Annotated in this window: 208 protein-coding genes, 1 tRNA gene and 3 pseudogenes (1 of these 212 running past the window's edge); 66 read left to right on the top strand and 146 right to left on the bottom strand. The window is 70.6% G+C overall.

Going from position 1 to position 222,820, the window contains the following annotated elements; genetic code table 11:
- Window positions 1–140 precede the first annotated feature (140 nt).
- The 3 genes from ACTWQF_RS03855 to ACTWQF_RS03865 form a co-directional block, all read right to left on the bottom strand.
- Window positions 141–1,172, bottom strand: a complete 1,032-nt coding sequence (locus tag ACTWQF_RS03855; RefSeq protein ID WP_443277032.1) for a BMP family lipoprotein — start codon at window positions 1,170–1,172, stop codon at window positions 141–143.
- Between the two features lie 224 nt (window positions 1,173–1,396).
- On the bottom strand, window positions 1,397–2,800 hold the full coding sequence (locus tag ACTWQF_RS03860) for an amidohydrolase (RefSeq protein ID WP_443277034.1): 1,404 nt from the start codon (window positions 2,798–2,800) through the stop codon (window positions 1,397–1,399).
- A gap of 156 nt (window positions 2,801–2,956) precedes the next feature.
- Entirely contained in the window at window positions 2,957–3,313 is a 357-nt protein-coding gene (locus ACTWQF_RS03865) for a winged helix-turn-helix transcriptional regulator (RefSeq protein ID WP_443277036.1), read from the bottom strand.
- Between the two features lie 72 nt (window positions 3,314–3,385).
- On the opposite strand from ACTWQF_RS03865, the gene ACTWQF_RS03870 reads away from it, so the two are divergent.
- Window positions 3,386–4,087 carry an NADPH-dependent F420 reductase gene (locus ACTWQF_RS03870; RefSeq protein WP_443277038.1) on the top strand — a complete coding sequence of 234 codons (702 nt, stop codon included), beginning with the start codon at window positions 3,386–3,388 and terminating at the stop codon, window positions 4,085–4,087.
- Between the two features lie 20 nt (window positions 4,088–4,107).
- Here the strand turns inward: ACTWQF_RS03870 and ACTWQF_RS03875 are convergent, their stop codons facing one another.
- The 4 genes from ACTWQF_RS03875 to ACTWQF_RS03890 all read right to left on the bottom strand — a co-directional run bounded on the left by ACTWQF_RS03875 (window position 4,108) and on the right by ACTWQF_RS03890 (window position 9,715).
- Entirely contained in the window at window positions 4,108–5,421 is a 1,314-nt protein-coding gene (locus tag ACTWQF_RS03875; RefSeq protein WP_443277040.1) for a hypothetical protein, read from the bottom strand.
- A gap of 115 nt (window positions 5,422–5,536) precedes the next feature.
- On the bottom strand, window positions 5,537–6,514 hold the full coding sequence (locus ACTWQF_RS03880; protein ID WP_443277042.1) for an N-acetylneuraminate synthase family protein: 978 nt from the start codon (window positions 6,512–6,514) through the stop codon (window positions 5,537–5,539).
- A gap of 412 nt (window positions 6,515–6,926) precedes the next feature.
- Entirely contained in the window at window positions 6,927–8,216 is a 1,290-nt protein-coding gene (locus ACTWQF_RS03885; RefSeq protein WP_443277044.1) for a cytidylyltransferase domain-containing protein, read from the bottom strand.
- A 140-nt stretch (window positions 8,217–8,356) separates the two neighbouring features.
- Window positions 8,357–9,715 (bottom strand): DUF6716 putative glycosyltransferase, encoded by a 1,359-nt coding sequence (locus ACTWQF_RS03890; RefSeq protein WP_443277557.1) that lies wholly within the window; start codon window positions 9,713–9,715, stop codon window positions 8,357–8,359.
- A 301-nt stretch (window positions 9,716–10,016) separates the two neighbouring features.
- Here ACTWQF_RS03890 and ACTWQF_RS03895 point away from each other — a divergent pair, with 301 nt between their 5' ends.
- Together ACTWQF_RS03895 and ACTWQF_RS03900 are read left to right on the top strand one after the other, a co-directional pair.
- Complete coding sequence (locus ACTWQF_RS03895) at window positions 10,017–11,075, top strand: glycosyltransferase family 2 protein (protein ID WP_443277046.1); 1,059 nt, start codon at window positions 10,017–10,019, stop codon at window positions 11,073–11,075.
- Entirely contained in the window at window positions 11,075–12,421 is a 1,347-nt protein-coding gene (locus ACTWQF_RS03900) for a polysialyltransferase family glycosyltransferase (RefSeq protein WP_443277048.1), read from the top strand. Before ACTWQF_RS03895 ends, ACTWQF_RS03900 begins: the two co-directional genes overlap by 1 nt.
- Here the strand turns inward: ACTWQF_RS03900 and ACTWQF_RS03905 are convergent.
- Together ACTWQF_RS03905 and ACTWQF_RS03910 are read right to left on the bottom strand one after the other, a co-directional pair.
- Window positions 12,399–12,656 (bottom strand): annotated as a pseudogene (locus tag ACTWQF_RS03905) (TetR/AcrR family transcriptional regulator C-terminal domain-containing protein); the annotation flags it as partial. The gene ACTWQF_RS03900 and the pseudogene ACTWQF_RS03905 overlap by 23 nt on opposite strands.
- Window positions 12,657–12,687: 31 nt before the next feature.
- Window positions 12,688–13,905, bottom strand: a complete 1,218-nt coding sequence (locus ACTWQF_RS03910; protein ID WP_443277050.1) for an RNA-guided endonuclease InsQ/TnpB family protein — start codon at window positions 13,903–13,905, stop codon at window positions 12,688–12,690.
- Between the two features lie 251 nt (window positions 13,906–14,156).
- Here ACTWQF_RS03910 and ACTWQF_RS03915 point away from each other — a divergent pair, with 251 nt between their 5' ends.
- Window positions 14,157–14,477 (top strand): aromatic-ring hydroxylase C-terminal domain-containing protein, encoded by a 321-nt coding sequence (locus ACTWQF_RS03915; RefSeq protein ID WP_443277559.1) that lies wholly within the window; start codon window positions 14,157–14,159, stop codon window positions 14,475–14,477.
- Here ACTWQF_RS03915 and ACTWQF_RS03920 read toward each other — a convergent pair.
- The 4 genes from ACTWQF_RS03920 to ACTWQF_RS03935 form a co-directional block, all read right to left on the bottom strand.
- Window positions 14,459–14,887 (bottom strand): VOC family protein, encoded by a 429-nt coding sequence (locus tag ACTWQF_RS03920; RefSeq protein ID WP_443277051.1) that lies wholly within the window; start codon window positions 14,885–14,887, stop codon window positions 14,459–14,461. The genes ACTWQF_RS03915 and ACTWQF_RS03920 overlap by 19 nt on opposite strands.
- On the bottom strand, window positions 14,880–15,836 hold the full coding sequence (locus ACTWQF_RS03925) for a helix-turn-helix domain-containing protein (RefSeq protein WP_443277053.1): 957 nt from the start codon (window positions 15,834–15,836) through the stop codon (window positions 14,880–14,882). Before ACTWQF_RS03925 ends, ACTWQF_RS03920 begins: the two co-directional genes overlap by 8 nt.
- Before the next feature lie 37 nt (window positions 15,837–15,873).
- A complete protein-coding gene (locus ACTWQF_RS03930; RefSeq protein WP_443277055.1) occupies window positions 15,874–17,370 on the bottom strand; it encodes an amidase in 1,497 nt (498 codons plus the stop codon).
- A gap of 120 nt (window positions 17,371–17,490) precedes the next feature.
- Window positions 17,491–19,098 (bottom strand): acyl-CoA mutase large subunit family protein, encoded by a 1,608-nt coding sequence (locus tag ACTWQF_RS03935; protein WP_443277057.1) that lies wholly within the window; start codon window positions 19,096–19,098, stop codon window positions 17,491–17,493.
- A gap of 163 nt (window positions 19,099–19,261) precedes the next feature.
- Here ACTWQF_RS03935 and ACTWQF_RS03940 point away from each other — a divergent pair, with 163 nt between their 5' ends.
- Window positions 19,262–20,152 (top strand): L,D-transpeptidase family protein, encoded by an 891-nt coding sequence (locus tag ACTWQF_RS03940; RefSeq protein WP_443277059.1) that lies wholly within the window; start codon window positions 19,262–19,264, stop codon window positions 20,150–20,152.
- Window positions 20,153–20,654: 502 nt separating this feature from the next.
- On the opposite strand, the gene ACTWQF_RS03945 is transcribed toward ACTWQF_RS03940, so the two are convergent.
- Together ACTWQF_RS03945 and ACTWQF_RS03950 are read right to left on the bottom strand one after the other, a co-directional pair.
- Complete coding sequence (locus ACTWQF_RS03945; protein WP_443277060.1) at window positions 20,655–22,019, bottom strand: hypothetical protein; 1,365 nt, start codon at window positions 22,017–22,019, stop codon at window positions 20,655–20,657.
- On the bottom strand, window positions 22,019–22,717 hold the full coding sequence (locus ACTWQF_RS03950) for an RNA polymerase sigma factor (protein WP_443244376.1): 699 nt from the start codon (window positions 22,715–22,717) through the stop codon (window positions 22,019–22,021). The genes ACTWQF_RS03945 and ACTWQF_RS03950 overlap by 1 nt, the downstream gene beginning before the upstream one ends.
- Before the next feature lie 619 nt (window positions 22,718–23,336).
- Between ACTWQF_RS03950 and ACTWQF_RS03955 the strand changes: the two genes are divergently transcribed.
- Window positions 23,337–24,626: an SMI1/KNR4 family protein gene (locus tag ACTWQF_RS03955; protein WP_443277062.1), complete on the top strand. Its 1,290-nt coding sequence runs from the start codon at window positions 23,337–23,339 to the stop codon at window positions 24,624–24,626.
- A gap of 31 nt (window positions 24,627–24,657) precedes the next feature.
- Here ACTWQF_RS03955 and ACTWQF_RS03960 read toward each other — a convergent pair whose 3' ends face one another.
- Window positions 24,658–24,906, bottom strand: coding sequence for an SCO4226 family nickel-binding protein (locus tag ACTWQF_RS03960; RefSeq protein ID WP_443277063.1), 249 nt, complete (start codon window positions 24,904–24,906; stop codon window positions 24,658–24,660).
- A 119-nt stretch (window positions 24,907–25,025) separates the two neighbouring features.
- Window positions 25,026–26,720 (bottom strand): beta-N-acetylhexosaminidase, encoded by a 1,695-nt coding sequence (locus ACTWQF_RS03965; protein WP_443277064.1) that lies wholly within the window; start codon window positions 26,718–26,720, stop codon window positions 25,026–25,028.
- A gap of 163 nt (window positions 26,721–26,883) precedes the next feature.
- On the opposite strand from ACTWQF_RS03965, the gene ACTWQF_RS03970 reads away from it, so the two are divergent.
- The 5 genes from ACTWQF_RS03970 to ACTWQF_RS03990 all read left to right on the top strand — a co-directional run bounded on the left by ACTWQF_RS03970 (window position 26,884) and on the right by ACTWQF_RS03990 (window position 31,136).
- Complete coding sequence (locus ACTWQF_RS03970; RefSeq protein ID WP_443277066.1) at window positions 26,884–27,432, top strand: 2-oxo-4-hydroxy-4-carboxy-5-ureidoimidazoline decarboxylase; 549 nt, start codon at window positions 26,884–26,886, stop codon at window positions 27,430–27,432.
- Window positions 27,433–27,680: 248 nt separating this feature from the next.
- Window positions 27,681–28,061, top strand: a complete 381-nt coding sequence (sdhC, locus tag ACTWQF_RS03975) for a succinate dehydrogenase, cytochrome b556 subunit (protein WP_099883582.1) — start codon at window positions 27,681–27,683, stop codon at window positions 28,059–28,061.
- Between the two features lie 6 nt (window positions 28,062–28,067).
- Window positions 28,068–28,565, top strand: coding sequence for a succinate dehydrogenase hydrophobic membrane anchor subunit (locus ACTWQF_RS03980; RefSeq protein WP_443277068.1), 498 nt, complete (start codon window positions 28,068–28,070; stop codon window positions 28,563–28,565).
- 31 nt (window positions 28,566–28,596) lie between these two features.
- Window positions 28,597–30,360 carry a succinate dehydrogenase flavoprotein subunit gene (sdhA, locus tag ACTWQF_RS03985; protein ID WP_443277069.1) on the top strand — a complete coding sequence of 588 codons (1,764 nt, stop codon included), beginning with the start codon at window positions 28,597–28,599 and terminating at the stop codon, window positions 30,358–30,360.
- Window positions 30,360–31,136, top strand: coding sequence for a succinate dehydrogenase iron-sulfur subunit (locus tag ACTWQF_RS03990; RefSeq protein ID WP_443277071.1), 777 nt, complete (start codon window positions 30,360–30,362; stop codon window positions 31,134–31,136). Before sdhA ends, ACTWQF_RS03990 begins: the two co-directional genes overlap by 1 nt.
- A 52-nt stretch (window positions 31,137–31,188) precedes the next feature.
- Here ACTWQF_RS03990 and ACTWQF_RS03995 read toward each other — a convergent pair whose 3' ends face one another.
- Window positions 31,189–32,058, bottom strand: coding sequence for an alpha/beta hydrolase fold domain-containing protein (locus tag ACTWQF_RS03995; RefSeq protein ID WP_443277073.1), 870 nt, complete (start codon window positions 32,056–32,058; stop codon window positions 31,189–31,191).
- Between the two features lie 111 nt (window positions 32,059–32,169).
- Between ACTWQF_RS03995 and ACTWQF_RS04000 the strand changes: the two genes are divergently transcribed.
- Window positions 32,170–33,429, top strand: a complete 1,260-nt coding sequence (locus ACTWQF_RS04000) for an alpha/beta hydrolase family protein (RefSeq protein WP_443277074.1) — start codon at window positions 32,170–32,172, stop codon at window positions 33,427–33,429.
- A 116-nt stretch (window positions 33,430–33,545) separates the two neighbouring features.
- Here ACTWQF_RS04000 and ACTWQF_RS04005 read toward each other — a convergent pair whose 3' ends face one another.
- Both ACTWQF_RS04005 and ACTWQF_RS04010 read right to left on the bottom strand, forming a co-directional pair.
- Window positions 33,546–34,889 carry a metallophosphoesterase gene (locus ACTWQF_RS04005; protein WP_443277076.1) on the bottom strand — a complete coding sequence of 448 codons (1,344 nt, stop codon included), beginning with the start codon at window positions 34,887–34,889 and terminating at the stop codon, window positions 33,546–33,548.
- A 55-nt stretch (window positions 34,890–34,944) separates the two neighbouring features.
- The gene (locus tag ACTWQF_RS04010) at window positions 34,945–35,184 is read right to left on the bottom strand and encodes an SCO4848 family membrane protein (protein WP_433102382.1); all 240 of its coding nucleotides are present in this window, start codon (window positions 35,182–35,184) and stop codon (window positions 34,945–34,947) included.
- Window positions 35,185–35,269: 85 nt separating this feature from the next.
- Here ACTWQF_RS04010 and ACTWQF_RS04015 point away from each other — a divergent pair, with 85 nt between their 5' ends.
- Window positions 35,270–36,850 (top strand): D-alanyl-D-alanine carboxypeptidase family protein, encoded by a 1,581-nt coding sequence (locus ACTWQF_RS04015; RefSeq protein ID WP_443277561.1) that lies wholly within the window; start codon window positions 35,270–35,272, stop codon window positions 36,848–36,850.
- Here ACTWQF_RS04015 and ACTWQF_RS04020 read toward each other — a convergent pair.
- The 3 genes from ACTWQF_RS04020 to trpS form a co-directional block, all read right to left on the bottom strand.
- A complete protein-coding gene (locus ACTWQF_RS04020; protein ID WP_443277078.1) occupies window positions 36,756–37,790 on the bottom strand; it encodes a YihY/virulence factor BrkB family protein in 1,035 nt (344 codons plus the stop codon). The two genes, ACTWQF_RS04015 and ACTWQF_RS04020, sit on opposite strands and share 95 nt — an antisense overlap.
- 94 nt (window positions 37,791–37,884) lie before the next feature.
- Complete coding sequence (locus tag ACTWQF_RS04025) at window positions 37,885–38,577, bottom strand: 2'-5' RNA ligase family protein (protein WP_443277079.1); 693 nt, start codon at window positions 38,575–38,577, stop codon at window positions 37,885–37,887.
- A gap of 11 nt (window positions 38,578–38,588) precedes the next feature.
- A complete protein-coding gene (trpS, locus tag ACTWQF_RS04030) occupies window positions 38,589–39,602 on the bottom strand; it encodes a tryptophan--tRNA ligase (RefSeq protein WP_443277081.1) in 1,014 nt (337 codons plus the stop codon).
- A 226-nt stretch (window positions 39,603–39,828) separates the two neighbouring features.
- On the opposite strand from trpS, the gene rocD reads away from it, so the two are divergent.
- Window positions 39,829–41,046: an ornithine--oxo-acid transaminase gene (gene rocD, locus ACTWQF_RS04035; protein ID WP_443277083.1), complete on the top strand. Its 1,218-nt coding sequence runs from the start codon at window positions 39,829–39,831 to the stop codon at window positions 41,044–41,046.
- 143 nt (window positions 41,047–41,189) lie between these two features.
- On the opposite strand, the gene ACTWQF_RS04040 is transcribed toward rocD, so the two are convergent.
- From ACTWQF_RS04040 to ACTWQF_RS04050, 3 genes and pseudogenes are all read right to left on the bottom strand, one after another.
- On the bottom strand, window positions 41,190–42,098 hold the full coding sequence (locus ACTWQF_RS04040; RefSeq protein WP_443277085.1) for a D-2-hydroxyacid dehydrogenase family protein: 909 nt from the start codon (window positions 42,096–42,098) through the stop codon (window positions 41,190–41,192).
- Between the two features lie 222 nt (window positions 42,099–42,320).
- A complete protein-coding gene (locus tag ACTWQF_RS04045) occupies window positions 42,321–42,764 on the bottom strand; it encodes an NUDIX domain-containing protein (RefSeq protein ID WP_443277563.1) in 444 nt (147 codons plus the stop codon).
- Between the two features lie 92 nt (window positions 42,765–42,856).
- Window positions 42,857–44,210 (bottom strand): annotated as a pseudogene (locus tag ACTWQF_RS04050) (tetratricopeptide repeat protein).
- Between the two features lie 173 nt (window positions 44,211–44,383).
- On the opposite strand from ACTWQF_RS04050, the gene ACTWQF_RS04055 reads away from it, so the two are divergent.
- The 6 genes from ACTWQF_RS04055 (at window position 44,384) to ACTWQF_RS04080 (ending at window position 48,802) form a co-directional block, all read left to right on the top strand.
- Window positions 44,384–45,142, top strand: coding sequence for a hypothetical protein (locus ACTWQF_RS04055; RefSeq protein ID WP_443277087.1), 759 nt, complete (start codon window positions 44,384–44,386; stop codon window positions 45,140–45,142).
- Window positions 45,143–45,230: 88 nt separating this feature from the next.
- Window positions 45,231–46,145, top strand: a complete 915-nt coding sequence (locus ACTWQF_RS04060) for an aminoglycoside phosphotransferase family protein (protein WP_443277088.1) — start codon at window positions 45,231–45,233, stop codon at window positions 46,143–46,145.
- A 2-nt stretch (window positions 46,146–46,147) separates the two neighbouring features.
- Window positions 46,148–46,843, top strand: a complete 696-nt coding sequence (locus tag ACTWQF_RS04065; protein ID WP_443277090.1) for an SAM-dependent methyltransferase — start codon at window positions 46,148–46,150, stop codon at window positions 46,841–46,843.
- Between the two features lie 20 nt (window positions 46,844–46,863).
- On the top strand, window positions 46,864–47,397 hold the full coding sequence (locus ACTWQF_RS04070; RefSeq protein ID WP_443277092.1) for an HAD domain-containing protein: 534 nt from the start codon (window positions 46,864–46,866) through the stop codon (window positions 47,395–47,397).
- Between the two features lie 564 nt (window positions 47,398–47,961).
- Window positions 47,962–48,390 carry a hypothetical protein gene (locus ACTWQF_RS04075; protein WP_443277094.1) on the top strand — a complete coding sequence of 143 codons (429 nt, stop codon included), beginning with the start codon at window positions 47,962–47,964 and terminating at the stop codon, window positions 48,388–48,390.
- A gap of 10 nt (window positions 48,391–48,400) precedes the next feature.
- Window positions 48,401–48,802 carry a hypothetical protein gene (locus ACTWQF_RS04080; RefSeq protein ID WP_443277095.1) on the top strand — a complete coding sequence of 134 codons (402 nt, stop codon included), beginning with the start codon at window positions 48,401–48,403 and terminating at the stop codon, window positions 48,800–48,802.
- A 17-nt stretch (window positions 48,803–48,819) separates the two neighbouring features.
- On the opposite strand, the gene ACTWQF_RS04085 is transcribed toward ACTWQF_RS04080, so the two are convergent.
- Together ACTWQF_RS04085 and pdxR are read right to left on the bottom strand one after the other, a co-directional pair.
- Window positions 48,820–50,262 (bottom strand): purine-cytosine permease family protein, encoded by a 1,443-nt coding sequence (locus ACTWQF_RS04085; protein ID WP_443277097.1) that lies wholly within the window; start codon window positions 50,260–50,262, stop codon window positions 48,820–48,822.
- A gap of 77 nt (window positions 50,263–50,339) precedes the next feature.
- Entirely contained in the window at window positions 50,340–51,929 is a 1,590-nt protein-coding gene (gene pdxR, locus ACTWQF_RS04090) for a MocR-like pyridoxine biosynthesis transcription factor PdxR (RefSeq protein ID WP_443277099.1), read from the bottom strand.
- A 46-nt stretch (window positions 51,930–51,975) separates the two neighbouring features.
- On the opposite strand from pdxR, the gene ACTWQF_RS04095 reads away from it, so the two are divergent.
- Entirely contained in the window at window positions 51,976–52,458 is a 483-nt protein-coding gene (locus ACTWQF_RS04095; RefSeq protein WP_443277100.1) for a carboxymuconolactone decarboxylase family protein, read from the top strand.
- Window positions 52,455–53,228 (top strand): isocitrate lyase/PEP mutase family protein, encoded by a 774-nt coding sequence (locus tag ACTWQF_RS04100; RefSeq protein WP_443277102.1) that lies wholly within the window; start codon window positions 52,455–52,457, stop codon window positions 53,226–53,228. The genes ACTWQF_RS04095 and ACTWQF_RS04100 overlap by 4 nt, the downstream gene beginning before the upstream one ends.
- A gap of 258 nt (window positions 53,229–53,486) precedes the next feature.
- On the opposite strand, the gene ACTWQF_RS04105 is transcribed toward ACTWQF_RS04100, so the two are convergent.
- The 5 genes from ACTWQF_RS04105 to ACTWQF_RS04125 form a co-directional block, all read right to left on the bottom strand.
- Window positions 53,487–54,449, bottom strand: a complete 963-nt coding sequence (locus ACTWQF_RS04105) for a glycine betaine ABC transporter substrate-binding protein (RefSeq protein WP_443277104.1) — start codon at window positions 54,447–54,449, stop codon at window positions 53,487–53,489.
- A 70-nt stretch (window positions 54,450–54,519) separates the two neighbouring features.
- Entirely contained in the window at window positions 54,520–56,559 is a 2,040-nt protein-coding gene (locus ACTWQF_RS04110; RefSeq protein WP_443277106.1) for an ABC transporter permease, read from the bottom strand.
- A 73-nt stretch (window positions 56,560–56,632) separates the two neighbouring features.
- On the bottom strand, window positions 56,633–57,769 hold the full coding sequence (locus ACTWQF_RS04115; RefSeq protein ID WP_443277108.1) for a quaternary amine ABC transporter ATP-binding protein: 1,137 nt from the start codon (window positions 57,767–57,769) through the stop codon (window positions 56,633–56,635).
- Window positions 57,769–59,340 (bottom strand): GMC family oxidoreductase, encoded by a 1,572-nt coding sequence (locus ACTWQF_RS04120; RefSeq protein ID WP_443277110.1) that lies wholly within the window; start codon window positions 59,338–59,340, stop codon window positions 57,769–57,771. The genes ACTWQF_RS04115 and ACTWQF_RS04120 overlap by 1 nt, the downstream gene beginning before the upstream one ends.
- A 124-nt stretch (window positions 59,341–59,464) precedes the next feature.
- Window positions 59,465–60,967: an aldehyde dehydrogenase family protein gene (locus tag ACTWQF_RS04125; RefSeq protein WP_443277111.1), complete on the bottom strand. Its 1,503-nt coding sequence runs from the start codon at window positions 60,965–60,967 to the stop codon at window positions 59,465–59,467.
- 477 nt (window positions 60,968–61,444) lie between these two features.
- On the opposite strand from ACTWQF_RS04125, the gene ACTWQF_RS04130 reads away from it, so the two are divergent.
- Window positions 61,445–62,044, top strand: coding sequence for a hypothetical protein (locus tag ACTWQF_RS04130; protein WP_443277113.1), 600 nt, complete (start codon window positions 61,445–61,447; stop codon window positions 62,042–62,044).
- A 177-nt stretch (window positions 62,045–62,221) separates the two neighbouring features.
- Here the strand turns inward: ACTWQF_RS04130 and ACTWQF_RS04135 are convergent, their stop codons facing one another.
- Window positions 62,222–63,160, bottom strand: coding sequence for a LysR family transcriptional regulator (locus tag ACTWQF_RS04135; RefSeq protein WP_443277115.1), 939 nt, complete (start codon window positions 63,158–63,160; stop codon window positions 62,222–62,224).
- Between the two features lie 379 nt (window positions 63,161–63,539).
- On the opposite strand from ACTWQF_RS04135, the gene ACTWQF_RS04140 reads away from it, so the two are divergent.
- Window positions 63,540–64,946: an MFS transporter gene (locus tag ACTWQF_RS04140; RefSeq protein WP_443277117.1), complete on the top strand. Its 1,407-nt coding sequence runs from the start codon at window positions 63,540–63,542 to the stop codon at window positions 64,944–64,946.
- Here the strand turns inward: ACTWQF_RS04140 and ACTWQF_RS04145 are convergent.
- Complete coding sequence (locus ACTWQF_RS04145) at window positions 64,898–65,362, bottom strand: nuclear transport factor 2 family protein (RefSeq protein ID WP_443277119.1); 465 nt, start codon at window positions 65,360–65,362, stop codon at window positions 64,898–64,900. The genes ACTWQF_RS04140 and ACTWQF_RS04145 overlap by 49 nt on opposite strands.
- A 398-nt stretch (window positions 65,363–65,760) precedes the next feature.
- Window positions 65,761–66,804 carry an ArsR/SmtB family transcription factor gene (locus ACTWQF_RS04150; protein WP_443277121.1) on the bottom strand — a complete coding sequence of 348 codons (1,044 nt, stop codon included), beginning with the start codon at window positions 66,802–66,804 and terminating at the stop codon, window positions 65,761–65,763.
- A 590-nt stretch (window positions 66,805–67,394) separates the two neighbouring features.
- Between ACTWQF_RS04150 and ACTWQF_RS04155 the strand changes: the two genes are divergently transcribed.
- Window positions 67,395–68,702 (top strand): MFS transporter, encoded by a 1,308-nt coding sequence (locus tag ACTWQF_RS04155; RefSeq protein ID WP_443277123.1) that lies wholly within the window; start codon window positions 67,395–67,397, stop codon window positions 68,700–68,702.
- Here the strand turns inward: ACTWQF_RS04155 and ACTWQF_RS04160 are convergent.
- Window positions 68,593–68,985 (bottom strand): hypothetical protein, encoded by a 393-nt coding sequence (locus ACTWQF_RS04160; protein WP_443277124.1) that lies wholly within the window; start codon window positions 68,983–68,985, stop codon window positions 68,593–68,595. The genes ACTWQF_RS04155 and ACTWQF_RS04160 overlap by 110 nt on opposite strands.
- A 166-nt stretch (window positions 68,986–69,151) precedes the next feature.
- Here ACTWQF_RS04160 and ACTWQF_RS04165 point away from each other — a divergent pair, with 166 nt between their 5' ends.
- A complete protein-coding gene (locus ACTWQF_RS04165) occupies window positions 69,152–69,643 on the top strand; it encodes a MarR family winged helix-turn-helix transcriptional regulator (protein ID WP_443277126.1) in 492 nt (163 codons plus the stop codon).
- 267 nt (window positions 69,644–69,910) lie between these two features.
- Here the strand turns inward: ACTWQF_RS04165 and ACTWQF_RS04170 are convergent, their stop codons facing one another.
- The 5 genes from ACTWQF_RS04170 to ACTWQF_RS04190 form a co-directional block, all read right to left on the bottom strand.
- Window positions 69,911–70,909 carry a malate dehydrogenase gene (locus tag ACTWQF_RS04170; protein WP_443277128.1) on the bottom strand — a complete coding sequence of 333 codons (999 nt, stop codon included), beginning with the start codon at window positions 70,907–70,909 and terminating at the stop codon, window positions 69,911–69,913.
- Between the two features lie 112 nt (window positions 70,910–71,021).
- Window positions 71,022–72,425 carry a helix-turn-helix domain-containing protein gene (locus tag ACTWQF_RS04175; RefSeq protein WP_443277130.1) on the bottom strand — a complete coding sequence of 468 codons (1,404 nt, stop codon included), beginning with the start codon at window positions 72,423–72,425 and terminating at the stop codon, window positions 71,022–71,024.
- 145 nt (window positions 72,426–72,570) lie between these two features.
- On the bottom strand, window positions 72,571–72,786 hold the full coding sequence (locus tag ACTWQF_RS04180; protein WP_443277131.1) for a hypothetical protein: 216 nt from the start codon (window positions 72,784–72,786) through the stop codon (window positions 72,571–72,573).
- A gap of 201 nt (window positions 72,787–72,987) precedes the next feature.
- Window positions 72,988–73,518, bottom strand: coding sequence for a DUF3017 domain-containing protein (locus ACTWQF_RS04185; RefSeq protein WP_443277133.1), 531 nt, complete (start codon window positions 73,516–73,518; stop codon window positions 72,988–72,990).
- A 23-nt stretch (window positions 73,519–73,541) separates the two neighbouring features.
- Complete coding sequence (locus ACTWQF_RS04190) at window positions 73,542–74,396, bottom strand: bifunctional methylenetetrahydrofolate dehydrogenase/methenyltetrahydrofolate cyclohydrolase (RefSeq protein ID WP_443277134.1); 855 nt, start codon at window positions 74,394–74,396, stop codon at window positions 73,542–73,544.
- 286 nt (window positions 74,397–74,682) lie between these two features.
- Here ACTWQF_RS04190 and ACTWQF_RS04195 point away from each other — a divergent pair, with 286 nt between their 5' ends.
- Together ACTWQF_RS04195 and ACTWQF_RS04200 are read left to right on the top strand one after the other, a co-directional pair.
- Window positions 74,683–75,492 (top strand): hypothetical protein, encoded by an 810-nt coding sequence (locus ACTWQF_RS04195; RefSeq protein WP_443277136.1) that lies wholly within the window; start codon window positions 74,683–74,685, stop codon window positions 75,490–75,492.
- Window positions 75,493–75,883: 391 nt separating this feature from the next.
- Window positions 75,884–76,375, top strand: coding sequence for a hypothetical protein (locus ACTWQF_RS04200; protein ID WP_443277137.1), 492 nt, complete (start codon window positions 75,884–75,886; stop codon window positions 76,373–76,375).
- A gap of 92 nt (window positions 76,376–76,467) precedes the next feature.
- Here ACTWQF_RS04200 and purH read toward each other — a convergent pair whose 3' ends face one another.
- Window positions 76,468–78,087, bottom strand: coding sequence for a bifunctional phosphoribosylaminoimidazolecarboxamide formyltransferase/IMP cyclohydrolase (gene purH / locus ACTWQF_RS04205; RefSeq protein WP_443277139.1), 1,620 nt, complete (start codon window positions 78,085–78,087; stop codon window positions 76,468–76,470).
- The gene (purN, locus tag ACTWQF_RS04210) at window positions 78,080–78,733 is read right to left on the bottom strand and encodes a phosphoribosylglycinamide formyltransferase (protein WP_443277141.1); all 654 of its coding nucleotides are present in this window, start codon (window positions 78,731–78,733) and stop codon (window positions 78,080–78,082) included. Before purN ends, purH begins: the two co-directional genes overlap by 8 nt.
- A gap of 719 nt (window positions 78,734–79,452) precedes the next feature.
- Between purN and ACTWQF_RS04215 the strand changes: the two genes are divergently transcribed.
- Window positions 79,453–80,007: a hypothetical protein gene (locus tag ACTWQF_RS04215; RefSeq protein ID WP_443277143.1), complete on the top strand. Its 555-nt coding sequence runs from the start codon at window positions 79,453–79,455 to the stop codon at window positions 80,005–80,007.
- A 28-nt stretch (window positions 80,008–80,035) separates the two neighbouring features.
- Here ACTWQF_RS04215 and ACTWQF_RS04220 read toward each other — a convergent pair whose 3' ends face one another.
- Window positions 80,036–81,871: a cell division protein PerM gene (locus ACTWQF_RS04220; protein ID WP_443277145.1), complete on the bottom strand. Its 1,836-nt coding sequence runs from the start codon at window positions 81,869–81,871 to the stop codon at window positions 80,036–80,038.
- Window positions 81,872–83,021: 1,150 nt separating this feature from the next.
- On the opposite strand from ACTWQF_RS04220, the gene ACTWQF_RS04225 reads away from it, so the two are divergent.
- The gene (locus tag ACTWQF_RS04225; RefSeq protein ID WP_443277147.1) at window positions 83,022–84,056 is read left to right on the top strand and encodes an RNA polymerase sigma factor; all 1,035 of its coding nucleotides are present in this window, start codon (window positions 83,022–83,024) and stop codon (window positions 84,054–84,056) included.
- Window positions 84,057–84,131: 75 nt separating this feature from the next.
- Here the strand turns inward: ACTWQF_RS04225 and sucD are convergent, their stop codons facing one another.
- From sucD to ACTWQF_RS04250, 5 genes are all read right to left on the bottom strand, one after another.
- Window positions 84,132–85,016: a succinate--CoA ligase subunit alpha gene (gene sucD / locus ACTWQF_RS04230; RefSeq protein ID WP_443277149.1), complete on the bottom strand. Its 885-nt coding sequence runs from the start codon at window positions 85,014–85,016 to the stop codon at window positions 84,132–84,134.
- Window positions 85,017–85,051: 35 nt separating this feature from the next.
- Window positions 85,052–86,224 carry an ADP-forming succinate--CoA ligase subunit beta gene (gene sucC, locus ACTWQF_RS04235; protein WP_443277151.1) on the bottom strand — a complete coding sequence of 391 codons (1,173 nt, stop codon included), beginning with the start codon at window positions 86,222–86,224 and terminating at the stop codon, window positions 85,052–85,054.
- A gap of 332 nt (window positions 86,225–86,556) precedes the next feature.
- Window positions 86,557–87,783, bottom strand: a complete 1,227-nt coding sequence (locus ACTWQF_RS04240; RefSeq protein WP_443277153.1) for a VWA domain-containing protein — start codon at window positions 87,781–87,783, stop codon at window positions 86,557–86,559.
- Complete coding sequence (locus tag ACTWQF_RS04245; protein ID WP_443277155.1) at window positions 87,780–90,335, bottom strand: DUF5682 family protein; 2,556 nt, start codon at window positions 90,333–90,335, stop codon at window positions 87,780–87,782. The genes ACTWQF_RS04240 and ACTWQF_RS04245 overlap by 4 nt, the downstream gene beginning before the upstream one ends.
- Window positions 90,332–91,492: an ATP-binding protein gene (locus ACTWQF_RS04250; protein WP_443277157.1), complete on the bottom strand. Its 1,161-nt coding sequence runs from the start codon at window positions 91,490–91,492 to the stop codon at window positions 90,332–90,334. Before ACTWQF_RS04250 ends, ACTWQF_RS04245 begins: the two co-directional genes overlap by 4 nt.
- Before the next feature lie 187 nt (window positions 91,493–91,679).
- Between ACTWQF_RS04250 and ACTWQF_RS04255 the strand changes: the two genes are divergently transcribed.
- Both ACTWQF_RS04255 and ACTWQF_RS04260 read left to right on the top strand, forming a co-directional pair.
- A complete protein-coding gene (locus ACTWQF_RS04255; RefSeq protein ID WP_443277159.1) occupies window positions 91,680–93,206 on the top strand; it encodes an SWIM zinc finger family protein in 1,527 nt (508 codons plus the stop codon).
- A 221-nt stretch (window positions 93,207–93,427) separates the two neighbouring features.
- Window positions 93,428–95,107 (top strand): DUF5691 domain-containing protein, encoded by a 1,680-nt coding sequence (locus ACTWQF_RS04260; RefSeq protein ID WP_443277161.1) that lies wholly within the window; start codon window positions 93,428–93,430, stop codon window positions 95,105–95,107.
- A 119-nt stretch (window positions 95,108–95,226) separates the two neighbouring features.
- Here the strand turns inward: ACTWQF_RS04260 and ACTWQF_RS04265 are convergent, their stop codons facing one another.
- Window positions 95,227–95,637 carry a cobalamin B12-binding domain-containing protein gene (locus ACTWQF_RS04265; RefSeq protein ID WP_443244165.1) on the bottom strand — a complete coding sequence of 137 codons (411 nt, stop codon included), beginning with the start codon at window positions 95,635–95,637 and terminating at the stop codon, window positions 95,227–95,229.
- 621 nt (window positions 95,638–96,258) lie between these two features.
- Between ACTWQF_RS04265 and ACTWQF_RS04270 the strand changes: the two genes are divergently transcribed.
- The gene (locus ACTWQF_RS04270; protein ID WP_443277162.1) at window positions 96,259–98,139 is read left to right on the top strand and encodes a M23 family metallopeptidase; all 1,881 of its coding nucleotides are present in this window, start codon (window positions 96,259–96,261) and stop codon (window positions 98,137–98,139) included.
- Window positions 98,140–98,243: 104 nt separating this feature from the next.
- Here the strand turns inward: ACTWQF_RS04270 and pcrA are convergent, their stop codons facing one another.
- Window positions 98,244–100,763: a DNA helicase PcrA gene (gene pcrA, locus ACTWQF_RS04275; protein WP_443277164.1), complete on the bottom strand. Its 2,520-nt coding sequence runs from the start codon at window positions 100,761–100,763 to the stop codon at window positions 98,244–98,246.
- 91 nt (window positions 100,764–100,854) lie between these two features.
- On the bottom strand, window positions 100,855–101,208 hold the full coding sequence (locus tag ACTWQF_RS04280; RefSeq protein ID WP_443277166.1) for a hypothetical protein: 354 nt from the start codon (window positions 101,206–101,208) through the stop codon (window positions 100,855–100,857).
- 1,208 nt (window positions 101,209–102,416) lie between these two features.
- Between ACTWQF_RS04280 and ACTWQF_RS04285 the strand changes: the two genes are divergently transcribed.
- On the top strand, window positions 102,417–103,589 hold the full coding sequence (locus tag ACTWQF_RS04285) for a hypothetical protein (protein ID WP_443277565.1): 1,173 nt from the start codon (window positions 102,417–102,419) through the stop codon (window positions 103,587–103,589).
- Window positions 103,590–103,702: 113 nt separating this feature from the next.
- The gene (locus ACTWQF_RS04290) at window positions 103,703–104,272 is read left to right on the top strand and encodes a DoxX family protein (RefSeq protein WP_443277168.1); all 570 of its coding nucleotides are present in this window, start codon (window positions 103,703–103,705) and stop codon (window positions 104,270–104,272) included.
- A gap of 15 nt (window positions 104,273–104,287) precedes the next feature.
- Here ACTWQF_RS04290 and ACTWQF_RS04295 read toward each other — a convergent pair whose 3' ends face one another.
- Both ACTWQF_RS04295 and ACTWQF_RS04300 read right to left on the bottom strand, forming a co-directional pair.
- A complete protein-coding gene (locus ACTWQF_RS04295; RefSeq protein WP_443277169.1) occupies window positions 104,288–104,503 on the bottom strand; it encodes a hypothetical protein in 216 nt (71 codons plus the stop codon).
- Complete coding sequence (locus ACTWQF_RS04300; RefSeq protein ID WP_443277171.1) at window positions 104,500–106,326, bottom strand: PspC domain-containing protein; 1,827 nt, start codon at window positions 106,324–106,326, stop codon at window positions 104,500–104,502. Before ACTWQF_RS04300 ends, ACTWQF_RS04295 begins: the two co-directional genes overlap by 4 nt.
- Window positions 106,327–106,478: 152 nt before the next feature.
- Here ACTWQF_RS04300 and ACTWQF_RS04305 point away from each other — a divergent pair, with 152 nt between their 5' ends.
- Both ACTWQF_RS04305 and ACTWQF_RS04310 read left to right on the top strand, forming a co-directional pair.
- Window positions 106,479–107,834, top strand: coding sequence for a PspC domain-containing protein (locus tag ACTWQF_RS04305; protein ID WP_443277172.1), 1,356 nt, complete (start codon window positions 106,479–106,481; stop codon window positions 107,832–107,834).
- 86 nt (window positions 107,835–107,920) lie between these two features.
- The gene (locus tag ACTWQF_RS04310; protein WP_443277567.1) at window positions 107,921–108,562 is read left to right on the top strand and encodes a LuxR C-terminal-related transcriptional regulator; all 642 of its coding nucleotides are present in this window, start codon (window positions 107,921–107,923) and stop codon (window positions 108,560–108,562) included.
- Between the two features lie 81 nt (window positions 108,563–108,643).
- On the opposite strand, the gene ACTWQF_RS04315 is transcribed toward ACTWQF_RS04310, so the two are convergent.
- From ACTWQF_RS04315 to ACTWQF_RS04330, 4 genes are all read right to left on the bottom strand, one after another.
- The gene (locus ACTWQF_RS04315) at window positions 108,644–109,483 is read right to left on the bottom strand and encodes a polysaccharide deacetylase family protein (RefSeq protein WP_443277173.1); all 840 of its coding nucleotides are present in this window, start codon (window positions 109,481–109,483) and stop codon (window positions 108,644–108,646) included.
- A gap of 96 nt (window positions 109,484–109,579) precedes the next feature.
- A complete protein-coding gene (locus tag ACTWQF_RS04320) occupies window positions 109,580–110,131 on the bottom strand; it encodes a hypothetical protein (protein WP_443277175.1) in 552 nt (183 codons plus the stop codon).
- The gene (locus tag ACTWQF_RS04325; RefSeq protein ID WP_443277177.1) at window positions 110,128–110,424 is read right to left on the bottom strand and encodes a helix-turn-helix transcriptional regulator; all 297 of its coding nucleotides are present in this window, start codon (window positions 110,422–110,424) and stop codon (window positions 110,128–110,130) included. Before ACTWQF_RS04325 ends, ACTWQF_RS04320 begins: the two co-directional genes overlap by 4 nt.
- A 67-nt stretch (window positions 110,425–110,491) precedes the next feature.
- Window positions 110,492–111,427: an NADP-dependent oxidoreductase gene (locus tag ACTWQF_RS04330; RefSeq protein ID WP_443277179.1), complete on the bottom strand. Its 936-nt coding sequence runs from the start codon at window positions 111,425–111,427 to the stop codon at window positions 110,492–110,494.
- Window positions 111,428–111,590: 163 nt separating this feature from the next.
- Here ACTWQF_RS04330 and ACTWQF_RS04335 point away from each other — a divergent pair, with 163 nt between their 5' ends.
- Complete coding sequence (locus ACTWQF_RS04335; RefSeq protein WP_443277181.1) at window positions 111,591–112,889, top strand: LuxR C-terminal-related transcriptional regulator; 1,299 nt, start codon at window positions 111,591–111,593, stop codon at window positions 112,887–112,889.
- Window positions 112,890–112,973: 84 nt separating this feature from the next.
- Window positions 112,974–114,152 (top strand): hypothetical protein, encoded by a 1,179-nt coding sequence (locus tag ACTWQF_RS04340; RefSeq protein ID WP_443277183.1) that lies wholly within the window; start codon window positions 112,974–112,976, stop codon window positions 114,150–114,152.
- A gap of 139 nt (window positions 114,153–114,291) precedes the next feature.
- On the opposite strand, the gene ACTWQF_RS04345 is transcribed toward ACTWQF_RS04340, so the two are convergent.
- Entirely contained in the window at window positions 114,292–115,479 is a 1,188-nt protein-coding gene (locus ACTWQF_RS04345) for a hypothetical protein (RefSeq protein WP_443277185.1), read from the bottom strand.
- Between the two features lie 98 nt (window positions 115,480–115,577).
- The gene (gene guaA / locus ACTWQF_RS04350) at window positions 115,578–117,164 is read right to left on the bottom strand and encodes a glutamine-hydrolyzing GMP synthase (protein WP_443277187.1); all 1,587 of its coding nucleotides are present in this window, start codon (window positions 117,162–117,164) and stop codon (window positions 115,578–115,580) included.
- 291 nt (window positions 117,165–117,455) lie between these two features.
- On the opposite strand from guaA, the gene ACTWQF_RS04355 reads away from it, so the two are divergent.
- Window positions 117,456–117,758, top strand: coding sequence for a chorismate mutase (locus tag ACTWQF_RS04355; RefSeq protein ID WP_443277189.1), 303 nt, complete (start codon window positions 117,456–117,458; stop codon window positions 117,756–117,758).
- Window positions 117,759–118,455: 697 nt separating this feature from the next.
- Here ACTWQF_RS04355 and ACTWQF_RS04360 read toward each other — a convergent pair.
- From ACTWQF_RS04360 to ACTWQF_RS04385, 6 genes are all read right to left on the bottom strand, one after another.
- Window positions 118,456–120,342 (bottom strand): GMC oxidoreductase, encoded by a 1,887-nt coding sequence (locus ACTWQF_RS04360; RefSeq protein ID WP_443277190.1) that lies wholly within the window; start codon window positions 120,340–120,342, stop codon window positions 118,456–118,458.
- Window positions 120,343–120,452: 110 nt separating this feature from the next.
- Entirely contained in the window at window positions 120,453–122,087 is a 1,635-nt protein-coding gene (locus ACTWQF_RS04365; RefSeq protein WP_443277191.1) for a succinic semialdehyde dehydrogenase, read from the bottom strand.
- Window positions 122,088–122,192: 105 nt separating this feature from the next.
- Window positions 122,193–123,848, bottom strand: coding sequence for a serine/threonine-protein kinase (locus tag ACTWQF_RS04370; protein ID WP_443277193.1), 1,656 nt, complete (start codon window positions 123,846–123,848; stop codon window positions 122,193–122,195).
- Window positions 123,849–123,906: 58 nt separating this feature from the next.
- Window positions 123,907–127,107 carry a protein kinase gene (locus ACTWQF_RS04375; RefSeq protein WP_443277195.1) on the bottom strand — a complete coding sequence of 1,067 codons (3,201 nt, stop codon included), beginning with the start codon at window positions 127,105–127,107 and terminating at the stop codon, window positions 123,907–123,909.
- Window positions 127,108–127,319: 212 nt separating this feature from the next.
- Window positions 127,320–129,722: a serine/threonine-protein kinase gene (locus ACTWQF_RS04380; protein ID WP_443277197.1), complete on the bottom strand. Its 2,403-nt coding sequence runs from the start codon at window positions 129,720–129,722 to the stop codon at window positions 127,320–127,322.
- Between the two features lie 235 nt (window positions 129,723–129,957).
- Window positions 129,958–131,664 carry a glycerol-3-phosphate dehydrogenase/oxidase gene (locus tag ACTWQF_RS04385; protein WP_443277199.1) on the bottom strand — a complete coding sequence of 569 codons (1,707 nt, stop codon included), beginning with the start codon at window positions 131,662–131,664 and terminating at the stop codon, window positions 129,958–129,960.
- A 248-nt stretch (window positions 131,665–131,912) separates the two neighbouring features.
- On the opposite strand from ACTWQF_RS04385, the gene ACTWQF_RS04390 reads away from it, so the two are divergent.
- Window positions 131,913–133,172, top strand: coding sequence for a nucleotide sugar dehydrogenase (locus tag ACTWQF_RS04390; protein WP_443277200.1), 1,260 nt, complete (start codon window positions 131,913–131,915; stop codon window positions 133,170–133,172).
- Between the two features lie 12 nt (window positions 133,173–133,184).
- Here ACTWQF_RS04390 and ACTWQF_RS04395 read toward each other — a convergent pair whose 3' ends face one another.
- The 4 genes from ACTWQF_RS04395 to ACTWQF_RS04410 all read right to left on the bottom strand — a co-directional run bounded on the left by ACTWQF_RS04395 (window position 133,185) and on the right by ACTWQF_RS04410 (window position 137,598).
- A complete protein-coding gene (locus tag ACTWQF_RS04395; RefSeq protein ID WP_443277202.1) occupies window positions 133,185–134,300 on the bottom strand; it encodes a GuaB3 family IMP dehydrogenase-related protein in 1,116 nt (371 codons plus the stop codon).
- 70 nt (window positions 134,301–134,370) lie between these two features.
- Window positions 134,371–135,876 carry an IMP dehydrogenase gene (gene guaB, locus ACTWQF_RS04400; protein WP_443277204.1) on the bottom strand — a complete coding sequence of 502 codons (1,506 nt, stop codon included), beginning with the start codon at window positions 135,874–135,876 and terminating at the stop codon, window positions 134,371–134,373.
- 139 nt (window positions 135,877–136,015) lie between these two features.
- Window positions 136,016–136,630, bottom strand: coding sequence for a sigma-70 family RNA polymerase sigma factor (locus ACTWQF_RS04405; protein WP_443244193.1), 615 nt, complete (start codon window positions 136,628–136,630; stop codon window positions 136,016–136,018).
- Between the two features lie 356 nt (window positions 136,631–136,986).
- Entirely contained in the window at window positions 136,987–137,598 is a 612-nt protein-coding gene (locus ACTWQF_RS04410; RefSeq protein WP_003948568.1) for a response regulator transcription factor, read from the bottom strand.
- A gap of 368 nt (window positions 137,599–137,966) precedes the next feature.
- Between ACTWQF_RS04410 and ACTWQF_RS04415 the strand changes: the two genes are divergently transcribed.
- On the top strand, window positions 137,967–138,335 hold the full coding sequence (locus ACTWQF_RS04415; protein ID WP_443277206.1) for a WhiB family transcriptional regulator: 369 nt from the start codon (window positions 137,967–137,969) through the stop codon (window positions 138,333–138,335).
- 25 nt (window positions 138,336–138,360) lie between these two features.
- Here ACTWQF_RS04415 and ACTWQF_RS04420 read toward each other — a convergent pair whose 3' ends face one another.
- Window positions 138,361–139,248: a LysR family transcriptional regulator gene (locus ACTWQF_RS04420; protein WP_443277207.1), complete on the bottom strand. Its 888-nt coding sequence runs from the start codon at window positions 139,246–139,248 to the stop codon at window positions 138,361–138,363.
- Window positions 139,249–139,340: 92 nt separating this feature from the next.
- Here ACTWQF_RS04420 and ACTWQF_RS04425 point away from each other — a divergent pair, with 92 nt between their 5' ends.
- Both ACTWQF_RS04425 and ACTWQF_RS04430 read left to right on the top strand, forming a co-directional pair.
- Window positions 139,341–140,009, top strand: a complete 669-nt coding sequence (locus tag ACTWQF_RS04425) for an MOSC domain-containing protein (protein ID WP_443277209.1) — start codon at window positions 139,341–139,343, stop codon at window positions 140,007–140,009.
- A 93-nt stretch (window positions 140,010–140,102) separates the two neighbouring features.
- A complete protein-coding gene (locus ACTWQF_RS04430; RefSeq protein WP_443277211.1) occupies window positions 140,103–140,876 on the top strand; it encodes an SDR family NAD(P)-dependent oxidoreductase in 774 nt (257 codons plus the stop codon).
- A gap of 121 nt (window positions 140,877–140,997) precedes the next feature.
- On the opposite strand, the gene groL is transcribed toward ACTWQF_RS04430, so the two are convergent.
- The 3 genes from groL to ACTWQF_RS04445 form a co-directional block, all read right to left on the bottom strand.
- Window positions 140,998–142,626 carry a chaperonin GroEL gene (gene groL / locus ACTWQF_RS04435; protein ID WP_443277212.1) on the bottom strand — a complete coding sequence of 543 codons (1,629 nt, stop codon included), beginning with the start codon at window positions 142,624–142,626 and terminating at the stop codon, window positions 140,998–141,000.
- 118 nt (window positions 142,627–142,744) lie between these two features.
- Window positions 142,745–143,053 (bottom strand): co-chaperone GroES, encoded by a 309-nt coding sequence (gene groES / locus ACTWQF_RS04440; protein WP_099883511.1) that lies wholly within the window; start codon window positions 143,051–143,053, stop codon window positions 142,745–142,747.
- 306 nt (window positions 143,054–143,359) lie between these two features.
- Window positions 143,360–144,139, bottom strand: coding sequence for a nucleotidyltransferase domain-containing protein (locus ACTWQF_RS04445; protein ID WP_443277213.1), 780 nt, complete (start codon window positions 144,137–144,139; stop codon window positions 143,360–143,362).
- Window positions 144,140–144,403: 264 nt separating this feature from the next.
- Between ACTWQF_RS04445 and ACTWQF_RS04450 the strand changes: the two genes are divergently transcribed.
- Window positions 144,404–145,636, top strand: a complete 1,233-nt coding sequence (locus tag ACTWQF_RS04450) for a THUMP-like domain-containing protein (RefSeq protein WP_443277215.1) — start codon at window positions 144,404–144,406, stop codon at window positions 145,634–145,636.
- 37 nt (window positions 145,637–145,673) lie between these two features.
- On the opposite strand, the gene ACTWQF_RS04455 is transcribed toward ACTWQF_RS04450, so the two are convergent.
- The 7 genes from ACTWQF_RS04455 to ACTWQF_RS04485 all read right to left on the bottom strand — a co-directional run bounded on the left by ACTWQF_RS04455 (window position 145,674) and on the right by ACTWQF_RS04485 (window position 153,243).
- Window positions 145,674–147,038 carry a hypothetical protein gene (locus ACTWQF_RS04455; RefSeq protein WP_443277216.1) on the bottom strand — a complete coding sequence of 455 codons (1,365 nt, stop codon included), beginning with the start codon at window positions 147,036–147,038 and terminating at the stop codon, window positions 145,674–145,676.
- Window positions 147,028–149,166, bottom strand: coding sequence for a hypothetical protein (locus tag ACTWQF_RS04460; protein ID WP_443277217.1), 2,139 nt, complete (start codon window positions 149,164–149,166; stop codon window positions 147,028–147,030). Before ACTWQF_RS04460 ends, ACTWQF_RS04455 begins: the two co-directional genes overlap by 11 nt.
- An 81-nt stretch (window positions 149,167–149,247) precedes the next feature.
- Window positions 149,248–149,508, bottom strand: coding sequence for a hypothetical protein (locus tag ACTWQF_RS04465; RefSeq protein WP_443277218.1), 261 nt, complete (start codon window positions 149,506–149,508; stop codon window positions 149,248–149,250).
- Window positions 149,508–150,668, bottom strand: coding sequence for a tRNA (adenosine(37)-N6)-threonylcarbamoyltransferase complex transferase subunit TsaD (gene tsaD, locus ACTWQF_RS04470; protein ID WP_443277220.1), 1,161 nt, complete (start codon window positions 150,666–150,668; stop codon window positions 149,508–149,510). The genes ACTWQF_RS04465 and tsaD overlap by 1 nt, the downstream gene beginning before the upstream one ends.
- Window positions 150,661–151,185: a ribosomal protein S18-alanine N-acetyltransferase gene (rimI, locus tag ACTWQF_RS04475; RefSeq protein ID WP_443277568.1), complete on the bottom strand. Its 525-nt coding sequence runs from the start codon at window positions 151,183–151,185 to the stop codon at window positions 150,661–150,663. Before rimI ends, tsaD begins: the two co-directional genes overlap by 8 nt.
- 68 nt (window positions 151,186–151,253) lie before the next feature.
- Window positions 151,254–151,928, bottom strand: coding sequence for a tRNA (adenosine(37)-N6)-threonylcarbamoyltransferase complex dimerization subunit type 1 TsaB (gene tsaB, locus ACTWQF_RS04480; RefSeq protein WP_443277222.1), 675 nt, complete (start codon window positions 151,926–151,928; stop codon window positions 151,254–151,256).
- Between the two features lie 100 nt (window positions 151,929–152,028).
- Window positions 152,029–153,243 carry an LmeA family phospholipid-binding protein gene (locus ACTWQF_RS04485; protein ID WP_443277223.1) on the bottom strand — a complete coding sequence of 405 codons (1,215 nt, stop codon included), beginning with the start codon at window positions 153,241–153,243 and terminating at the stop codon, window positions 152,029–152,031.
- 370 nt (window positions 153,244–153,613) lie between these two features.
- On the opposite strand from ACTWQF_RS04485, the gene ACTWQF_RS04490 reads away from it, so the two are divergent.
- Window positions 153,614–154,189 carry a L,D-transpeptidase gene (locus tag ACTWQF_RS04490; protein WP_443277225.1) on the top strand — a complete coding sequence of 192 codons (576 nt, stop codon included), beginning with the start codon at window positions 153,614–153,616 and terminating at the stop codon, window positions 154,187–154,189.
- A 201-nt stretch (window positions 154,190–154,390) separates the two neighbouring features.
- Here ACTWQF_RS04490 and ACTWQF_RS04495 read toward each other — a convergent pair whose 3' ends face one another.
- The 5 genes from ACTWQF_RS04495 to ACTWQF_RS04515 form a co-directional block, all read right to left on the bottom strand.
- Window positions 154,391–154,591 carry a hypothetical protein gene (locus ACTWQF_RS04495; protein ID WP_443277227.1) on the bottom strand — a complete coding sequence of 67 codons (201 nt, stop codon included), beginning with the start codon at window positions 154,589–154,591 and terminating at the stop codon, window positions 154,391–154,393.
- A 128-nt stretch (window positions 154,592–154,719) separates the two neighbouring features.
- Entirely contained in the window at window positions 154,720–155,331 is a 612-nt protein-coding gene (gene tsaE / locus ACTWQF_RS04500; RefSeq protein WP_443277229.1) for a tRNA (adenosine(37)-N6)-threonylcarbamoyltransferase complex ATPase subunit type 1 TsaE, read from the bottom strand.
- Window positions 155,261–156,796 (bottom strand): alpha/beta fold hydrolase, encoded by a 1,536-nt coding sequence (locus tag ACTWQF_RS04505; RefSeq protein ID WP_443277231.1) that lies wholly within the window; start codon window positions 156,794–156,796, stop codon window positions 155,261–155,263. Before ACTWQF_RS04505 ends, tsaE begins: the two co-directional genes overlap by 71 nt.
- Window positions 156,797–156,829: 33 nt before the next feature.
- Window positions 156,830–158,014, bottom strand: a complete 1,185-nt coding sequence (alr, locus tag ACTWQF_RS04510) for an alanine racemase (RefSeq protein WP_443277233.1) — start codon at window positions 158,012–158,014, stop codon at window positions 156,830–156,832.
- Window positions 158,015–158,092: 78 nt separating this feature from the next.
- Window positions 158,093–158,650, bottom strand: coding sequence for a DinB family protein (locus ACTWQF_RS04515; RefSeq protein ID WP_443277235.1), 558 nt, complete (start codon window positions 158,648–158,650; stop codon window positions 158,093–158,095).
- A gap of 69 nt (window positions 158,651–158,719) precedes the next feature.
- On the opposite strand from ACTWQF_RS04515, the gene ACTWQF_RS04520 reads away from it, so the two are divergent.
- Together ACTWQF_RS04520 and ACTWQF_RS04525 are read left to right on the top strand one after the other, a co-directional pair.
- Window positions 158,720–159,247 (top strand): GNAT family N-acetyltransferase, encoded by a 528-nt coding sequence (locus ACTWQF_RS04520; RefSeq protein WP_443277237.1) that lies wholly within the window; start codon window positions 158,720–158,722, stop codon window positions 159,245–159,247.
- A 17-nt stretch (window positions 159,248–159,264) separates the two neighbouring features.
- Window positions 159,265–159,540: a hypothetical protein gene (locus ACTWQF_RS04525; protein WP_443277239.1), complete on the top strand. Its 276-nt coding sequence runs from the start codon at window positions 159,265–159,267 to the stop codon at window positions 159,538–159,540.
- A gap of 38 nt (window positions 159,541–159,578) precedes the next feature.
- Here the strand turns inward: ACTWQF_RS04525 and ACTWQF_RS04530 are convergent, their stop codons facing one another.
- The 3 genes from ACTWQF_RS04530 to ACTWQF_RS04540 all read right to left on the bottom strand — a co-directional run bounded on the left by ACTWQF_RS04530 (window position 159,579) and on the right by ACTWQF_RS04540 (window position 162,022).
- Window positions 159,579–161,066, bottom strand: a complete 1,488-nt coding sequence (locus tag ACTWQF_RS04530; protein WP_443277240.1) for an NAD(P)H-hydrate dehydratase — start codon at window positions 161,064–161,066, stop codon at window positions 159,579–159,581.
- A gap of 236 nt (window positions 161,067–161,302) precedes the next feature.
- Complete coding sequence (locus ACTWQF_RS04535) at window positions 161,303–161,671, bottom strand: holo-ACP synthase (RefSeq protein WP_443277242.1); 369 nt, start codon at window positions 161,669–161,671, stop codon at window positions 161,303–161,305.
- A 105-nt stretch (window positions 161,672–161,776) separates the two neighbouring features.
- The gene (locus tag ACTWQF_RS04540) at window positions 161,777–162,022 is read right to left on the bottom strand and encodes a hypothetical protein (RefSeq protein WP_443277244.1); all 246 of its coding nucleotides are present in this window, start codon (window positions 162,020–162,022) and stop codon (window positions 161,777–161,779) included.
- A gap of 168 nt (window positions 162,023–162,190) precedes the next feature.
- On the opposite strand from ACTWQF_RS04540, the gene coaA reads away from it, so the two are divergent.
- The gene (gene coaA, locus ACTWQF_RS04545) at window positions 162,191–163,150 is read left to right on the top strand and encodes a type I pantothenate kinase (RefSeq protein WP_443277246.1); all 960 of its coding nucleotides are present in this window, start codon (window positions 162,191–162,193) and stop codon (window positions 163,148–163,150) included.
- Window positions 163,151–163,272: 122 nt separating this feature from the next.
- On the opposite strand, the gene glmM is transcribed toward coaA, so the two are convergent.
- The 4 genes from glmM to ACTWQF_RS04565 form a co-directional block, all read right to left on the bottom strand.
- Window positions 163,273–164,661 carry a phosphoglucosamine mutase gene (gene glmM / locus ACTWQF_RS04550; protein WP_443277248.1) on the bottom strand — a complete coding sequence of 463 codons (1,389 nt, stop codon included), beginning with the start codon at window positions 164,659–164,661 and terminating at the stop codon, window positions 163,273–163,275.
- A 239-nt stretch (window positions 164,662–164,900) separates the two neighbouring features.
- Window positions 164,901–165,404, bottom strand: a complete 504-nt coding sequence (gene rpsI, locus ACTWQF_RS04555) for a 30S ribosomal protein S9 (RefSeq protein WP_099883495.1) — start codon at window positions 165,402–165,404, stop codon at window positions 164,901–164,903.
- A gap of 42 nt (window positions 165,405–165,446) precedes the next feature.
- Entirely contained in the window at window positions 165,447–165,890 is a 444-nt protein-coding gene (gene rplM / locus ACTWQF_RS04560) for a 50S ribosomal protein L13 (RefSeq protein WP_443277250.1), read from the bottom strand.
- A gap of 219 nt (window positions 165,891–166,109) precedes the next feature.
- Entirely contained in the window at window positions 166,110–167,729 is a 1,620-nt protein-coding gene (locus tag ACTWQF_RS04565) for an ABC-F family ATP-binding cassette domain-containing protein (protein ID WP_443277252.1), read from the bottom strand.
- Window positions 167,730–167,795: 66 nt separating this feature from the next.
- On the opposite strand from ACTWQF_RS04565, the gene ACTWQF_RS04570 reads away from it, so the two are divergent.
- Window positions 167,796–168,686, top strand: a complete 891-nt coding sequence (locus tag ACTWQF_RS04570; protein WP_443277253.1) for a hypothetical protein — start codon at window positions 167,796–167,798, stop codon at window positions 168,684–168,686.
- Window positions 168,687–168,689: 3 nt separating this feature from the next.
- Here the strand turns inward: ACTWQF_RS04570 and truA are convergent, their stop codons facing one another.
- The 32 genes from truA to rpsJ form a co-directional block, all read right to left on the bottom strand.
- Complete coding sequence (gene truA, locus ACTWQF_RS04575) at window positions 168,690–169,538, bottom strand: tRNA pseudouridine(38-40) synthase TruA (RefSeq protein ID WP_443277254.1); 849 nt, start codon at window positions 169,536–169,538, stop codon at window positions 168,690–168,692.
- 80 nt (window positions 169,539–169,618) lie between these two features.
- On the bottom strand, window positions 169,619–170,125 hold the full coding sequence (gene rplQ / locus ACTWQF_RS04580; RefSeq protein WP_443277256.1) for a 50S ribosomal protein L17: 507 nt from the start codon (window positions 170,123–170,125) through the stop codon (window positions 169,619–169,621).
- Window positions 170,126–170,312: 187 nt separating this feature from the next.
- Entirely contained in the window at window positions 170,313–171,335 is a 1,023-nt protein-coding gene (locus ACTWQF_RS04585) for a DNA-directed RNA polymerase subunit alpha (protein ID WP_443244223.1), read from the bottom strand.
- A 155-nt stretch (window positions 171,336–171,490) separates the two neighbouring features.
- Window positions 171,491–172,117 (bottom strand): 30S ribosomal protein S4, encoded by a 627-nt coding sequence (gene rpsD / locus ACTWQF_RS04590; RefSeq protein ID WP_443277257.1) that lies wholly within the window; start codon window positions 172,115–172,117, stop codon window positions 171,491–171,493.
- Between the two features lie 25 nt (window positions 172,118–172,142).
- Entirely contained in the window at window positions 172,143–172,547 is a 405-nt protein-coding gene (rpsK, locus tag ACTWQF_RS04595; protein ID WP_016473404.1) for a 30S ribosomal protein S11, read from the bottom strand.
- A 67-nt stretch (window positions 172,548–172,614) separates the two neighbouring features.
- On the bottom strand, window positions 172,615–172,995 hold the full coding sequence (rpsM, locus tag ACTWQF_RS04600; RefSeq protein WP_443244225.1) for a 30S ribosomal protein S13: 381 nt from the start codon (window positions 172,993–172,995) through the stop codon (window positions 172,615–172,617).
- Between the two features lie 204 nt (window positions 172,996–173,199).
- Window positions 173,200–173,313 carry a 50S ribosomal protein L36 gene (gene rpmJ / locus ACTWQF_RS04605; protein ID WP_009740505.1) on the bottom strand — a complete coding sequence of 38 codons (114 nt, stop codon included), beginning with the start codon at window positions 173,311–173,313 and terminating at the stop codon, window positions 173,200–173,202.
- A 65-nt stretch (window positions 173,314–173,378) separates the two neighbouring features.
- A complete protein-coding gene (gene infA / locus ACTWQF_RS04610; RefSeq protein ID WP_003948620.1) occupies window positions 173,379–173,600 on the bottom strand; it encodes a translation initiation factor IF-1 in 222 nt (73 codons plus the stop codon).
- A gap of 176 nt (window positions 173,601–173,776) precedes the next feature.
- The gene (gene map / locus ACTWQF_RS04615; protein ID WP_443277260.1) at window positions 173,777–174,613 is read right to left on the bottom strand and encodes a type I methionyl aminopeptidase; all 837 of its coding nucleotides are present in this window, start codon (window positions 174,611–174,613) and stop codon (window positions 173,777–173,779) included.
- 274 nt (window positions 174,614–174,887) lie between these two features.
- Window positions 174,888–175,538 carry an adenylate kinase gene (locus ACTWQF_RS04620; protein WP_443277261.1) on the bottom strand — a complete coding sequence of 217 codons (651 nt, stop codon included), beginning with the start codon at window positions 175,536–175,538 and terminating at the stop codon, window positions 174,888–174,890.
- Window positions 175,538–176,851: a preprotein translocase subunit SecY gene (secY, locus tag ACTWQF_RS04625; protein WP_443277263.1), complete on the bottom strand. Its 1,314-nt coding sequence runs from the start codon at window positions 176,849–176,851 to the stop codon at window positions 175,538–175,540. Before secY ends, ACTWQF_RS04620 begins: the two co-directional genes overlap by 1 nt.
- Window positions 176,852–177,035: 184 nt before the next feature.
- Complete coding sequence (rplO, locus tag ACTWQF_RS04630) at window positions 177,036–177,491, bottom strand: 50S ribosomal protein L15 (protein WP_443277264.1); 456 nt, start codon at window positions 177,489–177,491, stop codon at window positions 177,036–177,038.
- A gap of 1 nt (window position 177,492) precedes the next feature.
- Complete coding sequence (gene rpmD / locus ACTWQF_RS04635) at window positions 177,493–177,675, bottom strand: 50S ribosomal protein L30 (RefSeq protein ID WP_433100616.1); 183 nt, start codon at window positions 177,673–177,675, stop codon at window positions 177,493–177,495.
- Complete coding sequence (gene rpsE / locus ACTWQF_RS04640; RefSeq protein ID WP_016473411.1) at window positions 177,675–178,277, bottom strand: 30S ribosomal protein S5; 603 nt, start codon at window positions 178,275–178,277, stop codon at window positions 177,675–177,677. The genes rpmD and rpsE overlap by 1 nt, the downstream gene beginning before the upstream one ends.
- 44 nt (window positions 178,278–178,321) lie before the next feature.
- Window positions 178,322–178,705, bottom strand: a complete 384-nt coding sequence (gene rplR, locus ACTWQF_RS04645) for a 50S ribosomal protein L18 (protein WP_443277266.1) — start codon at window positions 178,703–178,705, stop codon at window positions 178,322–178,324.
- Window positions 178,706–178,708: 3 nt separating this feature from the next.
- Entirely contained in the window at window positions 178,709–179,248 is a 540-nt protein-coding gene (gene rplF / locus ACTWQF_RS04650) for a 50S ribosomal protein L6 (RefSeq protein WP_443277268.1), read from the bottom strand.
- A 23-nt stretch (window positions 179,249–179,271) separates the two neighbouring features.
- Window positions 179,272–179,670 (bottom strand): 30S ribosomal protein S8, encoded by a 399-nt coding sequence (gene rpsH, locus ACTWQF_RS04655; protein WP_209239898.1) that lies wholly within the window; start codon window positions 179,668–179,670, stop codon window positions 179,272–179,274.
- Between the two features lie 215 nt (window positions 179,671–179,885).
- Window positions 179,886–180,071 carry a type Z 30S ribosomal protein S14 gene (locus ACTWQF_RS04660; RefSeq protein ID WP_027738922.1) on the bottom strand — a complete coding sequence of 62 codons (186 nt, stop codon included), beginning with the start codon at window positions 180,069–180,071 and terminating at the stop codon, window positions 179,886–179,888.
- Between the two features lie 2 nt (window positions 180,072–180,073).
- Complete coding sequence (rplE, locus tag ACTWQF_RS04665) at window positions 180,074–180,637, bottom strand: 50S ribosomal protein L5 (protein WP_443244230.1); 564 nt, start codon at window positions 180,635–180,637, stop codon at window positions 180,074–180,076.
- On the bottom strand, window positions 180,637–180,960 hold the full coding sequence (gene rplX / locus ACTWQF_RS04670) for a 50S ribosomal protein L24 (RefSeq protein ID WP_443277269.1): 324 nt from the start codon (window positions 180,958–180,960) through the stop codon (window positions 180,637–180,639). Before rplX ends, rplE begins: the two co-directional genes overlap by 1 nt.
- Window positions 180,961–180,962: 2 nt before the next feature.
- Window positions 180,963–181,331, bottom strand: coding sequence for a 50S ribosomal protein L14 (gene rplN, locus ACTWQF_RS04675; protein WP_019354942.1), 369 nt, complete (start codon window positions 181,329–181,331; stop codon window positions 180,963–180,965).
- A 99-nt stretch (window positions 181,332–181,430) separates the two neighbouring features.
- Window positions 181,431–181,715, bottom strand: a complete 285-nt coding sequence (gene rpsQ, locus ACTWQF_RS04680) for a 30S ribosomal protein S17 (RefSeq protein WP_443277270.1) — start codon at window positions 181,713–181,715, stop codon at window positions 181,431–181,433.
- The gene (gene rpmC, locus ACTWQF_RS04685) at window positions 181,715–181,939 is read right to left on the bottom strand and encodes a 50S ribosomal protein L29 (protein WP_016473420.1); all 225 of its coding nucleotides are present in this window, start codon (window positions 181,937–181,939) and stop codon (window positions 181,715–181,717) included. Before rpmC ends, rpsQ begins: the two co-directional genes overlap by 1 nt.
- A complete protein-coding gene (rplP, locus tag ACTWQF_RS04690; protein ID WP_019354945.1) occupies window positions 181,939–182,358 on the bottom strand; it encodes a 50S ribosomal protein L16 in 420 nt (139 codons plus the stop codon). The genes rpmC and rplP overlap by 1 nt, the downstream gene beginning before the upstream one ends.
- A 3-nt stretch (window positions 182,359–182,361) precedes the next feature.
- Window positions 182,362–183,198: a 30S ribosomal protein S3 gene (rpsC, locus tag ACTWQF_RS04695; RefSeq protein WP_443277271.1), complete on the bottom strand. Its 837-nt coding sequence runs from the start codon at window positions 183,196–183,198 to the stop codon at window positions 182,362–182,364.
- Window positions 183,198–183,545: a 50S ribosomal protein L22 gene (gene rplV, locus ACTWQF_RS04700; RefSeq protein WP_099883475.1), complete on the bottom strand. Its 348-nt coding sequence runs from the start codon at window positions 183,543–183,545 to the stop codon at window positions 183,198–183,200. The genes rpsC and rplV overlap by 1 nt, the downstream gene beginning before the upstream one ends.
- 43 nt (window positions 183,546–183,588) lie before the next feature.
- Window positions 183,589–183,870 carry a 30S ribosomal protein S19 gene (gene rpsS, locus ACTWQF_RS04705; protein ID WP_027738915.1) on the bottom strand — a complete coding sequence of 94 codons (282 nt, stop codon included), beginning with the start codon at window positions 183,868–183,870 and terminating at the stop codon, window positions 183,589–183,591.
- Window positions 183,871–183,883: 13 nt separating this feature from the next.
- A complete protein-coding gene (gene rplB / locus ACTWQF_RS04710; protein WP_443277273.1) occupies window positions 183,884–184,720 on the bottom strand; it encodes a 50S ribosomal protein L2 in 837 nt (278 codons plus the stop codon).
- 47 nt (window positions 184,721–184,767) lie between these two features.
- Entirely contained in the window at window positions 184,768–185,190 is a 423-nt protein-coding gene (gene rplW, locus ACTWQF_RS04715) for a 50S ribosomal protein L23 (protein WP_443277275.1), read from the bottom strand.
- Entirely contained in the window at window positions 185,190–185,837 is a 648-nt protein-coding gene (gene rplD, locus ACTWQF_RS04720) for a 50S ribosomal protein L4 (protein WP_443277277.1), read from the bottom strand. Before rplD ends, rplW begins: the two co-directional genes overlap by 1 nt.
- Before the next feature lie 7 nt (window positions 185,838–185,844).
- Complete coding sequence (gene rplC / locus ACTWQF_RS04725) at window positions 185,845–186,489, bottom strand: 50S ribosomal protein L3 (RefSeq protein WP_443277279.1); 645 nt, start codon at window positions 186,487–186,489, stop codon at window positions 185,845–185,847.
- 14 nt (window positions 186,490–186,503) lie between these two features.
- The gene (rpsJ, locus tag ACTWQF_RS04730; protein WP_016473429.1) at window positions 186,504–186,812 is read right to left on the bottom strand and encodes a 30S ribosomal protein S10; all 309 of its coding nucleotides are present in this window, start codon (window positions 186,810–186,812) and stop codon (window positions 186,504–186,506) included.
- Between the two features lie 549 nt (window positions 186,813–187,361).
- On the opposite strand from rpsJ, the gene ACTWQF_RS04735 reads away from it, so the two are divergent.
- The 6 genes and pseudogenes from ACTWQF_RS04735 (at window position 187,362) to ACTWQF_RS04760 (ending at window position 192,954) form a co-directional block, all read left to right on the top strand.
- Window positions 187,362–187,769 carry an SseB family protein gene (locus ACTWQF_RS04735; RefSeq protein ID WP_443277281.1) on the top strand — a complete coding sequence of 136 codons (408 nt, stop codon included), beginning with the start codon at window positions 187,362–187,364 and terminating at the stop codon, window positions 187,767–187,769.
- Window positions 187,770–187,877: 108 nt separating this feature from the next.
- Window positions 187,878–190,535: pseudogene (locus ACTWQF_RS04740) on the top strand (putative T7SS-secreted protein); the annotation flags it as partial.
- A 436-nt stretch (window positions 190,536–190,971) separates the two neighbouring features.
- A complete protein-coding gene (locus ACTWQF_RS04745) occupies window positions 190,972–191,205 on the top strand; it encodes a hypothetical protein (RefSeq protein ID WP_443277283.1) in 234 nt (77 codons plus the stop codon).
- A complete protein-coding gene (locus tag ACTWQF_RS04750) occupies window positions 191,205–191,681 on the top strand; it encodes a S1 RNA-binding domain-containing protein (protein WP_443277284.1) in 477 nt (158 codons plus the stop codon). Before ACTWQF_RS04745 ends, ACTWQF_RS04750 begins: the two co-directional genes overlap by 1 nt.
- Window positions 191,682–191,849: 168 nt before the next feature.
- Window positions 191,850–192,083, top strand: a complete 234-nt coding sequence (locus tag ACTWQF_RS04755) for a hypothetical protein (RefSeq protein WP_443277286.1) — start codon at window positions 191,850–191,852, stop codon at window positions 192,081–192,083.
- 172 nt (window positions 192,084–192,255) lie between these two features.
- Window positions 192,256–192,954 carry a hypothetical protein gene (locus ACTWQF_RS04760; RefSeq protein WP_443277287.1) on the top strand — a complete coding sequence of 233 codons (699 nt, stop codon included), beginning with the start codon at window positions 192,256–192,258 and terminating at the stop codon, window positions 192,952–192,954.
- On the opposite strand, the gene ACTWQF_RS04765 is transcribed toward ACTWQF_RS04760, so the two are convergent.
- The gene (locus tag ACTWQF_RS04765) at window positions 192,909–193,157 is read right to left on the bottom strand and encodes a DUF397 domain-containing protein (RefSeq protein ID WP_443277289.1); all 249 of its coding nucleotides are present in this window, start codon (window positions 193,155–193,157) and stop codon (window positions 192,909–192,911) included. The two genes, ACTWQF_RS04760 and ACTWQF_RS04765, sit on opposite strands and share 46 nt — an antisense overlap.
- A complete protein-coding gene (locus ACTWQF_RS04770) occupies window positions 193,154–194,014 on the bottom strand; it encodes a helix-turn-helix domain-containing protein (RefSeq protein ID WP_443277291.1) in 861 nt (286 codons plus the stop codon). The genes ACTWQF_RS04765 and ACTWQF_RS04770 overlap by 4 nt, the downstream gene beginning before the upstream one ends.
- Before the next feature lie 196 nt (window positions 194,015–194,210).
- Between ACTWQF_RS04770 and ACTWQF_RS04775 the strand changes: the two genes are divergently transcribed.
- The 5 genes from ACTWQF_RS04775 (at window position 194,211) to ACTWQF_RS04795 (ending at window position 197,489) form a co-directional block, all read left to right on the top strand.
- Window positions 194,211–194,690, top strand: coding sequence for an ATP-binding protein (locus ACTWQF_RS04775; RefSeq protein WP_443277570.1), 480 nt, complete (start codon window positions 194,211–194,213; stop codon window positions 194,688–194,690).
- Between the two features lie 237 nt (window positions 194,691–194,927).
- Entirely contained in the window at window positions 194,928–195,764 is an 837-nt protein-coding gene (locus ACTWQF_RS04780) for a hypothetical protein (protein ID WP_443277293.1), read from the top strand.
- 45 nt (window positions 195,765–195,809) lie between these two features.
- Entirely contained in the window at window positions 195,810–196,400 is a 591-nt protein-coding gene (locus ACTWQF_RS04785) for a Uma2 family endonuclease (protein ID WP_443277294.1), read from the top strand.
- A gap of 232 nt (window positions 196,401–196,632) precedes the next feature.
- Window positions 196,633–196,875 carry a Tn3 family transposase gene (locus ACTWQF_RS04790; RefSeq protein WP_443277296.1) on the top strand — a complete coding sequence of 81 codons (243 nt, stop codon included), beginning with the start codon at window positions 196,633–196,635 and terminating at the stop codon, window positions 196,873–196,875.
- The gene (locus ACTWQF_RS04795; protein WP_443277298.1) at window positions 196,866–197,489 is read left to right on the top strand and encodes a Tn3 family transposase; all 624 of its coding nucleotides are present in this window, start codon (window positions 196,866–196,868) and stop codon (window positions 197,487–197,489) included. Before ACTWQF_RS04790 ends, ACTWQF_RS04795 begins: the two co-directional genes overlap by 10 nt.
- Before the next feature lie 139 nt (window positions 197,490–197,628).
- On the opposite strand, the gene ACTWQF_RS04800 is transcribed toward ACTWQF_RS04795, so the two are convergent.
- Window positions 197,629–198,276, bottom strand: coding sequence for a response regulator transcription factor (locus ACTWQF_RS04800; RefSeq protein WP_443277300.1), 648 nt, complete (start codon window positions 198,274–198,276; stop codon window positions 197,629–197,631).
- The gene (locus ACTWQF_RS04805; RefSeq protein WP_443277301.1) at window positions 198,261–199,520 is read right to left on the bottom strand and encodes a histidine kinase; all 1,260 of its coding nucleotides are present in this window, start codon (window positions 199,518–199,520) and stop codon (window positions 198,261–198,263) included. Before ACTWQF_RS04805 ends, ACTWQF_RS04800 begins: the two co-directional genes overlap by 16 nt.
- A gap of 150 nt (window positions 199,521–199,670) precedes the next feature.
- On the opposite strand from ACTWQF_RS04805, the gene ACTWQF_RS04810 reads away from it, so the two are divergent.
- From ACTWQF_RS04810 to ACTWQF_RS04825, 4 genes are all read left to right on the top strand, one after another.
- Window positions 199,671–200,111: a hypothetical protein gene (locus tag ACTWQF_RS04810; RefSeq protein WP_443277302.1), complete on the top strand. Its 441-nt coding sequence runs from the start codon at window positions 199,671–199,673 to the stop codon at window positions 200,109–200,111.
- A gap of 200 nt (window positions 200,112–200,311) precedes the next feature.
- Entirely contained in the window at window positions 200,312–200,470 is a 159-nt protein-coding gene (locus tag ACTWQF_RS04815; protein WP_443277303.1) for a hypothetical protein, read from the top strand.
- A gap of 33 nt (window positions 200,471–200,503) precedes the next feature.
- Window positions 200,504–201,307, top strand: coding sequence for a MerR family transcriptional regulator (locus ACTWQF_RS04820; protein ID WP_443277304.1), 804 nt, complete (start codon window positions 200,504–200,506; stop codon window positions 201,305–201,307).
- Complete coding sequence (locus ACTWQF_RS04825) at window positions 201,304–202,182, top strand: hypothetical protein (protein ID WP_443277305.1); 879 nt, start codon at window positions 201,304–201,306, stop codon at window positions 202,180–202,182. Before ACTWQF_RS04820 ends, ACTWQF_RS04825 begins: the two co-directional genes overlap by 4 nt.
- On the opposite strand, the gene panD is transcribed toward ACTWQF_RS04825, so the two are convergent.
- The 16 genes from panD to ACTWQF_RS04905 all read right to left on the bottom strand — a co-directional run bounded on the left by panD (window position 202,183) and on the right by ACTWQF_RS04905 (window position 221,711).
- A complete protein-coding gene (panD, locus tag ACTWQF_RS04830) occupies window positions 202,183–202,593 on the bottom strand; it encodes an aspartate 1-decarboxylase (protein WP_443277306.1) in 411 nt (136 codons plus the stop codon).
- 184 nt (window positions 202,594–202,777) lie between these two features.
- Complete coding sequence (gene tuf, locus ACTWQF_RS04835) at window positions 202,778–203,971, bottom strand: elongation factor Tu (RefSeq protein ID WP_443277308.1); 1,194 nt, start codon at window positions 203,969–203,971, stop codon at window positions 202,778–202,780.
- 273 nt (window positions 203,972–204,244) lie between these two features.
- Window positions 204,245–206,368 (bottom strand): elongation factor G, encoded by a 2,124-nt coding sequence (gene fusA / locus ACTWQF_RS04840; protein WP_443277310.1) that lies wholly within the window; start codon window positions 206,366–206,368, stop codon window positions 204,245–204,247.
- A 39-nt stretch (window positions 206,369–206,407) separates the two neighbouring features.
- A complete protein-coding gene (gene rpsG, locus ACTWQF_RS04845) occupies window positions 206,408–206,878 on the bottom strand; it encodes a 30S ribosomal protein S7 (RefSeq protein ID WP_019354980.1) in 471 nt (156 codons plus the stop codon).
- Between the two features lie 2 nt (window positions 206,879–206,880).
- A complete protein-coding gene (gene rpsL, locus ACTWQF_RS04850; RefSeq protein WP_003948652.1) occupies window positions 206,881–207,252 on the bottom strand; it encodes a 30S ribosomal protein S12 in 372 nt (123 codons plus the stop codon).
- A gap of 341 nt (window positions 207,253–207,593) precedes the next feature.
- Window positions 207,594–208,055 carry a DUF1707 and DUF4190 domain-containing protein gene (locus ACTWQF_RS04855; protein ID WP_443277311.1) on the bottom strand — a complete coding sequence of 154 codons (462 nt, stop codon included), beginning with the start codon at window positions 208,053–208,055 and terminating at the stop codon, window positions 207,594–207,596.
- Window positions 208,056–208,340: 285 nt separating this feature from the next.
- Window positions 208,341–212,240: a DNA-directed RNA polymerase subunit beta' gene (locus ACTWQF_RS04860; RefSeq protein ID WP_443277313.1), complete on the bottom strand. Its 3,900-nt coding sequence runs from the start codon at window positions 212,238–212,240 to the stop codon at window positions 208,341–208,343.
- Window positions 212,241–212,331: 91 nt separating this feature from the next.
- Window positions 212,332–215,814, bottom strand: a complete 3,483-nt coding sequence (gene rpoB, locus ACTWQF_RS04865) for a DNA-directed RNA polymerase subunit beta (RefSeq protein WP_443277315.1) — start codon at window positions 215,812–215,814, stop codon at window positions 212,332–212,334.
- 530 nt (window positions 215,815–216,344) lie between these two features.
- Complete coding sequence (rplL, locus tag ACTWQF_RS04870) at window positions 216,345–216,734, bottom strand: 50S ribosomal protein L7/L12 (RefSeq protein ID WP_099883455.1); 390 nt, start codon at window positions 216,732–216,734, stop codon at window positions 216,345–216,347.
- A gap of 134 nt (window positions 216,735–216,868) precedes the next feature.
- Entirely contained in the window at window positions 216,869–217,441 is a 573-nt protein-coding gene (rplJ, locus tag ACTWQF_RS04875; RefSeq protein ID WP_443277317.1) for a 50S ribosomal protein L10, read from the bottom strand.
- 307 nt (window positions 217,442–217,748) lie between these two features.
- Window positions 217,749–218,615, bottom strand: coding sequence for a hypothetical protein (locus tag ACTWQF_RS04880; RefSeq protein ID WP_443277319.1), 867 nt, complete (start codon window positions 218,613–218,615; stop codon window positions 217,749–217,751).
- 253 nt (window positions 218,616–218,868) lie between these two features.
- On the bottom strand, window positions 218,869–219,591 hold the full coding sequence (rplA, locus tag ACTWQF_RS04885) for a 50S ribosomal protein L1 (RefSeq protein WP_443277321.1): 723 nt from the start codon (window positions 219,589–219,591) through the stop codon (window positions 218,869–218,871).
- An 85-nt stretch (window positions 219,592–219,676) separates the two neighbouring features.
- Window positions 219,677–220,111, bottom strand: a complete 435-nt coding sequence (gene rplK / locus ACTWQF_RS04890; protein ID WP_433100669.1) for a 50S ribosomal protein L11 — start codon at window positions 220,109–220,111, stop codon at window positions 219,677–219,679.
- 184 nt (window positions 220,112–220,295) lie between these two features.
- Window positions 220,296–221,171 carry a transcription termination/antitermination protein NusG gene (gene nusG / locus ACTWQF_RS04895; protein ID WP_443277322.1) on the bottom strand — a complete coding sequence of 292 codons (876 nt, stop codon included), beginning with the start codon at window positions 221,169–221,171 and terminating at the stop codon, window positions 220,296–220,298.
- A gap of 73 nt (window positions 221,172–221,244) precedes the next feature.
- Window positions 221,245–221,526 (bottom strand): preprotein translocase subunit SecE, encoded by a 282-nt coding sequence (gene secE, locus ACTWQF_RS04900; protein ID WP_443244259.1) that lies wholly within the window; start codon window positions 221,524–221,526, stop codon window positions 221,245–221,247.
- A gap of 112 nt (window positions 221,527–221,638) precedes the next feature.
- Window positions 221,639–221,711 (bottom strand) — tRNA-Trp (locus tag ACTWQF_RS04905).
- Window positions 221,712–221,926: 215 nt separating this feature from the next.
- Here ACTWQF_RS04905 and ACTWQF_RS04910 point away from each other — a divergent pair.
- Window positions 221,927–222,820: the 5' portion of a pyridoxal phosphate-dependent aminotransferase gene (locus ACTWQF_RS04910; RefSeq protein ID WP_443277325.1), read on the top strand. It continues 345 nt past the right edge of the window; the window shows 894 of its 1,239 coding nt (coding positions 1–894); its start codon is at window positions 221,927–221,929; its stop codon lies off the right edge, out of view.

Genomic DNA, 222,820 nt, shown 5'->3' on the forward strand with positions numbered 1-222,820 from the left:
GCTCCCTTGCTGGCGCTGGGGCCACACCGGCTTACCTGCGGGGGGACTGACGGGGACTAGGGGGGACTACGGGGACTAAGGGCGGCACCGTACGCGCCGCGGTGGTGCGCCGCGCAGCGTACGGTGCCGTCCCCGCCAGGTCACGGCGTGGCCGGGACCTTGACCTTGCCGGAGGTGATGTCCTCGCTCGCCTTGTCGATGTCGCCCTTGATGTCGTCGATGTAGCCGCCGGACGTGGCGACGGAGACACCCTTCTCCTTGAGGGAGAAGGTCTGGTTGCCCTTGAGCGGCTTCTTGTCCTTGATGCTCTTGATCAGCTCGAAGACGGCGACGTCGACGTTCTTGACCGACGAGGTCAGGATGGCGTCCCGGTACTTCTCCAGGCCCTTCTGCCGGTACTGGTCGGAGTCGACCCCGATGGCCCAGGCGCCCTTCTTCTTGCTGACCTCTTCGATGGAGCCGCTGCCGGACCCGCCGGCTGCCGTGTAGATCACGTCGTTGCCGCGGGCGAGCATGCCCTTGGCCATCTTCTGGGCGCGATCGGGGTCGTTGAAGCCCTTGTCGTCGTCCTTGTAGAGGTAGTCGACCTCAACCTTGGCCTTCGGGTTGGTGTCCTTGACGCCCTTGACGTAACCGGCCTCGAACTTCTGGATGAGCGCGTTGTCCACGCCGCCTATGAAGGAGACCTTGTTGCTCTTGGTCTTCTTGGCAGCGGCCACGCCGACCAGGTAGGACGACTCGTTCTCGGCAAAGGTCATGCCGACGACGTTCTTCGCGTGGGACTGCTCGTCCACCACGCCGAAGGTGGTGTCGGGGAAGTCCTTGGCCACCTTGTTGACCGACTTGCCGTAGTTGAAGCCGACGCCGATGACCGGGTTGTAGCCCGCCTTCGCGAGGGAGGAGAGGCGCTGCTCGCGGGTCTCCTCGGTCTCGTTGTTGCCGGCGGTCATCTCCTTGGTCTTGACGCCGAGTTCCTTCTCGGCCTTGTCGGTACCGCGGGCCGCCGCCTCGTTGAACGAGTGGTCGTCACGGCCGCCGACGTCGAAAGCGAGTCCGACGCCCTTGTTCTTCTTGCCACCCGACTCCGTAGAGCTCTCACCGCACGCGGTGGCCGTCAGTGCGAGAGCCGCGGCGGTGGTGACCGCGGCAGCCAGCTTTGTTACCCGACGCAACAGGAGTCCCCTTCGAGTCGTGGAGCACCGGTTCCGGCACCGCAGGAGGGTTCCGGCCCTTGAGACGGCCACAGATTAACGCGCGTAGATTTCCAGCAGAAGAAGACGGGAACCGCTGTTATCGGATCGTCGCGAACGGCGGCGACTTCCACGCAACTGCCCCATTTGTTCCGTCGGGGCAGCGAGAGCGTGTGCGGTGCCGTACGCGTACGTACCGGGTCAGGTCACGAACGGTGCAGCAGCGCGGCGGCCGTGAAAAGCTCGACGCCGGTGGTGATCGCAGCCTCGTCCGCGTCGAAATCGCCCTGGTGCAGATCGCGGGTCCGGCGGTCACCCACGGGCCGCACCCCCAGCCGGGCCATCGCCCCCGGCACATGCTCCAGATACCAGGAGAAGTCCTCGCCGCCCAGGCTCTGCTCCGTCGTCTCCACGGAGGCCGCACCCGAACGCGCCGCCATCGCCTCGCGCAGCAGCGCCGTCGCCGACGGCTCGTTGACCACGGGCGGCACGCCGCGTACGTAGGTCAGCTCGCACTTGGCACGGTGCAGCGTCGCCAACTCGTCGATGGCCGCGTGCACCAGATCGGGGGCCTCGCGCCAGGTCGGCAGGTCCAGGCAGCGCAGCGTGCCGGACAGCTCGGCGCGCTGCGGGATCACGTTCGGCGCGTGCCCGGACTCGATCCGCCCCCATGTCAGCGACAGCCCGGAGCGCGCGTCCACCCGGCGGGCCAGCAGCGCGGGCGCCTCGGTGACCAGCTTCGCGGCGGCCGTGACCAGGTCGGTCGTCAGATGCGGCCGCGCGGTGTGCCCGCCGGCGCCGCTGAGCACCACCTCCAGCCGGTCGCAGGCCGAGGTGATCGGCCCCGCGCGCAGCCCGATCCGGCCCACGTCCACCCGCGGATCGCAGTGCACGGCGAGGATCGAGCCCACTCCGTCCAGCACCCCGCAGTCCACCGCGTCGGCAGCGCCGCCCGGCAGCACCTCCTCGGCGGGCTGGAACAGCAGCCGTACGGGACGGTGCAGCGCACCCGCGCGCGCCAGCTCGGCCAGCACCAGGCCGGCACCGAGCACGACGGTGGTGTGTACGTCGTGCCCGCACGCGTGCGCCCGGTCCGGGACCGTCGAGCGGTACGGCACGTCCTTGGTGTCCGGGATGGGCAGCGCGTCGATGTCGGCGCGGAGGGCCAGCATCGGCGGCGGGGCGGTGTGCGGGGTCGAGGGCTGAGGGGAGACGGAGCCCTCCCGGGCCCTCTGGGCGACGGCGCCTGGAGCGACGGCGCCGTGATCGGCGGCACGCTGGTCGGCGGCGCCCTGGTCGGTGGCGCCCTGGTCGGCGGCGCCCGATTCGTCCCCTGCCCCCTCCCCCGCCTCCGGGTGGATGTCGCAGATGAGCCCGGTGCCCATGGCCAGCACCCGGGGCCGCAGCCCCGCCCGCTCCAGCCTGGTCTTGAGGGCGGTGGTCGTGCGGAACTCCTGGTTACCCAGCTCTGGGTGCATATGGAGGTCGCGACGGAAAGCGATGAGCTCGCGGCGGAGGGATTCGGTCAGCCGGCCGGGCAGCTCGGGAAGTACGCCGGCGGCCCCGCGTGCGTCTACCTCCGGTGCTGCAGGGGACAGGAGTTCGTTCATGGTCCGAAGAGTAGGCCCCTTGACACCGCAACTCACTAGAGATCCACCAAAGTTCAACCCTCCAGGGGAAGAAAATTTCCGCGGCGCGGCGGTTATGTCCAGATGCGGCTGGGTATACCTACGCGCTTTGCGCACGGCCCGTGGACAGCCGCGGGGTCACCGGAGCCCGGTTGCGCGGTCCTGGGCTGCCATCACCTCGTCGCCGTGTGCGAAGGCCCAGGCACCGATGGTGCCGATGGGGGCGAGCAGGGTGCGGCCGAGGGGTGTGAGCTCGTATTCCACGCGGGGCGGGGCTTCCGCGTAGGCGTGCCGTTCCACCAGGCCGTTGAACTCCAGGCGCCGAACCGTTTCGGTCAGCACCTTCGAGCTGATACCGCCGATCCGCTCGCGCAGCTCCCCATGGCGGCTTGGGCCGTCGCGCAGCGCCCACAGGACCACGGCATTCCAGGTGTTGGAGAGCAGATCGAAGGCGAGGCGGGCCCGGCAGTCGGCGAGGAAGGCATCGGTCGTCACGTACCGAATGGTGCCTGACCGGCTTTCTAGTGTCCTTCCGAAAGCACGTGAACCCGCGGAGAGGGGCCTTTGATGCGGATCGGCGTACTGGGTACGGGCAACATGGCGGACGCACTCGCCACGCACTGGGTGCGCGCCGGGCACGAGGTGCTCGTCGGCGGACGGGATGAGGAGAAGGCGCGGCGGCTCGCGGCGCGTATCGGCGATGACGCCGGTGTCGGCGATGACGCCGGTGTCGGCGTTGGCGACGGCGTTCGGTACGGGAGCCTGCGTGCGGCGGCCAGGTTCGGCGAGGTGGTGCTGGCAGCGCTGCCGTACGGCGTGGGGCAGGAGGTGGCGGGGGAGCTGCGAGGGCTCCTGGAGGGGAAGGTTCTGGTCGACTGCTCCAACCCCGTCGGGGCCGGTTTCCGGCTGCTCACGGACGACGGCCCCTCGGCAGCGCAGCAGCTGGCAGCGGCGGCGCCGGGCGCACGCGTCGTCAAGGCGTTCAACCTCTGCCATGAGGACGTATGGCGCATGAACCCGCCGGTCTTCGACGGGCGGCCGCTGGCGGTGCCGGTCTGTGGCGACGAGGCGGCGGCCCTCGCGCTCGTCAGTGAGCTGGTGCGGGATGCGGGCTGCGAGCCGGTGGCCGCAGGCGGACTCGAACGAGCCGGGCTGCTGGAGGCGACCGCCGCGCTGTTCATCGGGCTGTGGGTCGGAGAGGGCGCGGACGCCCAGGCGATAGCACCGCCGCTGGCGTTTGCGACCGGACCGGGGCCGGGAGGGAGCTGAGGAGCGTACGGCTGGGGCTCTCAGGCGCTCTGGCCCGGTGGGGAGGGGAGGGCTGAGGGGAGGCGGCGGGCGCCGCGGGCGGTGCCGGTGACGCCGGCGAGGAAGCCCTGGGCGCGGGGTGAGGCGTTGCGGGTCAGCCAGGCCGGGTCGACGTCGCACACGGCCACGGTCACGGCGGTGCCCGCGAGGGCCAGCGGCAGGGTGTGGACGACGGTGGAGGGGAAGCTGAGGATCGTACGGCCGACGGGGCCACGGCGCGCGACCAGTTCGAGCGGCAGGTCCGGGCGGACGATCTCCAGCCCGGTGGCGGCGCTGACCTGCTGGAGCTTCTCGCTGCTCTCGCGGCGGTGGGCGAAGTAGCGGGTGGCGCCGTAGGCGCGGGCCAGCGAGGCGACCGCCTCCAGATAGCGCTCGGTGTCCACCACGCCCGTCTCCACGAGAGAAGTGCCCACCAGGTCGGCGCCCTTGGTGAGGCGGGGCGGTCCGAACCTGGAGCGGGTCCAGGCGAACTCGTTGGCCGTCACGATCACGTTCTCGGGCGGCTCCACCGGCATGGAGCTGAAGACCTCCACGGGACGCTTACCGTCCGGACGCGGCGTGAGGCGACGGCGTGCGCGGCGGGAGACCGGCGCGAACAGCAGTCCGCGCATGCCTCCCCGTACGCCGCGCCGGTGCCAGCGTACGAAGCGCTCGCCACGGGCAAGTTGGGCGACGAACTCCATGGTGGCGGTGCCGTCGTCCACCACGGTGATCCGCCGTTCGGCGCGGGCGGGAGTGAGGGCGAGCAGCAACTGGACGTAGCGCGAGAAGGGATCGCCGATCACCAGGGTGCGGGCTCGGCGCAGCCTGCGCGCGAGGGACAGCACGCCCGTCAGGGCACCCCCGATCCCGTCGCGGGCCTCCTGCCAGCGCACGGTGATCCCCTCGTCGCGGGCCAGCTCCGCCATCCGGCGCAACTGGCCGCGGGTCATGGGGTCGTGCGGGGGCAGCACGACGAGAGTGAGGGGGATCGCGGTGTCGGGGGCGGGGTGGTTGTGCGCCCATTCGAGGACGTTGAGGAGCTGGACGGGGCTCTCGACAAATGCGAGAGCCCCGTCCCGCGCTTCCGTCCCGGGGTTGGCTCCGCCCCCGGGGCCGGTCGCGGACTGTGCCGCGGGTGTGGTCGTTTCTGGGGTTGACTGGGCCCGCTGAGTTCCTTGGGAGGAGCTCGGGGTCGGGGAGCTGTTGTTCGCGGGGCCGTTGCCGGCGAGCCCCGCCGCGGGCTCGGCTCCTTGTACGGAGCCGAGGCCCGCGGGCGGTGCTGCCGTGGGTGCTCCTTGGCTGGAGCGGCTCATCGCTCCTTGCGCGGAGCGGCTACGGGACATGTGCGCATACGCTCCGTTCCGCTGTGGGGGGTTGTGCGCGGTGTTGCGGTTGTGGGGTGGTACCGGACGGAGGGCAGTGCCCCCGTCAGACCGTGACCGGCTCGCGGGTCTCGGTGGCTTCGGTCTCCTCGGCCACGACGCCCTTGACGCGGCGCAGCTTGCGCATGGGCGCCAGCTCGCTGTCGTACACCTTCTTGACGCCGTCGCCGAGGGACTCCTCGATGGTGCGGATGTCCCGCACCAGGCGCTGCAGGCCCTGCGGCTCGACGGAGGCGGCCTGGTCCGAGCCCCACATGGCGCGGTCGAGGGTGATGTGCCGCTCCACGAAGACGGCGCCGAGCGCGACGGCGGCCAGGGTGGTCTGGAGGCCGGTCTCGTGGCCGCTGTAGCCGATCGGGACGTTGGGGAACTCGTCCTGGAGGGTGTGGATGACCCGCAGGTTCAGCTCCTCGGCCTTGGCCGGGTAGGTGGAGGTCGCGTGGCAGAGCACGATGTTCTCGCTGCCCAGCACCTCGACCGCGTGCCGGATCTGCTTGGGGGTGGACATGCCGGTGGAGAGGATGACCGTGCGGCCGGTGGCGCGCAGGGCACGCAGCAGGTCGTCGTCGGTGAGCGAGGCGGAGGCGACCTTGTGCGCGGGCACGTCGAACTTCTCCAGGAAGGCGACGGCTTCCTCGTCCCACGGGGAGGCGAACCAGTCTATGCCGCGCTTGGCACAGTGCTCGCTGATGGCGCGGTAGTCGTCCTCGCCGAACTCGACGCGGTGCCGGTAGTCGATGTAGGTCATGCGGCCCCAGGGGGTGTCGCGCTCCAGGTCCCACTGGTCGCGCGGGGTGCAGATCTCGGGGGTCCGCTTCTGGAACTTGACCGCGTCGCAGCCGGCCTCGGCGGCGGCGTCGATGAGGGCGAACGCGTTGTCGAGGTCACCGTTGTGGTTGATGCCGATCTCGCCGGTGACGTAGACGGGGTGGCCCGGGCCGAGGGTCTTGGCGCCGAGGGTGCGGACGCGGGGGGTGGCGTGGGCGATGCCGCGGCCGTTGGTGTGCTGGGCGTTGCTGGACATGTTCACCATTTCCGGGGGTTTCGTTCTTGCGTGGGTGCAGAAGGTCAGTGGGTGGTTTTCGGGGTGGTGGGTAGTGCGGGCGGGGTAGGTTTTGCGCTGGTCAGGAGGCGGCGGGTGGGGGCGTCGGGGGCTCCGGCGGGCTTCCTTTGTGGGTGGGCCCAGCCAAAGCGCCGAGCCTGCGCCCTCCAAGCCGCCGCCCCACCCCCTCCCGCGAAGACACCGCCCCCCTCCCGCCACGGCTCCGCCCTTCCAGGCCCCGGGGCTCCCCCCTCCGGGGCCCCGACGCTCCGCGCCTGCAAGCCGACGCTCCGCCCCTCAAGAAGGCCGACGCTCCGCGCCTCAAGAGGGCCGAGGCTCCGCGCCTCAAGAGCCCGGACGCTCCGCCCCTCCCCCGGGCCAACGCGCCGCCCCCTCACAGCTCCGCCCCCACCAGCCAGCCCGCGATCTCGCGGACGGCCCCCGCTCCGCCGCCCCGCGTGGTGACGGCCCGGGCGGCGGCCCGCACCACGTCGTGGGCGTCGGCGACGGCGACGGGCCAGCCCGCCAGCGCGAAGCACGGCAGGTCGTTCGCGTCGTTGCCGGCGTACAGCACGCGCTCCGGCGCGATGCCCTTCTCCTCGCACCACTGCTTGAGCGCGAGGTCCTTACGGTCGATGCCGTGCAGCACCGGCAGCTTCAACTTCGCCGCGCGGGCCGCCACGACCGGGTTGGTCTCCGTGGAGAGGATCAGCACCTCCAGGCCGGAGCGGCGCAGCGCGGCGATGCCGAGTCCGTCACCGCGGTGCACGGAGACGATCTCCCGCCCCTCGGCGTCGATGTAGACCCGGTCGTCGGTCTGGGTGCCGTCGAAGTCCAGTACGACCGCGTCCACGTCCTCCCGCGTCGGCAGCGCTCCCGGACCGTCGCGTCGGGCGTCCAGCAGGGGCGCCAGCGCGCGGGCGCGGGCGAGGTCGTGCGGGTCGTCGATCTCCAGTACGCGGGCCGGGTCGGTACGGACGACAGCCGTACGCCCGAAGAACCGGTGCCCCGACTCCCGGAACCCCATGGCGTCCATGGCATAGGCGGCGCCGGTCTCCAGCAGGTCCTCGGGCCGGTCCTGGCGCCGGGGGCGTACGGAACGGTCGTGATTGACGCCGTACGCACTCCGCACCGAGCCCGCGTCCGAGTCCGCCTCCCAAGCGATACCCGAAGCCTTCTCCGAACCAGCCTCCGGAGCGATCCCCGAAGCGATCTCCGAACCGCCCTCAGAAGCGCCGTCCCGCCATACGAAGCCGTGGAACGGCGCCACCGTCAGCGCGCTGTCCGCACCGTCCTCGATAACGGCCGCCGCCACCTGCTCGACGTCCTCCCGTACGAGGAAGGGGCTGGTGCACTGCACGAGCAGCACGGTTTGCAGCGGTCGCCGGTGCCGCTTCTCGTACACGTCCATGGCGTGCAGCACGGCAGCCTCGCTGGTGGCCAGGTCACCGGCGATGTCGGCAGGCCGTTCGACCACTTCGGCGCCGGCGGAGCGGGCTGCCTCGGCGATGGCCGTGTCGTCGGTGGAGACGACCACGTCGGTCACGTTCCGCGCGGCCAGGCACTCGCGTGCGGCGCGGGCGACGAGTGGAACGCCCGCGACCGGGGCGAGGTTCTTGGCGGCCACGCCCTTCGACCCGCCCCGGGCCGGTATCACCGCGAGCACGGCGGGGGTTGGGGACATGCTGGCTCCTGAGTGAGACAGAGACTCGGACAGAGCAGAGGAACGAAACTTGGGCGCGGCCGACGAGGCCGGCGGCGAGACCCCCGAAGGCGACGAGGCCGACGACGGCGGCGGGAAGGTGTCCGGGCGGCGGTGTGGCATCACAGTTCGCCCGCCTTCCGGATCAGCGGGGCGACCCGCTGGACCCCATGCCGGTAGGCGCCCCGCGCGGCTTCGCGGACGACGCGCCGTACGACACCGCGTCCGGCCGCACCGAGACCGTCGGCGGATTCGTCCGGCACGCCCCCCGCCGGTGACCCGTCGGTTTCGAGCCCGTAGCGGCGCAGGATGCCGGGCAGATAGCCGGGCGCTGTCCGGACGGTGTAGTACGGCGCCAGCGGCGGCAAACCGTCACCGGTCGAGCAGGTGACGAGTTCAGCGACCCGTTCGCGGGCGGCTGCGAAGCCGTCGCCGCCGCGCACGCCCTGCCGCAGTGCCCACTTCTCGTCGGCTTCCGGCAGCAGGCCGTCGTCGAGCTCGTCCCAGGAGGCGAGGCAGCCCGAACCGGTGAAGTAGTGGTTGCCCAGGGCCTCGCGGACGCCGAGGTCGGTGAGGACGGCGGTGGGGATGGACCGGTGCAGGGACTCCAGGGCCGCGGTGGAGCTGACCGTCACCAGCAGCCCTCCGGTGTGCTGCGCCCGGTCGAGGATCTCCCCCATGTTCCCGTAGACGAGGCGGCAGTTGGGCGGCAGTCCGCCTCTCGCCCCGTCCCCTCCGCCGGGCAGCTTGCGGACCAGTTTCTGGTACGGGAGTTCCTCGATATGCGTGGTGTGCTCGCCGGGCTTGCTGCGCAGTTTGATCAGTACGTCGCGCTCGGGGTGCCGCAGCGCGTGGCCGACGGCCCGGCGCAGCAGATAGGCGCGGTCGGCGCGGCCGGCCGGCACGGAGGGCTGCACGGCGAAGACGACGGTGAACGGACCGTTCGGCGCCTCCTCCGCGGTGGCCTCGCCCGTCCCCTCCAGGAACGGCAGCGCGCACTCCACCACGCTTCCGCCGTCGGCGCCCACGCCCTCGTACACGGCGCGGAAGCGGTCGGCGTCGTGGCGCGAGTTGGCGAGGACGACATCGGCGCCGTGCCGCAGCAGCAGCCCGTCGGCGAGCTTCTCGTAGACAACGCCGACGTACCCGGTGACGACCACCGGACGGCGCGCATGCCCGCCCTCGCCGGCTTCCCCGGCAACGGCTCGTCCCAGCCCGTGCAGCATGGCCTGTACGGCGCCGCCCACGCAGGCGAGGACGATCACGTCGTAGGCGCCGGGCGCGGTGGCCGCGCGGAGGAACTCGGCGGTGGTGACCTCACGCAGCGTGTCGACGCTGACGCCGACCTCGGCGAGCTGGCGCGGTGTGGGCGTGGCGCGACCGCGCAGCAGCAGACCGTCGATGGCGGCCTCGGGCGCCAGCCTGCGAGCGGTCAGTACACCCCACTTCCAGCGGGTGTCGGAATCCGCCAGGACAGCCACCCGGCGCGGTGCCGACCGCTCGTGCGGGACGAGTTCGGTCGCGGCAGCCGGCGCATCGGTCGCGGCAGCCGGCGCATTCGCGGCAGAAGCTGAGAGGATTTCTCGGGAGGGCACGTCGTCGACGCTAGAAAGGGATTCCGGAAGGCGGCCCAACGTGAAGGCAACAGCCGGTTAACAGCACACCGACGAATACCCAACGCGCCCGCGCCGCCGCCCCGTTCACCATCCCGCCACGCGCCGTTCACCCCCGGGCCCGCCGCAGGTCAAGACGGGGCGGGGCACGGACCCTAAGGTCCATCGGGTGGTCAAGCTCTCCGTCATCGTGCCGTTTTACAACGTGCAGTCATACGCCCCGGAAACGCTTCGCAGTCTCCGAGCCAACGCCCGCCAGGATTTCGAGTTCATTCTGGTGGACGACGCTTCCAAGGACGAGACGCCGGAGATTCTGGAACGCGCCGAAAACGATCTTAAGGACGTCGCGCAGGTGATCCGGACCCGGCACGCGCGCAACGGCGGTCTGGCGACCGCGCGCAACACGGGACTGGACCGGGCGAACGGCGAGTACGTCACGTTCCTGGACGGCGACGACTGGCTGGCGCCCGGGTACTACGAGCAGCTGGTCGCCTCCATCGAGCGGCTGGGCTGCGACTTCGTCCGTACCGATCACGTCCAGTGCACGGCGCGCTCCCGCACCCTGGCGCGGGTGCCGCACGGCCGGCGAGGCGTGGTGGACGACCCGCGCGCGGCGATCCTGCCCGCCACCCGCAGCACGTCCGTGGACTACGCCTACGCCTGGGCGGGGATCTACCACCGCAGACTGCTGGACGAGGGGCTGCTGCACTTCACCGACGGGCTGCGTACGGCGGAGGACCGGCCCTGGATCTGGCGGCTGCACCGCGAGGCCCGCTCTTTCGCCGCCGTCGGCCTGCTGGGCGTCTTCTACCGGCGCGGGGTGGCCTCCTCGCTCACCCAGATCGGTGACGTACGGCAGCTGGACTTCATCCGCGCTTTCGACCAGGTCATCGAGGAGACCGCGCGGGACCGGGATGCGCAGCAGCTGCTGCCCAAGGCGATCCGCACGTACTGCGCGATCATCTCCCACCACCTCACCAGCGGCAGGTTCGAGCCGCAGGTGGCCCGCAAGCTGCGGGCGATGAGCGCGGCGGCACTCAAGCGGCTCCCGGCGGATCTGCTCTCCGAGGCACTGGACTCGATGGACAGCGAACGGGCCTCCCGGCTCCGCAGGCTCCGCAGGCGCCCGGGCCACAACGAACCCGCGGCCGGTACGGCGGGCAGCGCCCCCGGCGACGCCGCGGCCGGCGCCACCGCGGGTGCGCGTGACACGGAGGTGGCGGCCTGATGCGTACGCAGCTGTTCTTCGCTTCCACCCTCTACGGTGCGGCCACCCTCGCGGCGGCCATCGACGCGAACCACTTCGAACCCGCCGACCAGCGGCTGCTGTTGGTGAGCAACAATGCCGCCAACCCGGAGACCGCGCCCTCGCTCGATGTCATGCCGGGCTTCGAACGGCTGCGTGGCCGCTTCGACCGGGTGCTGTCGTGGAACGAGACGATCCGCCCCTTCCACCCGGGCGGCTGGTCACCGCGCGCGGACGACGCCCCGCTGTGGGAGCGCCATCTGCGGCTGCTGTGGGGCCTGGGGGACGGCCCGGAGGACGAGGTCGCGCTCGTCCTGGAGTCGATCCAGGTCGACCCCGCGCTGGCGGTGGCGCGGCTGTTCCCGGACGCGCCGATCGAGGTGTACGCGGACGGGCTGATGAGCTACGGCCCCACCCGCAACAAGCTGGACCCGCTGGTGGGCGCCCGGGTGCGGCGGCTGCTCCATCTGGACCTGGTGCCCGGACTGACACCGCTGCTGCTCTCGGAGTTCGGGGTGGAGCCCGAGGTCGTCCCCACGGAGGCGTTCCGCGCGGTGCTGGCCGAGGTGGCGCAGGACGTGCCGCCGTCGGTGACGGAAGCGCCGCGCGGCGGGGCGCTGCTGCTGGGCCAGTATCTGTCCGCGCTGGACATCCTCTCCCCCGACGAGGAGGAGCGGCTGCATCTGCGCATGCTGCGCGGTGCCGCGGCGCGCGGCCACCGTGAGGTGGTCTTCAAACCGCACCCGGTGGCTCCGGTCCGCCACTCCCGTTCCCTGGAGAAGGAGGCGGGCGAGCTGGGCATCAGCCTGACGGTGCTGGACGCACCGGTGCTGGCGGAGGCGCTGTACGAGCGCATGCGCCCGGCGCTGGTGGTGGGCTGCTTCTCGACGGCGCTGCTGACGGCGTCCGCGTTCTACGGCCTGCCGGTGGCCCGCACCGGCACCGAGGTCCTGCTGGAGCGGGTGACGCCGTACCAGAACAGCAACCGGGTGCCCGTGACGCTGGTGGACGCCGTGCTGCCCGACCTGGACGACGCTGCCGCGGGCGACGGCTTCACCCCGCCGACGGGCCGCGAGCTGACGGGGCTGATCCGCGCCGTCGGCTTCTGCATGCAGTCGCAGATCTATCCGGAGCTGCGTCCCGAGGCGGAGCGCTATCTGGCCACCCGGCTGACCCCGGCGACCCGCCGCTACTTCAAGCGCCGCCGGCTGACCGCGCTGGGCCTCCCCGGCGCCGTGCCCCGCCAGTTCGCGTTCGTCCCCCGCAACCGCACGGTCCGCCGCGTCGCCCGCCGCGCCCGCGCCCTCAAGCGCGCGGCCCTGGGCTGACGTCCCGTCCCCGGGCTCGCCCTCGGTCCCCGCCGTCCTCGGCGAGCACTGTGGTGCGCAGCCCGGCGAGGAGGGCCCGCAGGCCCTCCTCGAAGCGGGCCTCGTAGTCGGTGAACAGCTCCGCGCTGATCTGCGCGGCCAGCGGAAAGGCGGCCATCCGTGCGGCGCGTTCGGCCGGGTCGTAGCCCTCGGTGCGTTCGCCGGGGAGGGGCTGGACCGCCTGCTCCTCGATGACGAACCCGACGGTTTGACTTCCGCTCCCTGCTCTAAAGAGCGGGGATTCCTACCACGGTCGTCTGACCGTCTCGGTGGGTTCCTGCTTCACAGCGCTGAGCGGGCACGGATGCCCGGCTTACCTGCGCTCCACAGGCTGAAACGGCCAGTCCGGCCACCTTCGCGACGTTGACCGCCGCGTTGATGTCCCGGTCGAGGACGGTCCCGCACGCCCCGCACTCCCAGACACGGAAGTGGAGGGGTTTGGGGCCGTCCTTGATGCCGCAGTCCGAGCAGACCTGAGAGGTCGGCTCGAAGCGTCCGATGCGGTGGAAGGTCCGGCCGTGCTTGGCCGCCTTGTACTCCAGCATGCTGACGAACGCGGACCATCCGGCATCGTGCACGGACTTGGCCAGGCGCGTACGGGCGAGTCCCTTGACCGCCAGATCCTCAACTGCAACCGCTTGATTATCGCGGACGATCCTCGTTGAGAGCTGATGGTGGAACTCGCGCCGTGCGTCCGCGACACGGGTGTGTGCCCGTGCGACCTTGACCCTGGCCTTGTCCCAGTTGTTCGATCCCTTTGCCTTCCGGCTGAGGGACTGTTGTGCGCGCTTGAGCCTCTTCTCGGCCCGCCGGAGGAAACGCGGGGCATCGATTTTCGTACCATCCGAGAGGACTGCGAAGTGTCCTAAACCAAGATCGATGCCGACGACCTGTTCCGTCTCGGGCAGAGTGGTGGGCTCGGTCTCAACGACGAAGGACGCGAAGTACCTACCGGCAGCGTCCTTGATCACGGTCACCGTGGAAGGGACCGAGGGAAGGTTGCGGGACCACTTCACCCGCACATCCCCGATCTTCGGCAGGGACAGGTCCCCGCCGGCCGTGATCTTCCATCGGGCGTTGGCGGTAAACCTGACGGCCTGGCGCTGGTCCTTGCGGGACTTGAACCGGGGTGCGCCCATACGCGGGCGCTTGCCCTTGAGGCCGTCAAAGAAGTTCCGGTACGCGGTGTCCAAGTCCCGGAGCGACTGTTGCAGCACCACGGCCGAAACCTCGCCGAGCCAGGCTCGCTCGGTGGTCTTCTTCGCCTCGGTGATCAGCAGCTTGGATAGCTCCCCCGTCTTCGGGAACGCCTCACGGGCGGCGCGGGCGGCCTCACGAGCGCGGAGCGCGTCGTTGTAGACCACCCGTGCACACCCGAATGCCCTGGCTAGCAAGGAACGCTGAGGACCGTTCGGGTAAAGGCGGAACGAATACCTGAGCTGCATGAGACACCCCCCTCAGCTGATGCGATCAACCTAGTGCAGGTCACTGACAACGCCGCGAGGCTCGGCGCTTCGCGCCCCGGGGCCAAAGACCGGCTTCACCTCCGCCCTAGAGGGCGAAGCACTGCCGACAACCTGGTAGCTGTAGGCGATGGAGTAGGCGCGCGCCGCGGCGTTCAGCTCCTTGGCGATGCCCCGCAGGCCGAGCCCCTCCAGCCCGGTCTCGTTCAGCAGCCGCAGCCCGGCCTCGGCCCCTGTTCCCGGGCGACCGGGCGCCGGACGCCCACCTCGCCACCGCGCGCGGCAACTCACGGGTCTTCGATCTGCTGCGCGGCCCGCACTTCACTCTGCTGGCGGTCGGTGGCGCCGTACCGCCCGCCGGTCTCCCCGCGTATGTGCGGGTCTACGCGATCCCCCCGACCGCGCCCTACGCGCCCGACGGCCTCTGTCTCGTCCGCCCGGACGGGTACCTCGCCCTGATCACCGGGGATCCGGGCGAGGTGACGGCGTATCTGGTGGGGCTGCGCGAAGGCCGCCCGGCAGGCGGTGTTCCCGTTCAGACCTTGGCGACGTAGGTGCCGAAGGACCACAGATTCCCTTCCGGGTCCTTGGCGGCGTACTCACGGGAGCCGTAGTCCTGGTCCGTGAGGGGCAGCACGATCTCCGCGCCCGCCTCCGCCGCGCGGGCGTGGTGGGCGTCCGGGTCCTGCACGGCCACATAGACGGCACCGGGGCCCAGGCCGCCCATCACGCCGCTGTTCCGGGCGGTGCCGAGCATGACGACGCCGTCCCCGAACCGCAGCTCGGCATGGGCGACCGAGCCGTCGTCGGCCTCGTAGAGGTGGACGGGCTCGAAGCCGAAAGCCTTCTGCAGGAAGTCGAGGGCGGCACGGGGGTCGCGGTAGGTGAGTACGGGGTTGAGCGGCATGGTGACCTCCTTGGGGCTCTGTGCGTCTTGCCGTATCGCGTCCTCGACGTTAGGCACCGGTCAGGTCCGCGTCTTGGACGAATGGGAAGGCCCCCGGCTCCCCCTCGGCGAGGGCGGCCAGATAGCCGGTCGGCGGGCAGCCGGCCAGCTCGCGGAAGTCGCGGTTGAGATGTGCCTGGTCGTAATAGCCGCACTGCTCCGCGATCTGGGCCAGCCCGCGGGCCGGACCGCGCTGTGCGGCGCCGCCGTCCGGGCCGGGGCCGCGGCACCCCGCCTCCAGCAGGCGCAGGGCGCTCCGGAACCGGCGCACCCTCCCGTAGACCTTCGGCCCCATCCCGACCTGCTCGGTGAACCGGCTGGTCAGATGGCGTCTGCTCCACCCCGTCACATGCGCCAGCTCCCCCACTGTCGTACGGCCACCGGTACGGGTCAGCAGTTCGGCGGCGTGGGCCACCTCCGGGGCCATGTGCGGTCCGTCGGCTGTCAGCCGGCCCAGCGTCCGGTCGACCAGGCCGAACCGGGCCTCCCACGAGGGGGCCTCGGCCAGCTGCTCCGGCAGCCCGGCCAGGGTGCGGGCCGCGCTGCTGCCGCGCGGTGCCTCGCCGGCCAACTCCTCGACGGGCACCACCTGGTTCGCATACTCACCGGTCGGTATGCCGAAGACGGCATAGGCACCGGCCGGGCTGAGCTGGACCTCCAGCCCGTGCTGCGTCCCGGCGTGCTCCGTGGTGACGGGTCTGTCGAACAGTCCGGCGACGAAGCTCTCGTACGGCACGGGCGGCGCGGGCGTGCCCGAGTCCACGCGTGGGGTGACGGAGATCCGGTCGCCGAAGCTGAGGATCAGCGTCACCCCGCACCAGGGCAGCTCGGCCCGGCGCAGCGCCGCGTCCCGCTGCTCCCGGTAGCCCTGATAGGGAGCGGCCACCGCGTGCCCAAGCGGCGGCGCAGGGTCCCGCGCCCACATCTGCCAGCCGTCGCCACCGGCCGTGCGCACCGTGCCGTCCATCTCTCCACCGTGGCAGAGGCCACTGACATCGGCGCGTTCACATCAGCGGCGGCCACCGCTCGTGCCAGCGCCGGTCGGCCTCCAGCTGGGCCGCGAGGGAGATCAGCAGGGGTTCGCTGTGGGCGGGGCCGAGGAGTTGCGCGCCCAGCGGCAGGCCGCCGGGCTCGTTGATCGCGGCGGGGACGTTGATGCCGGGCCAGCCGAGCACGTTCCACGGCCAGGCGTACGGACAGTGGGCGATCATGCGGATGTCGGTGCGCCAGCCGGACAGCCGCGCCAGGGCGCCGACGCGGGGCGGCGGGGTCGCGGTGGTCGGGGTCAGCACGACGTCGTAGCGGTGGAAGATCCGGCCCACGTGGCGGCGCAGCGGAACCTCGGCGGCCCGCGCCATCCGCAGCACGGGGCCGCCCAGCAGCCGCCCGGCGCGGGCCACGGCCCGGGTGCGCGGGTCCAGCAGTGCGGGGTCGGGGACGCGCTGCGCCCAGGCGCGGACACCTGCGGTGGAGCGGGGCACGAACGTGAGGCCGACCGGGCCGTAGTGCGGGTCCGCCTCCTCCACCTCGTGGCCGAGCGCCGCCAACCGCTCGGCCAGCGCCCGCACGGCCGCCGCCACGCGCGGGTCCAGTCGCTTGTGGGTGGCGGTGAACGCCCACCGGGTGGACAGAGCGATCCGCAGGCTGCCCGGCTCCCGGTGGACCGCGGAGAGCACGTCCACCGGCGGCGGCCGGTGCCGGTCGCCGGGGTGGTTGCCGGAGGCGGCGGCCAGCAGCAGCGCCGCGTCCTCGACGGTGCGCGCCAACGGCCCGAAGACGGTGATGCCGTTGAACGACTCCGGGTCCGGCCAGGTGGAGATCCGGCCGCGCTGCGGCTTGATGCCGACCAGATGGGTCCACGCGGCGGGGATGCGCACCGACCCGGCGCCGTCCGAGCCCAGCGCCGCTGGCACCAGCCCGGCCGCGACGGCCGCCGCCGCGCCGCCGGAGGAGCCGCCAGGGGTGTGGTCCAGGCTCCACGGGTTGCGGGTGTCACCGAAGGCCGGGCCCTCGGTGAAGGGCCACTGCCCCAGTTCCGGGCTGTTGGTCTTGCCGACGATCACCGCACCGACGCCCCGCAGCCTGCGCACCACCTCCGCGTCGGCCGTCTTGGCCGGGAAGCTGCCGGCGCAGCCGAAAGCGGTGGGCTCGCCGCACACATCCGTGTCGTCCTTGACGGCGAGCGGTACGCCCAGCAGCGGGCTCCGCTCGCCCCGGCGCAGCGCCGCGTCAGCCGCGTCGGCCTCGGCGAGCGCCGCCTCGGCCCGCACCAGCCGGAACGCGTTCAGCGTGGGCTGCGTCGCCTCGATCCGGGCCAGCGCCCGCTCGGTCAGCGCCCGGGAGGTCGTCTCACCGGCCGCGAGCGCCGCCGCTGCGCGGGCGAGGCCGGGCAGCGGCTCCGACTCCCCGTGGCCGCCTGCCGAGGGCTGTGGCCCGTCCTCAGGGCGGCGGGGCCCAGGCTGCGGCTGTTCGGCGGACCCGGTGCCGGTACCGGTCGACATGGACACCTCGCAGGCTGCTCGTCGGTCGTCGGTCACGCCTGCGCCTACTGTCCCCGATCCCCGCCCTCGTTGAAACCCGTCAGTAACAACTCTGCTCGGGCGAGCTCCACCCGGAAGGCGTCACAGCGCGTCCCGCGGTTCGTAGGCGCCCCACACCTCGCGCAGCGCGTCGCACACCTCGCCCAGCGTCGCGCGGGCGCGCAGCGCCTCCCGCATCGGGTACAGCACGTTCGCCTCCTCCCGCCCGGCCGCCGTACGCAGGACGTCCAGCGCGGACCGTACGGCGGCGGCGTCGCGCCCGGCGCGCAGCCGCTCCAGCCGCTCCGCCTGGGCCGCCTCCAGGCCGGGGTCGACGGTGAGCGGGACGTACGGCTTCTCGTCCTGGCCCTCGGTGCGGAAGCGGTTGACGCCGACCACGACGCGATCCCCGTTCTCGATCTCCTGCGCGACGGTGTAGGCGCTGCGCTCGATCTCGCTCTTCTGGAAGCCCTGTTCGACGGCGGCCACCGCGCCGCCCCGGTCCTCGATCCGCCGCATCAGGTCGAGCGCCGCCTCCTCCACGCCGTCGGTCAGCGACTCGACGGCGTACGAACCGGCGAACGGGTCCACCGTCGCGGTCACGTCCGTCTCGTGTGCCAGCACCTGCTGGGTTCGCAGCGCCAGCCGGGCCGCCGACTCCGAGGGCAGGGCCAGCGCCTCGTCGTAGGAGTTGGTGTGCAGCGACTGCGTACCGCCCAGCACCGCGGCCAGCGCCTGCACGGTGACGCGCGAGACGTTCACCTCGGGCTGCTGTGCGGTCAGTTGGACCCCGGCCGTCTGGGTGTGGAAGCGCAGCATCTGCGACTTGGGGTTGCGTGCGCCGAATTCCTCGCGCATCACCCGCGCCCAGATCCGGCGGGCCGCCCGGAACTTGGCCACCTCCTCCAGCAGCGTCGTACGGGCCACGAAGAAGAACGACAGCCGGGGCGCGAACGCGTCGACGTCCATGCCCGCCGCGACAGCAGCACGTACGTACGCGATCCCGTTGGCCAGCGTGAAGGCGACCTCCTGCACAGGAGTCGCCCCCGCCTCGGCCATGTGGTAGCCGGAGATGGAGATGGTGTTCCAGCGGGGCAGTTCGGCGCCGCAGTAGCGGAAGATGTCCGCGGTCAGCCGCAGCGAGGGCTTCGGCGGGAAGATGTAGGTGCCGCGGGCGATGTACTCCTTGAGTACGTCGTTCTGCACGGTGCCGGTCAGCGCCGCGGAAGCCACCCCCTGCTCCTCGGCGACGAGCTGATAGAGCAACAGCAGCAGTGCGGCAGGCGCGTTGATGGTCATGGACGTGGAGACCTCGCCCAGCGGGATGCCGTCGAAAAGGGCCCGCATGTCCTCCACGGAGTCGATCGCCACCCCCACCTTGCCGACCTCGCCGGTGGCCTGCGGGGCATCGCTGTCGTACCCCATCTGGGTCGGCAGGTCGAAGGCGACGGACAGGCCCGTGGTGCCGTGCTCGATCAACTGCCGGTAACGCGCGTTGGACTCCGCCGCCGTCCCGAAACCCGCGTACTGCCGCACCGTCCACGGCCGCCCGGTGTACATCGTCGGGTAGACGCCCCGCGTGAACGGATAGCCGCCCGGTTCCCCCAGCCGTACGGCGGGATCCCAGTCCCCCAGCGCATCCGGTCCGTAGACCGGCTCCACGGGCAGTCCCGACTCGGACAGCCGGCCGGAATCGGTGGGACGTGTCATCGCAATGCCTCCTGGAAAACCCCGCACCCAGGGGCGCGCGGGCGCTCGGCGGGCGTCGTCCCACCCAGCATCACCCGGGGCGCCGTAGGTTCGCGAGGGCGGCGCGCTGGGCAGTCATGGACCCGTACATCCGTTGAACCGTCCGGGGGTGGGGATGCTCGGGATGCACAGGAGGGGAGAGGCGGCCCGGCGCGGTGTCGCGGCCTCGGCGGCGGTGCTGCTGTCGGCGGGCGCACTCGCCGGATGCCAGGTCAAGGACGGAGCGGCCGGTCCGGCTGTACGCGTCTCCAAGGCGCCGCAGCAGGCACCGCGGAAGCCGCCGTCCGAACCGTCCACGGCGCCCGCACGCGCGAACACGGCGCCGAGACCGGTGAATCCCGCTCGGCCGGCGCCCAAGCCCGAGGCGGCGCAACCGATCGCGCAGACCGTACGGATGGCGCCCGGCGCACGCGGTGCACACGTACGCGAACTCCAGGCGCGGCTGCGGCAGCTGGGGCTCTTCCACCGGAACCCGACCGGCTACTACGGCCCGATCACGGCCGGATCGGTCACCACGTTCCAGAAGCAGCGTGGTATGTCCCGCACCGGCACGGTCACCGACGCGGTGCTGAGCGCCCTGCGCGCCCGTACCCACGAGCCCACCCGCAGCGAGCTGTACCCGCCCACCAGCCGCCCGCCGGCCAAGCCCGATCCGCGCTGTCTGACCGGACGCGTGCTGTGCGTCAGCAAGGCGAGCCGCACGGCGTTGTGGATGGTCGACGGGAAGGTGCGGACGGCCATGGACGTACGGTTCGGGTCGGCCTACACGCCGACCCGGGAAGGCCAGTTCAAGGTCAACTTCAAGAGCCGGCACCACCATTCGACCCTCTACGACACCCCGATGCCGTACGCGATGTTCTTCAGCCGCGGCCAAGCGGTGCACTACTCGGCGGACTTCGCCGCCCGCGGGTACGCCGGAGCCTCACACGGATGTGTGAACGTCCGCGACAAGCAGAAGATCGCCAAGATCTTCGCCGAGATCCGCCCGGGCGACAAGGTCATCGTCTACAAGTAACGCGCCCGAAGGGGCGCGGGACTGCAACCTCCCGGGGGACAACCCCCAAACCCCCGGCCGGGAGGCCACAGATTGCGCCCCGAAGGGGCGCGGGACTGCAACCTCCCGGGGGACAACCCCCAAACCCCCGGCCGGGAGGCCACGGATTGCGCCCCGAAGGGGCGCGGGACTGCAACCTTCCGGGGGACAACCCCCGAACCCCCGGCCGGGAGCCCAGGGGTTGCGTCCCGAAGGGGCGCGGGGAACTGCGCGAGCAACCACAACGCGCCTGCACCCGGAAAATCAGCGAAGCTCCTACGGCGGCCATCCGCCAGAAAAAGACCCCGAAGAAAAAAGACCCCCGAGGAAAAGGGGGCGCGGGTGGGACCGGGGGAACGTGTCCCACCCGCGCCATCGCGCGAACCCAGAGGTACGGGGGGAACCTCGGGCTTACCGCGCCGCCGATGACCAGTCGGCTCACTCTCTTCAGCGCCGTGCGCGGCGAAAGTGTCACACCACCGGTTCAGGCCGCCGGTGTGGTGCCTGTCACCGTCGCGCTCGGCGCGGGCTGCGAGGAGGTGGACGGCGTGCTGCCGCCCGTCGCACCGGAGCCGCCGGTGGCCGAGCCGCCCGGGTCACCCGGGGCCGGGGGGTCGCCCTCACCGCCCGTCGAGCCGCCGTCTCCCCCGCTGCTGCCGTTTCCCCCGTCGGCCCCCTCGCTCCCGCCGCCGCCGCTGCCGCTCTGGCCGGAGCCGGATGAATCGCCACCGGAGCCGCCGTTGCCGTGCTCCGCGCAGAACTTCCGCACCACGGACGGTCCGCCCGCCGCGCGCTCCAGCTTTCTGCGGTCGTCGGCTTCGAGCTTGTTCGTCGCGTACCCCTTGCACAGGGCCGCGGCGATGGCTTCCTTCTGGGAGTCGTCGAGCTGCTTGCCGGTGCCGGGGAGCTTGCCGTCCGGCTTGCCGTTGTCCTTGTCCTTGCCGTTCTTGTCGCCTCCGGCACCTCCGGAGTCGGCGAGGTCCCGGGGGCTGTCCTGTCCGTTCCCCTTGTCGCCGTCCTCGGTAGCGCCGTCGGATCGGCCGCGGCCGTCGTGCCGGTCATCCGCGGTGTCGTGGCCCGGAGTCTCCTCGGCGCTGCTGCCGCCCTCGGAGCCGCCGCCACTGGGGCTGACGGCCGGGGAGACGGTGGGCGCGGGGGCCTCGCCGCTGTGGAAGGGGGTGGGCAGCACACCTGTTCCGGCCGCGACCGCGACACCGCCGAGCGCGCAGCCCGCGAGGGCGACAGCGAATCCGGCGCGCAGGGGCCTGCCCGTCAGCAGGTGGCGGGCACGGCTGCGGGCACCGCCCGGTGCTCCGCCGCCGCCGAGCGCGGCCGAGGCAGCACCGGGCGCGCCACCGCGCGCCGCACCGACCCGGGCGGCACGGAAGGCGTCCAGCGCCGCGGCCTCGCCGGGAAGTTCGACCGGGGTGGTGCCGGGGGTGGTGGGCGGGGGCGTGCTGTAGGTGGCGGACAGTTCGTCCAGCGCGGCGGCAAGCCGGGCGACCGTACGGCGGTCGGCTTCGCGGAACCAGGCGTGGGAGGGCACGTCGAGACGGCCCTCGACTCTTCGTCCAGGCTGTTCGGACCGTCCGGGCTGTTCGGACCGTCCAGGCTGTTCCGGCCGTACGGACCGGCCGGTCACGGCTGCCTCCGGACGCTCCTCCGGCGCGGGGCCGTTCAACGCGGCGGCATCCGACGTGGTGGCGTCCGAAGTGGTGGCGGATTCGTGCGAGGGCTCGTGCTCCGAGCCCGCACCGGGGTCGTCGCCGTTGCAGGCGTCGACCGGCAGCCCGCGCAGCAAGCGCTCCGCAGTCTCTTCATCCAGCCAGTTGTACCGGTCGTCCGCCATCACGTTTCCCTCAGCGTTCGTGTGGCTTTATGCGTCACACCGCGGGCCATGCCGCGTGCCCTGCCCTTGGCCACACCCCCGCCCGGCCTGGGCCCGTCGGTCACCGGCCCACCCACGCCGTCGGCTGCGCCGCCGGAAGGCCCCGGCGCTCCCTCTTCCAGCAGCTCCGCGAGTTTGCGCAGTCCGCGGTGGGCCGCCGTCCGTACGGCACCCGACCGTTTGCCGAGCACCTGTGCGGCGCTCTTGGCGTCCAGTCCGACCACCACCCGCAGCACCACGGCCTCGGCCTGGTCGCGCGGGAGTTGGGATATCAGCGCCATCGTGTCGCTCGTCCCCAGCGCCTCCAACGCCTCGTCCGCCGTGTCGGCGCCCGCCGGCAGGCTGGTCAGTTCGCTCTCGTCGCCGCCCACGGCCGGGCGGCGGCCCCGCATCCGCAGATGGTCCAGCGCCCGATTGCGGGCTATTCGCGCCGCCCAGCCACGGAACCGGTCCGCGTCGCCCTTGAAGCGCGGCAGATCGCGAGCGATCTGCAGCCACGCCTCGGAAGCCACGTCCTCGGCATCCGCGTCCGCCACCAATGTGCGGACGTAGCCGAGCAGGCGCGGATGCACGGAGCGGTAGACGGTGCGGAAGGCGGGCTCGTCCCCCTCCTGCGCCGCGGCTACCGCAGCGGTCAGCTCCGCGTCGTCCCCCTGCACGCTCGTGTCTCGCCCCACTCCGCGAAGGTGTCTGTGCCACGCGCCGCTGCCGGGAGTCGGCGTCCCGACTGCCAGGTTCGCGTCCCGACTGCCAGGAACGGTCAACCTGGCGCGGCGCGAGGAGCACGCTAAGGCCAAGTGTGCACGCTCGTCCATGCCGGAGGGAGGGGCGGGGCGACACTGCGCTGTGTGTGAGGGCGTCGTCGCCCCCCGTCAGCAACCTGTACGCGGGTGACAAGTACGCACCTGTTGCGGGCCGGAGACACCGGCGCGTACGGGGACAAGCGCGCGGGGCGGTGACACCTGCGCGCGGTGATGCGGCGTGACGGCGTAACACATTGCGCGGCAGTGACGCTGAGGGGAGTACGGGCAAGCCGCTGGCGTAGTGAGCCCGTGTCCGACGGCGACCGGGGTCTCTCCTGTGGGGGGTGGCGACCCCGGTCGTCTTCGGCTTTTCGGATCGGGGCACTCGCCTCGTACGCGTCCGGCAGCGCCCGTACGGTCGTTCCCGTCCGGTCGTGCCCGTCCGGTCGTTCGCGTCCGGCCGCGCTAGTCCGGCCTTACGCGGGTGCGGCCCTGGCGTCCCTGCTCGCGGGTGGCCGTGCCACGATGCGGCGGCATGAACCGTCCCACGCCGTCCCGGCCCTCCCGCCTCGACAGGTTGAGCCGGCACTTCGCGCTGCCCGACGCCGAAGCGGGCACCACCCCGCCGTCGGCTCCCGCACCCGTCCCGGTGGACTGGCCCGCCGTCGAGTCCTGGCTCGGGGTGGCCCTGCCCAGCGACTACAAGGAACTGGTCACCGGCTACGGGCCGCTCGACATCGGCGAGTACGTCTGGGTGCATGCGCCGTGCGTGCAGCAGGGCAGGTTCGACTACGGCGACTGGCTGCGCGACACCCACCGGCAGACCCGCATCAACTCCCGGGGTGCCACCCCCGAGGGACCGCCGCCCTTCCATCCCGCGCCCGGCGGACTGCTGGCCTGGGGCGAGACGCGGGGCAGCGCGGTGCTCTTCTGGGACACCTCGGCCTCCGACGATCCGGACGAATGGCCCGTCGTCCTCTTCGACTGGGACCCCTTCCCCAGCTCCGACCCGGACGCCACCTCCGGGACCCGCCCCTGGTACCCCCTCGGCCGCACCGCCACAGAAACCCTCACCGCGCTGCTGACCACCGGCATCCCCATGGACGGCGGCGGGCAGTTCGGCCCGCTCCCAGGCACCGCGCGGCGCACCGCGTTCCTTCCCGACGCTGCCGCCTGGACCCCGCCACCGGCCGCGCCCGCGCACGATCCGACGCGCCGCGCCGCGTTGCGCGAGGGCAGCGGGCTGACAGCGCTCACCACGCTCGTCCCGCCCCCGCCGCAGCCGTATCTGGGCGCCGCGGCGGCTGACGGCTGGGAGCCCCTCTTCGCCGAGCTCGGCACCCGGCTTCCGCACGAGTACGTCACGCTGCTGGAGACGTACGGGGCCGGCTGCTGGTCGGAGTGGCTGCGCTTCCACACGCCGCTGCGCCGCGCCGAGGGCACCGCTCAGTCGCAGGCCGGTGGAGGGTTCGTCTGGCACGCGCAGCAGGTCAACGACGCCTACCGGTCGCTGCGCGGCAACTGGGCCGAGGAGTACCGGCTGGCGGTCTGGCCCGAGCCGGGTGGCTTCCTGCCGTTCGCCAACTCCATCGACGGCGACGTGCTCGGCTGGCTGACGGAGAACGCCGATCCCGACCGCTGGCCGCTGCTCGTCTGGCCCCGCCACGCCAAGCAGGGACCCCCGCTGGAGGGCTCCCTCACGGAGGTCCTTCTCGCGTGGCTGCGGGGTCGCTTCGCCGCGCCGGGCTTCGCGGAGCTCGACGAGGACGACGACCCCCTGGACTTCATCGGCTTCGAGCCGTGGTCGGACCGCGCCTACTGGTAGCCGGGCTCCCACCAGGGCCCCGGCGGCGGGCTCACACCATCAGGGGCACCGGGTGGATCTCGTCCGCCGGGTGTCCGGCGCGGTCGTGCACGCGCTGGACGGCGTCGGCCGAGGGTGCCTCGGAGAGGCAGTAGACGATCCCCGACTCGGGGTCCGCCCACGCCCGCTCGAAGCGCACGCCTTCCTCACCCTCGATCTCCTGGTCCGCCCGGTGGGCGGCCATGAGCTGGCCGGCCGTGATCCCGGTCATTCCGTGATGTACGTCCATGAACCGTGTCATCGTGCTGCTCCTCGGGGGGACGCTCCTTACCTCCATGGTCCTCCTGCCGCCTTCGTGCTGCATGTCGAGGCCGTGCGGGCACCCGGAAAATCCGGGCCCGGGGAGACGGCGCCGCGTGGTCAGTCCACCTGGTCCGCCAGCTTCACGAAGTCGCTCCACGAGCGCTTGGGCTGCTGGGGGTCCCACAGCTTCTGGGCAGTCGCGGCGAGCGGCAGCCGGACACCGCGCGCCACCTGCTCGGTGGTCTGCGCGCCCGCGAGGTCTCCCCAGACGGCGAACCGGCCGCCGAGGATGTGCTCCCTCCCGGCCCACTTCGCGGGCACCGGCTCGGTACCGCGCACCACTGCCGGGGTCCAGTGCTCGTAGATGCGGCGGCCCGTCGGGTAGATGAAGTTGTTGGGCTGGCCGAGGACGTAGTACAGGTACTCGTCGTTGAGGTTGACGACCTGCCAGCCCTCCTTCAGATACTCCGCGGGCTGCCGCTCGCCCTCTTCCCGCCCGGTCCAGTAGGCGACCTCGCGGGGTTTGTCCGGCTTGACGACGCCGCCGCGGTGCATGCCGTCGTTCCACACCTGCGGGGTCTTGCCGTGTTTGCGGAGCGTCGCGGCGCGGTCGTTGAGCCAGGCGGTCGCCAGGTCCTGGACCTTTGCCTGGTCCCCGAACTTCTCCCGCGCCTTTTCCGCGAGGCCCGGATAGGTCTGCTCGGGGCTCTGCGTCATCAGCGCCTGGTACTCGTCGCCGCCCGCGTGTGCGTACTTGCCGGGGAACAGATCGGCGAACTCGGTCAGCAGGTCGTCGACGAGCTTCGCCGCCGCGGGCTTGCCGATGTCGATGGCGCCGCGCGGCGTACGGCCGGTGACGCTGCGCAGCTGGAGCTCGGGGTGGGCCCTCAGCACGGCGCCGAGGTGGCCGGGTGAGTCGATCTCCGGGATGACGGTGATGTGCCGGGACGCAGCGAGCTCGATGATGTCGCGGACCTGCGCCTTGGTCAGATGCGGGTCGGAGACGATCTCGGGGTGGGTGTCGCTCTCGACGCGGAACGCCTGGTCGTCGGAGAGGTGCAGCTGGAGCTGGTTGAGCTTCAGATCGCCCATCTCACGGATCCGGGCCTTGATCCAGTCGGCGCTGAAGTGCTTGCGCGCGATGTCGAGGGAGAAGCCGCGCTGCGGGCGGTCCGGCGCGTCCTGTGCGGTGCCCTCGGCGAACCGGCCCTGCACACGGTGGGTCTGGAGCAGGGTGCGGGTGCCGTAGAAGACCCCGGCGTCGTCGTCGCCGGTGATGGTGACCCTGCCGTCTCGGCTGACCAGCCGATAGCTCTCCGGCCCGCTACCCGGCTCACCCTCCTTGCCGCTCTTGCCGCTCTTGCCGCTCTCATCACCCTTGCTGCTCTTGTCGCGCTTGAGCTCGATGTCCCCCGTACGGGCCGGACCCTTGGCCACGCCCACCTTCAACTCGTCGGCGAGCAGCTTGGCCTCGTCGCGGAGCGAGTCCGTGCCGGTGACGACGCGGGTGTGCTCCGTACGCTGCCAGCCGGGGCCGCGCACGGCTTTCCATTCGCGTACGGAGGGAACGGCGGAGGGAGCCGGACCGAGCCGGTCGGGACCCTTGGGCGGCTGCGGGGACCCGCGGTGGCGCTCGGGGGCGGAGGACGCGGGCGAGTCGCGGTCGCTGCCTCCTTCGCCGTTGCCGGAGCAGCCGGTCAGGCCCGTCAGCCCCGCCAGACCGGCGGCGAGGGTGAGTGCCAGCAGCGCGCCGGGGCGGCCGGCTGCCCAGACGGCAGCCCCCTCGGACTTCTTCCACCAGTTTCGTCCCATGCGGATACGGTATTTCCCCTTTCCAACCCTTCCCTGTCAGCTATGCGCTCCAGCGCGTTCCCTTCCGGGTGAAAAACAGGGTCAGGTCGGCCGATCTTTCCTGCTCCCGACTACGGTGGCGACTCCCTGCCGACATCGGGATCCTTCGGACTTTACGGAGCGCATGAGCCTTCGCACCCCTTCGCAGTCGCAGACGCGGACACCTCTGGACCGGCTCAACACCGCGGCCGTGGACACGGTCGAATCCCTCCTTCTGCGCTGTTGCGGCAGCCGCCGCTGGGCGCGACGGATCGTGGCACACCGGCCTTACCCCGACGTGGAGGCGCTGCTGGCGGCGGCCGACGAGGCAAGCTACGACCTGACCTCCGCGGACCTGCGGGAGGCGCTGGTCTGCGAGTCGGCCGCGCACCCGCTGGAAGGGGAGCCGCAGCTGGGCGTGCTCGCCGCGCACACCGCCCTGCGGGCGGCCCACGGCGCATACGAGCGCAAGTTCGGACACGCGTTCCTGTGCTGTCTGGACGGTTTCGCGGTGGAGGAGCGGCTGGACCAGGTGCTGGCGGGGATTCGGTTGCGGTTGGAGAACGATGCGGACGAGGAATGGGCCGTGACGGCGGAGGAGCTGCGGCGCCTTGCACGGGGTCGCCTGGGGCGGCTGGCCTCGTCGGGGTCGGTAGCCGGCCCGTCCGGGGGGAGCAGTTCCCCGCGCCCATGACGGGGCGCAACCCCTGCTGCGAAGCTTGCCCCCCATGCCGGGTACGCAAGAGGCGCCGGAAAAGCATTGTGGCGGCCCTCACACGCAGGTAGGCCGTCCGTGCCTGATTGATCACACCTGCATACCCCTGCGCGAACGTGCCGACAGCCCGTCGCTACGATGACCGAGGCCGGTGGACCGTACCCGGCCGGGCCCGCCCGACCTACCAAGCCGGCAGGCCCCAATATCCGCTCCCGGAGGGTTATTCCGTGCCGGCTGGAACGCTGTACCGCGGCCGGGAAGGAATGTGGTCCTGGGTGGCTCATCGAGTCACCGGCGTCCTCATCTTCTTCTTCCTGTTCGTGCACGTCCTCGACACCGCGCTCGTGCGCGTCTCGCCCGAGGCGTACGACGACACTGTCGCGATCTACAAGACTCCGCTCGTCAACCTGATGGAGTACGGCCTGGTGGCCGCCATCCTGTTCCACGCGCTGAACGGCCTGCGGGTCATCGCCGTGGACTTCTGGTCGAAGGGCGCGAGGTACCAGAAGCAGATGCTCTGGACCGTGCTGGGCGTGTGGACCGTCCTCATGGCGGGTGCCTTCTACCCGGTCCTCCAGCACACGCTGCGCGAACTGTTCGGGAGCTGATGCGTGATGTCGACGACCGAGACGACTGAGCAGTCGAAGAACGACGGCGCCGGTGAGCCCACCGACAGTGTCACGCTGTTCGACGTGGACCACCCGGCCCCCGTGATCGAGCCGCCGCGCAAGCGGACCGGGAAGACGCCGAAGGCGTCCCGCGGCAACTTCGAGATGCAGGCGTGGCTGTTCATGCGGCTGTCGGGCATCGTGCTGGTGGTGCTCGTCCTGGGCCATCTGCTGATCCAGCTGGTGCTGGACGGCGGCGTGAGCAAGATCGGGTTCGCGTTCGTCGCGGGCCGCTGGGCCTCGCCGTTCTGGCAGACGTGGGACCTGTTGATGCTGTGGCTGGCGATGCTGCACGGCGCCAACGGGCTGCGCACGGTGATCAACGACTACGCCGAGCGCGACAACACCCGCTTCTGGCTGAAGATGCTGCTGTACACGGCCACCGTCTTCACCGTCCTGCTGGGCACGCTGGTGATCTTCACCTTCGACCCGAACATCCGCTGACGTACCGGGGCTGAAGGCTGAGGTTTTCCCGATGAACAACGTCAAGATCCACAAGTACGACACCGTCATCGTCGGCGCGGGCGGCGCCGGTATGCGCGCGGCCATCGAGGCCACCAAGCGCAGCCGCACCGCGGTGCTGACCAAGCTCTACCCCACCCGCTCCCACACCGGCGCCGCGCAGGGCGGCATGGCCGCGGCCCTCGCCAACGTCGAGGAGGACAACTGGGAGTGGCACACCTTCGACACGATCAAGGGCGGCGACTACCTGGTCGACCAGGACGCCGCCGAGATCCTGGCGAAGGAGGCCATCGACTCCGTCCTCGACCTGGAGAAGATGGGCCTGCCCTTCAACCGCACCCCGAACGGCACCATCGACCAGCGGCGGTTCGGCGGGCACTCGCGCAACCACGGCGAGGCCCCGGTGCGCCGCTCCTGCTACGCGGCGGACCGCACAGGCCACATGATCCTCCAGACGCTGTACCAGAACTGCGTCAAGGAGGGTGTGGAGTTCTTCAACGAGTTCTACGTCCTGGACCTGCTGCTCAACGACGACGAGGGCGTCAAGAAGACCTCCGGCGTCGTCGCCTACGAGCTGGCCACCGGTGACGTGCACGTCTTCCAGGCCAAGGCCGTGGTCTTCGCCTCGGGCGGCAACGGCAAGTTCTTCAAGGTGACCTCCAACGCGCACACCCTCACCGGCGACGGCCAGGCCGCCGCGTTCCGGCGCGGGCTGCCGCTGGAGGACATGGAGTTCTTCCAGTTCCACCCGACCGGCATCTGGAAGATGGGCATCCTGCTCACGGAGGGCGCCCGCGGTGAGGGCGGAATCCTGCGCAACAAGGACGGCGAGCGCTTCATGGAGAAGTACGCGCCCGTCATGAAGGACCTGGCCTCCCGCGACGTCGTCTCCCGCGCGATCTACACCGAGATCCGTGAGGGCCGTGGCTGCGGCCCCGAGGGCGACCACGTCTTCCTGGACCTCACCCACCTGCCGCCGGAGCAGCTGGACGCCAAGCTGCCGGACATCACCGAGTTCGCCCGTACGTACCTGGGCATCGAGCCGTACACCGACCCGGTGCCGATCCAGCCGACCGCGCACTACGCGATGGGCGGCATCCCCACCAACGTGCGGGGCGAGGTGCTGGCCGACAACTCCACGCCGGTCCCCGGTCTGTACGCGGCGGGCGAGGTGGCCTGCGTCTCCGTGCACGGCGCCAACCGGCTGGGCACCAACTCGCTGCTGGACATCAACGTCTTCGGCCGCCGGGCCGGTATCGCTGCCGCCGAGTACTCGGCGACCGCCGACTACGTCGAACTGCCCGACGAGCCCGCGAAGTTCGTTCTCGACGAGATCGAGAACCTGCGGGACGCCACCGGCAGCGAGCGCGTGGTCGAGATCCGCAAGGCGCTCCAGGAGTGCATGGACAAGAACGTCATGGTCTTCCGTACGGAGCAGACGCTGAAGGAGGCCGTCGAGGAGATCGGCGCCCTGCGCAAGCGCTACCGCGACATCAGCGTCCAGGACAAGGGCAAGCGCTTCAACACCGACCTGCTGGAGGCCATCGAGCTGGGCAACCTGCTCGACCTGGCCGAGGTCACGGCGGTCTCCGCGCTCGCCCGCAAGGAGTCGCGCGGCGGCCACTACCGCGAGGACTTCCCCAACCGCGACGACGTCAACTTCATGCGGCACACCATGGCGTACCGCGAGGTGGGCGACGACGGCACCGAGTCGATCCGGCTGGACTACAAGCCGGTCGTGCAGACCCGCTACCAGCCGATGGAGCGTAAGTACTGATGAGCACCGCAACGCTGGACAAGAACGACTCCGCGGGGCCCGACGGCTCCGCGGGTGCCGCTGCGCACCTGATCACCGTCACGCTGCGGATCCGCCGGTTCAACCCGGAGGTCTCCGACGAGCCGCAGTGGCAGGACTTCACGCTGGAGATCGACCCGAAGGAGCGCGTCCTGGACGCGCTGCACAAGATCAAGTGGGAGCTGGACGGGACGCTGACGTTCCGCCGGTCCTGCGCGCACGGCATCTGCGGTTCGGACGCCATGCGGATCAACGGGCGTAATCGGCTTGCCTGCAAGACGCTGCTGAAGGACATTTCGCCGGAGAAGCCGATCACCGTGGAGGCCATCAAGGGGCTTACGGTGCTGAAGGATCTCGTCGTCGACATGGATCCCTTCTTTCAGGCTTACCGCGATGTGATGCCGTTCTTGGTGACGACGGGGAACGAGCCGACCCGTGAGCGGTATCAGTCCGCGGAGGACCGGGAGCGGTTCGACGACACCACCAAGTGCATTCTTTGTGCGGCGTGCACGTCGTCCTGCCCTGTTTTCTGGAACGACGGGCAGTACTTTGGCCCGGCCGCGATTGTCAATGCGCACCGGTTCATTTTCGACTCGCGGGACGAGGCCGGGGAGCAGCGGTTGGAGATCCTCAACGACCGGGACGGGGTTTGGCGGTGCCGGACGACGTTCAACTGCACCGATGCTTGTCCGCGGGGTATTGAGGTGACGAAGGCGATTCAGGAAGTCAAGCGGGCGCTCATTACGCGGCGCTTCTGAGGTTGGTACGCCGCTTCGCCGCCCAATCCCGGTAAGCCTCAGTAAAGAGGGGTTACCGGGGTTGGGCGGCGAATTGCTGGGACGCCGCGAAGAGGTTGTCGACCTCCGTGGTGGGGGCGCCGTACCAGGCGTGGTCGGCGCCGGGGATCAGGTGGAGGTGGGCCGGGACGCCGGCGGCCCGCAAGGCGGTTGCCAGGTCTTCGGAGTGCGAGGGGGAGACCATGGTGTCCTCCGTGCCGTGGGCGAGGAAGAACGGCGGGGCCGCGGCGTGTACTTGGGCGAGGGGGCTGGCGGCGCGGGCCAGCTCGGCGCGTGCAGCCGGGGCGGCGCCCAGGAGTGCGGCCTCAGGAGTGTTGGCGGCGTCCGGGGAGAAGCCGCCTCGGGGGGCGGTCAGATCGGTGGGGGCGTACCAGATGACGGCACCCGCCAGCGAGGGCTGCGGGTGCGTCAGCGCCAGCAGGGCGGCCAGGTGCCCTCCCGCGGACTCGCCCCAGACCACCGTGCGGTCGGTGTCGATGGCGAGCTCCGCCGAGCGGAGAGTGAGCCAGCGCAGGGCAGCGCGCAGGTCGTCCAGCGGGGCCGGGAAGAGCGCCTCGCCGCTGAGGCGGTAGTCGACGCAGGCGACCGCGAGGCCCGCGGCGGCGAGCCGGTGGAAGGGACCGGGGTCCCAGTCGCGGGTGCGCATCCCCAGGTCGTCGCGGCGTCCGCGCCGCCACGCGCCGCCGTGGACGTAAAGCACCACGGGAGCCGGCCCTTCGGGGAGCCACAGGTCCAGTTCGAGCGGACGGCTGCCGTCGGGAACGGCGTAGGGCACGCCGCGCAGCAGCCGGATGCCGCCAAGGGACGCGGCGGGTGGGAGGGGAGCCTCGTCCGGGTGCGGTGCGGGGATCTGTTTCAGCAGGTCCGGGTCCGGAAAGGTCACCGTGTCCTCCATTGGTGGTCGGGCAGAAAGCGTACGTCGTACTGCGTCCCTTATTGGTGGGCACCGGCCCCTCTTGGAGGGGGTGCGGACCCGTTGCGTATCGTGCGGCCGATGGGACGGATGCGGATCGTACCGACGGTGACGGCGGCCCTCGCCCTGACGCTCGCGGCGGGCTGCGCGGGCGGCGACGGCGCGAAGCAGGGCGGCCCCGCAAAGCCCTCGGGGCAGCACGGGGTGCGCTTCGAGGCGGACCGCCCGGTCGCACGTGCGGATGCGCCCGTGAACGTACGGCTCAAGGGGCTGGCGCCCCGTACCCGGGTGAAGATCGCCGCCCAGGCCGAGGACCGCAGCGGCGGGCGCTGGGCAGCCACGGTGACGCGCACGGCCGACAGCAAGGGCACCGTTCAGCTGGGCGACAAGGGCACCGCGCGGCTGCTGGAGAACATGCTGCCGACGAGCGGACCGGCCGCGAAGCTGATCGGCAGCGGCAAGGCGTTCTCGTACCACCCGGGTCCGCCCGGAAAGCAGCGCTCGTACACGGTCCGGTTCGGTGCGACGGCCCTGTCGGGCAAGGACAAGGGCGAGCGGGTCGCCCGCCGGGACCTGGTCCGCCAGTGGCTGACCAAGGGCACGACGCACCGCAAACTCACCGTCGCCGGGGACAAGATCGCGGGCGATCTGTACCTGCCGGCGAAGGGCGGCGGCAAGAAGGCACCCGTGCTGGTGTTCGGCGGCTCGGAAGGCGGCAACGCCGGTACGTACGCTGCGGCGCTGCTCGCCTCGCACGGGCACCCCGCGATGTCGGTGTGCTACTTCCGCTGCGGCTCCGGCTCCGGACGTCCCAACGGCATCGACGACATCGATCTGGACTACTTCACCAGGGCCGGCGAGCTGCTGCGTAAGCAGGAAGGTGCCGATCCGGACCGGCTGGCCGCCATGGGCAACTCGCGCGGCAGCGAGGCGGCCCAGCTGCTCGGACAGCGCCGCCCGGACGTCTTCCGCGACGTCATCGCGTACGCGCCCTCGTCCAATGTCAACGGCCCCTATCCGAGCGGTACCACCGCCTGGACCGACCACGGCAAGCCGGTCCCGACCGGCCCCATCCCGCTCGACCACGTACGCGGCACAGTGCTCGCCGTCGCGGGCGGCAACGACAGGATGTGGGGCTCGGCGGACTCGGCTGCCGCCATGGCCCGGCAGGGTGCGAAGAAGCTGGTGTACCCGGATGCCGGGCACCATGTGAACTGGTTCCCGCTCGGGCAGCCCGGCCAGGAGGGCGGCCGCAATGGTGCCGTCGCCGCCACCGCAAAGGCCGACCAGGCCGCCCGCGCCGACTCCTGGCGGAGGGTGCTCCAGCTGCTGGCACAGTAGGGCGCGCCCCGAAGGGGCGCGGGGAACTGCGCGAGCGGCCACGACCTACCCGGCAGCCTGCGACGGGCAAACAGGGGCAGCTCCCGTCCAGATCGGTGAGGCCGGCGGCTACACAGCTACGCCTTCTTCGCGGCCAGGGTCACGATGGTGACGTCCGAGTCGGCGCCCACCCGGACGGGTGGGCCCCAGGCGCCGGCGCCGCGGGTGACGTACAGCTGGGTGTCGCCGTAGCGCTCCAGCCCGGCGACGGTCGGGTTGGCCAGCGCCGCCAGATAAGGGCCGGGCCACATCTGCCCGCCGTGGGAGTGGCCGGAGAGCTGGAGGTCGACGTCGTGGTCGACGGCCTCGTGGATCTGCACCGGCTGATGTGCCATCAGTACGCAGGCACGTGAGGTGTCCCGGTCACGGAGCGCCTTGCCGTAGTCGGGCCCCTCGCCCTGCTCCTCGCCGGAGATGTCGTTGACCCCGGCGAGGTCGAAGCCCGGCAGCTCGCGCCGGGCGTTCTCCAGCGGGTGGACGTCCAGCTCGCGCAGGTGGTCGATCCACTCGCGGGCGTTGCCGAAGTACTCGTGGTTTCCCGTCACGAAGAACGACCCGTGCCGGGACCGCAGCTCGCGCAGCGGCTCCGCCGCGGGGCCGAGATCGGCGACGCTGCCGTCGACCAGGTCGCCGACTATCGTCACCAGGTCGGGCTGCGCCCTGTTGATGGTGTCGACGACCCGCTGGGTGTGGGCACGGCCGAGGATCGGCCCGAGGTGGATGTCGCTGACCACCGCGACCCGGTAACCGTGCGCACGCCGGCCCAGCTTGGCCAGCGGGACGGTGACGTGCTTGAGCGTCGGCCCGTTCAGCACGCTGTAGGCCCCGGCGGCCGTCGTGCCGAGGCCGGCCACTGCGGCTGTGCCGGCGAGGGTGCGGGCGAGGAAGACCCGGCGGGTGGGGACGGGGGCTGTGAGGGGGACGGTGTGTGGGCTGGTGTGCGAGGGGGCACTGGGCTCGGTGGCGACGCCGCCGCCTGTACCGCCCGCCGCCTCCGCCGCCACAGCTGCGGGTTCCGCGACGGGTTCCGGTTCCACCGCAGGTGCGGGCTCTGCCGTGACGGGGGCCGGTTCCGTCACGAGGGTCCCGGCCGCCCGCTCTCTCCCCCATGCCGTGCGCCGCAGTACGAACCGCACCAGTTCCCCGGCGAGCAGCGCGAACGTCAGATAGAGGACGCAGGCCAGCCACAGGTAGCCCGGCCAGGCCAGCACCTGTACCAGAGTGAAGGGGGCGCCCGAGCGGCCGGAGATCAGCGCGCCGAACGTGGTGACCGGCAGTACTACCGCCCCCGCCGTGCCCAGGCGGCGCCACCAGCTCCGTGGCGCGGACACATCGCGTACGAAGCGCCGCCACAGATAGACGTGCGTGCCCGCCAGCAGGCTCAGCACGACGAGCCCGATCAGTACGAATACGACCACCATCAAGGCCGCTCCTCCCCCTCGCTCTCCCCCGCTCCCGGACCTGCCCCGGGCGGCATCAGGTGCGCCGGGCCGCCCGCAGTCCGCGAAGACCGATCAGACCGATCGCCGTTCCCAGCAGGAACGAGGTGATCGCCAGCAGCAGATGGACCCAAAAATAACCCGTCGGCTCGCCGGCGTCGTCGAAAGCCAGCCCGCTGCTGTCCTTCCAGAGGTTCTTGACGAACGTGATCCAGACGAACCAGGACCAGACCCCGAAGGCCAGGAGGAACCAGGAGACCCGCCGGGAGAGCACCAGCCCGGTCCGCCGCGCTGCCGAGGGCTCCGCCGCCGGCTGCGGCTCGGGCTCCGTGGCGGGGGGTGTGGTGGAGGTGTCGCGCATGATGTCCAGTATGGCCGCCACGCCTTCCTCCGCCGCCCGGCGGGGTCCCGGGCCGTCACCTGGCGGGGGTCCGGGGCCGTCGTCCGGCGGGGGTCCGGGGCCGTCACCCGGCGGGGGCCGGGGGCGTCGTCCGGCGGGGGCGTGCTGCGGCCCCCGCCCCCATTGGCCTACGGAACTGCGCGAGTTGGGCGATCCGAATCCGCTCATGGAGGGGCTCGACGTCCCCAACGCGCCCATGGGCCTGTACGTTCGCAGGGTGCCCATTTCTTCGCATTATTCAGACCGTGCCGCGCGCCCGCACCCGCGCGGCGGCTCGCGCAAACGCCGCGCCACCACGATCGGTGGCCTTGCCTCCACCGCCCTCGTCCTCTCCCTGCTGACCGCCACGGGAGCCCAGCCCTCTTACGCCGACGAGAACGAGCCGGCCGACAAGAAGGCCGAGCCCAAGCCGCCCGCGCAGATGTCGACGATCGGCGGCGAGCGGCTCGGCCGCCCCGGTACCCAGGTGAGCCTGAAGAAGGGCGCGCCCAAGGTGCCCACCAAGCTCTCGGCGCGCTCCTGGATCGTCACGGACGCCGAGTCGGGCAAGGTGCTGGCCTCCCACAACGCGCACTGGCGGCTGCCTCCGGCCAGCACCCTGAAGATGCTCTTCGCCGACACGGTGCTGCCCAAGCTGCCGAAGAACCGCAGCCACAAGGTCGTCCGCTCCGACCTGGCGGGGATGGGCGAGGGCAGCAGCCTCGTCGGCGTCAAGGAGGGCGAGTCCTACACCGTGCACGACCTGTGGCTCGGTGTCTTCCTGCGCTCCGGCAACGACGCGGTGCATGTGCTGGCGGCCATGAACGGCGGCAAGGCGAAGACGGTCAAGGAGATGAACGAGCGGGCCCGGACCCTGCACGCCAACGACACCAAGGTGGTCAGCCCGGACGGCTACGACCACAAGGGCCAGGTCTCCTCGGCGTACGACCTGACGCTGTTCGCCCGCTCCGGCCTGCAGAACAAGGACTTCCGCGAATACGCGGCCACCGCCTCCGCGAAGTTCCCCGGCGAGACGAAGAAGGACAAGAAGACCGGCAAGAAGAAGCGCGAGAGCTTCCAGATCCAGAACACCAACCGACTGCTGACCGGTGACGTCGGCATCGACCCCTACCCGGGCATCGCCGGCATCAAGAACGGCTCGACGACGAACGCGGGCAACACCTTCACCGGCGTGGCACAGCGCGGCAAGCGGGTACTGCTGGTGACGGTCATGCACCCGGAGGCGACCGAGGCACACGGCGTCTACAAGGAGACCGCCAAGCTGCTGGACTGGGGCTTCGCCGCCGACGGCAAGGTCGAGCCGGTCGGCGAGCTGGCGGCACCGGGCAGCGCCGCCAGCGGCGGGGGCGCACCGGCGGGCAAGGACGGCCAGGCGGGCGGCTCGGACGCCCGCGCGGCTGCGCACACCGACAGCAAGCCCTCGGGCGGCGCCGGGACGGCGCTCGGGATCACGGCCGGTGTTCTGGTCGCCCTGGCTCTGGTGGCGTACGGGGTGCACCGTCGCTGGCCGCTTCCGGAGCTGGCGCGTCGCCGTCGCCGCTGACGCCCTCGCCGTCGCCGGTGAGGTCCTTGACGGGCTGCTGGGCATCGGGGCCCTCGCCGGGGGCGGGGGCCGTGGCCGTCCAGGCGGCGCAGTAGAGCAGCAGCTTGGTCATGAAGCTGATCCACAGCAGCAGTGCGATGGGTACGCCGAAGGCGCCGTAGATGTTCTTGGCGGCTACCTGCTGGAGGTAGCCGCCGAGCAGCAGCTTCAGCAGTTCGAAGCCGACCGCGCCCTGGAGGGCCGCCGCCAGGGTCGCGCGGCGCGGCGGCTGCACGCGGGGCAGCAGGGTGAGCACGTACCACAGCAGGACGAAGTCGGCGGCGACGGCGGCGGTGTAGCCGGCGGCGCGCAACAGCACCGTCCCAGCGCCGCCCTCGGCCAGTGAGAGCTGCTCGGCGACCCATCGGGCGGCGGTCACGGCGAACGCGGAGCCGCCGAAGGAGACCAGCCCGACGACGCCGAGGCCCAGCAGGATGCCCACGTCCACGGCGCGGCGGACGACGAGGTTGCCGGGGTCCTCCTCCAGGTCCCACACGGCGCGCAGGCTCTCGCGCAGGGTGCCGACCCAGCGCCCGCCGGTGAGCAGCAGCGCTACGCCCGCGATACCGCCGACGGTGCCCGCGTTGTCCACCAGCGACTGGAGTTCGAGCTGGTCGGAGATGCCGGGCACCTGGTCGGTGAGGGTCTCTTGGAGCCGGTTCGTCTGGTCGTGGGAGAGCAGCGCGGCGGCGACGGCGACGCCGATGGCGAGCATCGGAAACAGTGCCAGGAAGCTGATGAAGGTGATGGCGGCGGCCAGCCGCGTCCACTTCCGGTCTTCCAGGTGCTGGTAGATCCGCCAGATCCGCGTGGTGCGCAGCCGGGCGAGCACGGTGCGGAACCATGCCGACAGCGGTCCGATGAGCGGGCCCACGAGCGGCAGCTTCTTCAGTCTTTCCACACCAGCCACCTGCCCAGCCCAGCGGTCTCCAACGGTCTCCGGCCGCTACTGGACGTTACCGTCCGTTACGTAGCCTTGCCGGTTCCGTCGCCGTTCAGAGCGTGGCGGGCGGGCGCAGCGGCGAGCGGCGCTGGTGCGGCGGGCGGCAGGACGCGGCCGGTACGGTGACCTCGAACAGCGACGCGGTAGCCGGCCCCGGACCCTGCGGACAGCCGGGGCCTGTGGCAGGGGCCGGGCCGGTGTCCGGGCTGGGTGCCTGCGCGAAGGGGAACTCCCGCTTCAGCCGCCACACCTGGTCCGCGCCCTGCTCGTAGAGGGCGAACCCGCCAGCCGTCCACGCGCACTCGAAGTCGGACAGCTCCTCGTAGGCCCGGTCCATGGCCGGCTCCGGGATGCCGTGCGCGACCGTCACATGCGGGTGGTACGGGAAGTGCAGCTCGCGGGCCAGCGGGCCCTCCGGGGCGCGGACCCGCTCCTGGAGCCGGGAGCAGGCCGTGGCGCCTTCCACGACCTGGACGAACACCACCGGCGACAGCGGCCGGAACGTGCCCGTACCCGCCAGCCGCACCGGGAAGGCGCGCCCGGCCAGGGCCACGCCCGCCAGGTGCGCCTCGATCGCCGGCCGCGCCGAGGCCGGGACCTCGGTGGGCGGCAGCAGCGTGATGTGGGTGGGGATGCCATGGGCGGCGGCGTCGCCGAAGGAGGCCCGCCGCTCCTGGAGCAGTGTGCCGTACGGCTCCGGGACGGCGAGCGATACGCCGAGGGTGACGGTCGCTCCCGCGCCCATAGGTTCTCCCTTCACCGCCTGCCGGGCACGAGGCCCACCTTGTCGTACACGGTCCGCAGCGTCTCGCTCGCCACGGCCCTGGCCTTCTCCGCACCGTCGAACAGGATCTTGTCCAGCGCGGCCGGGTCGTCCATGAACTCCCGGGTCCGGTCACGGAACGGCGTCACCCAGTCCGTGACGATCTCCGCGAGATCCGTCTTCAGCGCACCGTAGCCCTTGCCCGCGTACTTATCTTCCAGTTCCTGGATTCCGGCACCGGTGAGCGTCGAGTAGATCGTCAGCAGGTTGCTGATGCCGGGCTTCTTGTCCCGGTCGAACCGGATGACGGTGTCGGTGTCGGTGACCGCGCTCTTGATCTTCTTGGCGGTGGTCTTCGGCTCGTCCAGCAGCTCGATGATCCCCTTGGGCGCCGAGGCGGACTTGCTCATCTTGACCGCCGGGTCCTGGAGATCGTAGATCTTCGCCGTCTCCTTGGGGATGTACGCGTCCGGGACGGGGAACGTGGCGCCGTACCGCCCGTTGAACCGCTCGGCGATGGTGCGGGTCAGCTCCAGGTGCTGGCGCTGGTCCTCGCCGACCGGGACCTGGTGCGCCTGGTAGACCAGGATGTCGGCGACCATCAGCGCGGGGTAGGTGAACAGCCCGACGCTGGTGTGGTCGGTGCCCTGCTTGGCGGACTTGTCCTTGAACTGCGTCATGCGCGCTGCCTCGCCGAAACCGGTGAGGCACTCCACGACCCAGCTCAGCTGGGTGTGCTCGGGCACATGGCTCTGGAGGAAGAGCGTGCAGCGCTCCGGGTCCAGCCCGGCGGCCAGCAGCTGGGCAGCGGCCATCCGCGAGTTGTTGCGCAGGTCGGCCGGGTCCTTCGGGATCGTCATGGCGTGCAGGTCGACGACCATGTAGTACGCGTCGTGGGTCTCCTGGAGCGCCACCCACTGGCGCACGGCACCGAGGTAGTTGCCGAGATGGAACGAACCGGCGGTGGGCTGGATTCCGGACAGCACACGAGGACGATCATTGACCATGCGGCCATTCTCTCAGGTGTCCGGAGCCGCCTGCGCCCCTGTTCCGGGTGAGCTGGGGCACGGGGCCCGGCCCCTGGGAGCACACGGACCGGGCAGGGGGCGCAGGGAAGCGAGCCGGGCTCCTCGCACACGCCGGGCGAGGGAGACGGACGGCGCCGACAGAAGATAGAAAGGTGCGGCCCCACCGGGCAGGCACGCCGGTATGTACAGAGGAACGGAGACGACGATGTCCACCCTCTCGAGCCCTTCGAGCGCGCAGAGCATCGCTACAGCGGAGGCTCACAGTGCGCACAACTACCACCCGCTCCCCGTCGTCATCGCCACCGCGGACGGCGCGTGGGTGACCGACGTCGAGGGGCGCCGCTATCTCGACATGCTGGCCGGTTACTCGGCCCTGAACTTCGGCCACCGCAACCCGCGCCTCATCGAGGCGGCCAAGGCCCAGCTCGACCGGGTCACCCTCACCTCCCGCGCCTTCCACCACGACCGCTTCGCCGACTTCGCCGCGCAGCTCGCCGACCTGTGCGGGATGGAGATGGTGCTGCCGATGAACACCGGCGCTGAGGCAGTGGAGACGGCCGTCAAGACGGCGCGCAAGTGGGGCTACCGGGTCAAAGGGGTGCCCGACGGGCAGGCGAAGATCATCGTCGCGGACAACAACTTCCACGGCCGTACGACGACGATCATCAGCTTCTCCACCGACGAGGAGGCCCGGGCCGATCACGGTCCGTACACGCCGGGTTTCGAGGTCGTCCCGTACGGCGATCTCGCGGCGCTGGAGGCGGCCGTCGACGAGCACACCGTCGCCGTCCTGCTGGAACCCGTGCAGGGTGAGGCGGGCGTCCTGGTGCCGCCGCCCGGCTATCTGGCCGGTGTCCGGGAGCTGACCCGCTCGCGCGGGGTGCTGTTCATCGCCGACGAGATCCAGTCGGGGCTGGGCCGTACCGGAGCCACGTTCGCCTGCGAGCAGGAGGGCGTCGTCCCCGACATGTACGTCCTGGGCAAGGCGCTGGGCGGCGGTGTGGTGCCCGTCTCCGCCGTCGTCTCCTCCCGCGAGGTGCTGGGCGTCCACCGCCCCGGCGAGCACGGCTCCACCTTCGGCGGCAACCCGCTGGCCTGTGCGGTGGCCCTGGAAGTCCTCGACATGCTGCGCAGCGGTGAGTATCAGCAGCGTGCCAAGGAGCTCGGCGAGCATCTGCACCGCGAGCTGAACCTGCTGCCGAGCTCGGCCGTCCGGGAGGTGCGGGGTCGCGGGCTGTGGGCCGGCGTCGACATCGTGCCCGCCCACGGCACCGGCCGTGAGATCTCCGAACAGCTCCTGGCCCGCGGAGTCCTCGTCAAGGACACCCACGGCTCCACGATTCGGCTGGCGCCGCCGCTGTGCATCTCCAAGGAGGACCTGGACTGGGGGCTGGAGCAGTTGCGGTCGGTCTTGGCGGGGTAGGGGCTTGCCCCCGCCTGCTGTCCGCATGCTGCGGGCGCTCCCCCAAGCTCTTCGAGCAGGGAGGTACTCCCAGGTCGTTCGCGCAGTTCCCCGCGCCCCTGACGGGGCGCGTCTCCCCTCTTCGTCGCCTCCCCTGACTGCCGTCAGGGGAGGCGACGAAGAGGCGTGCCTTCCAGATACGCCTGGATGTTCTCCACCGCCTGGCCGTAGTGACGGCGGTAGTTGTCGCGGGTGACGTAGCCCAGGTGTGGGGTTGCCAGGAGGCGGGGCGCGGTGCGGAGGGGGTGGTCGGCGGGGAGGGGCTCGGTGTCGAACACATCGGTGGCGGCGCCCGCGATCATGCCCTTGTGCAGGGCGTCCAGCAGCGCGTCCTGGTCGACGATGGCGGCCCGGGAGGTGTTGACGAGATAGGCGTCCGGCTTCATCAGTGCGAGCTCGGCGGCGCCCAGCAGGCCCCGCGTACGGTCGCTGAGGGCGAGGTGGATGGAGACGAAGTCGCTGGTCCGCAGCAGTTCGTGCAGCGACGCCGCCCGCAGGGCACCCGCCTCGTCGGCCCGTTCCTGGGTGAGGTTCTGGCTCCAGGCCACCACTTCCATGCCGAAGGCGGCGGCGATGGGGGCCATCCGCCCGCCGATCTTGCCGAGCCCGAGCAACCCGAGCCGCCGCCCGTGCAGGTCGGCCCCCACCGTCTGCTGCCACGGGCCGCCGTCGCGGAAGGCGGCGCTCTCCGTGCCGATCCCCCGCGCGAGACCCAGCAGCAGCGCCCACGTCAGCTCGACGGGCGGCGCCTGCGAACTCGCCGTCCCGCATACGGTCACCCCGTGCGCCTCGGCCGCCGCGTAGTCGATGACGGTGTTCCGCATCCCGGACGCGATCAGCAGTTCGAGGCGGGGCAGCCGCGCGAAGACGGCCGCCGGGAACGCGATCCGCTCCCGCAGGGTCACCGCGATGTCGAACCCGTCGAGCATCGCGACCAGCGCGTCCTCGTCCGCGGGGTGTTCCTGAAAGCTGACGACCTCGACGTGTTCCTCCACCAGGGACCAGTCCGCCATGGAGGCTCCGACGGACTGGAAGTCGTCGAGGAGAACACAGCGCAGACGTGACACAGCGGTTCACTCCGATCCCTGTCCGGTGCCGGATCAACGCTGATCATGCCGGGCGACTGTCCCCCGAGCAGCCTCAGGGCCGTTCGTGGTCGCAGACCCCTGGCTCGGCGGACATGACGGCCGCAGCTGATCGATGTGCACCGGCGACATGGCGAGTAGGGAGGTGCTCTACTCCCAGCCGTCCAGTGAGACCCCGGGCCCACCAGCCAGATACTGGCGGAGAGCGGTGGCCGTGGTGTCAACGAACGCCTCGGGTACGGCGTCGGCATCCACCCAGCGCACCTGCGCGTGCTTGCGGGGCTCGCGGTTCTCGGGTTCGCCGGACCATTCGTGAGCGACGAAGACGACCGTCAGGAAGCCGTTGGGGGCTTCGACGCCCCAGGCGCTGTGGATGATGTGGGCGACTCGGAGGTCTTCCGGCCGTACGGTGACGCCGGTCTCCTCGTACAGCTCGCGGACCGCCGTGGCGGTGATGGGCTCGCCGAGGTCACTTTTGCCGACGGGCAGGTCCCATTTGCCTTGGGCGAACTTGGCGTTCGGACCGCGTTGGAGGAGTAGGACGCGGTTGCTGTTCTTGTCGTGGACGATGACGGCGGCGACGAGCAGCGTCATGGAGTCCAGGGCGGGTGGGAGAGCGTCGGGCTGGTCGGTCCGCGGGTGGGCCACAGGGTGGTTCCCTTCGTTCGCCGGTGGTGGTCGTGATGCTAGAGGAGGGCCTCGCGCGCGCGGCGGGCGAGTTCGGCGGCACCGGGAACGCCTCGCCGTTGGTAGATGGCCAGGGTCGGCCGGATGCTGGTGATTGCCTTGCGTGTGCGGTTCGAGGTCATGCCGTCCATGAGGTCGAGGGCTGAGGCCCAGGCCGCTACGGCCTCGTCGGCTCGGGCCTGGGCGGCGAGGCTGTCGCCGAGGTCCGCGTGGGTGAGGGCGTGGACGCGCTTGTACTTGGCCGGATCCCAGCGAGTGAGGGCCGCACGGTGCTGGCTCTCGGTGCCGGGGTGGTCGGCGAGGACCGTGAGCGTGCGGGCGGTGTGGCTGGCTACGGTGCCCGCGGCTGGGCCGGAGACGAGGGAGTAGCTGGGTTGCGCCCGGTCGTCGCGTAGCAGCGCATCTTCGGCGGCCAGCAGCGCGCGGGCAGCAGCGGACTTCTCGTCCACGGCGGCGTACGCGCGGGCATGCGTGATGTGCAGGAGCGCCTGGGTCTGTCCGTCGACGTGACCGAGTCCTCGTGCGAGGGCGCCTTCGACGAGATCGACGCAGTGGTGGGGCTGTTTGAGGCTAAGAGCTTGGTGGGCGAGGGCTCGCATCATCCAGGCCGCGTGTGCGTGGGGGTCGGCCTCGCAGGCGAGCTGGTAGCCGACTTGGTAATAACGCTGCGCTGCGCCTTCTTGGCCGAGGTCGTGGTGCTTCCAGCCTGCCAGGTAGGCCAGTTCGGCAACCGCGCCGAACGCTTGGCGGCGGACGTGCTCGCTGGGAAAACGGGCTCGGAGCATCGGCGCGGCCGTGTCAGCGAGGTAGGCAGTGACGGTAGTGAGGCCGTGGCCGCCACCGAGGCGTTCGTCGGCATCGCTGAAGGCGGTGGTGATGTGTCGTACGACCTCGACGTCGTCCTCGCCGATCAGCACCTGTCCGCAACGGGCCTGGAGCAGGCGGGAGGTGGCTTCGGTGGTCGTAGCCCAGCGGCATTGCCACCCCGGCCGTGGTGAACGCGGCGACTGCCAGGAAGCGACGGCGTTCAACGTCCGCGCGGCCCAGGTCAGTGGCGGTGGCCACGGGATCTTCACCGGTCGGTGGTTCGGACACGTCCTCGTATCCGAGTTCGCGGGCGGTGACCGTACGGCCGAGACGGCGGGACAGCGCCTCCGCGAGGTATCGCGGTACACGTCCGGTTGGCCGTCTCGTGCCGTTGACCCAGTGCGAAACAGCCGACTTGTTGGTCTGAAGCACCTCGCCGTTCTCCGCCGCCACCTGCCGCACGGCGCGGGCCAGAGCGTCATACGTGCACTGCGCCTGGGCGATGACGTCGCGGAGGCGTTCATTGGGCTGGTGTCTGGGTGCCACAGGCTTCTCCCCGGAGCCGGGCTGTAAACCGCGTATACCACCTTGCGTGTCCAACACCGTACCGGCTGTGGCCACTTGTGGGTTCACTGAGTGCAGGTCGCCCGGGGCAGCGGCACCCATCCGCTCCCGAGCCCGGGCGGCCCTCCTATCCGTACGAGAGACGGAGGCAATCCATGACCACTCTCAACACCACGACCATCTCGGTCGAACTGCCCGAGGCGTTCGACCCGCGCTGGAACCGCCTGCCCGGCGTCAGCGTGGACGGGTACCGCCTCAGCGTGGACCCGGCCGAGTACTTCTTCCGCTTCGAATCCCACAGTTGGCTGCTTGCCGACTGGGAACAGGTCAAGGCCCAACTGCTGCCCGCGCAGGAGAGCACGGAGCAGTCCGTGGAGCAGATGGCGCTGGAGTTCGTGAAAGCCCACGCCACACCGACCACGGACGCGACCCGGGTCATCGCGACCGCGTACGAGGTGTACGCCTATCTGTTCCGCGCGGAACACCTGCCGAGCCTGGGCTTGCCCCAGATCACCGAGGACCACCTGCGAATGCTCCGGCAGGCGGCCACGCTGATGGCGCTCAACAAGGTCGAACTGGATGGCCACATCTCCAACGTCGGCCCGTGCTGGTTCTTCCCCGCCGCTACCTCTGTCGTCTTCGACCTGGATGACGAAATGGGCGGCCTGCTGGACGAGGTGTACCACGGCGGCTGGTTCAACGAGTACCGCCGCATCGAGTCGACCAAGGCCCACGCTGCCCTTGGCGGTCGCCTGGTGCATGGTTGCCAGTCCGTGCCCGACCAGACTGGCGGCGTCGTCGCTCCCTACGGCGTCTCCTTGTCCACCTTCCGCGAGGAACTCTCCGCGCTGAAGGCCGACTGGATCGCCCAGGTGTACGCCCACCGCCGACCCCGGCCGACTAGGGCAGCCTGACCCCCGATTTCCGTACTGCTGTGGGGGCGAGCGGAGGCCCTTGGCACTCGCCCCGCAGCACCACCCCCTCACTTCAGGAGCACCACCGATGGACCAGCAACAGGCCGCGAACGAACTCCTTTCTGACCTGTGCACGCTTGCGAGCCGCCCGATCCCGCAACGCGAGGAGGTGCGCGTGTGGTCGATGTCGGGCGTCGAGCGCCTGACCTTCCCCGATGGCACGACGTGCATCTTCAAGTACGCGCGGAGGCCCTTCGACGGCGAGGACCAGGCGCTTCGCATGGCGCGCACGCGTGGCGTCCCAGTGCCCCGGCTGCACACGTCCGCCGTGCAGGAGGGCTGGCTGGGCATGTTCATGGACGACCTCGGCGCCCCCGTGCGTGAGGCCGACGACCTCGACGGTGCTGCCGCTGCGGTCGTCCTGCACGCCGCTCGCCCGGCCACCGTCCTGCCTCTCCTGGACGAGTCACGCCTTGCCGCACTCCCGGCTCGGGCACTCGATCACCTCGGCGAGCTTCGGAAGGCCGAACGCTGGGCCGACACCGAAGATGTCGAACAGCTGCTGGACCGTCTGGCCCGGGCTGCCCGGAAGAGGGCGCAGGGAGCTACTCTCGCGCCGTTCGGCTGGGTGCACTCCGAGTTCCACCCGACCAGCCTCCACATCAGCGCCGAGGGTTGGCACCTGCTGGATTTGGCACGGACATTCACCGGCCCCGGACTGCTCGACCTGGCCTCCTGGCACGGCACGGTCGAGGCGCCCGACCCTCAGCGGCTCCGCGCGCTCCTTGACTCGTACGTCGCTGCGGGCGGAACCCCGGACGCACTCGCCGAGCGGGGTGGCCTGTCCGCCGAGCGGTGGGCGCTGGGCTGGCACCGGGTGTGGGTCGTGGAGTGGTTCATGGAGCAGGCCTGCTGCTGGATCAACGACCCGGCCACCGACCCGGCCTACCTCTCCGTCGTACGCCGCCATATCGCTGATGGCGTCGAGCTGCTGGAGGTCTAGCGATGCGCCTTGCGCATCCCTCCCCATGGCACGCGCATGCTGCCCAGCGGCTGGCAGAGGGACCTGCGAGGGCGCTGCTACCGCCCCCTCGGATGGAGTGGACCCCTCATCCTGGTCATGGACCGGGCTCTGAGATTCTGGGCCCCTGTACCCTTGGGCGTCGCGTTGTGGAGCTGGGCTGCGGACCGGGACACAACATCGCCCACCTCGCAGCGCATCAGCGGGCAAACGCCATTGGCGTGGACCTCGTCGGTCTCCAGGTCCGACGCGCCCGCAGTCACTACGGCCACATCGACAAGCTCACCTTCGCCGCCGGCCACGCCCTGCACTATCTCCAGGCGGTCCGCGAGCGCTTCGACGTCATCTACTCCGTCTTCGGCGCCGTGGGCATAGTTCCGCCGGGCCTGCTCCTACCCGCGATCCACGAGCGGCTGGTATCGGGTGGACTGTTGGCCTTCTCCGTGCCCCACCCCTGTCGCAGGGAACGGCCTCCCGGGACGCATGTCGGCCCAGCGCGAGACTTCGTGCTCCTGCCCGACCACGACCGACTGCCGATTACGCGATGGGAGTTCGACGCCGATCTGTGGGCCCGGCATCTTCACCACGCAGGTCTCACCCTGACCGGCGCATTGGGCTTCTCCCATCCCACAGAGAGCAGCAGCCCCACGACTCTCCTCATCACAGCACGCAGGTTCTGACTCCCCTCTCGGAGGCTCTCATGCGCAAGCCTTACCTGCTCCTTGACATCGACGGTGTGCTCATCCCCTTCCCGGACGCCGACGGTACGGTGCCGCCCTCGCACAACCGTCACAGCGTCACACCGACAGGCCGTGCTGCCCCGGTCGACGTATGGCTCGACCCGGCCCACGGCAGCATGATCAACGCGCTGCTGGCCGAGAACATCGTCGACATTCACTGGTGCACCAGTTGGCAGGCCGACGCCTCTGCCCTGATCGCGCCGATTCTCCACCTGCCGCCGCTTCCCTACCTAGAGCTGCCCCGTTCCAACATCACCACCAGCCACCCCAACGGCTACCTATGGAAGCGCGACTACGTTGCGGACTGCCTCGGGGAAGCGCCTGTCATCTGGATCGATGACGACTTCACCGACCTGGACCACGAATGGGCCGAGCGGCGAGAGGAGCATCGAGTTCCGACGCTGCTCGTGCAGCCCGACCCGTACCGTGGCCTGGAGGCCGACCATCTCGCCGTCGTACGCGAATGGGTTGCTCTTCCCACTCTGGCGGCGTAGGGCCGCTACCAGATGTGTCGGCGGCACCGCTCCTCCTGGACATCCTGAGGTGAGGTGGCAGCGGAGACGGTCGCCGATGTGTGTCTGCGTCCTCCCGCAGACGAGGTCCTGCGCATGGCTGCAGTTGCGTGGCGTTGTCGGGTTGTGCGGTGACGCGCCAGACCATTACCTGAGCCGGGAACTTGGCTCCCCTGCCCCATAAACGGAAGTCAAGCCGAAACGGCACGCCGGAAGACCCAACCGGCCGTCATGAAATTTCGAGGCTAGGACTCACTTGAGCTCCTAGAGCTGTCCCTGGGATTTCCCGAAATCCCGATCGAGTCAAGAGTGCCGCCATTCCATGCGCTCACCTTCATGTCTCCACATGTGTGAGAGGAAAGTTGATTGTCTACGCCCCCGGAACGGGCTTACAGACAACATCGGCCGCCTTGAGAGTTGGGGCATCAGCACGACTCGGCGGTCGGCGACGCCGATGTGTCGAGTTGCACCACCCAACGGAGGGCAATGCACGTGAAGAGAAACTTCAGCGGTCTAGTGAGGGGCACGGGGGCGAAGACACGGAGGATGACGCTGCTGCTTGCGGCTCTCGTCGCCGCCATTCTGGCGGTCAGCTTTGCGGGGTCTGCTTCGGCGAGGGAGATCTATGAGGAACGCGCCAGCAAGTCGAACGCGCCGGAGCTGGGCGACTGCCTCGTCGTCAATGCCGATCGCGAGGCGGCGGGCATCGCCTGCTTCGAGAAGCGCGGCGATGATTTCTACATCAAGGACTCGAACGCCGATGGCTATCACATCGAGATGAGGGGGCTCATCAACTCCACCAATGACGGCTTCCGTTGCTACGACTACGGTGGGCCCAAGGCCGGGTGGCAGAAGTGCGACAGCTTCTCGGGAAAGATTCCTGAGAACCGCGAAATGCTCTGGCACGCCTCCGCATGGGACGGCAAAGAACAGGTGTCGGTAGCCGGCCCGCGAATCAGCCGGACATCGGAGTAAGGAGCTGCGAATGAGCAACTCCAGGCGTGCACTCACAACTTGTGCAGTTGCCATGTCGGCGGCCGCGTTGACGTTCGTGTCCCCGGGGGTGGCGCAGGCGGGGGAGAACGGCAAGGCGTGCACCGATAAGGCCGGCTCGTACGAAAGGTGCGCCGGTTTCGCGCGGTTCCAGGCCGAGGGAGAGCACTTCTATCTCTCCGACAGGTCCACGGACGGGGCCGGGGTGTTTCTGCAGATAACAGTTGACGGCGTCGTCCTCGACCCCAGCCGCAAGAATCTCAGGGGAGCAGGAACGACGATCGACTTCAACTCTTCGTGGGCGGAAGGCCGCAAGGTCGAGTTCATCGTCTGCCTCATGAACAACGGGGTGATTCAGAAGAATACGTGCAACTCCGGCCACGGGAAGGCATGAACAGTGTGCCCCGTGGGCTACGGCCGCCCCTCCCCGTGAGGGGCGGCCTCCTGCGTGCGTACCGTCCGGCGCTGCGTGAGCAGGGTCAGGGTGAAGGAGAGGAGCAGGGCGGCGAGGAGGCCCATGTTGGCGTCGGCCCAGGGGCCGGTGCGGCCGCCCAGGGCGAGGGGGGAGAGCAGGTAGCCCTGCCAGTCGAGCCAGCCGGCGCCGGTGTTGGTGACCAGGCCCCAGCCGACCGCCGTGGCGGCGGCCAGCAGAGCGACCGGAAGGAGGCGGATGTCGCCGTAGCGGCCCCCCGGGCTGAAGAGGTCGGCGTCGTCGAGAGGGCGGCGGCGCAGCGCGAGGTCGGCCAGCATGATGCCGCACCAGGCGGCGACGGGCACGCCCAGCGTCGTCAGGAAGGCCATGAAGGTGGCGAGGAAGTCGTCGGCGAAGAAGACGAGGGCGACGGTGCCCGCGACCATCAGGGCGCCGTCCAAGGCGGCGGCTGCGTAGCGCGGTACTCGTAGCCCCGCGGCCAGCAGCGCCAGGCCCGAGGAGTAGATGTCGAGGACGGCGCCGCCGACCAGCCCCAGCACGGCGACGAGGGTGAACGGGAGGAGGAACCACAGCGGGAGGAGGGTGGTGAGGGCGCCGATGGGATCGGCGGCCACCGCCTCGTTCAGCCGGGAGGAGGAGCCCGCCAGCAGCAGGCCGAAGACGAACAGGAGGAGAGGGGCGAGGGAGCCGCCGAGCGTGGTCCAGCCCGCCACCGCCGCGCCCCGTGTTCTCCTGGGCAGATAGCGGGAGTAGTCGGCTGCCGCGTTGACCCAGCCCAGGCCGAAGCCCGTCATCACGAATGCCAGGGCACCCAGCATCTGTTGCGCCGAACCGTCCGGCAACGCCGTGACCCGCGTCCAATGGATCTCGTCCGCCACCAGCGCCATGTAGCCGACGGTCAGCACGCCCGTCACCACCGTGATGACCGTCTGGAGGCGCATGATGAGCTGGAAGCCGGCGATACCGGCGGCCACCGTCAGCGCGGAGACGACCACCAGCGCCGCCACCTTCGTACCCGTACCGCCGCCCCAGCCGAGCCGGTCGAGGACCGTGGCCGTCGCCAGGGTTGCGAGGGTCACCAGGACGGTCTCCCAGCCGACGGTCAGCACCCAGGAGACGGCGGACGGCAGCCGGTTGCCGCGTACTCCGAACGCGGCCCGGCTCAGCACCATGGTCGGCGCCGAGCCGCGCTTGCCGGCCACCGCCACCAGCCCGCACAGCAGGAACGAGACGACGATGCCCAGCACACCCGCGACCAGCGCCTGCCGGAAGGACAGCCCGAAGCCCAGCGCGAACGAGCCGTAACTGAGGCCGAGGACCGAGACGTTCGAGCCGAACCACGGCCAGAACAGCTGCGCGGGCCGCCCTTTGCGCTCGGCCTCCGCTATGACGTTGAGGCCGTTCTCCTCGACTGCCGGCATGGCGCCGCACCCCCGTTTCGTTCACGGCCGTTCCTCGGCCCGCGCCGAATCAAGATCAGGGTGGGCGGGGCGAACCGTCAAGCCCCGTCGCGGCGGCACTGTGCCAGCGCCCCGCACAGGGCGTTCAGGGCGGCCGTGTAGGCGTGCTCGGCGGGAGTGCCGTAGCCGACGACCAGCGCGGGGTCGGGCGGTGGGTTACGGGGAGCCGACGGGTGGTGGAAGGCGGAGAGGGGGTCGAGGGCGACGCCGGCGCGGTGCAGGGCGCGCAGAGCGGCTGCTTCCGTGACGCCGGGCGGGAGGCGGAGGACGGCGTGCAGGCCGGCGGCGATGCCGGTGGCACGCGCGGCGGGGACATGGGCGGCAAGCTGTTCGACCAGGCGGTCGCGGCGCGTGCGGTAGCGGTGCCGCATGGCGCGTACGTGCCGGTCGTAGGCGCCGCACTCCAGGAAGTCCGCGAGGATGAGCTGGTCGAAAGTGCCGGACGTCCACTCGGCGGGCGTCTTCGTGGCCAGGACCGGCTCCACCAGGTGATCGGGGAGCACCATCCATGCCAGCCGCAGTGCGGGGGCGAGGGCTTTGCTGGCGGTGCCGAGGTAGACGACGCGCTCGGGGTCGAGCCCTTGGAGAGCGCCCACCGGGTTTCTGTCGTAGCGGAACTCGCCGTCGTAGTCGTCCTCCAGGACCAGTCCGCCGGTCCGGCCCGCCCAGTCGACCACGGCTGACCTGCGATCGGGGTGCAGCGGGGTTCCGAGCGGGTACTGGTGTGCGGGGGTGAGCAACACCGCGCGTACGTCGGCGAAGTGCGGGTCGGTGTCCAGGAGTTGCGTACGGGCGCCCCGCGTGTCCACCGGGAGAGGGCGGGTGCGGGCCGCCGGCTCCAGCAGCTCGCGGTGGAAGGGCAGACCGTACTCCTCGACGGCGATGTCCCCCGGCACCGCACGCGCCAGCAGCGCGACGCCCTGTGCGAAGCCGGCGCAGACCACGATGCGGTCGGGGTCGGCACGCACGCCGCGCGCCCGGGCCAGATAGCCGGCCAGCGCCTGCCGCAGCTGGACGGCGCCCAGCAGATCACCGTGCGAGAAGGCGTGCGCTGGGGCTGCGGTGAGCGCGCGCCGGGCCGAGGTCAGCCACGCCGAGCGGGGGAACGCCGAGACGTCGGGCGCGCCGGTCCGCAGATCGTGGGTGGGGCGCTGCCGCCAGCGCTGGTCGCGGCTGAACGACACCCGGGACGCCCGCTCGGCGCCGGCCGGTGACGGGGAGCGCGGGCGGCCCGGGGGCGCCGGTTCGGCGCGGTCCGCCACCCTGGTGCCGGAGCCCTGCTGCGCCGACAGCCACCCCTCCGCGACGAGTTCGGCGTAGGCCCCGGCCACGGTGTTGCGGGCCAGGCCCAGGTCGGCGGCGAGGGTACGGGACGAGGGGAGGCGGGTGCCCGGGGCGAGGCGGCCGGTGCGGATGGCGTCGCGGAGCGCGGCGAGAAGGGCGGCGCGGGGGCGGGGCGCGCCGGGACCCGCGGACGGCGGGAGGTCGAGGTGGAGGTCACTGCCGGTGCGGCGCTCCTGGCGGTGCCCTTGGGGCTCGTCCTGGCGGTGCCCTTGCGGCTCCCCATGGCGGTGCCCTTGTGGCTCCCCATGGCCTCGCGGCTCGGAATTGGCCCATGAATCTGCCATGAAAGTGGACCATACACGTGGCCCATTCCCGCATAGGCTCGGAGGCATGACGACGACACCGCGTATGGACATCTGGAAGACCGCACCCGCACTGATGAAGGGCATGTACGCCTTCCAGCAGGCCGCCTCGGCGGCAGGGCTCGACCCGGTGGTCGGCGAGCTGGTCAAGATCCGCGCCTCGCAGATCAACCGCTGCGCCTACTGCCTGGACATGCACCTCGCCGACGCCCGCAAGAACGGCGAATCGCAGCTGCGGCTGGACCTGCTCCCGGCCTGGGAGGAAGCCGGCGACCTGTTCACCGAGCGGGAGCGGGCCGCGCTCGCCCTGACGGAGGCCGTCACCGAGCTGACGGACGGCTTCGTGCCCGACGAGGTGTACGAGCGGGCCGCCAAGCACTTCGATGAGAGCGAACTCGCAGCGCTGATCGGCCAGATCGTGGCCATCAATTCCTGGAACCGGTTCAACGTGACCGTACGGGGCCTTCCGCAGAGCCTGCGGGACGGCGCCGTGCAGGACACCGCTCGATGAGCGGTACCGATCCCGCCGCCCGGCTCCGGAAGCTGCACCGCGACCGGAAGCCGGGCGAGGCGCTGGTGCTGCCCGGCGCCTGGGACGCGGCAGCCGCCCGGATCTTCGCCGAGGCGGGGTTCGCCGCGCTGGCCACGCCGAGCGCGGGGGTCTCGGCGTCGCTCGGATACGCCGACGGGGAGTGCCCCGCGGAGGAGATGTTCGCCGCCGTCGCCCGGATCGTCCGGGCGGTCACCATCCCGGTGACGGCCGACATCGAGCGGGGGTACGGGCTGCCGCCGTCCGAGATCGCCGAGCGGCTGCGGGATGCGGGGGCCGTCGGGTGCAACCTGGAGGACTCGGTGGGCGGCGAGCTGGTGGCCGCCGGGGAACAGGCCGCGTTCCTGGCGTCCGTACGCGAGGCACTGGGGCCCGGTCCCTTTGTGAACGCCCGGATCGACGTCTATCTCCGCGGCGCCGAAAAGCCTTTGGAGGAGGCGCTGGCTCGGGGGCGCGCCTATATCGAGGCCGGTGCGGACGGGGTGTATCCCATCGGCGCGCCCCTCGATGACCTCGCCGTGCTGGCCCGCGAGTTGGTGGTGCCGGTCAATGGGCTGGCCCGCGAGTTGAAGGAGCCCGTCAACGGGTCGGCTCGCGCTTCCGGCGGGCCCTCCGTCGCCGAGCTGGCGGCGGCCGGTTGTGCGCGGGTCACCTTCGGCGGTGGGCTCGCGGCCCGTGCTTACGAGGGGGTACGCGAGCTGGCGGCGGAGCTGCGTGCCGGGGTCCGGTGAGAGGGTGCCCCTGGCCGATGCTTGCGGGCTGCGGGCTTGGTGTGGCTGTGGGGGCACCTCCCGGCCGGAGTCCCCCAGCCTCCGGCCGGGAGGTACCCCCAGGGGAGCAGTTCCCCGCGCCCCTTCGGGGCGCATCCCCCATGCTGCTCAGCCCTGGCGGCGAGGCCCGAAAGCGCCCTCGCCCCCGTGACGCGGGCGTCACGGGGGCGAGTGGGGGTGAGGGGTGGCTGTCTCAGGAAAAAAGGCGCGGTCGCAGCCTTACTTCTTGGGGATCCACTTCTCCCACTTGGGCTTGTTCTCCTTGATCCACTTGGCGGCGGCGTCCTCCGGGTCCATCTTCTGCCCGGCGATCATTCCGGCGACCTCGTTCTGGTCCTTGGTGGACCAGTGGAACTTCTTGATGAACTGCGCGGCCTTGCTGTTGCCCTTCGCGAAGTCCGCGTTCATGAACTTCTCGAGCTGGTTGGTCTCATAGCCGCACTTCGCCTTGGAAGCGGGTTCCTCGCAGCCCGGGGTGTGCTTGGGCAGCTTCACCTCGACCATGTCGATCTTCTCGTTCATCCACTGCGGCTCCCACCAGTAGGTGAGGAACGGCTTCTTGGCGTCGTACAGCCGCTTCAGCTCCTTGAGCTGAGCCGCCTCCGCACCGGACGGGATGTGCTTGAACTTCATGTTGAAGTTCTTGATGAGTTCCTTGTCATGCTGCGAGTACGACGGCGCGGCACCGATGAAGTGCCCCAGGTCGCCGCTCTCGGAGGTCTTGAAGTCCTTGTAGTACTTGTTGAGCTTCTTGAAATCCTTGACGGCGTCCGGGTGCTTGTCGGCCCAGTACTTCGGCACGAACCAGCCGATGTGGCCGACCACGCCCAGGTCACCGCCGGAGACCACGGTCTTCTTCTTGTCGACGTACAGCTTCTGCTTCTTCGGAACGCCGTGCCAGTCCTCGAGAATGGCGTCGGCCTTGCCGCTGTTGAGCGCGTCGAAGGCGACGGGCTCGTCCATCTGCTTGGCCTCGACCTTCACGTCGAGCTCGTCCTCGAGAAGCTTCTTGACAACAGCCGCGTTGGCGGTGGCGCCGACCCACGACGGCTCGGCCAGCACGACCTTGTCGTCGCCACCGCCGCTCGCCTTGGTGTCGGCGGCACAGCCGGTCGTGAGGGCGAGGACGCCCAGAATTCCGGCGCCGGCGACGCCGATAGTGCCTACACGCTTGATTCTCATGCGAATTTCTCTTTCGTGAGGGACGGGCGGGGGGGACCCGTCGGGCGGGGGTTTTTCCTCGGGGTGAGCCTCAGTCGCGTACGCGCTTGATGGCAGGCTGAGACAGGCGGTCGAGCATGATGCCGAGGCAGACGATGGCGATACCGGCCGGGAAGCCCTGCGAAAGGTCGCCCTTCGACAGACCCTGCACAACCATGTAGCCGAGCGCGCCGCCGCCAATGAGCCCGGCGATGACGACCATCGAGAGAACCAGCACGACACCCTGGTTGAGCGCGACCAGGATGGACTTCCGCGCCAGCGGCAGCTGCACACCGAACAACTGCTGCTTGCCGGTGGCTCCGAGAGAGGTCGATGCCTCCATCGCGGCCGGGTCGACGTGGCGCAGCCCCTGCGCGGTGATGCGGATGACCGCCGGAGCCGCGTAGATGACCGCGGCGAGGATGCCGCCCGTGCGGTTCTGGCCGACCAGCGCGATCACGGGGATCAGGTACACGAACTGCGGCATGGTCTGCATGGTGTCCAGCACCGGCCGCAGCATCCTGTCCACCCGTTCCACGCGGGCGCACAGAATGCCGACCAGCACACCGACGACGATGGTCAGAACGAGGCCCGCGAGCACCTGCGAGAGCGTGTCCATGGCGACGTCCCACAGCCGCATCCAGCCGACCAGCCCCAGGCAGATCACGCCGGCCAGCGCGGCGCGCCAGGTGCCGACGATCCATCCGACGACGGCGACGAGCAGCGCCAGCGCCCACCAGGGGGTGGCCAGCAGCCCGTCACGCAGCGGGTTGAGGACGTACTCGGTGAAGCCCTCGGCCCAGGTGATGGTGCCGCCGAGGACGGGGATGCCGGAGCCCAGGTGGTCGGTGAACCAGTCGACGGCCGTGTCGACGGAGTTGGAGAAGTCGACGACCCAGCCCTCGGGCCACTCGTCTCCGGCGATCGCGGTGCCGACGAACGCGAACACGGCGGTCAGCGCGGCGATCACGCCCCAGAGGACCAGCCGCAGCTGTGCCATCGTGCGCGAGATGCCCGCCTTGACGACGTCGTCGAGCCGCTCGCCGGCTGCGGCCGTCGTCCGGTCCAGCAGCACGGCCAGCAGGACGACCGCGATGCCCGCGACCAGCGCGTCACCGATCTTGAGCGCGCCGAGCGCCTCGTAGACCTCGGACCCCAGGCCGCCGGAGCCGATGAGCGAGGCCAGGACGACCATGGACAGACACATCATGATCGTCTGGTTGAGGCCCAGCATCATCTGCTTACGGGCCAGCGGCAGCCGGGCCGTCAGCAGCCGCTGCCGGGCGTCGGCGCCCAGCGAGGTGGCCGCCTCCAGCGCGGTGGGATCGGCCTGGCGCAGACCGAGCGAGGTGAGCCGGGCCATCGGCGGCGCCGCGTAGATCACCGTCGCGATGAGCGCCGACGGGACACCGATGTCGAACATCAGCACAAGCGGCAGCAGGTACGCGAAGGCCGGCATGACCTGCATGGTGTCGAAGACGGGCCGCAGGATCTTCTCGAAGCGGTCCGAGAGCCCGGAGGCCAGGCCCAGCAGGGCGCCGAGGAGCGCGGAGAAGACGACCGCGACGATCATCAGCGCCAGCGTCTCCATCGTCGGCTCCCACACGTCCAGGACGCCGCACACCACGAAGACCGCAAGTGCCGTGCCGCCGGTGCGCAGCGCACGCCGGGACAGATCGGCCCCGCCCGCGGCCCAGGCGGTCAGGGTGCCGACGACGATGACGCCGACGTAGCTCATCGACTCCAGCAGGCTCAGCAACGTGTCATAGGCAGCCTGCGCGAAGTTGCTGATGTGCAGCAGGAAGTACAGGAAGATCCAGTGCGTGTCGCGGTTGTCGACCAGCCAGTTGTCCAGGTCGTTCAGCGGCGACTTCACATCGGCGGTCAGCGCGTGCGGCCAGGCGCCCGAACCGGTGACCAGCGAGCTGACGACGACCACCAGCGCGGCGACGAGCAGCGCGAGGGCCTTCGGGTTCGCCAGGAAGCGGGCGAGCGCCGAGGGCGGGCCCGCCGTCGGCCGCGGCTCGGACGATCCGCCGGCCGGGGGCGCGGACTTGTCGGCCTCGTCCTTGGTGAGGGTCGGGGAACTCATATCAGCCCCCCGCCGGTATGGGCCGCCTCCGCGGCGCCGTGATGTGCGGTGTTCGTACCGCTGTGTGTGGTGCTCATACCGCGGCCACCTCCCGTCCCTTGCCGCCTTCTTCCGTGGCGTCCTTGTCGAGACCGGCCACGACGGTCAGCAGGCTCGCGTGGTCGACGATGCCGAGCATCCGGCCGTTCTCGACGACGCGGCAGTGCTCGCCGCTGCGCGCGACGGTCGCGATCGCCTCCGAGACGAGCGTGTCGGGGGCGACCTCGGTGCCGGTCTTCGCCTCGGCGGCGTCCGCCGGGCGCATCGCGCGCCGCACCGAGATGACCTGCTCGCGGGGGACGTCGCGGACGAAGTCCCGTACGTAGTCGTCGGCCGGGTTGGCGACGATCTCCTCCGGGGTGCCCAGCTGGACGATCTCGCCGTCGCGCATCAGCGCGATGCGGTCGCCCAGGCGCAGCGCCTCGGACAGGTCGTGGGTGATGAAGACCATCGTCCGGCCCTCCTCGCGGTGCAGCCGGATGACCTCCTCCTGCATGTCGCGGCGGATCAGCGGGTCCAGGGCGCTGAACGGCTCGTCGAACAGCATCACTTCCGGGTCGACGGCGAGCGCGCGGGCCAGGCCGACGCGCTGCTGCTGGCCACCGGAGAGCTGTCCCGGGCGGCGCTCGCCCAGGCCCTCCAGCCCGACCTTGGCGACCATCTCGGCGGCGCGCCCGCGGCGTTCGGCCTTGCCCATGCCCTGGATCTCCAGGCCGTAGGCGACGTTGTCCAGCACGCTGCGGTGCGGCAGCAGTCCGAAGTTCTGGAACACCATGGAGGCACGGTGCCTGCGCAGCTGCCGCAGCGCTTCCTTGCCCATGGAGATGACGTCCTCGCCGTTGAACTCCAGCGTGCCCGCGGTGGGTTCGATCAGCCGGGTCAGACAGCGCACCAGGGTGGACTTGCCGGAGCCGGACAGGCCCATGACGACGAAGACCTCGCCCTTGTGCACGTCGAAGGAGACATCGCGGACGGCGGCGGTGCAGCCCGTCCTCTCGCGCAGCTCGGTCTGCGAGAGCTCGGTGACCGACGCGTCGCCCGGTACCCGGTCCGCCTTGGGCCCGAAGACCTTCCACAGGTTGCGTACGGAGAAGACGGGACCTGACCCGCCGTCCTGCACGTTCGCGTTCTCGGTCTCGGTGGTGGCTGTGGCTTCAGCGGTCTCGGACATCACGCAACACCTCCCGGTGCCGTAGTGGCTCGTTTGTCGGACACAGTGGGTCGGATGAGATCGACCGCCTTCTCGCCGAGCATCAGGACACCGATCATCGGGTTGACGGCGGGCATGGTCGGGAAGACGGAGGCGTCCGCGATGCGGATACCCGACAGACCGCGCACGCGCAGCTGTGGGTCGACGACGGCGAGCGCGTCGTCCTCGGCGCCCATCCGGCAGGTGCCCGCCGGGTGGTAGACGGTGTGCGCGGCCTTGCGCACCAGCTCGCTGATCTCCGCGTCGTCCGTCACCTCGGGCCCGGGGAAGACCTCCCGCTTGAGCCACTTGGCGAACGGTTCGGCCTGGGCGACCTTGCGGGCGAGCTTGATGCCGTCAACCAGGGTCCGGCCGTCGTAATCGCCCTCGTCCTCGAAGTACTTGAAGTCGAGCGCGGGCTTGACCTCGGGGTCGGCGGAGGTCAGATAGACCCGGCCGCGGCTGCGGGACTTGGGGATGTTGGGGGTCATCGACACGCCGTGCTCGGGGCGCTCGTAGCCCAGCCGCTCGGGGTTGTCGGTGAAGGGGATCTGGTAGAAGTGGAACATCAGGTCGGGGCCCTTGTGGTCCGCGTCCCGCTTGACGAACAGGCCCGCGTCGGAGTCCATCGCGGAGTTGTCCGGGATCGGTCCGTTCGTCTCCCACACGATCACCGACTCCGGGTGGTCGATGAGGTTCTCGCCGACGCCCGGCAGATCGTGCACGACCGGGATGCCCAGCGCCTCCAGGTCCTCCCGCTTGCCGACGCCCGAGTGCATCAGCAGCCGCGGGGTATCGACGGCGCCCGCGCACACCAGCACCTCCCGGCCGGCGGTCAGCAGCTGCTCCTCGCCGTCCTTGGTGCGTACGTGGACGCCGGTGACGGTCCTGCCGTCCTCGCCGCTGATTTCCAGCCTGTACGCCCACGTCTCCAGCAGGATGTGCAGGTTGGGGCGGTCGCCGGCCTCGATGTGCGGGTGCAGATAGGCGACCGAGGCGGAGGAGCGCTTGTTGTTCTCCGGGTGGTAGGAGAGGTCGAAGAAGCCGACGCCCTCCTCGAAGGGCCGGTCATTGAAGCCGACCACCTCGGGGATGTCGAGGGCTTCCTTGGCGGCGTCGATCCAGTCCTGCGCGATGGCGTTCTGGTCCTTCTTGGCGACGCGCACGATGTTGTTGCGCAGCTTGCCGAAGTACGGCTCCATCGCCTCTGCGCCCCAGCCGGTGGCGCCGGCAGCCTCCCACTCGTCCCAGTCGGAGGGCAGCGGCTTGAAGGAGATCAGGGTGTTGTGCGACGAGCAGCCGCCGAGCACCTTGGCGCGGCTGTGCAGGATGTGCGAGTTCCCGCGGGGCTGTTCGGTGGTCGTGTACTCGTAGTCGAGCTCACCACCCAGCAGGCCCAGCCACTTACGGAGGGTGAGCACCTCGGGGCGGTCGATGTCCGAGGGGCCGCCTTCGATGAGGGCGACAGTGACGTCCGGGTCCTCGGCGAGCCGTGAGGCGATCACCGAGCCGGCCGTCCCACCTCCGACGATCACGTAGTCAAAGCGGGACATAGAGGTACTGCTCCTTGGGGACATCCGGGAGGGGACTTGCGGTTGATACGGGTGCGCCCCGGCGGCCCGTGAGGGCGAGCCGCCGTTGCGCTCTGTTCGGGGGTGTGGGGGGGTTGCGGTGACCTCAGCCGGCGAACCAACGGACCGGGGCGGGGCGCAGGTTCTCGTACACGTGCTTGGACTCGCGGTACTCGGCCAGACCGTGGGGGCCCAGTTCCCGGCCGACGCCGGACTTGCCGAAGCCTCCCCACTCGGCCTGCGGCAGGTACGGGTGGAAGTCGTTGATCCACACCGTGCCGTGGCGCAGTCGTGCGGCAACCCTGCGCGCACGGGCGGTGTCGCCGGAGAAGACGGCGCCCGCCAGGCCGTACTCGGTGTCGTTGGCAAGCGTTACAGCTTCGTCCTCGGTGCTGAAGCCCTCTACCGTCACGATTGGGCCAAAGGTTTCCTCGCGGACCACCCGCATCGCACGGTGACAGTTGTCCAGCACCGTCGGTGAGTAGAAGTAGCCGCCCTCGGGCCGCACCTCGGACGGCTTCGGGCGCTCACCGCCGCACCGCAGCTCGGCGCCCTCCTCCAGCGCGGAGGCGACATAGGCTTCCGTCTTCTCCAGCTGCTGCCGGGAGACGAGCGGGCCGCACTCGACGCCCTCCTCGGTACCGCGGCCGAGCCTGATGCGCTGGGCGCGGGAGGCGAGCTCCGTCACGAAGCGGTCCTTGACGGACTCCTCGATGATCAGGCGGGCACCGGCGGAGCAGACCTGGCCGCTGTGGATGAACGCGGCGTTCAGGGCCTGGTCGACGGCGGTGTCGAAGCCCTCCTCGGTGGCGCAGGCGTCGGCGAAGACCACGTTGGGGTTCTTGCCGCCGAGCTCCAGCGCGACCTTCTTGACGGAGGGCGCCGCGGCCTGCGCCACCTTGGTGCCGCTGGCCAGCCCGCCGGTGAAGGAGATCAGATCCACGTCGGGGTGCTCGGACAGCCGGGCACCTACCGGGGCCCCGGCCCCGGTGACGAGGTTGGCCACCCCCGCCGGAAGCCCGGCCTCCACCAGCAGCTTCACCAGGTGCACGGTGGACAGCGGAGTGACCTCGCTGGGCTTGATCACAAAAGTGTTGCCCGCGGCCAGTGCCGGGGCAACCTTCCAGCTCGCCTGGAGAAGGGGATAGTTCCAGGGCGTGATCATGGCGCAGACACCGACCGGCTCATGCACGACGACGCTGTGCACATCCGCGCTGCCCGCGTCCACGACCCGGCCGCCGGACTCGTTCATCACCAGGTCGGCGAAGTAGCGGAACGCATTGGTGACGTCGTCCACGTCCACCCGGCCCTCTTCGAGGGTCTTGCCGGTGTCGCGGGACTCGATCAGTGCGATCTCCTCGCGGTCGCGCTGGAGGAGGTCGGCGACGCGCCGCAGCAGCGCGGCCCGCTCGGCGGTGGGGGTGTGCGGCCAGGGGCCCTCGTCGAATGCGCGGCGGGCCGCGGCGACGGCCGCGTCGGTGTCCGCTGCGTCGCCCTCGGCGACGACGGCGAGCGTGGTGGCGTCCGCGGGGTCCAGCACCTCCCGCGTACCGCCGGCTGCGGCCGTTCGCCACGCGCCGTCAATATGAATGCTCTCCAGAACGGACACCTTCGGTACTGCCTTCCGTTTCTTACTGCTTTCCCCGGGTGGAGCCCGGTGCCCCGTTGGGGGCTTTTGCCACAGCCCTGGGCAGATGGCAGTCGGGAACCCTGCCCCGATCTCCCGGTCTCATGTCCAAAAACTGATGGCAAGTGGGCTTCATCACTGGCCGAAGTGCGCCACCCCTCGGTGGAACGTACGGTAAGTAGGTCTTTGTCCGTATTCGGCAGTTCGGTGCGCCTCCGCGCAACCGCTGCCTCCCCCACGGCGGATCGGAGCCCTCCCATGCGAAAGCAGCACCGAGCCTCACTGGTCGTAGCCGTATGCGCTGCCGCGACGGCCTCCTCCGGCGGACTCCTGGCCCCGGCTCATGCCACTCCCACGGCCACCCAGCGTGACGGGCCTGATATCGGAGAGTTGTCGGGAGAGGAAATAGCGGCAAAAGCGTCCGCCGAGCTGAATTCCGCACACTCCGTGCGGGTCAGAATGAAGGCGCCCGACCTCCGGCTCGATCTCACCCTCGATGAAAAGGCGAACTGTTCCGGAAAAGTAGGGGTTCCCGGCAAAGGTTCCGTACAGCTGGTCAAGCACGGCGACACCGTCTGGATCAAGCCAAACGCCGCCTTCTGGAAGGCGAAGCTCGGCCCCGAGCAGGGCGCTGCGGCTGCCGAGAAGTTCAAGGGCCGCTACATCAAGGGCAGCGCCCATAACGACGACCTCGGCGGCAAGGGCCTGGCCACCGCCTGCGACCTGGACGCCTTCCGCGCCGCCTCCGGGGTGCGCGACACACCAGGACCGCGCTGGAAACGGGGCGACGAGGGGAGCGTGCACGGCCACCGCTCCATCCCCGTCACCCGCGCCCAGAAGAAGGCCCGCGTCACCATGCACGTCTCCACCGAGGGCAAGCCCTATCCGCTGCGCCTGGAGCGCAAGGCGGGCCGCAACCACGACGAGATCAACCTCGGCCGCTTCGACCGCCCCGTACCCCGGGCCACCCCGCCCAAGGACCGCACCATCACCGTCGACCAGCTCCGCCGCCACTTCGGGGGCTCCCAGCAGAAGGAACCGCCGTCGGAGTCGGTGTAGTCGCGGGTGGGGGGCGGGCTTGGGGGCGCCCCGAAGGGGCGCGGGGAACTGCGCGCCCAGCCAGAAAACACCCGCAGCCTGCGGACGCCGGGCAGGGGCACCCGCTGACCAGACCACGGGAGGGACGGGGCAAGGTCCGCCGAACACGACTTGTTCGCCGGCGCGCGGGCGGCGGCGTCAGACGGTGGATCGCGCGGGCCCCATCTCCCGCGCGATCTCCCGTACGCAGCGGCGCAGCCAGCAGTGCGCCGGGTCCTTCTCGTAACGGGGGTGCCACGCCTGGGCGATGGGGAGGGCCGGCAGGTCCAGCGGAATCTCGAACGTGGCCAGCCCGAGCCGCGCCACATGCCCCGCACCCAGCCGCAGCCCGGTACGGCCCACCAGATCGGTCTGCGCCACCACTAGCAGCGTGCTCGTCAGCGTCGGTACGGAGGCGACCACCCGGCGGCGCAGCCCGTGCGCGGCCAGCAACTCGTCGATCGGACCGTGCAGCCTGCCACGGCGCGAGCCCGTCACATGGTCGGCCGCCGCGAACCGCTCCAGGGTGATCTCCCCCTCCAACAACGGGTGCCCCTGGCGGACGACGCCGACGTTGGTGTCGGTGAAGAGCTGCTCGACCCGCGTCTCCGGCGCCGGCGCGCTCACCACGCCCAGCTCCAGATCGGCGCTGCCCTCCCGCAGCGCCGTGGACTCCCCAGGCCCCTCCGGGATCAGCCGCAGTGAGACGCCCGGCGCCTCCGTACGTACCCGCTCCAGCAGCCGCATCCCGATACCCGTCAGCAGCGCGTCGTCGGCGAGCAGTGTGAACGTACGCTCCAGCGTGCCCGGATCGAAGGTCCCGTCCGCGCCCGCTCCCGCGGTGAAGACGGCCTCGGCACGCTCGACGATCTCCCGCACCTCACCGGCCAGCTCCAGCGCACGGGGCGTCGGCACCATGTGCCGCCCGGCGCGCACCAGCACCGGATCGTCCAGCGCGCGCCGGATCCGGGTCAGGGTGCGGCTCATGGCGGGCGCGGACAGATGCAGCCGCTGCGCGGCACCGGTGACGCTGCCCTCGGTGAGCAGGGCGTCGAGCGCGACGAGCAGGTTGAGGTCCAACGACGAGGTGGATTGCATACGGGGCAACTTCCCCTTGCGAAGGTTGCAATTGAAGTAATCCGGGTGAGCTGCCTACCGTACTGGTGGCCGCGGGACGCCGGGGCGCCGGATGCCGGGATGCCGGACGCCGGGACAGCCGGATGCCGGGATTCCGGGACGCCCGGATGCCGGGACGCCGGGGCAGCCGGATGCCGGGACGCCCGAATGCCGGGACGCCGGATGCGGCACCGACGACGCGGAAGCGATCCGCAGACCGGGCGCGCACCCGCACCCGCACCCGCAGCCCAACTCACCTTCCCTTACACCTCCTCGGGGTACACCTATGCCTGAAAACGTCCTGCCCGCATCCCGTGTCTCTCGTTCCGCCCGAGCCCCGCGCCACGGCACGGTGCTCGGCGTGACATCGGCGTGCGTCATGCTCGCCGTCGCGCTGGTGGCCGCCGTCAACCTTGCGCTGCCCAAGCTCAGCGCCGGCAGCCTGCACCCGACCTCGGCGCAACTGCTGTGGATCGTCGACTCCTACGTCCTCGTCTTCGCCGGACTCCTCATCCCCGCGGGGGCGCTGGGCGACCGGCGCGGCCCCAAGGGCGCCCTGCTGGCCGGACTCGGCGTCTTCGCCACCGGCTGCCTGCTGGCGGCCCTCGCCCCGAACGTGGCGGTCCTCATCGCCGCCCGGGCGCTCTCCGGCGCGGGTGCGGCGCTGGTGATGCCCGCGACGCTGTCGATCGCCGTACGCTCCGCACCGCCCGAGCGCCGGGCCCACGCCGTCGCCGTCTGGACCGGCGCGACCGGGGCCGCGGGAATGCTGGGCAACCTCGGCGGCGGTCTCATACTCCAATATCTGCCCTGGCAGGGGCTGTTCTGGGCCTCTGCCCCCGCGGCGCTGCTCCTGCTGGCGCTGACCGCACGGATGACACCGCGCACCGCCGCAGCCCCTGCGGGCCCGGCCGACCCCGTGGGCACCGCGCTGCTGGTGCTCGGCTCGCTCGCGCTGCTCACAGCCCTCATCGAGGGCCCCGGCCACGGCTGGAGTTCGCCGCTGGTACTGGTCTCCTTCGCGCTGGCCGCCCTCCTGCTGAGCGCCTTCGTCGGACACGGGCTACGTGCGGCACGCCCGCTGGTGGACCCGCGGCTCTTCCGGGCCCGCCCGCTGCGGGCAGGAGTACTGGGGGTGACGGCCACCTTCTTCGGGCTCTTCGCCCTGTTCTTCGTCAACGCCCAGTACTTGCAGTACGCCAAGGGCTACTCCCCCGCCGTCGCCGGGCTCGCCATCGGGCCCCTCGCCATCGGGATGCTGGTCTTCTCCCGCCTCAGCCCCCGGCTCACGCACCGGTTCGGCCCTCGCCCGATGGTGGCCACCGGACTGGTCTGCCTCACGGCCGGGCTGGGCGCGCTCTCCCTGATCGACGCCGAGACGCCCTACCTCCCCTACGCCGCCGTCCTGCTGGTGATGGCCGTCGGCATGGGGCTGTCGATGCCGCCGCTCTCCATGGCCGTCCTCAGATCACTGCCCGCCGACCGCGCAGGCCTGGGCTCCGGACTCAACGGTGCGGCCCGGGAGTTCGGCAGCGCCCTCGGCGTCGCCGCGATGGGCACCGTGATGGCCTCCCACACCGGCGGTTTCACCGACGGAATGGCCGCCGGATTCCGCGCCGCGGCAGCCGTCCTCGCCGTACTCGGCGCGGTGACGGTGCTGTGGCTGCGCCCCGGCCCCCGGCCCAACGGCGATGAGGCCGACGCCTCCGAGCCGCGCGCTCAGTCCTCCGGGGCGCAGGCAGCCGCCACGGCCAAGCTGTCCTCGTAGAGGTGGTAGCGCGTCACCTCGCCGTTCTCCACCGTGAGCCGCATGGCGAAAGGTGAGGTGAGCTCTTTGCCCGTCGCCCGCACCCGGCCCGCGATGTTGCCGGTGAGCATCGCCTCGTTCCCCTCGACGACGAGCGCCTCCACCGCCCGCCCGCTGCCCGCCATCGGCTCCACGCCCGCAGCCAGCTCCCGGAAGTGCGCGGCCACGTCCGCCCGCGTCGAACGGGGCCGTATCCAGGGCACCGTCGGGTTCGCGGCAATCATCCAGTCGACCTCCTCCGCGAACAGCTCCGCGATCCGCTCGGCATCCCCCTTTTCCACCCGCCCCAGAAACTCCTCCACCACAGCCCGCGTGGCCGCAGAAGCGGAGGCGGGCGCAGCGCCGGAACCGCGTCCCTCAATATCCGTACCAGTCACAACCCTCTCCCCCGTCCCACCTGTCCCAGCCATTTCGGCCGTCTCACCAGCCATTCCCGAGCATCTCCCCCTGCCCGGGGCAGGTCGATTACCAGGGGGGTAATTGCCCGGGGCCCTGGGGGAGTCGGGGTCGGCCGGGCGAGGGCTGGAGTGGACAAGAGAGGGGCGGAGCCGACCGGGAGAGTCGGAACGGGCAGGACAGGGAGCGGGTACAGACGAGGCGGGACAAGCCCGGGCGGGGCAGGCCCGGACGGGGCACAGTGGTGGGGCCGTGGGCAGGTGCTGGCCATGGGCAGCATGGGCAGGTACCGGGCCGTGGGCAGGTGCCGGGCCATGGGTGGGCGGGAGGCCGTTCCCAGGCGGAGGCGCGGGTGGGGCCGCAGTTGGAATCGGTGTGCTCAGGATTGGGCCTGGAGGAGGCAGTCGCCCGCCGCGGTGCGGTAGTAGAGCACCGAGCGTCCCGCCCGTCGCCGTTGGATCAGCCGCGCGTCGCGCAGCACTCGCAGATGGCGGCCCACCGAGCCCAGCCCCTGCCCGGTCAGCGCAACGAGTTGGCTGGTGCTCTTCGGAGAGTCGAGCAGCACCAGAACCGTCGCCCGCGCATATCCGAGCAGAGCCCCCAACGCCTCGGGAACAGGCTCCCCTTCGGCGTCGGTGAGTGCCCCGGAGCACGGATACACCACGGCATAGCGGGGCCCGGCCCGCCCGGCGGGAGATCCAGGTGTACGGGCGGGCCCATCCTGGGGGCAGTCCGGGGCCGCCTCCCAGGACACCCATCCCGTACGCGGAGTCACCGGCACGAACATCAGCCGCGCTCCCGCCAGTTCGCGCGGCGGATAGTCCCTGGCGTTGATCTGGAGTCGGCTCCCGCCGAGCCAGCGCATGCCGGGCCGCATGTCGTCGAGCGCCTCGGCCCAGCCACCCCGGCTCAACTGCGCGGTACGCGCCACCACATCGGCCTCGATGATCCGGCGCCGCCGCGGCCAGTACGGTAGCACCGTCTCCCGCCACACCCACTCCAGGGTGTCCGCCGTGCGCTGCGGCAGGTCGTCCCGGCGGAGCGGCGCGGGCAGCGGGCCCTTGCTGCCCAACGACACCAGCAGGTCGGCACGCGCCACGTGCGGCGGTGTCTCCCGCACCCGCGCGACTTCCTCCTCGAAGGTCTCCCCGGCGGGCGCACCTGGGTCAGGGTCCGGTGTCGGAGTGAGGAAGTCGGCGTTCCAGGTGGGGCCGAGCGCAGCGCGTATCAGTTTCTCCGTGACCGGGTCGGCCGCCTGGCGGGCACGGTAGGCGGGCTGATGCGCGTCGAGCCAAGCGCGCTCGCCGGGGTGTGCGGCGCTCCCCCGCTCCAGCACCTTGAGGCTCGCTATCGCCTCCGCGAGCGGCGACACCACGAACCGGCTGCCCGCCAACGTGTCGGCGTTGACCTGCCACCACCCCACGGCTCACTCCCCCGTCGATCCGTCTCCCGTCGCCGACCCGTTAGCCCACCATTGGGCCCGCCGCCGACCCGTCGGCGGACGGTCACCGGCCGGTCGCCCCGCCGCCGACCCACCGGCGACCTGTTAGCCCACCGCCGACCCGCCATTAGCCCACCGCCGACCCGCCGTTGGCCCGCCATCGACGCGCCCTTGGCCAGCCGGCGACCTGTTCCCCCACCGCTCACCTGTCCCCCTGACCCGCTGGCCTCTCACGCGCCGACGACCCGCCACCCCGTCGCGGCCTGCCGGCCCACCGGCCCGCCGTTCACCGTCAGCCCGTAGCTGACCCGTCAGCCCGCTGACCGTCACCCATGACCCGCCGCTGACTGACGCCCGGACACCGGGCGGTCCCGCAGCGAACTCGCCGTCAGCCAACGCCGTCCGCTCCCCGGCTCACCCCTGCCACGGCCCGCTATCCGCGAACGCCAACCATCAACCGCCAACCGCCAACCGCCAACCGCCAACCGCCCGGACCCGAACTTCAGCGGCGGACGTTTCGCTCTCCCGCGAAACAGTAACCGGCTGTTCCGATCCGCCCGAGACTCCCGGCCATGCGCACTTACCGCGAGCTGTTCCGGGCGCCCGAGTTCACCCCTCTCTTCCTTGCCAGCACCTTCCATGTGGCGGGGCACACGGTGAGCGGCCTGGCGCTGGGCACGCTCATCTATGCCGCCACCGGATCCCCGCTGCTGTCCTCCCTCGCCATGTTCGGTCCCTCGCTGGCGCAGCTCATCGGAGCGACGACGCTGCTGTCGGCCGCTGACCGGCTGCGGCCGCGTGCCGCGATGACCGCGCTGCCCCTGGCATTCGCGTTCGGTACCGCTGTCCAGGCCGTGCCAGGGCTGCCCGTCGCGGCGTCGTTCTCCGTACTGCTGGTCCTCGGCGTGCTGGCCTCGTTGGGGGGTGGAGTGCGCTATGGGCTCCTCAACGAGATCCTCTCCAAGGACGGCTACCTCCTCGGTCGTTCGGTGCTCAACATGTCCAACGGCGTCATGCAGATCTGCGGCTACGCACTTGGCGGTGTGCTTGTCGCTGTCCTCTCCCCGCGCGGCACGCTGCTGGCCGGTGCCGCGCTGTACTTGACGGGTGCCGGCGTTGCCCGGCTCGGACTGGGGCAGCGCCCGCCCCGCGCTACGGGCCGACCCTCCGTGGCTCAGACTTGGCGGACCAACTCCCTGCTGTGGTCGTCTCCTTCTCGTCGCTTCGTCTATCTGGGGCTGTGGGTGCCCAACGGTCTGGTGGTCGGTTGCGAGTCCCTCTTCGTGCCGTTCGCCCCACGGGAGGCCGGGCTCCTGTTCGCGTGCGCAGCGGTGGGCATGCTGGCCGGGGACACCACCGTCGGCCGCTTTGTGCCCCCTCACTGGCGGAAACGGCTGGCCGTACCGATGCTTGTGCTGCTGGCCTCCCCCTATCTCCTCTTCGTACTGCACCCTTCGCTGTCCTCTGCGGCGGGGCTGGTGGCGCTGGCTTCCATCGGTTTCGGGGCCAGCCTGCTGCTCCAAGAGCGGTTGATGGAGCTGACCCCGGAGGAGCTCAGCGGTCATGCGCTGGGGCTGCACGCGTCCGGGATGCTGGCCATGCAGGGTGTGGGCGCCGCGCTCGCGGGCGCCGTCGCGGAACGCACCTCCCCCGCCACTGCCATGACCGTGATCGCCGGGCTCTCCCTCATCGTGACTCTCAGCCTCGCCCCCGGCCTCCACCGTGGGGAGCGGCCGGGCCTCCGCTCCGAGAAGCGTCGGGGCCGCCTGCTCAGGCCAGCTCCCCGCCCACGCCCGAACGCCCCGCCGGAATCCCCACCAACCGCACCGTCACCCGTCGCCGGACGCTCTCTCCGAGCACAGCGACGACGGCATCGGTGATCGCGGATATCAGCCGGGCGGGCGCTTCCACGAGGTCCGGATGGTGGAAGAGCCCTTCTCGGGAGCGCAAGGTGACGATCGGCGACAGCTCGTCCGTCACCTTGCCGCCCACACCCCATCTCCCGCGCGGGACGCCGAAGATCTCGACGCCGACCAGCTCCCGGAACGACTCGGGATACACCGTCAGCGCCGCCTCCGTCAGCTCCTTGACGAACTGTCCGCTTACGGATGATTCCTCCCCATCCAGGGCTTCCTCGTGAATCTGCACCTCGAAGTGCGGCATGGCATCTCCCCGATCGGCAAGGTGAACAGCCGGATCGCTACTATCGCGATAGATTCACCTTTGACTGCAAAACATCTTTGGTAACAAAGCTAAGGGGAGGCCCGCCGCCATGTCAATGGACGGTCACAGAGAGAGACGGGAGAACGAGAAGGGACGCCTGGGGACAATGGAGCTGCAGGGAGTCAGGGGTCAGCAGGGGGAGCTGGCCGAGGACGACGCCATACGCGCACTCCTGCTGCTCATGCCGCGCATCGTCGGCCGGGTCAAACGCATCCCCGTACCCGAGGAACTGCAATCCCTCGCGCTGGCTCCGCGCCACCTGTCCCTGCTCTCGTACCTCCTCTTCGACGGCCCGATGACCGTCAACGATCTGGCCACCCGGCTGGAGGTCGCTCCCACCACGGTCAGCCTGCTGGTGGGCGAGCTGAGCCGGAAGGGCGTGCTGGAGCGGCAGGAGGACGAGAACGACCGGCGCCGCCGCATCGTGAGCATCACCGAGGCCCACCGCCCCACCATCTCGCGCTGGCTGGCCCGCGGCGCCGGCGCCTGGCGCCAGGTGCTGACCGAGCTCTCCCCCGCCGAGCGCGCCCTGATCGTCGCCACCCTGCGCGCATACGAGGACGCGATGGCCGAGGAGGACGGCGGCGACGAGGACTGACGCACCCGGCGCCGGCTCCCTGCCGGCCCAGGCCGACCCCGACCGACCCACGCCGGCCCACGCCGGAGCCGCTCCCGGAGCACCCCGAGCATCCGGAGCACCACGCACCACCGGCATCAGCGCCGGCACCGGCACCGGCACCGGCACCGGCACCGGCACCGGCACCGGCAAACCGAAACACAGCATGCACCCGGAAAGCCCGAGGGCCCGTACGGATCACCGGATCCGTACGGGCCCTCGGGGCGGTGTGGCTGTGGGGCGGCCGGCTCAGACCAGGCCGAGACCGCGGACCGCTTCGCGCTCGTCGGTCAACTCCTTGACGGAGGCGTCGATGCGGGTGCGGGAGAACTCGTTGATCTCCAGGCCCTGAACGATCTCGTACTTGCCGTCCTTCGTGGTCACCGGGAAGGAGGAGATGATGCCCTCCGGCACGCCGTAGGACCCGTCCGAGGGAATTCCCATGGAGGTCCAGTCGCCCTCGGGGGTGCCGTTGACCCAGGTGTGCACGTGGTCGATGGCGGCGTTCGCTGCGGAGGCGGCCGAGGAGGCGCCGCGCGCCTCGATGATGGCTGCACCGCGCTTGGCGACGGTCGGGATGAAGTCGTCGGCCAGCCACTTCTCGTCGCCGACGAGCTGCGCGGCGTTCTTGCCGGCGATCTCCGCGTGGAAGATGTCCGGGTACTGCGTGGCGGAGTGGTTACCCCAGATCGTCAGCTTCTTGATGTCGGCGACGGAGGAGCCGGTCTTCTTCGCGAGCTGGCTGAGCGCGCGGTTGTGGTCGAGGCGGGTCATGGCGGTGAACCGCTCGGCCGGTACGTCCGGCGCCGCCGACTGGGCGATCAGGGCGTTGGTGTTGGCCGGGTTGCCGACGACGAGGACCTTGATGTCGTCCGCCGCGTGGTCGTTGATGGCCTTGCCCTGCGGCTTGAAGATGCCCCCGTTGGCCTCCAGCAGGTCGCCGCGCTCCATGCCCTTGGTGCGGGGCCGGGCGCCGACGAGCAGTGCCACGTTGGCGCCGTCGAAGGCGACGTTCGGGTCGTCGGTGATGTCGATGCCCTGGAGCAGCGGGAAGGCACAGTCGTCCAGCTCCATGGCGGTGCCCTCGGCGGCCTTCAGCGCCGGGGTGATCTCCAGCAGGCGGAGCCTGACCGGTACGTCGGCGCCCAGCAGCTGGCCGGAGGCGATACGGAACAGCAGCGCGTAGCCGATCTGGCCTGCGGCGCCGGTGACGGTGACGTTGACGGGGCTGACGGGAGTGCGGGTCATGGCGTTCTCCGTAGTACCTGACGTGGCTGGCGGGTGGCCGGAAGTCTCTCTACGTCAAGAGACCCATCGGTCAGGCTATCCGACCCCGTGCCCGCCCTACCCCCGGGTCCGCTCACCGCGCCTTCTTCCCCGGAACGGTGCAGCCCTTGCCGCCCGCCGCCAGCGTCGCGCAGGCGCGCGCCTCGTTCTGCGTGCCTACGGAGACCATTGCGGTGTAGGCGTCGTTCGTCGTCCGCACCTTGTCGCTCTCCGCCTGGCCGCCCGGTCCGGTGATGCGCAGCGCGTCGTCCGTTCTGGCCCTGGTGATCCGGGCCCAGGACGCCTTGCAGACCTTGCTGTAGCGCACCTCGACGAAGCTGGTGCCGACCCACGCGGAGCTGCTGGTGCCCGCGTGCTTGCCGCCGCAGCCCATGTCCTCCGGGTCCTTGCCCGAACAGTCCTTGCCCGAACACTTCACCCCGGCGGGGAGCTTCGGTGAGCTCTTCCGGCTGGGGCTGGGCTCCGGTCCGGCGGAGTCGTCGTTGCCGCCACCGAGGTCGAAGAAGAGCACAGCGCCTGCTGCGACGACCAGAACGGCCACGAGGGACGCCAGCAGCACGGTGACCTTGCGACGGCCGCCTGAAGCCTTCGCCGTACGGTCGCTGTCGGAACCTGCGGGGGCCGGCGGTACGGGGACGCCATGCGGGGTTGCGCCGGTGCCCGGAGCAGCCGGGGTCTGCCCGGGGGCGCCCGGTGCACTTGCCACGCCCTGGCCGGCTGCTGTGCCGGGGTTGCCGGAGGTGGCGGTGCTGTCCGTGGTGGCACGGGCGGACGCTCCCCAGTCGGTGGAATCGGACTGGTGGCGTCGTTCGCGCAGGCTCGCACTGTTGCCCGCCGCACGGGAGGCGTCCTTGCTCCCCGCGCGGGAGGTGTCGTTGCCCGCCGCACGGATGGCGTCCTTGCGCAGAATGGCCGTCCCCACGTCCCCGTTCTCCGGGGCGTCTTGGTGCGGTGTGCCGCTCTGTGGGGGCACGCCACCGTCGGGCATGCGGGCATCGGGCACACGGGCATCGGGTGCGCCGGGCTCGGGTACGCCATCAACGGGCGCGCCGCCGACGGGCGTGCCCCCATCGGGTGCGGCACCATCCGGCGCGCTCTTGCTCTTGCGCCGTCTGCGCCCCTTCTCGCGAGCCTCCCCGGACTCGTTCAGCGCGGCCCGCGCCTGGGCGATCTGAATGGCCTCCAGAGTGGTGTCGTGCCGCATCTCGCTACGGCTCCACGCCCGTTCGGCCAGCTCCCACATCGTGCCGAGGTGGCGCACATCGGTACCGGTCACCTCGGCGAGCGCCTGGGTCGCACCGCGCGGTGGCAACAGGCGGCCGTTCAGATAGCGCTCCCAGGACGACTTGCTGTATCCGGTCCGGTCGGCGATGGTGGCGACGCTCAGCCCGCTGCGGTCGACGAGCCGCCGTAGCTGGCTCGCGAACTCCCGGATCTGCGGGTCCAGATCCTCCGGTAGCGACCTCCAACGAGGCATTGCCTCCCCCTTGTCCGCGAGTGCGCTCTCAGTTTTTTCCTTCCCCCGTGTCGCGCCACGGCCCCGGGTGCTCGTCCGCGCAAACGCCCCCTAGTGTGCCAGCCCGTCCGGACGCCAACCGTTACGTCCCCCATGTAACCGCCCGTCACATCGCAGCCATGCGGCCCGTCGCGTCGCCCGAGCCCGCAACGCAGCCCATCCGCACCGGCTCCTCGCTCGTGCAGCGCGCCCCATGGCAGCCGACGACATCGGGCCCCGTCGGCGCGGGGGCGACCGTGGGCCACAGCAGCAGCGTCAGCGCGCATGTCCCGGCGGACACGGCAGCCGCCGGCACCCCGAGCAGCGACGAGCGCAGCCCCACGCGGCGGGTGGGTGGTTCTGCGTCGGTGCCTGTGCTGCTGCTGGTGTACGGGCCGTACCGGGCGTGCCGGTACGGCCGGCCCGCCCCGGGAAGGGCGGGCCGCCGTCACTTTTCGCAGCACTGTCGCAACGGCGCAGCAGTAGAACGTCAGCGGCGCCGCAACGGCGCGACAGTGGAGCTCAGCGCATGCAAATGCGCAGGTCAGCGCACGGTGAAGTGCACAATGGTGTCCAGGAGCGGCACCGAGATCCACGGCCTGGGCTGCGCCATCATGGCCAACAGCACGATGGCGAGGCCGAGTACGCCATAGGTGATCATGTCGGTGAAGCGCGAGCGCACCGCCAGCATGCCGACCGAGGGCTTCCACCAGCGCAGCACGGCGCCGCCCAGCAGCGACAGGCCCACGATGATGGTGCCGGCCCGGAACTCGACGACCGTCACCAGCAGGCCCAGCAGCACTCCGGCGCACACGGCCAGCAGCGGCCACTGCCGGTACGGGGCCGGACGGTGCCCTCCTATGGCGCGTCCGCCGCCCTCGGGCCGCGCGGTGTCCCGGGTGAGAACCGGGAAGCGCCGCGACGCCTTGCGCGGTGGGGGTGTCTCCTGGGCCGCTTCCTGCGCAGCCGTCGCGGAGTCCCCATTCACGTCGCCACCTCCGTCTCCGTCACCGCCCTTGGCACCGTTCCGGTTGCCGGCGCCGCTGTCCGGGACGGTCCGGTCACCCTCGTCCATGACGGCAGTCCCCCTGACCGCGCTCAGTGGGCCGCCGCCTCGGCTGCCTCCACCACGTTCACCAGCAACTGCGCCCGGGTCATCGGCCCGACGCCGCCCGGGTTGGGCGAGATCCAGCCCGCGACCTCCGCCACGCCCGGGTGCACATCGCCCACGATCTTGCCGGTCTCGTCCCGGCTGACGCCCACGTCCAGCACTGCGGCGCCCGGACGTACGTCCTCCGGCTTGATCAGGTGCGGCACCCCGGCAGCCGCGACGACGATGTCCGCCTGCCGCAGCACCCCCGGCAGATCACGCGTGCCGGTGTGGCACTGCGTGACCGTCGCGTTCTCACTGCGCCGGGTCAGCAGCAGCGGCAGCGGACGGCCCGCGGTCACGCCGCGTCCGACCACCGCCACATGTGCGCCGTTCAGTTCGACGCCGTAGCGGCGCAGCAGTACGACCATGCCCTGCGGGGTGCACGGCAGCGGTGCGGGCTTGTTGAGGACCAGGCGGCCCAGGTTGGTCGGGTGGAGCCCGTCGGCGTCCTTGGCCGGGTCCATCAGCTCCAGCACCCGGTTGACGTCGATGCCCTTCGGGAGCGGCAGCTGGACGATGTAGCCGGTGCAGGCCGGGTCCTCGTTCAGCTCGCGGACGACCGCCTCGATCTCCTCCTGCGTCGCCGTGGCGGGCAGCTCCCGCTGGATGGAGTTGATACCGATCTGCTGGCTGTCGCGGTGCTTGCCGGCGACGTACTTCTGGGAGCCGACGTCCTCGCCGACGAGCAGTGTGCCCAGGCCGGGCGTGATGCCCTTCGCCTTGAGCGCCTCGACTCGCGCGGTGAGGTCGGACTTGATCGCGGCGGCGGTGGCCTTGCCATCGAGAATCTGGGCGGTCATACGCCCATCCTCGCGGATCGGGGCCCTTGCTCTCCACTCAGGTCCGTTCAGGTCCGCCCAGCCGGCCCTCGTTGCTGCGGGGCGCTGCCGCGCGGCACTGCCCCGGGCGCTGCCGCGCGGTGTGCGGCACGGTGCTGCTGTGCGATCCGCCCAGCCTGCTGTGCGAGCCCGTGTCACCCGCGTGGCGTCGCCTTGGCAACGGGACGGCAAAGGTCGGTTCATGTGCCTCTCTGCTACCCCTACGCTCCGTTGTGCACAGGGACGGAGAGTCAGTACCGTGCCGGGCGTGTTCAGCGTGATCATCGTCCCGGACGGGTGCCGGGGACCCGAGGAGCAGTACCGGCTGGAGCCGGGCCACACGCTGCGCTTCGGCCGCACGGCACCGGCAGGCAACGGCCTGACCATCTCCCACCCCGCCGTCGCATGTGCGGCCGGGGAGATCACGGCGACCGGTGCCTTCTGGATACTGACCAACTTCAGCAGCGACCAGACCTACATCGTCGAGAATCCCGAGGGCGCGGGAGAGCACATCAGGGTCGCGCCCGGGCGGGCCGACGCGCCGGTCCCCTTCGAGTTCGCACGCGTACGCCTGTGCGCCGGTGAGTCCAGACCCGGCTGCGGCTTCGACGTACTGGCGCCGCGCCATGACTACCTCGCGCCGAGCGGCTCGCCGGCCGGTGGGGCACTCGTCGACGGGTCCGGTGCGGACGGGGCCGCCGTCGAGGGAACGCTCGCCGACGGGGCGCGCGGGGCGGAGGACTGGAGCTTCGACCCGTTCCCGCGGCCCTACCCCCTCGACCACACCTGTCACTACTTCCTCGTCCTGACAGCGCTGTGCGAGGCGAGTCTGCGCACCGGCGACGCGGCGGCGGCCCCCGTCCCGGGCGTCGCGGAGCTGACGGAGAGGCTCCACCCCGTATGGCCCGACGCCACTCCGGCTGCCGTCGCCTGGAACATCGACTATTTGCGGGTGAAGCTGCGGCTGCGCACACCGGACGATCGGGACAAGGTGCGGGAAGCCCTGGTGCGGTTCGCGCTCCGGTTCGACCTCGTGCAGGAGGAGCATCTCGCCGTGCTGGAGGGCCAGTTGGTGTGAGGGGGTGCGCAACAGCTGGGCCGGAACGGGAGCGCAGGAGGCGCTGACCTGGCATTGCGAGTTCGCCACAGCCGGGAAACTTGGCTGGACAGGCCGACAGTCGGACCATCACCATTGGTGAACGGCGTCGGGCAGTGCAGGAGGGCCGACGGTGCGGCGCCGTACCGGGGGAAGCGACATTGCTGAGGGCAGGCCGTGATTCTCCGGAGTCACTCGGCCCCCGTCCGCTCCTCAACACCGTCGGAGGAAACAGCCCGTGAGCTACCCCCCGCCCCCCGGGCAGAACCCGAACAACCCTTACTCCACACCCCAGCACGGCGCTCCCGGGGCCCCTTACGGCTATCCGCAGCAGGGCGCAGGACAGCCCGGCTACGGCGGCTACCCGGGCGGGATGCCGGCCTATCCGGCGGGGCCGATGCAGCCGGTGGTGAAGATGCCGGGCCAGGTCATCACCGCGCGTGTGTTCCTGTTCTTCGCCGGGGCGCTGTGGACGATCACCGCATTCCTGACATTGCTAGCCCTCTCGGCGGGCGGCGCTGTGGCCCTGCCCGGTGGGCTGGGTCCCGGGGCGGGTTCCGCGCTGGGCATCATGCTGTTGCTCTTCCTGCTGTACGCAGGCATGGCAGCCCTGCACATAGTGCCTGCGTGCCTGTTCGGCAAGGGCCGTTCCAATACGCGCATCACCGCCGTCATCGCCGGCTCGCTGAACAGCCTGGTGCCCATCATCGGCTTCATCGCCTTCCTGTCCGCCGACACCTCCGACAGCGCCGCGGCCGCCGGGGCTGCCTTCTTCTACCTCCTGTACCTGGCGATCACCGCGCTGACCATCGTCTTCTGCTCGGCGAGCGCGGCCAGTCAGTGGTTCAACCGGCCGCAGCATTGACCGACAGCCCGGGCGTGAACAGAGCAGGAAACGGGCCCCTCACGGTTCATGTGAGGGGCCCGTTCCTGTGCCGTACCGGCGTGGCGCAGCGCTCAGTGGAAGAAGTGCCGTGTCCCCGTGAGGTACATCGTCACGCCCGCCTTGGTGGCGGCCTCGACGGTCAGCTCGTCGCGGACCGAGCCGCCCGGCTGGACGACGGCGCGCACGCCCGCCTCGGCCAGTACCTCCAGGCCGTCGGGGAAGGGGAAGAACGCGTCGGACGCCGCGTACGACCCGCGCGCCCGCTCCGCACCGGCGCGCTGGACCGCGAGACGGGCCGAGTCGACGCGGTTGACCTGGCCCATGCCGACGCCCACGGTCGCACGGTCCTTGCCGAGCAGGATCGCGTTGGACTTCACCGCGCGGCAGGCCCGCCAGGCGAAGGCCAGTTCGGCCAGCTCGTCGGCGGAGAGCGGCTCCCCGGCGGCCAGGGTCCAGTTCGCCGGATCGTCGCCTGCCGCCTGGAAGGCGTCCTTGACCTGGGCGAGACCGCCGCCGTCGATGGGACGGAACTCGGCTGGCGTGGTCGGCGCCTCGGGGCAGCGCAGCACGCGGATGTTCTTCTTGCGGGAGAGGGCCTCCAGCGCCCCGTCCTCGTACTCGGGAGCGACGATGACCTCGGTGAAGATCTCCGCGACCTGCTCGGCCATCGCCAGGGACACCGGCCGGTTCACGGCGATCACGCCGCCGTACGCGGACTGCGGGTCACAGGCGTGTGCCTTCCGGTGTGCCTCGGCGACGTCCGCGCCGACCGCGACACCGCAGGGGTTGGTGTGCTTGATCACGGCGACGCACGGCTCGATGTGGTCGTAGGCGGCACGGCGCGCGGCATCGGTGTCGACGTAGTTGTTGTACGACATCTCCTTGCCGTGCAGCTGCTCGGCCTCGGCCAGACCACCGCAGCCTCCCGTGTAGAGGGCTGCGGGCTGGTGCGGGTTCTCGCCGTACCGCAGCACGCTCTTGCGCTCGTAGGTGACGCCGAGGAAGGAGGCGAACTGGGACGAGGCGGCCTCTTCCTTGGCCTCGGCCTCGGCCTCGGCAGCCCCGGCCCCGCCGGCGTTCTCCGCGTACGTGGCGAACCAGCCGGCCACTGCCACGTCGTACGAGGCCGTGTGCTGGAACGCCTCGCCTGCCAGCCGCTTGCGCGCCGCCAGGTCGAAACCGCCCTCCTCGACCGCCTTGAGAACCTCGCCGTAGCGGTCCGGGTTGACGACAACCGCCACGGACGGGTGGTTCTTGGCGGCAGCACGCACCATCGAGGGGCCGCCGATGTCGATCTGCTCCACGCACTCGTCGTCGGAGGCACCGGAGTCGACGGTCTCCGCGAACGGGTAGAGATTGACGACGACCAGCTCGAACGGCTCGACGCCGAGCTCACCCAGTTGTTCGCGGTGCGCCTCCAGTCGCTGGTCGGCGAGGATGCCCGCGTGCACGCGCGGGTGCAGCGTCTTGACCCGCCCGTCCAGGCACTCGGGGAAGCCGGTCAGCTCTTCGACGGGGGTGACCGGAACCCCGGCGTCCGCGATCCGCTTCGCCGTCGAACCGGTCGAGACGAGCTGCACCCCGGCGGCGTGCAGCCCCCGCGCCAGTTCCTTGAGCCCTGTCTTGTCGAACACACTGACCAGCGCGCGGCGGATCGGCCGCTTGGCGCCCAGCGCAGCACTCTCACTCATGACCCAGTCGTACCCTTCTCATGTTCGGCCCTTCGAGGGCGTAGCCGTGGCGGGCGATGCGCACCACGACCTCGACGAGCAGCAGTCGCTCGACTTCCTTGATCCGCTCATGCAGAGCGGACTCGTCGTCCTCGTCCAGGACCTCGACGGCGCGCTGTGCGATGACGGGTCCGGTGTCGACGCCGTCGTCGACGAAGTGGACGGTGCACCCGGTCACCTTCGCGCCGTACGCGAGCGCGTCACGTACGCCGTGGGCGCCGGGAAAACTGGGGAGCAGTGCGGGGTGGGTGTTGAGGAACCGCCCGCCGAAACGCGCCAGGAAGCGACTGCCGACCACCTTCATGAAACCCGCGGAGACCACCAGATCCGGCGCATATGCCGCGGCGGCCTCGGCGAGCGCGGCATCCCACTCCTCGCGGCTGTCGTAGTCCTTGACCCGGCACACGAACGTCGGGATCCCGGCCCGCTCGGCACGTGCCAGCCCCTCGATGCCGCTCCGGTCGGCCCCGACGGCGGTGATCTCGTACGGGGTGTCGACGGCGGGGTCGGCCGCGGCGTCGATCAGCGCCTGCAGGTTCGTACCGGAACCGGACACCAGGACGACGAGACGCACGGGGGCGACGGGACGGAAGGACTGCGCGTCCACGACGGGGCTCTCTCTCGCAGGGAGACGGAAGTGTGTGGTCGTACAAGTACGTGGACCCGATGATTCCGGGGAACTCTACGAAGCGTCCGACCGTCGGCAACGATACCGGCACTCGGAACGGCCCCCACGGGACGGGGGCGCATGCGGAAGGTAGCGTCAGGGACACGGTCTCCTTGGGTTCCCGCGGGGGCTCGGGGGCCGTAGGGCCGTGGAAGCGACGCGGAAGCGACGAGGAAGACACACACCAGATGACCGACCGACGCCGCCGTGCGGCCGCATCCGACAGCACCTCCCGCGAGGACAACCCCTTCGCGCCACCGCCGGAGGGGCAGCCGGACCAGCCGTGGGAGCCGCGGATGCCCGGGGCATCGGGATCGTCCGGTCCGTCCGGATCCTCCGGCCCAGGAGCCCGGGGCGGAGCCGACGGGGACGGCGACGGTTCGGGAAGCGGGAGCGGGAGCGGCAACGGGTCGGGCGAGGGGGAAGGCGCTGATTCCGGTTCCTCGGACGGAGAGCAGCAGCCGTCGGCCTGGGGCAGCCAGTGGAGCAGCCGGCAACCGGGGCGGCAGGGCGGCGGATTCGGTGGCGGACCGGGAGACGCCGGCGGCGGCAACGGAGGTGGCGGTCCAGGTGGCGGAGGCCAGCGGCCCGGTGGTCCGGGTGGCCCCGGCGGTCCGGGTGGAATGGGCGGTCCGGCCGGTCCCGGTGGCACCCGTGGCATGCGTTGGGACCCCACCGACCCTCTCCAACGGCACGCCCGCTACTCGCTCCACGCCGGTATCTGGGGCCTTTTCTTCGCCCTGTTGAGCGTGCCGCAGGTCGCCCTGCTGCTGGGGGCGCTCTCGATGTACTGGGGCATCAGCGCGCTGCGCGGCAAGTTGCCCAAGTCCGCGAGGGAGAAGCCGGGCAAAGGCGGCAAACGCGGACGCCGTGGAGTGGGCGCGACCGCAGAGGACGTGGCGGGTACGTCCCGCAGCACGGAGCCGGACGAGGCGGGTGCCGGTGCGGGCGGTGCCGGTGGCGGCGCGGGTGGTCGGCCGCCGATCCCCATCGCCGTGACCCCGGCGCAGGCGGACAAGGCCAAGCGGACAGCGGCGGTAAGCGGCCTGGTCACCGCGAGCCTGACGCTGGCGATCGTGGCCGCGACGTTCGCCTTCCAATTCGTGTACAGCGACTTCTTCGCCTGCCAGAACGACGCGCTCACCCAGTCCTCCCGCGACGAGTGCAAGCGGCACCTGCCCGAGGAACTGCGGCCGTTCCTGGAGGACCGCTGACCTCCGCTCGCTTCTCGCTGTTGCACAGCTAGGTGCTGGCACCGGAGGGGTCGGGCTCCGGCTCGGAATCGGGTACGGATCCGGGGGCGGGGCCGGATCCGGGGAGGGGCCCGGGGACGGGGTCGGCCCCGGGAAAAGGTCCGGCCCCGGGGATAGGTCCGGCCCCGGGAACAGATCCCGCTCCGGGAACGGGTCCAGATTCAGGGGCAGGTCCGGAGCCGGGGGCAGGTTCGGAACCAGGGGCAGGTCCGGAGTCCGGGGCGGGGGCGGCTTCCGGTCCACGTACGGGTCGGGGTCCGGGTGCGGGTGCGGGGTCCCGCAAGTCCGGCTCGGATCGTTCGAAGTACTCGCAGTGCGCGTGCTCTCTCGGGTCGCCGGGTTCGAAGTCGGGCATCAGCCCCCCGGAGGCGGCCTTCATCGCGGACCAGCGCTCGCGGCGGGCCTCGTCCGTGTGCCAGGCGGCGTCCGGACCGTGTCCCCGGGCAGCAAGCGCCGCCGTCTCAGCCGCCTGTTGCGCGGCGGCTGCCGCCCGGCGCGCGCTGTACCGCGTCCACCACCGCACCCACAGCCCGGTCGGCAGGCCGACGACGATCACCCAGCCGCACGCCGCACCACCTGTCTGCCACCAGTAAGGGCCCAGATGCGCGAGGGCTCGGTTGCCGAGCGGGCCGCTCGCGCATGCCGCCAGCAGCGCCAGGACGGTGCCGGACAGGACCGCGGCAAGGGGCACGGCCACGACGACGGCCCGCCAGCCGGTGGTCTCACGGGGAGCCCTTCGCGGCGCGGTGCCGACCGCCACATGGGAGCGGCCGACCCACCAGCCGCACATCAGACCGCCCAGCAGCGGGACGGCGCCCGCCAGACACCACTCCACAAAGCTGCCTGTCCCCTCTTCCGGAACGGCGGACAACAGCGGGAACGGTGGCAACTCGGGCGGCCCTGTCGTCGCGATCGGGCCGGCGACACTGTCGGCACCCAGCGTGAAGCCGGGCCCCAGGCCGTACGACGTCGCCCACAGCACCCCGTTGGGCAGCAGCGCGACTGTGAGCAACAGCACTGCGAACTGTCCGGAGAGGTCGTCGGTGAGCTGCGAAAAGGCACCGAAAACGGACTGTACGTTCCAGACGAGGGCGCCCCCGAGCAGCGCCGCGCCTCCGGCGCACACCACCACTGTGGCCGCGCAACCGGCCTGTACGGCGACCACCGCACGCTCCCCGGTGATGTGCCGCAGGAGTCGCTGCATCCGCACCCGGAGGGCTTCCGGCAGCCGGCGGGAGAGCGCCTGCCAGGCCGTCGCGACAGAGGGGCCCTGCGCGAAGTAGGCCGTGCACAGGCCGGTCACCACGACGACGAACAGGGGCAGCCGGCAGACGGTGCTGACGGGTTCCGCCTCGATCGGACTGCCGGACACGTAGGCGACCGCGGCGGCGGTGACGAGGAGATAGCCCCCCGAGACCCAGCCCGCGACGGCGAGCGCCCCGTACTCGTCGCCGCCGTCACCGGCCGATAGCCGTGCGTCCAGCCCCTCACGCGTGGCACGCCACAGCAGCCACGCGGGTACCGCCGTCAGCAGCAACGGCGTCACCCCCACGGGTACGGGCAGGCCGGACAGCGTTTCGTGCCGTACGAGATGCGCCCCGTGCGCCAGCAACCACAGGTCGGCCGCCGTACGCAGGGCTCCGTCGGCCCCGCTGTCGGGGAACGGCGAGACGGTCCATAGCAGCAGGACGACGACGGCGAACGCGCCGAGCCCGAGCCCGGCGGCCACGGCGCCGCCCAGCAACCAGCCGCTGGTGAGGGGCAGGGGGCGGGGGTGGCCACGGCCCGAGGACAACGAGGGACCGCGGTGCGTCACTTGGCTCACAGCGCCATGCTGCCAAGAACACCCGTTTTGCCCTAGTAGCAGGCATTTTGTCGCTGTGTCGCACAAGCTATGGGTTATGCATCCTTCTTCCGCCTCTGCCGATGCGGCCGCGAATACGGCGAAGCGCCGCTCCCCAGGAGCACCTGACGCTCCCCCCACCGAGGCGGCCTCCGCTGCTGCCGCCGCCCCTGCGGCGAAGGCACCGGCAGAGAGCGCGACAGGGAAGAAGAGCGCGAAGAAGGGAGCGCGGGGGAAGAAGGGAAAGCCGTCACCGCACGGGAGGCAGGGGAGACAAGGGACGCAGGGAAAGAAGGGGGCATCGGGGGCGCAGGGGAAGCAAAGGAAGCAGGGGAAACGCTCCGCCGCGAACCGGGCGAAGGACCACACCGATTCACCGCCCTCTCACCCGCCGAAGAAGCAGGCCGCCACCGCGGCGAAGCAGTCGTCTCACGAGGCGGCCACGCCAGCCCTGGCGGAACCGACGGAGCCGGTGGAGCGGGTGGAGCAGGGCACCCTCGAAGAGCCCGGGCCGACCGGGAAAGCTGGGGCGACCGGGGAGCTGGGGCCGAGAGAGGCACCGGAGGCGTCAGAGGCACCGAAGTCACCAGAGGTACAACCGGGCCAAGCGGTTCCAGCGGACTCCGAGGCGTCAGAGGCACCGGACACACCAGCAGCACCACCCGCACCAGCGGAACCGGACACGCAGACGGCACCGACTGCGCAGATGGCACCGGACGAACAGGCAGCACCGGACGAAGAGGCAGCACCGAACGCGCCATCGGCATCAGACACACAGGTAGCAGCAGACACCCAAGCCTCTACGGACCCACAAAAGGCACCGAACGAACACGGGCCACCGGACACACAGGCCCCACCGGACGCACAGGAGGCAACACCCACCGCACCCCCAGCTCCCCTGGCGCGAGAAGCACCCCTGGCACCGAGAGAGACCGAGCCCGAGGTGTCGGACGAGTGGGGCGGTGACAGCCGGACGCCCCTCCCACCGACGCCGCGGAGCGAGCCGCGACCGGATGTCGTCTCGACTCCGCGGAGTGAGCCGCGACCGGATGCGGTCTCGCCGCCGCGGGTGTCGGCGCCGGCGCCGCGGAGCGAGCCGGAGCCACGGGTCGAGCCGGAGCCGCGGGTCGAGGTGGTGACGACGGTGCCCGGCCCGGTGGCGGAGTTCGTACGGTCGGCCAGGCAGCCCCAGGAGTTGCCGGACGATCCGGTTGGGGCGTTCGACGAGCTGTATCTGTGGCAGGCACGGGCGCTGACCCGGCAGGCGTTCCTGCTGTGCGGGCATCGCCGGGTAGCCGAACGGGCCGTGCGCTGGGCGTTCCACCAGGCGTGGCAGCACTGGCCGAAGGTGCTGGCAGCGGGCGATCCGACGCGCACGGTGCGGGCGAAGACGTACGACTACGCCCTCTCCCCCTGGCACCGGTTCCATCCGGGGCGCCGCACGCCCCGGGCGTATCCGGGACCCCCGGCGGACCGGGCGGTGCTGGCTGCGTTTCTGGGGCTGCCGCGCAGCTACCGTGCCGCGCTGCTGCTGCACTACGGGCTCGGACTGACGCTGCCCGAGACGGCTGCCGAGGTCGAGTGCAGCACGGAGGCGGCGGCCGGACGGGTCACGCACGGCCGGGCGGCGCTCGAAGGGGACTGGCCGCTGCTGGCACAGACGCCGCGGCGGCAGCGCGGCGCCGTTCTGGCGCGCACGCTGCGCGAGCTGGCCGCCGCGCAGCCGGTACGCCCTCTGCCGCCCCGGCTGGTACGGCACGACAGTCTCCGTACGACGCGGCTGTGGACCCGCGCCTCGATCGGTCTGACGGCGGCGGTGACGGCGGCGACGGCGTTCACCCTGCTGACGACGGAGACCGGTAGCGGCCCGGCGGAGAAGCCCGTCGTCCGTACACCGCCACGGACGTTCGCGCCGGTGACGCTCCCGGCCGGACCGGGCGCGGGCGCGGGCACGGGCCTGGGGGCGGAAGCGGGGGCGGGCACGGGCATCACTCGTACGAGTGATGTGCACAAGGCCGGACGCGCTCATCAGGGGCCGGCCGGCGGGGCCGGTCACGCCTACCTCCCGCAGCTCCGCTCCACCAACGAGCGCGTGCACCCGCATGAGGCCCGGCAGCAGGACGCCGACGGAGCCGGGAGCGCCGCCGTGCCGGAGCCGAACAGCTGACGGGCCCGCACCTTCCGAAGGTGCGGGCCCGTCGAGCAGTCGGTCGAGCGCCCAGCCGACCGATCAGTTGCGCAATCAGGCGCTGAGGCGCTCCCGCGCGAGCCGCGCGGTCTCGGACGGGGTCTTGCCGACCTTCACGCCCGCGGCCTCGAGGGCCTCCTGCTTCGCCTGCGCGGTGCCGGAGGAGCCGGAGACGATGGCGCCCGCGTGGCCCATGGTCTTGCCCTCCGGGGCGGTGAAGCCCGCGACGTAACCGACGACCGGCTTGGTCACGTTCTCCTTGATGAAGTCGGCCGCGCGCTCCTCCGCGTCACCGCCGATCTCACCGATCATGACGATCAGGTCGGTGTCCGGGTCGGCCTCGAACGCCTTGAGGGCGTCGATGTGGGTGGTGCCGATGACCGGGTCACCGCCGATGCCGACGCACGTCGAGAAGCCGATGTCCCGCAGCTCGTACATCATCTGGTACGTCAGCGTGCCCGACTTGGAGACCAGGCCGATGCGGCCGGGCTTGGTGATGTCGGCCGGGATGATGCCGGCGTTGGACTGGCCGGGGGTGATCAGACCCGGGCAGTTCGGGCCGACGATCCGTGTGTTGTTGCCCTTCTGGGTGGCGTAGTCCCAGAAGTAGGCGGTGTCGTGGACGGCGATGCCCTCGGTGATCACGACGGCGAGGCCGATGCCCGCGTCGATCGCCTCGATGACGGCGTCCTTGGTGAACTTCGGCGGGACGAAGATCACGGTGACGTCGGCGCCGGTGGCCTCCATGGCCTCCTTGACGCCGCCGAAGACGGGCACCTCGGTGCCGTCGAAGTCAACGGTCGTGCCCGCCTTGCGGGGGTTCACACCGCCGACGATGTTGGTGCCGGAGGCCAGCATCCGCTTGGTGTGCTTCTGGCCCTCCGAGCCGGTCATCCCCTGGACGATGACCTTGCTCTCCTTGGTGAGGAAGATAGCCATGGTGTGTCGGTGTCCTCGTTCGGTCTCGTCCGGGCTTACTTGGCGGCCAGCTCGGCGGCCTTGTCGGCCGCGCCGTCCATGGTGTCCACCTGCTGCACGAGCGGGTGCGCTGCGTCGGTCAGGATCTTGCGGCCCAGCTCGGCGTTGTTGCCGTCGAGGCGGACGACCAGCGGCTTGTTGACGTCCTCGCCCTTGGACTTGAGCAGCTCCAGCGCCTGCACGATGCCGTTGGCGACCGCGTCGCAGGCGGTGATGCCGCCGAAGACGTTCACGAAGACCGACTTGACGTCGGGGTCACCGAGGATGATCTCCAGGCCGTTGGCCATCACCTCGGCGGAGGCGCCGCCGCCGATGTCGAGGAAGTTGGCGGGCTTGACGTTGTTGTGCGCCTCGCCTGCGTACGCGACGACGTCGAGGGTGGACATGACCAGGCCCGCGCCGTTGCCGATGATGCCGACCTGGCCGTCCAGCTTCACGTAGTTGAGGTTCTTGGCCTTGGCCGCGGCCTCCAGCGGGTTGGCCGCCGCCTTGTCCTCCAGCGCCTCGTGCTCGGGCTGCCGGAAGTCGGCGTTGGCGTCCAGCGACACCTTGCCGTCCAGCGCGATGACCTTGCCGTCGGCGGTCTTGACCAGCGGGTTGACCTCGACGAGGAGGGCGTCCTCCTTGACGAACACATCCCACAGCTTGACCAGCACATTGCTGATCTGGTCGACCAGCTCGGCCGGGAACTTCGCGGCCTCGGCGATCTCGCGGGCCTTCGCCTCGGTCACACCCTCGATGGCGTCCACCGGGATCTTGGCCAGCGCCTCGGGCTTGGTGGCCGCGACCTCCTCGATCTCCACGCCGCCCTCGACGGAGGCCATGGCCAGGAAGGTGCGGTTGGTGCGGTCGAGGAGGAAGGAGACGTAGTACTCCTCCTGGATGTCCGCGGTCTGGGCGAGCATCACCTTGTGGACCGTGTGGCCCTTGATGTCCATGCCCAGGATCTGGCCGGCCTTCTCCACCGCGTCCGCCGGGTCGGAGGCCAGCTTGACGCCACCGGCCTTGCCGCGGCCGCCGGTCTTGACCTGCGCCTTGACGACCGCCCGGCCGCCGAGCCGCTCGGTCACCTCGCGCGCCGCCTCGGGCGTCTCGATGACTTCACCGGCCAGCACCGGTACGTCATGCTTGGCGAAGATGTCCCTCGCCTGGTACTCGAACAGGTCCACGCGCGTCCGTCCCCTTAATCAGTGGTCTCGCGGTCGTTGTCAGCGTGGGCGTGCCGCAGGGCCGCGGCGTCCACGGGTCGCGCGGCATGTCCGCCTTGCAGGTTAGCCCTGCGTGCGTGCGCTGCCTAAATCGCACCTCACACATAGGCGGTGACAACGGTCACAGCGCGAACGGCAAGCATGTGCGGGTCCCGGGGCCCCGGCGCCCTCCCTTGTGCTGGGGAGGGGCTGCCACTGCTCGGCGTCCGCAGACTGCGGGCACATCGTGGCCTCCCCGCGCCCCTTCGGGGCACGTCCCGGGCGGGCCACATCCTGCGCTTGCCGGGCACGGCTCAGTCCGGAATCGGCAGGGGGCGCTTTTCGATCGCCGCCGCCATCACCTCCGGGAAGTGGTCGGGAGTGCAGGCGAACGCGGGAGCACCCAGCGCCCCGAGGGCGGCTGCGTGGTCGCGGTCGTAGGAGGGCGCGCCCTCGTCGGACAGGGCGAGGAGGGTGACGAACTGAACACCGGCGGCCTTCATGGCGGCGACCCGCTTCAGCATCTCCTGCCGTATCCCGCCCTCGTACAGGTCGCTGATCAGTACGACGACCGTCTCGGCCGGGCGGCTGATCCGGGACTGGCAGTAGGCGAGCGCACGGTTGATGTCGGTGCCCCCGCCCAGCTGCGTACCGAAGAGCACGTCGACGGGGTCGTCCAGGTCGTCCGTCAGGTCCACCACGCTGGTGTCGAAGACGACGAGCCGGGTGTTCAGCGTCCGCATCGACGCCAGCACCGCGCCGAAGACGGAGGCGTAGACGACGGAGGACGCCATCGAGCCGGACTGGTCGATACAGAGGATGACGTCCTTCTTGACGGCCTGCGCCGCCCGCCCGTAGCCGATCAGCCGCTCGGGAACGATCGTGCCGTGCTCGGGCAGATAGTTCTTGAGGTTGGCGCGGATGGTGCGGTCCCAGTCGATGTCGCGGTGCCGAGGCCGGTTGACCTTCGCCGAGCGGTCGAGCGCGCCGGTGAGGGTCGAACGGGTCCGGGAGGCGAGCCGCTTCTCCAGCTCCGCGACGACCTTGCGCACCACAGCCCGTGCGGTCTCCCTGCTGGTCTCCGGCATCGCCTTGTTGAGCGACAGCAGCGTGCCGACCAGGTGCACGTCCGGCTCGACGGCCTCCAGCATCTCCGGCTCCAGCAGCAGCGCTGAGAGCCCGAGCCGGTCGATGGCGTCGCGCTGCATGACCTGCACCACGGAGCTGGGGAAGTAGGTACGGATGTCCCCCAGCCAGCGCGACACATGCGGGGCCGAGGCGCCGAGCCCGCCCGAGGCGCCGCCGCCGCTGCCGCCACCGCCCGGTCCGCTGCCTGGGCCACTGCCGCCCGGCCCGCCGCCTCCGCCGTAGACCGCTTCCAGGGTGCGGTCCATGCCGCTGTCGGTGGCGCCCAGCACGCAGCCGGTGCCGTCCGCCGCGCCGCCGCCCAGCACCAGCCGCCAGCGCCGCAACCGCTCGGCCTCCTCGGCGCCGGTGGCCTCGGCGCCGGTGGCCGCCGTATCTTCCGCCTGGACCGTCATATGCGTACCTCCTCCCTCTCGCCGCTCTCGTCTCTCGCTGCGCTGCTGTCTCCCTCGTGGGCACCGCCCAGCAGCAGCCGCACCGTCTCCAGCACGGCATCGGCCCGCGCCGCATCCAGTCCGGCCCCGAACCCGGGCAGCCCCTCCGCGGCCCCGTCCGCCCGCCGGCCACCGTCGCCCACCGGGCCGCGCCGTATCAGCTCACCGAGGGTGCGGCGCACTCCCGCCTCGTACTCCGCGAACGTCCGCCGCAGCAGCGGCAGCACATCCGTGAACGCGTCGCCGGGGACGCCCGTCAGCCAGCGGTCGACGAGCGCGAGCAGCCGTTCGTCGTGGACCAGCAGCATTCCGCCGCCCGAGAGAAAGCCCTCGACCCACGCCGCGGCCTCCGCGGGCGGCGTACCCGGGGACAGCGCCAGGCTCATCAGCCGCTCCGCCTCCTCGTCCGCCAACTGGCCGTCGTCCAGCAGCAGTCGGGCGCAGCGGCCACGCAGCAGACCGGGTATCCGCTCCCGCCCGGCGAGCGTGCGCAACACCCCCCGCCATCTGCCCAGCAGCCCCCCGCCGGTCCGGCCCTCCGTATCCGGGGACGGCTCGGTGCCGGTGGCGTCCGCCCCCTCGCGGGCGAGCAGGTTCACCGCCTGGTGCGCGGCGTCCAGGTGGCTGCGCATGTCGCGGGCGCCCTCATCGTCGAGCCCCGCGCAGGCGGGCGGGAGGCCGACGCAGACCCGCTCGGCCATACCTCCGGCGACCCTTTCCAGCGCGCCCGCGTCGGTGCCCCGCACATCGCCGTAGCGCAGCGTGCGCACCAGCGCGGGGAGCGCCTGCGCCAGGTGCCCGACATCCGACTCCAGTGCCGCCCGGTCGGCCAGCACCCGCATCACGACAGGCAGCGCGTCCGGCAGCTGGGACAGCAGACACAGCTCGGCCAGCGCCGTGACGTCGGCGAGCGTGCTGCCGCCCTCCTCCGTCGCCTGGGACCGCGCTTTGGCGGTGGCCGCCTCGTACACGGTCGTGCCCCAGATACCGGCCTCGGCCACCCGTACGGACAGCTCAGGCTCCCAGCGCAGCCGCCAGCTCTCGCGGAAGGTGCCGGTGCTGCCGCTCCGGGAGCGGGCGGGCTCGCCCCAGCCGATGCCGAGCAGCCGCAGCCGGTGCAGCAGGCGGCTGCGTTCCGCGTCGGTCTCCTTGCGCAGGTCCAGATCCAGCTCGCGTTCGGCAGCGGCCGGCTTCAGCCGCACGGCACGCTGCTGACGTGCCAGGTCGCGCTGGAGGGGGACGGCCGGAGCCCCCTCGGGCACCTCGCCCAGCACATCGCCGACCACGAGTTGGTCCCGGATCAGCTCCAACGGCACGTCCGAGCCCTCGCACAGCACGGCCCGTACGGCGTCGGTGGTCTCGGTCAGCCCGGCCAGCGGGCGGCCGCGCATCGCGGCCAGCGTCTCGGCCAGCCGCACGGCCTCGATGAGATGTGCGGACGAGACCGAGTGGTCCTGTTCCCGCAGCAGGCCCGCCACCTTGGTCATCCACCGCTCCACGGGCCGGTCCGGGGCGGAGAAGAGGTGGCCGTACCACCCGGGGGAGGCGATGCCGGCGCCGTATCCGGACTGGCGCGCAAGGCGCCGGTGCGTCCAGGGCACCCAGGTGATCTCGGCCTTCACCTTGGGCAGCCCTTTGAGCGCCTGCCGGTCGGCGGTGACCGTGGTGGCCTCGGTGAGCGCGGGCACGTGCCAGGCACCGCAGATCACGGCCGTCGCCGCGTCCCCGAACTCCTTGCGGGCCTCGCGCAGCCGCAGCCGCATATGGGCCTCCCGGACGAGGTCCCGCTCATGGCCGCCCTCCCCGTGCACAGCGCGCAGCTCGGCCATGGCCTCGCCGAGCGCGGCGAACGGCTCGTAGGGGTCGGCGGCCTGGGTGCCGCGCCCGCCGCCCCGGTGTTCGACCGCGTCCTCCCACCAGCGCTCCGGATCGTCGTAGCCGGCGGCCTCCGCGAGCGCCGCCAGCGGGTCCAGCCGTACGCCGTCCCCGCGCTCCGGCGCCGACGTGGTGCCGGTGTCGGTGCCGGTGTTGGCGCCATTGCCGGTGTCGGCGTCGGCTTCGGTGTCCCCGGCAGCACCACCCCCGTCGGTGCCGCCGGGGACGGTCTTTCCCCCCTCTCCCCCCGGCTTGTCCTCCCCGTCGCTCATCGCGAGCGTGTGCGCTGCGGGCAGGTCGATGAAGCGGACCGGGACGCCACGCCGTACCGCCCAGCGGATCGCCACCCACTCCGGCGAGAACTCCGCCAGCGGCCAGAACGCGGCCTTGCCCGGCTCGTTGACGGCGTGCGCCAGCAGCGCCACCGGCGGGACCATGCCCTCGTCCCCGGCCAGCTCGGCCACCGCGTCACCCTCGGGCGGGCCCTCGATCAGGACGACACGCGGCTCGTACGCCTCCAGCACGGCACCGACCGCGCGGGCCGAGCCGGGACCGTGATGCCGCACCCCAAGCAGCAACGGTCCTGCCGCGCCCTCTCGGGCGCCGGAGTCCCCCGAGCCCTCGTGAACTGCCGTCATGCGGACACCTCTCGGCAGGCGCGGTAGAAGTCCTTCCAGCCCTCGCGCTCGCGCACGACCGCCTCGAGGTACTCCTGCCACACCACCTGGTCCGAGGACGGGTCGCGGACGACGGCACCGAGGATTCCCGCGGCCACATCGCCCGCGCGCAGCACACCGTCCCCGAAGTGCGCCGCCAGCGCGAGGCCGCCGGTGACGACCGAGATGGCCTCGGCCGTCGAGAGCGTGCCGGAAGGCGACTTGAGCTTGGTGCGGCCGTCGTCGGTGACGCCATCGCGCAGCTCGCGGAAGACGGTGACGACCCTGCGGATCTCGTCGAACCCCTCGGGCGCGGGCGGCAGATCGAGGGAGCGGCCGAGCTGCCCGACCCGGCGTGCCACGATCTCCACCTCTGCCTCCGCCGTCTCGGGCAGCGGCAGCACCACGGTGTTGAAGCGGCGGCGCAGCGCGCTGGACAGCTCGTTGACCCCCCGGTCCCGGTCGTTGGCCGTCGCGATCAGGTTGAAGCCGCTGACCGCCTGCACTTCCTCGCCCAGTTCGGGGATCGGCAGGGTCTTCTCCGACAGCACGGTGATCAGCGTGTCCTGCACATCGGCGGGGATACGGGTCAGCTCCTCGACCCGGGCCGTCATCCCCTCGGCCATCGCGCGCATCACCGGGCTCGGCACCAGGGCCTCGCGGCTCGGGCCCTGGGCGAGCAGCTGTGCGTAGTTCCACCCGTAGCGGATCGCCTCCTCCGCCGTGCCGGCCGTGCCCTGGACCAGCAGCGTCGAGTCCCCGCTGACAGCCGCGGCCAGATGCTCCGACACCCAGGTCTTGGCCGTGCCGGGCACGCCGAGCAGCAGCAGCGCCCGGTCCGTGGCCAGCGTGCTGATCGCGACCTCCACGATGCGGCGCGGACCCACGTACTTGGGCGTGATCACCTGGCCACCCGGCAGCTCACCGCCGAGCAGATATGTCGCCACCGCCCACGGGGACAGCCGCCAGCGAGCGGGCCGCGGGCGGTCGTCCGCCTCGGCGAGGGCCGTCAGTTCGTCGGCGAAGGCGTCCTCGGCATGCGGGCGCAGCGCGGTGGCAGGAGCGGCCGCGGCGGCCGGGCCTGGCGCCGGCTCTGCTGCGGACTCGGCGGCCGGGTCTGCGACATGGCTCTCGGTCACAACTCCCCCTCAACGCAGGGCTCTCGTACGGAAAAAGACAAGGGGATGGCCAAGGAAGGAACCCCCGCGCCGCAGCGCCTCGGCCGATCCGACAACCACTCTGCACCCCGCCACTGACAATCGCTCTGACCTGCGGCGTCGGGCAGTCGGAGCCCGGTTGTCAGTGGCGCCGCCTACCGTTTTCGGCATGGGTGGACAGGCGGTCCGCTGGACGGCGGAGCAAGTAATGGCGCTGGCGCCTGACGATGCGTCACGTCGCGCGGGGAGCAAGCTGTCGGCGCCCGGCCCGTGGACGGAGGCCGGGTCGGGCGGCGGGGCGGTCTGGGGGCTGTGCAAGGGCAGCGGAAGCAAGCCGTATCAGACGGTGGTGGACCTGAACGGGGGCCAGAGTCCCGGGTACAAGTGCTCGTGCCCCAGCAGGAAGTTCCCGTGCAAGCACGCGGTCGGACTGCTGCTGCTCTGGGCGGGCGACGAGTCGGCCGTCAAGGAGGGGGGCGAAGCTCCGGAGTGGGCGAACGGCTGGCTGAGCGGCCGCAGACAGCGCGCGGAGAAGAAGACGGCGGCCAACGGCGGCAAGGCCACAGGCGGGACGAACAGTGCATCCGGTGCGGCGCAGGCCGCCGGGGAGGGGGTGACCGCTGGGGAAGCGGCGGGGGACGACGGGGACGCCCGCTCGCGGGCCGAGGCCGCGCGTCGGCGAGCCGAGCAGCGTGCCGCGCGCATCACCGCGGGCGCCGAGGAGTTGGAGCAGCGGCTGGCTGATCTGCTGCGCGGCGGCCTCGCAGGCGCGGAGCGGACGGGGTATGCGCCGTGGGAGGAGATGGCAGCTCGCATGGTCGACGCCCAGGCTCCCGGTCTGGCCACCCGGATACGTGAACTGGGGGCGATCCCCGGCTCCGGAGAGGGCTGGCCGGAACGGCTGCTGGCCGAGTGCGCGCTGCTCCACCTGCTGGCCCGTGGCTGGATGCGGGCCGACGAGCTGCCGGCTCCGCTCGCCGAAACCGTCAGGTCGCGGGTGGGCCTGACGGTGGAGGCGGCCGAACTGCTGGCCGACGAGCAGGCGTTGATACGCGACCAGTGGCTGGTACTGGCCCAGCGGGACACGGACGAGGGGCGCCTGACGGTACGCCGCGTCTGGCTGTACGGGCACGCCACCGGACGGCACGCGCTGCTGCTGTCCTACGGCGCGGGCGGGCGCGCTCCGGATCTGGCGCTGCCGGTGGGCGCGGCGCTGGACGCGGAGCTGGCCTACTACCCGGGAGCCGGTCCGCTGCGGGCCGCCCTCGGAGAGCGGCACGGGACGCCGCTGCCCGGCTTCCAGCCGCCGGGAGGGGGCATCCCGCAGGCTCTGGACGCCTATGCCCTGGCGCTCCGGAGCGACCCATGGCTGGAGGGCTGGCCGTGCGTGCTCCGGGATGTGATCCCCGTTCCGCCGCCCGATGCCGGCCCGGCGAACGGCGGCGCGGGGGCACAACGCGGCGGGGCAGGCCGCGCCGGGGACCGGGACGGGAGCGGAGGCGGCAGCGGCGGATGGCGCCTCGCGGCGGCCGACCAGGAGTCCGCCCTCCCGGTGGCGCCGGGCACCGGCACGGCAGCCCTGTGGAGGCTGCTGGCGATCTCCGCCGATGGCCCGGTCACGGTCTTCGGCGAGTGCGGCCACCGCGGCTTCGCCCCGCATACGGCGTGGAGCGGAGGCAAGGCCATCCCCTTGTGACGGCGGGGCGGCGCGGGAAGGGGGCGGAGCCGGGGCGCGAAGCCTGAGGGGGACGGAGCCGGGACCGACCGTGGGAGCAGGACCGAAGGCGAAACGGCGGGGCAACAGAAGGGGCGGACGTGACGGTTGAAACGGACGCGGGTCGGCGCACACCCGCAGGCGAGCCATCGGACGGCAGGGCAGGACCGGGAGCTGGACCGAGGGGAGGAGAGGGAACTGGAGTGGAGGGAGAACCGGAAGTAGGGCCAGCAGCAGGAGGCACCGGGGCCTGGGCGGAGTTGGTGGCTGCTGCCCTGCTGGGAGCCGAGCGGCGGCGCCCGCCGGGTGGGAGCGTGACGGCGCTGCTGGACGCGGCGGCCACCGAGACCGTCCGCCGTCGGGCCGGCGCGCGGGCCGTCGTACCCGGGCAGCGGCCCGAGTTGGCACCGGCGGACGAGCGTGAGCCGCTGCCAACCACGGCCGAGCGGCGGCTGGCGACGCTGCTCGCGGACCGGGCGCTGAGCGGGTCGAGCCCGGCGGGCGCGGCGGCCGGGCGGCGCGGTTCGGGCCCGGACCTGGGTGAGCTGCTCCCGCAGTGGCTCGCGGAGGCGAACGCGCAGGGCTACCGCGCGCCCGCCGCGCTGCTGCCCGCCCTGCTGGACGCGGCTCGCGCCCGCACCGATTTGCGGGCCGAGACGCTGGCGTTCGCCGGTCCGCGGGCACTGTGGCTGGCGCGGCAGAACGCCGACTGGAAGTTCGCGCTGCGCGACGGTGTCCGGCGCCAGGTGCCCGAGGGGCGCCCGGAAGAGGCCGAACGGCTCTGGCAGGAGGGGTTGTTCGCCGAGCGGGTGGCCCTGCTTGCGGCCCTGCGGCAGCGCGATCCAGAGGGGGCGCTGGCGCTGCTGGCCTCCACCTGGCAGACCGAGCGGGCCGAGGACAGGCTGATGTTCCTCGACTCGCTGCGCCAGGGCCTCGGCCCCGCCGACGAGCCGTTCCTGGAGCGTGCGCTGGCCGACCGCAGCCGCACCGTGCGGGCGACCGCCGCCGAGCTGCTGGCCGCACTTCCCGGCTCCGCGCTGGCCTCCAGGATGGCGGAGCGCGCCCGCAGCTGTGTGGCGCTCAACCGGATGGGCGGTGGGGGCGCCTCCCGGCCGAACGTCGGGGGAGGGATCGTGGTGGAGGCGCCGCACACCTGCGACGCCGACATGCAGCGCGACGGCGTCATACCCAAACCGCCCACGGGACGGGGGGAACGGGCCTGGTGGCTGGGCCAGTTGGTGGAGGCGGCACCGCTGGAGGTGTGGAGCGAGCAGCTGGGCGGGCTGTCGCCGGAACAGCTCGTGGCGCTGCCGGTCGCCGACGGCTGGCGGGACGATCTGCACGCGGCATGGTGCGGGGCGGCCGTACGGCAGCGGAACGTCGCATGGGCGCGCGCCCTCATCGGGGAGCCCACCGAGCCGTTCGCCGAAGGCCCGGGCGACCCGGCGAAGCTGCTGTCGGTGCTGCCCGAGGAGGAGCGCGGCGAGTGGGCCGCACGCTTCGTCGCCGCACACGGACTGTCGGAGGCGTTCCGCATCCTGGGGGTTTGCGGCGTGCCGTGGCCGCTGCCGCTGGGGCGGGCGGTGGTGGACGCGCTGGAGATCGCCCGGGACGCGGGCAGCTACCCGTGGAGCTTCAGCGGCGTGATGGGACTGGCCGAACGCTGTCTGGACCCGGCCGACGCGGAACGGCTCGCGCCGCTCGCCGCGGTCCCGGACGAGAAGGAGGGGGAGTCACCAGGCGCCGGGGCTTACTGGGCGGAGTCGTTCCAGCGACTGGTCGCCACTCTGCGGCTGCGCTCCGCGATGCTCACGGAGCTGCGGGAGGGCACGGAGCTGTGGGAGGGGAGGCAGGAGGGGAACCAAGGGGGAAGAGAGGGGTAACGAGGGCGGGGCACCGGGGGCGCCACCGCGCAATGAGGGCAGTCACGACGCGCAATGAGGGCAGTCACGAGTTGAGGCAACGCACGAGTTGGGGCAACCGCGCCGGTGGGGGCGACCGCTCAGGCTGCCACCGGGCCCACGTGGGTGCGGATCCAGTCGACGACCTCGCTGGTGCTGGCGCCCGGCGTGAAGATCTCGGCGACGCCCTGCTCCTTCAGTAGCGGGATGTCCGCCTCGGGGATGATGCCGCCGCCGAAAACCTTGATGTCAGTGGCGTCCCGCTCGCGCAGCAGCTCCAGCACGCGGGCGAAAAGCGTGTTGTGTGCGCCGGAGAGGATGGAGAGGCCGATGGCGTCGGCGTCTTCCTGAATGGCGGTGTCCACGACCTGTTCCGGGGTCTGGTGCAACCCGGTGTAGATGACCTCCATGCCGGCGTCGCGCAGGGCTCGGGCGATGACCTTGGCGCCCCGGTCGTGGCCGTCGAGGCCCGGCTTCGCTACCACCACGCGGATCGGACCGGACACATCCATCACTGCCTCCCTCTGAACGACCTCCCGGCCGGAACGGGCCACGGGGTGTGAACGCACGTTATCCCCAGCATCCCGCACCCGTCCGTTCCGCGCTCGCAAGCGAGGGGGAAATCACACGGAGCCGCGCCCAGAGCTCGTCCGAGGGGAACGCGCCCCGTAAGGGGCGCGGGGAACTGCGCGACCAGCCACAACGGACCCGCACCCCGCAACCGACGGACAGGACCATCCCTCACCGGAAAAAGGAGCCGCGGGGTCGACCGTCCAGGAGTCGGCCGTCCATATTTCGCCGACTTCACCGGTTTCCCGGAACCATTTATCTTTCGGTCGGAAACCGACCGGGTCGATCATTCCGTGTCCGGGGGGAGTTGGAACCCGGCGAGGGCCGGAGGCCGTGATCGTCACGCCGGCCACCGGGACGGCTGACGCACCGGACGCAGGGCTCACTCTTTCGAACGAATTTCGAACTCAACCTCTGCTACCGGTCCGTAGTCCGCCGAAAGGCGGCCGATTGCCCGTTTCCTGCGTCGCTAAAACCTCCCGAAGATTGTCGCCGTCGAGTACCGCCGGGTACAGTCACCGCACTGCTCCGCCCCTGTCGCCGAGGCGAAAGAGAAGTTGGTGGTGAACGACCGTCATCCGTCGGGAGTCCCGAGTCCCGACGACCCCGGTTCCGGCTTCTCGTACGGCACCTACGACGCGGACCATGGACCGTCGGCGTACGGCGCGTACAGCGAGAACGCCTACCAGGCCGGCTCGCACGACGGATACTCCACCGGCACCTACGACACCGCCGGCGCCTCCTACGCCGACGGCTCGTACACCTCGTACACCTCCTACGGTGACGACGACCCCCTCTTCGGCACCCTCCCCGGTGCCGCCGGGGCAGACACCGGCAGCTATACGACCGCGTCCTGGGACGCCAACCCCGCGTGGGACGCGGGAAGTTACGGCCCCGACGCCATGGCAGCGCCCGACGTTCCGGCGCAGGCAGGGCCCGAGCAGGCTCCCGGGGGCTACCCCGCAGCGGAGTTCGGCCACGGTCTGCCCACCGCGGATGACGGCACCGGCCAATGGACGTTCGGTGTGCAGGAGACCGGCGGCTGGGACACGACGGCCTGGGGCACCGGCGGCTGGGAGGCGGCCGGACCGGAAACCGGCGGCTGGGCGACAGGCAGCCAGAGTGCTGCGGCGTACGGCTACGAGGGCCACGAGGGCTACACCGGTTACGAGCACACCGGCTACGAAGAGCACGCCGCGTACGGCGACCAGCACGCCAGCCTCGGCAGTCACGAGAGCCACAGCGGCTATGCCGCCTACGAGAGTTACGAGGGCTACGACAGCTACAGCGGTCCCGGCGGGCAGCAGCCGAACGGGCCCGAGCAGCCCGGTTACGGTGAGCAGCCTGGCTACGGCGCCGAGCCCGGCTACGGCGCCGAGCCCGGCTACGGCGCGGAGGACGGCTACGCCACAGAGCCCGGTTACGGCGCGGAAGGTGCTTATGGCGCCGGGGCCGCACAGTTCGGGCTCGACCACGGCTACACCGCTCCCGACCAGGGCCAGGACGCCACCGCCCAGTGGGATTTCTCCGGAGTCGCACAGCACGAGCCCGAGCCGTCGTTCGACTACGAGCACCAGCACCAGCACGAGTTCGACGCCGCGGCGCCCGACTTCCCCGCATCCCCCGAGCCGGACGACGCGCGGGACGGTCACGAGGACGCTGCCGAACCCGCCGCACTCGGCAGTGTCGGCGGCCCGCACGGGCGCGGGCGCCGCCGCTCCCCCAAGCCCCGCCCGCGCCGCCGGGCACTGATGACCGTGGCGGTGCCGTCCGTCGCCGTCATGGGTGTCGCGGGCGCCGCGGCGGCGAGCGTGATGGGGGACGACGGCGACAAGGACAGCGCCACCGTCGCCGCCCCGGATGCCGCACCCGTGAAGCCGTCGAGCGCCAACAACAAGCTGGACAGCCAGCTCCAGGGCCTCTCCGCCGACGCCGACGACTTCGCCGACCGCGCCAGCCGCACCCAGGAGCGCATCGACCTCAAGCAGCGCCAGGAGGCGGAGAAGGAGCGGAAGGCGAAGGAGGCGGCGCGCAAGGAGGCCATGCGCCCCAAGTACGTGATCCCGGTCAAGAACCACACCCTCAGCGCGCGTTACGGCCAGGCAGGCGTCAACTGGATGTCGATCCACACCGGGATCGACTTCCCCGTCAGCTACGGCACCCCCGTCATGGCCGCCACCGACGGCACCGTCTCCACGAAGCACGATGTGTCGTACGGGAACATGGCCGTCGTGACGGCGAAGGACGGCACCGAGACCTGGTACTGCCATCTGAGCAGCAACAAGATCCGCTCCGGCCAGGTCAAGGCGGGCGACGTGATCGCCTACTCCGGCAACTCCGGCAACTCCACGGGCCCGCATCTGCACTTCGAGATCCATCCGGGCGGCGGCTCGGCGGTGGACCCGATCCCGTGGCTCCAGGGCAAGGGCCTCAACATCAGCTGAGGCCGACGCCCCCCATGGGGCCCCGAGGCGCTACGCCCGGACGTCATGCCCCGGGGGATATGCCCCGGGGCCGCCTCCTGTCGGGCCTCTGGGCTACTACGGCCTCACAGCTTCTCCACCGGCGCATAGCGCAGCAGCAGCCGCTTGGGCTTCTCGCCGCCGAAGTCGATCGTCGCCTCGGCGTTGTCGCCGCTGCCCTTCACCGACTGCACCGTGCCGAGCCCGAAGCTGTCGTGCGTGACGCGGTCGCCGACCTGGAGGGAGACCACCGGCCGGTCACCGGCACGCCGCGTCGCGAAGCCGGACGGCCCTCCACGCCGGGCCGAGGCGTTCGCGGAGGAGGAGAGGGACGCGCTGATCCCGGCGCCACCCCCGGCCGCGCCGCCCAGGGCACCGGCGCCGCTGCCCGTCCGCTTCCAGTCGAGGTACTCGGCGGGGATCTCCTCCAGGAAGCGGGAGGGCGGGTTGTAGGAGGGCTGGCCCCAGGCGCTGCGCATGGTGGCGCGGGTGAGATACAGCCGCTCCTGGGCGCGTGTGATGCCGACGTATGCCAGCCGGCGCTCCTCCTCCAGTTCCTTGGTCTGCCCCAGGGCGCGCATATGCGGGAAGACGCCGTCCTCCATGCCTGTCAGGAAGACCACGGGGAATTCGAGGCCCTTGGCGGTGTGCAGAGTCATGAGCGTGACGACGCCCTCGTCCTCGCCCTCCTCGGGAATCTGGTCGGAGTCGGCGACCAGGGCGACCTGCTCGAGGAAGTCGGCGAGCGTGCCGGGGGTCTCTTCCTCGCCGCGCTCCTGCTCGAACTCCAGGGCGACAGCGGCCAGTTCCTGCAGGTTCTCGATACGCGTCTCGTCCTGTGGGTCGGTGGACGCCTGGAGCTCGGCCAGATAGCCGGTCTGCTCCAGCACCGCCTCCAGCACCGTGGCCGGGCCGGCGCCGGACTCCACGATGGTGCGCAGCTCCTCCAGGAGCGCGTTGAACCGCTTGACGGCGTTGAGGGAGCGCGCGGCCATGCCGTACGCCTCGTCCACGCGCGCGAGCGCCTGCGGGAAGGTGATCTTCTCGCGCAGCGCCAGCGCCTCGATCATGGCCTCGGCGCGATCCCCGATGCCGCGCTTGGGGACGTTGAGGATACGGCGCAGCGGCACCGCGTCCTCCGGGTTGGCCAGCACCCGCAGATACGCCAGGATGTCGCGGACCTCCCGGCGCTCGTAGAAGCGCACTCCGCCGACGACCTTGTAGGGCAGGCCGACGCGGATGAAGACCTCTTCGAAGACACGGGACTGGGCGTTGGTGCGGTAGAAGACGGCGATGTCGCCGGGCCGGACCCTGCCCTCGCCTCCCTCGCCCTCTTGCTGCTCTCCGTCGCTGAGCCGGTCGATCTCGTCGGCGACGAACTGTGCCTCGTCGTGCTCGGTGTCGGCGACATAGCCGGTGATCCGGGGGCCAGAGCCCGCCTTGGTCCACAGGTTCTTGGGGCGGCGGTCGGCGTTGCGCTCGATGACGGCGTTGGCGGCGCTGAGGATCGTCTGCGTGGAGCGGTAGTTCTGCTCCAGCAGGATCGTGGTCGCGTTCGGGTAGTCCTCCTCGAACTGGAGGATGTTGCGGATGGTCGCGCCGCGGAAGGCGTAGATCGACTGGTCGGCGTCGCCGACGACGCACAGCTCGGCCTGCTCCTCGGCCGGGCCGACCAGCTCGCGCACCAGCTGGTACTGCGCATGGTTGGTGTCCTGGTACTCGTCGACGAGGACGTGCCGGAAGCGGCGGCGATAGTGCTCGGCCACGTCGGGGAACGCCTGGAGCAGATGGACCGTGGTCATGATCAGGTCGTCGAAGTCCAGCGCGTTGGCCTCGCGCAGCCGCGCCTGGTACATCGTGTACGCCTCAGCGAGGGTCTTCTCGAAGCCGTCACTGGCCTGCCCCGCGAAGTCCTCCTCGTCGATCAGCTCGTTCTTGAGGTTGGAGACCTTGGCGCTGAACGCCTTGGGCGGGAAGCGCTTGGGATCCAGATCCAGATCGCGGCAGACCAGAGCCATCAGCCGCTTGGAGTCCGCGGCGTCGTAGATCGAGAACGACGAGGTGAAGCCCAGCTTCTTGCTCTCGCGGCGCAGGATGCGCACGCACGCGCTGTGGAAGGTGGAGACCCACATCGACTGAGCCCGCGGGCCCACCAGCTCGGCGACGCGCTCCTTCATCTCGCCAGCCGCCTTGTTGGTGAAGGTGATGGCGAGGATCTGGCCCGGGTGCACACTGCGGGCGCCCAGCAGATAGGCGATGCGGTGGGTGAGCACCCGCGTCTTGCCGGAGCCCGCACCGGCGACGATGAGCAGCGGGGAGCCCGCATGCAGCACGGCATCACGCTGCTGCTCGTTCATCCCCTCCAGCAGCGCGGCAGGGTCGACGGCGGACCGGGGGGCGCCGTCACGGTGGTACGCGTCACGCCCGCCGGTGCCCGCGGCGGCGCCCGCTCCGCCCGCGAAGGTGCCCGCGAAGAGATCGTCCGGGATCTCCTCGGCGGGGCCCGGGTGCCCGGAGCCCTCGTGGTCGGGCGGCGGGGGCGCGTCCGCCTCGGGTGCCATACCGTCGAGGTCCGCCAGGAAGCTGTCGTCGAAGAGGCTGCTCATCGTCGTACGAGTCTAGGCCGCCGCACCGACACCCGGATTGCCCTGTGGAAAAACCGGCGCTTTCGCGACGGCTCGCCGGTGTCCGGACCGCTCAGACCCAGAGCACGGCGATGAAGATGTTCGCTGTCGTCAGCAGGCCGACGGTGCCGAAGAGGGGAGCGCTGAGCCGCTCCTCGTCCCGCTTCACATAGGTGATGCCGAGGATCACCACGAGCAGCGCCAGCTTGAGCCCGATCTTGACGTTGTTCACCGAGCTGTCGTCGGCCTGGTTGAGCCCGACCAGAGCCACGCCGGTGACCAGCATGGTCAGCGCACCGTGGAGCATGCTGGGGCTGATCCGGGCCTCGCCCTTGCCGATCGCCTTCATCTGCGTGAAGAAGCCGCCCAGGAGTGCGGCTATGCCGATGATGTGCAGGCCGACGAAGACATTGATGAGTACGTCCATGGGCGCGAGCGTATCCGGGCGTTTTCGGGGCCTTTACCACACCCCCGGCTTCTCCGTCGAGGCTCACGGGGCACCGGTCGGCGACTGCACAGGCGCCCCCTGCATTGCACCGCCAAGCGGACCGGCCTGAGCAGCTTTGCGGCGAAAAGGTTCACTTGCGGTCATCCCCGTGCCCGGCCGCCGCCGTTCCGCATAGCGTTCTGTCCAGGTGGCCGCGCCCTGCCGGTCGGCGCGGCCACCCCGACTGCGGGCCGGCCCGGGCCGGGGGTACCCGGCCCCTCCTGGGGGCACCGGTTGTCTCCGGGAAAGCGCAGCCCTGTGCCGGGTACGCAACGTCCGCCGGACACGCCCTGGGGCGCCGCCATGTCAACCAGGTGGCGTTCGCCGTTCACTCACAGGTGCAAGGCGAGGGAGGCGCAGACCCGCAGTGCTGGGGCCGCACAGAGGCGTCATCCTGCGCAGTCACGGCCTGTTACGGCCGGGGATCCGATGGACGCCGCGGGCTGGTCAAGGCGGCCGGAAGGCCGGTGCCGATCGACCACGAGAGCGCTGTCGCGACCCATGGGCAGCCGGGCGGCGATCTCGCCGGATGGCACAACTATCAACCTCTCTCCACCAGGATCACCCGGGACGGGTCAGGCCTGCTGAGCTGACACCGACTCACGTAAGGCACAATCCCCTTCCATCCCACGGAAGTTGAGAGGCGGGGTTGCGCAGTGGCCGTGGACACGGCTCAGGACGGCTCGAAGGGCCCGGGCGACGAGGACGGGCAGGGCAGCGGCGCGCAGGGCGCGAGCGGTGTCCCCAGCACGGGCCGGGCGGCCGGTACGGGCCCCGACGCGGGAAAGGGCGCCCCCACCGGGAAGAGCCCCACCACGGGGAAGGGGGCCGCCACCCGGCAGGGGCCCGCCGCGGAGCAGGGCCCCGCCACAGGGAAGGCCGCCGCCTCCGGCACGGGCACAGCCCCCGGCACAGGCACAGCCCGCGTACCCGGAGCCCCCTCCCCCAGGCGCGCCTCGCGGTACCCGGATCCGGCCACCACCCCCGCCACCTCCTCCGGCGCCACCTCTCCCTCCCGACCCAGCTCCCCCGCCCCGGCCGCGCCGAGCCGCCCCGCCGGCGAACCCCCTCCCACCAGCAGCGACACCAAGCCGCCGTGCCAGTGCGACAACTGTCCGCACAGCGCCCGCGAGGGCTACCGCAAGGCGCTGGCCGCCTTCGTACGGCGCCGGGACGAGCTGGCCGGGGGCGAGGGGGTCCCCGTGGGGCTGGCGCACTCGGCGGGTGCCTCCCGCCAGTGGGTCTCGGACGAGCTGACCGAGGCCGCGCGTGCTGTCGCCGACCGGAGCCGCGAGGAGGGCGAGGCGTGGGTGGTCCGGCTGTGGCGGCGCACCGTGTTCGGCGTATGGGCCGCTGTCGGCGTGCTGCTGCTGGTTGAGCTGCTGCTGGCACTCGCCGGTGGCTGGTCGGCAGGACGGACGGCCGGCCTGGTGGCGGCTTTCGTCTCGGCGGCGCTGCTGTCCGTCGCCGCCTGGCTGCACCGGGCGCGCGGCGGCGTTCTGGCACCCGTCATCGGCGAGGACAACCGGCTCTCCACCTCCCGCACGGTGGCTGCCGGCTGGGTGCTGCTGTCCGTGTTCTCCGTGCTGGTCCTGGCCGTCGAGCTGGCCGTGGCCTCCGGCTCCGACGAGCGCCGTGCGCTGCTGGCCGGCCTGGATCTGTCGCGGGGCGCGGGGGTGGTGACGGTGCTCGCGCTGACCTGCGCGGTTGCCGTCGTGGTGCGCCGTACGGTGGCCGTACGGGTGCAGGGCAGGCGGTTGCAGAAGGTACGGGCCGACCGGCCGCGCGCTGCCGATCTGCTCACGGACGACGCGGGCCGTGGCGCCTTCTCCGATGTGCAGTACGTCCTCATCAGCGCGGTCGCGGTGGTCTTCGCCACGGTCCGGCTGGCCCGCCAGCCCGATCAACTGCCCGACCTGCCCTGGGGACTGGCCCTGCTGGTCGTCGTCTCGGCTGCGACGTATCTGGCCGGGAAGTACGCCGAGGGCGGCCGCCCCGTCGTGCTCTCGGTCGTCCGGGCACGCGAGATGGGCGATCTGCACTCCCCCATCCGCACCGGCGACGACATCGAGATCCGCGGCGCGGGCTTCGTCCCTCCGGGCGCCACCGCTCCCGACCGGCTGGCCCGTATGGTCGTCCGGATCGGCGCCGTCCATGTGCACGCGCCCCTCATCCCCGTCCCCGGCGGCTTCAGCAGCCCCGCCGACACAGCACTGACGGTGCCGGTCCCGGTCGAGGTCGAACCGGGCCGGGTGGAGGTCCAAGTCGTCACGGCGGCAGGCGTGGAGACGAACCGTTATCCGATCGACGTGGTCGAATGACGGGTGGAACCGGCATCCCGGGCACGGCCGACGGGCACTTGCGAGCCGGGTAGGCACAGGGGGAAGAATCGCCTCCGCACACCGAACGCGTTTGCGGAAGGCGGGAGCGACGGATGTCTGTGACAGGGCCGGTGGGTGGCGGCACCAACGACAAGGCCAAGACCGTCAGCGCCTATCCGGGGCCGGTCGCCGGACCGCCCATCGGGATACGCGGTAACGCCGCGAAGTACGCGCTGCTCCCGCTACGCCTCTTCCTCGGCATCACTTTTCTCTACGCCGGGATCGACAAGCTGATCGACCCCGAGTTCCTCACCGGTGACGGACCCGATTCGCTCGCCGGGACGCTGTCGGCCGTGCACGACTCCGCGGCGGCCACGTGGCTGGTCGAACTGGCGCAACAGAGCCCGCGGGGTTTCGGTACTGCCATCGCCGCAGGGGAGATAGCCGTCGGGCTCGGCACGCTGTGCGGACTGTGGGCAAGGATGGCGGCGGCCGGCGGGGCGCTGCTCTCCCTCTCCCTGTGGCTGACGATGAGCTGGGCCAGCGATCCGTACTACTACGGCAACGACCTGCCCTACCTCATGGCGTGGCTGCCCCTGCTGATGGCAGGAGCGCCGATGTTCTCGCTGGATTCACTGCTGGCAGTACGCAAGCGGCGCAAGGGGCAGCAGATCTTCGGCTAGCTCGCTGACGGGCGCTCATTCGCGCAGCTCCCGCCGCCGGGAGACCGAGCGCCGGACCAGGAACGTCGCCAGCGCCGTGAGGCCCGCCAGCACCAGCGAGACCGGAACCACCACCAGCAGCACCCAGAACGGAACCTCCACCTCGCCTGCGGCGTCCAGCAGACAGACCACAGCGACCGCGCACATGGCGAGTCCGAGCAGCAGCCGGGAGGGTTCGAAGCGGTGCCTCATCGGGTCCCTCCCGTCGGGGACTCGCTCGGTGCCGTCGGCGAGGGCTCACTCGGTCTCGAGGGAGGCGCACTCGGTCCGTTCGTGGGGGGTGCACTCGGTCCGGTCGGGGGGTCCGACAGCGGCTGGTTGTCGGAACGCACGCCCGAAGGCAGCTCCCGGACGATCTCGGCGCGGCCCACGCCGACGCTCAGCTTCAGCACGATCGTGCCCTTCGCCTTCTTGCTGCCGAGCGGGTGCAGGGTCAACTTCCGCTCCGCCCCCAGGCCGCTCGCGTTGTCGGAGACGACCTCGCCGTTGCTGTCCAGGGCCCGGGGAAACTCGGCTTCCCCGACGTCGACGTCCGCACTCACCTCGACCACCGCGTCTTTCGGTACGACCACCTTCATCTCGCCCAGCCCGACCCGCGCCTCGGTCCGCAGCGTCTGGCCCGCCTTCAGGCCCGTACCGCGCAGGTCGAGTTCGCCGGAACCGGAGCCGAGTGCATAACGCGGCTTGACCTCCTTTGTCGCCGAGGGCACCCAGCGAGTCTCGCGGAAGTGCGTCGTGATGTCGTCCGGCAGCGCCGTCGCGGCTGCCAACAGTCCGGCCGTCAGGACGATGCAGACGATGGTGCCCGGTCCCGTGCGGCCGACGAACGCGCTGACGGCCAGCCCGAGACCGAAGACGCCCAGCGCGCAGCTCAGACCAATGGTGAGGGTGGTGGCGAGGGAATAGCCGTTCCAGGAGGCGGCCGTGGAGACACCGCCGGCCAGCAGGGCCAGCAGGAAGGTGAGTCCGCCCAGCGAGAACCCCGCGCCCTGGCGGGTCTCGGCAGGCGGCCCTGCACCGGGTGCTCCGGCGACGACGGGGACCCTGGGGGGCGCCCCTGGACGCTCGTGGGCGCTGGGCGGCGCTGCGTACTGCAGGGCGTCCTCGGGGCCCCACAGATAGCCGGTGGCCGCCCCGGCCCGACCCCAGGCGGGGCCGGATCCCTTGGTGGCCCCGGCCTCCTTGGTGAGGGGCTCCCGCCACCAGGAGGCGGGCACCGGGACGGGCGGTGCCTGCGCCTCAGGCGGCGCGTCGGCGACGGCGTGCGCCGTCGCCGGATCGATCTGTGCGCCCTCGGCCCCCGCTGCCTCGACCTGACGCCGGTGCTGCGACCAGTACGCTGCGCCCGCCACCACGCCGATCAGCAGCACCGAGAAGGGCACGCTGCGGTTGCCGAGCGAGGCGAGGAAGAGGCCGCAGCCGACGAGCGCCACCAGGATCGCCGACAGCGAGCTGCCCTCCACCCGGCCGGACAGCAGCCGCCGTCCCTCGTTCTGCGTCTCCCCCTCGGCGGGGATGAGCAGCCAGGCGAACCCGTAGAAGATGAGTCCGAGCCCCCCGAGGACGGACAGCACGACCAGCGGCACCCGGAAGAGCACCGGATCGAGGTCGAAGTACCGCCCCATGCCGCCGCATACGCCCCCCGCGACCTTGTGCGCACGGCTCCGCCGCAGCTTGCCGTGCCGGGGCTGAGGCACCGGATTGTGCGCCCCCCAGGAGCCGCCCCCGCCGGAACCCCCTGCCCCTCCCCCGGGCCGGGCGTCCCCGGGCCGGGCGCCCCCCGACCGGGAGTCGCCCGCACCGGCGTCGGCACCCCCGCCACGGGCAGCACCAGGCCCCCCGTCGCTCACCCCCGCGTCGGCAGCAGCACCGGCGGAACCGGGACCCGCATCGGCCGCGCCCGCGTCGGCCGCCCCCGTGTCGGCCGCGCCGGCACCCGCGTCGGGACCGGTCCTCCGCCGTGCCCGGCCGACGCCCTCGGCGGGTTCCGCCGTGTGCTGCTCCTCCTCGCTCATAGCCCCTATGGTCGCGCCCCGGGCACGCGGAGGCATCGGGGGCCTACCCCGAGCGATCCCTGAGATCGGCGGCAGGGCTTCAGGGCCGGTTCGGGGGTGGCTCAGGGCCGAACCCTGATGTCCGGCTGCGCCCGCCGTGTGACGATCGGAACATGACAGCGCCCGCCTCGCCCGCCCCCGAGGCGGCCTCGCAGGGACCCGGACCCGGAGCCGTGTCCTCGGAGCCGCCGGCCGAAGAACCGCCCCTGCGCAAGCTCTACCGCAGCGCGGAGGGCCGGATGCTCGGCGGGGTGGCGCGCGGACTCGCGGGGCACCTGGGGCTGCCCGTCTCCTGGGTGCGGATCGTCTTCATCGCGCTGAGCCTCGCCAACGGCCTCGGAGTGCTGCTGTACGCGGCGTTCTGGTTCGTGGTGCCGCTCGGTACGGGCGGAGTCGGTGCCGGGCACCGCACCGGAGCGGCAGGGCTGTCCGAGGCCGTCACCGACCGCGACGGGCTGCGCCGCCGCATCCTCCGCAAGCCCGACAAGGGCCAGCTCATCGCCGTCCTGGCGCTGATCGTCGCCATCTTCATCACCGCGGACAACCTCCAGTTCGGCGCCGCCAACACCTATCTGTGGCCCGTCGTCCTCATCGGCATCGGTGTCGCACTGGTGTGGCGCCAGGCCGACAACTCCCGCCGCGCCCACTGGGCGGCGGTCAGCCGCCGTACGCGACTGCTGCCGATCGCGCGCAGCGCGGCCGGTGTCGCGCTGGTCGCCGTGGGCGTGACCGGCATCGTCGTCGTCCAGGGCTCGGTCAGCCATCTGGGTTCGGTCCTCCAGGCCGCGCTCGCCGTGCTGGTCGGCATCGCGCTGATGGCGGGCCCGTATCTCGTACGGATGATGCAGGACCTGTCCGAGGAACGGCTGATGCGCATCCGCGCGCAGGAGCGGGCCGAAGTGGCCGCGCACGTCCACGACTCGGTGCTGCACACCCTCACCCTGATCCAGCGCAACGCCGACAAGCCCCGCGAAGTGGCCCGGCTCGCCCGCGCCCAAGAGCGGGAGCTGCGTGCCTGGCTCTACAAGCCCGCCGACGCCTCCGGTGCGGCGGCCGAGGAGGAGGACGAGCCCAAGACTCTCGCCGAGGGGGTCAAGGCCACGGCCGCCGAGGTCGAGGACCACCATGGGGTGCCCGTGGAGGTGGTCTGCGTCGGCGACTGCCCCCTCGACGAGGCGCTGGGCGCCCAGCTTCAGGCCGCACGCGAGGCGATGGTCAACGCCGCCAAGTACGGTGGCGAGGGCGGCGCCGTACAGGTCTTCGCCGAGGTGGAGGGTCGTACCGTCTTCATCTCCGTACGGGACCGCGGGCCGGGCTTCGATCCGGACGCCGTCCCGGAGGACAGGATGGGCGTACGCGAGTCCATCGTCGGCCGGATGCGGCGCAACGGCGGCACGGCCCGGCTGCGCACCGCACCGGGCGAGGGGACAGAGGTCGAGCTGGAGATGGAGAGGGCGGCGGAGTCGTGACGGACGGGTCGAACGAGGCGAGCGGCGGGACGGGCCGGGCGGGCGAGCAGCGGAATACGGACGCGGGCCGCCGCGTCCGGGTCGTCCTGGTGGACGACCACCGCATGTTCCGCGCTGGCGTACAGGCGGAGATCGGCCGCACCGAAGAGACGGGCGTGGACGTGGTCGGCGAGGCGGGCGACGTCGACCAGGCGATGACGGTCATCGAGGCCACCCGCCCCGATGTCGTCCTGCTGGACGTCCATCTGCCGGGCGGCGGCGGGGTGGAGGTGCTGCGCCGCAGTGCCCCGCTGATGGGCGATGTCGAGCAGCCCGTGCGCTTCCTCGCGCTGTCCGTCTCGGACGCCGCCGAGGACGTCATCGGCGTCATCCGCGGCGGCGCACGCGGCTACGTCACCAAGACGATCACCGGCGACGACCTGGTCGGCGCCATCTTCCGGGTCGCGGACGGCGACGCCGTCTTCTCCCCCCGCCTGGCGGGCTTCGTCCTGGACGCCTTCGCCTCCACGGACGCCCCACCGGTCGACGAGGACCTCGACCGCCTCACCCAGCGCGAACGCGAGGTCCTGCGCCTCATCGCCCGCGGCTACGCCTACAAGGAGGTCGCCAAGCAGCTGTTCATCTCCGTCAAGACAGTCGAGTCCCACGTCTCGGCCGTCCTGCGCAAGCTGCAGCTCTCCAACCGCCACGAGCTCACCCGGTGGGCGACGGCACGGCGGCTCGTCTAGAAGCAGCTGGCGCAGAAGGGGCACGAAAGCGCGCAGCAAACCGGCACGTCCGACAGCTGGCCGGGCCGGGCGGCGGCCGGTTCACAACTGGGGGCGGACGCAGGTGTAGCCGTGGGCCCGGAGGAGCGGCAGGTAGCGGTCGACGGCGGCGACCGTCTGGTGGCGGGGGCCGCCGCCGTCGTGCTGGAGGACGATGGCGCCTGGGGTGGCCCGGTCGGTGACGGCGCGGACGATGCGGGCGGTGCCCGGACGGGTCCAGTCGTGGGTGTCCACGGACCAGCCCATCGGTTCCATGCCCAGGTCGGCGCAGACCTTGAGCGAGGGCGGGTGCCAGGCTCCGTAGGGGGCACGGCACCAGCGGGGCGGGGTACCGACGACCCGGTCGATCAGTTCACTGGTGCGGCCCAGGTCGTCACGTACGTCGGACGGGCGCATCCGGGTCAGAGTTCGGTGGGCCCAGGAGTGGTTGCCCACCACATGGCCGTCGGCCGCCATGGCGTTCAGCAAGCCCGGGAAGGCGGCGGCGTTCTCACCGACGACGAAAAAGGTGGCCTGTACGTCGTGGCGGCGCAGTACTTCGAGCAGCCGCGGAGTGTGCTCGGGGTGCGGTCCGTCGTCGAACGTGAGGGCCAGCACGCGCCCGCCTGCGGCTGCCGGGAGGGTTGATTCCGCCCGGGTGTGGACCGGGGGGTGGGCTGCCGGTTCGCCCATGGAGGTCTCGCCTGCGAGGGGGCGAAGGCGGTAGCTGTCGGGGGCCGCGCCACCGGGAGCGGGCTCCCCGCCGCCACTGCCACCGCCACCGCTACCGGCGTCTTCGCCGGTGAGTGCGGTTACGCCGACGCCCACGATCCCCGCCGTACCGACGCCGAGACCGACGCACAGCAGAGCCCTGCGCGAAACAATATGACTATCGGATCGCATGACCTCTGGTTAGCACCGACACCAGGCGGACCCCGGGAGCCGCGCGCGGCAATTCCCGGAGTCCCCTCGAACGGCCCAGCTGTCCCGCGCCGCCGTTCAGGCCGGCTCCGCCACCTCGTCGTCCTCCGGCTCGTCCTGCACCCGCAGGGCCGCGATCCACAGCGGCAGCAGTCGGTGCAGCGCCCAGACGACCAACCCGGTGGCCGCGAGCGGGACGGCGAGCTCGGCCAGGGAGGTCTCGGCGAGCCAGGCGACGTAGAAGCCGAGCAGCGCGGCTGTCATCACCCAGGAGTTGATCCGGTACGCCCTCGCGTGCACCTCGCCGCGCTCGGCCACCTGGCGCTCGTCCAGCACCCGTTTCCGCAGCTCCAGCAGCCCGCGGGTCATGGAATTGAGGAAGCCGGTGAGCGGGATCCAGGCGAGCAGCGCGGCCAGCAGCCCGACCAGGGGCCACGGTGATGCCCAGGCGTAGGAACCCACCATGCCCGCCAGTCCGACCGCTGTCGTCACCACGTGTGCCACCACGATGCGGCGCCGTGCCCCGCGGGTGGCGTGATAGCGCTTGACGCGGGCGTCGTTCATCGTCTTGAGCAGCCATGTGTCGTAGCCCGTCGCGGACGGGCGCGAAGCAGGAGCGCTGAAGCTCATGTGGTGGTCCTCCCCGTGTTGCGTGCGGTGGTGCCGGCCGTGTCCGGGGCGCTGCCCGGGCCGTACACCTCGTCGGTGAGCGGGCGGAACGGCTCCAGGGAGAACAGGGCCTCCACCGGCAGCCGGAAGTAGGCGGCGATGCGCAGCGCCAGGTCGAGGCTCGGGTTGTACTGCCCGCGTTCGATGTAGCCGATCGTCTGGTAGTGCGCGCCCACCGCTTCGGCCAGCACCTGTCGGGACACCTTCCGTTCCGCCCGAACGACCGCCAGCCTGTTGTGTACGTGCTCGCTCATGTATAAGGAGTACTACATCTGGGAGCACATCCGCAACACCGACGGCTACCGAGAAACTGTCCGTCGGTCACCGCACGACCAGCACCAACTTCCCCCGGACATGTCCCCGTTCGCTCTCCCGCATCGCTTCGGCGGCCTCCGCGAGCGGGTAGAGGCGGTGCACCGGCAGCCGCAGTCCGTCGGCGACATGGAGCGCGGTCGCCTCGGCCAGCGCCCCCGCGAGGTCGAGGCTCTCGCCGCCCTCCGCGAAGCGCACCCCGTGCCGGGCGGCCTCGGCGGGATGGGTGATGGTGACGACCCGCTCGGTGCCGCCCGTCAGCTCGATCGACGCCTCGATGGCTCCCCCTCGCCCCGCACCGTCGAGCGCCGCGTCCACCCCCTGCGGCGCGACGGCCCGCACCCGTTCGGCCAGACCCTCCCCGTAGGTGACGGGAACGCCGCCCAACTCGCGTATGTACGCGTGGTTGCGCTCGCCGGCGGTGCCGATCACCCGGATCCCGCGGGCGGCCGCCAACTGGAGGGCGAGCGTGCCGACACCACCGGCCGCCGCGTGCACCAGCAGGGTCTCGCCGGGCTTGAGGCCCAGCAGCGCGAAGCAGCGCAGCGCCGTCTCCGCGGCGGACGGCACCGCCGCGGCCTCGGCCCAGCCGAGCTGGTGGGGACGGCGGGCCAGGTTGCCGGCCTCGGCCAGCGCGTGCCGGGCATAGCTGCCGGTCAGCGTCCAGCCGAACACCTCGTCGCCGACGGCCAGTTCACCGGCGTCCGGCCCGACCGCCTCGACGATCCCGGCCCCCTCCAGCCCGGGCACATGCGGCAGCGGCAGCGGGAACAGCTCCTGCATCTCCCCTCTGCGGATCTTGCAGTCCAGCGGATTGACCGCGGCTGTCCGTACGGCCAGGCGGACCTGGCCGGGCCCTGGCTCGGGCAGTTCGACCTCCCGCGGGGCGAGGACGTCAGCGGCGCCGAAGCGGTCGAAGGCCATGGCGTGGGTGGTGAATGGCATGCGGAAGGTGCTCCCTCGTCGTTCAGGCAGTTCCGCACCGTCGGACGGACGGCGCCGCACCACTGTGTGCCCGGCAGCGCCGCCACCGGACCCGTCGTACGGCCGGTCGGCACCTCCCCCGACGACCAGGCACGCCCGCGCCGCACCGCCGTACGGTGGGCAGGTGGAACGCCGCTGGACGAGTACCGAGGACGCGCTGGCCAGGGTGACGGAGATCGTGGCCGCGCCGCTGCCCCAACTCCTGCACCGCACCTCGCAGGTGCTGCGCGGACTGGTACCGCACACCGCCGCGGCGCAGCTGAGCGAGGTGTGCGCGTACGCGCCGAGGCAGGCCGTCGGCACGGACAGCGCGCTTGCCGGCCGGATCACCTCGGCCGAACTGGGCCGGCTCGCGGTCCAGGTGCCCGTCGGCACGCCCTGGCAGGGCGAGGCGGTGCTGGCCGGCGGGCCCCATGCCGTGCTCGGCGTCGCCTCGGCCCCGCGCGGAAAGGGTGGCGCGCTGCTGGCCCTCACCGGTCTCGGCGCCGAACCGGCCCCCGTACCCGCCGACGTGCTGCGCACCGTGCAGCGCGTCTGGGACCTGGTGACCGTCTACACCTACCAACTCCACGCCGAGGCGTACCCGGAGCGCACCGCCGTCTCCCGCGCAGCGTCCGCAGCGCGGGCCACCGCCCTGGCGGAGCTGGCCGACGCCCACGGTGCGGCACTCACCGGCGTCCTCGCCGCGCTGCGGGCGCCCGCGCTCGACGACGCGGCAGCGCGTGCCACGGCCACCGAGCTGGCCGTCGAAGCGCTGGCTGCGCTGCGGCGGGCGCCGTACTGGAACCGCGAGTTGAGCGAGGAGCCGGCTGACGACGCCTTCCACCGCGCGGCCCGCGAGCTGCGTCCGCTCTTCCGCCACCACACGGCGCGGCTGGTGCTGCGCGCGCCGGGCAGTACGCGGTCCGTCCCGTCCGACGCCGCGCACACCGCACGCGCCGCCGTACGGGCCGCCACGCTGGCCCTGCTCGAGCAGGAGGGGGTACAGCGGGTGCACGTCGGGTGGTGGCTCGAGAACGAGGAGCTGCGGGCCGCCGTACGGGACGACGGCCCGGGGAGGCTGCGTGTCGAGGAGGCCGTCACCACGAACGCCAGCGAACGCGTCGCGGCGCTCGGCGGCACCCTGCATGTGGACGCGGTACCGGACTGGGGGACGACGGTCACGGTCACCCTGCCGCTGGCGCCCTCCACGCCGTTGCCCCGGCGCACTGCCGACAACGCTCCGGAGGGCCTGGACGCACTCCATCCGCGCGAGGTGCACGTACTGGAACACCTCGCCCTCGGGCGCCGCAACCGCGAGATCGCCGACGCGCTCGGCATCAGCCAGTCGACGGTGAAGTTCCACGTCTCCAACATCCTGGCCAAGCTGGGCGTGACCACCCGGGGCGAGGCCGCCGCACTGACCCGCGCCTGGGAGCACTGAGCCGGGCGCCCCGCACCAGACGGCTCCAGCCCGCAACAGACGGCCCCGCTCCGCATACGACAGCCGCCCGGGTAGTCTCGCCCGGTGTCTCTCCTCGGCCGGATACGCGGCGCCGTCCCACGGCGCGTCCTGTTGCTCATCGTGGGCGGCGTGCTGGCGCTCGCCCTCGTCGCCGTTCTCGTGCCTCTGCTCGTACTCGACGAGGACGACGCCGAAGCGTGCCGACAGGCGCCGGTTTCCGCCCGCGCGCAGGCCCGCGACCCCGAGCGGGCCGCGAAGGCGCTGGACCCTGGCCCGGACATCACCCGTACGGGACCGCTCAAGCGGCTGCTGCACACCACCGGCGCCCCACTGTGCGACGGCGCGGACGGTACACAGCTCGCGGGCCGCGCGCTCGTCGCGGCGACGACCGGCCGCACCGCCGACGACCAGCACAAGCCGGCGCGGCCACATACCGAACGGTCGGCACGCGTCGCGCACGCCGCCGTGCTGCTGCTCAGCAAGGGCCGGAAGCAATATCTGCCCGACTTCCCCCTCGGCCTGAACCCCTACCTCGCCCGGATGTTCGCCGCCTACATCCAGGACACCAGCAGATCGGTGGCGTACGGGGCGCCCCACGACTGGCAGCACCCCACCGCCACCGACGAGGAAGCCGAATTCGGGGACGGCAGCGGCAACTGGGCCACCCCCTTCCCCCACGGGCACGACGTGCACGTCGTCTTCCCGGAGTTCGAGAGGGCGCAGAAAGTGGTACGCCGGGTGGCCGCTTCGCCGCGCGCGTTCGCCATGCTGTACGACGCCGAACGGGCCCGGTTCGCCTGGTATCTGGAGCGGCTGACCGACGACGCGCAGGAGCCAGGCGACAAGCCCAAGGACGGCGTGATGTCCACCGAGATGGAGCTCGAGGAGAGCGCCACCCTCGTCGCCGAACTCATGGCCGCCCGCACGGTCGCCGTCAAGGAAGGACTCGCGCCCCCTCTCGCACAGTTCGACCGCGCGGTGCTGCGGCACACCCGCGGCCTCTACCACCCCGCCGACCACCAGGTACGGAGCCGGCCCTCGGCCGCCACCCTCGCGCAGCGCCGCCCCGACGCGTCGGCGGGCAGCGGGAAGCGGGCCGTCCAACGACTGATGGACGGCAGGGTCCAGCTCTTCGCGGTGTTCGACGCGTGGGCGCGGGACCGCGGCATACCCGCAGGCCGAGCCGAACGCCTCCGCATCCAGCTGGACACGCGGTACGCCAACTCCCTCAACCTGCTCTGACGCGTCCCCCGGAGGGGGCTGCGCCCCACAGGACGGCTGCGCCCCACAGGGGCGCGGGGAACTGCGCGCCAAGCCACGACGCACCCGCAGCCTGCAAGCATCAGGCAGGGGCACCCCCTCCCCAGCGGCCGACGCCGGATCAGTCCGCCGCGGGCAGCCGAAGCCGCGTACAGCCGCGTTCGGCGCTCTCCTTCTCGGCGAAGGACGCGAGTACCTCCCGCATGGCATCGCGGTCCAACAGCTCGCGGCTCAGCGTCCGCTGTCCGTCCGACTCGTCGTCCGGGCGGCTGACGGCGAGCTGGAAGCCCGCCGGCCGGCCACCGCACCGTGCCGTGGCCCAGCCGTTGTCGTCGGTGAGCCACGGCCGGGTCCGCGACTCGTCCGTGCGCGCGCCGCTGAGACCGGCCTGGCCGAACATCACCCGCTGCGACCATTCCCCGTACAGGCCGTAGAGCGTGATCACCGGGCTGTGTGATTCGCCGTCCTCGTCGCTGCCGGACGGCCGCACCACGCAACTGGTCATGGGGGCATGGCCCTTGGGGATCCGCAGGTCGACGGACCAGCCGGCGCCCTGGAAGGGGCCGCGGGCGAGCGCCGCACACGTCGTGCCCGCCGCGCGTCCGGTCGGTACGCCCTTGGGCTCGGCCTTCTCGGTGTCCTGCGCCGGGACGGGCAGCGGGTCGGTGTCGCACCCGAGCTTTTCGGCCGCCTTGTTGGCGACCGCCGCGCCCGCACGGACCAACTGGTGCGGCTCGGAGCGGTGTCCGGACAGCACATCGACCAGGAGCTGCCCCGGGTGCCCGGCGGCGTCCTTGCCGCGCCCCGGGCACTCGGGCATCAGCGTCACACCGGCCAGCCGGGACTCGAAGCCCGGCAGCCCGCCGGGGAGCGCCGCGGCCGGGAGTACTCCGTCGTCCCGGAACTCGCGTACCAGCTCGCTGTCGATGTCGTCCCGGCGGCTGTAGACGCGGACTTCGAGGATCCGCTCGCCTTCCTCGTTCGCCACCTCGCAGCTGTAGCGCCCGAGGCCGCTGTCGGTCTCGCTTTCGGACTCGGACAGATGCGCGTCGGCGTTGCCCGTGGTGGCACGCAGGGTGTCCAGACTGCCGTCGGGCAGCGCCCCGTCGCAGGCGCCCGACGCGATCACCTTGTCCTTGACGGTGGGTGTGAGGGCCCATCCCACGCCACCGAGCACCAGCACGCCGAGGCCGCACCACACGGCGATCCTCGTACGGCGGCGACGCCGGTCCGCGCGCTCCTGGAGGGCGCGCCACCGCTCACGTCGCTCGTCCTCGTCCGTCTGTTGCTGCTCCTCCGCATCCGACACCCCGGCACCGTATCCCAGCCCGGCTCACGGCCCGAACACACGTGTGCCCCGAACTCCGTGAGGAGTGCGGGGCACACAGCTGACTGCTCAGCGGGAGCTCACTCCCACTCGATGGTTCCCGGGGGCTTGCTGGTGACGTCCACCGTGACGCGGTTGACCTCGGCGACCTCGTTGGTGATCCGCGTCGAGATGCGGGCCAGCACGTCGTAGGGCAGCCGCGACCAGTCGGCCGTCATGGCGTCCTCCGACGAGACCGGACGCAGCACCACCGGGTGACCGTAGGTGCGCGCGTCGCCCTGGACGCCGACGCTGCGGACCTCCGCGAGCAGCACCACCGGGCACTGCCAGATGTCCCGGTCCAGACCCGCGGCCGTCAGCTCCTCGCGGGCGATGGCGTCCGCCTCCCGCAGCAGGTCGAGCCGCTCGCGGGTGACCTCGCCGACGATACGGATGCCCAGGCCCGGGCCCGGGAACGGCTGGCGCTGGACGATCTCGTCCGGCAGCCCGAGCTCCTGCCCGACCATCCGGACCTCGTCCTTGAACAGCTTACGCAGCGGCTCCACCAGTTCGAACTCGAGGTCCTCGGGGAGGCCGCCCACATTGTGGTGCGACTTGATGTTGGCCGCGCCCGTGCCGCCGCCGGACTCCACCACGTCCGGGTAGAGCGTGCCCTGGACCAGGAACGCCACCGGCTCGTCGCTGGGCGCCCCGGCAACGATCTCCGCCTGCGCCTGCTCGAAGACCCGGATGAACTCCCGGCCGATGATCTTGCGCTTCTGTTCCGGGTCGGAGACCCCGGCCAGCGCGTCGATGAAGCGGTCGGAGGCGTCCACGACCTTCAGCTGGACGCCGGTCGCTGCGACGAAGTCCTTCTCGACCTGCTCCGTCTCGCCCTTGCGCATCAGCCCGTGATCGACGTACACGCAGGTCAGCTGGTCGCCGATGGCCCGCTGGACCAGCGCTGCTGCCACCGCCGAGTCCACGCCGCCGGACAGCCCGCAGATGGCGCGCCTGCTGCCGACCTGCGCGCGGACCGCCGCCACTTGCTCGTCGACGATGCTCTCCGTGGTCCACGACGGGGACAGCCCCGCACCCCGGTACAGGAAGTGCTCCAGCACCTGCTGGCCGTAGGTGGAGTGCATCACCTCGGGGTGGTGCTGGATGCCGTACAGCTTCCGCCCGTCGTCCTCGAACGCCGCCACCGGGACCAGGTCCGTGGACGCCGTGACGGTGAAGCCCTTCGGCGCCGCCGAGCAGGCGTCGCCGTGCGACATCCACACCTGCTGCTCGCCCGGGGTGCCCTCGAACAGCGTCGAGGACGCCTTGGCGACGGTCAGCTGAGTACGGCCGTACTCCCGGCTGCCGGTGTTGTCGACCGTGCCGCCCAGCGTCGTCGCCATCAGCTGGAAGCCGTAGCAGATGCCCAGGACGGGGACGCCCGCCTCGAAGAGCTCGCGCTCGATCGAGGGTGCGCCCTCCGCGTACACGGAAGAGGGACCGCCGGAGAGGATGATCGCCTTCGGGTCCTTGGCGAGCATCTCGGCGGCCGGCATGGTCGACGGCACGATCTCGCTGTACACCCGCGCCTCGCGCACGCGGCGCGCGATGAGCTGGGCGTACTGCGCGCCGAAGTCGACGACGAGAACGGTGTCCGGAACGGTGCTCTCGGACGGGTTGGAAGCCACGAAGCTGATGCCTTTCGGCGGTGAGCGGGGGTTCACCACCGATGATAACGGTGCCCCTGGGTGGCCGATCCCGCCGCTGGAGGGGTGGCATACTGGGCGCATGCTCGTACAGAACGTGTGGTTTAGCTATGGCACCGGCCCGGCCGGCTGCCATGGTCGTCGTTCTGTGTGAGAGAAGCCACATACGAACTTCCCCCAGGCGCCCCGGGCCGGTCAGGCCCGGGGCGCCTGTGTGTGTCCGCCCGGGCCGCCGCGACCCGCGGGCTCCGTGAGCCGAGGAGCACGCAGCAGATGACTACGACGAGCACCAGCACCAGCACCAGCACCAGCACCAGCACCGAGGCGACGCCCGCGCCGGAGGCGTTGATCGCGGCCGAGCGCGCCCGTATCGACGCGCTCGACGCCCGCCTGATCGCGCTCGTACGCGACCGTATGGAGATCTCCGAGACCATCCAGCAGACGCGGATCGAGTCGGGCGGGCGGCGGGTGCATCTGTCCCGCGAGATGCAGATCCTCGACCACTACAGCGCCGCGCTCGGGGCGCCGGGCCGGGAGCTGGCCCGCACACTGCTGCGGCTGTGCCGGGGGCACTAGGCGTGGGGGGCTGCGCCCCGTCAGGGGCGCGGGACTGTGCTCATGTGCGGCTCCGCCGCGTGGGCGCACCCAGCCACAGCCGGGCCGCAGCCCGGGGACGACGGACAGGGGCACCCCGAGGGGCCTGGTGGGGCCCTCACCCGTACGGCGCGTGACCGCCCCGAAGGGGCTTCGTTGGACCCGGTGTCCCTGATCTCCGCCGGGCGCCCGGCGGCGAGCGGGGCGGCGTCACCGGAGCGATGAGACGCCCGTCCTCCCCGGGAGGGGAGACGCCGGGTGTCGTGGGACCTCGCTCCGGTGCTGTGACCGGACGGCAGGGGACAGCAGCCCGGTCACGACAGCGGCCGGTCCCGGGGACGCTCTGGGCCGGCCGCTCCGCGGCTCTCCAACCCTTCACGGTCCTCCCGGTGCGGCGCACCGGCCCCTGCCGCGTCTTTGCCAGAACCTGAAAGTCCCTCTCCGTCGAAATGGTTGCGCGGGGCGCGGCGTATCCACCACGATGCAGAGAGTCGACGAGCAAACCACCTGACCACAAGGCCAGTTGGTGGACCGTGGCAGAGTTCTGCCATTGGTTCGACCAATCCGGCGGCGCTTCCCCCCGGCGCCGCCCTCAGCACAGGCGCTGCCCTGACGCCGGTGCTGACCCGAGGGCCCCGCGGCTGCCGCCACCCACCCGGTCGGCGCCCGGGGCCCTTCGTCACGCCCTCTCCTCCTCCGGCACGGCCGCCCTCTCGTCGGCCTGCGCCGTCGCCCGCTCGCCGTCCGATTCCGCCGCACTCGCCCGCTCGCCGTGCGACACCGTCACGACCGGCAGCCGCAGCGCCCCGAAGGCGCGTTCAGGCACCGCGGGCCGGGCCGGGGCGACGGGCTTCAGCCGCTGGTAGTCGGCGTCCTGTGCGGGGCGCGGGTCCTCCTCGCCGTTGTTCGGCCAGAACGACATGGCGCGCTCGGCCTGCGCGGTGATGGTGAGGGACGGATTGACGCCGAGGTTGGCGGAGACCGCGGAGCCGTCGACGACGGAGATGCCGGGGTGTCCGTACAGCCGGTGGTAAGGGTCGATGACACCGCGTTCGGTGCTGTCGCCGATCGGGCAGCCGCCGAGGAAGTGGGCGGTGAGGGGGGTGCCCATCAGCTCGCCGACATTGGTGCCCGGGAAGCCGTTGATCTCCTCGGCGAGCGCGCTCGCGGCCTCGGCGCTCTCGGGGATGTGCACGGGGTTGGGCGCTCCATGTCCCTGCCGTGCGGTGAGCATGCCCTTGCCGAGGCCCTTGTCCTTCCGGTAGGTGGTCAGCGAGTTGTCGAGGGTCTGCATGACCAGCCCGATGATGATGCGCTCCGACCATTTGCGTGCGGACAGCGAGCGCAGGAAGAGCGCCGGGTGGCGCAGGCAGGTGACGACATGGGCGAGCGCGCGCGGCAGCAGGGTGTTCTGCCGTACCTGGAGCGTGGTCAGGGCGCTCATGGAGTTGGAGCCCTTGCCGTAGCGCACGGGCTCGATATGGGTGTTGGCGTCGGGGTGCACCGAGGAGGTGATGGCGACGCCCTTGGTGAAGTCGAGTTCGGCGTCCTTGCCCCACTTGTTGCGGTACCGGCGCGGCACCGTCTGCGCTCCGACCAGCGCTTCGGAGTTGGTGCGGGTCAGCTCGCCCAGCCGCGGCGAGAGCCGTGGGAGGGTGCCGGCGTCCTTCACGCGGTGCAGCAGCTTCTGGGTGCCGTAGGTGCCGGCGGCCAGTACGACGTGCCGGGCGCGCAGGATGCGGGGCTTCCCGCCGCGGCGCTTGTCGGTGCGGACGGTCAGCACTTCGTAGCCGTCCGCATCGGTGCCCGGGGTGCGCTCCCGGAGACCGACGACGGTGGTCAGGGGGCGGATCTCGGCGCCGGCCCGCTCCGCGAGGTGCAGGTAGTTCTCGTTGAGCGTGTTCTTGGCGCCCCTGCGGCAGCCGGTCATGCACTCGCCGCACTCCACGCAGGCGGTGCGCTCGGGGCCCGCGCCGCCGAAGTACGGGTCGGGGACGCTCTCGCCCGCGGCTGCCCGTACCGTGCCGTCGGCGTCCTCGCCGTCGCCGAAGAAGACGCCCACGGGTGCGAGGTGGAAGGTGTCGCCGTAGCCCAGACGGTCGGCTGCGGCCTTCAGGTGGACGTCGGAGGGGGTGGTGGTGGGGTTGAGGCGGACGCCGAGCATGCGCTTGGCCTGGTCGTAGTAGGGCGCGAGTTCGGCCTGCCAGTCGGTGATGTGACCCCACTGACGGTCCTCGAAGAACTGCTTGGGGGGCACGTAGAGGGTGTTGGCGTAGTTCAGCGAGCCGCCGCCCACTCCGGCGCCCGCCAGGATCATGACATTGGCGAGCAGATGGATGCGCTGGATGCCGTAGAGGCCGAGCGAGGGCGCCCACAGGAAGTTCTTCAGGTCCCAGGAGTTCTTGGGCAGTTCCTCGCGGGTGAAGCGCCGTCCGGCCTCCAGTACGCACACCCGGTAGCCCTTCTCGGTCAGCCGCAGCGCCGAGACCGCGCCGCCGAAGCCGGAGCCGACGACGACCACGTCGTAGTCGAAAAGCGCCTGGGCCACGAATACCTCCGGTTCCACGGTGAGGGGGTCCGGGGCGAAGCCCCCGAACCTGTTCCCGCCGCAGCGGCGACAAGCCACGACGGCGTGGGTACGGCGGCTTCAAGAGCACCGAAGCCACCGGACAGGCGTCAGCGAAAGCGGAGCGCCTTCAGCGCCTTGAGGGAGCGGGACATGAACGCGGCGTACGCCTCGTCGCTCATGCCGAACGACGGTGCCATCGGCAGCACCCGCTGGTGCGCCACCGTCTGCGGCTCGGTGTACTTGAGGATGCCCTCCGAGCCGTGCCGGCGGCCGAGTCCGGAGTCGCCCATGCCGCCCATGGGAGCCTGGGCGCTGCCGTAGGCGGAGGCGTACCCCTCGTTGACGTTGACGGTGCCGGTACGCAGCCGGGCCGCGATCTGACGCGCCCGGCGTCCGTTGCCGCTCCACACGCTGGAGTTGAGCCCGTAGGAGGTCGCGTTGGCGAGTTCGACGGCCTCTTCCACGTCCGAGAAGCGGTAGACGGAGACGACGGGACCGAAGGTCTCCTCGCCGCACACGGTCATCGCCGGCTCGACGCCCTCCAGCACGGTGGGCTCGTAGAACAGCGGACCGACGTCGGGGCGCGCCCTGCCGCCCGTCAGCACGGTGGCGCCCTTGGCGACGGCGTCCTCGACATGCTGCTCGACGGTCTCCAGCTGCCGCTCGGAGACGAGGGAGCCCATGTCGGCGCCGTAGGCCAGGGACGCGCCCAGCCGCATGGCGCGGGTGCGGGCCACGAAGCGCTCCAGGAAGGCGTCGGCGACCGACTCGTGGACGTACAGCCGCTCGATGGAGATGCACAGTTGCCCGGCGGAGGAGAAGGCGCCGCGCACCGCGCCCGCCGCGGCCTTGTCGAGGTCGGCGTCCTCCAGGACGAGCATCGCGTTCTTGCCGCCCAGCTCCAGGGAGCAGCCCACCAGACGCGCCGCGGCCCGCCGGGCGACCTCTCGCCCGGTGCGGGTGGAGCCGGTGAAGGAGACGTAGTCGCCGCGGTCGGCGACCTCGGGGCCGACCACCGGGCCCTCGCCGAGCACGACCTGCCACACATCGGCGGGCAGCCCCGCCTCCACGAGCAGGTCACGCGCCCACAGCGCGGTCAGCGCGGTCTGGGTGTCGGGCTTCATCACGACGGCGTTGCCCGCGACGAAGGCAGGCAGCGCGTCACCGACCGACAGCTCGAAGGGGTAGTTCCAGGGCGCTATCTGGCCGATGACACCGCGCGGGTGACGCAGTTCGGTGACCTTGGTCAGCGTGGGTATCGCGCCGGTGTGCCGCTTGGGGCGCAGATACGAGGCGGCCTTGCGCCCGTAGTGGCGAGCGGCGACGGCAACCGCCTGCACCTCCTCGTGCGCATGCAACCGCGCCTTGCCGGTCTCCAGCTGAATGAGGTCCAGCACCTCCGACTGGCGGGCCAGCACGAGGTCGTGGAAGCGCAGCAGCACCGCGGCGCGCTGCCGCACCGGGGTGGCGGCCCAGTCGCGCTGCGCCGCGCGGGCCTTCTCGAAAGCGGAGGCCACGTCCTCGGGTGTGGACTCGGGCAGCTCGGCCAGCACCTCCCCCGTGAACGGGGAACGGCTGCTGGTCTTGCCGCTGCCCACCACACCGCGGGCCAGCGCGGCGACGAGGGCCGGGGTGACCACATCGGCCGCCGACCGGGCCTTGTCCGGTGCCTCGGCCACCGGGTTGCCGGGGGTGCGCGCAGTACTCGACGTGGGGCGGGTGCTGTCCTGCGAGTCCGTCATGCGAGCGAGCGTACGACTACCGACGCGGGCTCGTATACCCAGCGGTAACCGCTTTTCACGGAATCTGCCAGTGATTGCTGGCAGAACGATCTGCGGACCGTCCGCCTACAGATCGTTGATCTTGAGGGACTTCTTCGCCTCCTGGTAGACGGCTTCGCCGTCCTTGCGCGACTTGCCCGCGGCGGGCATGTCCGCGTACAGCCGCCAGCGCTCGCCGTCCTCGTTGACGAAGACCAGCTCGTGCCGGAACTTCTTGGGCTCCTCGGGCTCCCCGACATCGGTCTTGGGCCGGTAGGTGGTGGAGATCTCGGCCGCTTCCTTGCCCTGCTGCTTCGCCTCGGTGACCCGGGAGACGACCTCCACCATCGTCTCGATGTAGGACTCCTCGGCCCCGTCCTCGTAGAAGCTCTTCCAGGAGTTGGCCTCGACCAGGGAGTTCTCCTTGACGTCCTGGCTGCTGCGGCTCAGCTTGAGGGATACGACGTTCCCCGGGTCTGTGTAGGTCACCTCGTCCTCGTTCGCGCTGCGCTTGTAGTCCTCCGGCACCGCGAGGGACGCCCGCACCCGTGCGTCCTCGTTCCGCGTCTTGTAGCCCTCCGGTGCCTGATCGGCGGTGTAGACGAAGAACAGCGCCAGCGCCGCGGCGATCGCGACCACCACACCGCCCGTACCGAACTGCCACCCGCGGCTGGTCCGCAGCTTGCCGAAGAAGCCGCGCAGCACGCGGGCGAGGGCGTTGCCGCCGTCCGGGCCCGGCACCGACCGGCGCGACTGCTGCGGCGGGCGGGCCACTTCGGCGAGGGTCTGCCGGATCTCCGCAGCGTCGGGACGCAGCCCCGGCTCCTTGCTCAGCAGCCGGGTGAGCAGCATCCCGAAAGCGCCGGAGCCGCTCAACGCGCGTGCCGGCCGCTGCGGTTCGGAAGAGAGCACCGCCTGCAGGGTGGCGGGGCTGTTGGAGCGGCGGAACGGCGAGACGCCCTCGACCGCCGCGTACAGCACCACTCCCAGCGACCACAGGTCCGACTCCGGGCCCGGCCGCTGTCCCAGCACCCGCTCCGGCGCCACGAACTCCGGGGAACCGACGAACGCGCCGGTCTCCGTGAGCCCCTGCTCGCCCTGGACCTTGGCGATCCCGAAGTCGGTGAGCACGACCCTGTCATAACGGCCCAGCAGCACGTTGTCCGGCTTCACATCGCGGTGCAGCACGCCCTTCTCGTGCGCGGCGTCCAGCGCGCCCGCGACGGCGAGCCCGATCCGGGCGGCCTCGCGGACATCGATGGTGCCCTCGCCCAGCACATCGGCCAGCGAACGCCCCTGGACCAGTTCCATGACGATCCACGGCTGCTCGTCCTCCACCACCACGTCGTGGATGGTGACGACGGAGGGGTGATCGATCTGCGCTGCCGTACGCGCCTCACGCCGCATCCGCGTGTACATCGTCTCCCGCTCACGCGCGGAGAGATGGCCGGGCAGCCGCGGCTCCTTGACGGCCACGTCCCGGTCCACCACCTCGTCGTGCGCCCGCCACACGGTGCCCATACCGCCGTGCCCCAGCCGACCCGTGAGGCGGTACCGGCCGCCGATCAGACGTCCGGCGCCCGGGTCGCCGCCGGCCGCGCCCGACGGGGGCGCCGCGACCTCGGTCGGCTCGTACGAACGGGGAGCGGGAGCGGGGGCCTCCGGTTCGGGCGGGCCGGGCTGTCGTGGTGGCTGCAACCCGTAGCTGGTCGACTCGTCCAACCGGTCCCCCTCGTTCATCATGCGCCCACCTTTACCCGCCTGGCAGCGCGGTCGCCAGTGGGTTCACGCAGCTGTGACGTCAGGGAGCGCGGGTGACGCGGTAGGTGTCGGCGACCGCCTCGAAGTGCCGGTCGATGTCCGCCTTCTGGCTCTTGGAGCCGAGCACGAGCAGCACGTGATAGCGACCGCCCAGGATCATCGCCCGGTTGCGCGCGTACACCTGACGGCCGCCGTCCTCACGCCAGCTGAAGGTGCCCTCGGCCATCGCCGTGTCCCCCACGTCGATACGCCGGAGCCCGCCGGTGCTCGCCCAGTCGGAGGCACGGTAGGCGGACAGCTCCGGCTCGTCCTCGCTCTGGTAGGCCATCGGGTCCTTGCCGAACTTGCCCGTGCTGTCCCGGCCGTTGACGACGACCATCTCGACCTCGCCGCCGTTGTAGCGCACTTGTCCGCGCCCGGTGGCGGAGCGGCGGTCCCACTCCTTCGGCACGGCGATCCGGAACCCGGCGGGGTCGTTGCTGATCCGGTAGCCCTTGGGGGCCTTCACGGACTCGTCGCTCCGGTCGTTGCCGTCGCCCTCGTCGCCGGGCTTGCTGCCGTTCCTGTCGCCGGGCTTGCTGCCGTTTTTGTCGCCGGGCTTGTCTTCGCCGGACTTGCCGTCACCCGTCGGCTCCGGCGCCGGTTCGGACTTCTGCTCCTCGGGCACCACCACCGAGCCCTTCTGGGCGCCCTTCCCTCCCCCGTTGTCCGGCAGGAACAACGCGACGAAGGCCACCGCCGCCGCCATGCCGAGCAGTATCAGCGCCAGGACCAGCAGCCCCAGGCGCCGCGGGCCGCCGCGCTTCGGGCCACGGTGCCGCTGCACCGGCTCCGCGACCGGCTCGGCCTGCGGCTGCTGCCGCTCGCGGCGCGGCTCGGGGCGCGGGGGACGGTCAACTGCCGCTGCCCGCCTGGCCCGCCGGCGCCTGCGCACCAGTTCGCCGCGCCGCCGGACGATCGGCAGCCGGCGGGGGTCGGCCGGGCCACCGGGGTCCAGGGTGAGCGGCGCTGTGACCGTATGCAGCCCGACGTCCGGCTCCGGCGCGGAGCGGATGATCGACCGCAGCCAGCCCCGCAGCTCCTCGAAGTCCGGCCGCTCGGTGGGGTCCTGCCGCATCAGCGACTCGACCACCGGGCGCAGCGGCCCGCAGTCCTCCGCGAACGCGGGCGGCTCCGCGCACACCATCTGCACCAGCTCGGCCGCGCTGTCCTCGGGATAGGGGGCGTGACCCTGCACGGCGCGGAAGAGCAGCACGCCCAGTGCCCACAGATCGGCGGCCGGGCCCACGGGCGGGGCCAGCCGCCAGTTGTCGTACACGGGCCCCGCCTGCTCCGGTGCCCAGCGCTCGGTGACCGGTCCGACGACCGTCATCCGGGCGTGCCGTGCCCGCTCCGCCGCGAGCGCCGTCGCCGGTCCGCGATAGCGGCCCGCGGAAGCGTCCGCACCGCCCCAGGGCGCGCCGTCGTCCGGGCCGACGGACGGCTCCCGGTCGGCGGAGGCTTCGATGCCGGGGCCGGTGCCGGTGCCGATTCCGGGGCCGATTCCGGGGCCGATTCCGGGGCCGATTCCCGTGCCGGTGCCGGTTCCACTGCCGATCCCCGTACCGGGGCCGATTCCCGTGCCGGTGCCGGTTCCCGTACCGGTGCCGGCTCCCGTGCCGTACGCAGTGGTGGGCTGCCCGGCGGGCTCGTCGGTGGGTTGCTCGGCCGGCTCCCCCGCGGGCTGCTCGCGGTGGGGTTCGCCGCGGTCGGTCGTCCAGGGGGCGGGGAGGCTGCGGTCATCGGCGGACCGGGCGCCGGGCAACGCCGTGGGCCCGTCGGCGGTCCCGGGTCTGTGTCCGCCGGCCGTGCCGGGGCCGCGTTCCGCGCCGGTCCGGCCGTACGGCGGGGGCGTGCCATAGGGGCCCGCCGCGTGCGGGCCGTAGATCTCGTCGCGCTCGACCTCACGCACACTGCCGTTGGCCAGTGTGCCGGGCAGCACCTCGTCCTCGTCGGACGGCAGCCAGCGCACGTCGTCGTCGAGGGCGTGCGTGGGACCGGCGCCGCCTTCCTCCTCGGCGTCCTGCCCGGCCGGACCGCCGCCCGGAGCGCCGGCCCACCAGTCGGGTGCGGGCGGGCGCCGGGCACCCTCGTCCCCGTCCTGGGGGCGCCCCTGGGGGCGCCCGGCGTCCCGGGTGTCGGCGGCGGCGCGCTGGGCGCCCTCGCGGTACGCGGCGATCGCGCCACGCCGCGCGGCCCGTGCGGAGAGGTCATCGTTCGGGCCCTCCCGGCCGGGGAGGCCCTGCCCGCGGGGTCCGCGTACGTCCTCCTCCGGCTCGATGCCCTCGAAGCCGAAGATGCCCCTGCGGCGCTCCTCCCCGCCGTACGGGTGGGGCCCGAGGCCGTCCCCCTCGTCCCGCCGCGCCTCGAACGAGCCGCTGTCGCGCGGGGTGAAGCCCTCGGGCAGCCGGTGACCGGTCCACGTCGCGGGTGCCGGCCCGCCGTGGCCCGGCCGGTGCGGCGCGTCCGGATGCGCGGGACCGCCGGCGCCCTCGGCCTCCTGACGGGACCGGGGCGCGAGGCCGGCCGCGGAACCGGCCGCCTGTCCCGGCCCGGTGGCGGTCTCAGGGCCGTCCGGCAGAGGCGGGGGCAGCGGGTCATAGCCGCACAGCGCCTCCTCGGCGGCCCCCACCGCGAGGCCGGTCAGCAGCGCCCGCCCGTCCTCGCAGATGAGTACGGTGCGGGCGGTCACGTTGTGGTGCACCCAGCCGTGCGCATGCACGATGCGCAGGGCGGCGAGCAGATCGGCGGCGATCTCGGCGGCGCGGTGTGCGCCCAGCGGCCTGTCGGCCAGCAGTGAGGCGAGGGGCCTGGCCGGCACCGACTCGCTCACTATCCACAGCCCGTCGTCCTCGACGAAGACGTCGAAGACCTGGTCGAGCCGCGGATGGTCGGGCAGCTGTGCCGCGGCGACGGCAGCCTCCATCGCCCTGCGCACCGCGGGGTCCGCCGGGCGCCGTACCGGCTGCCCGCCTTGCCCGCGCGGGCCGCCGTCCGGACCCCGGCCGGGAGTGCCGTAGCCGTCGTCGACCACCTCTGCCTCGACGACCTCGGGCAACGGCACCTGGCGGACGAGGACTTCCTGTCCGCTGGCGGTGTCCCAGGCCAGGGACTCGGCGAGTTCGTACGCGTCGGCAGGCGGCAGGGGCAGGCGGTAACGACCGGCCAGCAGCCGGCCCGCGTATCCCGCGTTCTCCTCCACGACGCCCTCCCCACCGCGCACGAGACCGCCAATTCCGTTCTGTTTCCGTCTTCTTGCGGATAGCTACGATCCGCGTCCTTCACGATACGTCCGGGAACCGCCCGCGTCACCGCGCGGCGGCTGCCGCAGTGGCCCGTGCCGGGGCGCGCCGCATCATCGCGGTGGAAAAGGGGGGCGACGTCGGCCCCGGGACTCGGTAGCGGGGCGACCGGTCAGGCGTGCGGCTTGAACGACTTGAACGCGGCCTTCCGGAGCGTCGCACACGGCTTGTCCTGCCAGCCGTCGGCCTTGCAGGTGATGAGGATGGCGTAACCGTTCTTGCCGTCGACCTTGAAGCCGCGGTTGAGGGCGTGGACCTTCTTGCCGTTCTCCTTGCGGAGGAACTGCCAGTCGGCGACGGTCGGATAGCCGCGCCATCCGACCTTCTTGACGCCGAGCGACTTGTAGCCGGGGCTGGAGCGCTTGACCGCGGGCTCCAGCTGGCGCCAGGCGGCGGCCGCGTCGGCGCCGGGACTGCTGGTGTGGTCGATCTGGATCCGCGGGTAACCGCCACCGGGCGGGGCGTACTTGCGGCCCGAGTTCTGGCCCGCTATCCCGGCAGGCTTCCAGTTGTCCGGCAGGGCGACGGAGAAGTGGAACCGGCCGTCCTTGACCGTGGTGTAGCCGTCGGGCAGCGCGGGGTCGTCCTTGCCTTCGTCCTTGGCATCATCCGGCTTCCCGCCGTCGTCCGCCTTGTCGTCCTGCTCGCCCTCGGGCTTGTCGTCGGACTGCCCTGCCGTACCGGCGACGGCCTGCTCGGCTTCTCTGGTGCCGCCCTTGCCGTCCGACTCGCTGGTGTCGGCGGAGCCGCCCTTGGACGCGCTGTTGTCCCCGCCGCCCACGGCGTTCACCACGATCAGCACGATGACGAGGATGACGACGGCCAGGGCCGCCGCCGCGATGGCCAGCGTCCGGCGCGAGACGCCCTTCCGCAGCTCGGGCAGCTCCCGCAGGTCGCGCAGCGAGGTGATCGCGTCGCTGCCGCCGCTCTCGGGGGGCAGCGCCCTGCCGCCGCTTCCGGTGCCCGGCAGCGGAGCGCCGCCCGAACCGCCGTTGCCGGAGCCCGGGCCGGGCGCCGCCTCGGCGCCGTCGGACGCGCCGGCTCCCTGCCGACCGCGGCCGACGGAACCCGCGCCGCTGCCGGCCGCTGCCGCGCCCGTCGTCCGAGCGCCCTGGCCGCCGCCGTGCTTGGCCCCGCCGTCGCTCTTCCTGCCCGAGTGCCGGCCCGGCGAAGACGCGGGCGGCGTCGAGGGGCGCGGCGGACCCGCAGGTGCGGAGGGCGGCGGACCCGCAGGTACCGCCGGCGTGGCCGAGGAGCGCGCCGCGGAGGGGGTCGCTCCGCCGGCGGAGTTGCCGCCGTGCTTGGGGCCCGAGCGCGTACCGCCGGACGCCGCGCCGCCGGAGCCGGTGCCCCGCGTCGGGGAGGAGGACCGGGAGCCGGAGCCGGTGCCCGTACGGCCCGGGGAACCGGCCGTGCCCGCACCTGCCGAACCGGCGGCGCCGGCACCGCCCGCCGCGTTGCGGACGGACTTGAAAGCACCGCGCAGCCGCTCGCCCGAACTGCTGCCCTCCGAGCGCCGCTTGCGCCTGCCACCGGTCGTACCGGCGCTGTAGGCGGGGCCGCTGCTCTTGCCGGACGAGGGTGCCGAGGGAGACGAGGAAGCGGACGCGGAGGGCTCGTCCGGTACCGGCGGCAGTATCGACGTGCGTTCCGCGGGGCCGTCCACGGGACCCGATGCCGACGGGCTCTTGTGGCCGGAGGCGACCGGCTCCAGCAGCAGCCGTGCGCCGTTCACATCGAGCCGCTTCTCCGGGTCCTTGACCAGCAGTCCGGAGATGACCTCGCGCAGCTCGCCCGCGTGCTCGGGGTAGGGGACGGGCTCGGTCATCACGGCCGTCAGCGTCGAGATGGCGGAGCCCTTGTCGTACGGCGGGCGGCCCTCGACGGCGGCGAACAGCAGGCCGCCCAGCGACCACAGGTCGGCCGGCGGGCCCGGAGGCTTGCCGCGCGCCCGCTCGGGCGAGATGTAGGAGGGCGCGCCGACGAGCATGCCGGTGGAGGTGACGGAGGGGTCGCCCTCGACCTTGGCGATGCCGAAGTCGGTGAGGACCACGCGGCCTGTGCCGTCCTCCAGCAGCACGTTGGAGGGCTTCACATCGCGGTGCAGGATGCCTTCGCGGTGGGCGGCGCGGAGCACGTCGAGGATGGCGAGGCCGACCTCGGCCGCGCGCTGCGGGTCCAGCGGGCCGTCGGTCTTGATCTTGTCGGCGAGGGAGCGGCCCTCGACCAGCTCCATCACGATCCAGGGCCGGCTGTCCTCGTTGACGACATCGAAGACGGTGATGGCGCTGCCGCTGCGGATCCTCGCGATGGCCTTGGCCTCACGCAGGGTGCGGGTGATGAGCCGCTGCTTCTCCTCCTCGTCGACGCTGGAGGGGAACCGAAGCTCCTTCACCGCGACACGCCGGCCCAGGACTTCGTCCTCGCCGCGCCAGACGGTGCCCATACCGCCACGCCCGAGGACTCCCCCGAGCCGATAGCGCCCACCTACCAGCCGTCCCGCGTCCTCGCTCATGAATCCCCTTGTGTCCCCTCTGCGTGAGAGCCCGCCCCCGGCAGAGCCTCATTGTGAACCATTGCTCTGACAAGACGTGTACGGGGGCGGCACAGTTACACCACAGCCCCACCACTTCTCACCCGGGTTCACACCCCCAACAAACCTTGCGGAGAGGACCAGTCCAACGGGGGACCCGCGGCGGGGTCCCCCCGGACTACCCGGGCTCCACCAGTGTGGCGCCACAGATGTGCTGCTACACCGGCACGATGTCGGGAGCCCCCAGCCGTGCGGCGTCCGCCGTCTGGTCGTCGGGCTGCAGCTGCGACTCCCGTTCGGCCTCGACGCGCTTCTCGTAGTGCTCAACCTCCCTGTCCACCTGGTCCGAGTCCCAGCCCAGCACCGGCGCCATCAGCTCGGCACACTCACGGGCGCTCCGTACGCCCCGGTCGAAGGTCTCGATGGAGATCCGCGTACGGCGCGTCAGGACGTCGTCCAGATGGCGGGCGCCCTCGTGCGTGCAGGCGTAGACGATCTCCGCCTTCAGATAGTCGTCGGCCGCGGGCAGCGGCGCGCCCAGCTCGGGGTCCTTCTCGACCAGATCGAGCACTTCTTCGGTCATCGAGCCGTAGCGGCCCAGCAGATGCTCCACCCGCGCCACATGCAGCCCGGCCCGCTGGGCGAGACGCGCACGCCCGTTCCACAGCGCGTGGTAGCCCTCGGCGCCCGCCAGCCGTACCTGTTCGGTGACGCAGTCGGCGACCCGGTGATCGAGCCCGTGCACCGCCTCGTCCACCGCGTCCTTGGCCATCACCCGGTACGTCGTGTACTTGCCGCCCGCGATGACGACGAGGCCCGGCACCGGGTGGGCGACGGTGTGCTCGCGGGACAGCTTGCTCGTCGCCTCCGACTCGCCCGCCAGCAGCGGGCGCAGCCCCGCGTAGACGCCCTCCACGTCGTCGCGGGTCAGCGGAACGGCCAGCACCGAGTTGACGTGGTCGAGCAGATAGTCGATGTCGGCGCTGGACGCGGCCGGATGGGCCTTGTCCAGGTCCCAGTCGGTGTCCGTGGTGCCGATGATCCAGTGCCGCCCCCACGGGATGACGAACAGCACGCTCTTCTCCGTGCGGAGGATGAGCCCCGTCGTGGAGTTGATGCGGTCCTTCGGCACGACCAGGTGGATGCCCTTGGAGGCGCGGACATGGAACTGGCCGCGCTCGGCGATCAGCCCCTGGGTGTCGTCCGTCCATACCCCGGTCGCGTTGACGACCTGACGGGCCCGCACCTCGAACTCCCCGCCCTGCTCCAGGTCCTCGATACGCGCCCCGACGACCCGCTCACCCTCCCGGAGGAAGCCCACGACTCGCGCACGGTTGGCGGCGAGCGCCCCGTACTCCGCCGCCGTGCGCACCATCGTGGCGACGAACCGCGCGTCGTCCATCTGCGCGTCGTAGTACTGCAGCGCACCTACCAGCGCTTCCTTCTTCAACGCGGGTGCCACCTGGAGCGCGTGACGGCGGGACAGGTGACGGTGCCTCGGCAGTCCGCGGCCGTGCCCGGAGGAGACGGACATCGCGTCGTACATCGCCACGCCCGCGCCCGCGTACAGCCGCTCCCAGGCGCGGTGCTGCAACGGATAGAGGAACGGCACCGGCTTGACCAGGTGCGGCGCCAGCCGCTCCAGAAGCAGTCCGCGTTCCTTGAGTGCTTCGCGCACCAGTGCGAAATCCAGCATCTCCAGATAGCGCAGTCCGCCATGGATGAGCTTGCTGGAACGACTGGAGGTGCCCGAGGCCCAGTCGCGCGCCTCCACGATGCCGGTGGACAGGCCGCGGGTCACCGCGTCCAGCGCCGTGCCCGCGCCGACGATGCCGCCGCCGACCACCAGCATGTCCAGTTCGGTCTCGGCCATCCTCGCCAGCGCCTCCGCGCGCTGTTCCGGTCCCAGTGCCGCTGTCCTCACTGCTGCCTCCCAAGCTCCTCGACTGGTGCTCGCTGTCAGGTCGTCGTCAGTTCTCGGACACCGCCCCCGTGTGGTCCCCCTGACGATGGTCCCCCATTCCCGCGACTTTGGCCGAGCGTCGGCCCTGCTGAGCGCGCAATCCGACTTGTCTGTCATATGGGCTCTTAACCTTAATGCGCGCCGCTCGCCACTCCCGGTGCTGCCCGGGGACGGAACCGGGACGATAAGGGGAAGGGAAGACCGCTGTCATGCCCGCAGATCTCGCCGTGCTGGGACTCGCCCATTCGGGGCTGCCGCTCGCCCAGGCAGCCACGGCGAACGGAATCAGCACCATCGGGTACGACCCCGACCATGCGACCGTCGCCGAGATCGGATCGGGCCGCCCGTCCGGGGACGCGCCGCTGACCGCCGCCGAGGTACGGCGGATGCTCGCCAAGGGGTTCCGCGCCAGCAGCGACCCCGCCGTCCTCGGCCGCGTCCGTACCGCCGTGATCTGCGCGCCCACCTCACTCGGCCCCAACCGGGCGCCCGACATGAGCGCGGTCCGCTCGACGGCCCGCACGCTGGCCGCACGGCTGCGACCGCGCACCATCGTCATCGTCGAGTCGAGCGTCTACCCCGGCTGCACGGAGGACGTCGTACGGCCGCTGCTGGAGGAGGGCTCCGGGCTGCGTGCCGGGCGCGACTTCCATCTCGCCCACTCACCCACCCGGGTCGACCCGGGCAACCGCAGCCACGACTACGCCACCATTCCCAAGGTCATCGGCGGCCTCACCCCCGCCTGCACAGAGGCGGCCGCGGCGTTCTACGGGCGGCTCACCAAGGTCGTCCGGGCCCGCGGGCCGCGCGAGGCCGAGACCACCAAGCTGCTGGAGACCAACTACCGGCACATCAACATCGCCCTCATGAACGAGATGGCCGTCTTCTGCCACGATCTCGGCATCGATCTGTGGGACGTCGTACGGTGCGCGGAGACCAAGCCCTTCGGCTTCCAGTCCTTCCGCCCCGGTCCGGGGGTGGGCGGCCCCGGAATTCCGGTAGACCCCAACTACCTCTCGTACCACAGCCGTTCGCTGGGCTATCCGCTCCGCATGGTGGAGCTCGCGCAGGAAGTCAACGAGCGCATGCCGCGCTATGTCTCACAGCGCGCGGCCGTACTGCTCAATGAACACGGCAAGTCCGCACGCGGGGCACGCATTCTGCTGCTGGGGGTCACCTACAAGCCCGACCTCGCCAGTCAGGAGGGGGCACCGGCCCGCGAAGTCGCCGGCCGCCTCAAGGAACTGGGCGCCCAGCTGAGCTACCACGACCCGTACGTTCCCCAGTGGCGCGTCGCGGGTCAGCCCGTCCCCCGCGCCGACGCGCTCTACGAAGCCGCCGCCGACGCGGATCTCACGCTGCTGCTGCAGAACCATCGGGTGTACGACCTTCAGGGGCTCGCGGCCAAGGCCCAGTTGCTGCTGGACACCCGCGGCGCCAGCCCCACCGGCGCGGCCCACCGCCTGTGAGGGCCGAAGCGGTCAGCGGGAGCGCGCGACAGTCACCTCGACGCGCTGGAACTCCTTCAGCTCGGAGTACCCCGTCGTCGCCATCGCCCTCCGCAGCGCGCCGAAGAAGTTCATCGACCCGTCGGGAGTGTGGGAGGGCCCGAGCAGAACCTCCTCCATGGTGCCGACCGCACCGAGGTCGACCCGGCGGCCACGCGGCACATCGGCGTGCACGGCCTCCATGCCCCAGTGGTGCCCCTTGCCCGGCGCGTCGGTGGCCCGGGCCAGCGGCGAGCCCATCATCACGGCGTCGGCGCCGCAGGCAATGGCCTTGGGCAGGTCCCCGGACCAGCCGACGCCACCGTCCGCGATGACGTGGACGTAACGACCGCCGGACTCGTCCATGTAGTCCCGCCGCGCAGCGGCGACATCGGCGACGGCGGACGCCATCGGCACCTGGATGCCGAGCACGTTCCGCGTCGTATGCGCGGCACCTCCGCCGAATCCGACCAGCACACCGGCCGCACCGGTACGCATCAGATGCAGCGCAGCGGTGTACGTGGCGCAGCCGCCGACGATGACCGGCACATCCAGCTCGTAGATGAACTGCTTCAGGTTCAGCGGCTCGGCCGCGCCGGACACGTGCTCGGCCGACACCGTCGTCCCGCGAATCACGAACAGATCCACGCCCGCGTCCACCACGGCCTTGGAGAACTGCGCCGTACGCTGCGGCGACAGCGCGGCGGCCGTCACCACACCCGAGTCACGGACCTCCTTGATCCGCTGCCCGATCAGTTCTTCCTTGATCGGCTCCGCGTAGATCTCCTGCATCCGGCGGTTGGCCGTGGCCTCGTCGAGCTCGGCGATCTCCGCCAGCAGCGGCTCCGGGTCCTCGTACCGGGTCCACAGGCCCTCGAGGTTGAGGACGCCGAGGCCACCGAGCTCACCGATTCGGATGGCGGTGCGCGGCGAGACGACCGAGTCCATGGGGGCGGCGAGGAACGGCAGCTCGAAGCGGTAGGCGTCGATCTGCCACGCGATCGAGACCTCCTTCGGGTCACGGGTGCGCCTGCTGGGCACCACGGCGATGTCGTCGAAGGCGTACGCCTTCCGCCCGCGCTTGCCGCGCCCGATCTCGATCTCAGTCACGTCCACTGCCTCTCACTCTGATGTGCCGCGACCCAGTATCACCGACACAGCGCCGTCCTCCCCGCGAGGGTCAGCGCCTCGAATAGTTCGGGGCCTCGGTCGTCATCTGCACATCGTGCGGGTGGCTTTCCTTGAGCCCCGCCGCGGTGATGCGGACGAACCGGCCGCGGGCCTTCAGCTCTGGGACGGTACGGCCGCCGACGTAGAACATCGACTGCCTCAGGCCGCCGACGAGCTGGTGCACGACGGCGGAGAGCGGGCCGCGGTAGGCGACCTGGCCCTCGACGCCCTCGGGGATCAGCTTGTCGTCGCCGCTGATGCCCTCCTGGAAGTAGCGGTCCTTGGAGTAGGACCTGGCATCGCCGCGAGTCTGCATCGCGCCGAGCGAACCCATGCCGCGGTAGGACTTGAACTGCTTGCCGTTGATGAACAGCAGCTCGCCCGGCGACTCCTCGCAGCCCGCCAGCAGGCTGCCCAGCATCACCGTGTCGGCGCCTGCCACCAGAGCCTTGGCGATGTCGCCGCTGTACTGGAGACCGCCGTCGCCGATGACCGGGACGCCCGCCTCCTGCGCGGCCAGCGACGCCTCGTAGATGGCGGTGACCTGCGGGACGCCGATGCCGGCGACGACGCGGGTGGTGCAGATGGAGCCCGGCCCCACGCCGACCTTCACACCGTCGACACCGGCATCGATCAGCGCCTTGGCGCCGTCGCGGGTGGCGACGTTGCCGCCGACGACGTCGACGCCCGGGTGGTTCGACTTGATCTTGGCGACCATGTCGCCGACCAGCCGCGAGTGGCCGTGGGCCGTGTCGACGACGATGAAGTCGACGCCCGCCTCGATCAGTGCCTGCGCCCGCTCGTACGCGTCACCCGCCACACCGACGGCGGCGCCGACGACCAGCCGGCCCTCGGCGTCCTTGGAAGCGTTGGGGTACTGCTCGGCCTTGACGAAGTCCTTGACGGTGATGAGGCCCTTGAGCGTGCCGGCACCGTCCACCAGCGGCAGCTTCTCGATCTTGTGGCGGCGCAGCAGCTCCATCGCCTCGGGGCGCGAGATGCCGACCTCGCCGGTGACCAGCGGCATCGGCGTCATGACGTCCCGCACCTGACGGCTGCGGTCCAGCTCGAAGGCCATGTCGCGGTTGGTGACGATGCCGAGCAGCTTGCCCGCGGCGTCGGTGACCGGGACGCCGCTGATCCGGAACCGGCCGCACAGCGCGTCGGCCTCCTGGAGCGTGGCGTCGGGGCGGATGGTGATGGGGTCGGTGACCATGCCGGACTCGGACCGCTTGACCTGGTCGACCTGGTTGGCCTGGTCCTCGATGGACAGATTGCGGTGCAGCACGCCCACGCCGCCCTGCCGGGCCATGGCGATGGCCATGCGTCCTTCGGTGACCTTGTCCATGGCGGCGGACAGCAGCGGCACATTGACGCGTACGTTGCGCGAGACGTACGACGCGGTGTCGATGTCCTGCGGGGCCATGTCCGACTCGCCTGGCAGAAGCAGTACGTCGTCGTATGTCAGGCCCAGAGTGGCGAATTTTGCGGGCACTCCGTCGACGTTCTCAGTCATGACACCTTTCCCATGCGGTCCACCCCGACTCACGCGGGGAGCCACTGCTTGCCCCGGCCGGATGTCCATGCTATCGGCCCGGAGAGGGTGACCGGACCGCCTGTGGACAACCCCCACGGGCAGGCCCGGCGCCGGAAAACTACTGCTCGGCCAGCGCCCGCAGTCTGCTGAGCGCCCGATGCTGGGCAACGCGGACGGCACCGGGTGACATTCCCAGCATCTGTCCGGTCTCCTCGGCCGTCAGCCCCACGGCCACCCGCAGCAGCACCAGCTCGCGCTGGTGTTCGGGCAGATTGGCGAGCAGCTTCTTGGCCCACTCCGCGTCGCTGGACAGCAGCGCCCGCTCCTCCGGGCCGAGGGAGTCGTCGGGCCGCTCGGGCATCTCGTCCGAGGGCACGGCGGTCGAGCCAGGCCCTCGCATCGCGGCCCGCTGAAGGTCGGCGACCTTGTGCTGGGCGATGGCGACGACGAAAGCCTCGAACGGCTTTCCGGTGTCCCGGTAGCGCGGCAGCGCGCAGAGCACCGCGATGCAGACCTCTTGGGCGAGGTCGTCGACGAAGTGACGCGCATCACCGGGCAGTCGCGTCAGCCGGGTACGGCAGTAGCGCAGGGCCAGTGGGTGTACATGGGCGAGCAGATCGTGCGTGGCCTGGCGGTCGCCCTCGACCGCGCGTTGGACGAGCTTGCTGACCTTCGCGACCTCGGCCGCGTCCGCGGCCCCGGGCGGCGGCGGCCCGTTCTCCTCGTCGCGCATCGGTCCATGGTGCACCGATGCCGCGCGGTTCGCCGCACCGCGCTCGTAGATGTGAGCCGAAGCGTTATGAGCAGGCGCACTGGCCCTCATGTCCACGCCCTCCCCTCACGCCTGACCGACCGGTCCCCGAGGAACTCCATACAACAAGCATGCGGCACGCGCGAGATTTCCCGGCTGCCGCGGGGGAATCCACGGGGACCCCTACCCGGGCGAGGGCCGCCGTCCCACCCGTCTGCGACCGGTGCCGGGCGCGGACGAGCGGGCGGGCGAGCGGGAATCGTTCGAGGCCGGGGGGCTGTGCTCCCCCGGCCGGCTGTCGGCCGCGAGGCGCCCCCAGGCGGGCGCCCGGCATCCGGTCAGCGGACGAGGCCCCAGCGGAAGCCGAGCGCCACCGCGTGCGCGCGGTCCGAGGCGCCGAGCTTCTTGAAGAGCCGCCTGGCGTGCGTCTTGACGGTGTCCTCGGAGAGAAACAACTCACGTCCGATCTCCGCGTTGGAGCGGCCGTGGCTCATGCCTTCCAACACCTGGATCTCGCGTGCGGTGAGCGTCGGCGCGGCACCCATCTCAGCCGAGCGCAGCCGCCGGGGGGCGAGCCGCCAGGTCGGGTCGGCCAGCGCCTGGGTGACGGTCGCGCGCAGCTCGGCGCGGGACGCGTCCTTGTGCAGATAGCCGCGTGCACCGGCCGCGACGGCCAGTGCCACACCGTCGAGGTCCTCGGCCACGGTCAGCATGATGATGCGGGCGCCGGGGTCGGCGGAGAGCAGCCGGCGCACGGTCTCCACTCCGCCCAGGCCGGGCATCCTCACGTCCATCAGGATCAGGTCGGACCTGTCGGCGCCCCAGCGGCGGAGGACTTCCTCGCCGTTGGCCGCCGTCGTCACACGCTCGACGCCGGGCACGGTCGCGACCGCGCGGCGCAGGGCCTCTCGGGCGAGCGGGGAGTCGTCGCATACGAGGACGGATGTCATGGCCGCCCTCCGCTGCTGATGCGCATCACCTTGAGCCTCCAGGCTGCTTGAGAATCGTCACCTGCACGATTGACGGCCTCGGACGTGCATGCCCCGGCCGGTTCCGAGCCAATCGCTTTCGCTCTCTCAACGACGGTCACCCGAAAGAGTTACGGCTTCCGGCCACCGACATCAGCACTCTACGTGAGCGTCCGTACACAGAGGAGCAACATCCGGGCTTTGCGGCAGTCGACGCACCTTCCGTCCAGAAGTGCCCTATTCAGATGCATTTCTCTAAATTTGCGCAATTGCTGGCTAGATTCGCGAAAGAGTCATATTTACGCACGAGTGACAGGTCACACCCTCCAGCAGCACTCAGGAGAGACGCGATGGCAGACTTCTCCCGCCTTCCTGGCCCCAACGCGGACCTGTGGGACTGGCAGCTTCTGGCCGCCTGCCGGGGGGTGGACAGCTCGCTGTTCTTCCACCCCGAGGGGGAACGCGGCGCCGCCCGCAGTGCGCGGGAAGCGTCCGCGAAGGAGGTGTGTATGCGCTGCCCCGTGCGCGCCGAGTGCGCGGCGCACGCTCTCCAGGTACGCGAGCCCTACGGAGTGTGGGGCGGGCTCACCGAGGACGAGCGCGAGGAGCTGCTGGGCCGGGCGCGCAACCGGCTGGTGACGACGCACGGCTCCGCGGAGGGCGGTTCGTCCCCCGCGCCTTCCGCCGAGAGCACCACGGAGCCGGCCGGCGAGGCTTAGCCCCGCAAGGACCCGGCCGGAGCGGTCAGCGGCGTGCTGCCGCCGCCAGCCGGTCCAGCATCCCCGCGACGGCAGGCACCTGCGCCAGGTCGGGCAAGGTGAGGGCGACCACCTCGCGCTGCACCGCCGGGCTCACCCGCACCGCACGCGTTCCCCGCGGGCGTACGGACTCCACGGCCAGCTCCGGCAGGACCGCGACGCCCAGGCCCGCGCCGACCAGGCCCACCACCGCCGGGTAGTCGTCGGTCGCGAAGTCGATCCGCGGTGTGAACCCCGCCGCCTCGCAGACCTGGACGAGATGTCTGCGGCAGCGCGGGCAGCCCGCGATCCACGGCTCCTCGGCGAGGGTGCCGATGCCCACCTCCTCGGCGTCCGCGAACGGGTGCCCTTCCGGCACCAGACCGACCAGTCGGTCAGTCAGCACCGGCCGCACCACCAGGTCCTCCCACTCGGGCGCCGGCTCGTAGCGGAAGGCCAGGGCGATCTCGCAGTCCCCCGCCCGCAGCATCTCCACCGAGCGCGGCGGCTCGGCCTCCACCAGCGATACCCGGGTGCCGGGGTGGTCGGCCCGCATCGCCGCTACGGCGGTGGGCACCAGCGTGGAGCTGCCGCTGGGGAAGGAGACCAGCCGCACCCGGCCGGCGCGCAGCCCGGCCAGCGCCGCGACTTCTTCCTCGGCCGCCGCCAGCCCCGCCAGAATGCCCGTCGCGTGCCGTACCAGCGCCTCGCCCGCCTCCGTCAGCCGCATCTCGCGGCCGGCGCGCACCAGCAGCGGGGTGCCTGCGGCGCCCTCCAGCGCCTTCATCTGCTGGCTGACGGCAGGCTGGGTACAGCCCAGCTCGCGTGCCGCCGCGGAGAACGAACCGGTGCTGGCGACCGCGCGCAGGACGCGCAGATGACGGGCCTCGATCATGGGCCCGAGCATAGGCGACCATAAGACTGCCTTGGAGGGACGCCGGTAAAACCGACTCGCGGCTTGGAGAAGTACGCCGTTAGCCTCTGGCCATGCAGCTGCTTTCCGTGAACCTCGCCAAGCCCCACCGTTCGGAGCACACCGACGCCGAGGGCCAGTTGACCGGCATCGACAAACAGCCCGTCGAGGGCGCCGTCACCGTCACAGCGCCCGGCCCGCGCGGCACCGGCGGCAGCGGTCTGGCCGGCGACACCATCGGCGACCTGCGCCACCACGGCGGCGAGGAACAGGCCGTCTACGCCTTCGCCCGCGAAGAGCTCGACTTCTGGGAGCGCGAGCTGGGCCGGAAGCTGCCCAACGGCGTCTTCGGCGAGAACCTCACCACCCGCGACGTCCACGTCGACGACGCCCGCATCGGCGAACGCTGGCAGCTCGGCTCACCCGGTACCGGGCCGCTGCTGGAGGTCTGTTCCATGCGGATCCCCTGCCGTACGTTCGCGGGCTGGCTGGGCGAACAGGGCTGGATCAAGCGATTCATGAACCGGCAGATGCCCGGCGCCTATCTGCGGGTCATCGAGCCCGGCGAGGTGCGCGCGGGCGACCCCGTCACCGTCGTCCACCGCCCCGACCACGAGGTCTCGGTCAGCTTCGTGTTCCGCTCCCTGACCCAGGAACCCGAACTGCTGCCGCGCATCCTGGCGGCCGGCGAGGCGCTGGATCCGGAGGCGCGGGAGAAGGCGCTGCGGCGGACGCGGGGCTGACGGGGCGCGCCGCCTGACGCGTCGCCACACCCGCCGTCGGCCACGGCGGTTGTGGCGGCCGGGCCGGCAGTGCGGTGCCGATAGCGTGGCCGTATGACGACTGCACTCATTACGGGAGCCACCGCCGGCATCGGCGCCGCCTTCGCGCGGCGGCTCGCGAGCCGCGGCTACCATCTCGTGCTCGCCGCGCGGAACACGGACCGGCTCTGGCGCGAGGCGACCGAACTGCACGACCGGCACGGCGTGGAGGCCGACGTCATCACCGCCGACCTGGCGACGGAGAAGGGCATCACCGCCGTCGAGGACCGGCTCCGGGACCGCGAGCACCCCGTCGATCTGCTGGTCAACAACGCAGGGTTCGGCAACAAGGGCCGCTATCTCGAAGTGCCGGTCGCCGACGAGCTGAAGATGCTCAAGGTGCACTGCGAAGCGGTGCTGCGGCTGACATCCGCCGCCGGGGAGTCCATGTGCGAACGGGGGCGCGGCGGCGTGATCAACGTCGCCTCCGTCGCCGCGTTCTTCCCGCGGGGGACGTACGGCGCCTCCAAGGCGTGGGTCACCCAGTTCACCCAGGGCGCGGCCAAGGACCTCGCCGGTCAGGGCGTGCGGCTGCTGGCGCTGTGCCCGGGATTCGTCCGTACGGAGTTCCATGAGCGGGCCGGGATGGACTCCGGGGACATTCCCAAGTGGCTGTGGCTGGATGCCGATCAGGTGGTCGAGACGGCCCTGCGGGACCTGGCGCGAGGGCGGACCTTGTCCGTGCCGGACCCGCGGTACAAGGCTCTGCTGGGGGCTTCGAAGTTTCTTCCCCGCGGGGTGCTGGCGCGGGCGTCGTCGACGACCGGGCGGAAGTACGGGCCCAAGTAGGTGCGGGTCGCCGCCGCTGAGGTTGCCAGTGCGTCGCCGGGTGCCCGTTGTTCGTGGCTGAACGCGTCGTTCCCCGCGCCCCCTGGCGGGGCGCGGGGAACGGCGTTGTTCGGGCGTTGCCTCAGTGGGCGTGGCCGTGACCGTGGCCGTGACCGGCGGCCTCTTCCTCCTCCGCCGGCTTCTCGACGACCAGCGTCTCGGTCGTCAGCAGCAGCGAGGCGATCGAGGCGGCGTTCTCCAGCGCGGAGCGGGTCACCTTCACCGGGTCGATGACACCGGCCTTGATCAGGTCGCCGTACTCGCTGGTGGCGGCGTTGAAGCCCTGGCCGGCCTCCATCTCCGCGACCTTGGCGGTGATGACGTAGCCCTCCAGACCCGCGTTCTCGGCGATCCAGCGCAGCGGCTCGACCGCGGCGCGGCGGACGGTGGCGACACCGGTCGCCTCGTCGCCCTCCTTGCCGAGGCTGCCGTCCAGCACCTTGGCCGCGTGCACGAGCGCGGAGCCGCCGCCGGAGACGATGCCCTCCTCGACCGCAGCACGGGTCGCGGAGATCGCGTCCTCCAGGCGGTGCTTCTTCTCCTTCAGCTCCACCTCGGTGGCGGCGCCGACGCGGATGACGCACACGCCGCCGGCCAGCTTGGCGAGGCGCTCCTGGAGCTTCTCGCGGTCCCAGTCGGAGTCGGTCGTCTCGATCTCGGCCTTGATCTGAGCGACGCGGCCCTGCACGTCCTCAGCCTTGCCGGCGCCGTCGACGATCGTGGTGTCGTCCTTGGTGACGGTGATGCGGCGGGCCGAGCCCAGCACGTCGAGACCGGCCTGGTCGAGCTTGAGGCCGACCTCCTCGGCGATGACGGTGGCGCCGGTCAGCGTCGCCATGTCGCCGAGCATGGCCTTGCGGCGGTCACCGAAGCCGGGCGCCTTGACGGCGACGGCGTTGAAGGTGCCGCGGATCTTGTTGACGACGAGGGTGGAGAGGGCCTCGCCCTCCACGTCCTCGGCGATGATCAGCAGCGGCCTGGAGCCGCCCGCCTGCATGATCTTCTCCAGCAGCGGCAGCAGGTCCTGGATGGAGCCGATCTTGCCCTGGTGGATCAGGATGTACGGGTCGTCGAGGACGGCCTCCATACGCTCCTGGTCGGTGACGAAGTACGGCGAGAGGTAGCCCTTGTCGAAGGCCATACCCTCGGTGAAGTCCAGCTCCAGACCGAAGGTCTGGGACTCCTCGACGGTGATGACGCCGTCCTTGCCGACCTTGTCCATCGCCTCGGCGATCAGCTCGCCGACCTGCTTGTCCTGCGCGGACAGGGCGGCGACGGAGGCGATGTCCTCCTTGGAGTCGATCGGGCGGGCCGTCTTGACCAGCTCGTCCGAGATCGCGCCGACCGCGGCGTCGATGCCCTTCTTCAGGGCGGCCGGGGAGGCACCGGCGGCCACGTTGCGCAGGCCCTCACGGACCAGCGCCTGGGCCAGCACCGTGGCGGTGGTGGTGCCGTCACCCGCGATGTCGTTGGTCTTGGTCGCCACCTCCTTGAGGAGCTGGGCGCCCAGGTTCTCGTACGGGTCCTCGACCTCGACCTCACGGGCGATGGTGACGCCGTCGTTGGTGATGGTGGGGGCGCCGAACTTCTTGTCGATGACGACATTGCGGCCCTTGGGGCCGATGGTCACCTTCACGGTGTCGGCGAGGCTGTTGACGCCGCGCTCAAGGGCGCGACGGGCGTCCTCGTCGAACTTCAGGATCTTCGCCATGGAAGCTGTTGTGTCCTCTCACACGTCTCGCACGTCTCGTACGAGCTGCGCCCTGGCCCCTGCTACCTCATCGGGAGCGGGCACCAGGGCGCGGGTCGCTGCAAACTGTGCGGCTGAATTACTTCTCGACGATCGCGAGAACGTCGCGGGCCGAGAGGACGAGGTACTCCTCGCCGCTGTACTTCACTTCGGTGCCGCCGTACTTGCTGTACAGCACGATGTCGCCGACGGACACGTCGAGCGGCAGGCGGTTGCCGTCCTCGAAGCGGCCCGGGCCCACGGCCAGGACGGTGCCCTCCTGGGGCTTCTCCTTGGCAGTGTCCGGGATGACCAGGCCAGAGGCCGTGGTCTCCTCGGCGTCGAGCGGCTGGACCACAATGCGGTCCTCGAGCGGCTTGATGGCAACCTTGGAGCTGGCGGTCGTCACGATCCGACCTCCCCCTTCGGAGATCTCAAAACGGGGTCTTATGTCTGGGGTGGCGACCTGGTAGATCCGTCGTCGCGGGTGCCGGATCTGCCCGTCGCGTACTGCTGGCACTCCCACGGGGAGAGTGCCAAGGTCGAGATTATGCCTGGCTTAGCACTCGGTCAAGCGGAGTGCTAGCCGCACCGGCTTGCGCCGATGTGAGGGCGCCCCCTCTCGCCGTCGTTCCGTGCGGAGATTCGCCGTGGGAGTGGTGTCGTCTGCCGGGTGCGGCGCCGTTGTGGCTGGTCGCGCAGTTCCCCGCGCCCCTTACGGGGCGTCCAGAAGTTCCTCGGCCTTTTCCAGGGCCCCGAGGAGGGACTCCGGGGACGGGCGGAGACCGGCGATCAGGGGGTCAAGGGTGCGTAGCCCCGCCTGGGTGAGGAGGCGCTTTTCGTTGGTGACCCACTCGCCGCGGGCCGCGAGCACCGCGTGCGCCGCCTGCGCCGCGGCGGTGGCGAGGGCGCCCGCGACCTCGGTGGCCTGGCCGCGCGGGGCGTAGGCCCCCTTGGCGTACCGCAGGGTCAGCGCGGCGCGCTCCCGCCACACCGGCGGGGCCGCGGCGCGCAGCGCTGCGGGGTACTCCGGGCGGGGCAGGGCAGCGCGCAGCACCCGGTTGAGGGCGAGTTCGGCGACAACGAGATAGCTGGGGATGCCCGCGAGGTGAAACATCAGCGGCTCCCAGTGGAAGCGGCCTTGCCGGGCCTCCGCGAGCTCGTGTTCGACCACGTCCAAGTCGCGGTAGTGGACGTCGACGTGCCGGCCGTCGATGGTCAGCCACGCCCCGCCGTTGAAGACACCACCGCCCCACTCACCGACCTGCGAGACCTCGCCCGGCCAGCCGAGGGCACGCAGATCTGCGGGGTCGAACGAGCCGCGGTAGTAGACGGCGAGATCCCAGTCGCTGTCGGGGCTGTGCGTCCCCTGGGCGCGCGAGCCGCCGAGGGTGACGGCGCGCACGGTCGGCAACGTGGCCAGCCGCTCGGCGACGTGGTCGAGGAAGGCCGCATCCGGCATGGCGTACGGCGCGGGAGAGGGGTTCTCGGGCATGTGAGGTTCCTCGGTGAAGTGAGTGACAAGTGGTGACTGCCAAGCGCCGCGGAGGGAGACGCGCCCCGAAGGGGCGCGGGGAACTGCGCGACAAGCCATGGGGGTACCTCCCTGCTCGAAGAGCTTGGGGGAACCCGCAGCCTGCGGGCGTCAGGCAGGGGCACCCCCCACCCAGAGCAGGCGAGGGCGCGGAGTCCGTACGCGGCGCGTGTCGTCACTTCACGCGCCCGACTCTACCGGCCCCGGCCCGGCCGCCGGCACGGCATGGGCGCACGGGACAATGGCCGGGTGGATCGTGAGGTGTTCGCGGAGCTGCTCTCCGAGGAGGGGCAGGAGCTGCTGCGTCAGGTGCGGGGTGTGGAGCCCGCGCGGGAGCTGGCCGTGGCCACGCGGCTGCGGCAGCGGTACGAGCCCGCGCTCGTCTCGGCGGCGCTGGCGCAGGGCCGGCTGCGCAGCCGCGCGGAGGCCAAGTTCGGCCCGGACCAGGCGCACGCCCTCTACTTCACCGCGGACGGTCTCGAACAGGCCACCCGCGCCCCTGTGGCGGCGCACCGGGCCCGGCGGATGCGGGAGCTCGGCGTCCGTACCGCGGTGGACCTGTGCTGCGGCATCGGCGCCGACGCGCTCGCCCTCGCCCGGGAGGGCATCCGCGTACTGGCGGTCGACCGCTCGCCGCTGACGTGTGCGGTGGCCCGTGCCAACGCCGAGGCGCTGGGACTGGCGGATCTCGTGGAGGTGCGCTGCGCCGATGTCACCGAGGTGGCCACCGACGGCTACGACGCGCTCTTCGCCGACCCGGCGCGCCGCACGGGCCGCGGTCGCGTCTTCGATCCCGAGGCGTACTCGCCGCCGCTCAGCTGGGCGGTGGAGACAGTCCGCTCGGCGCCGCTGGCCGCGCTGAAGGTGGCGCCGGGCATCCCGCACGAGGCAGTGCCGCCGGAGGCGGAGGCCGAGTGGGTCTCGTACAGCGGGGACGTCAAGGAAGCGGTGCTGTGGTTCGGCGCGGGCCGGGAGAACCCCGGTGCGGGCCAGGGGACATCGAGTGGGGTGCGGGCCACGCTGCTGCCCGCCGGTGACACGCTGGTCGGACGCGGGCTGCCCGACCCGGAGGTGGGGCCGGTGGGCCGGTATCTCTACGAGCCGGACGGTGCGGTCATCCGCGCCCACCTGGTCGCCGAGCTGGCGGAGCAGGTGGCGGGGCGGCTGATCGACGCCACGATCGCGTACGTGACGACGGACGCGGAGCACCCGACGCCGTACGCGTCCGGGTACGAGATCACCGACGTACTACCGTTCAACGTCAAGAAGCTCCGCGCGCTGCTGCGGGAGCGCGGCGTCGGTGTCGTCACCGTCAAGAAGCGTGGCTCGGCGGTCGAACCGGAGGAGCTGCGCCGGAAGCTGAAGCTGGACCCGAAGTCGGCCGCCGGTTCCTGCACCGTTTTCCTGACCCGCGTCGCGGGCGCGCCGAGCATGCTGCTGGGCCGCCCGCTGCGGTGACGGCCAACGCCCTTGCGGGCCGGATGCGGGGAACCGCCTAGCGGGTACGCGTGAAGTCGCCGCGCAGGACGCGTTCGGTCAGGGTGTCCTCGGTGAGGGAGCCGTAGCCGGTGGCGGCCCACAGGCTGTGCTCGGGCGGGACCTCGAAGTACGGGATCCGGCGGTCCTCGTGGGCCTGGGTGAGGACTTCCGGCGCGCGGCGGCCAGCCACAGCGGCGGCACAGTCCCCGCAGGCCGCGACGTCCAGCGACTCGCGGCGGCCCAGCGGGCGCCAGCGGACGCGCTCGGCGGCGGGGCCGTGCAGCGGGTGGAAGAAGCACAGCGGCAGCGCTGCGGTGCTCCGCGCCGATCCGGTCGACGCGGAGCGCCGCAGCGCGTCGCGGCCCTCGTGGAGGAGCGCGAGAACGCCCGCGAGGTCGGGTATGTCGCGCGCGTTGTCCAGCACCGTGCCGGCGGCGGCGTAGGCGTCGAGGGACAGCTGGAGCAGGTCGGTGTCGGCGGCCTCTTCACCGTCGGCGGCGGAGTCGCCGGGCTCGTGGGCGAGCAGTTCCTCGTTGTACGTGAGGAGTTCGCGCTGGGCGCGCTTACGCAGATCGCGTACGCCCGCCTTGCGCGCCGTCGCGAACACGGAGCGCGGCGAGGTGAACGGCGCCCGGGTGGAGGTGCGCGATCTGCGAGCCCGGTAGACCAGCACGGCGACGACGAGTACGGCCAGCGCCGGGACGATCAGCGCCGCGAGCAGCAGCGGGGAGGAACCGTCCGCATCTTCCGCGCCGTCCTCATCCGCCGAGGGGGTGCCACTGCGGTCCAGGTCCTTGGTGGCCTGCTCGTACTGCTTGTCCCCGTTCCCCGACTTCACGATCTCCAGGGCGCGGGAGAACTTCGCGTAGAGGCTTTTGCCGTCCATGTCCTCCTGGTGGCCGACGGCGGCCACGCCCCAGAACGCCTGGTGCTTGCCGTCGCGCGGGAACTCGTAGCCGTTCAGGAAGCCCTCGCTTTTGCTGAGGGTCATATAGACGGCTTCCCGCTGCTTGCTCTCGCCGAGCCGGTCGCGTACGACGTCGACCATCTTGTCCGGCTCGCCGCCCCAGGCGTCGCCGGAGATGAACGGGACGACGACGACCCGGACCGGGATGCCCGACGCCTTGATCTTCTTCGCCAGCCGGCGCTGCTGGTCGGCCGGGAACGCCTGTCGGTACGACGGATCGACGTAGACAGGTGATTTGCGGAGCCCCTCGGCGATCCGTTGGCCCGGTTTGTCGTCGGCGGCACCGGCCGGACCTGCCGTGCCGAGCAGCAGCGCGAGCGCCAGCGCGGCGACGACGTACGCGAGGACGGCTGCCGGCCGCCGGGCGGGGCGGGCGGAAGGGGCGCCGGGTGCGGCGCTCGGTTCAGTGGACACCTAGCTGCTCCCGTACTCGGCGGACGATCTGTTCGGCGGTCGGATCCTGGCCCCGGCCGGTGCCCTGTGTGGCATCGAGCGGGCCCGGGACCCGGTGGTAGGGCTCGTACGGCGCGGAGCGGCCGGCGCCGGGGGCGCGCAGACACAGCAGCCGCGATGCGACGACGCTCGCGGTGCGGGCCGTCCGGGTGGTCCGCGAGCCGGACAGCGCAGAGGACGCGGACGATGCCCCGTCGCGTCCGTCGAGCGCTGCACGGCACTCGGCGCAGACCGGTCGGGACCGGGCCCCACCGCCTTCGCCGGGAAGTTTCAGCTTCCTGGACGCGGCCCAGGGCCCGTGCAGCGGGTTGAGGGTGCACAGCCGGAGCTGGGCGGAGGTGGCTGTGGCCCGGTCGGCGAGCACGGCACGGCCGGTACGGATCAGCGCCAGCCCGGCCGCGAGCGTGGGCGCGTCGGCGTCGGCGTCCACCCGGTTGTCGCCCTCCTGATCGAGGAGCAGGGTCGCGGCGTCCAGGCAGTCCCAGGCGCGGGTGCGTACGGCGTCCGGCAGCTCGGTGGACAGCCGCTCGAACTCATCGTTCAGCTCGTCCAGTTCGCGCCGTGCCGTCTTGCGCAGCCAGCCGGCCGAGGGGCGGGCGGGGGCCTGCGGAGCCGTGTCGTCCGAGGAGGCGGCGGACCCGCGGGCGGTGGCCCGCGGCGCGCCGAGACCTGCGCGGCGCGCGATACCCAGCCCGGCAGCCGTCACCCCGAGCGCTGCCAGTGCGCCCACAGCGCCCATCAGCGCTCCGGGCCCGAAATCCCCGGAGTAGAGGGAGGGCAACTCGTCCTCCGTCACGGGGTCCTCGGCTGCGAGCGGGTCCAGATAGGGGCCGCTGCGCGGGCCGGAGGGCGCCCGGTCGATGATCCGCAGGGCTTCGCCCAGCCGGGGATACAGCCCTTCGTCGTCCTTGCTCGCCCTGTCCTCGCCGAAGCGCAGGTCTTCCGTCGCGTCGTACAGCTTTGCGCTGTCCACCTTGGCGCCGTAGTTGACGACCTCCAGCTCGCCGTCCTCGGCGGCGTCCGCGACCACGTAGACGCCGTCCCCTTCGGCACCGAGCCGGCTGTGCAGCCGCTTGGCGAGGAGTTCGCCGTCGCCGCCCGACTCGTCCGTCGTGTCGAGGGGGACGACCACGAGGTGCACCGGCACGTCCAGCCGCTCCGCGTGCTTGCGCAGCCGGGCCAGCTCGGTGCGGCTCAGCAGCCCCGCCGACAGCGGGTCGACGTAGACCGGCTCGGAGCGCAGCCCGTGGGCGACCCGGACGGTCCTGGCCTTGATATCGGCGGCGGTGGGCACCGGATCGCCGTCCGAGCGGGTGTCGTCGAAGACGAGCGACGCGCCGACGCCGATGGTGAGGGCCACCCCGGCGGCGACGGGCACCAGCAGCCGGAGCCCCGGCCCTTTCCCGCCCCGCCACCGGCGCACGTACCAGCCGACGGCGACGATGAGCAGCGGAACTCCGGTCAGCAGGATGCCGGTGAGGAAGCCCTGGTTCTCGCGGTCGGTGCGGCTGGTGTACAGGTTGTCCGGCTCCTCGCCGGCCCGGCTGGCGTCCGCCCCCTTCTCGGCGCGCTGCACCGCGTCGCCGGATCGCAGCACGTCCACGAAGTGCCGGAACGTGTGCAGTGTGCCCGCGTCGTAGGGCAGTTCGAAGGTGGTCGCCATGGCGGCGTCCCGGGCCGGGACGTCCACGCCGAACGTCCCCACCTCCGGGCTTCCGCCGTCCCCGCCGAACAGCAGGTACAGCCCGTCCTTACCGAGCCGGTCGTGCACCGCCGCCAGCAGCCCGTCCCCGTCCACGGACCCGGACCCGGACCCGGGCAGCACCAGCACATAGGTCGGCACCCCGGTCCGCTTCGCCTCCTTGACGAAGGCGGGCCGGGCGGAGAGGGGGTTGGTGCGCGGAAGCTGGTCGGAAAGATAGACGGGACTCTTACGCAGCTGCTCCGCCAGATACGCGGCGGGCGTCGTCTGTGTGCCCTCGGCCGCCGCTGCGGACCCCGCAGCCCCGCCGAGCCCCAGCACGCCGACGAGCAGCACCGCCCCGGCCCGCGCCCACCACCGCGCGCCTCCCGCAACCCTCCTGCGCATACCGGCCCCCCGCGACAGCCAACGTTCCCGACCCCGCCCATCCTGCCGCGTAACTCACCGTGAACACACCCAGCTCACTCGTTACACCCGCTCGAACCGCCATCTGTGTACCGGCCGGGCCGTCAACTCCTCGGGCGGGTCCGGGAGTTCGGGCACGTCTGCGTCGTAACCGCCCTGCCACCAGGTGATGACCAGTACCCGGTCGCCCGGCGCGGTGAAGTGTTCGCGGCGTTCGCAGGGGACGCCGGAGGGGGGCAGGGTCTGGGCGCGGGCCCAGGTGAGGAGGTCGGGGGCGCGGCCCGGGGTGGCCTTGGCCTCCCACATGAGGGCGACGGTCGGCATCAGGTGTAGAGGTTCTTCCTGCTCAGCTCGTGGATGTGGTCGTGGTTGTGGTCGTGCGAGTGGGAGTGGGAGTGGTCGTGCGAGTCGGAGTCCCCGGGCGCGGGTGCGACCGCCGAGGGGTCCGGTACATGGGGTTCCGTCACCGGGAGCGAGGAGTCGGCGGGCAGGTCCCAGGCGGAGGTGGCGCGGTTGCGGGCGACCATCTCGGCGCCGAGCGCTGCCACCATGGCGCCGTTGTCGGTGCACAGCTTGGGGCGGGGCACCCGCAGGGTGATGCCCGCGGCGGCGCAGCGCTCCTCGGCCATGGCACGCAGCCGCGAGTTGGCGGCGACGCCGCCGCCGATCATCAGGTGGTCGACGCCCTCGTCACGGCAGGCGCGGACGGCCTTGCGGGTCAGCACGTCGGTGACGGCCTCCTGGAAGGAGGCGGCGACATGGGCGACGGGCACGTCCTCGCCCGCGTTCCGCTTCGCCTCGATCCAGCGGGCCACGGCGGTCTTGAGCCCGGAGAAGGAGAAGTCGTACGGCGCGTCACGCGGACCGGTCAGGCCGCGCGGGAAGGCGATGGCGTCCGGGTCGCCCTCCCTGGCGTACTTGTCGATGACCGGTCCGCCGGGGAAGCCCAGGTTGAGCACACGTGCCACCTTGTCGAACGCCTCGCCCGCCGCGTCGTCGATGGTCGAGCCCAGCGGCCGTACGTCGGAGGTGATGTCGGGCGCCAGCAGCAGCGAGGAGTGGCCGCCGGAGACCAGGAGCGCCATCGTCGGCTCGGGCAGCGCCCCGTGTTCGAGCTGGTCGACGCAGATGTGCGAGGCGAGGTGGTTGACGCCGTAGAGCGGCTTGCCCAGCGCGTACGCGTACGCCTTCGCGGCCGAGACGCCGACGAGCAGCGCCCCGGCGAGTCCCGGGCCGGCGGTCACGGCGATGCCGTCGAGGTCGGAAGCGGCGATCCCGGCCTCCTTCAGCGCCCGCTCGATCGTCGGGACCATCGCCTCCAGATGCGCCCGGCTGGCGATCTCCGGCACGACGCCGCCGAACCGTGCGTGGGTGTCCACGCTGGAGGCGACGGCGTCGGCCAGCAGCGTGTGCCCGCGCACGATCCCGACGCCGGTCTCGTCGCAGGAGGTCTCGATGCCGAGAACGAGCGGTTCGTCAGCCATGGCTCTTCGATCCTTGGTGCGTGTTCGGAAGGGTGTTCGCGGGGGTGTCCCCCGGAGTGTCGGCGGCGTACGCCGCCGGGTCGGCCAGCCGCATCACCAGCGCGTCGACGTTCGCGGGCTGGTAGTAGCCGCGCCGTATGCCGATGGGCGCGAAGCCGAAGCGCTCGTACAGGCGCTGCGCCGGTGCGTTGTCCACCCGCACCTCCAGCAGCACCTCCGCGCACTCGAAGTCGGTCGCGGCCCGCAGCAGCGCGCGCAGCAGCCGGGAGCCGAGCCCGGTGCCCCGGCGGGTGGGCAGGACGCCGATGGTCTGGATGTCGCCGGTGCCGCCGATCGCCGCCAGTCCGCCGTACCCGACGAGGGAGCCGTCCGGCTCCTCGGCGACCAGATAGCGGCGGGTGGCGTCCGGCCCCCGGGCGTGCGCCAGCTCCGACCAGAACATCCCCGCCGACCAGGCGTCCTCGGGGAAGAGTTCCTGCTCCAGCCCGAGCACCGGCTCGATGTCCCACCAGCGCATCTCGCGCAGCGTGACCCCGGTCGGTCTGCTGACCGGGTCGTACGCGTTTCCGGCCGGCTCTGCCGCGCTCACCTCGGCGTGACCACCTTGTAGCCCGCGGGCACCTGCGCGTCCGGCCGCCGCAGATACAGCGGGCGGGGCGGCAGCAGCTCCTCGCCGCGCGCCAGCCGTTCGGCCGCGAGCCGGGCGAGGGCCGGGGCCGACTGGTCGGCCGGAAGATCGCGGCGTACGCCGCGGAAGACGGACTCGTACAGCAGCGCGCCCGCGCCGACGGCAGGCAGCTCGCCGATCTCCTGGTCGGCGGCCTCGATATCGGCGGCCCTGGCCACGGCCGGGTCGGTCACCCGGGTACGGGCTTCGGAGTACCGCGCCCAGTAGACCTCCTTGCGGCGGGCGTCCGTCGCGACGACGAACGGCTCCGTCAGCCCGGAGGCGTACGCGATGCCGTCCAGCGTGCACACCCCGTGCACCCGCTGGCCCAACGCCGCGGCGAACGCCTCGGCCGTCGCCAGGCCGACCCGCAGCCCGGTGTAGGGGCCGGGGCCGACGCCGACGACCACGTCCGTGACCTCGGCGAGTTTCCGGCCCGCCTCGCTGAGCACCGCATCGACACAGGGCAGCAGCAGTTCGCCGTGGCGGCGGGCGTCGACCTTGTGGGCGGCGGCGAGCGTGCGGTCGCCCTCGGCGTCGTGGAGCGCGACGGTGACAGCGGGTGTGGCGGTATCCAGCGCGAGCATCAACACCCGACCAGCCTACGGCGCCCACGCGGCACGCCCTCACCCGTGCGGGCCCACTGCCCCTTTCGTGGCTGCAAGCGCCGCTGTCCGGTGAGTTGTACGGCCGCTACTTGCCCTCGTTCGTGGCTGCCTTGCCGAACGGCACGTTGACGCCGGTCAGCTCGGCGCGGATGCCCTCCTTGGCGACGGAAACGCCGCGCAGCCGGACATCACCGGGCATCTTGGGCAGCTTGAGATGGAGGGCGAGCTTGTCGGCGAGCTTCGGCTCCTCGATCTTCTTGAGGGCCTCGATCAGCGCCGGGTCGATCCCCATCTTCTTCAACAGCTGCGGGTGCTGGACGACGACGTCGAGCAGGTTGAGCCGCATCACCTTGTCCGTGAAGCGCGGCGAGCCCGTCACCCGGTGCAGCTGCCGGTCGCTGTGCCGCACCTGCCGGGCGCGTTCGGGCGTCATGCCGAACCGCTTGGCGATCGAGCGCACTCCGAACAGCGCCCGCGCCTTCTCCCTGTCGTGCTGGATGCGCTCGGCAAGTGGGCGGGACAGCCGCAGGCCCGCCTGCTTGCCGGTGCCGGGCGTGAAGCTGAACATCTTGGGGACGACCAGCCGCATGTCGTCCACCGTGGTGCCCACGCCGTGGTCGCCGGTCCGTTCGACGCGGGCGCGGGCATGCACCTTGACCTCCGAACCCGCGACGGGCAGCTCCCCCGCGGCCAGTACGGTGCGCTTGCCCGCCGGGGTGAACTTCACCTGCGAAGTGCCCAGCTCGCGGTCCAGGTCGTCGAAGTCGAGCAGGACATCGCCCTTCATCCGGCCGAGCACCGCGCCCCGTACGGAGGACGGCGCATCGCCGATGATCTTCACATCGTCGACGGTGCCGCTGACCTGTGCGACCGAAACCCGGCCGGCGGGTACATCGGGGATTGCCACTTCCACCTGGTCCAGGCGGCCCCGCGCGACCTGGGTGAGGAAGGGGAAGCCGTTGATGTGCACCTCCGGGCGGGCGTGCAGATGCAGCGAGTCCTGCACCTTCTCGGCCGCCTTGCCCTCGGCGTAGAGCGCGGCCCAGCGGTCGCCGATCCCGAGAAAGGCCAGCAGCGCGCAGCAGGCGATGCCCAGCTTGACGGTGCGCGAGAAGCGGGAGCGGCGGCGCCTGCGGACGGCACGCAGGTACGGCATCCGGTCCTCGTACGCGGGCTCGTCGTAGTCGGAGCGCAGGCCGAAACCGCGCAGTCCGCCCTCGTACGGGTCGTCGGGGTCCCCGTGCGTGCCGCCCCCGCCGTCCGCCAGCGCCTCGTACGGGTTCGGGGTGGGCCCGCTCATGGGCGCGGCGTCGTCCGGCGGGGCCAGCGCGGCCAGCTCGTCGTACGGGTTGGCCGGAAGGTGAGCGTCGCCCTGATGACCCGGGTGGCCCCCGTAGCCCTCGGGGACCTGATGGGCCTGAGGTTCTGGGATTTTCGGTATGGAGGTTGTGGAGTTTGTCGATGAACCGTGGGGGGTCATCGCCTTATGCGAACACAGGCACGGCTGTTACTCCAAGTTCTCTCTTCAGCCGCCCCCCGGCTACCCGCTCCGGCTACGGCTGGGAGGACCGGGCGTATCGAGCCGTACGCGGTGCGAGCCGTACGCCGTGAGCCTGCTGCTACCGTCAATCACCGGTCAGGCACGCAGGCACGAGAGGTGGCAGCGCACGGTGGCACGCAGCAGCGGCGGCAGCGCCGGAGTGATCGTGGCCGGGCTGACGGCAGTGGCCCTCGCCGTGATCGGTTTCTTCGCGTACCAGGCGTCGGCCGCTCAGGAGCGGGCCGGAAAGCCGTCCGACGCGAACACGGCCAAGCCCTCGCCCGGCGCCTCCGACGGGAAGGGCCGCGCGCCCGCGGAGAAGGACACCGCGCTCCCCGCCGCCAGTGGACAGGGCCACCGGGTCGTCTACGGACTGAAGCAGCAGCGGGTGTGGCTGGTCGGCAAGAACGGCAAGGTCACCAGGACCTACGAGGTCTCCCCCAGCACCGTCAGCCCGCCGCCGGGCACCTACAAGGTCAGCTCGCGCGCCTCCCATGTGAAGGGCTCGGACGGGGTCCCGGTCGAGAACGTGGTGCGGTTCGCCAGCGTCGACGGTGTCACGGTCGGTTTCAGCGCGGCGCTGGATGGTTCGACGCCGACGCCTGATGCCGCCCGCAAGACGGGCGGCATCCGGGAGAAGCGCGAGGACGGCGAGGCGTTGTGGCTGCACGCGCCCATTGGGACCCGCGTGGTGGTCCTTCGCTAAGACTCTGGCGAGGGGGTGCCCCTGCCCGCCGACCGCAGGCTGCGGCTTGCGATGTGGTTGCTCGCGCAGTTCCCCGCGCCCCTGACGGGGCGCGTCCCCCCTGTGCTGCGAAGCTTGGGCAGTCTGCTCCCCCAAGCTCTTCGAGCAGGGGGTACCCCCAGGCGCAGGGTGGGCAAGCGCAGCCCCGTCGCCGGGTACGTATCAGTCGCGGTCGGCCTGTTCACCGGCCGGGGCGTCAACCTCATCCCGCGGGGGCCGGGACACGGCAGCCGCGGCGGCGCAGGACGCGAGCAGTTCGCTCATGGGTGGGGGGCCGTGGTTGCTGCTGTCGGCGGACGCCGCCTCCGCGGGCACGCGCGGCCGCGCGTGCGCCGCTCGCTGCTCCGGCTTCTGTGCGGTCATGGCTCCTCCAGGGGCGTCGGCACGGCGGCACTTAGGCATACCTAACCGTGCTCTCACCTCCCATGGGACCACGGCCCGCACCGACCGCGCAACATCTTGCCGACACCATGTCGGAACGCGCGCGCCAGTCAGGCGAGGGCTTCCAGGTCCTCCTCCGCCCAGCGCTCCCCCACGCCCACGAACGTGACGGTCCGCGAGTCGTCGGCACCCTCCTGCGAGCTCTCTCCCAACGCGCGGGTGATGACGACGTGCAGCCTCTCCTCCGTCAGCTCCTCCACCTTGCCCTCGCCCCACTCCACGACGACCACCGACTCGGGCAGCGAGACGTCCAGGTCGAGGTCCTCCATCTCCTCCAGGCCGCCGCCGAGCCGGTAGGCGTCCACATGGACGAGCGGCGGACCGTCCGTCAGCGAGGGATGGACACGGGCGATGACGAAGGTGGGCGAGGTCACGGCGCCGCGCACGCCCAGCCCCTCGCCCAGGCCGCGCGTCAACGTCGTCTTTCCGGCGCCGAGTTCACCCGTCAGCAGGACGAGGTCCCCGGCCCGCAGCAGCCGGGCGAGCCGTACGCCGAGCTCGCGCATCGCCTCGGCGGTACGCACGGTGACGGTGACCTCGTGCCGGGTGCCGGGACCGGGGCTGTCTGTGGGGCCGCCCGGGAGGCCGCCGTCACCGCCGGAAGGGCCGTCGGACGGAGCCTGTGGAGGCGGGAGCGGATGCTGGTGGTGCGGTGCTTCCATGCGTCCGGATGGTACGCGCCAGCAGCCGGGCCAAGTGCTCGTTGACCGGCTCGGGACGCTCCAGCATGGCCAGGTGACCGGTCGCCTCCAGAATCACGAACGCGGCGTCCGGAAGCGCCGCTGCGATCTGCTCGCTGTGCTCGCTCGGCGTCATCAGATCGCGGTCGCCGGCCAGCACCAGCACGGACCGCCCGTCGAAGGCGGCCAGCGCGGTGGTCTTCTCGTGCTCGGCGAAGGCGGGATAGAACTCCGCGACGACGTCCACCGGCACCGACTCGATCAGGCGCTCCGCGAACCGCGCCACCCCGGGGTCCACCTCGCGCGGGCTGCCGAATGAGTACCGCTTCACCACCCCCGCGAACAGGTCGGCGGTCGCCCGGCGCCCCCGCTCGACCAGTTCGGACTGCGCGGCCAGCGCCCGCAGCACCCCGGGCACCACCCGCCGCACGGCCCGCACCCCGGCGGCAGGAAGGCCGTAGGTCACCTCCGCGAGGCCGCCCGCGCTGGTGCCGAGGAGCGCCACGCCCGCGACGCGCTCGGCCACGTACTCCGGAAACTGCTCGGCCAGCGCCATCACCGTCATGCCGCCCATCGAATGCCCCACCAGCACCACAGGGCCCTCGGGTGCTGCGGCGTCGAGCACGGCCTTCAGATCGCGGCCCAGCAGATCGATGGAGACCGGCTCCCCGGCGGGCGCCCGCGCCGAGCGGCCGTGGCTGCGCTGGTCCCAGTACACGCACCGCACCGCACCACGCAGCGCGGCCCGCTGGAAGTGCCACACATCCTGGCTGAGGCAGTAGCCGTGCGAGAACACCACGGTGAGCGGCGCCGCAGCGCTCCGGCTCCGCCCGCGCAGCAGCCCCAGCAGCCGCGCCCAGTACCCGGCCGCCGCGCCGGGGCCCCCGGCTTCCGCGCCCTCGCCGTCCGCGCCCCCGCCCGCCTCGGACGACGGTTCGGGGAGGGGTACGGGGCTCACCTCGGGACCGCCCAGGCCGTCGCCGGAGCCGGTGGCTGCCGCCGCGGCGTCCGCCGATGCGGGCGGCAGCGGGAAGTCGGCGGGTTCGTCGATCTCGTAGTACAGCTCCGTGCCGTCCTCGGCCCGGGCCCGGCCAGGGGTGCCGCGCAGCGTGCCGTAGGGACCCGCGGCATCCAGCGCCAGCCTGGCCTTACGGCGTACGGCGCGGTGGACCGTGAGCCGTTCGAGGGCGACACCGGCCGCGACGACGCCGAGCGCCGCACCCGCGACACCCGCCCGGCGCGTCCAGTCCGCACCACCGACAGCCCGCGAGGGCTGCGGGGCCCCCGACAGTTCCGCCGCGCCCTCGGCGGCTGCTGCTGCCGTACGCCAGGCGCTGCGGGCGGTCTGTACGGCGCCGACGGCCTGCAGCGCCTGCTGCGCGCGTTGCCCCTGCTGTGCGGGTTGTGCGCGTTGCGCACCCCTCTGCGCCTTGCTGTCGTCACTCATGACCGCCCCCCGTCCGTCTGCCCGGCCGCCTGGTTACCGGTCGGCCTGCTCATTGGCGTATACCCGGGGGACCCGGGCGCTGATCCGGGTGACGATCTCGTAGGAGATGGTGCCTGCCGCGCGGGCCCAGTCCTCTGCGGTGGGTTCGCCCAGATCGCCGGGGCCGAAGAGGACGACACGGTCGCCCGCCGCCGCGTAGTCACCGCCGAGGTCGATGACGAACTGGTCCATGGCCACCCGGCCGGCCACCGTCCGCCACTTGCCCGCGACCAGCACAGGACCGGCGCCGGACGCATGCCGGGGAAGGCCGTCGCCGTAACCGACCGGCACCAGCCCGAGGGTCGTCTCCCCGGGGGTGGTGTAGGTGTGCCCGTAGCTGACTCCGTGGCCGCCGGGCACCCGCTTGACCAGCGCGAGCGAGGCGCTGAGCGTCATCGCCGGGCGCAGACCGAGGCTGTCCGCCGTGCCGACCTCAGAGGACGGGGAGAGGCCGTAGACGGAGACGCCGGGTCGTACGAGGTCGAAGTGGGACTCGGGCAGAGTGAGCGTCGCCGGCGAGTTCGCGTGGTGCCGCACCTCGGGGTCGAGCCCGGCCCGCTCGGCGACGGCGACGGCCTCCCGGAAGGCGTCGAGCTGGGCGGCATTGGCCGGGTGGCCCGGTTCGTCGGCGCAGGCGAAGTGCGACCAGATGCCGGTGACCTTCAGCGCGCCCTCCGCCTCCGCGGCGCGCGCGGCGGCCACCAGCTGCGGCCAGTCGGCGGGCTGGCAGCCGTTGCGGCCGAGACCGGTGTCGGCCTTCAGATGCACGCGCGCGGGGCGCCCGGTGGCGCGCGCTGCCGTCACGATCTCGTCCAGCGCCCATTTCCCGCTCGCCGAGACGTCGATGTCCCGCTCGATCGCCTCCCGCCACGGGCCGCCCGGCGTCCACAGCCAGCACAGGAGGCGGCCCCGGTCCCCGGCGTCCCGCAGCGCGATCGCCTCCTCGGGGGTGGCGGTGCCCAGCCAGCCGGCCCCCGCCTGCCGCGCCGCGCGGGCGCACGGCACGGCCCCGTGTCCGTACCCGTCCGACTTGACGACGGCCATCAGCTCGGCCCGTGGCGCATACCCGCGCAGCGTCCGTACGTTGTCCCGCAGAGCGCCGAGATCGATCTCGGCCCGCGCCCTGCCGAAGTCTTCGGCCTGGATGTCGCCGCCAGGGTGCTGGTACACGTCGTTCACCGGTTCAGTGTCGCAGGTGCCGGATCCGGTGCGGCCCCTCAAGGTGGCCCCTCGCGCTCTCAGGGCCCCCTCGCGCTCTCAGTGGCCCGTCGCCCCGTCTATGCGCTCGCGCAGCAGGTCGGCGTGACCGCAGTGCTGGGCATACTCCGCGATCATGTCGATCAGGACCCGGCGCAGTGAGACAGGGCGGCCCGTGCGGGCATGCGTCCCCGTCGCGTCCAGCTCCGCGGCGGCCACGATCTCGCGGGAGCGCTCGCACTCGGCGCGCCATACGGCCAGCGCCTCGGCCGGGTCACCGTCCAGCGCGTCGAAGTCCTGGTCGGGATCGTCGTCCGAGTAGTACAGCAGCGGCAGTTCCTCCCCCGCGAACTGGATGCGGAACCACCAGCGCTCCACCCCCGCCAGATGCCGCAGCAGCCCGTGCAGGCTCATACCGGAAGGCGGGACCGAACGCTCCGAGAGCGCTTCGGGCGGCACTCCTGTGCACTTGAGCAGCAGCGTCTCGCGGTACCGGTCGAGATAGCGGGTCAGCAGTTCGCGCTCGTCCCCCACCAGGGGCAGCGGCTCCCGGGTGTCGTCCGCCCACTGGGGGGCGAGGGCGATCGGTACGCCGCCGCCGGTCTGTTCTTCAGCCATGCGAGGAGTGTGACACCGGCCACTGACAGCGCCAGGAAAACCGGTTGCCCGCGCTCGGACAATGGCGCTGTGACCTGGACCATCAAACCCGAGCCCGTGACAGCCCCGGACTCTGTCGCCACCATCCGCGCCTATCTGGACGAGATCGTCGGCCGCTACTACGAGCGCCCCGCGACCGAGCAGGAGATCGACGCCGCGCTGGTCGCGGAGCCGGATGACGAACTCGTCCCGCCCAAGGGCGCGTTCCTGCTGGCCCGCACCCGCGCCGACGGCGCCGTCGCCGGTTGCACCGCCGTCCTCATGGTGGCGGAGACGACCGCCGAGATACGCCGCGTCTGGGTGGCCCCGCACGCCCGCAACGGCGGCCTCGGCGGACTGCTGATCCGCACCGCCGAGTGCGCCGCGCTCGACATGGGCGCGACGTCCGTGCGGCTGGACACCCGGCGCGATCTGGTGGAGGCCAAGCGGCTGTACGCACGGCACGGGTACGAGGAGATCGCACCGTTCAACGACTCGCCCTACGCCGATCACTGGTTCGGCAAGCCGCTGCGCCCGGTGCTCGCCCCCCTCCAGGAGCGGAAGCCCGTGAGCGAGTAGGCGTCGGTGCGGGCTTCGTGACCGTCGGGTTCGGCGACTGGGCGGCCACCCGCGACACCGTCCGGCAGTACCGGGACAGCGGCTGCCAGGGTCCGGTGACGGTGCGCGCCATGAACGTACGGGAGGACACGCCCGAGCCGGAACGCACCTTCCTCGAAGCGGCGCCGGTCGAGGCCGACCGCGCCCGTGCGCTGGGTATCGACGAGATCCACTGGGACCTCAACCTGGCCGGCGTCGCCCCGGAGGCCCAACTGGCCGCGTACGAGAAGCTGCTGGACCGGCGGCGGGGGTGAAGGGAGGGCTCACGCCCCGATCTCAGGCCCCCCGAGACTCACGCGCCCCGGAGCACGTCCTGCCATGCCGTGGCCAGCGCCGCAGCGACGTCCGTCGCGGCGGGCGGGTCGGTGGCGAGGCGGCCGGCGAAGCCGTGCAGATAGGCGGCGGCCGAGGCCGCGTCGCGCGCGGACAGGCCCGCCGCCAGCAGCCCGCCCGCCAGCCCGGTCAGTACGTCGCCGCTGCCCGCCGTGGCCAGCCATCCGGTCCCGGTGGCGTTCACCCGTACGGGGGAAGACGGGGAGCCGGCCCGTGGCGGCTCGGCGACCAGCGTCGTGGAGCCCTTGAGCAGCACGGTGGCCCCGGTCTGCTCCGCCAGCCGCCGTACCGCCGCCAGCCGCCCGGACTCAACCTCCTCGCGTGCCACCCCGAGCAGCGCCGCGGCCTCACCGGCGTGCGGGGTCAGCAGGGTGGGCGCTGTCCGGGTGCGTACGGCGTCCATCTCCATCAGCCGCAGCCCGTCCGCGTCCACGAGTACCGGCACGTCGGAGTCCAGCACCTCGTCGACGGCATGCCGCGCCGCCGGTTCGTCGCCCAGGCCCGGACCGACGGCCCACGCCTGGACCCGGCCGGCGTGCCCGGGCGGGCCCTCGGAGACGAGCGTCTCCGGGTAGCGACCGACGACCGCCTCCGCGCCGGGCCCCACATAGCGCACGGCGCCCGCGCCGCTGCGCAGCGCGCCGGAGACGGCCAGCACCGCGGCCCCCGGATAGCGCCCGGAGCCCGCGACGACTCCGACGACGCCGCGCCGGTACTTGTCGCTCTCCGCCTGCGGCCTCGGCAGCAGCCGGGCCACGTCGGCGTGCTGGAGGGCCTCCACCTCAGGGGTCCCGGGCAGATACGGGCCGAGACCGATGTCGACCAGCCGGACGGCACCCGCGTACTCCCGGGCCGGGTCGATCAGCAGCCCCGGCTTGTACGCGCCGAAGGTGACCGTCGCCTGCGCCGCCAGCGCCGGACCCGGGACCTCGCCCGTATCGGCGTCCACCCCGCTGGGCAGGTCCACGGCGACGACCGGCACTCCGGCCTCCCGCACCAGGTCGGCCAACTCCACGGCCGCGGGCCGCAGTCCGCCCTTGCCGCCGATCCCGACGATGCCGTCCACCACGAGGTCGGCGCCCGCGATGACGTCGCCGACCGGCTCCGCGACGCCCTCCACCACGGCGCCCGGCGCCACCCGCACCCGTCCCCCGGCGGCCCGCAGCGCGGCCAGCCCGCCCTCGTGCACACGTTCGGGCGCCAGCAGCACGGCGGTCACCCCGGCGCCGCGGCGCGCCAGCCGGGCGCCTGCGTACAGCGCGTCCCCACCGTTGTCGCCGCTGCCGACGAGGAGCACCACCCGCGCCCCGTACGTCCGTCCCAGCAGCCGTCCGCACGCCGCCGCCAGCCCCGCCGCAGCCTGCCGCATCAGCGCGCCCTCGGGCAGCCGTGCCATCAGCGCCTGCTCGGCGGCACGCACGGTCTCCACGCCGTAACCAGTCCTCATGCCCCCAGTGTGGCGTCCGCCTCATCCTGTCGCGCCCCGGGGATGCGCCCCGAAGGGGCGCGGGGCTGTGCTCATATGCGGCTCCGCCGCGATGGGGGTCCCCCTGTTCTGGGGGCACCTCCCGGCCGAAGGCTGGGGGAGAAGCCGAGAACTTGGGGGAGCGACAAGCCACAACCCACCCGCAGCCTGCGAACGACAGGCAGGGGCTCCCCTGATCAGAACAACGACGCCCTCAATCAGCTCTCCGCGACGACCACAGCCGAGGCGACCCCCGCGTCATGCGAGAGGGAGACATGCCACCCGCGTACCCCCAACTCCGCGGCGCGCTCCGCAACGGTGCCGCGTACCCGCAGATACGGCTGGCCCGAGTCGGCGGTACACACCTCCGCGTCGGTCCAGCGCAGCCCGCTGGGCGCGCCCAGCGCCTTGGCCAGCGCCTCCTTCGCGGCGAACCGGGCCGCGAGCGACGCGATCCCGCGCCGCTCCCCGCTGGGCAACCACAGCTCCCGGTCGACGAAGACCCGGTCCGCCATGCCAGGCGTACGCGCCAGGGAGGTGGCGAAGCGGTCGATCTCCGCGACGTCGATCCCCACCCCGATGATCATGGCTGTCTCACTTCCGCACACCTCGTCCGCCGTCTCGTCGTCGGCACGTCACCGACGAGGTGAGAGTACGCGGAACGTCAGCGCAGGGATCCGGCTCCCGCCGGATCACTCACCCTGCGCCATCCGCTCTATGGCCTCCTGCATCAGCTCCAGGTACTCCGACTCCTCGCACCGCGGCTTGCTGCCCATCACGTACAGCTCCAGCGAGTCGGTCAGATCCTCGGTCAGATCCTCGTCCGGGAGCCCGTCGGCCAGATCGCTGTAGATGTGACCCGCGTGGCCCGCCAACGGGTCGGCCCGGAAGGTGCGCCGGATGCGGGGGCGACGTATGCGACTAAGGGGGTACGACATGGGCGGAACATAGCCCCAATCGGCACACCACGTACACCTTTTGTTCGCAGATTGTCCGACCGGTCGACAAAGGGGCACCATCAGGCCAGCTCACCGCCCCGTCCCGGGTTACCGGGGGTCAGCCGCCCCGGAGGTGAGCGCCCCGCGCCGCCCGCGCAGAATGGCACCGTGTCCACGAAGCCCTACGTCGATCTCGGCCGCTCGGAGTGGAGCGCCCTGCGCGACCGCACCCCGCTCCCCCTGACCGCCGCCGAGGTCGAGGCGCTGCGCGGGCTCGGCGACGTCATCGACCTCGACGAGGTGCGGGACATCTACCTGCCGCTCTCCCGGCTGCTCAACCTGTACGTCGGAGCCACCCACGAGTTGCGCAGGACGCTCAACACCTTCCTCGACGATCCGAGCCGCCCGGGCCGCCCCGCCCCGCAGCGCGGCATCCCGTTCGTGATCGGCGTCGCGGGCAGCGTCGCCGTCGGCAAGTCCACGGTCTCCCGGCTGCTCCAGGCGCTGCTCGCCCGCTGGCCGGAACACCCTCGTGTGGAGCGCGTGACCACGGACGGTTTCCTGCTGCCCAAGGCCGAGCTGGAGCGGCGCGGCCTGATGTCCCGCAAGGGCTTCCCCGAGTCGTACGACCGCCGCGCGCTGACCCGTTTCGTCGCCGACATCAAGGCGGGCAAACCGGAGGTGACGGCCCCGGTCTACTCACACCTGGTCTACGACATCGTCCCGGGCGAGCGGCTGACCGTGCACCGGCCGGACATCCTCATCGTCGAGGGCCTCAACGTCCTCCAGCCCGCGCTGCCCGGCAAGGACGGCCGCACCCGGCTGGCCGTCGCCGACTACTTCGACTTCTCCGTCTACGTGGACGCCCGTACCGCCGACATCGAGCGCTGGTACCTGGAGCGGTTCCGCAAGCTGCGCGAGACCGCGTTCCAGGACCCGCGCTCGTACTTCCACCGCTTCACATCGGTCTCCGAGGAAGAAGCCCTCGACTACGCCCGCAACACCTGGCGCACCATCAACGAGCCCAACCTCCGCCAGAACATTGCCCCCACCCGTGGCCGAGCCACTCTCCAACTCCACAAGGGCCCCGACCACAAGGTGCAGCGGCTGTCGCTCAGGAAGCTGTAACCACTCTCACCCCTTGGTGCCCGCCCACCACGCGCACCCCCGCCCAGCGGCGGGCGCCACCCAGCGCCGCGCCACCGAGAGGCGGGCGCCACCCATCGGCGGCGCCCCCATCCGCGGCGGCGTCACCCCAGCGCGCGCTTCACCACATCCGCGAGCCGCCCCGCAACCGCCCGCGCATGCTCGATGTCTGCGGCCTCCACCATGACCCGCACCAGCGGCTCCGTCCCGGAGGGCCGCAGCAGCACGCGCCCGGTCTCCCCCAGCTCCCGTTCCGCCTCCGCGACGGCGGAAACCAGCTCGGGCGCGGTCCCCACCCGCGACCTGTCCACGTCCGGCACGTTCACCAGCACCTGCGGCAGCCGCTCCATCACCCCGGCCAGCTCCCCCAGCGGCTTACCCGTCGCGGCGACCCGCGCGGCCAGCATCAGACCGGTCAAGGTCCCGTCGCCCGTGGTGGCGTGGTCGAGGACGATCACATGCCCGGACTGCTCGCCACCGAGCGAGAATCCGCCGCGCTTCATCTCCTCCAGCACATAGCGGTCCCCGACCGCGGTCTGCACCAAGCCGATGCCTGCCCGCTCCATCGCGAGCGTGAAGCCGAGATTGGACATCACCGTCGCGACGACGGTGTCCTTGCGCAGCTTCCCGGCCTCCTTCATGGCGAGCGCGAGGACGGCGAGGATCTGGTCGCCGTCGACCTCGCGGCCGTCCGCGTCGACGGCCAGGCACCGGTCGGCGTCGCCGTCGTGCGCGACGCCGAGATCCGCACCGTGCCGTACGACGGCGTCCCGCAGCCCGTCGATATGGGTGGAGCCGCAGTCGTCGTTGATGTTGAGGCCGTCGGGGTCGGTACCGATGGTGATGACATCGGCACCCGCCCGTGCGAACGCCTCGGGCGAGACACGGGCCGCTGCGCCGTGTGCCCCGTCGATGACGATCTTCAGCCCGTCGAGCCGGTTCGGCAGAACGCCGACCAGGTGGGCGACGTAGTTGTCGAAGCCCTCGTCGTAGTCCCTGACCCGGCCGACCCCGGCCCCGGTGGGCCGTGCCCACGGCTCACCGGCGGTGTGCTCGCGGTGGAGGGCCTCGATACGGTCCTCCAGCTCGTCGGCGAGTTTGTGGCCGCCGCGCGCGAAGAACTTGATGCCGTTGTCGGGCATCGGGTTGTGGCTGGCAGACAGCATCACGCCCAGGTCGGCACCGAGGGAGCCGGTCAGATAGGCGACGGCGGGCGTCGGCAGCACCCCGACCCGCAGCACGTCGACCCCCGCGCTGGCCAGCCCGGCCACGACAGCGGCCTCCAGGAACTCGCCGGAGGCCCGCGGATCCCGCCCGACGACGGCGACCGGCCGTGAGCCGCCGGGAGCGCTCGCCTCCGCCTCCGCGTCCGCTCCCGCCTTCGCCTCGGTCAGCACGTGTGCCGCCGCGACCGACAGACCGAGCGCCAGCTCGGCCGTCAGCCCCTCGTTGGCGACACCACGTACACCGTCGGTACCGAAGAGTCGTGCCACAGTCGTTCCTCCGAGTTCTGGGGGCGTTCTCCGGGCATTCACCGGGCGGGCCTGGGAAAGCCCGGCACACCAGGTATACGCCCCGTTGTCAGCGTGACGGCATGTGCGCCGCCGTCACAAGACCGGGTGTCGGGCCGGACGCCGCAGGCGGGCCCGAACGACCGATGCCCCGCCGGCACCGAGGTGAGGTGCCGACGGGGCATCCGGACTGCAGTCTTTCCGCTCCAGCGAGCGCCAGGTCAGCGCTTGCTGTACTGCGTGCCCTTACGGGCCTTCTTCAGACCGGCCTTCTTGCGCTCGACCGCACGGGCGTCACGCGTAAGGAAACCGGCCTTCTTGAGCGGGCCGCGGTTGTTGTCCACGTCCGCCTCGTTCAGCGCGCGGGCCACGCCGAGGCGCAGGGCGCCGGCCTGACCCGAGATGCCGCCGCCGGAGATACGGGCGACCACGTCGTAGCGGTCGTCCAGCTCCAGGACCTTGAACGGCTCGTTGACTTCCTGCTGGTGCACCTTGTTCGGGAAGTAACCCTCGAGGGTGCGACCGTTGATCTTCCACTGACCGGAGCCCGGGATGATCCGGACGCGGGCGATGGCGTTCTTACGGCGACCGGTGCCGGCGGCCGGCTGCGGGTCACCGAAACGGGAGGCGAGGGACTCGGAGGTGTACTCCTCCGGGGCCTCGGGGGTCTCGGTCGTGTACTCCTCGACACCCTCGACGGGGGTCTCAGCGGTGGTCTCGGCCACGATTCTCCTCAGCTTCTCTTCAGTCGTAGGGGGTGGCCGGACTTACTGCGCGACCTGGCTGATCTCGAACGGCACGGGCTGCTGAGCACCGTGAGGGTGCTGGTCGCCCGAGTAGACCTTCAGCTTCGAGAGCATCTGACGGCCCAGGGAGTTCTTGGGGAGCATGCCCTTGACGGCCTTCTCCACGGCCTTCTCCGGGTTCTTCTCCAGCAGCTCGTCGTAGCGGACGGACCGCAGACCACCCGGGTAGCCGGAGTGGCGGTACGCCATCTTCTGGGTCCGCTTGTTGCCCGAGAGGTGCACCTTGTCGGCGTTGATGATGACGACGAAGTCACCGGTGTCGACGTGAGGCGCGTACACAGGCTTGTGCTTACCCCGCAGGAGAATGGCGGCCTGGGAGGCCAGACGGCCGAGGACGACGTCCTGGGCGTCGATGACGTGCCACTGGCGCTGAATGTCGCCAGGCTTGGGGCTGTACGTACGCACGGTCGTAGCCTTCGCTTCTTCAGTGATTGGGTCCTGACAGGGCCAACCAGGCAGATCACGACAGGCAAGATCGCATGCGGTGACGCATCCGCATGCTGATCGCTGGTCATCGACCGGTAGGCCGGTGTAGTAGCCCCCCACGTGAGAACAGGCAAGCCAATACACACAACGAACCGGCAGGATACCGACACTCCCCCGCAAGGGTCAAAACAACCTCCCTCACCGAGCCCGCGCCACCCGCCCCTCACCCCACACCGGCTCCGCAACCTCCCGCACCCGGCCGTCCGCGCCGAAGACGAGAAACCGATCAAAGGAACGGGCAAACCAGCGATCATGCGTCACCGCCAGCACCGTCCCCTCGTACACCTCCAGCCCCTCCTGCAACGCCTCCGCGGACTCCAGGTCCAAGTTGTCCGTCGGCTCGTCCAGCAACAGCGCCGTCGCCCCGGCCAGCTCCAGCAGCAGAATCTGGAAGCGGGCCTGCTGGCCGCCGGACAGGCGGTCGAAGGGGAGCTGGGCCTGCCGGGTCAGCTCGTAGCGCCGTAGGGCGGACATCGCGGCGCCGCGGTCGTGGGCGTGCTCCTTCCAGAGGATGTCCAGGAGGGTGCGGCCCTCCAGTTCGGGGTGGGCATGGGTCTGGGCGAAGTGGCCCGGGACGACGCGGGCACCCAGCTTCCAGCCACCCGTATGAGTGACCTCACCGCCCGCCAGCAGCCGCAGGAAGTGCGACTTGCCCGACCCGTTGGAGCCCAGCACCGCGACCCGCTCCCCGTAGAAGACCTCCAGGTCGAAGGGGCGCATCAGCCCCGTCAGCTCCAGCCCCTCGCAGGTGATCGCGCGTACCCCCGTACGGCCGCCGCGCAGCCGCATCCGGATGTCCTGCTCGCGCGGCGGCTCCAGCGGCGGGCCCGCCTCCTCGAACTTCTGCAGCCGGGTGCGGGCCGCCTGCAAACGGGAGGCCATATCGGAGTTGAAGGCGGCCTTCTGCTTGTACATGGCGACCAGCCGCTTGAGCTTCGCGTGCTCCTCGTCCCAGCGCCGCCGCAGCTCCTCGAACCGCGCGAACCGTTCCTTACGCGCCTCGTGGTACGTCGCGAAACCGCCCCCGTGCACCCATACGTCGCTGCCCGCTGCCCCCGGCTCCACGCTGACGATCCGGTCGGCGGCACGGGCCAGCAGCTCGCGGTCGTGCGAGATGAACAGCACCGTCTTGTTCGTCTCGCGCAGCCGCTCCTCCAGCCACCGCTTGCCGGGGACGTCCAGATAGTTGTCCGGCTCGTCCAGCAGCAGCACCTCGTCGGTGCCGCGCAGCAGCGACTCCAGTACGAGCCGCTTCTGCTCGCCACCCGAAAGAGTGCGCACCTGCCGCCACTGCGCCTTCTCGTACGGGATGCCCAGCGCGGCGACCGTGCACATGTCCCACAGCGTCTCCGCCTCGTACCCGCGTGCCTCCGCCCAGTCGGCGAGCGCCTGCGCGTACTGCATCTGCGCGGCCTCGTCGTCGACGGTCATGACCGCGTACTCCGCGTCGTCGACCGCCCGCGCCGCCGCCCGGATCCGCGGGTGCGCCACCGAGACCAGCAGGTCCCGCACCGTGCTCTCGTCCCGGACGCTCCCCACGAACTGCGGCATCACCCCCAGCCCGCCGCTGACCGTCACCGTCCCGGCGTCCGGTTTCAGCTCCCCCGCGATCAGCCGCAGCAGCGTCGTCTTGCCCGCCCCGTTCGCCCCCACCAGCGCCACCGAGGCGCCCTCGCCCACCCGCAGCGACGCGTCGTCGAAGAGCGCTCTTCCGTCGGGCAGGTAGAACTCCAGATGCGCGACTTCGACATGTCCCATGCCCGCAATCGTCACGTTCCGACGACGCCTGAGCCAAGCGAATATCGGGCGCAATAAGATGCGCTCATGAGCTTTGGGCAGGGGGGACCCGGGTGGGGTTCCCAAGGCGGACCCGACTGGAACTCCGGCGGGAATCCTGGGGGCTGGCCCCCCGGGGACCCCGGGGGGCCGGCACCCGACTGGGCAGCACTCGCGGAGCAGGCCGAACGCAGCCGTGCCCGGCGTCGACGCTGGCTGATGGCGGGCGGCGGGGCACTGGCCACCGCCGCCATCGCAGGCATCGTCGCGGTGGCTGTCGTCAACGAGGACAGCTCGCAAGGTGCTTCCGACAAACCCTCGGACTCCTTGCCCCCCGCCAAGGAGGTGTCGCCCACGGACGACCCGCCGAAGCCCACCTTCAAGGACGAGCCGCCGCCCCCGCCGCCGCCCCGGGACTTCATCTCGGACGCCAAGCGGGACAAGGCGCCGCTCAGCGCGAAGACGCTGTACCCCACCAAGCGCGTCACCATCAACAGCCACCCCTACAAGCTGGCCAAGACCGGTACGAGCAAGAACTGCGCAGACGCCGCCCATGCGGGCCTGGGCCCGGTGCTGACCCGTAACAACTGCACCGCTGTCTACCGCGCCACCTACACCCACAACGGCCTCGCCGTCACCGTGGGCATCGCCGTCTTCAAGGACGCCAAGACCGCCGAGAAGGTCAAGAAGGAGTACCAGCCCAACCTGGTCGCCCTCCCCGGCGGCGGCGTCCCCGACTTCTGCCGCACCGTCACCTGCCGCACCACGGCCAACTCCCTCGGCCGCTACGCCTACTTCACCATCGCCGGCCGCACCAACGGCCAACCCTCGGACGCAAGCGACAAGAAAGCCCAGCAGGCCGCTCTGGACGGCTCCAACTACGCCTATGCCCGCGTACTCAAACGCGGCAAGGACCAGTCCGCGGCAGCTGCCAAGTAGGAGTCAGCAGCAGCCGGAAGCCGCACCGCTGCCCGGCAGCACCGGCAACGTCCGCTTGTTGCGGGAGGCCAGATTGCGGGCCTCCAACTCGTGGTCCGCCGGGTAGGCGACCTCTTCCAGAGTGAGGCCGTGGGGGCGTACGACGTGGACGGCCGAATCCCGGACGCCCGCGGCCAGCACCTTCGCCGGCCACTCCGGTGGCCGGTGGCCGTCGCCCACGAAGAGCATGGCGCCCACCAGGGAGCGGACCATGTTGTGGCAAAACGCGTCCGCCTGCACAGTCGCCTCCAGTACGCCGTCCGGGCGGCGCACCCACTCCAGCCGCTGGAGCCTGCGGATCGTCGTCGCACCCTCGCGCTTCTTGCAGTACGCGGCGAAGTCGTGCTCGCCCAGCAGCCCCCGCGCCGCCTCGTTCATCGCATCGACGTCCAGCGCCCAGTTGTGCCACAGCACATGGCCGCGCAGCAGCGGATCGACGCCGCCGGGGTGGTCGGTGACGCGGTACGCGTAACGACGCCAGACCGCCGAGAAGCGCGCGTCGAAGTGCGCGGGTGCCTCGGAAAGGCGCCATACCCGTACGTCCATCGGGAGCCGCCCCGCCAGCCGCCGCAGCAGGTGCTCGCCGTGCTCGGCCCACACCTGAGCCGGCAGGTCCACATGGGCGACCTGCCCCCGTGCGTGCACCCCCGCGTCGGTACGCCCCGCAACGGTCAGCTCCGGCGTCTCCTCCCGCCGCAGCACCACCCGCAGCGCGTCCTCGATCTCGCCCTGGACCGTCCGCTGCCCGCGCTGCCGCGCCCACCCGGAAAACTCCCGGCCGTCATAGGCCAGGTCCAACCGAATCCGCACCACGGCGACATCCTCCACTCGAACGGAACGGGTCCGCTCCCCTCAGGGAACGGACCCGCTCACATGCACTCCGACGTCAGACGTCAGGCTTCCTTGGACTCGCCCTCGGCGTCCTCGGCGGACTCCTCGGCCGACTCCTTCTTCAGCTCGGCGGCAGCCTCGTCACCAGCGGCGTCCTTCGCGGAACGCTTGGTCGCGGCCTCGGCCTCGCCGACCGCCTGCTGCTGCACCGTCAGCGGCTCCACCAGCTCGATGACCGCCATCGGGGCGTTGTCGCCACGACGCGGGCCGATCTTGGTGATGCGGGTGTAGCCACCGGGACGGTTCTCGTACCGGGGACCGATCTCGGTGAAGAGCGTGTGGACGACGCTCTTGTCCAGGATCGTGCGCATGACCTGGCGGCGGTTGTGAAGGTCGCCCTTCTTCGCCTTGGTGATCAGACGCTCGGCGACCGGACGCAGGCGGCGGGCCTTCGCCTCGGTCGTCGTGATGCGGCCGTGCTCGAACAGCGCGGTCGCCAGGTTGCCCAGCATCGCCTTCTGGTGCGCGGCGCTGCCGCCCAGACGGGGACCCTTGGTGGGCTTCGGCATGGTGTCTCTCCTTCGTTGTCACTGCACCGGCCGTATCAGGCACCGGCGGCAGTCCCGGCCGTATCAGGTACCGGTATGTGACCCGCGCCCTCGCGGCGCGGGGGTGCGCCCCGTCAGGGGCGCGGGGAACTGCGCGCCCAGCCGAAGCCGGGCCCGCAGTCACAACACAACCTTCAGACCCGAGCTCTCAGTACTGCTCGGTCTCGACGAAGCCCGCATCAGCGTCGTCGTCCGCCCCAAAGGCGTCCGCCGCAGCGGTCGGGTCGAATCCGGGCGGGCTGTCCTTGAGGGCCAGGCCCATGCCGGCCAGCTTCGCCTTGACCTCGTCGATGGACTTCGCACCGAAGTTGCGGATGTCCAGCAGGTCCGCCTCGGAGCGGGCCACCAACTCGCCCACCGAGTGGATGCCCTCGCGCTTGAGGCAGTTGTAGGAGCGGACCGTCAGCTCCAGCTCCTCGATCGGCAGCGCCAGGTCGGCCGCGAGCGCGGCGTCCGTCGGCGACGGGCCCATGTCGATGCCCTCGGCGTCGACGTTGAGCTCGCGTGCCAGGCCGAACAGCTCGACCAGCGTCTTGCCCGCGGACGCCATGGCGTCACGGGGCCGCATGGCCTGCTTGGTCTCGACGTCGACGATCAGCTTGTCGAAGTCGGTGCGCTGCTCGACACGGGTCGCCTCGACCTTGTAGGTGACCTTGAGAACCGGCGAGTAGATGGAGTCGACCGGGACCCGGCCGATCTCCTGGCCCACCTGCTTGTTCTGCACGGCGGAGACGTAGCCGCGACCGCGCTCGACGGTCAGCTCCATCTCCAGCTTGCCCTTGCCGTTCAGGGTGGCGAGGACCAGGTCCGGGTTGTGCACCTCGACACCGGCCGGCGGCGCGATGTCCGCGGCGGTGACCAGGCCCGGGCCCTGCTTGCGCAGGTACATCACGACCGGCTCGTCGTGCTCCGAGGAGACGACGAGGGACTTGATGTTGAGGATCAGGTCGGTGACGTCCTCCTTGACGCCCGGCACGGTCGAGAACTCGTGCAGGACACCGTCGATCCGGATGCTGGTCACAGCAGCGCCGGGGATCGAGGAGAGGAGCGTACGACGCAGAGAGTTACCGAGGGTGTAGCCGAACCCCGGCTCCAGCGGTTCGATCACGAACCGGGAGCGGAACTCGTCGACGACCTCTTCGGTCAGGGAAGGGCGCTGAGCGATCAGCATGAGATGTGTTCCTCCAGTCTTCGGCAACCGCTATTTGATGCCGGTACTGCAAGGGTACGGGCGGCCCGGCCGAAACACAGCCGAGACCGCCCCGCACCCCTTACCAGAGCCGCCCCGAATTACTTCGAGTACAGCTCGACGATCAACTGCCTCGGTTACTTCGAGTACAGCTCGACGATCAGCTGCTCCTGCACCTGGGTGTCGATCACCTGGCGCTCGGGCATCGAGTGGACGAGGATCCGCATCTTCGACGGGATGGCCTCCAGCCACGCCGGAACGGTCTTCTCGCCGGCCTCCGCAGCCGCCACCTGGAAGGGGGTCAGGTTACGGGAGGACTCGCGGACCTCGATGATGTCGTTGACGGACACCCGCGCCGAAGGGATGTCGGTCTTGCGACCGTTCAGCGCGATGTGGCCGTGCTTGACCAGCTGACGTGCGTGGTCACGGGACTTGGCGAAGCCAGCCCGGTACACGACGTTGTCCAGACGGGTCTCCAGAATGCGCAGCAGGTTTTCACCCGTCTTGCCCTGCTGGCGGTTGGCCTCATTGAAGTACCCGCGGAACTGCTTCTCCAGCACGCCGTAGATACGGGCGGCCTTCTGCTTCTCACGCTTCTGCAGCAGGTACTCGGAGTCCTTGGTGCGCCCGCGCCCGTGCTCACCCGGGGGGTAAGGACGGATCTCGATCGGGCACTTCGCGCTCTCGCACTTAGCTCCCTTGAGGAAGAGCTTCTGCTTCTCCCGACGGCAACGCTTGCAGTCGGCCCCGGTGTAACGCGCCATGTTTGGTGATCTCCTACTTCAGTTCTCAGACCCGGCGACGCTTCGGCGGGCGGCAGCCGTTGTGCGGGGTGGGGGTGACGTCCTGGATGGAGCCGACCTCGAGGCCGGTGGCCTGGAGGGAGCGGATCGCGGTCTCACGGCCGGAGCCGGGACCCTTGACGAAGACGTCCACCTTCCGCATGCCGTGCTCCTGCGCGCGGCGCGCCGCGTTCTCGGCGGCCATCTGCGCGGCGAACGGCGTCGACTTCCGCGAGCCCTTGAAGCCGACGTGGCCGGCGGAGGCCCAGGAGATCACATTGCCGGTGGGGTCAGTGATCGAAACGATGGTGTTGTTGAACGTGCTCTTGATGTGAGCGTGCCCGTGGGCGACGTTCTTCTTCTCCTTGCGGCGCACCTTCTTGGCGCCGGCCGTACGGCCCTTCGGAGGCATATAGAGATAACTCCCGTGAGGTGGTCGGTCCTACTACGCGGACCGCTTGCAGCGTGTCCGGTGTGGACTACTTCTTGCCCGGCTTCTTCTTGCCGGCGATGGCGCGACGCGGGCCCTTACGGGTGCGGGCGTTGGTCTTGGTGCGCTGGCCGTGGACCGGGAGACCGCGCCGGTGGCGCAGACCCTCGTAGCAGCCGATCTCCACCTTGCGGCGGATGTCGGCCTGAATCTCACGGCGGAGGTCACCCTCTACCCGAAGGTTGTTGTCCACGTACTCGCGGAGCTTGACCAGCTCTTCCTCGCCCAGTTCCCGCACGCGGGTGTCCGGGTTGACCCCGGTCTCGCGCAGGGTCTGCTGGGCAAGGGTGCGGCCGATGCCGAAGACGTAGGTGAGGGCAACCTCGACGCGCTTCTCGCGCGGGAGGTCGACGCCAGCGAGGCGTGCCATGGATGTGGCTCCTGATGATTCCGTCGGAGGTCTGAAGCAGTGCCGCTCCCATCACCTGTGGGGGTGCCCCCCTGCTCGAAGAGCTTGGGGAAGGGTCCCCGGCCTCCGACCGGGGGTGTCGACACCGTCAGCGGTGTCGGGCCCTGCTTATGCAACTGTTGCTCGCGTCGCGCGAAGGAACTGCGAAAGGCAGGTCGTCGTACGTCAGCCCTGGCGCTGCTTGTGGCGCAGGTTCTCGCAAATGACCATGACCCGGCCGTGGCGGCGGATCACCTTGCACTTGTCGCAGATCTTCTTGACGCTCGGCTTGACCTTCATGGTGTGAGGTTCTCCGGGTCTGGCCATCTCCCCACGGGAGCGGGAAGCCGGCACGATCTGTCGATCTACTTGTAGCGGTAGACGATCCGTCCGCGCGTCAGGTCGTAAGGAGAGAGCTCCACCACGACCCGGTCGTCGGGAAGGATACGGATGTAATGCATCCGCATCTTGCCGCTGATATGCGCGAGGACCTGGTGCCCGTTCTGGAGCTCAACCTTGAACATCGCGTTCGGGAGAGACTCGACGACGGTGCCCTCGATCTCGATGGCCCCTTGTTTTTTGGCCATGCTTGAGCGCTTCACCTTCCGGGATCGGCTACCTGGGAGGCCCGAGGCATACGGGTACACCTGGGCCGACGAGCCAGTCTACGACACCGCTCCCGAATAGACGAATCGGGGAGTCTCCCCGCCCCGCGACGGGGTTAATCCGCCGAACCCGGATCGAAGCCGGAAGGGAGAGGAATTCAGCCCAGCGGGTCCGGGGCTGCCTCGATACCGAGCTCCGCGAGCTTCGCGCGGCCACCGTCACGCGCGGTCAGCACCAACGGCCCCTGCTCGGTCAGCGCGACGGAGTGCTCCCAGTGCGACGACCAGGTGCCGTCGTTCGTCTTGACCGTCCAGTCATCCGACAGAACGTGGGTACGAGGCGTGCCCAGGCTCACCATCGGCTCGATGGCCAGGCACATCCCCGGCACCAGCTTCGGCCCCTTGCCCCGCCGCCGCTCGACGTAGTTCAGCAGGTGGGGGTCCATGTGCATCTGGGAGCCGATCCCGTGGCCGCCGTAGTCCTCGATGATCCCGTACTTACCGCCCGCCGGGCGCGGCTGCCGCCGGATGTAGCTCTCGATGGCCTTGGAGATGTCGACCAGCCGGTTGCCCTTGCGCATGGCGGCGATCCCGGCCCACATCGACTCCTGAGTCACCCGGCTGAGCTCGTGCAGCTCCGCGGAGTGGCCCTCGCCCACGAAGACGGTCAGTGCGGCGTCCCCGTGCCAGCCGTCGATGATCGCTCCGGCGTCGATGGACAGCAGGTCACCGGCCTTGAGGACGGTTTCCTTGCTGGGGATGCCGTGGACGACGACATCGTTCACCGAGGTGCAGATGTTGCCGGGGAAGCCGCCGTAGCCGAGGAAGTTCGGCTTCGCCCCATGGTCGGCCAGTACCTTCGCGGCGACCTCGTCCAGATCCTTGGTCGTCGCGCCCGGCACCGCGGCCTCGGCGCATGCCTCGTGCATGGCGGCGACGACCAGCCCTGCCTCGCGCATCTTCGCGATCTGCTCCGGGGTCTTGATCTCGACCATGCCGACGTCCGCCTCTCCGCTGGCCGCTCGGGCCTCGCCACTTACTGAGTACTCCAACCCAGTCTGCCAGCCCCTGCGGGGCGCTTTGACCGTGAGGTCCAGCCCTCCCGGGACACGCCCCCGGCCCGGGCCCCCTCCGGTTTGCCCGGGCAGCGATGTGGGGCCGGGCGTCAGCCCGGCCCCACATCAAAAACTTGGAACGGCCGCGACGGCGCGCAACCACCGCGCCACAGGGTCCGGCCGCATCACAAAGCGCCCGAGCCCCTACGTTCGACTACTCCGAGGAGAGCGCCTGCATGGCGCGCTCCGTCACCTCGCTGACCGCACCCAGCGCGGAGATCGTGGTCACGAGCCCCTGCGCCTTGTAGTGGTCGATGATCGGCTCGGTTTCACTGTGGTAGACCTCGAGCCGCTTGCGCACGGTCTCCTCGCGGTCGTCCTCGCGCTGGTAGAGCTCGCCGCCACACACGTCGCAGACGCCCGCGGACTTGGCCGGGCTGTACTCGACGTGGAAGACATGGCTGCTGTCGTTGCGGCAGATGCGCCGTCCGGCGATCCGCTTGACGACCTCGTCCTCGGGGACCTCCAGGTCCAGCACCGCGTCCAGCTTCTGGCCGGTCTCGTCCAGATAGCCGTCCAGCGCCTGGGCCTGGGCGATGTTCCGCGGGAAGCCGTCGAGCATGAATCCGGCCGCGGCGTCCGGCTCCTCCATCCGGCTCCTGGCCATCCCGATGGTGACCTCGTCGGGTACCAGCTGGCCGGCCCGCATGTACTCCTGCGCCTTCTGCCCGAGCGGGGTGCCCTGGCTGATGTTGGCGCGGAAGAGGTCGCCGGTGGCGATGTGGGGAATCGCGAGGTTCTTGGCGAGGAACGCCGCCTGTGTTCCCTTGCCCGCACCAGGGGGCCCGACGAGGACGATACGCATCAGCGGAGGAACCCTTCGTAATGGCGCTGCTGAAGCTGGCTCTCGATCTGCTTCACGGTTTCGAGACCGACGCCCACGATGATCAGGATGCTCGTTCCGCCGAACGGGAAGTTCTGATTGGCGTTGAACAAGATCAGCGCGACGGTCGGCACCAGTGCGATCAGGCCCAGGTACAGAGAGCCGGGCCACGTGATGCGGTTCAGCACGTAGCTCAGGTACTCCGCGGTGGGACGACCAGCCCGGATACCCGGGATGAAGCCACCATACTTCTTCATGTTGTCGGCAACTTCTTCGGGGTTGAAGGAGATAGCCACGTAGAAGAAGGCGAAGAAGACAATCAGCAGGAAGTAGGTCGCAATGTAAAGGGGGTGATCACCCTTCACGAAGTGGGCCTGAATCCACTGCGCCCAGCCCGCCTGGGAGCCGCTGAACTGAACGATCAGGGCGGGAATGTAGAGCAGCGACGAGGCGAAGATGACGGGAATCACACCGGCCTGATTGACCTTGAGCGGAATGTAGGTCGAGGTTCCGCCGTAACTCCGTCGGCCGATCATCCGCTTCGCGTACTGCACCGGAATACGGCGCTGCGCCTGCTCGACGAAGACCACGAGGGCGACCATCGCCAGACCGCAGAGGATGACGGCACCGAACTCGATCCAGCCGTCCGCCAGCTTGCCCTGCTTCTTGATGGCCCACAGGGCGCCGGGGAAACCGGCCGCGATGGAGACGAACATCAGGATCGACATGCCGTTGCCGATTCCGCGGTCGGTGATCAGCTCACCCAGCCACATGATCAGGCCGCAGCCGGCCGTCATCGTGATGACCATCACGACAGTGGTGAAGATCGACTGGTCGGGGATGATCTGGGTGCCGACGCTGCAGCTCTGGAACAGACTGCCGCTGCGTGCGGTGGCAACCAGGCCGGTGGCCTGGAGGATGGCGAGGGCGACGGTCAGATAACGCGTGTACTGCGTGATCTTCCCCTGTCCGGCCTGCCCTTCCTTCTTCAGCGCCTCCAGCCGCGGAATGACCACGACCAGCAGCTGCAGGATGATGCTCGCCGTGATGTACGGCATGATCCCGAGCGCGAAGATGGTGATCTGCAGCAGCGCGCCACCACTGAACATGTTGACCAGGCCGAACAGGCCCTGCGCGCCCTTGGCCTCGTCCATACACGCTTGGACGTTCTCATAGCTGACGCCCGGCACGGGAACGTGCGCTCCGATTCGGAAGAGCACCATGATGCCGAGCGTGAAGAGCAGCTTCTTGCGCAGGTCGGGCGTCTGGAACGCCCGGGCGAACGCGGTGAGCACGGTGCCTCCTGCGCCCCCCGCGATCTACTGGCGCGAGAGGTGACGGTCTTGAGGATCGACAGTTATCAACGTGGTGCCACCTTACCGGCCGGTGCACCACCGAGAAACGACCAGCTGTGCAAACGACCAACCGGGGATGTCCCGTTGGGACATCCCCGGCCTGTCGTTCACCTGGTCAACGAACTCAGAGGAGTTCAGTGACGGTGCCGCCGGCAGCGGTGATTTTCTCCTTGGCGGAGCCGGAGACCTTGTCGACGGTCACCGTCAGCGCCACCGAGATGTCGCCATCGCCGAGCACCTTGACCAGCTCGTTCTTGCGCACAGCGCCCTTGGCGACCAGGTCGGCCACCGTGACCTCGCCACCCTCGGGGTAGAGCGCGGCCAGCTTCTCCAGGTTCACCACCTGGAACTGCTTGTGGGCGGGGTTGTTGAAGCCCTTGAGCTTGGGCAGCCGCATGTGCAGCGGCATCTGCCCACCCTCGAAGCGCTCCGGAACCTGGTACCGGGCCTTGGTGCCCTTGGTGCCACGACCCGCGGTCTTGCCCTTGGACGCCTCACCACGACCCACGCGGGTCTTGGCGGTCTTGGCACCCGGGGCAGGACGGAGGTTGTGGACCTTCAGCGGGTTGTCGTCCGCCATCTCAGTCGACCTCCTCGACCGTCACGAGGTGGCGCACGGTGTGCACCTGACCGCGCACGACGGCGCTGTCCTCGCGGACGGCCACATCGTTGACGCGCTTGAGACCGAGGGTCCGCAGCGTGTCACGGTGGTTCTGCTTGGTCCCGATAACGGAACGGGTCTGCGTGATCTTCAGGCGAGCCATTACGCGCTCACCCCTGCACGCGCCCGCAGCAGAGCGGCGGGTGCCACGTCCTCGAGCGGCAGACCACGACGGGCCGCGATCTCCTCCGGGCGCTGAAGCCCGCGGAGCGCCGCCACCGTGGCGTGCACGATGTTGATCGGGTTCGACGAGCCCAGCGACTTGCTGAGCACGTCGTGGATGCCCGCGCACTCCAGCACGGCACGCACCGGGCCACCGGCGATCACACCGGTACCGGGCGAGGCCGGCTTGAGCAGCACGACGCCCGCTGCCTCCTCACCCTGGATCGGGTGCGGAATGGTGCCCTGGATACGCGGGACCTTGAAGAAGTGCTTCTTGGCCTCCTCAACGCCCTTGGCGATGGCGGCCGGCACCTCCTTGGCCTTGCCGTATCCGACACCCACGGTGCCGTCACCGTCGCCCACCACGACCAGCGCGGTGAAGCTGAAGCGACGACCACCCTTCACAACCTTGGCGACGCGGTTGATCGCGACAACGCGCTCAACGTACGCGGTCTTCTCGGCGGCAGCGCCGCCGTCCCGGCCCTTACGGTCCCGCCGCTCGCCGCCACCGGCGCCGCCACCGCGGCGCTGGGGTCCAGCCATTGGAATTACCTCTCTCTTTGTCCGCTAGCTCACGGAACCGGGGCTCAGAACTTGAGCCCGGCCTCGCGGGCGGCGTCAGCCAGAGCGGCAATCCGCCCTGCGTACCTGTTGCCGCCGCGGTCGAACACGACGGCCTCGATGCCCGCGGCCTTGGCGCGCTCGGCGACCAGTGCGCCGACCTGCTTGGCCTGCGCGCTCTTGTCACCCTCACCACCGCGGACCGAGCCGTCCAGGTGCGACGCCGAGGCCAGCGTGTGGCCCGCGATGTCGTCGATCACCTGAGCGGTGATACCACGGTTGGTGCGCGTCACCACAAGGCGGGGGCGCTCAGGGGTTCCCGAGACCTTCTTGCGGATGCGAATGTGACGACGCTTGGCAGCGGCACGCTTGTAGGCGTCGCCCTTGGCGATCTTCACGCCGTATGCCATGGCTTACTTACCAGCCTTTCCGACCTTGCGGCGGATGACCTCGCCCGCGTACTTCACGCCCTTGGCCTTGTAGGGGTCGGGCTTCCGCAGCTTGCGGATCTTCGCGGCGACCTCGCCGACCCGCTGCTTGTCGATGCCCTCGACCGTGAACTTGGTCGGGGACTCGACCTTGAAGGAGATCCCGTCGGGGGCCTCCACCAGGATCGGGTGGCTGTAGCCCAGCGAGAACTCCAGGTTGGAGCCCTTGGCCTGGACGCGGTAGCCGACGCCACTGATCTCGAGGTCCTTGGTGAACCCCTGGGTCACGCCAGTGATCATGTTCGCCACCAGCGTGCGGGACAGACCGTGCAGGGCCCTGTTCCGGCTCTCGTCGTTCGGACGGGTGACGACGAGCGCGCCGTCCTCGCCCTTGGCGATCTCGATGGGCGCGGCAACGGTGTGCGAGAGGGAGCCCTTCGGGCCCTTCACCGCGACCGTCTGGCCATCGATGGTGACGTCCACACCGGCGGGAACCTGGATGGGGAGCTTGCCGATACGCGACATTGCTTTACCTCCGTTCCCTTCCGTTACCAGACGTAGGCGAGGACTTCCCCACCCACGCCCTTCTTCTGTGCCTGCTTGTCGGTCAGCAGACCGTGCGACGTGGAGATGATCGCCACGCCCAGGCCGCCGAGCACCTTCGGCAGGTTGGTGGACTTTGCGTAGACCCGCAGACCCGGCTTCGAGATCCGCTTGATGCCGGCGATCGAGCGCTCGCGGTTCGGGCCGAACTTCAGCTCGAGAACGAGGTTCTTGCCGACCTTGGCGTCCTCGGTCTTCCAGCCGGTGATGTAGCCCTCCTGCTGGAGGATCTCCGCGATGTGCGACTTGATCTTGCTGTGCGGCATCTCCACGGTGTCGTGGTACGCCGAGTTCGCGTTACGCAGACGCGTCAGCATGTCTGCGATGGGATCGGTCATGGTCATGTGATGGCCTTCGGCCTCTCTCGCCGGGGTTTCCCTGTATGCGTCGTCCTTCTCCCCGTCCGCCGGCCTTGCGGCCGACGACGGGACGGGTGCGTCGCGGGGGACCTACGGCGTAGTAAGCGACTTTTCAGCTTACCGAGAGTCCCGATGAATCCCCAAAATCCTGCCGCCCGAAGGGCGCCCATCAGGGGCGGTGGTCGGGCTGGCGGGTGGGATTACCAGGAGCTCTTGGTCACGCCCGGCAGCTCGCCACGGTGCGCCATCTGGCGAAGGCACACGCGGCACAGGCCGAACTTGCGGTAGACGGAGTGCGGACGGCCGCAGCGCTGGCAGCGCGTGTAGGCGCGCACCGAGAACTTCGGCTTGCGACTGGCCTTCGAGATCAGAGCCTTCTTCGCCATGATCAGTTCTCCTTGAACGGGAAGCCGAGGTGACGAAGCAGGGCACGACCCTCGTCGTCGTTGGTCGCCGTGGTGACCACGGTGATGTCCATGCCCCGGACCCGGTCGATCTTGTCCTGGTCGATCTCGTGGAACATGGCCTGCTCCGTGAGACCGAAGGTGTAGTTGCCCCTGCCGTCGAACTGCTTGGGCGACAGACCGCGGAAGTCGCGGATGCGCGGCAGTGCGAGGGACAGCAGGCGGTCCAGGAACTCCCACATCCGGTCGCCGCGCAGCGTCACGTGGGCGCCGATCGGCTGCCCCTCACGCAGCTTGAACTGCGCGATGGACTTGCGGGCCTTGGTGACGGCGGGCTTCTGGCCGGTGATCGTGGCGAGGTCCTTGATGGCACCCTCGATCAGCTTGGAGTCGCGGGCGGCGTCGCCCACACCCATGTTGACCACGATCTTGGTCAGACCGGGGATCCGCATGACGTTGTCGTAGGAGAACTCGTCCTGCAGCTTGCCCTGGATCTCGGCGCGGTAGCGCTGCTTGAGGCGCGGGGCCTCAGTGGTGGTGGCAGTCATCAGATGTCCTCACCGGTCCGCTTGGCAACGCGGATCTTGTTGCCTTCGTCGTCGAAGCGGTACCCGACGCGGGTCACGACCTTCTTGCCGTCCTTCTCCACGACCAGCTGAACGTTGCTGATGTGGATCGGGGCCTCGGTGGTCACGATGCCGCCGGTCTTCGAACCGCGGGCCGTCTGACCGGCCTTGGTGTGCTTCTTGACCCGGTTGACACCCTCGACCAGGACCCGGTCCTCGCGCGGGTAGGCCACGATGACCTTGCCCTGCTTGCCCTTGTCCTTGCCGGTGATGACCTGAACCAGGTCGCCCTTCTTGATCTTCATGGTCACAGCACCTCCGGCGCGAGCGAGATGATCTTCATGAACTTCTTCTCGCGCAGCTCCCGGCCCACCGGACCGAAGATGCGGGTGCCGCGAGGGTCGCCGTCGTTCTTGAGAATGACGGCGGCGTTCTCGTCGAACCGGATGTACGAGCCGTCCGGGCGGCGGCGCTCCTTGACGGTGCGCACGATGACGGCCTTGACGATGTCGCCCTTCTTCACGTTCCCGCCGGGGATCGCGTCCTTGACGGTAGCGACGACGACGTCACCGATGCCCGCGTAGCGCCGGCCCGAGCCGCCGAGCACACGGATGGTGAGAATCTCCTTCGCACCCGTGTTGTCGGCGACGCGAAGCCGGGACTCCTGCTGGATCACGTCTATCTCCTGTATGTCTGCCGGTTCCCGGCAGGGATCTCACGATCCCTGCCGAGCCTGGCGGAACGAACCTTTGGGCCCAGGACGGGCTCAAAGGAGTTACTTGGCCTTCTCGAGGATCTCGACGATGCGCCAGCGCTTGGTGGCGGACAGCGGCCGGGTCTCCATCAGGAGGACGCGGTCGCCGACACCGGCAGCGTTCTGCTCGTCGTGCGCCTTGAGCTTGTTGGTACGGCGGATGACCTTGCCGTACAGCGCGTGCGTAACGCGGTCCTCGACGGCGACGACGACGGTCTTGTCCATCTTGTCGCTGACGACAAGACCCTGCCGGGTCTTGCGGAAGCCGCGCTCCTGCTTTGTCTCAGTCACATTCGTCTCGCTCATCAGGCGCTCTCCACCGTCTCGATGCCCAGCTCGCGCTCACGCATCAGGGTGTAGATCCGGGCGATGTCCTTGCGGACGGCCTTGAGCCGGCCGTGGTTCTCGAGCTGTCCCGTCGCCGCCTGGAAGCGGAGGTTGAACAGCTCTTCCTTGGCTTCGCGGAGCTTGGAGACAAGCTCCTCGTCGCCCAGCTCGCGCAGCTCGGACGCCTTGGTTCCGGCCGCCATCACGCGTCACCTGCCTCGCGCCGCACGATGCGGCACTTCATCGGAAGCTTGTGAGCAGCGCGGGTGAGCGCCTCACGAGCAATCTTCTCGTTCGGGTAGGACAGCTCGAACATCACGCGCCCCGGCTTGACGTTCGCGATCCACCACTCCGGCGAACCCTTACCGGAACCCATGCGGGTCTCGGCGGGCTTCTTGGTCAGCGGACGGTCCGGGTAGATGTTGATCCACACCTTGCCGCCACGCTTGATGTGACGAGTCATGGAGATACGAGCGGCCTCGATCTGCCGGTTCGTCACGTAGGCACCGGTCACAGCCTGGATGCCGTACTCACCGAACGCGACCTCGGTACCGCCCTTGGCCATACCCGTGCGCTTCGGGTGGTGCTGCTTGCGGTGCTTGACCCTGCGCGGGATCAGCATGGGTCAGCTCTCCTTTCCTGAAGCGCTCGGCTCGGCAGCGGCACCGGCGGGCGCGGCGGACTCCGGCTTGGGAGCCTCGGCGCCACCCTGGCCCTGCTGCTGCGGCTTGCGGCCGCGGCGCTCGCCGCCCCGACCACGGGGACGGTCGTTGCCGCCACCGCGCGACGGGCGGTTGCCCGCGCGGGCCGCGGCGTTCTCGGCGCGCACCTCGGCGATGTTCTTGACGTCGCCCTTGTAGATCCACACCTTCACGCCGATGCGGCCGAAGGTCGTACGGGCCTCGAAGAAGCCGTAGTCGACGTTGGCGCGCAGCGTGTGCAGCGGAACCCGGCCCTCGCGGTAGAACTCCGAGCGCGACATCTCGGCACCGCCGAGACGGCCGCCGCACTGGATCTTGATGCCCTTGGCACCGGCCTTCATCGCCGTCTGCATGCTCTTGCGCATGGCGCGGCGGAAGGAGACCCGGGAGGACAGCTGCTCGGCGACCGCCTGGGCGACGAGCTGCGCGTCCGTCTCGGGGTTCTTCACCTCGAGGATGTTGAACTGGATCTGCTTGCCGGTGAGCTTCTCCAGGTTGCCACGCAGCCGGTCGGCCTCGGCGCCGCGGCGACCGATGACGATGCCCGGACGGGCGGTGTGGACGTCGACGCGGACGCGGTCACGCGTGCGCTCGATCTCCACCTTGGAGATGCCCGCCCGCTCCATGCCCTGGGTGAGCATGCGGCGGATCGAGACGTCTTCCTTGACGTAGTCCTTGTAGAGCTTGTCGGCGTACCACCGCGACTTGAAGTCGGTGGTGACGCCGAGCCGGAACCCGTGCGGGTTTACCTTCTGGCCCATTACCGGGTTCCTTCCTTGCTGCTCACGACCACGGTGATGTGGCTCGTCCGCTTACGGATCCGGTAGGCACGGCCCTGGGCGCGCGGCCGGAACCGCTTCAGGGTCGGGCCCTCGTCGACGTAAGCCTCGGAGATGTAGAGGCTGTCGACGTCCGTGTGGTCGTAGTTGTGCGCGGCGTTGGCGATGGCGCTGTCGAGCACCTTGCCCACCGGCACGCTCGCGGCCTGCGGGGCGAAACGCAGGACCGCCTGAGCCTCCGTGGCGTTCATGCCACGAACAAGGTCCACCACCCGGCGGGCCTTCATGGGCGTGACGCGCACGTAGCGCGCTGAGGCCCTGGCTTCCATGGTTGTCCCTTCGGTGTCAGTCATAGTCTTCGCACCCAGCCGTTCAGCGACGACGCGACTTGCGGTCGTCCTTCACGTGGCCGCGGAAGGTGCGGGTCGGCGCGAACTCGCCGAGCTTGTGGCCGACCATCGACTCGGTGACGAACACCGGGACGTGCTTGCGGCCGTCGTGCACCGCGATCGTGTGGCCCAGCATTGCCGGGACGATCATCGAGCGGCGAGACCAGGTCTTGATGACGTTCTTGGTGCCCGCGTCGTTCTGGACGTCCACCTTCTTGGCGAGGTGGTCGTCGACGAAGGGCCCCTTCTTGAGACTGCGCGGCATCTAAACCCGCCTCCTAGCGCTTCTTGTTCGTCTTGCGGCGGCGGACGATGTACTTGTTGCTGGCCTTCTTCGGCGAGCGCGTACGCCCCTCCTTCTGACCCCACGGCGAGACCGGGTGGCGGCCACCGGAGGTACGCCCCTCACCACCACCGTGCGGGTGGTCGATCGGGTTCATGACCACACCGCGGACGGTCGGGCGGACGCCCTTCCAGCGCATGCGGCCGGCCTTGCCCCAGTTGATGTTCGACTGCTCGGCGTTGCCGACCTCGCCGACAGTGGCGCGGCAGCGGACGTCGACCAGCCGGATCTCACCGGACGGCATACGCAGGTGGGCCATCCGGCCCTCCTTCGCCAGCAGCTGCACCGAAGCACCGGCGGAGCGGGCGAACTTGGCGCCGCCGCCCGGCTTCAGCTCGATCGCGTGGATCGTGGTACCGACCGGGATGTAGCGCAGCGGCAGGTTGTTGCCCGGCTTGATGTCGGCGCCCTGGCCGTTCTCGACGCGGTCGCCCTGCTGGATGCCGCGGGGGGCGAGGATGTAACGCTTCTCGCCGTCCGCGTAGTGCAGCAGCGCGATGCGCGCGGTGCGGTTCGGGTCGTACTCGATGTGCGCGACCTTGGCCGGCACGCCGTCCTTGTCGTGCCGACGGAAGTCGATCACGCGGTAGGCACGCTTGTGGCCACCGCCCTGGTGGCGTGCTGTCACACGACCGGCGTTGTTACGGCCGCCCTTGCTGTGCAGCGGGCGGACCAGCGACTTCTCCGGCGTGGACCGCGTGATCTCGACGAAGTCGGCGACGGATGAGCCGCGACGGCCCGGAGTCGTCGGCTTGTACTTGCGGATACCCATTTCTCAGTCCTCGGAAGATTCAGGACTTCTGAACGACCTGGCCCCCGTCAGGAGGCCGGGCCGCCGAAGATGTCGATACGGTCGCCCTCGACAAGGGTCACGATGGCGCGCTTGGTGTCGGCGCGCTTGCCGTAACCGGTGCGGGTGCGCTTGCGCTTGCCCTGGCGGTTGATCGTGTTGACCCCGGCGACCTTGACCGAGAAGACCTCTTCGACGGCCTGCTTGATCTGGGTCTTGTTCGCACGCGGGTCGACGATGAACGTGTACTTGTTCTCGTCCAGCAGCGCGTAGCTCTTCTCCGAAACGACCGGCCGCAGCAGCAGGTCACGCGGGTCGGAGAAGACCTTGCTCGGGTCGGCCGGCGCGACCGGGCCCGGACCGTCGGCAGCCCGGCGGGCGGCCTTGGCGACGCGGGCGGCCTTCGCGGCCTTCGCTGCCTTGGAGGCAATGCTCGGGTGTCGCGTAGCCATCAGGCGTCGCTCCCTTCGGTGTGGGCCTGCGGGCCAGCAACGAAGGACTCGAGCGCGGCCTGGGTGAAGACCACGTCGTCCGAGACGAGCACGTCGTAGGTGTTGAGCTGGCCCGGCTCCAGGATGTGCACCTGGGGCAGGTTGCGGGCGGACAGCCAGGCGGCCTCGTCGGTGCGCTCGGCGACCAGCAGCAGGTTCTTCCGCTCGCTGATCTTGCCGAACAGGGTCTTCGCGGCCTTGGTCGAGATGTCACCCTCGACCACGCCGGAGACGACGTGGACGCGGCCGTGGCGGGCCCGGTCGGAGAGGGCACCGCGCAGCGCGGCGGCCTTCATCTTCTTCGGGGTCCGCTGCGAGTAGTCGCGCGGCACGGGGCCGTGCACGACGCCACCGCCGGCGAACTGCGGCGCACGGGTCGAGCCCTGACGGGCGCGCCCGGTGCCCTTCTGGCGGTACGGCTTCTTGCCGCCGCCGCGGACCTCGCCGCGGGTCTTCGTCTTGTGCGTGCCCTGGCGGGCCGCGGCCAGCTGGGCGACGACGACCTGGTGGATCAGCGGAACGCTGACCTGCGCGTCGAAGATCCCCGAGGGGAGCTCGACGGTCCCGGTCTTGTCGCCGGCCGGCGAAAGGATGTCAATGGTGCTCATCGGTTCCTCAAGCCCCCTTGGCCGCGGTACGGACCAGGACGAGGCCGCCGTTCGGACCGGGGACTGCGCCCTTGATGAGCAGCAGGCCCTTCTCCGCGTCAACGGCGTGGACGGTCAGGTTCTGGGTGGTGACCCGCTCGTTGCCCATCCGGCCGGCCATGCGGGTGCCCTTGAAGACACGGCCCGGGGTGGCGCAGCCACCGATGGCGCCCGGCTTGCGGTGCACGCGGTGGGCACCGTGCGATGCCTTGCCGCCGTGGAAGCCGTGGCGCTTCATACCGCCGGCGAAGCCCTTGCCCTTCGACTTGCCGGTCACATCCACCTTGATGCCGGCCTCGAAGGTGTCCGCGTTCAGCTCCTGGCCGAGCGTGTACTCGGACGCGTCGGAGGTGCGGATCTCCACCAGGTGGCGGCGGGGGGTGACGTCGGCCTTGGCGAAGTGGCCCTTGAGGGGCTTGTTCACCTTGCGCGGGTCGATCTCGCCGAAGGCGATCTGGACGGCCTCGTAGCCGTCCTTGTCTGCGGTGCGGACCTGGGTCACGACGTTCGGCCCGGCCTTGACGACGGTCACGGGGACAACGCGGTTGTTGTCGTCCCAGACCTGGGTCATGCCGAGCTTCTCGCCCAGGACGCCCTTGATCTGCTTAGCCATCTCTACGACACCCCTCAGAGCTTGATCTCGATGTCGACGCCGGCCGGGAGGTCCAGGCGCATCAGCGAGTCAACGGTCTTGGGGGTCGGGTCGAGGATGTCGATCAGACGCTTGTGGGTGCGCATCTCGAAGTGCTCGCGCGAGTCCTTGTACTTGTGCGGCGACTTGATGACGCAGTACACGTTCTTCTCTGTGGGCAGCGGCACCGGGCCGGCGACCGACGCGCCAGTACGCGTCACCGTCTCGACGATCTTCTTCGCCGAGTTGTCGATGACCTCGTGGTCGTAGGCCTTGAGCCTGATGCGGATCTTCTGTCCCGCCATGGCTACTTCGTAGTCCTGTCTCTCGTAACGCTCTGGAACCCATGGGTCCCAACCCTTCGCTCGACCCACGCGGTCGGGCGTGTCGGCTTCCTTCTCGTACGGATCCGCATGAGCACGCCCCTGGGGGCCTTAGCGAACCCGGAGGCTCGCGGACCTCAGGGGTTCCGTGAGAGGAGGAGCCGGGGGAGGAAACCCACCGGGTGCCTGGCTGGAAGCCCCTCCTGCGCTTCCCGGAAGATTCCCGTACTTCCGCCCCTGATGAGGGGCGACGAATACCTGGGACTCGCTTCCAGTCCTCCCGGCGGGAGGCGCGCAGCATCGGCACTCAACCGAGCAACCTGGACAGTGTGCCATAGAGGTGAGAGCGGTCGCCAATCGGGCCACTAGCACACTCGCGGCTGGTGTGCACGGACCGGCCCTCTGTCGACCACACCCCCGGTGACGTGCACCAACGTGCCAGTGATCACTAAGCGGTGCCATCAGGTGGCATTGCGTGACAGTGCCGTACCTGTTTGAGTGAAGGACCGGTCGCAAGAAGGGGGACCGGAGATGGAGCTTCCGGAAGAGATTGCCGCGATGCGTGCCGGGACCGGGGACCCCGGCGCGCTGCTGGGTGAGTTCCGGCGTGCGGCGGTGCTGGTGCCGACCCTGGGCCCGAACGCCGATCAGCTGCTGACGCGCAGCTTCGGCGGGGTGCGCTGGATCCTCGCGTTCACGGACGAGGCGGCGCTGGCGCGGTTCGCCCGCGAAAGCGGGGGCGCACCGGACGAGCCGTGGGAGTACGCGTCCGTTCTGGGCGCCCGGCTGCTGGATGCGGTCATCCCCGCGCTCGACGGGCCGACGGGCGTCGCCGTCGACGTCGCGGACGAGGACGGCTCCATGCTCTTTCCGCCCGTGCCGGGGATCGTGCCGGACGAGGTGGCCGTGGGAAGCACCGCTGAGGGGGAGGGCGCCTGATGGGTGACGACAAGCCGCACAGGACCGGGCCTTCGGCCCGTCCCCTGAGGAGCGGGCCGCAGCCGCGCAGCAGCAAGGGGAACAGGAGAGCCAGGGGGGTCAGGGCTGATGGGCTGGCGGGATTTCGTACCCGACTCCGTCGAGGAGAAGGGCGAGGAGCTGGTCGAGGGCGCCGATGACGCCGTCGAGGGCGCCGGTAACTGGAGCGCCGACCGGCTGGACGATGTCGGCTGGGACAGCGGCGGGGACTGGGTACGGGACAAGTCCCGCTCGGCGGCGAACGCCATGGGCGCCGAGACCGCCGAGTTCCAGCTGGACGAGACCGACGACCCGAAGAAGCTGATCTTCGGCAGCCCGGCAAAGATCCGTTCGACGGCCAAGCATCTGAAGGACTTCCAGACCGAGTTCGACAACGTCGCCAAATACAAGGACGACAAGAAAGACGAAGCCGAGGAACAGCTCTCCAGAGCCCGTTCCCAGCGCAACACGGCTGCCGGTATTGCCCAGACCGCCGTCAAGGCTGCCCGCGACGCCGCTCCGCCCAAGCCCGACTACTGGGAGCAGGCAGGCGATGGCCTCCAGGGGCTCCAGTTGGACGCCACCCACCTCTCCGGCGGTGTCGTCAAGGGCCTGGCGGGCCTCAACAACTTCGTACGGGGCATCAACCCGCTCGACCCGTACAACGTCACCCACCCCGCCGAATACGTCACCAACCTCAACTCCACCGTCACCGGCATCGCCCGCGTCGCCAACGACCCCGTCGGCACCGGCAAACAGATGTGGGACACCTTCAAGAAGGACCCCTCAGAAGGCGTCGGCCGCTTCATCCCCGAACTGCTCGGCACCAAGGGCATCGGGATGGCGACGAAGGCGGGAAGAGCGGGGAAGCTGGCGAAGGAGGCCGCCGACGCGCGCAGGGCGCTCGACGGCAAGGGCCCGAGCCAGTCAGCCCGGAATGGCGACGAGACGCCCTCCGGCAGGACCGACCCGGTCGACCTCGCCATGGGCAGTCCCCACCCTCCCGTCGGCGGGCTCCTCCCGAATGCCACTGGAGCGCACACCGGACGGCGGCTACACGCTGACCGAGCCGGAGATGGGGCGGGTACGGCACTTCGCACCCCCGGAAGGCGGCACTTCCGAGGACGGCGCCGCCCGGATCGAGCAGATCATCGACCGCAACGGCAACAGCATCACCTTCGAGTACGACGCAGCGTCCAGCGCGCCCTCGCGCCTGGTCCACAGCGGCGGCTACGTGGTGAAGCTGACCGTCCAGGACAACCGCGTCACGGCGCTGACCCTCGCAGGAGCACACGGAGCACATACCGACCAGACGGTCACGCGCTACACCTACACAGACGGCAACCTGACCGACGTCACCAACTCCTCCGGTCTCCCCCTCCGTTTCGAGTACGCCGACGAACAGCGGGGTGTCGTGGACCGACACCAACGACCGCCGCTACGACTACGTCTGCGACAACCTGCACCGCGTCATCGCCGAAGGCGGCACGGCCGGTCATATGCAGGTCCGTATCGACTACGACGGCATCGACGTGGCGACCGGCCACAAGGTCACGACTCTCACAAGCGCTGCGGGCCACACGACCCGCACCCTGTTCGACGACCGCGGCCTGGTCGTCGGCGAGATCGACCCGCTGGGTCATCGCACGTCGACCGAACGGGACGCGCACAACCATCCGCTGTCCCACACGGAGGCACTGGGGCGGCGGACGACGTTCACGTACGACGAGGCGGGGCGGCTGGCGACGGTGACGGACGCTCTGGGCGCGACGATACGGGTGCGTGCGACGCGGCGGGACTCCCTTCCGAGATCACGAACCCATTAGGAGGGGTGACGCGCTCAAGCGCGACGCCTTCGGCCGCCCGATACGGGTGGTGGACCCACTGGGCGCGCAGACGGCACTGGAGTGGACGCCCGAGGGGCGCTTGCGGAGCCGTACGGGGCCGGACGGTGCCGTCGAACGCTGGGAGTGGGACGGCGAGGGCAACTGCACCCGCCACGTGGACGCCGCAGGCAGCGAAACCCGCTACGAGTACACCCACTTCGACATGCTGACCGCCCGCACGGGCCCGGACGGCATGCGCTACGAGTTCACGTACGACGCCGAGCTACGCATGACGCGGGTGACGAACCCGCAGGGCCTGACGTGGGATTACGCGTACGACCCCGCGGGACGCCTGGTCGCGGAGACGGACTTGGACGACCGCACGCAGCGGTACGAGCTGGACGCGGCGGGGGAGCTCATCCGCCGCACGACAGCGCTGGGCGACGTGATCACGTACGAGCGCGACGCGCTGGGCCGCACGACGTGCAAGGACGCGGCAGGCGCTGTGACGACGTACGCGTACGACCCAGCAGGCCGCCTGTTGGCGGCCGTCGGGCCGGACGCGGAGCTCCGCTACCAGCGCGACAAGCTGGGCCGCGTCAAGACTGAACTGGTCAACGGCCGCGTCCTGACCCACACGTACGACGCCCTGGGCCGCCGAACGCGCCGGGTCACCCCGACCGGCGCCGTCTCCACGAGTACGTACGACGCGGCGGGCAACCGCACCTCCCTCACTGCCAACGGCCACACGTTGGACTTCACACACGACGCGGCGGGCCGGGAGACGGAGCGCCGCATAGGCCCCGAGGGCCTCACGCTCTCGCAGGTGTGGAAGACCGCCTCACCCAGGTCATCACCCCTGGGGGTCCCCCCGGCACCGGAAGCTCCGGGGGAGGAACGGTCTGGCGGCTACGCATACGATCCGCAGGGCCGCAGGGTGGCCAAGCACCGCATGGCCGGCGAGGAAGTCGCTGAAACCACCACCTTCACCTGGGACCACACCGGCTTCACGCCCCTCACCCAGACAGAACGCCTCACCAACGAATCCACCCAGCAGGAAATCGACTCCCGCTTCTACGCGATAGTCACCGACCTCGTCGGTACCCCCACCGAACTCGTCTCCGAAGACGGCAACATCCGCCCCGCATCCGAATCCGGCCGGTTACGTTGACAACCCGTGCTACTGGATCGACCCCCTCGGGCTCTCGCCGGGATGTCCGGAGGATAAGCCGCTCAAGCTCTACCGCGACCCAGCGCGAGGTAACCGCGCCCGCGAGGCCGACGGCCTCGACCCTGACCTGCATCCCTATACCCCCGAGGGCGGAGAAGGAACTGCCCACCTAGGAGAAACTGAAGGTGTGGCCCAGAAATATGCCGAGCAGGGCACTCACGAGGATGGTTACCACGAGTTCACCATGAAAGAAGGCTTCGAAGAGGCGTTCCCTCCGGAGAAATACCGGCGAACTCACGATAACAAGCCAGGAGAGTACCAGTGGATAATCCCGCAGAAAGATATCCCGCGGTTCAACTCCTTCATCGACGGACAGCCTAAGTGGTGGAATTTCCACCAAGGGTACAAATGGGAAGACTGATGCCAGATATCGAAGATCTGCAGCCCGGGGCGGTCTGCAGGGGAACAGTCACAGCCGCATCGGCCACGGTACTCTTCGTCGACCTCGGCGGGGCAGCCGGCGTTGTGACAGCCCCCAACCTCTCCTGGACACGGTTCACTCACCCGGAACAGGTCGCCCGGGTAGGGGAAGAGGTTGTCGCAGTTTTTCTCAGCGTTGATTCAGAGCGCGATCAGGTCTCGCTGTCCCTGAAGGAGCTCCAGCACGACCCTTTTCTGGATTTTGCGGCGACGCAACTGGGGGCAGTGATGACAGGAACCGTAGAAAAAGTCACACCGATCGGGGTATTTCTCAAACTTGAGGAGAACATTTCCGGCCTCCTTCCGGTGTCCGATATGCCAAAGGAATCGGTAAAGATCGGGGAGAAGCATCCCATCGTTGTCTCGTCGATCAATCTGCACGAACGGCGGGTCACTCTGGCCTTGGCTGATCGATGAACTCCGCTGCCGCCCCTTCCAGGGCGGAGCGGCAAGCTCGTCGGCGCTCGCCAAGTCCCCGCGCGCCGTGGCGGGTTCGCGGCCGATCCGGGATCGTGTACGTCGTGGACTCCGACGATACAGAGGCGCGTGAAGCGCTCCGCCAGATGGCCGAGGCATTGGAAAACGATGCTCAACCTGATCAAGGCTGACGCGCTTCCCACAACTCCCGAAGCCCGCAGCCTCATGCGGAAGGCGATGGTCTTCCTCGACGAGTCCACCGGGCGGATCACCGACACGGGCCGGCCGGAAGAGATGCTCGCCCTCGCCACCGCGCTCAACAGGATGGTCATCTCGACGCGGGAGCAGATCCTTGATGACGCCGTCGCGGCCTTCCCCGTGCCCGACCATCCGAACGCCTGAACAAGTCGGCGGCGTCAGCCTCCTTGCGTACGTCGGCTGTGACGGTACGACCACAGCCGCATGGGCGGTTGCGTCTGCGGAGTGACGACGTGGGCCGGTGCGGGTCCGAGGATCGGAGCAGGCGGGTCGGCACCGCATTCTTCACCCGCCTCACACCGACGGCTGGAGACCCATGAGTCCTGTCATTCCCCCGCGCCGCCCGCAGTTCCGTACGCGTAGGGCGACCTCCGCGGCAATTGTCGGCGCCACGGTCCTCGCCACCATCGCGGTCACCGGCGCGGTGACCGGCGCAACCGCTGCCAGCGGGCCCGCGTCGTCCGGCAAGCCTCAGCAGCGGCCGACGCACGCGAGCGTGACCGGGTCGGCCGAGTTCCGGCTGCCGTACGTGAACGACGACGACATCCGCTCCTTCGCGTTCGACGCCCACGCCGCCCCCTACAGCAAGCCGGTCCCCGGCGTGCCCACCGGGCTGCCGACCGACGCGTACGGCACGGTGAAGGTCACCCACTACTCGGCGGAGCGAGACACCACGTACACCGCCGAAGGCAAGGTCGACTGCATGACGACCGCACCGGGCAGCGCCACGCTGACCGCCGTCATCACCAAGGTGAGCGCGGGAGGGCCGGACTGGGTGGGGAAGCGGCTGGGCTTCAGCGCCCATGACGGCGGCGCGGACAGACCCGGCAGACCGTCACCGGACCGGGACCGGGTGGGGTTCTCCTGGGCGGACGGAGTCAACTCGACGTTCGACCCCGACGGGCAGAAGGAGTACTCGGTAGGCCCTTGCATGGCGCCTGCCGCCTTCGCGCCCGTCACGAAGGGCGATTACCGGGTCCGGCACGCCGACTTGCCGCTCTGGCCGAAGAACTGATCCCCGACGGCGTACGAGATGAAGTCGGCCCAGGTGGCAGGGGTGACGGCCAGGCGCGGGCCAGCCACATTCTTGGAGTCCCGGATGTGGACTGCGCCAGGCGTGGCGGCGACCTCCACGCAGGCCGGACCGTCGTCGCCGCTGTAGCTGCTCTTGACCCACTCCAGCGCGGAGCCGTCTTCGGCGGAAAGCTTCAACGTCATGTCTCTCCCAGCACTTTCTCAATGAAGGCCAGCGACTCACGCGGAGTGAGTGCCTGTGAGCGCAGCATGCCATACCGCAACTCAAGGACCTGCGCTTCTTTCGGGTCAGAGATCAGGCGGCTGGTGAGCTGAGCTTCCGTGTGCCCCAACGTCTTGCCATCCGCGAACTTCAGCACCCTGTGCCCACCCATCATGCCTGCGTGTTCTTCACAGACCGTCGGCATCACCTGGATCGTCACGTGTCGCAACTGTGCTACCTCCAAGAGGTGTTCAAGTTGCCGCCGAAGTACAGTCCTGCCGCCAATTGGCCGCCGTAAAGTCACCTCTTCCTGAACGAAGGTGAAGGTTGGCGAGGGCTGTCCATTGAGGATCTGCTGCCGGGCCATGCGAGCAGCCACGTTGCGGTCGATCTCTTCCTCGCTGTACGCAGGGCGCCGCTGCACGAACAAGGCGCGCGCGTACTCCTCTGTCTGCAGCAGGCCCTCGATGTTGCGGTCACCATAGGCACCCAACTCCACAGCCTTCGCTTCCAACTTCGCCAGGTCCCGAACCTTCTTCGGGTACCGCGCCTGCTTCACGTCCTCCTTCATCGCGGAGAGCTTGCCGCCCGCGCCCAGTGCTTCGTCCGCGTTGTCGAGGAACTCCGGCTTGGGGAGCCGCTTGCCGCGTTCCACAGCGGAGACCATCTCGTCGCCGTATCCAATGGCAGCGCCCAGTTCGGACTGTGTCATTCCGGCAGCCTCGCGCCACAGCTTGATCTGGCGGCTGACCGCCCGGAGTACGGCGCTGGAGTCGTCCTCCAGCCCCGCCTCCCACTCGTCGTCGTGTTCAGCCACGCGTACCGCCTCCGTCCGCATTCGGTACGCATACCGTAGGAGCGGCTCACGATGGTTTGTCACAGAATTCGTAAAACTACTCCGGTTACGCCGTACAAGCCGTACTATCCCGTCCGCACTCCCGGACAGCCTCCTCCCGTGCGCTCACCATCTCTATCCAGGGCGCGTACGTCCGGCCACGCTGGGTGAGGTGATCAATGAGACCTCCGCTACTCGGCTGCCCCAACTCACCACTTCACGGCTGGACTTCACCGTTCTGCTGTCCTCCACCCGGCGTGGCGCGCGTCTCGCTCGGCTACTCACCGTCGCTGAGCTCAGCTCACGCGGACTGCCGACGGAGACCGCTGCGCACGTCGTCGGCGAGCTTGCCGCCAACGCGGCGCTGCACGGGCGGGTGCCCGGACGGAGCTTCCGGCTCAGAGTCCGTACCGCCGACACCCCCGGTGCCCTGCGGATCGAGGTGACGGACACCCGGAGCGAGGGGGCTCCGGACACCTCCCCGCCACAACTTCCGTCCGGACACTCGGAGTCGGGGCGCGGCCTCATCATCGTTCAGGCGCTCGCCGAGCGGTGGGGGGTGACACATGGACCGGTGCCGTGCAAGACGGTATGGGCAGAAATCTCCCTCGAGTCCGTCGCCGTGGTCACCGGATCGCGGCCCGCCGGGTCCCGGTACCCCGCGACATCAAAGGCGTAAAAGGACCCGCGAAGCACCTCACCAAGCCCCGCCGGCCCTCATCACCCACACGGGTGAACGCAGCGAACTCGATTGGCCCGCACGCCCGTTGGCTGGCATATGCTCCAGCACGAAGCACACAACAACCCCACACATGCGACGGCCCCCGGCCGGGACTGGCATCCCGAACGAGGGCCTGACCACCGAGGAAGTAGGGCCTTCCCGATGGCTGTTCAGCAGCTTAACGCGCCTGCGCGCGTGCCGTATTCCCGTCACAGGACCTGCCACAGGGCGGGGCCCCGTTCCGGCGTCGTACACGTCAAGTACCGCCACCGCGAACGCTTCACCGTCGTCGGCAACCACCTCGCCCAGCACCGGGAGCTCTCCCTCCTCGCGATCGGGCTCGCCGTACACATCCAGTCCGTGCCGGACGGCACCAGGGTGGACATCAAATCGCTCACCGCCCGCTTCCCTGAAGGGGAAGCCCGTATCGCTGCCGCGCTGCGCGAGTTGGAGGCGCACGGCTATCTGTCGCGGACCGCGCGGCGCGCGCCAGGCGGGCGGATCGTCACCCACACGGTGTCGTATGCCAACCCGGGGGCGGCGGCAGACACGCCGCCTCCGCGAGCTCCCGAGCCCGAGCCCGCACCAACGCCGCAGCGCAAGCTGCCCGAACCCCTCCCCGCGCCCCGCACACCCGACCCCGCACGGCATGGAACCGCCGGCGCGCTCCTCGCCGCGCTGCGCCGTGACGACGACCGGCTGCTGCTCTCCGCACGGGACGTGGACCGCCTCTCCCCCGCCGTCGACGCCTGGCTGGAGCGCGGTACGGGGCCGGAGGCCGTACGCCGCGTGCTGACCACGCACCTGCCCGCAGGGCCACTTCGCAGCCCGGCCGCACTGCTCTCCCACCGCCTCACCGCCCAGCTGCCACCGCCGCTGCCCGACGCCCCACCCCCTGGCCCGCGCCCGGACCCGTTCCAGGAGTGCCCCGACTGCGAGCGCCCCTTCCGTGCACCCAACCCTGGCCGCTGCCGGGCCTGCCGCTCAGAAGGCCACAGCAGTCACGGGCTGCGGTCACCGGTGCGCGGCTAGCATGAGTGGCCTGGCCTCCGGCCATCGCAGAAGGGAGCGAGCGCCGTGACGATCTCTCCACACCACACGGGGCACGACGCCGTCCAGTATCAGGCGATGCGCGACATCGTCGAGCGCATGCAGAGCAGTGTGCCCGGCAAGTTGGAGATCACCAGGGAAGGAATCGTTCACGACATGATGTCGCCGGGGGGCCCACATGAGCTGACGGCGGCGCGCGTCAGCCGTCGCCTGGAGAAGGTGATGCCGGACGGCCTGCTCGCCCATACCGGCACACCTGACGTGGAGGACGCACGGCACGGCGTCGTGCGTCATCCGGACATCATGGTGATCTCCGAGGACGACATGGAGGTCGAGGGCCCTTTCGACCCGCGTACCCTCGTCGCCGCCATCGAAGTCGTCTCCCGCTCCAACCCGGACAACGACTGGACGGGCAAGATGCGCGACTATCCGCTGCTGGGGGTCCCGGTCTACGTGGTCTTCGATCCCCGTACCGGCGAAGGCGCCGTCCTCTCCGACATCCACCCCACCCCCGCCGGCCCTCGCTATGCCACCCGCAAGGACTTCGTCTACGGCGAGGACGTCACCATCGGCGACTGGACCATCTCCACCGAGGGCCTGCCCCGCTACGCCTCCTAGCGCCGTGCCCCGCGCAGGCGCGCCTGTATTGGGGGTGTGACCCAGATACGGGTCAAAGGGGCAATGAGTTGATCTTAGGCTCCGCGAGGCCGCCGCGGCGGCGGACGCCGGGTACCCGGACAACGAGGGCCTGGTCATCGACCCGGAGACAGGTATCCCGTCGCTCAAGCCGCACCGTGCGGAGGGGCTGACGGCTTCGGCGAGGCGGCTGGAGCAGGAGATCAAGGCGCGGATGCCGGAGCGCACGCTGATCGGGATTCTTTCGAGGACGGCGTACTGGGTGGAGTGGTGGCGCCGTTTCGGCCCGGCCTCGGGCAACGAGCCGAAGCTGGACGATCCGTTCGGCCGCTACGTCATCACGACCTTCGTGAAGGGCACCAACATGGGCCCATACGAGGCGGCCCGCCACATCCCCGGGGTGAGCGGGCACGAGCTGTCGTACACGGCGAACCGGCACTCTCGATCGTGCTGCTGAACGAGGCGATCGCCGACCTGGTCAACGCGCACGCGCGCCTCGACATCTCGCAGGCGTGGGCCATCTCCGTACGCGAGGGGGCGATCTCCTCGTCGACGCTGCTGAAGCGGTTGCGCTCGGGATCGCGGAAGAACGCCACCTACACCGCGTTCCGCGAGGTCGGCCGCGTGATCCGCACCGTGCAGCTGCTGCGCTACCTCTCGGACGCGCCGCTGCGCCGGCGGGTGACCGCGGCGACGAACAAGGTCGAGGCGTTCAACGGCTTCTCCCAGTGGCTCGGCTTCGGCAACCGCGGCGTCATTGACGACAACGACCCCGTCGAGCAGGAGAAGGCGATGAAGTTCAACGCGCTGCTCACCAACGCGGTGGTCTCCCACAACGCCCTGGACATCGCGGAGACCGTCCGGCAGCTGCTGGAGGAGGGCTGCACGATCGACCCGGAGGAGCTGGCCCGCATCTCGCCGTACCTGACCGAGCACATCAACCGGTTCGGCGAGTACTCCACGCACGAACTCGGCATCCAGCCCGAGGCGTACGACCCGAAGCCGGACGTGGACTTCACCCCTCTGCGCGAGCAGGATCTGGCCGCCACCGGCTTCGGCACGGCCGCCTGACCCGCGGCCGGGCCGACATCATGCGGGTCTGACGGAGCACGAGGCCGACGACCTGCTCGACGTCGACGACTGGGACGCCGGATGGAACGCGGACGACGAGTACGAGTGGGTAGGTGAGCGTGCCGGCGGCAGGACCAAGCTAAGGCTTGTTCAGGTAGGTGAGGACGGCGCGGACACGGCGGTTGGTGTCGTCATCGTCGGAGATGCCCAGCTTGCCGAACAGGGAGGTGGTGTACTTGCTGATGGCGCTCTCGCTGAGAAAGAGGCGGCGGCCGATGGCCTGGTTGGACAGTCCCTCGGCCATGAGGGCCAACACGGAGTACTCGCGTTCGGTGAGCCGCTCGAGTCCCCGGTTCGGGGAACTGTTGGACAGCAGTTTCGCGATGACAGCCGGGTCCATGGCGGTCCCGCCGCCCGCGACGCGCTCCAGGGCGCCGATGAACTGGTCGGCGTCGAACACGCTCTCCTTGAGGAGGTAGCCGACGCCGCCGGAGCCGTCGGCCAGGAGCTCGCGGGCGTACAACTGCTCGACGTGCTGGGAAAGGATGAGGACCGGCAGACCGGGCATCTCGCTGCGGCCGGCGAGGGCCGCCCGCAGGCCCTCGTCCGACTGGTCCGGCGGCATGCGAACGTCGATGACGGACACATCCGGGCGCCACGTCCGCAGCGCGTCGAGCGTTTCAGGTCCGGTGGTCGCTGTCGCCACCACCTGGTGCCCGTACGCCTCGATCAGGCGGACCATCCCGTCGCGCAGGAGGTAGAGGTCTTCGGCTACAACGATTCGCATGGCAGCGCCATCCTGACACGGGTCGGGCCGCCCGGTGGGCTGGTGATCTCCAGGGTGCCGTCGAAGACCGCGAGGCGGCGGCGCAGACCGGCGAGCCCGCCGTCGGCTCGCTCGTCGGCCCCGCCCCGGCCGTCGTCCTCAACCTCGACAACGAGGTCTGTCTCGTCCCTGGCGAGGCAGACGCGCGCCCGCGACGCGTGGGCATGCCGGACCGCGTTGGTCAGCAACTCGGCGACGCCGAAGTAGACGGCCGACTCGATCGGCGCATCCAGGGTCAGCCGGGCATCAGCGCTGACGGCCACGTCGAGCGGGATGTCCAGAGCGAGGGCGCGCACTGCGTCGACGAGTCCCCGCTCGTTCAGAACCGGTGGACTGATCCCCCGGATCAGCTCGCGGAGCTCGGCCAGCGAGGCGGTGGCGCCGACCCGCGCGTCCCGCATCAGTGCCTTGGCCCCCTCCGGGTCGGTCTCCATCAGCTTCTCCGCGGTCGCCAGGGAGAGCCCGAGCGCAACCAGACGGGCCTGCGCCCCGTCGTGCAGGTCCCTTTCGATCCGGCGGATCTCGGCAGCCTGCGCGACCGTCGAGTCCGCGCGCTGGGCGGTCAACTCATCCACTCGGTCCGCCAGCACCATCGCAGGCGACGGACGCAGGAAGCGGACGGCCACCGGCTCGACGAGCCGCCAAGCGTACGGTGCGGAGGCGACAGCCACGACCAGGCCGAGCGCCCCGACGAGGCGCGTGGCGAGCCCCGGCCGGCCGAGCCCGAGGACCGCCGCGGCCACCCCGGCCGGCGGTAGGGCGGCGACCACGCCCGCGGTGAGCGGCACGATCCCCGTGAACCGCAGGTCGCGCCAGTTGGCGGGGTCTTTCCACCGGAGCCGCCACTTCTGGTCCAGGAGGGCGTCCCGGCGGGTGCGCTCGTAGGAGAAGCCGTTCCACCAGTACCCGGTGGACATCCGCGTCACCACTCCGGCCTGCCGGTATCCGGCGGGGATGACGGTGGCGGTCCACCTCGCGACGAGGTAGCGGACCATCCGGCAGACCGGGCGGGACAACGCGAGCGTCCCCCCACACACCAGCACGAGCGGCGCTACCCACGACCACGGGTTTCCCGCCCCCCACCAGATCCCCAGCGCCACGGCGGCGGCCCACACGGCCGGGACCAGCATGCTGACGACCGCGACGGCGCATCCCCGCACGAAACCCACGCCGACGCGCGCCACCCACGAACCCAGCTGCCTCATGACCCATCCTTCGCTTACCGTTCGGTGCTCCCACTGTGCACCGCGCGGAGCCCGCTACTTCCCTGTTCAGGCAGGGAGTGGGGCTACCCCCACCCGCCTGTGTGTCCAGGCGGATACCGCGTCAGCCAAGCACTTCATAGCGTCGTGAGCATGGAAACCAACGCGCACACCATGGCCGAGGCAGCACTCCTCAATACCCCCCGCACCCAAGGTGCCTTCGACACAGCGAAGAGCAGCATCAAGGTTTACGGCGCACTGAGCGCCGCCGCCCTCTTCGCGGTCATCGCGGTATCGGTCAGCGGTCACACGGTGAACACGTTCATGTGGGTCCGGGCAGTCCTGCTGCCCGTAGTCGCCGTGCTGATCTACCGGATGACCGGATCCGCTTCCCGGGGATCTCGACGGGCCTTCGAGCGCGTGAGGGCTCTCGCCGTCATCATGCCGATCGCGATCATCGGCGTCGACCTGATCCCGGGTGTCTGTCCGCCGTGGTACGCCGTGATGCAGGTCGTCTGCATGCTGCCCGTCATCCGAGTCGCGTTCATGACCCGCGGCTCTGCACTGCGCGCCGCCTTCCCCAGGGGGCGCTGATCGGGCGTCGGGCGCCGCTCAGTGCGCCCTCGCCCAGGAACCCGCGGGCCACGTCCGGGCCGCATCTTTATCGGGTGGAGACTTTCCAGGCCTCCGCGCGGTCGTCCGCTACTGGCCGACAAGGTTCGTGACGTGCCGAGCCGGAGCAGGGGCAAGGCTGGTGACGACCCGTCGAACAGTTCGACTGCCCCACCTGTGAGGTGCCCGCCGGAAGCACCTGCCGCACCCGCGGCGGCAAGGTCGCCCCGAAGTACCACACCCCCGCTTCATGCTCGTCCCCCAGCTCCGCGCCGAACCGGGAACAGGGCGGCGCCGTGCCCGGACGGGTCTCCGTACCGCGTCCGGACACCGCCACTTGACCTTGTCGCGGCGACAACGTTTCTACTGGCGGCATGCGAATCGGAGAGCTCGCCGAGATCGTCGGCATCACGACGCGTGCCGTGCGGCACTACCACCGCATCGGGCTGCTGCCCGAGCCCCCGCGGCAGCCCAACGGCTACCGCGAGTACGCGCTGCGGGACGCCGTCGAGCTGGCCCGCGTCCGTCGGCTCACAGAGCTGGGCCTGAGCCTCGACGAGGTCCGCGACGTGCTGGCGGAGGACGCCGGCAAGGAGCTGGCCGAGGTGCTCGCCGAGCTGGACGCGGATCTGGCACGCCAGGAGGAGGCTATCCGGCAGCGGCGCGCCCGCCTGGCGCAGCTGCTGCACCAGGCGGAGGAAAGCGGCAGGCTGCCCGCCGAGGCGCCGGTCTCCCCCGAACTCGCCGCACTGTTCCACGACATGGCACGCTTCTCCACCCGGCTGCCCGGACCGGAGCCCGCGATGGCGGCGAAGGAGCGCGAGCTGCTGGCCCTGCTGGACTCCAGCCCCGAAAGCGGTACCCGAGGCTGGCTGCACGGAATGATGCAGGCGCTCAGCTCCGATCCAGAGGCCATGGCGCGCGCTTACACGGTCTACGCCCAGCTGGATCAACTGGCGGAGGCGGCCGAGGACGACCCTCGGGTGGAACAGACCGCGCGTGCCATCGTCGACTGCCTCCCGGAAGCGACGCGGCAGGCGATGACGCCCCCCGCCGACCAGGAATCGGCGTCCGACAGCGGCGGCTTCGCCGAAGCGCTGCTCGCGGAGTTCTCACCGGCCCAGGCCGCGACGGTACGCCGCGCCGTCCAGCTGCTGCACGAGGAGCAGGACCGATGACCGGGCCGCGCACAGTGCGGGGACTGCGCCGGGCGGTGCGGTGGTCGTTCGGCGGACTGGTGCCCGGCGAGCTGGTGCTGATGCTCTGCATCGCGGGCGGGGTGCGCATCGCCCCGGCGGCACGTGTCGCCGTCGAACTGGCGGTGCTCGCAGTGGCGGTGGCAGCGGGAGTGCTGCTGGCCCTGGACTACCGACGTCACCGAAGCGACGGCCTCGGCCGGCGCCCGGCCCTCCACGCCGCCGTCGCGGACACGGTTCCGACGCCCGTACAGAGGCTCACCGTCCACGAGATCAGGCTCTCCACCAGCTTTCTGCGCTGGGTGACACGACGCCGCCCGCACGGCCTACGTGAGCGCGCGGGCGACATCGCGGTGCCGTACGCCCCCGCCCAGGCGGCCCTCATGTACGGCTTGCTGTTCGTCTCCGTCATCGAGACGGTGGCTCTCGCGTATCTCATCCCCTGGCCGGTGGTGCACGCCGTCACCCTCGTCGTCGACCTCTGGGGCGTCTACTTCGTCATCGCCCTGCACGCTTCCTGCGTCGTGCGTCCGCACGTCATCGGCGCCGACGGCTCGCTGCGGCTGCGTTACGGGGCGCTGCTCGACATCCGTATCCCCGCACAGCACATCGCCGCGGCGCGTGTCGAGCGGCGCTTCCCGGACGCCAGGCTCGCGGCCGTGGACGCGGACGGCGGCGCGGACCTCGCCGTGGCGGGCCAGACGACGGTCACCGTGGAACTGACGGAGCCCGTCGGCTTCGTCCGCGCGATGGGCAGGCCCGCCCAGGCCCGCACCTTCCGCTGCTACGCCGAGGATCCGGCCGCCGCCGTCGCGGCGCTCCGCGCCCGCGCGGCCCTCGACCGGGACAGCACGTGATCAGCGCGACGCCACAGCCTGCGGGCTCCGCGCCGTGTCCGAGCCCGGCACCGGCTCCCCCGCGTCGGCACCCAGCCCCACGATGCGGTTCTCCGCATCCACGTGCACCACGCGTGGCTTCATCGAACGTGCCTCCGAGTCGTCCACCTGTGCGTAGCTGATCAGGATCACCAGGTCCCCGGGGTGGACGAGATGCGCCGCCGCGCCGTTGATGCCGATGACGCCGGAGCCGGGCTCGCCCTCGATGACGTAGGTCTCCAGCCGGGCCCCGTTGGTGATGTCGACGATATGGACCAGCTCGCCCGGCAGCAGATCCGCTGCCGCCATCAGCTCGGCGTCGATCGTCACCGAGCCGACGTAGTGCAGATCGGCCTGGGTGACCGTGGCCCGGTGGATCTTGGACTTGAACATAGTGCGCAGACGTAGCACAGCGTCACTCCGTACGAGGAGAAGGGTCGCGCCCCCATCAGCCAGGGGTGCGCGCCGACCCGTCCATGGTAGGACCCCGAACGGCACACGAAAGAGGGCCCGCACGGCATCACTGCCGTACGGGCCCTCTTCTCAGCCGAGGCTGAAGAGCGCTGGACGCGCTAGGTCACTTGACGATCTTGGTGACCTGGCCGGCGCCCACGGTCCGGCCACCCTCGCGGATGGCGAACTTGAGGCCCTCTTCCATGGCGACGGGCTGGATGAGCTGGACGCTCATCTCGGTGTTGTCGCCCGGCATGACCATCTCGGTGCCCTCGGGGAGGGTCACCACGCCGGTCACGTCGGTGGTACGGAAGTAGAACTGCGGGCGGTAGTTGTTGAAGAACGGGGTGTGGCGGCCACCCTCGTCCTTCGACAGGATGTACGCCTGCGCCTCGAACTCCGTGTGCGGGGTGACCGAGCCCGGCTTGATGATGACCTGGCCGCGCTCGACGTCCTCGCGCTTGATACCGCGGAGCAGCAGACCGACGTTCTCACCGGCCTGGCCCTCGTCAAGGAGCTTGCGGAACATCTCGATACCGGTGACGGTGGTCGAGGTCTTGGTCTCCTTGATGCCGATGATGTCGACGTTCTCGTTGACCTTCAGCACACCGCGCTCGATACGGCCGGTGACGACCGTACCGCGACCGGTGATGGTGAAGACGTCCTCGATCGGCATGAGGAAGGGCTTCTCGACGTCGCGCTCCGGCTGCGGGATCGCCTCGTCGACGGCCGCCATGAGCTTGACGACGGACTCGCCCCACTCCTTGTCGCCCTCGAGGGCCTTGAGCGCGGAGACCTTGACGACCGGAACCTCGTCGCCCGGGAACTCGTACTCGGAGAGCAGCTCACGGACCTCGAGCTCGACGAGCTCCATGATCTCCTCGTCGTCCACCATGTCGGCCTTGTTCAGGGCGACGACGATGTACGGAACGCCGACCTGGCGGGCCAGGAGCACGTGCTCCTTGGTCTGCGGCATCGGGCCGTCGGTGGCGGCGACCACGAGGATGGCGCCGTCCATCTGCGCGGCACCGGTGATCATGTTCTTGATGTAGTCCGCGTGACCCGGGCAGTCAACGTGGGCGTAGTGACGGTTCTCCGTCTGGTACTCGACATGCGCGATGGAGATGGTGATACCGCGCTGGCGCTCCTCGGGAGCCTTGTCGATGTTCTCGAACGCCGAAGCCTCGTTCAGGTCCGGGTACGCGTCGTGCAGCACCTTGGTAATCGCCGCGGTAAGAGTGGTCTTGCCGTGGTCGATGTGACCGATGGTGCCGATGTTGACGTGCGGCTTAGTCCGCTCGAACTTCGCCTTCGCCACTGGGGTCCTCCTGTGGACTGGTGCTGTACACCCCCCACATTTTGCGGAGGGGTTCAGGTGGTCGTACCGAACCGGCCAGGACCCCGAGGGGGATGCCCTTGACCTGTTCGCTTGGGTGGGCGGGCGGCCGGGGCGCCCCCGGCACAGTCCGCATCGATGACCGAGCGATCTGTGCCGGAGTGCCCCGAATGCCTTTGCTCCAGCCTAAGGGGTGAGCACGAATGTCCTACTCGCCCCTGAGCGAGTACTGCGACTCGCCCCTGGACGAGTGGATTACTCGCCCCTGGCCTTCGCGATGACCTCCTCGGCGACGTTCCTGGGAACCTCACCGTAGGAGTCGAACTGCATGGAGTACGTGGCACGGCCGGAGGTCTTGCTGCGCAGGTCCCCGACGTAGCCGAACATCTCCGACAGCGGTACCAGGCCGGTGACGAGCTTCGCGTTGCCGCGGTCGTCCATCGACTGGACCTGGCCGCGCCGCGAGTTGATGTCGCCGATCACGTCGCCCATGTAGTCCTCGGGCGTCGTCACCTCGACCTTCATCAGCGGCTCCAGCAGGGCCGGGTTCGCCCTCCGGGCGGCCTCCTTGAACGCCATGGAACCGGCGATCTTGAACGCCATCTCGGAGGAGTCGACGTCGTGGTAGGCACCGTCGAGCAGCGTCACACGGACGCCGGTCAGCGGGTAGCCCGCCAGGACACCGAACTCCATGGCCTCCTGGCAGCCCGCGTCCACGGACGGGATGTACTCCCGCGGGATACGGCCACCGGTGACCTGGTTGACGAACTCGTAGCCGTCGCCCTCGAGCGGCTCGACGTCGATCTGCACCTTCGCGAACTGACCGGAACCACCGGTCTGCTTCTTGTGGGTGTAGTCGACCTTCTCGACCTTCTTGCGGAGCGACTCGCGGTAGGCCACCTGCGGCTTACCGACGTTGGCCTCGACCTTGAACTCGCGCTTCATGCGGTCGACCAGCACGTCCAGGTGCAGCTCGCCCATGCCCGCGATGATCGTCTGGCCGGTGTCCTCGTTCGTCTTGACCTGGAAGGACGGGTCCTCCTCGGCCAGCCGCTGGATCGCGACGCCCAGCTTCTCCTGGTCGCCCTTCGACTTGGGCTCGATGGCGACCTCGATGACCGGGGCCGGGAAGTCCATCGACTCCAGGATCACCGGGTTGCCCGCGTCGCAGAGGGTCTCACCAGTGGTGGTCTGCTTCAGACCCATGACGGCGACGATGTCGCCGGCACCCACCGAGTCGATCTCCTCACGCTTGTTCGCGTGCATCCGGTAGATCTTGCCGATGCGCTCCTTGCGGCCCTTCACCGAGTTCAGCACCTGGGTGCCGGTGTTCAGGCGGCCCGAGTAGACGCGCAGGAAGGTCAGCTTGCCGAGGTGCGGGTCGCTGGCGATCTTGAACGCCAGCGCCGACATCGGCTCTTCCTCGGTCGGACGACGCTTGATGATCTCTTCGGCGTCCTTCGGGGACTGACCCTCGACGGCCTCGACATCGATCGGGGCCGGCAGGTAGCGGGCAATCGCGTCGAGCAGGGGCTGCACGCCCTTGTTCTTGAACGCGGTGCCGCAGAACACCGGGGTCACCGTGATGGTGCCCTCGGCGCCCGTGGAGGCCAGCGTGACCCGGCGGATCGCCGCGATGAGCTGCTCCTCGGTGGGCTCCTGGCCCTCCAGGTACAGCTCCATCATCTCTTCGTCGTTCTCCGCGACGGCTTCGAGCAGCTTGCCGCGCCACTCCTCGGCCGCCTCGGCGTGGGTGTCCGGGATGTCGACGGTGTCGTACATCTCGCCCATCTTGGCCTCGGGCGACCAGACGAGGGCCTTCATCGACACCAGGTCGACGACGCCCTTGAAGTCCGCCTCGGTGCCGATCGGCAGCTGCATGACCAGCGGGATCGCACCCAGGCGGTCGCTGATCATGTCGACGCAGCGGTGGAACTCCGCACCGGTACGGTCGAGCTTGTTGACGAAGCAGATGCGCGGAACGCCGTAGCGGTCGGCCTGCCGCCACACCGTTTCGGACTGCGGCTCCACACCGGCGACACCGTCGAACACCGTCACGGCACCGTCGAGCACGCGCAGCGCACGCTCCACCTCGACGGTGAAGTCGACGTGGCCCGGGGTGTCGATGATGTTGATGGTGTAGTCGACGCCGTTGAGCGGCCAGTGAGTGGTCGTCGCGGCGGACGTGATCGTGATGCCGCGCTCCTGCTCCTGCTCCATCCAGTCCATCGTGGCAGCGCCGTCGTGGACCTCACCGATCTTGTAGCTGCGACCGGTGTAGAAGAGGATCCGCTCGGTGGTCGTCGTCTTGCCCGCGTCGATGTGCGCCATGATCCCGATGTTGCGGACCTTGGCAAGGTCAAGTGAAGTGGTAGCCATAAGGCTTCAGTCTTCTCTCGGTCTCGATGGGGGTAGCGACTACCAGCGGTAGTGCGCGAAGGCCTTGTTGGACTCGGCCATCTTGTGCGTGTCCTCGCGCTTCTTCACGGCGGCGCCGAGCCCGTTGGAGGCATCGAGCAGCTCGTTCATCAGACGCTCGGTCATGGTCTTCTCGCGGCGGGCGCGGGAGTACCCCACGATCCAGCGCAGCGCGAGAGTGGAGGAACGGCCGGGGCGGACCTCGACCGGAACCTGGTAGGTGGCGCCACCGACGCGGCGGGAGCGGACCTCGAGGGTCGGCTTGACGTTCTCGAGCGCGCGCTTGAGCGTGATGACCGGGTCGTTGCCGGTCTTCTCGCGCAGCCCCTCCATGGCGCCGTAGACGATGCGCTCAGCGGTGGAGCGCTTGCCGTTCAGCAGCACCTTGTTGATGAGGGAGGTCACCAGAGGAGAGCCGTAGACCGGGTCGATGATGACCGGGCGCTTCGGGGCAGGGCCCTTACGAGGCATTCTTACTTCTCCTTCTTGGCGCCGTAGCGGCTGCGAGCCTGCTTGCGGTTCTTGACGCCCTGCGTGTCGAGGGAGCCGCGGATGATCTTGTAGCGAACACCCGGCAGGTCCTTCACACGGCCACCGCGCACGAGCACGATGGAGTGCTCCTGCAGGTTGTGACCCTCACCCGGAATGTAGGCGGTCACCTCGATCCCGCTGGTCAGGCGCACACGGGCGACCTTGCGCAGGGCCGAGTTCGGCTTCTTCGGGGTGGTCGTGAACACGCGCGTGCAGACGCCTCGGCGCTGGGGCGAACCCTCGAGTGCGGGCGTCTTGTTCTTCTCGACCTTGTCCTGCCGGCCCTTGCGGACCAGCTGCTGGATCGTAGGCACCGTTTCTCCGGTTTCTGTGTGCCAGTCTCGGTAAAGCTAACCTGGGCCATCCCCGACCCACGAGGTCGGGTGTGTCGAAGACTGCGGTCCCCTCCGGGAGAGATCCACTGAGAGATCTCCGCTGAGGTGGAAGCTTCTCCATGGTGAGAAGCAGCAGAGTCCGGTGTCTCCGGCTGCGCGTAGGCCCGCAATCGCGGGCGGGAACAGCGCAGGGGACACCCCAGGCACAGAGACTGAGGGTACCTACCTCATCGGCTGGGGTCAAAACAAATGGACCGGCCACCATAGCGCCCCCGACCTGCGAGAAACAGGGCGCCGATGGAGGCCACCGATGGGCGGCGTCAGCTCGATGCCACGATCACTCCGAGGATGATCGCCAGGATGGCGCCGATGGCCAGCCAGCCCAGCACCAGCCCTGCCGTGGCCAGTCCTTCGCCCTGCTCTCCCGACCGCCGGATCTCCGCCTTCGCCTTGTGCCCCAGAATCACCGCGGGGATCGCCGTCAGCCCGTACATCGGCGTCAGGACACCGCAGACCAGCGCCCCGACCGCCGAGCCGTTGGTACGCGGCGGAGGCGTGGGCAGAAACGTGCGCGGCACCTGCGGATAGGCGGGCTGCGGCGCCGGAACCGGCACCGGCCCCTGCGGCAGATCCGCGATGAGCATGGTCAGCTCCGCGTAGGTCTGCGCCTGAGTCGCGCGCGCCAGCCGCTGCTCGTACTCGTCCTGGCCCAGCCGGCCCTCGCTGAAGCCGGCCTTCAGTACGTCGATCGCCCGCTCCCGGTCCGAATGCGAGGCGCGCATCGAACCGATCTGCTGCTGACTCTGGATCGGAACTGAGCCAAGGTTCTTGCCCTGGCTCGGGACAAGACCAGGGCTGTGCCCCTGGTCCGGGGCACCTCCAGGATTCCACGGTCCGAAAGCCACCGGCCCCCACCTCCCAGCTCGCTTGGCGTTCCCTCCATCATCCATGACGCGGGCGCTCCGTGGCTGGTTCACCCCCGCACGGATACATCGCGATCCCGGGACCGATACGACCGCGGGGCGGCCACCCGTACTGGGTGACCGCCCCGTGGCGATGGATCGGACTCAGGCGTTGTACGGCCCGTAGTCGTAGTCCTCAAGCGGAACTGCCTGGCCGGAGCCGGTGCCGAAGGGCGAGTAGTCGATGTCGTCGTAACCGACGGCCGAGTACATCGCGGCCTTCGCCTCCTCGGTGGGCTCGACCCGGATGTTGCGGTAGCGGGACAGGCCCGTACCGGCCGGGATGAGCTTACCGATGATGACGTTCTCCTTGAGGCCGATCAGGGAGTCCGACTTGGCGTTGATCGCCGCGTCGGTCAGGACCCTGGTCGTCTCCTGGAAGGACGCCGCCGACAGCCACGACTCGGTGGCCAGCGACGCCTTGGTGATGCCCATCAGCTGCGGACGGCCGGAGGCCGGGTGGCCGCCCTCCTGCACCACGCGCCGGTTCTCACCCTCGAACTTGGTGCGCTCCACCAGCTCGCCCGGCAGCAGCTCGGCGTCGCCGGACTCGATGATCGTCACGCGGCGCAGCATCTGCCGGATGATGATCTCGATGTGCTTGTCGTGGATCGACACACCCTGCGAGTTGTAGACCTTCTGGACCTCGCCCACCAGGTGCACCTGAACCGCGCGCTGGCCGAGGATACGGAGCACGTCGTGCGGGTTCTCCGTACCGACGGTCAGCTTCTGGCCGACGGCGACGTGGTCGCCCTCGCCCACCAGCAGCCGGGCGCGCTTGGAGACGCTGTAGGAGGTCTCGTCCGAGCCGTCATCGGGGGTGACGACGACCTTCTTGGTCTTCTCCGTCTCCTCGATCCGGACCCGGCCCGCCGACTCGGAGATCGGCGCGACGCCCTTGGGCGTACGGGCCTCGAACAGCTCGACCACACGCGGCAGACCCTGGGTGATGTCGTCACCGGCCACACCACCGGTGTGGAAGGTACGCATCGTCAGCTGGGTGCCGGGCTCACCGATCGACTGGGCGGCGATGATGCCGACGGCCTCGCCGATGTCGACCAGCTTGCCGGTGGCCAGCGAGCGGCCGTAGCACATGGCGCAGGTGCCCACGTGCGACTCACAGGTGAGGATGGACCGCGTCTTGACGATCTCCACACCGTGCCGGACCAGCTCGTCGATGAGCACGTCGCCCAGGTCGGTACCGGCCGGGGCCAGCACCATGCCGTCGACGACGATGTCCTCGGCGAGGCAGCGCGCGTACACGCTGGTCTCGGCGTCCTCCGCCTTGCGCAGCACGCCGTCCTCGCCCTTGGAGGCGATCCGCAGCTTGAGGCCGCGCTCGGTGCCGCAGTCCTCCTCGCGGATGATCACATCCTGCGAGACGTCGACCAGACGACGGGTGAGGTAACCCGAGTCCGCGGTACGCAGGGCGGTGTCGGCGAGACCCTTACGGGCACCGTGCGTGGAGATGAAGTACTCCAGCACAGAGAGACCCTCACGGAACGACGCCTTGATGGGCCGCGGGATGGTCTCGTTCTTCGCGTTCGACACCAGACCGCGCATACCGGCGATCTGACGCATCTGCATCATGTTCCCTCGGGCGCCCGAGTCCACCATCATGAAGATCGGGTTCGTCTTCGGGAAGTTGTCGTTCATCGCCTCGGAGACCTCGTTGGTCGCCTTGGTCCAAATGGCGATGAGCTCCTGCGTGCGCTCGTCCTTGGTGATCAGACCGCGCTCGTACTGCTTCTGGACCTTCTCGTCCTGCGCCTCGTAACCGGCGATGATCTCCGGCTTGGCGTCCGGGACGACAACGTCCGTGATCGCGATGGTCACACCCGAGCGGGTCGCCCAGTAGTAACCGGCCGACTTCAGGTTGTCGAGCGCCGCGGCGACGACGACCTTGGGGTAGCGCTCGGCCAGGTCGTTGACGATCTGGGAGAGCTGCTTCTTGCCCACCGTGTAGTCGACGAACGGGTACTCCTCGGGCAGCAGCTCGTTGAAAAGCGCACGGCCCAGGGAGGTGTGCAGCCGGAACGGGTCACCGGGCTGCCACTCGGGCTCGCCCTCCTCCGGTACCGGCGGGGTCCAGCCCAGCGGCGGAGTGGTACCGACCGGGAAGCGGATGTCGATCTTCGCCTGGAGCGACAGCTCCCCGGCGTCGAACGCCATGATCGCTTCCGCGGTGGAGTTGAACGAGCGGCCGTCGCCCTTGGTGACGCGCTGCTCCTCGTCCGTGGTGAGGAAGAACAGACCCAGGACCATGTCCTGCGTCGGCATCGTCACCGGCCGGCCGTCGGCCGGCTTGAGGATGTTGTTCGAGGACAGCATCAGGATGCGGGCCTCGGCCTGCGCCTCCGCGGACAGCGGCAGGTGCACGGCCATCTGGTCACCGTCGAAGTCCGCGTTGAACGCGGTGCACACGAGCGGGTGGATCTGAATGGCCTTGCCCTCGACCAGCTGCGGCTCGAACGCCTGGATGCCGAGACGGTGCAGCGTCGGTGCCCGGTTGAGCAGCACCGGGTGCTCCGCGATGACCTCTTCCAGCACGTCGTAGACGACCGTGCGGCCGCGCTCGACCATGCGCTTGGCGCTCTTGATGTTCTGCGCGTGGTTGAGGTCCACCAGCCGCTTCATCACGAACGGCTTGAACAGCTCCAGCGCCATCGCCTTGGGCAGACCGCACTGGTGCAGCTTGAGCTGCGGACCGACGACGATGACGGAACGGGCCGAGTAGTCGACGCGCTTACCCAGCAGGTTCTGCCGGAAGCGGCCCTGCTTGCCCTTGAGCATGTCGCTGAGGGACTTCAGCGGACGGTTGCCCGGACCGGTGACCGGACGGCCACGGCGGCCGTTGTCGAACAGCGCGTCGACGGCCTCCTGGAGCATCCGCTTCTCGTTGTTGACGATGATCTCGGGCGCGCCGAGGTCGAGAAGCCGCTTCAGGCGGTTGTTGCGGTTGATGACACGGCGGTACAGGTCGTTCAGGTCGGAGGTCGCGAAGCGGCCACCGTCCAGCTGCACCATCGGACGCAGGTCCGGCGGAATGACCGGCACGCAGTCCAGCACCATACCCTTGGGGCTGTTGCTGGTCTGCAGGAACGCGGAGACGACCTTGAGCCGCTTCAGCGCACGGGTCTTCTTCTGGCCCTTGCCGGTGCGGATGACCTCGCGGAGCCGCTCGGCCTCCTCCTCCAGGTCGAAGGTCTCCAGGCGCTTCTGCAGCGCGGCAGCGCCCATGGAGCCGTCGAAGTAGGTCCCGAAGCGGTCGCGCAGCTCGCGGTAGAGCAGCTCGTCGCCCTCCAGGTCCTGCACCTTGAGGTTCTTGAAGCGGCTCCAGACCTCGTCCAGCCGGTCCAGCTCACGCTGGGCGCGGTCGCGGATCTGCTTCATCTCACGCTCGGCGCCCTCGCGCACCTTGCGGCGCACGTCCGCCTTGGCGCCCTCGGCCTCCAGCTCGGCCAGGTCGCTCTCCTGCTTCTTGGCGCGGGCCTCGAGGTCGGCGTCACGGCGCTGCTCGATCTGCTGGCGCTCCACACCGACGTGCGCCTCCAGGGAGGGCAGGTCGCGGGTGCGGCGCTCCTCGTCGACGTACGTGATCATGTACGCCGCGAAGTAGATGACCTTCTCCAGGTCCTTGGGCGCCAGGTCGAGCAGGTAGCCCAGGCGGGAGGGAACACCCTTGAAGTACCAGATGTGGGTCACGGGAGCGGCAAGCTCGATGTGGCCCATCCGCTCACGGCGCACCTTGGCGCGGGTCACCTCGACGCCGCAGCGCTCACAGATGATGCCCTTGAAGCGGACGCGCTTGTACTTGCCGCAGTAGCACTCCCAGTCCCGGGTCGGACCGAAGATCTTCTCGCAGAAGAGTCCGTCCTTCTCGGGCTTGAGGGTGCGGTAGTTGATGGTCTCCGGCTTCTTGACCTCGCCGTGCGACCACTGACGGATGTCGTCAGCGGTGGCAAGGCCGATTCGCAGTTCGTCGAAGAAGTTGACGTCGAGCACTCTCGTCAATCCCTCTCAGGGTCGTATGTCAATGGTCTGAACGGGTCGCGGGGAGGGCCGGGACGCGGGGCGCGCGCCCCGGCCGACTCCGTCAGACCTCTTCGACGCTGCTCGGCTCGCGCCGGGACAGGTCGATTCCGAGCTCCTCCGCCGCGCGGAAGACGTCCTCGTCGGTGTCGCGCATCTCGATCGACATGCCGTCCGAGGACAGCACCTCGACGTTGAGACAGAGCGACTGCATCTCCTTGATGAGCACCTTGAAGGACTCGGGGATGCCCGGCTCCGGGATGTTCTCGCCCTTGACGATGGCCTCGTAGACCTTCACGCGGCCGGTGACGTCGTCGGACTTGATGGTCAGCAGCTCCTGCAGTGCGTACGCGGCGCCGTACGCCTCCAGGGCCCACACCTCCATCTCACCGAAGCGCTGGCCACCGAACTGGGCCTTACCACCCAGCGGCTGCTGGGTGATCATGGAGTACGGACCGGTCGAGCGAGCGTGCAGCTTGTCGTCGACCAGGTGGTGCAGCTTGAGGATGTACATGTACCCGACCGAGATCGGGTCCGGGAACGGCTCGCCGGAGCGGCCGTCGAATAGCTGAGCCTTGCCGGACGGCTGGACCATCCGGTCGCCGTCACGGTTCGGGAGCGTGGACTCGAAGAGACCCGCGATCTCGTCCTCGCGGGCGCCGTCGAAGACCGGCGTCGCCACGTTGGTCTTCGGCGCCACGTCGTCCGCGCCGATCGCCTGGAGGCGCTGCATCCACTCCTCGGAGCCCTCGACCTTCCAGCCCTGGGAGGCCAGCCAGCCCAGGTGGATCTCCAGGACCTGGCCGGGGTTCATCCGGGAGGGGACGCCCAGCGGGTTGAGGATCACGTCGACCGGGGTGCCGTCCTCCAGGAACGGCATGTCCTCGACCGGCAGGATCTTCGAGATGACGCCCTTGTTGCCGTGCCGGCCCGCGAGCTTGTCACCGTCAGTGATCTTGCGCTTCTGCGCGACGTAGACGCGCACCAGCTGGTTGACGCCCGGAGGCAGCTCGTCGCCCTCCTCGCGGTCGAAGACCCGGACGCCGATGACCTTGCCGGTCTCGCCGTGCGGCACCTTCAGCGAGGTGTCACGGACCTCGCGCGCCTTCTCACCGAAGATCGCGCGCAGCAGCCGCTCCTCGGGGGTCAGCTCGGTCTCACCCTTCGGGGTGACCTTGCCGACGAGGATGTCGCCCGCCTCGACCTCGGCGCCGATGCGGATGATGCCGCGCTCGTCGAGGTCGGCCAGGACCTCCTCGGAGACGTTCGGGATGTCCCGGGTGATCTCCTCGGGGCCGAGCTTGGTGTCACGGGCGTCGACCTCGTGCTCCTCGATGTGGATCGAGGAGAGGACGTCGTCCTGCACCAGCCGCTGGCTGAGGATGATCGCGTCCTCGTAGTTGTAGCCCTCCCACGGCATGAAGGCCACGAGCAGGTTCTTGCCGAGCGCCATCTCACCTTCGTCGGTGGACGGACCGTCGGCCAGCACCTGGCCCTCGATGACACGGGAGCCCTCGTCCACGAGCACCTTCTGGTTGAAGGAGGTGCCCTGGTTGGAGCGGGTGAACTTGGCGACGCGGTAGGTGGTGTACGTACCGTCGTCGTTGGCCACCGTGATGTAGTCGGCGGAGACCTCCTGGACGACACCGTCCTTCTCGGCCTTGATGACATCCCCGGCGTCGACCGCGCAGCGGTACTCCATGCCGGTGCCGACCAGCGGCGCCTCAGCCTTGATGAGCGGCACGGCTTGCCGCATCATGTTCGACCCCATCAGCGCGCGGTTGGCGTCGTCGTGCTCAAGGAAGGGGATCATGGCCGTCGCGACCGACACCATCTGGCGCGGCGAGACGTCCATGTAGTCCACGTCGTCGCCCGGGATCAGGTCGACCTCGCCGCCACGGCGGCGGACCAGCACCCGGTCCTCGGCGAACCGCATCTCCTCGGAGAGGGGCGCGTTCGCCTGGGCGATCACGAAGCGGTCTTCCTCGTCTGCCGTGAGGTAGTGCACCTCGTCGGTGACGACTCCGTCGACCACCTTCCGGTACGGCGTCTCGACGAAGCCGAAGGGGTTCACGCGGCCGTACGAGGCGAGCGAACCGATCAGACCGATGTTCGGTCCTTCCGGCGTCTCGATCGGGCACATCCGGCCGTAGTGCGAGGGGTGCACGTCACGGACCTCGAAGCCCGCCCGCTCACGGCTCAGACCACCCGGGCCGAGCGCGTTGAGACGGCGCTTGTGGGTGAGCCCGGAGATCGGGTTCGTCTGGTCCATGAACTGGGACAGCTGGCTGGTGCCGAAGAACTCCTTGATGGAGGCGACGACCGGCCGGATGTTGATCAGCGTCTGCGGCGTGATCGCCTCGACGTCTTGCGTGGTCATCCGCTCGCGGACGACGCGCTCCATACGGGCGAGACCCGTACGGACCTGGTTCTGGATCAGCTCGCCCACGTTGCGCAGCCGGCGGTTGCCGAAGTGGTCGATGTCGTCGGTCTCGATGACGATCGTGTCGCCCTCGGCGGACTGCGACTCGGTCTCGCCCGCGTGCAGCTTCACCAGGTACTTGATCGTGGCGATGATGTCGGCCGTGGTGAGCACGCCGGAGTCCAGCGGCTCGTCACCGCCGAGCTTCTTGTTGACCTTGTACCGGCCGACCTTGGCCAGGTCGTACCGCTTCGGGTTGAAGTAGAGGTTCTCCAGCAGCGTCTGCGCGGCCTCACGGGTCGGGGGCTCACCCGGACGCAGCTTGCGGTAGATGTCGAGCAGCGCGTCATCCTGACCCTGGGTGTGGTCCTTCTCCAGGGTGGCGCGCATGGACTCGTACTGGCCGAACTCCTCGAGGATCTGCTCGGTGGTCCAGCCGAGCGCCTTGAGCAGGACGGTCACGGACTGCTTGCGCTTACGGTCGATACGCACACCGACCATGTCGCGCTTGTCGATCTCCATCTCCAGCCAGGCACCGCGGGACGGGATGATCTTGGCGGAGTAGATGTCCTTGTCGGAGGTCTTGTCGATGGAGGAGTCGAAGTAGACACCCGGGGACCGGACGAGCTGGGTGACGACGACACGCTCGGTGCCGTTGATCACGAAGGTGCCCTTGTTGGTCATGAGCGGGAAGTCGCCCATGAAGACCGTCTGCGACTTGATCTCACCGGTCTCGTTGTTGGTGAACTCGGCCGTGACGAAGAGCGGAGCCGCGTACGTGAAGTCGCGCTCCTTGCACTCGTCGATCGAGTTCTTGGGGGGCTCGAAGCGGTGATCGCGGAAGGTCAGCGACATCGACCCGGAGAAGTCCTCGATCGGGGAGATCTCCTCGAAGATCTCTTCCAGACCGGACTTGGTGGGGACGTCCTGTCCACTGTCCAGCGCGGCCTCGACGCGAGCCTTCCAGGCGTCATTGCCGAGCAGCCAGTCAAAGCTCTCGGTCTGGAGCGCGAGAAGGTTCGGAACCTCAAGGGGCTCCTTGATCTTCGCAAAAGAGATACGCAGCGGGGCAGTGCTGGCGCCGTTGTTCGAATTGGCAGTCGAGGCAGTGCGCGAGGCGGCCAAGAGGGGGTCCTTCCGAGGGCTCGGACTCTCTACACGCATACCGGTGCCCCTGGTGACGGGCAGGGGGCAGCTAATAGGCAGCGCAAAGGGTCAGTGTAGCCACAAGGCCCACTGATGTCCAGAAAGGATTACGGGAAACCGGCTCACGCCCCGGTCTCCACCTCCTGCGATTGTTCTTCTCGTTCCGCCCCCGTCCCCGGCGGCCTCGATACGCCGGGGCGGACGTGCTCTGCTGCGGCTCGTCGTGCCTGCCGCAACACTTCCCGCTTCGCCGTCGATCCATGCCTCGGAGTTCGGATCGATGTGACGACGCGTCCCGAGAATTGCGCGCTGCGTGCCGTTCGTCAAGGCCCCCAGGAGCAACGAAGATCACCATACCCGCCGTCATCCGCCCAGGGCGCGACCGTCCAGCAACGGCGAAGGGCGACCACCCGTCTGGGTGATCGCCCTTCGCTGCACAGCTACCCACGTGAGGTAGCCCGCGGTCTACCGTGATGACTCCGCGAGCCGGTGGCTCATCGGGGTCGGCGTCACTTGACCTCGACCGAGGCGCCGGCGCCCTCGAGGGACTCCTTGGCCTTGTCGGCGGCGTCCTTGGCGACCTTCTCGAGGACCGGCTTCGGGGTGCCGTCCACGAGCTCCTTGGCCTCCTTCAGGCCCAGCGAGGTCAGCTCACGCACGACCTTGATGACCTGGATCTTCTTGTCGCCGGCGCCGGTCAGGATGACGTCGAACTCGTCCTGCTCGGGCTCGGCCTCGGCGGCGGCACCCGGGGCACCCGGGGCGGCGACGACGGCGGCGGCCGGGGCGGCGGCCTCGACGTCGAACTTCTCCTCGAACTTCTTCACGAAGTCCGACAGCTCGATGAGGGTCATCTCCTCGAACTGGGCAAGCAGTTCGTCCTGGCTGAGCTTCGCCATGGTTGGTGGTCCTTCCACTTCAGTCGGCTGGTGCCGGATCAATATGTCGGCGGGCTTACGGCCCGCTGTGACCGAGTGCGGCCGGTCACCGGTTACGGACGGTCACCCACTGTCGCGGGGACCGACTGCGCCGGTTACTCGGACTCGGCCTCGGCGGGAGCCGTGGTGTCGGCACCGCCCTGCTCTTCGACCTTGCTGCGAAGCGCGTCCGCGGTGCGGACGAACTTCGAGAGCGGGGCCTGGAAGGTCGCCGCGGCCTTGGCCATGGACGCCTTCATGCCACCGGCCAGCTTGGCGAGCAGCACCTCGCGGGACTCGAGGTCCGCGAGCTTCTTGAGGTCGTCGGCGCCGTACAGCGCGCCGTCGACGATGCCGCCCTTGATCACGAGGGCGGGGTTGTCCTTGGCGAAGTCACGGAGACCCTTCGCCGCCTCGACCGGGTCACCGGTCACGAAGGCGACAGCCGAGGAGCCCGTCAGGAACTCGTCGAGCTCGTTGATCCCGGCCTCGTTGGCCGCGATCTTGGTCAGCGTGTTCTTCACCACTCGGTACTGAGCGTTGTCACCGAGCGCACGGCGCAGCTCCTTGAGCTGGGCCACGGAGAGTCCGGTGTACGCGGTGACCACAGCGGCGTTGGAGTCACGGAACTTGTCCGTGATCTCGTCGACGGCTGCGATCTTGTCGGGAGCGACCTGTTCCCTCGCCATGGGCCTCGGCCTCCTTCCGGGTGATGAGGACCGCTCGGAAGGGGCTGAACACGACAAACGCCCCAGCGCAGGCGCATGGGGCGTCGACTCGACCGAAGCGCGTAAGCACCTCGGGAGTTCTTCCTCAGTCACCTGCGCGGGTCGTCCGCAGCGAGCGGATCCTTCGGCCGTCGGCACTCTGTGCGCGCACGACGACGACCAGCGGTCTTTGGCTTCGTATGGAGACTACGCGAACGGGCCCGGGACCGGCAAATCCGGTCCCGGGCCCGCTGAGAGTGCGCCGCGGGTCAGCTGAGGCCGTCGACGATCAGCTGAGGCCGCCGCCGCTCTTCATCAGCTCCGCGGCGTCCGATGTCTCGCCGGCGGGCGGAGCGGTCACGTTCACGGGGGTGCCGTAGTCCGTGTAGTAGTTGGTCGCGTCGATGCCTGTGGCGCCGTCGGTGCTCTTGGCGACCTCGTGCTTCTTGACCAGCAGGTCGTTCTCATCGATCCACAGATCGATCTTCTCCTTCTTCAGCCCCTGCTGCTTGAACTGCTGCTCCAGCGCCTGAAGGTCCTTCTCCGAGAGGTCCTTCGACTGCATCCGGGTCAGCTCGGAGACGGAGACCGTGCCGGAGTAGTGCGTGGTCTTCTTGCCGCGCACCGTCTCGGAGCCGAGCGCCTTGACCTTGCCCGAGGCCAGGACGAGCTGGACCGAGCGCGCCGGGTTGTTGTTCTGCATCTGGTCCTTGAGCATGGCGCCCGAGGCGCCGCCCTGCTTGGCCAGCGCGTCGTAGTCGTACTTCATCCACTTCTTGCCGCCGGGAGCGCCGCCGGTGGAGGGGTGGACGTACATCGCGTCCGGCAGATAGCGGGCCTCGGCCGACTGGGCGCCGCCGGCCATGGTGAGGTCGGCCTCGCCCTTCATGCCGCCGCCGGACCAGTCGAAGGCGCCGTCCATGTTGGTTTCCATGGTCTTGCCCTGGGACGTCTGCTTGTTGACGCCTTCGACCTTGGCGGAGTTCTGCTTGTCGGTGGCCGTCGATGCCTTCTTCAGGGCCGTCAGGGCGTTCTGGACGGCCGAGCCGCCGCCCTTGGAGTCGCCGCCGCCCCCACTGCCACCGCCGTCCGCTTTCTCGCTGCCGCACGCCGTCAGGCCCGCCATCAGTGCGATGCCCGCGGCAGCTGCCGCCATCCTGGTCCTCCGCATAGGACTCCCCCCTCGTTATGGGCGGGCCCGAACGGGCCCCGTTCATCGGCTTATCCGCACCTTATGCAACGGGGGAGACGACACACGCACCGGGACGGGTTCCACGGCCGCACAGAGCCGCCGACCCCGAAGACGCCTGAGCCGATGGATCTGTGGCCCGGAAAGACGGCGAAGGCCGGTGCCCACCCCCGTCGGGGAGCGGGCACCGGCCTTCGGGCGTCTGCGCGCCGGTCGCGGATCAGACCGCGGCCGGGTCCTCCTCGACGAGGAGGTTGCGGGTGCGGTTCGGGTCGACCGGGATGCCGGGGCCCATCGTGGTGGCGACGGAAGCCTTCTTGATGTACCGGCCCTTCGCCGCCGCGGGCTTCAGCCTGGTGATCTCCTCAAGGGCTGCGGCGTAGTTCTCGACGAGCTGCTGCTCGCCGAAGGACGCCTTGCCGATGATGAAGTGCAGGTTGGAGTGCTTGTCGACGCGGAATTCGATCTTGCCGCCCTTGATGTCGCCCACGGCCTTGGCCACGTCGGGGGTGACGGTGCCGGTCTTCGGGTTCGGCATCAGACCACGCGGACCGAGCACGCGGCCGAGGCGGCCGACCTTGCCCATCAGGTCCGGGGTGGCGACGACGGCGTCGAAGTCGAGACGGCCGCCTGCGACCTCCTCGATGAGCTCGTCGGAGCCGACGATGTCGGCCCCCGCGGCCTCCGCCGCCGCAGCACGGTCGCCGGTCGCGAAGACCAGGACCCGGGCAGTCTTACCGGTGCCGTGCGGGAGGTTGACGGTGCCGCGGACCATCTGGTCGGCCTTGCGCGGGTCGACGCCCAGGCGCATGGCGACCTCGACGGTCGCGTCGAAGTTCTTCGTGGAGGTCTCCTTGGCGAGACGGACGGCCTCCAGAGGCGCGTACTGACGCGTCCTGTCGATCTTCGCGTCCGCTTCGCGGAGAGTCTTGCTGCGCTTCACTGCTGCTCCTGACGGTATGGAGTCGTGGTACGGGCCAGCGCTTGGCCCTGCCACGGGGATGGGGAGAGGTGCCGGTGCCGAGGGCTCAGCCCTCGACGGTCACACCCATGGAACGGGCGGTACCGGCGATGATCTTCTCCGCCTGGTCCAGGTCGTTGGCGTTGAGGTCGGGCATCTTGGTCGTGGCGATCTCGCGCACCTGGTCACGGGTGATCTTGGCGACCTTGTTGGTGTGCGGGGTGCCGGAGCCCTTCTCCACGCCGGCGGCCTTGAGGATCATCTTGGAGGCCGGCGGCGTCTTGGTGATGAAGGTGAAGGAACGGTCCTCGTAGACCGTGATCTCCACCGGGATCACCCAGCCACGCTGCGACTCGGTCGCCGCGTTGTACGCCTTGCAGAACTCCATGATGTTGACGCCGTGCTGACCCAGCGCCGGGCCGACCGGCGGAGCCGGGTTGGCTGCACCGGCCTGGATCTGGAGCTTGATCAGCCCCGCGACCTTCTTCTTCTTGGGAGGCATGTTCTCTCCGGGTCCTGGTGAGAGGTGATTCGCCCTCCGCCCGTCACCCGGGCGGAGGCATACCGCACAACGATAGCCCGTACCGTTACGCGGCTTGAAACCGAGCAGGTCAGGAAGGGCGCGAGCGCCTTCCTGACCTGTCCGGAAGCTGGGTGGGGTACTGCCCGGCCGGAGGCCGGGGCAGTCAGTTCTTCTGGATCTGGTCGAAGCTCAGCTCGACCGGGGTCTCGCGGCCGAAGATCTCGACAAGGCCCTTGACCTTCTTCGAGTCGGCGTTGATCTCGTTGATGGTCGCCTGGAGGGTGGCGAACGGGCCGTCGGTGACGGTGACCGAGTCGCCGACCTCGAAGTCGAGGACCTGGACCTCGACCTTGCGGCCCGGAACGCCCGCGGGCTTCCCCTCCTCGTCGGCCGCGGCAGCCTTGGCGGCCTTCTCCTCGGCCTCCGGGGCGAGCATCTTGACGATCTCGTCGAGGGTCAGCGGGTACGGGTCGTAGGCGTTGCCGACGAAGCCGGTGACGCCCGGTGTGTTACGGACGACGCCCCACGACTCGTTGGTCAGATCCATCCGGACCAGCACATAGCCGGGCAGCTTGTTCTGCCGCACGGTGCGGCGGTCGCCGTTCTTGATCTGGACGACCTCCTCCTGCGGCACCTCGGCCTGGAAGATGAAGTCCTCGACGTTGAGCGAGACGGCGCGCTGCTCCAGGTTGGTCTTCACGCGGTTCTCGTAGCCGGCGTAGGTGTGGATCACGTACCACTCGCCGGGCAGATGGCGCAGCTCGTCGCGGAGCTGGGCGACGGGGTCGACCTGCTCCTCCTCGGCCTCTTCGCCCTCAGCGGCCTCTTCGGCCTCGGCCTCCGCCTCGTCGGCAGACTCGGCGGCTTCGGCTGCGGGCTCGCCTTCCTCGCGGACAGCGGCCTCCTCGGCGGGCTCACCGGCAGCGGCCTCGGCGGCTTCCGCCCGGTCGACGCTGCTGTCCGCTGCCTCGACGATGTCGCGCGCCGTGTCGTCACCCTCTGCGGGCTCGACGGCATCGTTCATGTTCGGCTCAGACACGGTGGCTGCTTCTTCCTGGCTTCAAGGGGTCGAACATGCGGAAAGCCCCGCGGAGGGGGCTCTGCGCGGAGGGTCAGCCGAAGACGTGTTTCATGACTTCGGCCAGCCCATAGTCAATCACGAACACCAAAGCGATGATGATGATGACAAAGACGATCACCACGCTCGTGTACGTGGAGAGCTGCTGCCGCGTCGGCCAGACGACCTTCCGAAGCTCCGCGACGATCTGGCGGTAGAAAAGCGCGAGCCTGGCCATCGGCCCCTTCTTCGCCCGCTTTCCGCCCTTTCGGGGCTTCTTGCCTTCGGACGACCCTCCGGGCTCGGGGACCTCGGTGGTGTCCGTGATCTCCGTCACTCGTCCTCACCTGATCCGGGTCGTTGCCCTGCGGCGTCCGGCCCGGCCGCACGGCGGTGCAATTCAGTGCATTCTACGTACGCAAGCACACACCTCGGCGACGTGTGTGTAGCAGGGCCGGAGGGACTCGAACCCCCAACCGCTGGTTTTGGAGACCAGTGCTCTACCAATTGAGCTACGACCCTTTGTGTCTCCCTCAACCTACCGCATCCACGCCGTTGCATGGAGTGCGTGCCAAGAGCACGCTGTGAGTGACGGTTGAAGGCCAACGACGTGAGAGTGTACGTGCTCCGCGGCCGGGCGTCGAACAGGATCCGGCCCGCCCGCCGTCGCGGAGTGTGATCCGGTCGCCGCCAAACCCCGGTGCCCCGCGAGTGCCGGGTCTGGGAACATGCACTGTATGACCGCAGCGACTCCCCCTGCACAGTCCCCGTCCGAGCGACGTCTGTCGGCCCGTATCAGCGCGATCTCCGAGTCCGCGACGCTGGCCGTGGACGCCAAGGCCAAGGCGCTGAAGGCCGCCGGGCGCCCCGTGATCGGGTTCGGCGCCGGCGAGCCCGACTTCCCGACCCCCGACTACATCGTCGAGGCGGCCGTGAACGCGGCGCGCGACCCGAAGAACCACCGCTACTCCCCCGCGGGTGGACTCCCCGAACTCAAGTCCGCCCTCGTCGACAAGACGCTCCGCGACTCCGGCTACCAGATCGACGCTTCCCAGGTGCTCGTCACCAACGGCGGCAAGCAGGCGATCTACGAGGCGTTCGCCGCCCTGCTCGACCCGGGCGACGAGGTCATCGTGCCCGCGCCCTACTGGACCACCTACCCCGAGTCCATCCGGCTCGCGGGTGGCGTCCCGGTCGAGGTCGTGGCGGACGAGACGACGGGGTACCGGGTCTCGGTCGAGCAGTTGGAGGCCGCGCGCACCGAGAAGACCAAGGTGCTGCTCTTCGTCTCGCCCTCCAACCCGACCGGCGCCGTCTACCCGCGCGCGCAGGTCGAGGAGATCGGCCGCTGGGCGCTGGAGCAGGGGCTGTGGGTGCTCACCGACGAGATCTACGAGCACCTGGTCTACGGCGACGCCGAGTTCGCCTCGCTGCCGGCTGTCGTGCCCGAGCTGCGCGACAAGTGCGTGGTCGTCAACGGCGTGGCCAAGACCTACGCCATGACTGGCTGGCGCGTGGGGTGGCTGATCGGCCCTCAGGACGTGATCAAGGGCGCGACGAACCTCCAGTCACACGCCACGTCCAACGTCAGCAACGTCTCGCAGGCCGCCGCGCTGGCCGCCGTCTCCGGC

This window comes from Streptomyces sp. 8N114, from assembly GCF_052245835.1.
Taxonomy (GTDB): Bacteria; Actinomycetota; Actinomycetes; order Streptomycetales; family Streptomycetaceae; genus Streptomyces.

Excerpts from the sequence above, each read along its gene's own strand:
- ACTWQF_RS04425 (WP_443277209.1), top strand. The coding sequence starts at position 139,341 with ATGCAGCTGCTTTCCGTGAACCTCGCCAAGCCCCACCGTTCGGAGCAC.
- ACTWQF_RS04410 (WP_003948568.1), bottom strand. The coding sequence starts at position 137,598 with ATGACATCCGTCCTCGTATGCGACGACTCCCCGCTCGCCCGAGAGGCC.
- ACTWQF_RS04825 (WP_443277305.1), top strand. The coding sequence starts at position 201,304 with ATGACCGGGCCGCGCACAGTGCGGGGACTGCGCCGGGCGGTGCGGTGG.
- rplP (WP_019354945.1), bottom strand. The coding sequence starts at position 182,358 with ATGCTGATCCCGCGCAGGGTCAAGCACCGCAAGCAGCACCACCCGAAG.
- rplK (WP_433100669.1), bottom strand. The coding sequence starts at position 220,111 with ATGCCTCCCAAGAAGAAGAAGGTCGCGGGGCTGATCAAGCTCCAGATC.
- ACTWQF_RS04540 (WP_443277244.1), bottom strand. The coding sequence starts at position 162,022 with ATGTCGTACCCCCTTAGTCGCATACGTCGCCCCCGCATCCGGCGCACC.
- rplQ (WP_443277256.1), bottom strand. The coding sequence starts at position 170,125 with ATGCCGAAGCCCACCAAGGGTCCCCGTCTGGGCGGCAGCGCCGCGCAC.
- ACTWQF_RS04505 (WP_443277231.1), bottom strand. The coding sequence starts at position 156,796 with ATGAGTGACGACAGCAAGGCGCAGAGGGGTGCGCAACGCGCACAACCC.
- ACTWQF_RS04535 (WP_443277242.1), bottom strand. The coding sequence starts at position 161,671 with ATGATCATCGGGGTGGGGATCGACGTCGCGGAGATCGACCGCTTCGCC.
- rpsG (WP_019354980.1), bottom strand. The coding sequence starts at position 206,878 with ATGCCTCGTAAGGGCCCTGCCCCGAAGCGCCCGGTCATCATCGACCCG.
- rplE (WP_443244230.1), bottom strand. The coding sequence starts at position 180,637 with ATGACTGCCACCACCACTGAGGCCCCGCGCCTCAAGCAGCGCTACCGC.
- ACTWQF_RS04075 (WP_443277094.1), top strand. The coding sequence starts at position 47,962 with ATGACGCTGCTGCTTGCGGCTCTCGTCGCCGCCATTCTGGCGGTCAGC.
- sdhA (WP_443277069.1), top strand. The coding sequence starts at position 28,597 with ATGAACAACGTCAAGATCCACAAGTACGACACCGTCATCGTCGGCGCG.
- sucD (WP_443277149.1), bottom strand. The coding sequence starts at position 85,016 with ATGGCTATCTTCCTCACCAAGGAGAGCAAGGTCATCGTCCAGGGGATG.
- ACTWQF_RS04750 (WP_443277284.1), top strand. The coding sequence starts at position 191,205 with ATGCCAGATATCGAAGATCTGCAGCCCGGGGCGGTCTGCAGGGGAACA.
- ACTWQF_RS04530 (WP_443277240.1), bottom strand. The coding sequence starts at position 161,066 with ATGAGGACTGGTTACGGCGTGGAGACCGTGCGTGCCGCCGAGCAGGCG.
- ACTWQF_RS04330 (WP_443277179.1), bottom strand. The coding sequence starts at position 111,427 with ATGCCATTCACCACCCACGCCATGGCCTTCGACCGCTTCGGCGCCGCT.
- ACTWQF_RS04420 (WP_443277207.1), bottom strand. The coding sequence starts at position 139,248 with ATGATCGAGGCCCGTCATCTGCGCGTCCTGCGCGCGGTCGCCAGCACC.
- rpsQ (WP_443277270.1), bottom strand. The coding sequence starts at position 181,715 with ATGAGCGAGACGAATGTGACTGAGACAAAGCAGGAGCGCGGCTTCCGC.
- ACTWQF_RS04105 (WP_443277104.1), bottom strand. The coding sequence starts at position 54,449 with ATGAGAATCAAGCGTGTAGGCACTATCGGCGTCGCCGGCGCCGGAATT.
- ACTWQF_RS03870 (WP_443277038.1), top strand. The coding sequence starts at position 3,386 with ATGCGGATCGGCGTACTGGGTACGGGCAACATGGCGGACGCACTCGCC.
- ACTWQF_RS04460 (WP_443277217.1), bottom strand. The coding sequence starts at position 149,166 with ATGCGCAGGAGGGTTGCGGGAGGCGCGCGGTGGTGGGCGCGGGCCGGG.
- ACTWQF_RS04045 (WP_443277563.1), bottom strand. The coding sequence starts at position 42,764 with ATGACGCTGCTCGTCGCCGCCGTCATCGTCCACGACAAGAACAGCAAC.
- ACTWQF_RS03990 (WP_443277071.1), top strand. The coding sequence starts at position 30,360 with ATGAGCACCGCAACGCTGGACAAGAACGACTCCGCGGGGCCCGACGGC.
- ACTWQF_RS04495 (WP_443277227.1), bottom strand. The coding sequence starts at position 154,591 with ATGACCGCACAGAAGCCGGAGCAGCGAGCGGCGCACGCGCGGCCGCGC.
- rpmD (WP_433100616.1), bottom strand. The coding sequence starts at position 177,675 with ATGGCTCGCCTGAAGATCACGCAGACCCGTTCCGTTATCGGGACCAAG.
- ACTWQF_RS03880 (WP_443277042.1), bottom strand. The coding sequence starts at position 6,514 with ATGTCCAGCAACGCCCAGCACACCAACGGCCGCGGCATCGCCCACGCC.
- rimI (WP_443277568.1), bottom strand. The coding sequence starts at position 151,185 with ATGCGCTGGTGGGACATCGAGCCGGTGCTCGGGCTGGAGCAGGAACTC.
- ACTWQF_RS04185 (WP_443277133.1), bottom strand. The coding sequence starts at position 73,518 with ATGGACGAGGGTGACCGGACCGTCCCGGACAGCGGCGCCGGCAACCGG.
- ACTWQF_RS04120 (WP_443277110.1), bottom strand. The coding sequence starts at position 59,340 with ATGTCCCGCTTTGACTACGTGATCGTCGGAGGTGGGACGGCCGGCTCG.
- ACTWQF_RS04040 (WP_443277085.1), bottom strand. The coding sequence starts at position 42,098 with ATGGCGGACTGGTCCCTGGTGGAGGAACACGTCGAGGTCGTCAGCTTT.
- rpsJ (WP_016473429.1), bottom strand. The coding sequence starts at position 186,812 with ATGGCGGGACAGAAGATCCGCATCAGGCTCAAGGCCTACGACCACGAG.
- rpsD (WP_443277257.1), bottom strand. The coding sequence starts at position 172,117 with ATGGCGCGTTACACCGGGGCCGACTGCAAGCGTTGCCGTCGGGAGAAG.
- ACTWQF_RS04770 (WP_443277291.1), bottom strand. The coding sequence starts at position 194,014 with ATGCGGACGGAGGCGGTACGCGTGGCTGAACACGACGACGAGTGGGAG.
- ACTWQF_RS03900 (WP_443277048.1), top strand. The coding sequence starts at position 11,075 with ATGCGTACGCAGCTGTTCTTCGCTTCCACCCTCTACGGTGCGGCCACC.
- rplX (WP_443277269.1), bottom strand. The coding sequence starts at position 180,960 with ATGAAGATCAAGAAGGGCGACCTGGTTCAGGTCATCACCGGCAAGGAC.
- rplO (WP_443277264.1), bottom strand. The coding sequence starts at position 177,491 with ATGGCGGACGACAACCCGCTGAAGGTCCACAACCTCCGTCCTGCCCCG.
- ACTWQF_RS04130 (WP_443277113.1), top strand. The coding sequence starts at position 61,445 with ATGAAGGCGCCCGACCTCCGGCTCGATCTCACCCTCGATGAAAAGGCG.
- ACTWQF_RS04570 (WP_443277253.1), top strand. The coding sequence starts at position 167,796 with ATGAGCTTTGGGCAGGGGGGACCCGGGTGGGGTTCCCAAGGCGGACCC.
- ACTWQF_RS04155 (WP_443277123.1), top strand. The coding sequence starts at position 67,395 with ATGCGCACTTACCGCGAGCTGTTCCGGGCGCCCGAGTTCACCCCTCTC.
- ACTWQF_RS04430 (WP_443277211.1), top strand. The coding sequence starts at position 140,103 with ATGACGACTGCACTCATTACGGGAGCCACCGCCGGCATCGGCGCCGCC.
- ACTWQF_RS04365 (WP_443277191.1), bottom strand. The coding sequence starts at position 122,087 with ATGACGGACTCGCAGGACAGCACCCGCCCCACGTCGAGTACTGCGCGC.
- pdxR (WP_443277099.1), bottom strand. The coding sequence starts at position 51,929 with ATGGCAGATTCATGGGCCAATTCCGAGCCGCGAGGCCATGGGGAGCCA.
- ACTWQF_RS04810 (WP_443277302.1), top strand. The coding sequence starts at position 199,671 with ATGGAAACCAACGCGCACACCATGGCCGAGGCAGCACTCCTCAATACC.
- ACTWQF_RS04115 (WP_443277108.1), bottom strand. The coding sequence starts at position 57,769 with ATGTCCGAGACCGCTGAAGCCACAGCCACCACCGAGACCGAGAACGCG.
- ACTWQF_RS03925 (WP_443277053.1), bottom strand. The coding sequence starts at position 15,836 with ATGGACGGCACGGTGCGCACGGCCGGTGGCGACGGCTGGCAGATGTGG.
- rplC (WP_443277279.1), bottom strand. The coding sequence starts at position 186,489 with ATGGCTAAGCAGATCAAGGGCGTCCTGGGCGAGAAGCTCGGCATGACC.
- ACTWQF_RS04060 (WP_443277088.1), top strand. The coding sequence starts at position 45,231 with ATGGACCAGCAACAGGCCGCGAACGAACTCCTTTCTGACCTGTGCACG.
- ACTWQF_RS04855 (WP_443277311.1), bottom strand. The coding sequence starts at position 208,055 with ATGCGCGCCTCGCATTCGGACCGGGAGCGGGCGATCGACGTACTGAAG.
- ACTWQF_RS04295 (WP_443277169.1), bottom strand. The coding sequence starts at position 104,503 with ATGAGGCACCGCTTCGAACCCTCCCGGCTGCTGCTCGGACTCGCCATG.
- ACTWQF_RS04215 (WP_443277143.1), top strand. The coding sequence starts at position 79,453 with ATGCGTTGGGACCCCACCGACCCTCTCCAACGGCACGCCCGCTACTCG.
- ACTWQF_RS03930 (WP_443277055.1), bottom strand. The coding sequence starts at position 17,370 with ATGTCGACCGGTACCGGCACCGGGTCCGCCGAACAGCCGCAGCCTGGG.
- ACTWQF_RS04390 (WP_443277200.1), top strand. The coding sequence starts at position 131,913 with ATGCCCGCAGATCTCGCCGTGCTGGGACTCGCCCATTCGGGGCTGCCG.
- ACTWQF_RS04245 (WP_443277155.1), bottom strand. The coding sequence starts at position 90,335 with ATGACGGCAGTTCACGAGGGCTCGGGGGACTCCGGCGCCCGAGAGGGC.
- rpsS (WP_027738915.1), bottom strand. The coding sequence starts at position 183,870 with ATGCCGCGCAGTCTCAAGAAGGGGCCCTTCGTCGACGACCACCTCGCC.
- ACTWQF_RS04320 (WP_443277175.1), bottom strand. The coding sequence starts at position 110,131 with ATGAGCTTCAGCGCTCCTGCTTCGCGCCCGTCCGCGACGGGCTACGAC.
- rplB (WP_443277273.1), bottom strand. The coding sequence starts at position 184,720 with ATGGGTATCCGCAAGTACAAGCCGACGACTCCGGGCCGTCGCGGCTCA.
- ACTWQF_RS04055 (WP_443277087.1), top strand. The coding sequence starts at position 44,384 with ATGACCACTCTCAACACCACGACCATCTCGGTCGAACTGCCCGAGGCG.
- ACTWQF_RS03940 (WP_443277059.1), top strand. The coding sequence starts at position 19,262 with ATGCACAGGAGGGGAGAGGCGGCCCGGCGCGGTGTCGCGGCCTCGGCG.
- rpsC (WP_443277271.1), bottom strand. The coding sequence starts at position 183,198 with ATGGGCCAGAAGGTAAACCCGCACGGGTTCCGGCTCGGCGTCACCACC.
- rpsM (WP_443244225.1), bottom strand. The coding sequence starts at position 172,995 with ATGGCACGCCTCGCTGGCGTCGACCTCCCGCGCGAGAAGCGCGTCGAG.
- rplL (WP_099883455.1), bottom strand. The coding sequence starts at position 216,734 with ATGGCGAAGCTCAGCCAGGACGAACTGCTTGCCCAGTTCGAGGAGATG.
- ACTWQF_RS04100 (WP_443277102.1), top strand. The coding sequence starts at position 52,455 with ATGAGCGGTACCGATCCCGCCGCCCGGCTCCGGAAGCTGCACCGCGAC.
- ACTWQF_RS04070 (WP_443277092.1), top strand. The coding sequence starts at position 46,864 with ATGCGCAAGCCTTACCTGCTCCTTGACATCGACGGTGTGCTCATCCCC.
- ACTWQF_RS04085 (WP_443277097.1), bottom strand. The coding sequence starts at position 50,262 with ATGCCGGCAGTCGAGGAGAACGGCCTCAACGTCATAGCGGAGGCCGAG.
- panD (WP_443277306.1), bottom strand. The coding sequence starts at position 202,593 with ATGTTCAAGTCCAAGATCCACCGGGCCACGGTCACCCAGGCCGATCTG.
- ACTWQF_RS04445 (WP_443277213.1), bottom strand. The coding sequence starts at position 144,139 with ATGCCCGAGAACCCCTCTCCCGCGCCGTACGCCATGCCGGATGCGGCC.
- rpsE (WP_016473411.1), bottom strand. The coding sequence starts at position 178,277 with ATGGCTGGACCCCAGCGCCGCGGTGGCGGCGCCGGTGGCGGCGAGCGG.
- ACTWQF_RS04760 (WP_443277287.1), top strand. The coding sequence starts at position 192,256 with ATGAGTCCTGTCATTCCCCCGCGCCGCCCGCAGTTCCGTACGCGTAGG.
- ACTWQF_RS03875 (WP_443277040.1), bottom strand. The coding sequence starts at position 5,421 with ATGAGCCGCTCCAGCCAAGGAGCACCCACGGCAGCACCGCCCGCGGGC.
- rplF (WP_443277268.1), bottom strand. The coding sequence starts at position 179,248 with ATGTCGCGTATCGGCAAGCTCCCCATCCAGGTTCCCGCCGGTGTGGAC.
- ACTWQF_RS04585 (WP_443244223.1), bottom strand. The coding sequence starts at position 171,335 with ATGCTGATCGCTCAGCGCCCTTCCCTGACCGAAGAGGTCGTCGACGAG.
- ACTWQF_RS04415 (WP_443277206.1), top strand. The coding sequence starts at position 137,967 with ATGGCAGACTTCTCCCGCCTTCCTGGCCCCAACGCGGACCTGTGGGAC.
- ACTWQF_RS04025 (WP_443277079.1), bottom strand. The coding sequence starts at position 38,577 with ATGGGCGCGGGAGCGACCGTCACCCTCGGCGTATCGCTCGCCGTCCCG.
- map (WP_443277260.1), bottom strand. The coding sequence starts at position 174,613 with ATGGTCGAGATCAAGACCCCGGAGCAGATCGCGAAGATGCGCGAGGCA.
- ACTWQF_RS04660 (WP_027738922.1), bottom strand. The coding sequence starts at position 180,071 with ATGGCGAAGAAGGCTCTGATCTCGAAGGCCAGTCGCAAGCCGAAGTTC.
- purH (WP_443277139.1), bottom strand. The coding sequence starts at position 78,087 with ATGAGTGAGAGTGCTGCGCTGGGCGCCAAGCGGCCGATCCGCCGCGCG.
- ACTWQF_RS03910 (WP_443277050.1), bottom strand. The coding sequence starts at position 13,905 with ATGCAGCTCAGGTATTCGTTCCGCCTTTACCCGAACGGTCCTCAGCGT.
- ACTWQF_RS04800 (WP_443277300.1), bottom strand. The coding sequence starts at position 198,276 with ATGCGAATCGTTGTAGCCGAAGACCTCTACCTCCTGCGCGACGGGATG.
- ACTWQF_RS04405 (WP_443244193.1), bottom strand. The coding sequence starts at position 136,630 with ATGCGCGACGAGGAGAACGGGCCGCCGCCGCCCGGGGCCGCGGACGCG.
- rpmC (WP_016473420.1), bottom strand. The coding sequence starts at position 181,939 with ATGGCGGCCGGAACCAAGGCGTCCGAGCTGCGCGAGCTGGGCGACGAG.
- ACTWQF_RS04880 (WP_443277319.1), bottom strand. The coding sequence starts at position 218,615 with ATGGCGGCAGCTGCCGCGGGCATCGCACTGATGGCGGGCCTGACGGCG.
- ACTWQF_RS03965 (WP_443277064.1), bottom strand. The coding sequence starts at position 26,720 with ATGGGACGAAACTGGTGGAAGAAGTCCGAGGGGGCTGCCGTCTGGGCA.
- rplR (WP_443277266.1), bottom strand. The coding sequence starts at position 178,705 with ATGGCATACGGCGTGAAGATCGCCAAGGGCGACGCCTACAAGCGTGCC.
- ACTWQF_RS04450 (WP_443277215.1), top strand. The coding sequence starts at position 144,404 with ATGGGCGCACGGGACAATGGCCGGGTGGATCGTGAGGTGTTCGCGGAG.
- ACTWQF_RS04765 (WP_443277289.1), bottom strand. The coding sequence starts at position 193,157 with ATGACGTTGAAGCTTTCCGCCGAAGACGGCTCCGCGCTGGAGTGGGTC.
- rpmJ (WP_009740505.1), bottom strand. The coding sequence starts at position 173,313 with ATGAAGGTCAAGCCGAGCGTCAAGAAGATCTGCGACAAGTGCAAGGTG.
- ACTWQF_RS04515 (WP_443277235.1), bottom strand. The coding sequence starts at position 158,650 with ATGGCTGAAGAACAGACCGGCGGCGGCGTACCGATCGCCCTCGCCCCC.
- ACTWQF_RS04315 (WP_443277173.1), bottom strand. The coding sequence starts at position 109,483 with ATGCGATCCGATAGTCATATTGTTTCGCGCAGGGCTCTGCTGTGCGTC.
- ACTWQF_RS04305 (WP_443277172.1), top strand. The coding sequence starts at position 106,479 with ATGACAGCGCCCGCCTCGCCCGCCCCCGAGGCGGCCTCGCAGGGACCC.
- ACTWQF_RS04000 (WP_443277074.1), top strand. The coding sequence starts at position 32,170 with ATGGGACGGATGCGGATCGTACCGACGGTGACGGCGGCCCTCGCCCTG.
- ACTWQF_RS04005 (WP_443277076.1), bottom strand. The coding sequence starts at position 34,889 with ATGGTGGTCGTATTCGTACTGATCGGGCTCGTCGTGCTGAGCCTGCTG.
- ACTWQF_RS04465 (WP_443277218.1), bottom strand. The coding sequence starts at position 149,508 with ATGCCGACCGTCGCCCTCATGTGGGAGGCCAAGGCCACCCCGGGCCGC.
- trpS (WP_443277081.1), bottom strand. The coding sequence starts at position 39,602 with ATGGTCAATGATCGTCCTCGTGTGCTGTCCGGAATCCAGCCCACCGCC.
- ACTWQF_RS04300 (WP_443277171.1), bottom strand. The coding sequence starts at position 106,326 with ATGAGCGAGGAGGAGCAGCACACGGCGGAACCCGCCGAGGGCGTCGGC.
- ACTWQF_RS04135 (WP_443277115.1), bottom strand. The coding sequence starts at position 63,160 with ATGCAATCCACCTCGTCGTTGGACCTCAACCTGCTCGTCGCGCTCGAC.
- ACTWQF_RS04805 (WP_443277301.1), bottom strand. The coding sequence starts at position 199,520 with ATGAGGCAGCTGGGTTCGTGGGTGGCGCGCGTCGGCGTGGGTTTCGTG.
- ACTWQF_RS03860 (WP_443277034.1), bottom strand. The coding sequence starts at position 2,800 with ATGAACGAACTCCTGTCCCCTGCAGCACCGGAGGTAGACGCACGCGGG.
- ACTWQF_RS04110 (WP_443277106.1), bottom strand. The coding sequence starts at position 56,559 with ATGAGTTCCCCGACCCTCACCAAGGACGAGGCCGACAAGTCCGCGCCC.
- ACTWQF_RS03980 (WP_443277068.1), top strand. The coding sequence starts at position 28,068 with ATGTCGACGACCGAGACGACTGAGCAGTCGAAGAACGACGGCGCCGGT.
- rpsH (WP_209239898.1), bottom strand. The coding sequence starts at position 179,670 with ATGACCATGACCGATCCCATCGCAGACATGCTGACGCGTCTGCGTAAC.
- ACTWQF_RS04170 (WP_443277128.1), bottom strand. The coding sequence starts at position 70,909 with ATGACCCGCACTCCCGTCAGCCCCGTCAACGTCACCGTCACCGGCGCC.
- ACTWQF_RS04015 (WP_443277561.1), top strand. The coding sequence starts at position 35,270 with ATGTCCAGTATGGCCGCCACGCCTTCCTCCGCCGCCCGGCGGGGTCCC.
- tsaE (WP_443277229.1), bottom strand. The coding sequence starts at position 155,331 with ATGGAAGCACCGCACCACCAGCATCCGCTCCCGCCTCCACAGGCTCCG.
- ACTWQF_RS04255 (WP_443277159.1), top strand. The coding sequence starts at position 91,680 with ATGGGTGGACAGGCGGTCCGCTGGACGGCGGAGCAAGTAATGGCGCTG.
- ACTWQF_RS04735 (WP_443277281.1), top strand. The coding sequence starts at position 187,362 with ATGGAGCTTCCGGAAGAGATTGCCGCGATGCGTGCCGGGACCGGGGAC.
- ACTWQF_RS04790 (WP_443277296.1), top strand. The coding sequence starts at position 196,633 with ATGCCGGAGCGCACGCTGATCGGGATTCTTTCGAGGACGGCGTACTGG.
- ACTWQF_RS04820 (WP_443277304.1), top strand. The coding sequence starts at position 200,504 with ATGCGAATCGGAGAGCTCGCCGAGATCGTCGGCATCACGACGCGTGCC.
- ACTWQF_RS03955 (WP_443277062.1), top strand. The coding sequence starts at position 23,337 with ATGAACCGTCCCACGCCGTCCCGGCCCTCCCGCCTCGACAGGTTGAGC.
- ACTWQF_RS04755 (WP_443277286.1), top strand. The coding sequence starts at position 191,850 with ATGCTCAACCTGATCAAGGCTGACGCGCTTCCCACAACTCCCGAAGCC.
- ACTWQF_RS04165 (WP_443277126.1), top strand. The coding sequence starts at position 69,152 with ATGGAGCTGCAGGGAGTCAGGGGTCAGCAGGGGGAGCTGGCCGAGGAC.
- ACTWQF_RS04485 (WP_443277223.1), bottom strand. The coding sequence starts at position 153,243 with ATGAGCGGGCCCACCCCGAACCCGTACGAGGCGCTGGCGGACGGCGGG.
- ACTWQF_RS04280 (WP_443277166.1), bottom strand. The coding sequence starts at position 101,208 with ATGGACGTACTCATCAATGTCTTCGTCGGCCTGCACATCATCGGCATA.
- rplV (WP_099883475.1), bottom strand. The coding sequence starts at position 183,545 with ATGGAAGCCAGGGCCTCAGCGCGCTACGTGCGCGTCACGCCCATGAAG.
- ACTWQF_RS04325 (WP_443277177.1), bottom strand. The coding sequence starts at position 110,424 with ATGAGCGAGCACGTACACAACAGGCTGGCGGTCGTTCGGGCGGAACGG.
- ACTWQF_RS04565 (WP_443277252.1), bottom strand. The coding sequence starts at position 167,729 with ATGGGACATGTCGAAGTCGCGCATCTGGAGTTCTACCTGCCCGACGGA.
- ACTWQF_RS03970 (WP_443277066.1), top strand. The coding sequence starts at position 26,884 with ATGAGCCTTCGCACCCCTTCGCAGTCGCAGACGCGGACACCTCTGGAC.
- ACTWQF_RS04290 (WP_443277168.1), top strand. The coding sequence starts at position 103,703 with ATGTCTGTGACAGGGCCGGTGGGTGGCGGCACCAACGACAAGGCCAAG.
- ACTWQF_RS04160 (WP_443277124.1), bottom strand. The coding sequence starts at position 68,985 with ATGCCGCACTTCGAGGTGCAGATTCACGAGGAAGCCCTGGATGGGGAG.
- tsaD (WP_443277220.1), bottom strand. The coding sequence starts at position 150,668 with ATGGCTGACGAACCGCTCGTTCTCGGCATCGAGACCTCCTGCGACGAG.
- guaB (WP_443277204.1), bottom strand. The coding sequence starts at position 135,876 with ATGACTGAGAACGTCGACGGAGTGCCCGCAAAATTCGCCACTCTGGGC.
- ACTWQF_RS03885 (WP_443277044.1), bottom strand. The coding sequence starts at position 8,216 with ATGTCCCCAACCCCCGCCGTGCTCGCGGTGATACCGGCCCGGGGCGGG.
- rplJ (WP_443277317.1), bottom strand. The coding sequence starts at position 217,441 with ATGGCGAGGGAACAGGTCGCTCCCGACAAGATCGCAGCCGTCGACGAG.
- ACTWQF_RS04200 (WP_443277137.1), top strand. The coding sequence starts at position 75,884 with ATGCCGGCCTATCCGGCGGGGCCGATGCAGCCGGTGGTGAAGATGCCG.
- groL (WP_443277212.1), bottom strand. The coding sequence starts at position 142,626 with ATGGCGAAGATCCTGAAGTTCGACGAGGACGCCCGTCGCGCCCTTGAG.
- rplD (WP_443277277.1), bottom strand. The coding sequence starts at position 185,837 with ATGAGCACCATTGACATCCTTTCGCCGGCCGGCGACAAGACCGGGACC.
- ACTWQF_RS04380 (WP_443277197.1), bottom strand. The coding sequence starts at position 129,722 with ATGAGCGAGGACGCGGGACGGCTGGTAGGTGGGCGCTATCGGCTCGGG.
- ACTWQF_RS04080 (WP_443277095.1), top strand. The coding sequence starts at position 48,401 with ATGAGCAACTCCAGGCGTGCACTCACAACTTGTGCAGTTGCCATGTCG.
- ACTWQF_RS04370 (WP_443277193.1), bottom strand. The coding sequence starts at position 123,848 with ATGATGAACGAGGGGGACCGGTTGGACGAGTCGACCAGCTACGGGTTG.
- ACTWQF_RS04095 (WP_443277100.1), top strand. The coding sequence starts at position 51,976 with ATGACGACGACACCGCGTATGGACATCTGGAAGACCGCACCCGCACTG.
- ACTWQF_RS04265 (WP_443244165.1), bottom strand. The coding sequence starts at position 95,637 with ATGGATGTGTCCGGTCCGATCCGCGTGGTGGTAGCGAAGCCGGGCCTC.
- ACTWQF_RS04240 (WP_443277153.1), bottom strand. The coding sequence starts at position 87,783 with ATGACGGTCCAGGCGGAAGATACGGCGGCCACCGGCGCCGAGGCCACC.
- rpsK (WP_016473404.1), bottom strand. The coding sequence starts at position 172,547 with ATGCCTCCGAAGGGCCGTACGGCCGGCGCCAAGAAGGTGCGCCGCAAG.
- ACTWQF_RS03945 (WP_443277060.1), bottom strand. The coding sequence starts at position 22,019 with ATGGCGGACGACCGGTACAACTGGCTGGATGAAGAGACTGCGGAGCGC.
- ACTWQF_RS04175 (WP_443277130.1), bottom strand. The coding sequence starts at position 72,425 with ATGCCTCGTTGGAGGTCGCTACCGGAGGATCTGGACCCGCAGATCCGG.
- ACTWQF_RS04065 (WP_443277090.1), top strand. The coding sequence starts at position 46,148 with ATGCGCCTTGCGCATCCCTCCCCATGGCACGCGCATGCTGCCCAGCGG.
- pcrA (WP_443277164.1), bottom strand. The coding sequence starts at position 100,763 with ATGAGCAGCCTCTTCGACGACAGCTTCCTGGCGGACCTCGACGGTATG.
- ACTWQF_RS04355 (WP_443277189.1), top strand. The coding sequence starts at position 117,456 with ATGACTACGACGAGCACCAGCACCAGCACCAGCACCAGCACCAGCACC.
- ACTWQF_RS04620 (WP_443277261.1), bottom strand. The coding sequence starts at position 175,538 with ATGCGTATCGTCCTCGTCGGGCCCCCTGGTGCGGGCAAGGGAACACAG.
- ACTWQF_RS03960 (WP_443277063.1), bottom strand. The coding sequence starts at position 24,906 with ATGACACGGTTCATGGACGTACATCACGGAATGACCGGGATCACGGCC.
- ACTWQF_RS04190 (WP_443277134.1), bottom strand. The coding sequence starts at position 74,396 with ATGACCGCCCAGATTCTCGATGGCAAGGCCACCGCCGCCGCGATCAAG.
- rocD (WP_443277083.1), top strand. The coding sequence starts at position 39,829 with ATGTCCACCCTCTCGAGCCCTTCGAGCGCGCAGAGCATCGCTACAGCG.
- ACTWQF_RS03935 (WP_443277057.1), bottom strand. The coding sequence starts at position 19,098 with ATGACACGTCCCACCGATTCCGGCCGGCTGTCCGAGTCGGGACTGCCC.
- infA (WP_003948620.1), bottom strand. The coding sequence starts at position 173,600 with ATGGCCAAAAAACAAGGGGCCATCGAGATCGAGGGCACCGTCGTCGAG.
- fusA (WP_443277310.1), bottom strand. The coding sequence starts at position 206,368 with ATGGCTACCACTTCACTTGACCTTGCCAAGGTCCGCAACATCGGGATC.
- rplW (WP_443277275.1), bottom strand. The coding sequence starts at position 185,190 with ATGGCTACGCGACACCCGAGCATTGCCTCCAAGGCAGCGAAGGCCGCG.